This is a genomic window from Halogeometricum sp. S1BR25-6 (assembly GCF_031624495.1).
GTDB lineage: Archaea > Halobacteriota > Halobacteria > Halobacteriales > Haloferacaceae > Halogeometricum > Halogeometricum salsisoli.
This window is the reverse complement of record NZ_JAMQOP010000005.1, coordinates 1-230,686: the sequence shown is the minus strand read 5'-3', so window position 1 is coordinate 230,686 and position 230,686 is coordinate 1. Positions and strand designations below refer to the sequence as shown.

The following is a 230,686-nucleotide window of genomic DNA, read 5'->3' as shown; positions in this document are numbered from 1 at the left end:
CTTCACACGGGTAACTGGGCCTCACGAGCCTTCGATACCTCAACGAATCCTGAACTCCCATCGCCAAATGAGTACCAGTCACCCCGCTCTCATCTGACGCTCCGACCGGCTCCCCGATAGCGCGACCGTTTCACATACAGGTCGCCTCTCCGTTCGTCAGGCAGCGTTCGGACTGTTGTCGCCCATCTCGGCGGGGTTACTCATCCCTTCTTTGACACCGTATTTCACGAGTAGGACGTTGACCGGCCACGCGACGAGGAAGCCGATGGAGAGCGAGAACGCGAGGGCGGTCCAGAACAGGATCTCGCCCATGTGTGTCTGGCTGGCGAGCAGCAGTTCGGTGCCGATGGCGAAGACCTCCATAACGGTGATTGAGGGCGTCTCGCTCAGCAGTGCGTCCCACGTCGCTTCCTTGAATCCGACACCGTCCTGCATCAGTGGACCGATGGTAAGTGCGTATCCGAAAAGATACGCGAACCCGAACGTAATGGCGGCGACCCACCCGATGGTGAGCGCAAGGATCCCTTGTGCGAGTGTGATGCCGACGATCTCCCCGGCACCACACCCTGAATAGCAGTGACTGGTTGAGCGGAACCCGCGCCGCCAGACCGAGTCGTTGGGAATCTGTGTTCGCCCAGAGTACCAGTAAATGGCAAGTCCGAACGGTCCCGAGTAGAAGACGCAGAGTGTCCAGACCCCTTTCATCATGGAGCCGAGTACCTGATTGTTCGTCCGGAGATCCCACCGGAGGATGCCGACCGAGACGAGGACGATTAGCCCCCATACGCCGGCGACGAGCGGATCAGAGAGGAAGGGGACGAGTACCTCCCGAGCCGGTTCGAAGAACCGCTCAATCGTCGCGATCAATCCTTCGGATGATTGCATCGGTAGACCGACGTCGAGCCCGTTGGTCTCCAACATTCTCAATGAATTATTGGGGAGCCAGTATTAACTGAATTCTGGCTTCGATTCTTAGGTGCATTTAAATGGACTTTTTGTGTCTCTAATGTCGTCAGTCGATGTACGAATGTTCAAGAGGTTATCTAAACAGTGATGACTCAGAGGATGTATCCCGGATCTGAAATTATTTCTATCCGTGTCGTTCTGAGTGACCGTCTATCGAGTGTCTGATGTGGGGAGACCAACTTTCGTAGAGCGTAGTGTCGAACTATTCGCCGCTGACAGGTGTCTCCCAAAGGAGGATGGCCGCCGCTCCGACGATGAGAACGACACCACCGATACCTAATGCGAACAGCGGAGAGATGGCGTCAGATACGACGCCGCTCCCGAGTTGAAATGGGACAACTGCGAGGCCACTGACCATCGCCATCGCGCTCAGAACAGTGGCGCGACCGAGGGTCTCCACGCGGTCGTTGATGTACTGTCCGGCGAACGAACGGGTGACGTCCGAGACCCCCCGAATTAGGAGAAACGTCGGAAGCGCGAGCACCGGCAGGAGATACATCCCGATCAGCGCGCCACCGACGGCGAACGGGAGGACGAGAAACCACGTTCGCAGTCCGATCGCTTCCCTGATCGCCCCCGTATAGTAGTTGAGTACCGCGCCGACGAGACTGTACGCCGCATAGAACCACCCCAACAAGGCTTCGACCTGCGATTGCTGGATTCCAAGGTCGAGAACGACGGTCTCGAAAATCGGCTGGAGGAAGACGAATACCAGGTACGTGACCGCGGCGTACAGAACGTAGTAGTAGAGCAAAAACGACCGCAGACGACGGCGTGCGAGGACTTCCCTCACGATTCGAACCGTCCGACGGAGGCTCAACTCCTCCGTCGCGGTCTCTTTGTATGTCTCGGGTTCGTCGAGCGTAAGCAGTACGACGACCCCCAGACTCGTCACGCCCGCGGCGACGAACCACGGATACGAGAGGTCGATGCTACCGAGATACCCGCCGAGAATCGCCGCAACGGCTCCAACGGCCAACGCCGCCGATTTTCCTCGTCCCCGAACGTGGGCGAACTCGTCCTCGGAGAGGTCGTCGGTGAGAGTGTCGTAGAGCCACGCGTCTTCGCTCCCGGAGCGGAAGTTGTAGCCCAGCGACCAGCAGACGTAGAGGCCCGCCAGCGGAAGAAACGAGTTCGACAGACCGATACCGAGGAGTGTCAGTGATATGAGCGACGTCCCGATGAGGAGGCTGTTGCGTCGTCCGACGCGGTCACCGACGTAACCGGTCGGTATCTCTCCGAACAACGTCGTCAGATTGTAGAGCGACTCCAGAATGGCGATTTGAGTGAACGAAAGCCCCTGAGCCAGAAAGAAGAGGTACATGATGGGCCGGTAGAATTCGACCGCTTTCGTCGCTTTGTAGACATAATACTTCAGGATGTTTCCGGAGACAGTCCCCCGGACGCCATCTCCTGTGCCTCCACCCATGCGTGTGCTGGCGAACGAAGAGTCAGCAGGTATACTCTGTTATTACAGATTAACCGGTTAGTGCATACACCGGCCTATTTGACCGGTACACTCGCTCGAGCAACCGCTCTGCGATGCAGTCATATGGTGACTGTTGACAATCAATACGCGCCGTGTACTCGGTACGTCCGTACTCTCTGTCTGCTGTTGAGGGTGTGTTTAGATTCCACTGTTGGACATCGTCTTCACCGTTTTTCAGTAACTGAATCCCTCTAACATCCGTTGATTGCTTAGCGCAAGGGGCATAGACTCCGCTCCCGTAGAGGTACTCACCCCGGTGTCGGTGATTTCCGTCGGAAGACCAGACTTCGAGATCACCCACTCAGGAGAGACTATGACGGACCACGATACAGACGAGGGACACTCGAGAAGCGAGACGAACAACGAGAGCCCGGCTCACCGAGAGATACATCACGAGCAGTCCCACGTCGAGCAAGAGCTGCTCGAAGACGAAGTCCCCTCGTCGACAGATGCTCATGCCGGACACGGAGGGCACGACGCACACGCCGGACATGGAGACCACGGGGGAGACGGTGACAACGGCGTGAGCCACGTCGGACACGAACAGATGTTCAAAAAGCGGTTCTTCGTGAGCCTCCTGCTCTCGATCCCCGCCCTGCTCTTCAGCGAGGGGCTCCAAGCACTGCTGGACTTCTCTGTCCCTGCGTTCCCCGGAAGTGAGTGGATTAGCCCCGTCTTCGCGGTAATCGTCTTCGCGTACGGTGGCGTTCCGTTCATCGAGATGGCCGTGCCGGAGCTCAGGTCGCGTGAGCCGGGCATGATGACGCTGATCTCGATGGCGATCATCGTCTCGTTCGTCTACAGCCTCGCGACCGTCGTCGTCCTCCCGGGGATGGACTTCTTCTGGGAGCTGGTGACGCTCATCGACATCATGCTCCTCGGACACTGGATCGAGATGCGAAGCGTCCGACAGGCTTCGGGTGCGCTCGGCGAACTCGCGAAGCTGCTACCGGACACGGCCGAACGTCTCACCGACGACGGAGGCACCGAGGAGGTGCCGGTAACCGAACTCGAAGAAGGGGACGTCGTACTGGTTCGACCCGGTGCGAGTGTTCCCGCCGACGGCGTCGTCAAGGAGGGCGATTCCGACGTGAACGAATCGATGATTACCGGCGAGTCCCGACCCGTCTCCAAGGAGGCCGGCGAGGAGGTCATCGGCGGTACGATCAATGGCGAAGGAAGTCTTCGGGTACGCGTCGTCGCGACGGGTGACGATTCGACCCTCTCTGGGATCATGCGCCTCGTCGAAGAAGCCCAGACGAGCAAATCGCGGACACAGATGCTCGCGGACGAGGCGGCCGGATGGTTGTTCTACGTCGCTCTCGCGGCAGCCGCGGTCACGGCCGTGGGATGGACCATCGCCGTCGGGTTCAACGTCGAAGTCATCGAACGGATGGTGACCGTTCTCATCATCGCCTGTCCGCACGCACTCGGACTCGCCATCCCGCTGGTAGTCGCCATCAACACGTCGCTCGCAGCGCGAAACGGAATGCTGATCCGCGATCGTATCGCGATGGAGGAGGCTCGCGAGGTCGACGTGGTCGTCTTCGACAAAACCGGAACGCTCACCGAGGGCGAACAGGGCGTCGTCGCCGTCGAAACCGTCTCTGGAATCGATGAGAACGACGCGCTCGCACTGACTGCCGCCATCGAGGGAGACTCCGAACACATGATCGCCCGATCGATTCGTCAAGTCGCCGTCGAACGGGATCTCGTACTCCCGGAGACAAGCGGCTTCGAGGCCATCAAGGGACGGGGTGTTCGTGCCACCATCGACGGCGAAACCGTCCACGTCGGCGGGCCGAATCTACTCGACCAGTTCGGTATCGAGCCGTCGTCTGAGCTAACAGCATTCGCCGAAGAGGCCGGTGCGAACGCCCAAACGGTCGTCTACCTCGTTCGCGGCGGGGAAGCCGTCGCAGCGATCGCGCTCGCAGACGTCGTTCGCGAGGAAAGCCGACAGGCTGTCGAGGCGCTCCACGAGATGGGTATCGAGGTCGCGATGCTCACCGGCGACTCCGAAGATGTCGCCCGCGCCGTCGCCCGGGATCTCGGGATTGACACCTACTTCGCCGAAGTCCTCCCCGAAGACAAAGACAAGAAAATCGTCGAACTGCAGGAGCAGGGCAAGAACGTCGCGATGGTCGGCGACGGCGTCAACGACGCCCCGGCGCTGACCCGCGCTGATATCGGCATCGCGATCGGATCCGGGACGGACGTCGCGGTCGAGGCGGCCGATATCATCCTCGTTCAGAACAACCCGCTCGACGTCGTGCGGCTGGTCCGACTTTCCCGAAAGAGCTACCGGAAGATGCAGGAGAATCTGGTGTGGGCGGCCGGCTACAACGTCTTCGCGATCCCGCTCGCAGCGGGGGTACTCGCTCCGATCGGAATTCTGCTCTCGCCGGCGATCGGTGCGATACTGATGTCGCTGTCGACCGTGATCGTCGCGGTCAACGCCCAGCTCCTCCGCCGCGTCGATCTGAGCGTCCCGAGTCTACCGGAAACATCTGAATCGACAAACCCTGCTCGGAGGACCAGTCGTCAATAAGGAACGCCAAGTCAGCGACATGGATAAGTCTCGATAACGCCGCGTTCATCCACTTCGTCGTTGAAAAGGAGATAATGAACCCCACAGAGACGACCCAAGACGGCCAGAACAGCCGGGACGAACAACAGGGCCGCGCACAGGCCACCGAGTAGACCTCTCACTGTGTCTGACGACGAATCCACGACCATCGATAGCTCGTTCGCTCGCTGGGCGCTCGTCAGCGGGACGCGCGTCTCCGTCGCGGCGGCGCTTCTGCTCGGAGTCCTCGTACTGGCTGTCGTGACCGCGTCAGTCGGGCTTCTCTCGGGAACGCCGTCGAGCCCGATGTACTTCCTGTTCAGCTCGATTTTCGGCGGGAATCTCACGCTCGTCACTGTCGTCCTCTCCATCAATCAGCTCGTACTCTCGCGGGAACTCGGCGCTCCGGGGGAACTCCACCAGCGGATCCGGGAGGCGGTAGAGTACCGCCGCGAGGCCGAGGAGACGTCGGGGTCGTCGCCGAGTCCCGTCTCTCCGACCGGCTTCCTTCGCTTCCTTCACGAAGCCGTCGACGCCGACGCGAGAGCGCTTCGGGAGTCGCTCTCCGTAGAAACGACCGAGAACGAACAGCTACACACTCGGGTCGGCAGTCTCGTGGACGACCTCTCTGGAGATGCCGAAAGCGTAAGGCGGACGCTCAACGCATCGAGCGTCGACATCTTCGCGGTTATCGAAGCGACGCTCGGTACGAACCACGCCTCGCAGCTGTACGAAATCGCGGCGATAGAAGCCGAATTCGACGGGTTGACCGACGAGCAAGAGAGGCTACTCGACCGAATCCGCGAGCAGCTCCTGCACATCGACACCGCGCGGAAGTACTTCCGGACGGTGTACATCGAGAAGGAGCTCTCCTATCTCTCGCGGATCCTCCTCTACGTCGGCGTTCCGGTCGAGATTCTCACCGGCGGCGTGCTCGCCGTCTACGGCGCCGTCGGGTCGACGCCGCCGCCGCCGGAGTGGATGCTACCCTTCGTCGTCGTCTCGCTGACTGCGGGGTTCGCCCCGCTCGCGGTGCTGTTCGCGTTCGTACTGCGGCTCTCGTGGGTCGCACAGCGGAACACATCGGTCGCGCCGTTCGCCGACGCCGCCGAACGCGACGGCATCTGAGCCGGGGGACGAACTCGGTTGGGGTCGCGGTCACTCGACATACCGCAGCACCCGAGCCATCCCGGCGTCGAGATGGTAGAGGTTGTGACAGTGGAACAGCCAGCGGCCCGGGTTATCCGCGCGGAAGTCTATCGTCGCCTGCCCCATATGTCCCGGGACGAGGACCGTGTCTTTGACCGCGTCGCCGACGGCGAAGAAGTGCCCGTGGAGGTGCATCGGGTGAACGACCGGACTCCGATTCGTCAGTCGGATACGGACGTGCTCTCCGGGACGGATCTGGAGGGGGTCTGCGTCCGGGTAGGCCTGCCCGTCTATCACCCACGTGTAGGACGGACCGCCGCCGCGCGAGAGGGAGAGGTCGAACGTCCGGTCGGGATTACCACTTACGCCGTCGAGTGGCGAGAGTGCGTGCAGATCGCCGTAGGTCAACTGGTTACTCGACGAGGACGGCGAGGTCGGAGCGTCTGTCCCGTCCGCAGAATCGTACCTGAACACCGCTCTCGCCGGTGATTCGTTCCCGTCGAGCGCGTCTGCCCGGAGGGACCACGAACCCGAATTGTCCGCCACAACCACGGCGTCGTATCGCTCGCCGGCGCCGAAGACGAACGAGTCCACGTCGACGGGTTCGACCGGTCGTCCGTCGGCGTGCGTCACCGTCATCTCGTGTCCCGCCAACCGAACGCCGTACACGGTCGCGCTGGCCGCGTTCACGAATCGAAAGCGAATCCGCTCGCCCTCCGTTACCTCGAACGTCGCCGGGTCGTTTGGCAGTCGACCGTTGACGAGGTGACCATCGTAGGGGGGACGTACGTCGCCCATCATCCCGCCGCCCATCCCACCGCTCCCACCCATGCCGCCGCCCATCCCACCGTTCGTCCCTCTCTCGGACGGGAGACGAGGTTCCTCGGCGAGGTAGTCGTCGAACACGACGACGATGTCGCGGTCGTACTCGACGTGCGGGTTGCGTTCCTCGACGATAAGCGGACCGAGCAACCCGCGGTCGAGTTGTAACCCGACGTGGCTGTGATAGAAGTACGTGCCCGCGGGCTCGGCGCGGAACGTGTACTCGTACGTCTCGCCCGGTAAAATCGGGTCCTGCGTCACCCCGGGAACGCCGTCGACGGGATTCGGAACGGGGACGCCGTGCCAGTGTACCGTCGTCTCCGTGGGCAGGTCGTTCGCCAGTTCGACGCCGAGCACGTCCCCTTCGCGAACGCGGAGTTCCGGGCCCGGAGTTCGGCCGTCGTACGTCCACGTCGAGGATGTTCCAGTTGCTCCTGTGTCCGTGTCGGGCGCAGCGGTGAGTTGGACCGACGTGTCTGGTTCCTCGGTGACCGTCGGGCGCGGCGTGACCTCGCGTCCGTTCGATTCGGTGCCGGGTATCTCACCGAGACATCCGGCGATAGTGCCGACGACAGCCGCTTGGGTTGACCGGAGGAGCGCACGGCGGGATAGTCTCTTAGACGAGTCTCTGCTCGCTGCGGTTTCATCGTTTGGACCGGACTTGGGGGGAGCCATGGTTTGGTGTGTTCCGCGGTCCTCACAACGTATGCTGGTGACCCGGCGACATTAGTATTGTGCTATTAAGTAACTATCAGGCAATATACTGCGTACATGACTCCACCTTACGTCGAGCGGCTACACCGGATCGGACTGCGCTGCACGAGTTGTGATGCTCACGAACTGCAGGCGGGAGACGTTGTTCACTTCGACGGGACACACGACATCTCACCATCCGCAAACGCAGATAGCGTTGCGTTACTCGTTCTCGCCCGAAAGCACGAGTAATCGGGTGCTACTCAATGGCCGTCTTTTCGGCCCGCGTTATGGGACAAGCTGTTCGCCCTCGTCGTTGTAGATCGTAATCGCGTCCACAGGGCAGACTCGCGCGGCCATCTCTGCGTTGAACTCCTCGTCATCGGGAACCTCGCGGACGTACTCTTCCAAATTAGCCTCCTAGCTTCCAACGAGCGAGGCTTCCCCGACATCACGATCTGCGACGAACTGCCCCCACTCGTGGACACAGTTGAAAATTCCTGTACAGGTGTCGCGATCAAATTTGACTTGCATCGTAGGTTCCTCTACGGCTAGTAAGCAGGGGAATTGATTAGGTTCTCTGTTCGAGCGAAAGGTTCCATCCGGCGGGTGGATTACCGATCTAACTTCGTCCCATCAGTTAACGAGTCGTCACCGGTACCGCGAAGGGCGAGAAATGCTCCAAACGCCAGCGGCGAGAGTACGGCGCCGACATAAGGGTGCAACGGGAAATCCAGCGGTGTCCACCGACTGTTTCAGGTATTGGACCCGTCTCGGTCACTAGCCAGAACGATTCGAGTTGTTGTGCGGTGTTCCTAACAGATAGCCTCCGAAAGCGAGTATCCAAACGACGAGCGGGTAGATCACCCAGCGCTCGATTCCCCCGCTTCCGAGGAACGCTAGCGGATGCGGGCCACCGACAACGAGTCCATAGAAGAAGACGCTCACGAGGATGAGTAGTGAGATGCCACCGAAGAGACCACACAGAACGGAGAACGGCCCGGAAACGATTCTTGAGGAGAGGAGCGCTGTAAGACCGCCACTGAAGAACGTGAGAAGTGCGAACAGTCCGTGCCAAGGAGTCACGTTTCCCGGGAACACGCCGACGCCGAACGCGGCGAATCCGAAGATAGCGAGTACAAGCGGGAAGCGTCGGCGACTCATGGCACGGTAGAGGAAGTAGGCTGCAACCAGTACGAGCGCCCCCGTTACCAGCATCGTACTGTTGAATATCGCCGCGGAGGGTTCGTGGATAACTGGATTCGGTGGCTGCGTCGATCCGAGATCGCTGATATCCTGTCTGGTCGAATAACCCGGGTAGAGCACTTCTGCCGTGATGATTCCCATGAAGGCGATGAATCCGGAAAGAACCATGCTGAACCCCGCTATCGACGAGTCCGAATATCTGAATCGAGTCGGGAGTCCGCTGCGATCTGTTTTACTCACGTCGTGTACATCTATTCAGATAGAGTAAGGCATTTGCGAGACGACACGAAATGGTCACCACATCTCCCCTCCTCTAAGCCCAGTCAATCCGGCGTCGGGATGCGCCACTCACCCCTCGGCAGGGGACGTAGCCTGCGTCTGATCGTATTTATCCTCGAACTCTTGGATGAGTTGGCCCATCTTGGCGTACCAGTCGTTGAGCATCCGCTGCATATTGTCTGCAATCTTCGAGGGGTCGGTCGGAGAGTAGACGTGATAGTAACCGCCCTGTTCGTAGTTGATCTGTTCCTTCTGAATGAAGCCCACTTGAAGCAGACGCTGGACGGCACGGTAGGCAGTCGAACGCTCTCGATCGACTGTGTCTGCGATTTCGTCCACTGTGAGCGGTTCCGACGCGTCAACGACGGCTCGGAAACACTCCTTGTCGAGTTGCTTGAGGCCGTGGAAACACTCGAGGAGCCCCTCACACTCCATGTCCTGCTGGAGTTGTTCGGCCATAGAATCCGGCATTGGTATCAACAGTAAGTAGTCGTCGTCTCGCTAAAAGGCTTGTGTAGGGTTCTTGCAATTCTGTGCGTTTCTACCCTGCGGTATTCTTCGCCTCGGACGAGGCGTCCTACGTGACAGGTTCGAACATTCCCGTCGGTGGCGAGAGGACGGCGCACTGACTGAGGGCGTCAGAACACGAACGGCCAGACGAGTAGGAACGCTCTCGGCATCACGACGGTCGATATCACGATCAACAGCAGATCGAGCCTGACGCCCGCTCGAAGCAGATGTTCCCGATCGATGTCTCCGGTCCCGAACGCGATGGCGGGCGGGAACCGCTCTGCCACGTCGTTTGTCTACTGTTCCCAATCGGGATTTATGCACCGTGAAAGCGCAGACGTAGGCATGTCTTCGGACCGTTGGTCGTCCCGTCTCGGCTTTCTGCTCGCGACGACCGGGGCTGCAGTCGGACTCGGGAACATCTGGCGGTTCTCGGCCGTCGTCGGTGCGAACGGCGGCGGCGCGTATCTCGTTCCGTACCTCCTCGCCGCGTGTCTCTGTGCCGTTCCATTGCTCATTTTAGAACTCGCCGTCGGTCGCTCTCTTCGGACGGACGTCGTGTCCGCGTTCAGTTCGGTCAGACCCGAGTACGCGGCGTTGGGTTGGCTCGTCACGGGGAGCGTACTCCTCATCCTGAGTTACTATCTCGTGCTTACGGGCTGGGTGCTCGGATTTCTCGTCTCGTGGCTAGGAGGAGCTCAAACCACGTTCTCGGCGTTCACCGGTAGTTGGCACCCGGTCGGGTACTTCGTCGTCGTGACCGTCCTGACCGGTGGTATCACGTCGCTGGGCGTCCGTGACGGCATCGAACGGATGGCGCGGGTCGTGATGCCCACCGTCTTCGCGATACTCGTCGCCCTCGCGCTCTACGCGGCGACTCTCGCCGAATGGACCCGAGCCATCGCGTTCCTTTTCACACCGAACTTCTCGGTCTTAGGCGATCCCGGTCTGTGGAGCGCAGCGTTCGGACAGGTGTTCTTCTCGCTCTCGGTCGGACAGGGAATCATGCTCACGTACGGGAGTTACGTCGACGAGGAGACCGACCTGCTCCGGTCGTCGTTGCTGATCACGGTCGCGGATATCTTCGCGGCGTTGCTCGCCGGCCTCGTGATCTTCCCCATCGTGTTCAGCTTCGGCCTCCAACCGACGCTCGGCACCGAACTCGCGTTCACGACGCTTCCGACGGCGTTCGCCGCGATGCCGTTCGGCCGAGTCGTCGCCGTCGCGTTCTTCGGACTGCTGTTCTTCGCCGCGCTCTCGTCGGCGGTCTCGCTGCTCGAAGTCGGCGTCGCGGCCGTCACGAACACGACGCGGTTCTCCCGCTCACGGGCGACTTGGTACCTCACTGCGGGCGTCTTCGCACTCGGGCTTCTGTCCGCACTGAGCTACAGTCCGGTTCGGTTCGCGGTCGCCGGTAGGCCGGTTTTGGATCTCATCGACGAGTCCGTCGGAACGTACGCGCTTCCGATTTCGGCGGTCCTCATCACGTTCGTCTTCGTCTGGACGACCGAGATCGACGGCGTTCGCGCCGAACTGGGACGGCTGTATCCGCTCGTTCGGTACGTGACTCCAGCCCTCCTCATCACGGTCACTCTGGCGAAGGCTCTCGGTATCGCTCGACCCGCTTGGCGATTACTCGTGGACGCGACGCGGACGAGTCCGTTCGGGTTCGCAGTCGCGACTGCCGCGTTCGTGACTCTCGGAATCGGCGGCTGGTATCTCAGACGGCGACTCCGGTACACGGGTCGACGGGTGCAGTGAACTCGGGAGCGGTCTTGATGGCGGTCCGACGAAAAGCGGACGGTAGTTCTTTTAATTCGTCGGGCGATGCGTCGCTATGCGCGCTCGAACACTCGGATACGCCGTGGGGGCCGGCATCGCGACGTTCCTCGTCGTGTTCGTCGCGGTGTCTGAGGTTCTCCTTCCGTACGTCGAGTTCTCGGTTCTCGTCGGCATACCCGCGGGCCTCGTGACGGGTGCCTTCGCGGCCGCCTTCGTTCTCACTCAGACCGGTCAGAAAGCCAGTTCCACGCGGCGCGGTCTCGCTCGCGCACTCGGCGCATTCGGCGTCGTCCTCTTGGTCGCGTTCGCCCTCGCGCTGGTGCTCCAGTTGAGCGCCACGATTTCGATCGTGGTCGCGACCGTCGTCGGCCTTCTCGCAGGTGTCGGCGCGTTCGTGCGGAATCGAAGGTAGTCCACCGTTACCGTCTCCAATGCCGCCACAACTTCGACTACGGCCGGTGTTCACGTCGACGCGGACACGAACGCAGACGCTCGTCGGGGTCGCGGCTCTCGTCGCGGCCGTCGCGGTCGTCTCGGTCCTCTTTCAGCGGATGTTCCCGGGCTTCACTGATCCGATGTGGCTCCGGTCGAGGATCGGAGAGTACGGACGGCTCGCACCCCTCGTCTTCATCCTTCTCCAGGCGACACAGATCGTCTTGGCTCCCGTCCCCGGACAACTGGTCGCGTTCGTGGGCGGGTTCCTCTCGGCGTCCTCCACGGGACGACATACAGCCTCATCGGCGCCGCGCTCGGAAGCACGGTCGCGTTCCTCGTCGCCCGTCGGTACGGACGGCCCTACGTCGAACGGGGGATCGCCACCGACACCCTCTCCGCGTTCGACCGAATCGTCGCCCGGGAGGGCCAGTTCGCGCTCTTCTTCGTATTTCTCGTTCCGGGGCTGCCGGACGATGCGATCTGCTTCATGGCCGGTATCACGCGCCTTCCGCTCTGGAAACTCGTCGTAATCTCGGCGGTCGGGCGTATTCCCGGGTACCTGTTAGTGTGCTATGCAGGGTCGCAGTTTGCGACCGCGAACTACCTCGGGACCACCGTCGTTCTCGGTCTCATGGCGTTCGCGTCAGCTCTCGTCTACTGGCGGAAGGACGCGGTGCTCGCCAGAATACGGTGATCTGGCCTCGGCCGTTATTGATGAGATTCGAGATTCGGCGGTCGGCCGCTCCCCTCCGCGCCGCGTTCAGGGTGGGTCTCTCGCATCCAGATGAGCGTAACGGTTCCAGAGACGAACATCGCGGCGGCGACGGCGTAGAACGCTGCTTCTGTGGAGACCAGGTCAGCCGTCACGCCGATGAGAATCGCGCCGAAGCCGTAGCCGGCGTCGCGCCACATGCGGTAGACGCCGAGTCCGGTCGCTCGCCACGACGGGTGCGCGGCATCGCCGACGACCGTGATCAGGTTCGGGTAGAGAAGCGCCATCCCGACGCCCGTGACGCCGGCGGTCAGCATCCACGGCCAGTAGCCGTCGACCAGCACGGTCGCGAGCACTCCCGTGCCGGCGACGAACATCCCCGCGACAACCGGAGGCCGTCGACCGATATCGTCCGCGAGTTTCCCAGTGTAGAGCTGTAGCACTCCCCAGACGCCGCCGTACACGCCTACGACGACGCCGACCTGTGCGACGGACAGTCCGGCGTTCGTCAGGTACAGCGGGTAGGCTATCCAGACGAGCGCGTCGACGAACTTCTCGACGCTCCCGGCCTGCGCCGCCGCGAACAGCGTCCGGTCGCCCCACGTCGCCCGTTTCAGTATCGACCGGAACGGGAGGTCGGCGTCCGTCTCGCCGTCGTCCTCGGCTCCGGCCTCTGCCCGGGCGTACGGAAGCGTCTCCTCGACGAACAGGACCGAGACGACGAGGGCGAACACGACGACACCAGCGAGGAAGTAGAACGGTTCGGGCCGGAGTCCGTACCGCGCGGCGAGTACGCCCGTCACCCACGTGCCGACGGCGACGCCGCCATAGCCGAACGCCTCGTCGAGGCCGACGGCGAACCCGCGCGCGTCGTTTCCGGCGAGGTCTATCTTCGCGTTGACGCTCATGCTCCACGCCAGTCCCTGGTTGATGCCGAGGAGGACGTTCCCGAGCGTAATCCACCACCAGTTCGGCGCGTAGACGAGGACCACGGGAATCGGCAGCGCGACGAGCCAGCCGGCGACGAGGATGGGCTTCCGGCCGTAGGTCTCGGACCACTTCCCGCCGTAGAGGTTGAGCAGCGCCTTGACGAAGCCGAAGCTCACCACGAACGAGCCGATGACCAGCATCGACTCGACGCCCAGCACGTCGCGTCCGAGCACTGGGACGACGTTCCGCTCGGCCCCGATGGTTAGTCCGACCGCGAAGACGGTCAGCAGCTGTAACGCGAACTGCGACCGGTTTTGCCGAATGCCCTGCGTGTACGACATCGGTTAAAAATCGACTCGGTCTCAGTTGGCCGCGCAGTTGTTGGGACCGAGTTCGAGTTCCTCGACGTCGTCTCCCGGTTGCTCCTTGCCCCAGTTGATCTGCTTGATCTCGTTGTAGTTCGCCGGCTCGTCCGCGAGGCTCTCGACGATGGTCTCGACGAACGACTCCTCGTCGCCGTCCTCGACGTAGCTCAGGAGCTCGTTGGTCGTCTCCTCGCGGAGTTCGCCGAGTTCCGTCGCGAGCGGGCGGACCGATTCGTCGCTGAAGTGGCCGGGAAGCACGACCGTCCCCTCGTCGAGGTCGAGCAGACCGTCGAGGCTGTCGAACAGCCGGCTCGCGGCCTCGCGGACGGCGTCCTCGGAGCCGTCCTCGAGGTCGGGACGACCGACGCTTCGGAGGAACAGCGTGTCACCCGAGAGGAGCGCGTCGCCGTACTCGAAGGAGACGCTCCCCGGCGTGTGACCGGGCGTGTGACGCACGCCGAGTTCGCGGTCACCGACGTCGATGGAGTCGCCGTCGGTCATCTCCTTCATGCGGTCGAGGTCGCCGGTGTCCTCATCGTGGAGGTAGTAGGGGACGTCGAGTTCGCCTGCGAGCCGTCGCGCCCCGGAGACGTGGTCCGCATGGGCGTGTGTGTCGGCGACACCGACGATTTCGACCTCCTGCTCGTCGGCGACGTTCAGGTACTCGTCGACGTACTGCGTCGGGTCGACGACGACGGCTTCGCCGCCGTCGTGGACGAGATAGGAGACGCATCCCGTCCCGGGGCGGACGACCTGCACGACGCCGTCGGCGCCTTCGATTTCGTACTGGCGGTGGACGCGACCCCAGCCGTTCATCCCGTCGTCGATGGATTCGGCGTCGTACCCGTTTTCGCGGAGGAACTCCGCGGCGCGCCCGGATGTGATACCGGCGATACAGACGACGATTATCTCCTCGTCGTTCGGAAGGTCGTCGAGATGTTCCTCCAGCGTGGAGTAGTCGTACTCGAGGAGTTCGTCGTAGATAGGGAGGTTCGTGCTCCCGGGAATCTGCCACTCCTCGAAGTCTTCCTCGCGCCGGACATCGAGCACGAACGGATCTGTCTCCTCGTCTTCGATTCGCCGTGCGACCTCCGCCGCGCCGTATCCAGTATTGCTCATTACACCCACAACTACACACGTCATACTCTTAAATCCGTTGGCTCGATATCCCGCCTCCGGTGGCCGGCGCGAAGAGACCCGATTAGACGAGTAGAGAGGCTTTGTATCGGGTGACCTTCGACTCGACGAACAACTAATGGGGGAGGCGGCGATTTTGATCCGTCTCTTGGTTGCGAATACAGTACAATTCTAATGGACAAATGTTACGATACTGATACCACTCGAAACGACCTCAAAGTAGGAAGAATGAGCTCCGTCTGGTCACCTCGGTCAGGTTCGTCGTCTGTCGGCGAGGCGACGAGCGCTCAGGAGGTGGTGAGCCGACACCACGTCCCCATGCTATCGTTCCGAAGGCGGCAGACTGCGGCGAGGACGACCGCCCCGCTGACGAGGACCGCCGCACCGAAGATGAGCGCGATGCTCACTGTGTTCAGGACTTCGATCCCGTACGCGGCACCGAGTTCCTTCGCCGCGACGGCGACGCTCCCGGCGAGCAGCATCGCCGCGAAGTAGCCTTTAATCGCATCCTCTTCGACGAGTTGTGTTGCCCCCGCACCGATACGCGCGCCGAGTGCACTTCCGGCGAGCAGTGCGCCGACGACGGGTAACGCGACCGATCCGGACTGCGCGTAGCGGAACGCGCCGAACGCCCCCGAGATGGTGATCTGGAGGATGTCCGTCCCCACGGCGACGGCGGCGGGCACGCCGAGGCCGTACATCATCGCGGGCATCAGCAAGAACCCACCGCCGACGCCGAGGAATCCGGACAGGACGCCGATGACGAGACCGACCGCGAAGATGATGGTCCCGGACACACGGACGTCACCGCGTAGCGTCACCATCGGCGGGATGTGGAGCGACTGCACGCGGTCGGCGAGATTGTGTCCCGTCGAATCGGTACCCTTCGAGCCCCACGCGTCGCGCAGCGTAAACAGGCCGACGACCGCGAGTAGTCCCACGTACGAGATGCTGATGATGAGGTCCGCCATCCCGGTCGAATCCAGGAAGAACACGACGCTCTTCCCGCCCTCAATACCGACCGTCATGGCGACGGTCATGATGAGCGCGAGTTTGTAGTCGACCTGTCCGTGGTCACGGTGGCGGAGTGCGCCGATGACGCTCGTCCCGAAGACGAACGCCAAGCCGCTGCCGACTGCAACCGTCGAGGGGTAGCCCATCACCAGCAGCGCCGGCGTCACGAGGAACGACCCGCCCATGCCGAAGAACCCGAACAGGATTCCGATGAGCAGCCCGAATCCGACGAATATCCCCACCATCATCGGGGTCAGTCCGAGGATATCCATCCTCACTCACCCCCGACTGCGTCGAGGACCGTCTGTCCGACGAGGCTGCTGAGAGCGCCGTATCCCACGTACAGGACGACTGCCTCCACGAGGACGAGCCCTATCGTCGTTATCGCTTCCACCGAACCGCTCGCGGTTTCCAATCCCAACATTTCACGTTTCTCCTGTCTTCGTGTACGCTGTTTCGTTTTCCGTGCAATACTGGTCGCGCCTACCAACCGAGTGACTGTTTTGAAACATGGACTCAGTCGGTGGACGGTGCGGCCGCAGCGTCGGTCTCTTCGGCGCGCGAGGAGCGGACGAACCCCTGCGCGTACGCCCCGAGGAACATCCCGAGGATGGCCCACAGGATGGTGACGTTGCCGAGGCCGACGCTCGCGTAGGCGGCCCCGGGACAGATGCCGGAGAGCCCCCACCCGACGCCGAAGATCGCTCCACCGATCGGAACGTTCTTATCGAACGTCTTCAGCCGGCGAGTGTACCCACGACCGGTCAGCGGCGCCCGGTCGAGGAAATTCGTCGCACCGAAGATGGTGACCCCGGAGACGACGGCGGCCCCGCCCATCACGAACAGCAGGCCGAAGTCCTCGAACTGTAGGAAGTCGAGGACGATTTCGGGTTTCGCCATCCCGCTGAGTCCGAGACCGAATCCGAACACCAGCCCTCCGAGCAGGATCACGAGGGTGAACGCGAGTCCGCGCCCGTCGGTGTCGGCGCTCATGGGGATACCCCCAGCGCGGCGACGATCTGCGCCGTGCCGATGGCGAACGCCATGAACGTCGCGACGTTCACCAGCGACGTCTCCGAGAGCGAGCCGACCCCGCAGACTCCGTGCCCGGAGGTACAGCCTTTCCCGACGCGCGTCCCGACGCCGACGAGGAAGCCGCCGCCGAGTAGTCGCCACCACTGCACGTCGGTCGTCCAGCCGAACTCGCCGAACGCGAGCGCGTAGACGGCGGCTCCGCCCACGATGCCCAGCGTGAACACGACGCGCCAGTCGCGCGAGGCGAGGTACTTCGCCCGGTTGAACCGGGGCACATCCGAGACGTACGACAGCGTCGATTCGAGGAACGTGCTCGCGCCCGCGATGATGCCCGTTCCGAGGTAGATTACGGCGACGCCGAGGCCGATGAGCAGTCCACCGGCAGCGTACTGAGCGACGCCTCGCGGGAACAGATCGGCGAGTGCGACCAGCGGGAGTGTAGTTATGTCCATTAGTTTAGTTCGATAGTTCCGTTCTCAGTCACTCGTCATTGCGTCGCTGCTGGCGGCGCAGTTGTTCGGTCCCAGTTCCATCTCGAAGGCCTCCTCGTCGTCGGTGTCCTGCCGACCGAGGTTCGTCGCGATGATCTCCTCGTAGTTCGAGGGGCGCGGCGGCATATCCGAGAGGATGAACTCGATGAACTCGTCGCGCTCCATCGACAGCGCATCCATTCTCGCTTCGAGGTCTCCCAGACGTGCGGCGTAGGTTCCGTCCTCGCGGGGTGCCGCGGCATCACTGAAGTGCGCCGGCGCGACCAGCACGTTGTCGCCGAGCGGAAGAATCTTCGACTGGAGGGTGTCGTACAGTTCCCCCGCGGCCGCGCGGGCCTCCTCGTCGTCCGCACCTTCGAGGTCCGGCCGGGCGACGCTCTCGGTGAACAGTCCGTCACCGGTCAGGAGCACCGCGTCGTCGACGAGGTAGGAGGTCATGCCCGAGGTGTGACCGGGCGTGTGGAACACGTCGATATCGACGGCGCCGACCGAGAGCGTGTCACCATCGGCGACCGTCTCGTAGTCGGTGTCGTACTCGACGCCGCGCTCGACCGCCGCTTCAGGCAGGACGACCCGTGCACCCGTCTCGGCCGCGAGTTCGCGGACGCCGCTGACGTGGTCGGCGTGAACGTGCGTGTCGACCGCGTATTTGATCTCCGCTCCCATCACCCGCGCGTCCTGCACGTAATCGTTGACGAACGCCCGAAGCGGGTCGATGACGGCGGCCTCACCGTCACTGACGACCATGTAGGCCATACAGCCGCTGGAGGGTCGCTGGTACTGCGCCACCGTCGCGTCGGTATCGGCGTCGAGTTCGCGGTACTCGTAGACGCGCGCCCAGCCCTTCATGCCGCCTTCGAGGTTGACCGCCTCACGCCCGGCGTCAAGGAGGTGGTCGGCGACGAGTTCGCTCGAGCCACCCTTCGCACAGACGACCACGATAGGGTCGCCGGAGGGGATTCGCTCCAGTTGCTCCTCGCTCACACCGTCGAGTAGCTCGAAGTAGGGGAGGTTGACGACCTCGACACTGTCGCCGTCGATACCCCACTCTTCGAACTCGTCTTCGGCTCGCACGTCGAGGATCGAAACGGGTTCACCCGCATCGATGCGCTGCTTGAGCGCTTCGGGTGCGACCGATTCCACATCCGCGTCCGGTTCGGAAGCGTTCATCTGTACCTCTCACTACCGGGTCACCTCACAAAAGCGTTTCTATGGTATTTCCCTATATTCACAATACTGCTGAGCCAGTTCTGGAGTAGATTGCCGTTTTGAGCATTCTAAGCGCCCTCAGTTGAGTTCTGGCGGATTCATTAGTGTATGTGAGCCCCAATAATCGACACTCTTTTTACTGTCCCGTCGATATTGTAGTGTACGCCCAATACAGAGTGGGCAAATCAACAATGAGTACGGAATACACTGTCACCGAGACGCTCGACGTGAAAGGCGAATCGTGCCCGATGCCGGTCGTGAAGACGAAAGGAGCCATCGACGACCTGAGCGAGGAAGACGTACTGGAGGTACTCGCCACCGACTCCGGCAGCATGAGCGACCTGAAGGGGTGGGCGGAGACGACCCCGGGCGTCGAACTCCTCGACCAGGAAGAGGACGGGGACGTGTTCAAACACTACGTGCGCAAAACGGAGTAACTATGAGTACAGACACGCCCGACAACTCGGACACACAGGACGCTGTTGACCCGACCAACGCCCCTGAGGACCGGTCCACGGCGGAGCTAGCCGCGGAAGTCGAGGAGCTACGCGAGGACCTCGCCGACCTCAGAGCGGCGGTCGATGACGACCAGCGGTCGATGGTCATCATCGCGACGAAGGGGACGCTCGATATGGCCTACCCGCCGCTCATCCTCGCCTCGACTGCGGCGGCGTTCGGCTGGGACGTGACGGTGTTCCACACGTTCTGGGGGTTGGACATCCTCCACGAGGAGAAATCGAAGAACCTCAAGCTCTCGGCGGTCGGCAACCCGAGCATGCCGATGCCGAACGCCATCGCGTCGCTGCCGGGGATGGATTCGATGGCGACGAAGATGATGAACAAGAAGATTGCCGACAACGGGACCGCGACCATCGAGGAGCTCATCGACGTCTCGCTCGACCAGGGAGTCGACTTGCAGGCCTGTCAGATGACTATCGAACTGATGGATTACGACGAAGCGGAGTTCTACGACGGCGTCACCGTCGGCGTCGGCGCCGCGACGGCCCTCCAGCGCATGGCTGATGCCGATATCCAGCTGCTCGTCTAAAACTGAACACCCATTTCAGTAAACATTTCACACATATCATGAGCTACACAACACGAAAACAGGTGGACGGACAGTTCGACGAGGTCGTCGAACGGGCGATCAGCGCTCTCGAAGACGAGGGGTTCGGCGTCCTCTGTGACATCGACGTGCAGGCGACGTTCGAGAAGAAACTCGACGAGGAGTTCCGTCAGTATCGAATCCTCGGCGCGTGTAATCCGCAGCTGGCGTACCAGGGTCTGGAAGAGGAGATCGAACTCGGGGTGCTCCTCCCGTGCAACGTCGTCGTCTACGAGGACGAGGATGGTTCGGTCGTGGTGAGCGCAGTCGACCCTGGCCAACTCGTCGGAATAACCGACAACCCAGACCTCGATACGATCGCAGAGGACGTCTCAGAACGATTCGAGCGCGTGCTCGAGTCGATGTGAACTCCAGCTCGATGCCAGAAATCAGGCAGTAAGACACACTGAATGCAGTGACACAGCGTTCGAACGGTACACCCTCTCTCGATAGACGAACCACCACATGAGCGATTCCACCTCGAACACGGCCGAAGGAGACCAGCCTGACCCTGCGACGAACGGATACGACTGCGACGAATCCTTCGACGCGGTGAGCGAGGAGGCCCGGACGATGGGTCGGGGAGGTGTTCGGACCGTTGATGAGACCTCTCCTCAGCACTGTCTTGTCACCGCTCGTCCACTGTCGATATTCCGTGAGCGTCCTCTAGGAGGTCACTCAACCGTTGAACGAACCGCGCAGCGGGTGCACCGTCGACGACGTCGTGATCGAATGTCACCGTGAGAGCGAGGAACTCACGGGTGGTGAGTTCTCCGTCGATGAGTCTCGGCCTCCTACTGATACCCCCGACGGTCACCTGCAAGGTGTAGTTCGTCGGACTGACTGCCCATCCGCCCCCCCGGCCGAACATCCCCACCGAACTGACTGCGACGGTACCCGCCATGTCCTTCCACCGCCGAGGAAACCACTGCGGAAGCCGCCAGACGAGCCGCCGGACGAATCCGGGAAGTCGGAGCGCCATCGACTCCAGACGCGAGAGGGCCGTCGGGTCCGGGGACTCTTGAGCGGTTCGTATCTCGTCGTGGATGGACCGAAAGGACCGTTCGTGTGCCCCTCTTATGAGGTGGGGAACGCCGATTCGCTCGCCACCAACTGTTGTCTCGACGAGCACGTTCACATCGACGTCATCGAACACGTGGACCCGACCACGCCAATCGCGATACGCGTTGATACGGGGATGGTCTCCGAGAGCCCGTGCGAGACAGCACACGACGAAGGCGGTGAACGACAGTTGCTCTCCCGTCTCCTCCTCGGCGGTCCTGATACGTGCCCTCGCCTCGGTGACGTCGACCTCGACGAGGCCGTGAACGTTGCTCCGACGCCCCGCCGTGCGCATATAATCGACCGTTCCCCGACGACGAGGGGAGAACGGTTCGATCCGATTGTCACGGTCGCTCATACCACACCTGGTTCGGGAGGGACCATACCTCTTGACCCTGCGCGTCGAGTCACCGATCGAGGGAGCATGATATCGCCGAGAGGGACGGATCGTACGGTTCAACCGTGAAATGGCGATATTTCGATTAGGACCGGAACTAATCGCAGCGGTCGGTAGCAGGATTCGGGGTCGCAGATATCTCGTTGCGGTATACGGGTTCCATATCCAGCATTGACTCTGCTTCCATCATCAAATCCGAGCGCACGTATCTGCGACGAAACCCACGACGAGGTCACTTGCACCGTGCGACGCGGCGTAGACCGACGTGACCATCTCCGGGCCGGACGTGCTGACCGAATGAGGGTCACGACGATGAAAAACGGCGAGACGCCGTCGAAGAGCGCGAGATGCCCGCTGACGTCACGGCGCGGTCCGCACCGAACATGAGGAAGGCAAGGCCGAGTACGAACAGAGTTCACCGAACATCTCGGTCGCGTTCTGTCGTTCCACTCGGCCGTTCGTCATCCGTTCCGCGGCGTGGCTCGTCGCCTGTTCGGTTCTGCGTGGTCCAGTGTTCGCGGGTCGACCGCCGGACGTACCACGCGACGCCGAGAAATCCGGGGACGGCGACGGCGAGTGCCGCGAGGAGGCGTCCCCAATCGTCGATACCTAGCGGAACCGTCCCGAAGTACTGGTTCAGTGGCGTGTACAGTACCGACAGATGGAGCACGAACGATGCACTGACAGCACCCGCTAGCCAGCGGTTCGTGAGCGGCGGCGTCCCCCGGGACCAGCGAACCACGTACAGTTTGACGAACTCGAAGACGACGAACCCGGTGAACACCATCGTCATGACGTACGGTGTCACCTCAGGCGCCCCGCGTAGCGTGAGGAACATCACGCCGAGGAGGACGACGGTGGTCGTCAGACCGACGCCGCCCATAAGCGTCGTCATCGGTCGGTCGATGATACCATCAGTGGACGCACGGGGTTCCCGACGCATCACGTCGCTGGACTCGGCGTCGGCCCCGAGCGCGAGTGCCGGGAGCCCATCGGTTAGCAGGTTGATCCAGAGCAACTGGACAGCGGGGAGGATGAGGTAGCCAAAGAGGGACGCGACGAAAACGAGCAGTACCTCCGCGAGGTTGGCCGACAGGAGGTAGGCGACGAACTTCCACACGTTATCGAAGATGGTGCGCCCGCGTCGGATGGCGTTCTTGATGGTCGCGTAGTTGTCGTCGAGGAGAATGATGTCGCTGGCCTGCTTGGCGACGTCCGTGCCCCGAACGCCCATGGCGATGCCGACGTCGGCGTTCTTGAGTGCGGGTGCGTCATTGACGCCGTCGCCCGTCATCGCGACCGTCCGCCCATCGTCTTGCAGCGCGCGCAGAATGCGCACCTTGTGACTGGGCGTCGCCCGAGCGTAGATATCCACATCTTCGACACGCTCGCGCAGTTCGGCGTCGTCCATCGCATCCAACTCGGGACCGGTCAAGACGTCGGACTCGATGCCGACCTCGCGTCCGATGGCCTGCGCAGTTCGGCGATTGTCGCCCGTGATCATCTTCACGTCGATACCCGCGAGGTGGGTTTCGGTGATCGCGTCTGCGACCTCGGGTCGGGCCGGGTCGATGAGTCCCTGGAGACCGACGAACACCAGGTTCTCCTCGGGGTCGCCACCGTCGTCGGTCGGCTTGTCGGCGAACGCGAGGACGCGCAGTGCGCTGTCGGCGAACGTTTCGACCTGCTCTCGAATCCGATTTCGAGTCGCTTCATCCAACTCGGCGACGCCGTCGGCGGTCAAGACGCGTGTCGACCGCTCCAGGACAACTTCGGGAGCGCCTTTGACGCGGATGCGGTCGGCGTGAACGGTCGCCATCCGCTTGCGGTCCGACGAGAAGGGAACTTCGCCCTCGCGGGGAGTGTCGTTCCGGAGCGCGTCGACATCGATACCCGCGTCGATGGCGGCCTGACGCAGGGCCTGCTCGGTCGGTTCGCCGCGCTCGTCATCGGCGTCGTTGCACAGCGCCCCGACTCGGAGCAGGGTTCCGACGCGGTCGTCTTCGGGGTCGAACGCATCATCGATCACCTCGTCGTGGACCCAGAGGCGAGCAACGCGCATCTTCCCCTCGGTGAGCGTCCCGGTCTTGTCTGTGCATACGACGTCCACCGAGCCGAGTGACTCGACGGACGGAAGGGTCCGGACGAGCGCGTTCTCGTCGGCCATCTGCTGGACGCCCAGCGCCAGCGTCAGCGTGACGACTGCCGGCAAGCCCTCGGGGATGGCGGCAACGGCGAGCGAGATGGCCGTCAGTGCCGCAGATAGCAGTGCGGTACCGCGAAACACCAAGAAGGGGATCACGAGCGCCGAGAGGACGAGAACGCCGATTCCGATCCGTCGGCCGAGGCGGTCCAAGTCGCGCTGGAGCGGCGTCTGGCGCGTCTCGGCCTCCGACAGTTCGGTCGCGATGGTCCCCATCTCCGTGTCCATGCCGGTCTCGACGACGACCGCTTCGCCCCGGCCGCGAGTGACGGTCGTGCCCCGGTAGACCATGTTCTCGCGCTCGGCCAGCGGCGTCTCACTGTCGAGTTCCTCCGAGGATTTCTCGACGGGAACGCTCTCGCCGGTCAGGGGTGCCTCGTCGACCTGCAGGCTCGCCGACTCTGCGATCCGAGCATCTGCCGGGACCGCGTCACCCTGTTCGAGTACCAGCACGTCCCCGGGAACGACCTCGCTGATATCAACATCCTGTCGCGCTCCGTCCCGGTAGACCATCACGCTCGGGGCGGCCAGTTCCCGAAGTGCCTCGAGGCTCCGTTCGGCGCGGTACTCCTGAACGAACCCGAAGATGCCGTTGGCGAGCAGGATAACCGTGATGAGGACGGCGTCGACGACGTGTCCGACGGCAACCGAGAGTACCGCGGCGCCCACGAGGACGAGCACCAGACCGCTGGTGAACTGCGAGACGAGGACCTCGAGGGCTCCCCGACCTTCCTCGCTCGTGATTTCGTTAGCGCCGAACTCCTCGAACCGCCGCCGAGCCTCCTCGGTCGAGAGGCCGTCAGCATCGCTGTCCACGTTCTCGAATACGACATCGAGAGGGCGGTCGTGCCAGGTCATATTACCCAGGCAGGATGATGTTCAGCAACGCGACGACGATGCCAGCTAGACCCATTCGGGCACCGGCCACGATCCAGTTCTGTTCGGAGATGTCGGCGAGGTACGCACCGAACACGAAGAGAATGGAGACGGCGACGCCGATGGAGATTAACGTGGCCCCGCGCATGCTCAAGAGCGATTCCTCGAAGAGGAACGGAGTCATCGGGAACACGACCCCGATGACCGGACCGATACCGCTCATCAGCGCGTTCACCTGACGGGCGCCGGCCTTTTGGCGCTGAATCCGTGTCTCGTCGAGGTCGGTCAACATGGCGTGTTCGATACGTTTGAGTTCGGCTCGTTTCTCCGCGCGCTCGATCTCCCAGACGCTCCAGACCCCGGACGTGCCCAGCCCGATCGCGGCACCCATACCGATCTTGAAGACGGTCAGTCCGTCGGGGACGCCCGAGAGATACGAGCCGACAGCGACGCCGACGCTGGTGAGTGCGCCGTCGAAGCCGTTCGAGATGAAATATCGCCGCGAGATGGAGCGAACGTCATCGCGCTCCAGCGCTCTCAGCAGGCGTTTCAGACGGGAGACCATGATGTGCTCAATCCTGCGGCGTTTTGCTTTCTTCGACAATGAACTCCCCGCAGACCACCTCGTCGATAGAATGCACTGTTCCGCCGAGGTCCTCAACGGTGTCGTGGACGGCGTCGACTGGAATGGAATCTCCTTCGATAGTCAGCTTCACATTTTGAACCTCCTTGTCAGTTTCCATCAAGACGACGTTTACACCGGCAACACCGTCGCAGCCGGCGACCGATTCAGCGAACGTGACGACGTCTGGCTCATGCGGTTTCAACAGATCCAGCACGAGCCGCCTCACATTGGCCATTGGTGAGTGATTGCATCACCTAACTGATTAACGTCGGGGTCGCTCTCGCTACTCTGGCCACGGCGTACCACTCTCATCCGCTATCTCTTGGAGTTCGGTGCACCGTCGGCAATAGCTACCGACCCCGAAGGACGTTGCTGTGTACCGAGGCCCGCAGATGAGTTGGTGCCTCAACGGACTACCGTTCAACGGCGCAGCCGCTGATTTGACGGAGCGAACGAGAAATATCTCCACTACAGAGGACGTCCGGGTCCGCATTGAGCGCGTCACGCAGGACGCTTTAGAGATCCCCAACAATGGGGAATTCAAACTACCGCCGATCGCTTCAGTCTGATAGCTCTGTATGGTTGATACGGATTGGGACATCCTACGGATTTAAATCTGATGACGTGTTTATTCTTTGTGAGGTATTAGAGTCATGTCACTCCTCGATGACCGTATCGCGGTCGTCACTGGCGGAAGTTCGGGTATCGGTCGCGGAATCGCGCTTGGATTCGCAGAGCAGGGCGCCGACGCAATCGTCGTTGCCGACGTTCGTGAGGAGCCGAAGGAAGGAGGCCAACCGACTCACGAGGCGATCGAAGAAACGACCGACGCGTCGTCGGTGTTCGTCGACTGTGACGTCACCGATCGGGCGGATCTGGAGAGTGTGGTCGAGGCGACCGACGAGTTCGGGGGCGTCGACGTGATGGTGAACAACGCCGGCATCTGGCACGCCGAGGAGTTCTTTGACGTCACCGAGGATGAGTTCCAACAGATGATGGATATCAATCTCAAGGGTGCGTACTTCGGGTCGCAGATTGCCGGAAAGCGGATGGCAGCTAACGGTGCTGGGTCCATCATCAACATCTCCAGCATCGCAGGATTGTTCGGAAACGGGAACTGGCCGACCTACTCCGCCTCGAAGGGTGGATTGACCATGCTTACCTACTCTCTCGCGCACAAACTCGGCGAGCACGGCATCCGTGTCAACGCCATCCATCCCGGCGGCATCGAGACGATGATCGGTGGCGAGGCGACGGATCCCGAGGCGGCCGCCGCGCAGGCCGAGCAGTTCACCCAGATGGTCCCGCTCGGCCGATACGGGCAACCCGAAGACATCGCCGGCGCCGCCACGTTCCTCGCGAGCGATCTGGCGAGTTATGTTACCGGCGAATCGCTCGTTGTGGACGGCGGGTGGACGAGTTGGCGGTGAACGGCATCCGACCGAGGCACAGCTCTCACGAGGCCGTGACACCGCGACGGAACTGATGAAAATTGGTGTCCCGGACGAGACGGCGATGGGCGAGACTCGCGTCGCGCTCGTCCCACCGGTCGCGCGAAAGCTGATCGGCAACGGCCTCGACGTGCTCGTAGCAGCGGGTGCCGGCAGGGCGAGCCGCTGGAGCGACGACGAGTACACGGCGGCCGGATGCGAGGTCCTCGAGGACCGTACGGCGGTGTTCGACCGGTCCGACGTCGTCCTCCAGGTCCGCGGTCTCGGCGCCCGCCTCGACGGCGGCGCGGACCCCTACCGGGACGGCCAGACCATCATCGGAATGCTCGGCCCCTACGCCGTCGACGACGCGACCCTCGACGCCCTCGCCGACCGCCGAATCACCGCGTTTGCGCTCGAACTCCTTCCCCGGACGGGCCGAGCACAGAGCATGGACGTCCTGACGTCGATGGCGAGCCTCGGCGGGTACAAGGCGGTCGTCACGGCGGCCGACGCGCTCCCGAAACTGTTTCCGATGCAGATGACCGCGGCCGGGACCGTTCAGCCCGCGAATGTTTTCGTCGTCGGCGCGGGCGTCGCCGGGCTGCAAGCCATCGCGACCGCGAAGCGACTCGGCGCGCGAGTGTGGGCCTACGATATCAGACCCGCCGTTAAGGAGGAGGTTGAGAGTCTCGGTGCGAAGTTCGTACAGCTCGATCTTGAGACAGACACGACTGTCACGGCGAGCGGCTATGCACACGAACAGGACCCTGAGTTCTATCAGAAGCAACGGGAAGCCATGACCGACGCTGTCGGCGCGGCGGACGTCGTGATCACCTCGGCGGCGGTCCCCGGCCGGCCCGCCCCGACGCTGGTGACCGAGGCGATGCTCGACGGGATGGCCGCCGGTTCCGTTGTCGTCGATCTCGCGGCCGAGGGCGGTGGCAACTGCGAACCGACGCGGCCCGGAGAGTCCGTTGAGTACGGCGATGTCACTATCATCGGTCGAACGAATCTACCCGGGGCTGTCCCACGGACGGCTAGTCAACTCTTCGCAAACAACGTCGCTAACTTTCTCAACCACGTTCTTCGGAACGGCGCTCTCCACGTCGACACTACCGACGAAATCATCGATGCCACACTCCTCGTTCACGAGGGCGCAATCCGTTCCTCGCACCGAGATAGCGGTATCGACACAGATCCGGCTACTAAAACGGATGCGGAAGCCGACGACGGAGGGAACGATGGTTAACGCGCGGAGGTGGCGGTGATGGCGTTCATCGAGAACCTGACGCTGTTCGTCCTTGCCGGGTTCGTCGGCTACGAGATCATCACGAAGATCCCGGCTACGCTCCACACGCCGCTCATCTCGGGCACGAACGCTATCTCCGGCATCACACTCATTGGGTCGGTCGTGGTCGCGGGGTCGGGCCACTCGACGCTCGCGACGGGTTTAGGCTTCCTCGCGGTCGTCATGGCGACTGTCAACGTCGTCGGCGGCTACTTGGTGAGTCACCGAATGCTCCGGAGCTTCCGACAGCGGGGGGACTGACCCGTGCCAGGTATCGCAGTCGGGCTCCCGTCGGAGACGCTCTCACTGGCGTACCTCGCCGCCGGCGTTCTGTTCATTCTCGGCCTTCGGGACATGACGCATCCCCGGACGGCGCGTCGCGGAAACCTGATCTCGGCGACCGGAATGGCCGTCGCGGTGGGTATCACCATCCTCTGGTTCGAGATCCTCTCACCGCTGGTCCTGTTCGCGGCGCTTCTCGTCGGAGCTGGTATCGGCACGTGGCTCGCGGTGACCGTCGACACCACGGACATGCCGCAGCTCGTCGGCCTGTTCAACGGCTTCGGCGGCGGCGCGTCCGCGCTCGTGGCCGGCGCGGAACTCATCGACCTCCTCGGACCGTCGGCGTCCGCGGCACTGCCGGTCGAGACGACGACGGCAGCGGCCATCACAGGGCTCATCGGGGCCGTCACGTTCTGGGGGAGCGTCGTGGCCGCGGGGAAGCTTCAGGGGGCTCTCAAGGACCCGATTCGCTACTCGGGGGAGAACGTCCTCAAGCTCGCGGTTCTCGTCGTTGCAGTGGTCGCGGGCGCGTCGCTCGTCGCCCAGAACCAGCTCTTCGGCGTGCTCCCGGCGGCCGAGTGGGTGCCATCCTATTGGGTGGTAGTCGCCGCCGCCTCGGTTCTCGGCGTCTTACTAGTTATTCCAATCGGTGGTGCCGACATGCCGGTCGTCATCGCCCTCCTGAACGCCTGTTCGGGATTGGCCGCCGCGACGACCGGGTTCGCGCTCGACAACAGCGTCCTCATTATCGCCGGTACCCTCGTCGGCGCGTCGGGGGTCATCCTCACAGTTATCATGTGTCGATCGATGAACCGGACGCTCACGAACGTCCTCTTCAGTGGATACGGAGCCACCGATTCCAGTGACGAGGACAGTTCCGACATCTACGAAGGGAACGTTATGTCGACCTCACCCGAGGAGGTGGCAATGCTGCTCGACATCGCGCGTCGGGTGGTCGTCGTTCCCGGATACGGGATGGCGGTCGGGCAGGCCCAGCACGCGGTCGCCGAACTCGCGACGCTCCTCGAAGCGAACGATGTCGAGGTCGTCTTTGGCATCCACCCGGTCGCCGGGCGGATGCCCGGTCACATGAACGTTCTCCTCGCCGAAGCGAACGTCTCCTACGAGCAGATGCAGGAACTGGAGGCGGTCAACCCGACCTTCTCGGAAACCGATGTCGTCATCGTCACGGGTGCAAACGACGTGGTGAATCCGACCGCCCTCTCCGGCGAGGCGAGCCCAATCGCAGGAATGCCAGTGCTCCACGTCTGGGACGCCCAGACGGTCATCGTGAATAAGCGGAGCCTCAGTCCGGGATACTCCGATATCCCGAATCCGCTGTTCACGAACGACAATACGTACATGCTGTTCGGCGACGCACGCGAGGCGATGCAAGCGCTCGTGAAAGCGTACAAGGAGGGCCACTGACGACGAGTGAAACAAGAGCGCGCAGGCAGCCAGCGGTATTTTCTGCCCCAACATCGACCGTTCCGCCGAGTCGGCACCACCCTGTGTCTAGTCCGTGAATTCGGTGTATGCCTATCTCAGGGTACTCGTTGCGGCTCCACCCACCCGAGACGTCGTCGCGGACGGTCGCGCGGGAGGTGTCGTACGGTATGAGGAACGGGAGCGTAGTCTGCGGAAATAATGACGCCGAAATCTACGAATCCTTCCCGAAGGAGGGAAGAACTGAGAGAACGGCGTCTGCGTCTCTCACGGCGTTGTTTAATACCTCACGAGTTGATCATACTCTCACGTGACTTCCCGCTTTCGAGCGGGCTCACCGGAGCAGTACCCATGAGCGATACACAATCAATCACCACTTCTCGTCCGCCCCGAACACGCCGACTCCTCGGCGGGTTGGTCGTCGTGCTCGGACTCATCCTCCTCGCAGACACAACCGGCGTAGTCGCTGTCGACGGCTTCGAAGTATTCCTCGCTGGCGCACTCGTCGTCTACGGCGGCTACCGACTCGTGAGCGAACGCGCTCGCCACCTACTCTGGCCGGGGACGTTCCTCCTCGTCGGTACCGGTTGGCTGCTCGTTGAGTTCGGTGTCCTGACCGGCGCCCAAGCCCGTCAGTTCTGGCCCCTCCTAGTCGTGCTTTTCGGCATCTCGCTCCTCCGCAGACGTCGCCACCCCGGTATCCTGAGTTCCGATATCTCCATCACGGAGAACGGAATGACCGACGAGAGTGGTATTACCGCGGTATTTGAGGATGCCCGGCTTGACCTTCGGGGTGTAGACGTCCCCACGCCGAGCACTGTCGAGGCGGTCGCGATCTTCGGAGATACCGAGATTGTTGTCCCCGGCGACTGGGTCGTCGTCGTTGAATCGACGTCCATCTTCGGGACGATCCGCGATCTCCGACGATCACACCCAACCGGTGAGCCGGATCTCATCATCAACGGGACAGCCATCTTCGGCGATGTCCGTCTGATGGACTAACCCACTATATCGACATGTAGGAGAGGATCAGCAACACCACGTTGTACGTCGCGTGTGTCATGATGGGGACTGCGAGGTTGTCGGTGTATTCGGACAGTGCACCGAAGACACACCCGACGACGACGATGAGCGATGCGCCGGCGAAGACAGGAAGGAGTGAACCTGAATAATTCGCGAGGTGTATCGACACGAACAGGAGACTCGACCCCGCAATCGCGGGAGTAGGCCCGACCCCCTGCCGGAGACGACCCTGAACGACACCGCGAAAGAGCCACTCCTCAGCGGGTGCGACGAGGACCACCGAGAGTGCGGCCAATCCGAGTAGGAACGTCGGGTTTCGCGTGGCAATGTCACCGATACCCGACTGTGGCAGCAGGTCGAGAAAGTATCGCGAGTACGCCAGACGTGCGTTCAAGAAGCTCCTGCGAGTCCAAGAGGAGAACCTCTCCGAAGACCAGCTGACGTGGCTAACGACTAACGAGTCGGCCATCACAGAGCGTATCGACCGCTTTATCGAGACAGGACACCACGAACGGATCTGGCGAGACTGGAACCCTGGTGAACGGATCATTCGTGTGCTCCGGGATGCGATTCGAGACGCTCCAGACGAGGTCGTCTTACTGGGGGAGTTCCACTCGGCGAAGGAGCTGTTTGAAGCAGTGGAGGCGTACGACTCGGAAGCGAGCTGGAAGCGAGACATCTGTAATCGGATCTCGAGTCCTCGGAGTCTCGGGAATCTTCTCACATCTGAGCTATCTGCAAGATACAGTATCCAAGGGCACCTCCGCTTTTATATGGCCGGCGAACCTGATTTCGGACAATGAGAACTGTCGAATCGACTGCTCTCAATGCGTCCCTCGATCTCGACGCCCTCCTCGGCGTCCTTCGAGAGCATCCGGTCCAACTTGTGATTCTCTTCGGCTCACACGCGACCGGAACAACGCACTCAGCAAGCGATATCGATATCGCGGTCGAATTCGACGCTCAACGCCCATCAGATCCGAGCTACAACGATATCTTCCTTGGACTAAGTGCTGATCTAAGCGATACACTCGGGACGGATGACGTGGATCTCGTCGATCTCCACGCAGTCTCGCCAGCGCTCGCAGAGGCGATCTTCGAGAATGGTGTCCTCCTCATCGGCGATCAAGAACGCGCCGCTGAGCTCCGGCAGCAGATAACGACGAGTGATACCGAACCGCAGTCACCGCGCGAACGACTCGACGCAGCGCTGGCCAGAATCAATGCCCATCTTGACGGTGATGATCGGGTGCCTGTCTCCGGCGAGTCGGAGAATGACGGATGACGACTGACAGGTTTCCAGCGGACCGTCTCAACAGGATTCTGACTGCTGTCGAAACCATTGAGGAGAGCCTCGGTGTGCTTGCCCGGAAGCAGCGTCTCAGTCGCGACGAATACAAGTCCGATTCGGATACTCGTGATATCGTCGAGCGCCGGTTTGTGAAGATGACAGAAGCCTCGATCGACATCGGTGAAGAACTCGTCAAGCACGAACGCGGGCACCCACCGGCTAGCAATCCCGAATCGATGCGAGCACTCGGTGAAATTGGAGTGCTCTCATCGACGCTGGCCGAAGAGATGGCACAGGGAGCCCGTTTCCGTAACGTATTGTCGCACACATATGGTCGAATCATCGATAACGACGTTGTCTACAATGCGCTGCAAGATCTGGAGCGCTATCAGCTGTTTGTCCAAGCGGTCCGTGACTACCTCGATACCATCGGCGCACTTGACGACTGACTTCGTCGGAGAAACAGGTTGGTCAGCGGACGTTCTCAACAAACTATCGTCGGTAGAGAATTTCAACAAAGCCGTGACGTTTCCACTACCGCCAGCTACTGGCGTCGCTAGTGTGAAGTACATGGACTTCGAACTAACGAGTATGACCGCTGATCACGACCGCGTTCGTCCGGATGGCGGGATCGACGTACTCGACCCGCCCCCAACGGATGTGATGGACGAAGAGACGCTTAAACCAGAGACGCTGGCCCAGAACGCCCCCCGACTCGAGACAGTCGTCCAGCTGCTCAACCACCCGGCACTGGCCCGCGTCTACGTCTACGTCTGTTACTGGGGCCCGGTCGCCCCGCCGAAGATCATGGAGGCGCTCGATCTCTCGAAATCGACCACCTACGAGTACGTCGATCGGCTCGTCAACCTCGGCCTCGTCGACCGCGATGACTCGACGCGCCCCCAACAACTGACCGCTGACCCAATCGTCATCGTCGAGCAGTACGTCCCGATCATCATCACGCCGACCGTCCTTCATGCCCTCGCGCTCCAGGAAGTCGATGAGGACGTCGAGTACTTCATCGACCGCCACGGCATCGGGAAGCTCATCGCCGCACTACGGGGTGCTGGACTCCACTTCGCGGGCAAGACAACCCAGCGGATGGTCGCCACCGATATCGACGTTCGCGAGACGGAAGCGATGATGATCATCTACGCGCTCAAGCCGGCATTGGCCGTCGGTCAAGAGCATGATCCGTTCTTCGAGTATCTGTTCCCGGACGTGCATGACGAAATTGATCTCCCTAACCTTGACGAGATATCTGGTGCTCCAACCCACTCGTCAGACGCCGATCGGTAAGTCTGTCGGATGGGTACTGACGCACCATTTGCTGCCGACCAGGACGTTCTCGTCGACGCAAACATCTTCTATGCGATTGGCCACCCCTCGAATCCGCAGTATCGGCGATTCCGAAGTGCAGTTCAGAACGCCGGCGTCGTCTGCAAACTTCCCCGGCGCGTAATCGGTGAACTCGGTGGCCCGGAGACGGACCGCGTCCGGACGGCACTCAACGAGGGGTGGGCCGAGATCATCGATGCTCCTTCACCAACCGATGGCGATGCTGTCGCCGCAAGCGATATCGCCAGACGAACCATTGCGAACGAAACCGACCAGGCCGAACACGAGGCCGAGAAAACTGACGCGATTCTCGCCGGGCTCGCCATCCAGTACGTCAGAGACCGCTCAACAGCGGGTGTTGTCGTACTCACAGACGATAAACCAGCCAGAAAGGGCATCGAGAACGCAGTCCGAGCGCAAGGCTACACGGACGCGATCACTGTTTACGGATTGGCAGACATCATCGGCGACGATCCCGGCGACTCGATGCGGTTGATCTAAGTTAGGAGGCGACTGGGTCGGCGGAAGACAAACGCCGACATCGACACCTACATTGACCGCCACGGTATCGCCGGCCTCGCAACGGCGCTCACCTACGCCGTCGCCCGGGAACGTGGCGAAGTCACTCACCGGCTGATGGCCGAGGATCTCGATATTTCGCCGCTGGCTGCAGAGATGATCCTGCAAGCGCTCCGGCCCATCGTCCACGAGCACCATGACATCGAGGAAGCAGGGGCGGGACTCGACGGACTGGACATCGACGACGGCGACACGGCTGACGACGCGTGAGCCGGCTCCACATCGCCGACACCGGCCTGTTCGTCGCGATGGGACGCCATCGAACAGTCGGTACCAGGCCGTTCGGCGGTTCGCTCGCCGAAACGACATCACCTTCGTCCTCCCTGAACGGGTGTACGAGGAGCTGACCGTCGATGACTCGGACCTCGAGGCCCCTCCCATCGACGCCGCGATCGGCGAGGGCTGGGCGACGGTTGCGGCGCCGCTTGAGTTTTCGGAGCCCATCGTCTCGCGGGCGATGAACGGCGTCCAGCGATACATCGCGAACGCCGACGACCGGCCCGCAGATGAGGTTGAGCGGGCGGACGCCGCCCTCGCCGCCCTAGCTGCCCAGCACCTCAGCGCGGGGACGGCGACCGAGGTGTACATCTATACGACCGATATCGCGGCCGGCGAAGGGGCTGCAACTGTACTCTCGAGCGAGGGCTACGGGGACTCGGTGACGTTCGTGAACGGCTTTCGGTTCATCGAGGACTTGGTCACCGGAGACAGCTGACGGGATACTGGATTGATTCGGTAGGAGTCGACATCCGAAAGCCCTCGCTCGCTCGACGTCCCGCGACCGCGCGAGACGAAGTCTCGCTGGTCCTCGTTCGCTCCTGAAGACTCGCTCCGCTCGTCTTCCGTGCTCCCGCTCGTTCCACTCGCGGGAACTCCACTCACGAGGACGCCGCTGCATGCCTCGTGCCTGTGATGCTTGCAGGGTCGGGGGACGTTCACGGCGCTTCGCGCCGTGAGGTCGGGAGACTACGTCTCCCGGTGACCGAGGCGGCCTCGCCCTTTCTGAGTTCGTCAGGACTGTAGATGGCTCACCGAGCGACGTGACCGGCTGGACAGGTGTGTGTACGTACCGGCCCGTCCCGCTCGCCGCTGCCGCCGTCCGGTGAGCTTGCTCACGGCGTCCCGCTCACTCCGTTCGCGGGACCTCCGCTCGCTCGCGACCGACCATCCGTAGAGGGTTCGATGTAATCACCGAGTTGGTGACCGTTTTTCACACCCGTGCTGGATGCAGAGCGCGAATCGGTCACTCTCTGTGCCGGCCACAAAGACGATGCTGGACGCTTTCGATTCAGCCTCGAATTTAGATGAGACCCATAACCCAAGAGATTATGATGAGAAGAGAGATGGCAATGCTGATTATGCCTACCACGTTCCCAAGACGTTTCTTTTGGGTTGCGTTCATACTTCTAACATTTTTTCTCCCCTTGAAAATATTGCGTTGACCTACCTCTGATGGTGACACCCTCTGTATCGGCCACGCTGCTTTTGGCGGGAATTAGAGAGGTTCGACCGATTTTGCTCATCATCCATCTGTCCGTGACAGGGGTACAAACGAGATCCACAGCGGAATCACCGAAGCGCTTGTATACATTGCATACAAAGTAAACAGTATGGGAACGATCTCAGCACGTGTACCCGACGAGTTGGAGGCCGAACTCGAGACATACCTCGAAGACGAGAATCTCGATCGGAGTACGGCCGTCCGAAAGCTCCTTTCCGAGGGGCTGGAGGAGTGGCGTCGGAAACGGGCACTCGAGAAGCTCGCAGCAGGGACCGTCACGTTCAGCAAGGCAGCTGAACTCGCAGAGATGTCCGTCTGGGATTTCGCTCAACTCGCCAAGCAGCATGACATTACCTGGGTTGCGGGCGACCACCTCGACTCGGATCTCGAGGCACTGTGAATGTGGGTCGTTGACACCACGCCGCTCATCTACCTCGCGAAAGTCGATCGTCTCGGTCTCGTCCGGCATCTCGACGGGCCGTGCGTAATCCCCGACCGTGTCTACGAGGAGGTCGTCGAAATCGGTATCGAACAGGGGTATCCGGACGCTCGTCGTATAGAGTGTGGTGTCGAGGATGGTCTGTTCACCGTCGTCTCGGGTGAGCCCACAGCACTCGCGTCACGGCTCCAGCAAAACGATAATCTCAGCGATGCTGATGTCGCTGTTCTCGCTTGCGCCGCCGCTCACGATGGCGTGGCCGTAATGGATGAGGCATACGGTCGTGACGTCGCTGCAACCGAAGGAATCACGACCCGAGGAACAGCATATCTCGCATTGGTACCTGCCAGCAATGGAACGATCAGTGTCGACGAAGCACGAACTGTAATCGATGCGATGATTGACGAGGGATGGTACTGCGCACCTGATCTCTACGCGAAAATTGTTCAGAAACTCGAATCACTTGCGGGATGACGTTCCTCTATAGTCAGCACTCGCTTCTAACAGCGTTTGGTGAGGTTGCTATGGTCGTGCTGAATAGAGAGCGCGTATGCAGCACACTTCCCCTCCTCTCCTTTTATAGAGATAACCGAACGTACGTCCGGCTTTGGTTCGTTCTTCTTCTGGCAGTGATCCGATGGCGTTCTAAGAGGAAGATCCGGCAGAGAGGACTTTTGGCCCGAATCAACCCCGCTTCTCTTAACTGGTACTCTCTTCCGATAGCTGAGCGGTTGGTTCGATCAGAGACCGTATTTTTCCGAGAGATACTGCTCCACTACGCGACGCTCATCATCACTCAGCGCCTCGTCGTAAGCGAGAACCTCCGCGATGTCACCGTGATGTGAACTGTATCCGCTCTCTGCCCGATGTGCGAACGACCCAAGCGTACTCGTGTCGCCATTGAAATCCACATGGTTGTACGTGATCTCAGAGAGCGAACCGCTATCGACCCCGTTGACATAGTACGTGGTGGTGCTGGCTATGTCTTCCCAAGCCGGAAACGTAGTCGTTCGTAGCGTGTGGACGTTATACGTGGCATCAAGTTCTACACTAGTCCGATAGCTACTCCCTACGAGGTAGACGTAGTTTCTGTTGTCCGTCTCCCGGTAACTATTCCCTTCGAAGCCGTAGTGGTTCGTGCTCGATCCAGTCAGCCCTTGCATCAGAACGGGTGAGCGTTTCCCTTGGTCAAGTACCGCTTGATCGTATTTACAGACGACGAAGAACGTCCGCCCACTGTCATTCGGGATGCCGAGAGTGCTCTCATTTTGTAGGCGGTCACCGGTTCCGTCAAATCGCAATGCGGCCCGACCGTTCACCGCGTTCGAAACCAGGGCCGGGCGTTCCGTCTCGTCGGCGGTGGTGAAGTCGTAGTGGTTTCCGCTCTGATCCTGCCACATCGACACATCTCCACCCGATTCGACGACTCCCTCGTCGGCTCTGAGCCAGAGACGTAGCCCGTTCTGCGGGAGACCGACAGAGATCGAATTGGTAACACTCCCCGTTCCCCCAAGGTCGTCCATCACGGTGAGCGTGACGTCTTTCATCCCGATGCTCTGGTAGGTGTACACAGCGTCACTAGGGAGGCTGCTCACGTGGTCTACGGTCCCATCACTATCGAAGTCCCACTCGTAGAGGACGATTTCGCCGTCCGAGTCACCAGACTCAGACGCGTCGAAGGTGACCTCCTCGTAGAGAATCGGAGTAGCTGACGAAGCTGTGAACTGCGCAGTGGGTGCACTGTTCTGGATACAGTCTGATTTGGGATTTTGTACCGTGGTGACAGTGTCTCCGGCGCTATCGTTCGCAGTGATCTGCCGAATCGCAGTGTTCCGACCGCCGTCAATCCGGACGAACGTCGTATCCTGATTTTCGAGGTAACGGACCGTTAGCGGTCCATCTACTGGATGGGGATATCGAGAAGGATCTTCGGACGACGGGGTCGCTGGAATCGGAACCGGTCCTCGACCATCACCGTTCTCGTCGACGTACGAGATGTCGACGGTAACTACATCGGTGCCTGTCACATTGCTGATCTTGACTGACTTACACCCACCGTATCTGACATCGATGGCAGTAGCTGCACTGACCGGCACTGAAAGTGCTGCGCTAGCGAGAGCGAACGCCCCTGTTGCTTTCAACAGCGCTCGCTTGCTCAAGCGGACACTCTCTGCGTTCCATTTCTGTGACCCGAATATTCCGCTGTGTGGTTTGTCTAACATAGAGATTATCTACAGGGATAGTTCACCTACCGTCTGATAGCTATCCAGACTGATATAGATTGTAACTAAAAACAATTAACATTATTCTTTGCAAATCGTTTCTTCTGTCTTATGAATGTAGATTCGTACCGGTTGGTAGTCGAACGCTTTCTTGAGTGTGGTTGATCTATCTTTTAATCAGATGACCTCACACCGGCGATTTCGTAGTTACTTCTGTGGCGTGAAACGATCTCAACGAGTTCTACTCGCTTAGTGGGTACAAAGATCCAACCCTGATTCGAGTAAGTGTGATTCCAAAGAGGGGGCTTGGAATATGAGTTGTCACCGTGTTATCTTGAGAGTGGATATCTCAATCTAGTATGTATGCTGGTGTTCAAAGTCGATATCAACGTTGAAAAGTCGCCCCAGTTCGCCATGGTCGGTGACTTCCTGCGACGCCGGTCTCTTTAGACTTTGAAACCAGCAAATCGTGAAGAATCCCAATTGGAACCTATCTGCTATCGAAACCCGAGTCGATCGGTACGAGTGTTGTATGCCAAAAAAGGAAAATCGGTACTTATTACAACTCGAATTTTAGGAATAAGTGTCAGAGATCGTGCTAAATATATCCTCTGTATGCAGCAGGCCCGTTCTCTCAAATTATAGGAATTTCAGCACAAGATCGAGGTTCGGTAGGCAGGTGCACTGACACCTCCTATTTTGGTGTTTCTCTCCGGCCCGCCCCGCTCGCCGCATTCCGCCCTCCGCGTCACTCGCGACCGACCATTCCGGGCGTGCGGGCGCTCCCCGCACCGCGAGCGCCCGTTCCGGGCTAAAGTAAATCTGGTCTCGACGCCAGCATTAAGCGCGTTTTCGGTTGCGCCCCTCGCGGGCTTTCGCGTTCCAGCGCTTTGGGCCGTTCCGCGCGGCGAGTCACACCACGACTCGCTGTGCTCACGACCGTCGCCCTGGACACAGACCCACAGTCCGGGCCGGACACGAGAAACGGCTTAAAGCTGGACGCTCGCTCCGGGCGGGTCGCTGGAAGACTCACTCCGTTCGTCTTCCAAGCCTCACCTCGCTGTACTCGGTGAGACGGCGCGCGGTGCTGGTTGAACATTTCTCTTCTGAGCGCTCTCGCTCGCGCCCCAGGGGCGCTCGCGAAGGCGCGAGCGAGAGCGCGTAGATGGATCTGTCGGTCAGTGTGGTACGAAGTAACCGCGATGTAGTAGCATCGCGGTGTCGGGCGCGTGAGCGCCTTCAGGAACCAGTGAGTTCCAATGTCAAGTAAGAACGTAACCAGTCAAGTAGTTTCGGTCGATGAACAGGGATTCGAGAACGCGGACGAAGCGGCGGTGGACGAGGACGGCTTCGAGATCGTCGACGAGACGCCGGAGTTCCAAGCGACGGTGCAGATGGAGACGCAGGCGAAGGTGGATGCGAACCACCCGGACGGGATCGTCGACACTAGTGACGAGCGGATCTACGGGGCGACTCTCGAACAAGAAGAGCGCATTCGAGCGCGGGAGGCAGAGCTGGAGCGTATCAGCGCCAAAGCCGAGTTGGGAACGCAAGACGGTCGAGAGAAGCGGACGCGAGAGGTCGCTGCGAAGCAGAACACTGAGCGGCGTGCTGAGTTCCAGAAACGGGCGGCGAGCGTGGATCCGTGGGCTGACCCGGAGCGAGACGATCCTCGTGCAGAACTTTCGCAGGAACAGTTAGCGGCAGTGAACACGCAGTCGATGCGGTTGGCAGAGAAGCTAGATGGCTGGTCGCGAGCGGCGATTGGGCGGCGGCTGGGTGAAGCCGTTGTCGGTGGGAAAGACCTGATGGGTGCGGTCGTCGGGGTATTTGAGGAGTTGCAAACTGCGCCGGGACAGGTGGTTCCCATCGGGAAGCTCAAGGACGTGAATCGCAAAGAGGTGAGCATCGACGGAACTGTGACCCAGCTGTGGGAGAGCGACCCGCCGGCCATTCAGCAAGTCGGACTCATCGAGGATGACAGTGGGAAAACGAAGCTGACTGTCTGGGAGAAATCGAATCAGCCATGGATCGATGAAGGCGAACGTGTACGGATTCACGGAGCGGCGAAGAACTGGTACAATGGGCGCGTCTCCGTGGCCTTGACGGGGGGAGCACCGTGTACTTCCCTGAGCGCGGTCGGTGGTGGGAGTAGCCGGTCATCCCCTTCTTTTTTGCTACGTGCCGGACCGCCCAGACCCCACCGCCCCACCCTCTGCTCCGTGCTCGCTCCCTTCGGTCGCTGCGCGCGCAGCCACAACCGTTCGGGGGAGCTGTACGTTCGGCGCTCTCAATACCGGTAGACCTTGAAGAACGTATATTGGCGCTAAGGAGGCCACAGCGCGATGTCCAACACTGGTTCGCAGCAGAGGAATGGTTATTAGTGAACCGTGTGTACTTATCGCATGGGGTCGACCACGGGATCACCAATCGACGACATCGCGTACCTCGCACGGTCCGAGCACCGTGCCCCGACGCTTGTCGCGCTGACTGTCCGTCCCCGTAGCCGATCCGAACTCTGGGAAATGACTGGCGTCTCGTCGTCGACAATCCGACGGACACTAAGCGAGTTCGACGACCGTAACTGGATCCGTAGGAACAAGTACCAGTACGAGGCAACACCGCTCGGTGCGTACATTGCATCCGCCATTGCGGAACTGATCGAACGGGTCGAAATCGAGCGGACGGTTCGGGATGTCTGGCAGTGGCTCCCGAACGAGGAGAGCGGGTTCACGATCGAGATATGCGCCGATGCGGTCGTCACGGTCGCCGAATCCGATAACCCGTACGCCCCCGTCAACCGGTTCCTCACACTCCTTGAGGACACCGACCGATTCCGTTTTGTCGGGTCCGATATCGCGCTCCTCGAACCGTGTCGGGATGAGTTCTGCCAGCGAGTCATCGATGGCATGGAAACGGAGATTATCGACCCACCGGGCGTCGCTAGGTACATCCGGTCAACCTACCCGGACCTGTCTGCTGAGACCTTGGCGAGCGGCAATCTCACCGTCTGGTTACACGACAATCTCCCGCCGTACGGAATCGGGATTTTTGACCATCGAATCGCGATCTGCGGCCACGACCCAGACAGCGTCACGGTCCGTGTATTGCTCGACACCGACTCGGAGGACGCTCACGAGTGGGCAGAGTCGCAGTACGAGTTCTACCGTCGCCGGACTCCGACCGTCCCCCTCGAGACGGTCGTGGATTGATGAGACGGCCGTATCGAAGATGATCGAGCACACCCAGTCGGTCCCACAATATCATCGTATCACTGCCACTTGTTTGAGAAGAAAACGAGAACGCGAACCGCCCCATCCGAGAGGCTCTGTTTCCAATCAGTGACGGCTAAGCATCATCTGCACGGGCGTCAGTCGCTGCCGGATCGTCACAAGGTGGACACGCCGGCAGCGAGCGCCGGTGTGCCACGAGTTAGCTACCTAACGCTCGAACCCGTATCGATCCTGCCGGAAGGCAACTGAACCATCATGGTACAAGCACACAAACTCGACTGTGAAGCGGCTGCAGCCGATTGCCGATTCATCATCCAGTCCGAAAACGAAGCAGAAGCCGTCGAATTAGCAAAAAATCATATGCACGACGTCCACGGGAAGGACTACACAGACGACGAACTTCGATCCGAGCACCTACAGACTGTATAGTGACAGCCAATGGCAACAGAATCTGGAGCGAAAGCGGACCCGATCGACGAACAGAAACTGACCAAACTCGTGGAAACGTCGCTCGTCGACCTCGGTGCGACAGTCCATGCCTCGCTGGCGATTATCGGCGACGATCTCGGGCTCTATGCGGCACTGGATGAGGCCGGGCCGCTCACCTCCGCCGAATTGGCCGAGCAAACGGATACCGCAGAACGCTACGTCCGCGAATGGCTGCGCGCGCAGGCTGCCGGCGGATACGTGACCTACGATCCCGAGACCGACCGCTACGGTCTTTCCCCCGAGCAGGCGCACATCTTAGCCAACAAGGAGAGCCCGGTATTCATGCCGGGCGCGTTCCAATTGGTCGCGTCGGCAGCGAAGATCGAACCCGAACTCCGAGAGGCGTTTCGGACGGGCGAGGGCATCGGCTGGCACGAACACGACGAAGATGTGTTCCACGGCACCGAACGCTTCTTCGGGCCATCCTACGGGGCAAACCTGGTCTCTTGGATCGAGGCACTTAACGGGATAGACGAGACGCTGAAAGCGGGCGGACGCGTCGCCGACGTGGGTTGTGGCCACGGCGCGCCGACGATCCGCATAGCCGAAGCGTATCCCGACTCGACGGTCATCGGCATCGATTACCACGAGTCATCGATAGCGGTGGCGCGTGAGCGGGCGGAAACAGCGGGTGTCGGCGACCGCGTCGACTTCGAGGTGGCGACCGCACGAGAGTACAGGGGTATCGACTACGACCTCGTCACGATGTTCAACTGCTTCCACGATATGGGTGATCCCGTGGGTGTGTCGACCCACGTCCGAGAGACGCTCGCCGATGACGGTGCGTGGATGATCGTCGAACCCTACGCCAAGGACCGGGTCGAAGACAACCTCACCCCGTTTGGCCGCCTCGCGTACTCGATTTCGACTGTAGCCTGTACGCCGAACTCGCTCAGTCAAGAGGTGGGCTACGGGCTCGGCGCACAAGCGGGCGAGGAACAGACCCGCGAAGTTGCGACTGCGGGTGGATTCACGTGCTTCCGTCGGGCGGCCGAGACACCAACCAGCCTAGTCTTCGAAGCGAGGCCGTGATATCCACGCGAGAGCTCGTGTACTTCGAGCAGTATTGTTTGAGATAAACACACGACACTGACGTGTCATGTGTCTAACCCGTTTTGTTCCTCCCGAATTTCGTCGATAGTGATGATAGAGCGATTTTGTCGGATGCAACGTGCAGCTGGTGACCACCTTCCAGCGTCTGCACGGGCGTCAACAGCCGCCGGCGTGTCACGAGTTAGCTACCTAACCTTTGACGTCGTACCGTTTCCCGCCGAAAGGCAACTGAACTACCATGGCACAAGCACACAAACTTGACTGCGAAACAGCAGCGGCCGATTGCCGGTTCATCATCCAGTCAGAGAACGAAACGGAAGCGATTGAACTAGCTAAGGCCCACATGAACGAAGTGCACGGGAAAGGCTACACTGACGACGAACTCCGCTCCGAACATCTGCAGGTCGTATAACGATGGCGGCTGACCAGCAGGTCTCCCACGGAGTGGACCTCGAAAAACTCGAAGGATTCGCCGAGTACGCTGCCGACAATCCCGACGAGGTACAGCTCGGGCTCGGTGCCCGGTCCACCTACGAAGGGACGTGCGCGCACAGCCTCGCGAAGGTAGACAGCTACACACTCGGCGGCGAGACGATTGCACGCGAAACCCGGGAGTACACCATTCCCTACGGCGCGTGGAAGGAAGTGTTGGACGCGGGCGGCTGGGTCGGTGGAACCGACCGGCTGGAACCGGTTGAGGCAGCGCTCTCTGCGCTGGCCTCGTGTATCAACGTCGGCATCACCATCAACGCCGTCGCGAGCGGCGTCGACATCGAGTATCTCCAGACCGACGTCCGAACCGAGTTCGACCCGCGCGTTCTCTTCAGCCTCAAGGATCTCGGAGATGCCGACGCCGTCTTCGAGAACCTGACCGTTGAAGTCGAAATCGAGAGCCCGAACCTCGATAAGGACCAAGTCGACGAGTGGGCGCGGCGAGCGCCCGTCTACACGCTCGTCTCGCTTAACCAAGACGTCCAGCTCACGGTGAACACCCCGGCCGAAGTAACGGCCGACGACTAATCGAGGTGACGACATATGTCAGAATCACTCGACGTCGACCGCCTCGAACGGGCCGTTGAAAGCATCTATCGGGATGTCGCGGAGGAGCCGACTGAGGAGTATCACTTCGAGATGGGCCGTCCCCTAGCGGAACGGCTTGGCTACCGAGACCAAGATCTCGATACGATCCCCGAGGAAGCACTGGAGTCATTCGCCGGCGTCGGATACCACTTCGATTTCGCCGCCCTCGAAGAGAGGGACGACGTCCTTGACCTCGGCAGCGGGTCGGGTACGGACGTCTTCATCGCGGCGTTACACGTCGGCGACACCGGGAGCGTGACTGGATTGGACATGACCGATGAGCAGCTCGCGAAGGCGCGACAGCTGCGCGACGAAGCGGGGATGGAGAACGTCTCCTTCGAACAGGGATACATTGAGGACGTCCCCTTCGATGACGGGACGTTCGACGTCGTTCTCTCGAACGGAGTCATCAACCTCACGCCGGACAAACGGCGGGTGTTCACGGAGGCGAATCGCGTCCTCACCGTTGGAGGGCGGCTCGCCATCTCGGACATCATCAGCGAGAAACTGATGCCCGAGAGCATCAAGAACAACGAGGACCTCTGGGCGGCCTGCATCGGCGGTGCCGAACAGGTCGACCGCTATACGGCACTCATCGAAGAAATCGGATTCGAGGTGGATGACGTCCGAGACAACACCCAGTACGAGTTCATCTCGGAGCAGGCGGCAAATGCCTGCCAGAAGTACGGCGTGAAGAGCATCTCGCTCGGCGCCCACACGTAATTACTATGGCAACCGAACAAACCATCGCAGACGAACGGCAAGAACAGACCGAACTTGAGGCATCGCTCCGGAATGGGTCACTGCTGATGACGCTCGCGGGCGTCGCATTCATCGGCTACGGGGTCGTATTCCTCGTGTTGAACTTTGTGGGGAACGGATTCGAACTCGGGGTCAGTACGCTCGACGGAATGACGAAAGCCGACCTGAATCCGACGGTGGCGTACTACATCAGTCACCTCCATATTGCCACTGCCGCGTTCATCATCTCGACGGGGATCGCGATCACAGCCCTGTCGTGGTACGGTGTGCGTCAGCGGCTTCGGTGGGCGTGGGCGACCACGGTTGTCGCCGCCGTCGTCGGCCTCGCGCTCGCGCTCCCGATGCACTACACGGCAGATGCGTTCACCCACGATTGGGTGACTCATCTTGGCCCGATCTATCTGGCGACGGTCGTCTTCGTGATCGGCGTCGTCATGGTCTATCGTGGCTTGAACACGACGTAGCTGTGGTCCGCATCCCAGCCGAGGCACCGATAAACTCACTCTCCGTCGTCGTTTTACACGGTGGCGTCGTCCAAGATATCACATTTCTCGAATACCTACTTCGGGTTGTCATCTACTTGTTTGCCTTCGGTGGGATCGCCGGTATCGTATACTGGGGATTAGAAGCTATCAGTACCAATTACTCCGAGGTTATCAATAATCCGGGCGATAGAAAGAACGACCCGTAATTAAAGGAAGTCGTGTTGACTTGTAGCGGTAGAACTAGTCGTGCGGAACCGTCTTGTCCGGTTGCTCCGTCGCAGGAGCAGGCGGGTCGTGTGTCCCGAAGTCGGGATGCGTCTCTTCCATCCAGAGATACACGATCGTTCCAGAGACGAACATGAGGATTGCAGTCATGTAGAATGCGGCTTCGGCGTTCACGAACTCCATTGAGAGCCCGATCCGGATTGCACCAACGCCGTACCTGGAGTCACGCCACATCCGGTAGACGCCCATGCCAGTCGCACGCCACATTGGATGTGCCGCGTCGACTGGAAGTATCATCAGATTCGGGTACAGTAACGCCATCCCCGAGACCAGACACACCCGAGAGCACGGCCCACGGAGGCACCCTTCGACGAGTATTATCCCGAAAACACTCGCACCAGTGAGAAACATCCCTGCGACGACCGGAGGACGGCGACCGATGCGGTCGGCGAGCGTCACTGTACGACTATCCGGTCACATCGAGACACGTTAGAGGAGCAGGTAGCCTGACAATACTCCTGTACAGGCACCGCTAGAAAGAATAGTTTTTGAGAAATCTCCGAGGAAGAACACAATGACGATGGCGACGAGCAGTGAGGTGAAGAGATACACTATGCACTTGCCAAATGCCCGGCTCAGGTTCAGGTCATCTCCCATACACTGATGGTTCAAGAGGTGGGATAAATTCCCTGTCACGGTGGTACGCCGACCATTGAACGGCGGACACCCCTCACGGTGGCCCTATTGAAACTCTCTACCGATGACAGTTCGTCGAGGCCGTGCTGAACACAGAGCGCGTCTCGGCCATGGGCTCAGATTCAATGTGGGCTAATCGAATTGCTCAGCACTGGGTCACTACTTATCTCGGCATACCTCGTAATTGAATCTGCGTGACTACGCGCTGTGATAGAATCGGTATCCGAATAGACGTGAAATGTCGCTTTCGTAGTTCCGTACTTTAATGAGTAGATGGTGATTCTAAGTCCCTTCTCCGAACCACTGTTCTAAACGTGACTCCGTCACATCGCTCGCCTTAACGGTGAGAACGACATTCTGTGCGGAATTACGGACCACGCCCGCTGTCGACCCGGAAATGTACTTTCGGATTTTCCCCTTCTGTGTAGCGCCGAGAACCGTAACATCGTAGTACTGAGACTGTTCAATGATAGCCTCGGCTGGATCGGGTGCCTCGTACACCCACTCGTCGTAGTCCTCGAATGTCCCAAGGCGTTCTCTGCAGTGAGACAGTAGTGTCTCTACCTCGCTCGGCAGATTTTCGTCATCTTCGACAGCAGTGAATAAATCGAGCCACGAGTCGGTCGCTTCTGCGAGTGCCCTCGATACGTCGAGAACCGCATCTACGTGAGGGCCAGCGGTGACGGGTACAAGTAACGACGATACGGAGTTGATTCTCTCGACAATTTCGACCGTGACGACAGTACAGTCGGCTTCGACCTCAATACTCCCTGATTCCGAGAAGCGAGAGCGATTCCTCCGGGCGTCAACAATCGTAGAGAGATCTCGTTCGTCTACTACTGACGTAAGCCACCCTTCCGTCAGAGACTCCGGACGTTCGACCGAGTCGACTTCGACGTTCGCCAAGAGCGATTCCGAGTGTGCCCACCGCACGATTTCCTCGCTATCGACTCCTGAAACGACGAGTGCACCGCCGTCTGCAATCCCTGCAGCTATTCGAAGTTCCATCTGCTGTGATAGCTTATCGCGGCTCAGGAGACAGAGAACGCCGGGACGACCGATGCCGTCACCGTCTGTCGCGACGGCGACGCAGTCGTGTTCGTCCGGCGGGCTATGTTCCATATCGACCTGTACTTTTGCATGTGGATAAAATCCCACGTTTACTGGGGGAGTGAGAAGTAGTAGAAGGATATATTCCGGTTCGCACAAACCGCTCCCACATGGAGAAGACGAAGAGGGGGATATCGACCCAAGGATAAGGTGGTGCTGTCGAGGGACTTCTCCTGCGTCACAGGGCGAATAAAATCTCTCGCCGGGTCCGAACACAATGACCGAGGACATCTTCGCACGACCACTCGTACCGGTCGCGTCAGAGGACGACGCTGAAACGACTGCGAACGCCGCGATAACGTATCTTCAGGGGGATTCGGAGACGGTCACGGTACTCAGCGTCATCGAGAAGGCGGGCGGCGCACCCGACAAAGCGTCGGTCGAACAGTGACGGGAGTACGCCGAAAAAGTGTTCCAGTCTATCGTGCCGACACTCGAAGCAGAAGGCTTCGACATCGAAACCCGCATCGCGTTCGGAACTGACATCGCCGAGTCAATACTTGACGTCGCGAAGGAGATAGACGCGACGTCCATCGTGTTCGTCCCACGTGGTAGCGGGATTCTCGCCCGCCGCCTCAGCGGTGACGTTGAGCACAAACTCACGACGAAGTCAGACCGTCCGGTCGTCGCGCTTCCTCGACGAGGTGAGGGCGAATGAGTGGGGAACAGGAACTCGCCCGGGACCTCGGCTTCCTCGAAGCCTACATCATCGGATTGGGAACGATGATCGGTGCGGGCATCTTCGTGTTGCCGAGTATCGCTGCAAAGAACGCCGGACCCGCGAGTATGGTGTCGTTCGCTATCGGCGGTCTTGTCTCGTTACTTGCGGCGCTTTCGTTGTCTGAACTCGCCACGGGGATGCCGAAGGCGGGCGGGTCCTACTACTACGTGAACCGAGCACTCGGCCCGTTCTTCGGGAGTATCGCGTTCCCGGTCCACTACCTGATGCTCCGAGGGGACTTGAAGAACCTCTATACGGACTTGCAGACGCGGTGGGTGTTCGGATACTTCGGACTCGGAACCCTCCTGTTGGTGGCGATACTATTATTTAACGGAACGTACGAATCGCTGTTCGAGGCGGTCCGGTACGGTCTTTTCCAGTTCGTCTCGGCCGCATCGTGTACGGGGTTCCAGACAGCCGGGTCGCTCGGAACAAGATGGTCGCCGGAGGCGCAGTTGACCGTCTCGCTCGGCATGGTCGTCGGTGCGGCCGCCGGGTCCACCGTCGGCGGTATCAAACTCATCCGGGCGTTGACGCTGGTGAAGGGGACTGCCTTCAGAATTAGCGACGCATTCTATCCAGACGCAGCGGTCCGGTACTTCAACATTAACGACCGGAACCTCTCAGAATCGGAGGCGACCCGCGAGTTCAAGGAGGCGGCCATCATCGCGTTCCTCTGGGTTGTCTTCCTCACCGTCGGTATCTTCGTTCTCCTTACCGTCCTCCCGACGGGAGAGTTCACTCTGGAGAACGTTGTGTTCGAAGTCGCCTCCGCACAAGGGAACGTAGGGCTATCCTCCGGTATCACCGGACCGTCGATGCCGACGGCGGCGAAGGTGATGTTCCTATTCAACATGTGGATCGGACGGCTGGAGATCATTCCCGTCCTCGTCCTCCTGAGAGCGCTCTTCGAGCGAGGAGGTGCTTACAGATGAGCGTCGAAGACCTGCCGATTCTCGGTCCGGTCTTCGAATCGGGTGCCGACGACTACGTGTTCGACGGATTGCTACTCACAGGGCCACTTCTTCTCTGCGTCCTCGCCCTCGTCGATCGAACGCAAGTTACAATGGCAATCGCTGCAGGCTATCTCACCGTCTTCGTCGGGTACATACTCTACAAAGCGAGCAAATACGAGAGTGCTTAATCGCCGCTGAATGCGCCGACCGCCGCCTCCAATAGACCGCCGCGTGCGAAGAGTGTCACGAGGTCGTCAGCGCGGATTTCGGTGTTTCCCTTCGGTGTGAGGACCCTCTCGTCGCGTTCCACAGAGACGACGAGTACCTCCGAGGCGATGAGTCCGCGTTCGTTTGCTTCTCTGAGCGTCATCCCGTCTATCTTCGCTCCGGGCGCGACGCTCACTTCCACCACCTCTCCCCCGCCGGAGAGCGACATGAAGTCGGTGATTGACTGACCTTCGCGCCGTCCTTCCGGTCCGAAGGCGTGGTAAGGGCGATGTTCTTCGTGTTGGAGGAGGTGTTCGTCCTCGACTTCGAGATCTATCTCGGATACGTCACGAGTAACTCGGGAGAGTTCCTGTGCGTCTTCGCCCACGGTCGTCACGTGGATATTTCCGGTTCCGCACATGAATTGCCGGACGTTGACGACGCCGGGTACCTCGGCAATCTGTTTTGCGAGGCGCTCTCTTTTGTCGATATCCGCCGTCCCGACGACGAGATGCACAGTACTATCGAAGCGTGGATCGCCTCAAAGAAGAGTCGAATAGAGACGAGGTCGAAGAACGACTCGATGATCTTCCGGATGGCGTCCCTGCAAAGGCGACGATCACAATAAAAGAAATTAACGACAATCGCTACTACTACTGGCAGTGGCGTGAGGGAAATCTTATCAAGTCAAAATATAAGAGTTCAATATATTCTTCCTGGTGATATAATTCATATCGGGAGCGGATCGCCGATAATGGATTAATCTTTACTCAACTTTTTGATGTTCTGTCAGACACACCACTATTGCCAGTAAAAACGGAGTACAGTAGCACGTTGGATATTACTGGCAACAAGGGTAACTGAGAATCAAGTCGCATAGAAGTCATTTAGAGATTACTGGCAACAGTGGAGAGGGTACTGGAGAAACTGGCACTGACGGTGGCGTGGTTACTGGCAACACCGGAGAGGGTATTGGCAGTACTGGTGTTGCCGGTGTTTAGTCACTCCAGAACCCGATGCCGCTTGGCAGTTTCACGAATATCGTTGAGGTCTCCGAGTTCGCTCTCGAGTGCGTCGAGGGCCGACGACAGAGAGACATCAAGCTCGTACTCGTTGTAGTTCCCGCGTCCACTCGATGAATCGACCAACCGTAGGATCCCGTGGAGGCTCAAATCCGACAAGTGATCGTGTACCCGCCTGCGTTTCAGCGGTTCACTGCCGTGATTTCGAAGAACTGCTTGATACCGCTCATAGATTAGTTTCGTTCGTTCGGGTGTTTCCCCCTCTGCTGCTAGCTGGCAGACAGTCAGCAACACATACTGCCCTTGTCGGGTCAGCGAATGCATTCCTTCGACGACCTGTTGTCGTTGGATCTGATGTTTGGCCTCCCGGACGTGATCTTCGGTGATTTTCGCCTCTCCACCCGCTATCGAATCGTTCTCGGCGATATCAGCTGCTTTTCGGAGTAATCGTAGCGCCTGCCGAGCAGACCCTGAGTCCTGTGCAGAGAATGCTGCGCACAACGGGATTACATCGGTCTCAAGGACATCATCGTAGAGCGCGATATCGGCTCGTTGGTTGAGAATATTCTGCAGTTCATTCGCGTCGTACGGAGGAAACAAGATCTCCTCTTCGCAGAAAGTGTCCTTGACTTTCGGAGAGAGGTTTTCTCGGAACTTGAAGTCGTTCGAGATGCCGACCACACCGATTTTCACATCGAGATCCAATTGTGAGCGTGCTCGTGGAAGCTCGTACAGAATATCGTCATCTGAGCCGATGTTATCGATTTCGTCCAGAACCACGAGAATAGTCCCACCAATCGACTCAAGGTCGTGGTAGAGTTCGTTGAAGATGCGTTTTTGTTGATACCCGGTTTCGCTCATGGGTTCTCGCATCGACGAAACCGTAGTGAGAGGATGAGAAGGAGAGCGGATCTCATTCGCGAGGTTGACCGCTACCTGATAGGACGTGGTGCAGCCGGTACAGTTGAGTTCGATAACGTTGAGATCGACGTCGTCGTACTCTTCGGCGGATTCCTGCAGTTCCTCTAGCAGATCGTGGGTCGCAGCTGTCTTTCCGACGCCGGTAACGCCATAGAGAAAGCGGCAGTGGCGGGAAGATGATAAGATGACCTTCAATTAAGGGTCAAGTTGATTCAAACTAGTGAACGAGAAGGGGAGATACCAATCTCACATATTCAACGTATCGAGGGATACACTCGTGACTAGGGGTGGGAGAAGGGGTTGAGCCGAGACCTATGCTAAGTCTTCTAGCCGGCTGTCTCGAAGCACAGATTTCAGCACAATCCCGGTATCCTGAACCAGTCGATGCTCCAAATAACTGCCTTCACCCCGACCACCGCCAGTTCGGGTTGATTCAACGACACCGAGGAATGCCTGCTCTTTTAACAGTTCATAGACACGGTGCTCGCTGAGGGTCTTCGCATCTACTTTCTCTGTCGTCGCCTGATAGCGTTCGTAAATCCGGTTGGTCGAAAACCCATCCTCGTTCGGATTGTCTTCAGTGAGTAGTGCGAGAGAATAGAGAATGAATTTGACCTGGGTCGTGGACCCTCGTAGCAGTTCCTCGAACCGATCGATTTCAGCCCACTCCTGGGCATCGCGAACGTGCTCCTCAAGAACCGTATCGACGTTTTCTCGCTCGGCAAGTTCGCCAGCGTGACGGAGAATCTCGATGGCTTTCCTCGCGTCACCATGTTCCTGAGCGGCTAATGCCGCCGTTAGCGGAATCACATCATCGGAGAGGACGCCATCGTGGAACGCGTCTCGACGGTGCTTCATAATTTCGCGCAGTTGGTTCGCATCATAGGGTTGGAAGACGAACTCCTCTTCGCGAAGGCTGGACTTGACACGCTCGTTCAGCTGGTTTCGGTACTCTATCTTGTTGCTGACTGCAATGACCCCCAAGTGGCAGTCCGCTTTCCCCGATTCGCGAGCACGCGATAACTGCATGAGTATATCATCGTTATCGAGTCGATCTACTTCGTCAAGAATGATGATAACTGACTCGTAGGCAGTATCCAGAATCTCCCAAAGATAATCGTAGTATTCACCACTCCCAATTCCTGCGCGCGGAATATCGAAGTCAGTTTTGTCCGTCTCGTTGAGTGAACGCGTTACTGTCCTAGCAACACGCGTCTGCGTATTGTGCTGCGCGCAGTCGACGTAAACCGTACCGACAGAGACACCGTTCGACTCCGCAGCTCGGCGGGCTCGTTCGGTAACGTGGCGAGCAACCAGTGATTTCCCCGTCCCTGTTTTTCCGTAAATAATCACATTGTTAGGTGGATCGCCACGAACGATCGGTCTCAGTTCAGCAGCAACAGCCTTAATCTCACCATCTCGGCCGACGATACGTCCACTTTCAGGAACGTGGCCTACTTTCAGCAGTTCCTTCCGGGCGAAAATATTGACTCGGTTGGGGTCGTCTTCATCAAAATTAAACAGAGGATCATCGGCGGGGTCCTCATATTGTCCGTCGAAGTCAGAGAGTTGGGACGGTTCCTCAGCCATCAATATTAGACATCGCGCAAGGAACCCACTTAATGATTTGGCTACCCCGACCAGAGTGTAAATCGGGCTATAGTCGTCTCCTGATGTGTTATCTCTACCGTATAGATCTCACAGGGGGCCGGGTCAGTCCCGAATGAAATCGCATTCTGGATGACGGTCAACAGCTCAACTCAGCACCCCTAATCCAGAGTGAAAACGTCGAGATCGGACGGGTTTGCCACACCCCCCGTCAAGAGTGAATAGCGCATCATCCAGTGAGCAAAGTGAATGGTCGAGGCCCCACCCCTCGTCCCGAGTGTAATCCTGAACCTAGTAATCAGTTGTGTCTACGTTACATGATATAAAAGGGATGTCTGACGTACGGCAGACACCCCTCGTCAAGAGTGAAAACATTGGGACGACTGAGATCCCGTCTGAAACATTGAGAGACGTTGACGAGAGTTAGTTAGCACCCCTAGTCAAGAGTGAATAACGAAAGCAGAAGAGTCCCTATAGAACTGGCGAGATCACCAGCAAAAGCAAGTTGGAATCGGATCTGACGGAATTAAAATTCCGATTCCGAGCTGACGGTTCTGGGCAGGCGGAATTCAGTTGGTTCACCTTCTCTAAGGGTATCTCTTTGGCTGCGAACTCGCCAGAATATCGATTGTTATTCTAATTACTCACAATACACAGATGATAGAACGGAACCCCACACACCCCTCGTCCAGAGTGAAACGCATTGAGAGTATCGCGGACTAACAGAGAGAAACCACTGGACAAGTCGGGGAGATAACACCGAAATCACGAGGTATAGAGAGATAGTCCCGTAAGCCGATCCGCACAGAAGCGCCAAGTTCCTAAATTCATCAATTTTGGCATATTTTGCACAGGATTTATTACTACATGTTCTGAACTATTCGCCAAGTGCATTCAGTACAAAAAGAAGGACGAAGATGGTATTCGTCCAGGCGATTTCAAACCGCTGGTCGTGATTGCTGTGCTATTCTTTCCGTGTCTCTGCATCTTAGGTCGTCTTCCGACTATTCTATTTAGCTCCCCTTCGGGTGAACCTCCATTTCTTGTGGAGCTTGCCCCACATCCCTAGTTGGTTTTCACTCTGGACGAGGGGTGTGTGGATCGCGGCTCAAACTGTCCTCTCACCCCTATAATCAGATTCCACCGTAACCAACAGGCTGCTTATTTTTTTCCGTAGTGTTGGTTAATTCTCGTCAACCTCGATGAAGACAGCCAAGTTCGCTTTCCCGAATCTCAGCGGTTTTCTATCGCATCTTGATCCGACCTCAGACGAGTGGTAACAACACACTCTCAACAACTGACGATCTGGGTCTCGTAGTACGAGATATCGGAGGCTCCGACCTCTTTGTGGGCGAGGACGACGCGGTCCCACGAGAATTTCTCGTCGTTGACGGCCACGTACTCGATAAATCGTGTCATAGACCAGCAAATATCCCAACTGCGGTACGGGAAGCCCCGCCGTGAACGGCGGGGAGGATGTCACCTGGGTGGTTGTGGCCGTGCTGCTCGTCGCCACGGGCGGTCAACTCGGGTACGAGGCCGAGGCAGATGCAGCAACTACGCCAACCCCCGGCCAACGATTAGAGGGGAAATGACAACGGAAGGAGGCAGTTCCACAACCTCTTTCTCGGCATCGGGAGTCGACCCGTCCATGTCCTCCCCCGAGAACGGGACCTCGTTCGTCCAGCGGTTCGGTCTAGCCTTGCTGCTAGGCGTACCCGGAATCGTAGCGCTCGTCGGCTACATCTACCTCACGACACCGCTGACCGCCGTCCCCGCTGGACTGTCGCTTCCGCTTCTCGCCCTCCTCTCAGCTGTTAATCCGCTGCTGCTCCTCGTCGTCGCATGTCTGCTCGGTGCGTACGCGGCGCCCCGAGTAGGACTGCAGTCGTACGTCATCGGTCGGGCTGGAACTGGCGACGGCATCTGGCGCCGCCTCCGTGGGGAGGTCAGACTCGCCGTCGGAATCGGCATCCTCGGGGGAGTCTTGGTCGTCGCCCTCGACGCAGTGATGGCTCCGTTCGTCGCACAGGACCTGCCACAGTCCGTGATCGGAGCAACCAGACCGACCGTTTTGGATGTCATCGCGTACGCGCCCGTTCGATTTCTCTATGGAGGGATCACCGAAGAACTCATGCTCCGGTTTGGACTCATGTCCGTGCTCGCGTTCGTCGGGTGGCGCGCCACCGGCCGTCGGATTGACGGCCCACGACCGGTTGTCATGTGGGTTGCAATCCTGGTCTCCGCCATCCTATTCGGCTTAGGTCACCTCCCCGCACTCGCTCAATCGGTCGATCTCACCCCAGCACTGATCGCGCGGACGGTTCTCCTGAACACGGTCGCAGGAATCCTCTTTGGATGGCTCTACTGGCGACGGAGCCTCGAGGCCGCGATGGTGGCTCACGCCTCTTTTCACGTCCCCCTCGTCGCGCTCTCGCTCGTCCAAGTCGCGGTGGTCTGAGAGAGCGCTCTACGGAGTTCTGATGCGAGGGCACTCGGATTTCACCGGCTCGAAACTGGTCTAGATCGACGCTCTCGAATTGGACAAACTACAACCGCTCTCGTTCCAAGACAGCCGTTGCTGGAAGGGTCGGCCTAACGACACTCGCGATTCTCGTCGTACTTCTCAGTCGTTCTCGGCGTACACCGCCTCGCGAATTTCTCTGGAGAACCGCCGAGAAAGACTCCGGAATCTCGTTCCTGTCTAGCGAGAGCAGCCATCTGACATTATATGATTCCGGTTCGAACAGACCCCTGTGATCTGGCTATGAAGTCTCTACGCTTTTTCGTCCGCCGCTATCGCTTCGCTACGTTTGTTCTTCTCACGTTTGCTCTGACGTGGATACCGTGGGGGATCGTCGCTGTCGACCTTCGGGCCGGGCGCTCGTCGTTCGTGACGCCACTCATCTTGCTCGGGGGGTTCGGTCCCTTCCTCGCAGCTATCGTCGTCGCTGCTGCTGGTGGGGACAGTCGCTCGTGGTTCAGGAACCTCATCGACATAGGGGCACCTCCGCGCGTCTGGGTCGCCGCGGTGCTGATGCCAGTGGTACTCTACGTCGGTGCGCTCGTTGTGTTCGTCGGGGCCGGTGGCGGGTTCGACCGTGCCGGCGTCCTGCCAGCAGCGGCAATCCCGGCAGTCGCGTTCGCGACACTCATCAGGGGGGGCCTAGAGGAACCGGGCTGGCGCGGTCTCGCCCTGCCGGTCCTCCAGCGGCGGATCGGTGCGTTCCAGGCGAGCATCGTCATCGGTGTCATCTGGGCGCTCTGGCACGTTCCGCTGTTCCTGATGCCCGGGAGTTCGCAAGCGGGAACGCCCTTCGCGCTGTACGCCGCCGCGGTCGTCGGAATCAGCATCATTACGACGTGGCTCTACAACGCGGCCGGCGGTCGCGTGCTCGTCGCCGTCGTCTTCCACACGCTCTCGAATGCCGTCTCGGTGACGACCGCTGGCGGCGTCATCGGCGGCGAGGTGGCATCACAGGTCGCGCTGCTCGCCGTCGTCTGGACGGTCGTGGCAATTCTGGTTTGGCGGTACGATACTGACCGGCTATCCCCGAACCCGCTTCCGGAGGGTGGACTGGACTACACGACACCTGCGCCGGGAAACCACGCTGCTGAGGAAGGCATGACGCCATCCCGGATAGACAATCGTGAGTGACAGTATCCGTCTTTGCCCTCCTACTTCTTCACCCACGTCTCACGCCTCGGAGAGAAACGTCTCGAGCGGCCAGCGAGGGGTGTGATTGGTCTCTTCATCGGTGTGTCCCAGTCGGAAGAGGTGCTGTGGACGACCTGCTCCATCCGGGAGGAGGCGCCTGAGTCGTTCCCGAGTCTCGGACCGCTCAAGCGTCTGACTCATCGGATGGACGGCAACGCCTTCGGTGCTGGCAAGCAGCCCTACCCGCTCGAAGGCTAGCCCAGTCCTGACCTGAGCGGGCGGGTCGTCAGCGGCCGTCGTCAGGACGGCCACCACCGGCGCGCTCTGGATCAGTTTCGAGTTCTTTGCCGCTTCCCGGTCGCCGATGTCGAGGTGAGTGATGACAGTTTGGCCAATACGGGCCGCGAGCCAAGAACTGCCGAGTGCACCGAGGCCGATCCAGTGTCCCAGTTCCTTCCGATACTCGGGGTCGTTCATCTGGCGTCGGTCGGCGTCAGCCTGCAATTCGCCGATTGCGTCCCGTGTGTCTGGGTCTCCGACGAGGTGAAGGGTGACGCCAGCCTCTCGAACGACGCTCGACAGTCGCTCTTGGGTGTCCGCTGCGAGGGGGCGGTCCTCGAACACTTCGTGGCTCGTGACACGGGTCGTAAGCGCGTCGAACAGCTCAGCTGGCCTCGGGTCTTTGAGGTCGCGTTCCCCCAGCATCAGGGTAACGGCGAGGTCGGCGGATTCGGGATCGTGGTACTCGACCTGCGGGTCGAAGCCAAAATGCTCGGCAGCGATACAGCAGTTCTCGACAGCGCAGCCGACGCTGATGTAAAGCTCCCGCTTGTCCGGGTCGGCAGCGTCGAGCCAGCGGGACTCGTCGGCAGTAATGCTGATCGCGTTTCCAGTCACGCGGAACGACCACGGTTGCGAGTTGTGACTCGACGGGGCCAGGATGGCGTACCGGAGCAAGAACGTTGCCTGGTCTTCGATAGTGCCGTCCGACGGGAAGTCGTCGGCCTCGACCTGCCAGACCGACCGCGTAAGGTCTGCTGATGGCATACAAGACGATCGTCGCCAGAGGTCATAATTCGCGGCGGTCAGTCTCGAACGGGTACGGGAATTGTTAACCGTCGGATTGGCGCTTCAGAACACTTCGCGAAACAAACCGTCGTCGTCTTGACACAGTGTTGTAACGAACTCGCGGACGATGTCGGTGTAGGCCGCTGGTCGTTCGAGGTTGACGGTGTGACCGGCGTCGCGGACGATGACTGGGGTGGCGGTCGATAGCTCCCGACAGTGCGTGGTGAGATACCATCGCTGTTAGCGCTCCGGCCAGGGGTAGTTTCCGCGTCCAACCCCGATGTATCCGTCAGCGGCGGTCCCTCTGTGAACCGTCGCGTTCCGGATGGTCGCGGTCGTGTAACTGTCCGGGTTCGGTCTGAGAGACGTACGGCCCGCTGTCAGCATCGAACATGCAAGGGACGGAATCGAAGCAGGCATTCGAGACATGGCCCTCGCTTGGAGACGTCGAACGAGGGTCACAAAATCGTTCGCATCGCTTCTCTGCGGCTGAGCGATGTCCGGTACGACGAAATCCGGACGGTTGATGACGAGTGCTTTCCCGCCTGAGCGCCGATTGCGAACACGGTGTTTTCCGTGCCACCCGATACCTCCAGCACGCCACGACTCGAACGGGATTGGGTCCGACCAGTCTTTATTGAGTACCGTGCTGAACGTCCTTGCTGAGGTTAGAGAACAGATGAGTTCCTTTCTGGTAACCTACGCGACGGGAGAAGGCCAAACGGCGAAGATCGCAGATCGGATCGCCGCGACTATCGGAGAGCACGGCCACGAGGCGAGCGTTCTTGACGTGCGCGACCGACCAGAATCGTTCACTTTGGAAGGGTACGACGCCGTCATCGTGGGTGCGTCGATCCACGTGGGTAAACACCAAGACGAGGTTCGTGACTTCGTCACCGACAATCGCGAGGCCCTGTCCGAGATGCCGACCGCGTTCTTCCAGATTTCGCTCTCCTCGGCGAACGAGGAGAAACGCGAAGAAGCCGCAGGGTACGTTGAGTCGTTCCTCACTGAGACCGGGTGGCATCCGGATCGAATCGGACAGTTCGGTGGCGCGCTTCGGTTCTCCGAGTACGGGTTCCTCAAACGCCTCATGATGAAGCGAATCGCGAAGGACCTCCTCGCCGAGGATCGGAACCCGACGGGCGACATTGAGTTCACGGACTGGGACGCGGTCGATGCGTTCGCAGCGGATGTCGCCTCGTTTGTCGAAGGCCGTCTCGGCGTCGTGCCGGACCCTCCGGAGGACTCGCCGGAATGACCGCGGTGCGATCACCTCGACGCCTCACTCGGCCGTACCTGGTTTTGTCGACGATTACCCTCCTTCTCACGGTTCTCGCGACGGTCGTCGGGCTGTTCGTTCCGGAGTTCTACCGGGACGCCGAAGTCCTCCTCCCGCAGTTGTACGGGCAGGATCTGCTGACGCTCATCGCCGCCGTTCCCGTACTCGCCGGCGCCCTCTATTACGCATATCGGGGGTCGATCCGCGGCTACATCGTCTGGCTCGGTGTCACCGGCTACCTCCTCTACACGTACGCCTCGTACGCGTTGCTCACGGCGTTCAACGAGCTTTACCTCGTCTACGTCGCACTGTTCGCACTGACGTTGTTCACGCTCATCGGTGGGGTCGCTCGTATCGACCCGACAGACCTGAAGGAAGCACTTGACGGTCATCCCATCCGTGGATACGTCGCTTTCCAAGCGTTTGTCGCCGTACTCGTAGCGCTGATGTGGCTCGCAGAGGTTGGCCCGGCGAGTCTCGCCGGAACGAGACCCCCCAGTATCGCCGAAACGACGCTTCCTGTACCGGTTATCCAATCACTGGACCTCGGTATCGTCGTCCCGTCGTTCGCCCTTTCGGCGGTCTTCCTCTGGAAGCGGCGAGCGTGGGGTTACGTTTTCACCGCCGTCCTCCTCGTGAAAGGCACTACCCTCGGTCTCGCGGTGCTCGCCATGATCGCATTCATGCTCCAGAGCGGTCAATCCGTCCCTCTCCCTCAGATCGTGCTGTTTGGCGTCCTGAGTCTCATCGGTCTCGGACTCACGATTCGATTCATTCGCGCAATCACCCGCAGGTCGTCCAGAACCCAGACGCATGCCGGAACTGAACTATGAACAGACTAAGCGAGGAGTACTGAGATCGCTCACACCACAAGGCGGTATATTGACCTCGTATGCCGTTTCGATCAACGACAATTAGTGTCCGGTCGTCCGGGCACTGTCGGGTACTATCGTTGGGCATGATACTACGATCGTTGATACGAGCGGATTCTCAGTGTGGTTTCGTCGAAGCTGTTGAGGAGGGGCTGACAGCGGAAGAGCGTTCAAGCCGGCGGCGGTGATTGTATACCGAAGCAACGCGATGACGGTGGGTTCAACTGCTTACAACACCGCGTTTAATGGTCGTTCGCGTTCACGAACAGCCGAGACGACTTAAATGGAGTTGAGCACGCACGTTCGGGAGCGTCGGTGGATGACAGTGGCCGGGTACGGTCTCTTCGTCGCGCTGATGGTCGCCGGGTACTACTACAACATCACGTTCGTGCAGTTGGGGCTCATCGACCTCGGCACGCGCCTCGTTGGGATGTCCGAGACTGCCGTCTCGATGTGGATGGCGGCGCTGGCGCTCGTGACGCTCGTCGTCGCAGTCGCGACGGGAACAACGATGGACCGACGCGGGTGGAGCACGAACCTCCGAACGAAGCTCCGACTCCTATTTGGCGTCGTCTGCGTCCAGTTCGCGCTCACACTCGTCGCCCCCATGATTCGAACCGTTCCCGTGTTCGGGGGGTGGATCATCCTCGCATCGATAGGGCTCGGCGTCGGATTTCCCGTCTCGTTCTCGCTCGCAATTGACCTCGTTCCCGTGCCGGACCGCGGGTACGTCGCCGCGGGGATCACGGCGATTGCGTACTTTCTGGCAAACGCGATTCCGCTCTCTTGGTCTGTCGACGTCTTCAGCCAGTTAATGGTCGCCGCGATGGCACCGGGCCTCCTCGTGCTCGGCGTCCTCTCGTTCACCAGCTTCAACCGCCTCGAAGCGATACTCGACACTCTCGGGACGCAACACGAGACGTACGGCACTGGGCGGTTCTGTTATGGGGACCCGATTCAAACGCGGAGTCTCGCGTTCGCCGTCCCGGTCGTCTTGATGTTCGGTGTGTTCTTCATCGACAGCCTCGGATTCCTCCGGATCATCGACACCCCCTCGCTCCTCCTGAGTTCCTGGCAATCGCCCGATCTCTCGACGCGGCTGTTCATCGCCGTTGCACACGTCATCGGTGCAGTGATGGCCGGCGTCATCTACGCGAACTACTCGCTTTCGCGCGTCTTCCTGTGGACGTTCGCACTGTTCGCGCTCACACACGTCATGTACACGTCCGACCTCCGATTCGCAGCGTTGTTCCCGACCATCGCCGGTCAAGAGACCTCCCCCTTGAATCCCGCTCTGTACGCGATTGCCGTGAGCTTCTACACGACGCTGAACTTCGCACTCTGGCCCGACCTCTCGACGCCCGAGACGATCGGCACCCACTCCGCAATCGGAATCGGCGTCGCCGGATGGCTCGCCACGTTCTCCAGCACCGCGCTCGCGTTGTACTTTCAAGCGGTCGACCTCACGCTTCTCTCCCACCTGAACGTGGTGCAGGCGCTCTCTCTGCTCCTCTTGTTCGGGCTCGCTGTAGGGCTGTACGCTAAACGAATGGTCGAACTCGCTTACGAGAACGGAGGTGCGAGCGGATGAGTCCGACGGAAGCTATCCCGCTCCTCATCGTCGTCCTCCTCATGATCTCCGCTGGGGGCAGCGACGTCCAAGAGATGTCGGTGACGTTCCAGGGCGACAACGACATCGAATCGCTCGCGGATGTCCACGTGGTCGCCGGTGGAACGACCACCGTGCCCGAGAACGCGACCGTCGACGGCAACGTCTACGTGATCGGTGGCACCACAGACATCGACGGGACGGTCGACGGCGACGTGACGCTCCTCGCCGGGAATCTCTCGGTCAATGACGGCGCGACCGTAACCGGAACGTTCCAGACCTATTCGGGGTCTGCTACGGTCAGCTCCGATACTTCGGTCGGACAGATATCGCAATTTGAGCCGCCAACTCGGTCGAGTTCGCCCGCTCAGCGGGTCGTAGGATTCCTCCTGCAGTTCCTCGTTCTCGGTGCGTTCGGGTGGTGGCTCGTCGAACGGCACCCGCTCGTCATCGAGAACGTCGGCGCGGCTATCACCGAGCATGCTCTCGTCAACGCCGTTGTCGGCAGCCTCGGCGCAACGACCCTCCTCGTACTCTTCGTCTATATGGCGTTCACCCTCATTTTGCTCCCGGTCGCGATCGTCGGTCTCATCGCCGAATTTCTCATCATCCTCTACGGCCAAGCCGTGTTCGGGTACCTTATCGGGACGCGTCTTCCAATCGAGCGCGATGGAGTCGCGACGCTCGCCGGGATAGCTGCGTTTCTGCTCGTCCTCGAACTCCTCGGATTCGTACCGTACCTCGGCGGGATCGCACAACTGGTCGTCGCAGTCGTCGGGTTCGGCGCCGTCCTGAACACGTACTTCGGTCTTCAGCGGTTCGAGCCCGTCACCATCTCGGGAGGAACCTGAGCATGCACACACCACTCTATGACCTGAGCGCCCGAGCCCATGCACTACTATAGTCCCGGCGCGCGGAGGTCGCGCCACAAACTATCGAGTGTGACTGAATGCCGCCACGATCATACGCCATCGCTGTCGCAGACTGGTCGCCCCGAGCGACATTCCTCGGGTACACCGCCCTCACGTACACTATCTCGTGGTCGCTGTGGAGCGTGTGGGCGATCAGCGGGGCCGGGTCAACGCTCACATAGATTCAAGGGCGGAAGCCCACGGCTGTAGCCGTGGGAGGAAGCCCGACAATACAATTAAGTTGTTCTCTGTCCGAAGTGAGAACACTTCCATGAGGGCAAAAGAGCGTCAATACCGTTGCTCCCCTACTGACCACGGGGGGTTCTCTCTTGGAAGGGGCCGCCTGTCAGTCGACCCTCGAAGTTCGGGACTGACGACTCCGAAACGAGGCAGGAACCCCCTCCCTCGGCTTGAGGACGAGGAACACGAACAATTAAATTGCCCCTCTCGTCTGGTCCGACGAGATCCAAGCCCACGACTTTAGTCGTGGGTAACTGACAAGGGTTGTTACGCGGTGGGAATCCGGGCGTAACCGCGCGGTACGCGGGGAGTATCACTCGGGAATTCCTGTGGCTGTTCGGGTGGAACGCCGGCGTCTCCCTGATCGCTATCGGCGCGAACACGCTCCGGTCGGTGAACACACCGATGGGATACGTCATCGAGGTCGTCCAAGCACCATGGTACGGGGCGGTCTGGGGGACCGGATCGCTCGCCATCGGAGGAGAACGGATAGCGCCGTCGCTGGCTGTGCTCGTTGAACGGAGCGGCCCGATGGAGATCACGGCGTTCATTGCAATCGTGGTCGCGACGCGGGGCGTGATGCTGTGGCATCAGAAATCTGGACCTCGGTTGAAAGAGGAGTTCGACCGCGTACGATCTCCCAGCGACTGGTCGCTGACGCGCCGAGAGTGGGTGCTCTTGGTCGGCGGGTATCTGCTGCTGGCGGTTTCGTGCTATCGGGAAGCCGTCGCGATAGCACGGGTCGCGTGATAATGGGAGATTGTGTCCCTCTGTTGGCTGGTTCCGGTGGTAGTCCCCTACTGTTCTCCCGACCGATGCTAGGTTACGACTCCGTGTTCCAGTCCGGACTGACTCGGTAATCGTACAGGTGGACACCGGTCGTGACGACGACGAGCAGTACGACCGCCCATGTGATAATCGCGTGCGATCCGTTCAACGTGGCGAGCGTACTCCAGTCGATAGCGTCACCGACGAGGACGACGTCCAGATCGAGCGGAACCTGTCCCGTCGTCGCGTTGTCGGTTCCGTGCATCAGCATGGCTAACAGCACGCTCCCGTTCGATCCGTTGAACACCCACCCGAGGAGCACGGAGAACGCGATAATCCCCACGAAATAGGCGACGATAAGTTCGAGCGGCCAGTCGGCGCGGAATCCGCCAGGGATGAATTGGGGGAGGTGCCAGAGCCCCCAGAATACGCCGACGATGAGAGCCGCAGACAATCCGCCATACCGTTCTTGCAGTTCGGTCTGGGCGAACCCTCGCCACCCGAACTCCTCTTGACCACCGCCGATAAACGTTCCAAGAACGATTCCGATAACGATCGTGATCGGGTCGAAATCGAAGGCCGCCCAGTCGATCGGCCCACCGAGTGCCCACGAGGCGACTCCCGCCGCATACGTGATAGCGAACGGGATCAGGATCGCAGCGGCGTACCATTTGGGATGAACCCGCCAGGTGAAGACGTCACCGAGCCACTTCCTAACGCTCTCACCGCTCGCCCACAGGACGATTGCAGCAGCGACTCCCGGTGAAAGCGGGCTCAGGAAGCCTTCGATGAACCATCGACTCCAAGATGGGTCCATTCCGAGGAGCTTCGGAATCGCATCGAGCGTCCACGAAAGCGCGTACGCCAGTACGAAGAACGACGTAATTCGGTACTGGCTGATCCGTTGCTTGAGTATCGATGACATGGTTCTTTAGACGACTCCGTCGAGAGAAACCGTTTCCTTCGGAAGACGAACGATTTGCATACTTTCGTTTGTCATCATCGTGTTTGGTTTGTGGTGTTTCGGTAGTTGGCGCTACAGATCTGCGACGCTGAACCGGTAATACCCAACGAGGAACGGAACGACGAGCCAGAGGACGAGAACGACGATCCCTACCTCCGGAATCAGGAAGAACGGGTCCGGCTCGGCGGCAGTCGCTTCGACTCCAACGCCCGTCTGAGCGGGCGCTGCACCGGCCGTCTCTGCGAACCCAGGCAGGAGAGCGACGACCGTGGAGAGATACGCCGAAGACGGGGAAACCTGACTGACGAGGAATACCCAGTCGGGCATTGTGGATGGAAGACTGAAGCCATTGACGACGTAGACGAGCGCCATCGGGACGATATCCCAGAGTAGTTCGAAGACGACAAAGAATCCGAGTGCGAGTGTGGTCGCACGTGAAGTCGAACCCGTCGTGGCCGAGAGTCCGACCATGATCCCCGCGTAGATCGCCGCGAACCCGAGGGTCACGAGAGCGAATACGAGTGTAACGCCAGGGCTGAGTGCCCCGAGCAGCACGGAGCCGAACCCTAATCCAACAAGGAGACCGATACCGAGACCGAACACGAGAACGCCCGCTCGTCCGGCGACCTTTCCGGTGAAAACGTTCAGCCGGTTGGTCGGCAACGAGAGTAACAGCTTGATACTCCCGAGTTCGCGCTCGCCGGCGAGGGACTTGTAACAGACCACAATCGCCGCAAGAGGCACGAACAGGCCGGTAAGGCCGACTGTGAAGAAGATGAGCCCGGCGAACGTCGCTCCCGTCGACTCACCGAGCATCTCGGGAACTTGGACGTACGCGTACGTCGAAACGAGCGATAAGAGGACGAATACTGCCACGAGCGCCCAGAGCGCGCGTGACTGGACGGCATCTCGGAAGTCTTTCTTCGCAATTACCAGCCACGTCATGCTCTGACCTCCTGCTCGTCCTCAGTGTAGCGGACAAACAGATCTTCGAGGGAGGACTCGACGACCGAGAAGTCCTGAATCGACGTTACGTGGGCGTCGATAGCTTGTAGAACGGCAAACTTCGAGGCATCATCGACGACGACTCGAAGCCGACCGTCGTCGATCGAAGCGCTCCCGACACCGTCGAGTTCGGTGACTCGCTCGATAGTAGCTCCGTCGAGTTTAGAGACGTATATATACAGGACTTCGCCCGTTTCGGTCGCGTCGCGAAGGCCATCGATAGTATCGACGGCGACGAGCTGGCCGCGATTGATGATCGCCACCCGGTCACAGACCGCCTCGACCTGCTCCATGACGTGACTGGAGAAGAACACCGTTGTTCCGCGTTCGTTCTCTTCTTGGATGATCTCCCGCATTTCACGGGCTCCGTTCGGATCCAGTCCGGTAGACGGTTCGTCGAGGACGAGCAGGTCGGGGTCGCCAGCGAGCGCCATCGCGAGAACTAGCCGCTGCCGCATCCCTTTCGAATACCCGCCAGCTTTCCGGTCAGCGGCGTCGGCGATGCGAACCCGTTCAAGAAGCTCGTTCGCGTCCTCGCTCGAACCTTTCATCTCCAAAACGAACTCCAGGTGTTGCCGGCCAGTCAACCGTTCGTAGACGTGGTAGGCATCCGGGAGAACGCCGGTTTTCCGCCGCACGGCTTCACCCTCTCGCTGAGCGTCGTGGCCGAGAACAGTCACGGTACCTGCTGTCGGACGGACAAAGTCGAGCAGAATGTCGATCGTCGTGGACTTCCCTGCGCCGTTCGGGCCGAGGAACCCGAAGATCTCTCCTTCCTCAACGCGCAAGTCAAGGTCGTTGACGGCGACGACGTCTCCGAACTGTTTAGTCAGACCATCGATATCGATTGCAGCCATCTCTATCGTCCCTCCATCGACCGCTCAGAGAGACGCTGCTCTGCCGCTGTATTCGTGATCACGAGCTTCCACCACCAACGTCGGCCGTTTTGGGAATCGCACCACGAGCGAGGGCTTTACGACCGTAGTACGCGACGATGGCAAGAGCGATGGCGGCGTATACGACTAAGTGAACGACGGTCACGATACCGACCGCACGCTCGTTGATCACCCCGTCGATGAGAATCTCGTTGGGAACGAGTGGAATGAGCACGTCCGCCGTGTTGGCCATTGCGTGGAGCACCATCACGATGAGGACGCTCCCGGTGCTGTTGTACGCCCACGCGAGGATGACTGACAGGGTGAGGATTCCACCGACCCACCCGACCTGATTGACCAGGGGGAAACTCGAATGTGGAGTGACTGGTGCGAGAAAGTACGGGAGATGCCAGCCAGCCCAGACGACTCCGATAATGAGACTCGCGTTGAACGCCCCGTACCGTTCGTTGAGCCTAGCTTGTGCGAATCCTCGCCACCCAGGCTCCTCGTTTAAGCCGCCGCTGAGTACGAGGGTGAAGAGGAACAACCCCACGAAGAGCAACGGTGACGGGAGCGCCCGTCCGAAATCGATGGGGCCTCGAACTGCAAAGATACCGACCGCAATTAGCGCCGCCGCGACGAGTGGAAGGCCGAGAGCAACGAACCACCATTTCCATCCCACGCGCCACTTCGTAATTTGACTCGCCCACTCTCTGACGTCGTCGCCCCGCAGCCATGTCACTACTGCCGCACTTATTGGAGGGCCAAAACTCCCGATATAAATGAGAATTGCCGCGGTCCAACTCGGCTCCATGAATACGGCGGGGGCAGAGATGATCCACGTATACGCGTACGCCCCGACGAAGAACGCCGCGACGGGATGTTCATCAATCAACGAGTGGCGAAGCGAGTGCATAGCCGATTCTTCCCCGGAGACCGGATAAATATTGTCATATGAATTACAACTTGGCAAACAGATTACTCAAACACGTTTAAGTTGATAGATTGGGTCGAAGGCGTGTCAACTCCAACTCTCAGTCTACATCCATTGACAGAGTTGTGTTTCTCATCGGTCCATCACTCGCGTGCTGGTTACTCGCTGTAGAATACTGCTCTCTGTGGAAATCACACCCAGATTCGTCGGTGAGGGATCTCGCTTGCTCTCTATCGAAGCTCGGTCTTCTGTAGAACCTCAACCGAGAGCTGATGATCGACTGCTAACCGAATCTCTGTCTCATCAAGAACGACCTCGACTGAAGCAGCGAACGGCTCCTCTGCTCTCACAGTGGTGTTCCAGTTTTCTGCCGTCGTGTACTCGAATAGCTCCCAGAGAGGGATATCCAGGAGGGAGACACCGTGTTGCCAGAAGGCTTCGATAACTACCGGGTGGAACGCAACGATGACGTCGATAGGAAAGTAGACGGTGAACCAACATCGGCGACATTCGTTAATCGAGACTCCCATGGAGTGTTCTTCACGCTCTAACTGCTGGATAGTGGTGTCAAGCAGCCCATAGCATTCGGGACAGACGCCCCCTCGTACGAAGAGGTACTTCGCCCAGATACCGTAGCCAAAACTGTCGACGATTTCTTGCGTAGATCGTTCCTGAGCGATACTCTGTGGGAAGAGATCGGAGACGATGGGTGTTACGCACTCTCGGCACTCCACAGTGAACCGACCCTCGGTTGAGTCTGCATCAAGTGCCCGCGCACCACAGTTCGGGCAGGCCCCTTCGACAGCCACAGGATCGAACACGTGAGACGGCTCGTAGAGCCCCGAAAAGAGGGCACGACGAACTTTGTCACCGGCGTACGTGAGCTGATATCCGTCTTCAGTTTCGACGATGAATCTGTCGACAAGCTGTTTGAGGTGATAAGAGAACTGCGACGTGCTCTGGCAACTCACGACGTCGTACAGTTGCGTAAAAGACATCGCGGACGTCTCCGCTTCACCATCGTATTTCCTCTCGGCCAACGCGACGAGAATCTCCAGCCGCTGTTGATTGGCGAGGGCTTCGATGCTCTTGATAACGCTTTCGTCGATATCAGTTGCAGGCTCCTCTGAGTCCATTATCTACGTAGTCTGTCCCGGAAGCCGTGAACGTTTGCAACAGCTGTTTAGGGTCTCTACAGTTAATCTGGGAGTATCGCAGGATTGAGTCGACTGAGATCGAAGTATGTCGCTACAATCGTAACTCAACCACGTTGATCTTCTCTCTTTGTTGTTAGAAGTGCTTACTATCGCTCTCACTATTCACGCTTGGCGGTAGTTCGTGCGATCTGAGTCCCCTTTTGCTTGTAGACTATCGTCGTCAGTAGCCATCCATCGTTCCCGAGGCGGAGACGGCAGGTGAACGAGTTAGCAATGAACGCCATCCGACTGGAGCACAGCGATTCTAGTCTCCTCAGACGGTAGGTCCATCAAGATGTCTCCCATCCAGGACAAACAGAAACACCTTCTTCGAGGAGATGCTTACGGAAGTGCAAGGAGAAAGCCCCGCCCTTTAGGGCGGGGATGAATCCGACACGATTCGTCACAGCCCACTACCAATGGTAAGACCGGATATTCCATGCTCGAATCCATATTCTCAAGTAAGTTTGACTACATAGGTTACGTATGGCGAAACAGGTCGTCATCCGCACCTACACTGCGTCCATACGGAACCAGTCACAGGTGGCCGGCGACCTTGATTCGCTCGGGTTCTCAGCCTCGAAACTCTGGAATGTCGGGAGGTGGGTCTGCGACCGCGTGTGGACAGAGATAGGCCATATTCCCGGTCACAACGAACTCACCACCTACCTCAAGTCGCACGAACGCTATGATGACCTGCATTCTCAGTCAAGTCAGCGAGTCCTTCAAGAACTCGCTGAGGCGTTCAACGGCTGGTACGGCAAACGACGAAACGGAGACACGAGAGCAAACCCGCCGAAGTACCGCAAACACAACGACGAACACCCTCGTTCGACGGTCACGTTCAAAGCCGCTGGCTTCAAACTCGACACCAAATACGAGAGAGTCAGACTCTCCAAAGGCTCCAACCTCAAAGAACACTGGTCGGACTTCATCCTCTGCAAGTATCAGACGCGCCCAGACGTTGACCTCTCTACCGTGGAGAGCGTCCAACAGGTTCGAGCCGTCTGGACTGGCGGCGAGTGGGAGTTGCACTTCGTGTGCAAGGTCGAAATCGAGATTTCTGACGCCCCCGGTAAGAACACCGTGGGTGTTGACCTCGGTATCAACAACTTCGCCGCGCTCGCCTATAAAGACGGTCACAGCGAGCTCTACCCGTTGAATTGCTTGAAGCAGGACGACTACTACTTCAGCAAGCGAATTGCTCGCTGTGACGATTCGGACTCCGAACAAGCTACGCGGTTGAACCAGAAGAAGTCGGCTCGTCGCACTCACTACTTCCACACACTCTCAAAACACATTGTCCAACGGTGTTTGGACGAGAGCGTTGGAACGATTGTGATTGGTGACCTTTCCGGTATCCGCAATGACGAGGAAAACGGTGAGTCGAAGAACTGGGGCAAACACGGCAACCTTGACCTGCACTCATGGGCATTCGACCGCTTCACCTCGATGCTGGAATACAAGGCCAAGATGGGAGGCATCACGGTTGAACGGGTGTCTGAGCGCGATACGTCGAAGTCATGTTCGTGTTGTGGTCGAAAGCGCAAGTCGAACCGCGTTGAACGCGGTCTGTACGTGTGTGATGAGTGCGGGACGGTGGCGAATGCGGACGTGAATGGTGCTGAGAATATTCGACAGAAAGTATCTCCGAGTCTCGCCTGTGATGGGGGAGATAGGAGTAACGGCTGGTTGGCACAGCCATCGACGTACCTGTTCGACAAAGAGAGCGGATGCTTTGCACCGCGAGAACAGACTACGTCGTAAACCACAATATCCCAACGGCGGTCGGGAATCCTCGCCCTTCAGGGCGGGGAGGATGTCAAACGGTCGGCGTCTGACTACGCTAGATCGACAGGTAGGAGAGAATCAGCAATACCACATTGTACGTCGCGTGTGTCACGATGGGGACTGCGAGGTTGTCGGTGTATTCGTACAGCGCACCGAAGACACACCCGACGACGACAATGAGCGATGCGCCGGCGAAGACGGGAAGGAGTGAACCTGAATAATTCACGAGGTGCATCGACCCGAACAGGAGACTCGACCCCGCAATCGCGGGAGTAGGTCCGACCCGCTGCCGGAGACGACCCTGAATGACACCGCGAAAGAGCCACTCCTCAGCGGGTGCAACGAGAACCACCGAGAGTGCGGCCAATCCGAGTAGGAACGTCGGGTTCCGCGTGGCGATGTCGCCGATAACCGACTGTGGCAGCAGGTCGAGAACGGTCAGCAGGACCGATAGGAGAGTCGCGACCACCAGCGCGGCCACGGTTCCGCCGAGCGCGACGAGGAGCTGTCGACCTGACGGACGCGCGATACTGACCGAGATGTCGCGAAGCCTGCTGTAGGCGTAGCCGACGCCGAGGAACGCGACTTGACCTGCGGCCGTGGACCCGATGAGGACCCCCGTCGTTTCGATTCCGTATCCCAACACGAACATCGGGACGATGAATGCGACGCCGGCGACCAGCGAGACGAGAAATGCGACGACAGTGAGACCCACCAGTTCCGCGACCGGGCGAATGAGGCCAGAGCGACGGGTATCGACGTTCGACATGGAAGAGATGACCGCCGCGAGTCAGGTAGGCGTTTGGGAAATCGTGCGATAGAACGCGAGCGAATAGACGCCGAAGCACGCGAGTTAGTAGCTGTTCCAGAAACCCAAAGCTCAGTTGCAACGTTGTCGGTGAACGAGCGCCGGCGGATCGTGTAGAGGTACGACGCGGTCGGAATCGCTGACCTCGTAGACTCGGGATATTCGTCGCGTGGTAGGCCGTCGAAACGGCCCCCAAAGGACAGTGACGGCCGACTCGGCCTCGTCCTCAGCGATGAACGCTCGTCTCGGCCTCACGAACGCCTACTCGAGAGTGTGACCTGCGAAACCAAAACCCGTAATTAGCTATGAAGGTAAGAGCAGCCATGGGCGCCATCGAAGTCGACGAGCTCACGAAGGACTACGGGGACGTTCTGGGCATCGACTCACTGTCCTTCACCGTCGAAGACGGCGAGGTGTTCGGCTTTTTGGGCCCCAACGGCGCCGGGAAGACGACGGCGATTCGGACGCTGCTCGGATTTCAGTCGCCGACCGGCGGGAGCGCACGCGTCCTCGGTCGAGACATCACCGACGAACGAGAGTTAGTGAAGGCCCGCCGCGAGATCGGCTATCTCCCAGCTGAACCGGTGTTCGACGAAGGCGCGACCGGGCGGCGGATGCTGAGCTACTACGGCGACCTCCGCGGGGACGAACGCAGCGACGAACTGCTCGAACGGTTCACGCCCCCGCTCGACCGGAAGATCGGCAGCTACTCCCGCGGGAACAAGCAGATGCTCGCCATCGTGCTGGCGTTCATGCACGACCCGGAGTTGATCATCATGGACGAGCCCACGAGCGGACTCGACCCGCTGAAGCAGGACCGCTTCATCGAGTTCCTCGCGGAGGAACACCGACGCGGGAAGACCGTCTTCTTCTCCTCGCACATTCTGAGCGAGGTCCAGAAGATCTGCGAGCGGGTTGGCATAATCCGCGCGGGGCGTCTCGTCGAACTGGAGGACATCGAGACGCTGCTCAGCCGGTCCGGAAAGTTCGTCCGCGTCCGCGTTGCAGAGCGCGTGGATCCCGAGGAATTCGCAGTTCCCGGCGTTCACGACCTGAATTTCGGCGCCGACCGAACCGAAACGGTCAGTTCGGGTCGGAGCGATTCGGGAGCGACGATTACGTTCACCTACACGGGGGAGTACAACGACCTGCTCGCACGTCTGAGCGAGTACGACGTGCAGGATATCGAAATCGAGGAGGCTCCCCTCGAAGAGGTGTTCATGCGGTTCTACGGGGAGACCCAGACACACCGAGGGAGCAGCGAGAACGATGCGTGAGATCGTCCGCTACGAGACGGAACGACGGCTTCTGAGCGCGGTGGCGCTCTCGGCAGGGCTCTCGCTGTACGCGGGACTGTTCTTCGCTATCGGTCCGTCCATGATCCAAGAGATCGACTTCGAACAGTACGCGGAGGCGTTCCCGCCGGCGCTTCAGTCGGCGTTCGGTGTCGAGGCAATGGGATCGCTTGAGGGGTTGTTCGCCGCCGAACTGTACCAGTTCGGCTGGGTCCTGCTGCTAGGGCTGTACTTCGCGTACAGCGCCGGCGCACTCATCGCGGAGGATATCGAGGACGGCCGATTGGACCTCTTGTTGTCGACCCCCGTCTCCCGCGTCTCAGTTCTCCTCGGGAAATTCGCGTCGCTACTCGCGCCGCTTCTCCTCGTGAACGTCGTCGTCGCGGCCGCCGTCTGCCTCGGTGGCATCCTCATCGATGATCCTCTGTCGTTCGTCGACGTCGTGATGACGCACGTCCTCTCGATCCCGTACCTCCTCGTCTGTGCAGGTCTGGGACTTCTCCTTTCGGTGTTCGCCAACAGCGGCAGCGTTGCCCAGCGCGGCGCGCTCGGCGTCGTTTTCGGGCTGTTCATGGTCGAATCGTTCGTCACCGGGACGGACTACGAGTGGCTCGGTACGTTCAGCCCAACACACTACTACGACCCGATGGCCATCCTCGTCGACGGGACGTACGATTGGACCGGCGCGGTCATCCTCCTCGAAGCCGCGGCCCTGCTGGTCGTCCTCAGCGCGTTTCAGTTCCAACGGAGAGATCTATGAAAGCAGAGACGAACACAGCTGACAATCACGTGACCGATTCTGAAGAGGCGACCGCGGACGGCCGAGTCCGAGCGGAGGGTCGCCGATGAACCGACGGCAACTCCTCGCCGTCGTCCTCGTTTCGCTCCTCGTCGTTCCGGGATCCGCCGCCGGGGCGGTCCGTGGGTCGCCGGACCTCGTGGTCGCCCTTGGTGAGAATCACCTGACGGTCGGCGAGAGCGGGACGCTCGAACTGACCGTCGCGAACCGCGGCGACTTGGATCTCGGGTCCGCGACGAACCCGGCGCTCAACGAGCGCGTGACAACGGCGCGGGGCATCGAACTCTCGCTCGAGGCGAACGACGCTCCGCTCACCGTCGAATCCGGCCCGAGGCTCGTCGGGGGACTCGCCGGCGGGCAGAGCGCGACTGTCGGATTCGACGTCTCGGTCGACGAGGACGCCGAACCGGGGCGGTACACGCTGCCGGTAACTGTCGAGTACGCGTACACGAGTTCCATCGCGGAGGTGACCGGCGCGACGACCGAGCGCACCGTCGAGCGGGAACTGGCCGTCACAGTGGTTATCGAGGACGCCGCCTCGTTCCGCGTGGTGGAGGCGACGACGGACGCGCAGGTGGGCGAGAGCGGATCGGTCTCCGTGACGCTGGCGAACACCGGGGCGGCGCCCGCAGACGACGCGGCGGTGACGCTGTCCTCGCTGAACGGAGCCGTGACGTTCGATGGCGCGCGGGAGGCGGCGCGGTACGTCGGGTCGTGGGAGGCCGGCGAGACGCGAACCGTCACGTACGACGTCGCCGTCGCCGACAACCGGACGCCGCGGGACTACGCTGCGCAGGCCGTCGTCTCCTATCTCGATCCGGACGGTGAGCCGAGGAACTCACAGCCGCTGAGCGTCGGTATCGACCCACGTCCGGCGACGACGTTCTCGGTTCAGTCGCTGAACGCCTCGCTGTACGTCGGCGAGACGGGAACGCTGCGAGGAACGGTCGTCAACGAGGGTCCCAACCCGGTCCGCGGCGCGGTCGTGACGCTTCAGACGGACTCCGAACACGTACGACTCGTCGACGATTCGGTCGCCGTCGGGACGCTCGAACCCGGTGAACGGTCCGACGTTGCGTTCGCAGCCGCGGTGAGCGACGACGCGACGCCTGGTGCGCGCCCGTTCGCGCTGGCGGTGGAGTACGAGACGGACGCCGGATCGGTGGCGACGAGCGATCCGATTCGAGTCACCGGGCAAGTCCGGCCGGAACGGGACCTCTTCGCCGTGGAAGCGCGGAACGCCACGTTCGCACCGGACAGCACTAACCGCCTCGAAGTCGTCGTCACCAACACCGGTGAGACAGCTCGAGAGAACGTCATCGTCGCGTTGGAGCCGACCCAACCGTTCACGAGCGTCGCTCCCGAGGCGTACGTGCCCTCGCTCGCGCCCGGCGAGTCGGCCACGGTCGCCTTCGAGCTGTCCGTCGACGAAGACGCGGTGCCGAGCACGCACTCCGTCCGTCTGAACGTCACCGCCGAGACGGCGGAGGACCCGACTGAAGTCACCGACACCTACCGCGTGCGCGTCGACGTCGCCGAGGAAGGACAGTCCACCGACGTCGTCTCGCTCGTCGTCATCGCCGTCCTCGGCGTGATGCTCCTCGCAACCGTCGGGTATTGGTGGTATCGGCGTCGATAGCGACACCCGACCGCGCGGACTGGTCGGCCAACGTGACTCGTGATGCGCGGTCCTGCGGCCGTCGGGTGAGACAAGGCGTACGTAACCAGGATTTCTGGGGCTCCCTGCGGATCTGAACGAAGAGTGCGAGTGCGGCGGCCGATAAGAACGGCGTCGGGAGCAGAAAGTACCAGCCAGTACTGAAGACATCGACGCGGCCGAAGCGCCCGAACACGCATGGGCACTTTACGACGCGTATCGACGAGACGCAGTCGCGTTCGAGACGGACGCGCTCGCAGCGATCCGAAACGACGACTAACACTCCAGCGCAGTCCCATAACAGACCGAGAAATTACGCTCGGTGCGCCTCGTTGAACAGCGCACTGTCAGCGTAGGACGTCCAGCGGGTGATCTTCCCGTCCTCGAAGTCGAAGACATGCGCACCGCGGAACTTCGTAGACTTCCCGGTCCTGACGTTCGTACCGCTCCATACGATCAGTGCGACGACCGACTTACCGCCGTCGATGTATCGTTCTGGGACGACCGAGACGTCCTTCCAGTCGTTCGCCAGTCCAGAGAAGACGTTTTCTAGAATCTCGTCCACACCGCGGAAGGTCCCACTCCCGACCAGTCCTTCGGATTCGATCAGTTCAATGTCCGGCGCCCAGGTATCGACGACGGCGTCGATGTCCCCATCAGCGAACGATTGATACAATCCCTGAACGGTCTCGACGTTACTCTTCGTCGTCGGTTTCGTCGTTTCCATTACCACGGAGATAGACGCCCTCTGAGGAGATATACCTACGCTATGGTGAGGAGAGCAGACCTCGGAATAGAACTCGCTGAATAGGGCCTCTGTAGCGGTCGCGTTGATCACCGCACACAGGTGACTGTGACCTTGGGAGCGACCCCGTCGCTGGCAGTCGCCTGGCGCTCGATATCAGTGCTGACCGACGCGGCGGTCGACGCCGAACAGGGGCGGTCGACGAGGGAGTGCAACTCGATTGAGACGTCAGTAGCGGCGAACGAGACGACAGTCGAACCTGCGGTGACCCGCTCGACGACGACGCTTGCGGAGTCCAGCCCAACGATCGTCCAGTCGTAGTTCCCGAAGACTCGCACGTCGCGGAGCGTGGTGTTCCGAGCGTCAACGGTCAGCACCCCGGCCGTGCGTTCGACGCCGACAGCGCCGGGATCACCGACCGTGTTCGAGATGGTGCTATCGGCCACGGTCACCCCGTCGGCCCGCAGAACCGCGATGCCAGCGATTGCGTTCCGGTCGAGCGTGCTCGTGGTCACGGTAGTCCCGTCGGAACCGATCACCAGAACGCCGACGGCGTTCTCGGAGGCAACGAGCCCCGCAGTGACGACGTCGGTGCTGCCGGTGATGAACAGCCCATCGCCGTGGTTTCGACTGACGGTCGTCGCCTGGATGGACACGCGGTCGGACCCGTCGACGACGATCCCGGCCATCCAACTCGCGTTGACGGTCACGGCGTCGATCGTGACGTCGGTCGCGTTTCGGATCACCAGACCGTCCCCGGCGCTGTCAACAATCGTGGTCGACATCACACGGACGCGAGAGACGTCATCGATAGCGACGCCGGTGACAGCATTCGTCCCGGTGACGTTGATGACCGAGAGGTCGGCGCCGCCGGTCGTTCGGATGCCGCTATCGAACCCCTCGAACGAGAGGTTCGCGATCGTGACGTTCGAGCGGCCGCCGGTGACGACGACTGCCTCGCCGAACTGGTCGGGCGTCGGCATACCGAGGGCCGCGCCGTACGCCCGGGCGCTCTCGGCGACGGTCAACGCGTGGCCCCGGCCGTCGAGAACGACGTTATCTGCCTCGATGTCCAAGCAGGTGTAGGTGTGGCTCACGAGGTCCGCGACGAGGTGGTATCGACCCTCCTCTGCGATCGTTCGACACGAATCGATCGGGGAACTCGCTCCTGCAGTCACGGGAACGACGCTCCCTGCGAACTGCGCGGGATCGGCGGTCAACTGTACCGGCGCAGGCGCTGCGCCCGCGGGCGCGAACTGGACGACGAATACCGTGGCAACGATGAAAGCGACTGACAGGATCTGACTGGGTGTGGGTGACATGGTTGTGTGAGCGACCAATGGGCGCGGTCGTGTTCGCTGGCCGACCAGCGTGTCCACTACTCGGCGTGGATAACCGCCGCGCTCCGGAGACCGAAGAGTGATCGTCCCAGCAGTCCGGAACGACCGGCATCGGCCCGCTGGCGCTACTACAGGAGAGGTCGCGTCGGGCGATAAATGTAGTTAGAATAATATTTCTATAGGATCGACAGTAAGAGGTTCGGTCTACGGGTTATAGAGGGCAAGGAGAATACCTGACCCTTCAGGGTCAGGATGAATCCGACAACACTCCACCACCCATCGCACAAACGCCCGGCTGGATATTCTCTTCTTCAATCCCAATCCTTACAATACAATCTCCCATAACCAGTTATGGAAGTGTTCCACGATGCACATCCACCGTACATACCGAGCGAAAATCCTCAACCACTCACAGATAGAGGAGATGCTCGACCACCACGGATGGAGCGCATCGAAACTCTGGAACGTAGCGAACTACCACTCTCGACAAGAGTGGGACGACACAGGCGAGATTCCCGACGATTCGGACTTGAAAAGTGAGTTGAAGACTCATCCAAAATACAAGGGGCTGCACAGTCAGTCCAGTCAGCGCGTTCTGGAGGAACTCGCTGAAGCTTTCAACTCATGGAAACAAAAGCGCAAGAACGACTTTCGTGCGAATCCGCCCGGCTACCGCAAGAAAAACTACTACGACGACCAAGGCCGCCGCGTCCACGAAGAACACCCGCGTAGCACGGTGACGTGGAAACAGAAAGGCATCCGTCACGACACCGAAAACGGTCGAGTGCGGCTCTCGAAGGGTTCGAACCACAAGGAGCACCCACGAGCGTGGGAGTACATCCTTGCCGAATACGAGACGCGTCCCGGCGTCACCGTCGAAAACCTGCAACAGGTTCGCGCCGTCTACGACAACGCGAAGGGGCGATGGGAACTTCACCTCGTTTGCAAACACGAAGTGGATACTCCTGACACTCCCGGCAACGAGTCAGCAGGTGTTGACCTCGGCATCTGCAACTTCGCGGCGGTCGCGTACAGCACTGAGCAAGCCGACCTGTATCCCGGAAACCGCTTGAAACAGGACGGCTACTACTTTCCGAAAGAAATCGCCAAGTGCGACGACTCAAACGGTGAAGAAGCTACCCGCCTGCACGCGAAGTGGTCGGAGCGCCGAACCCACTTCTTCCACAGCCTCGCTAAACACATCGTAGAACGGTGTGTCGAGCAAGAAGTTGGCCAAATCAACATCGGGAAACTCGCTGGTGTCCGCGAGGACGAGAACGGTGCGTCGAAGAACTGGGGTAAGCACGGCAACCTCGACTTGCACGGTTGGGCGTTCGACCGATTCACGTCGATACTCACGTACAAGGCGAAGATTGAGGGCGTCGAAGTCGTAGAAGTGTCCGAACGCAACACGAGCAAGACGTGTTGCGTGTGCGGTACGAAGGATGAGAGTCTGCGTGTCGAACGCGGCCTGTACGTGTGTGAGGAACACGATGATGCGTTCAACGCTGACGTGAACGGGGCGGAGAACATCCGTCTCGACATCAACGAAAGTAACTCCGAGTCTGCACCCAGTTTGGGTGGAGATAGGAGTACCGGCTGGTTGGCACAGCCCGGAGTCTACCTTCATGACCTCTCCCGTGGATTCCAACCTCGGGCAGAGGTGGTAGACTGCAAACCCTAATATCCCAATCCAGCGGTGCGGTGCCGTGGGATTCCCGCGTCTTCAGGCGCGGGAGGATGTCAACCGGTCGACAGCCTCCGAACGACTGGATCGCTGTCAGATTGGTACTGCGGCCCTCGGCACCCTGAACTCGATCCAGTCCGCTCAACCGGTGTCTATCGGTCGCGAGTGCGCTTACAGAACTGCGAGGAGACGCCCACGACTGTCAGTCGGAGGAGATCGGTCATCAACCCGACCAGCCGACCGAGTACAACCGGACGTTTTCGGCCGGGCGCAGGAAACGCTTTGTCCGTATCGCGCGTGTGTATCGCATGTCTCGGAATCGTGTAGATGAGAACCCGGGGAAGGATATCGATGACGGAGCTCCCAAAGAGGGTTCTGGACTGTCGTTCTCCGAGACGGTGGCGACAGCCATCGCCAGTCTGGCCAGCGAGACACGACTCAGAATCCTGTTGGTGCTCTGGGACGCACAGGATCGGCCGCTGCGGTTCGGCGAACTCCGGGAGCGCGTCGGCGTCGCAGACCCCGGCCAGTTCAGGTACCACCTGCGGAAGCTCGAAGACCAGTTCGTCAGGAACACCGCAGAGGGGTACGACATAACGAACGCCGGCGTGAACGTCGTGTGGGCCGTCCGATCCGGGGACCTGACGTGGAGTGGGGACGTCGATCCGTTTCCCATCGACAGCGTCTGTCCCGCCTGTAGCGCGGGACTGTCGCTCCGCTACGAGGAACAGATGTTTTTCGTCACCTGTCCCGACTGCGGCCGGACACACGAGATGGCGCCGTTTCACCCGAGCGGTCTGGTCGGTCGAACTAACCGGGAGATACACGCGGCGTTCGAGCGGGTAAGTCGCGGGCAGTTCGAACTTGGGGCACACGATATCTGTCCGCGGTGTTACGGAGCGGGGTCGTTCACGCTCGTCACCGACGAGAACGCCATCCCGACCGATCTGCGCGAGGAACTGTCGGCAACCGAACTGGCCGACCTCACCCGCTACGATCCCCAGGAGGGAATCGCGTCGGTCGTCTGGACGTGTTCGCAGTGTGGGTTATGGATGGAGTTCCCGCTCGCAGTGTTGCTGTGTCACCGGACGGCAGTCGCCGAGTTCTACCGCGACCACGGAGTCGATGTCGACGCGATCCCGGCGCGGGACCTCCTCCACCACCTCGGCGACATCGCCATTACTGTGACGGAGCTTGATCCCCTCTCAATGCTGGTCACTATGACCAAAGACGACGAGACACTAACCGTCTCTATCGACGGCGGATTCGCCGGGGTCGCGACCGACCGAACGCCAGCCGACTAGGTGGGACTGTCTAGATAACCTCCTCGATTGGTGTTCGTCCGCCAAGCGCTTGATGCGGTCGTTGAACATTATGGTAATGAACGAACAGTGCAAGACACTGGCGGACGCTTAGCCGACTGCCCACCCACGAGTTATAGAAGCGGTTGACTCGCATTTTGAGGGTATGAAACCATTTCTCAATCAGGTTTCGATCTGCATAGTCAACCCGACCGCTCAATCCTAATCGAGAGAGGGCAGTCCGATAGCCGAACTGATCAACCAGAAACACCGTGTCTTCGCAATCGTGTTTCTTGACGACTCCGTGAAGGAACGCAGCCGCCGGGTCAGTTCCATGTCGCTTGAACAGCTGTACGTCAAGAAGTAACTTTGTGTCGATGTCTATTGCAGTGTACAACCAAGACCACTTGCCATGGATTTTGACAGCGGTTTCGTCGACAGCGACCCGCTTCGTCTATGCCGAAGGCGGGTCCGAGACGCTGTCAGCCAGTTGGTGAACTCACTGGAAGATTGCCTGATGAGAGCGTTCAACGCCTAATTCAGCGAGAATCGAAGCTGTTTCTCTGAGCGAACAACCGGTCGCGTGAAGGCGGACGGCGACGTCCGCTCACGCTCCCAACATTCAAGCGTAGCCGTGTCTACGCTCTGCTTGAGCAGGTTTGAGAGTGGCATGAAGCACTAGCTCTTCGACCTGCTCGCACCTTAACTAGATCGTGTCCAAATAACAATATTCCTCATTCTGTTTCACTCCGAACGTTGGGCGCTTGAGCCGGCGAACGATACAGAATAGACCATCGGATATCTCAATGTGAACAAATAGGTCGACAGTCTCGACACATCGAATACTATGCTCTCTTCTCAAATCAGAGCAACAGTCTAGTCATCGTCGTCTTGCCCCTGTGAAAGCGGACTATTGGTCTCTGTCTTTGTACTCGTGATGAGCGTATCCTCTTCCGTTGTCGCGAATTCTTCTTTGTAGTAATCGCGGGCTGCGACGTAGCTTGCGTACGCGATCGCCAAGAGAAAGAGGGTGAACGGAAGCGCAAGTACCGTGGGAAACGCTTGCATCGCATCGAACACTGGGAGTTCTAAGGTCATCACGCCGAGGAACGCGAGTAGAACACCCCACCATGCTCGGTTTCGCGCATTGGGATCTTCGTTACCGAGTGTTATCGAGGAGAGAATGTACACAGCCGAGTCCAACGACGTAACGACGTATCCCGCGATCACTAACATGAGTAAAGCTCCTAAGACAGGGGCGAGCGGTGTCAGGGTGACCGCAATCGCGAGTGCGTTCGGGATACCACCGCTGCTCAGTGCATTACTGACCGGCTCGATGTATCCTGGTGCAAGTACCCATCCACCGACGATAGAGTGCTGCAGCCAGAGCAGTACGCCGGGAATGACCACGAGGCAAGCGAACGTCTCGCGGATAGTCCGTCCTTTCGAGACGCGAGCAACGAAACTGCCGACGAACAGGCCCCAAGCGGCCCACCACGCCCACCAGAAGCTCGTCCATTGGTGTGCCCAGTTAGATTCGGCCGTCGGTGCGGTATACAGGGAGAGTCGGAATATATTACCTAACCAGACGCCACCGGCATCGAGTCCGATATTAGCTATAAACAGAGTGGGGCCGACGACGAGAAGAAGTGCGAACGTAATCAGCATGAGAACGACCGTAATCCGGGCCGCATTACGAATTCCCTTTCGCAGTCCCAACCAGACATCGCCGAGGAAGACTAAGCCAAGAACACCGAACAGGGCGTACGTGAGCATCGTTGGCGGAAGCCCGAACACGGTATTGACAAGCGCAGAAAATACCTGTGCAGAAAAACCGATCGCTGCTGCGACACCGCCGATAATGGCGACTAATGCAGCTAAATCGACCGCCCAGTAAAGAGGCTTATACCGGTCATCGTCAAGGAATACTTTCAGCATCGAACTAAACTTATACGAGTCCGTCCCGCGCGTATAGATTATCAACCCAAACGCTAACGCAAACGGTGGATACCACATAGCGAGCCCTGGGAATACCTCGTGGATGAACATGAATGCGAGCGCAAGTGATTCAATCGAAACCCCTCCAACGGGAAGCGGCTGTGGAGGTGGATTAGTAACGATCGAAATTGGCTCACCGACACCCCAGATGATGATGGAACCACTATATCCGACCGTGAACACCATTGCGAGCCACGAGAATACGTCGAATTCCGGTTCAGCGTCTTGTCCACCGATCCGAATATTGCCGTAGCGTGAGAAGACCATGAAGGTCGAGAAGGCGAGTAATATGAATCCAAGCAGCATGAACCACCAGCCGAAGTAAGTGAGTACCCATCCGAAGGCCCCGTTGAGTGTGCTGTTGAGACCCTGCGGATTCACAATTCCAACGACCGCTAACGCCAACAGAAGTCCCCCTGTCATGAAGAACAGAAGTTTCTCATCGTTATCTGCACGTTCTAATCCGAAAATGTGCCAGAATCTCATGGTTCCCCGTTCGTAGAACTAACCAACTTGGTACTCACTTCGCGTTTCAGGATTGCTGTCATGGTATGTACTACCAACCCACCTTCTCTTGAAACAGGCTGACACTTATAGATTGGGGAGGTTCAATGAGAAAGAAGCAGAACCGTAGCCAGTAGCCAGTAAATACCCCGGAAGGGCAGCTGTGAAAGAGGAGATATACTTGGCTACATCAGAGTATGTAGCGGTTCCCCGACGATACGTCAGGGGATGGTCTCTCGTGAGGTGTATCACTCACAGTTCCGGTTCATCGAGATTGACGTAGACAGATTTCGTCTGCTGGTAGTGATCTAGCACCTCTGTCCCTAGATCTTTCCCGATGCCCGACGCTTTGAACCCACCGTACGGGGCTTGTGGCAGAATCGGCCCGTACTCGTTGACGTACACGAGCCCCGCTTCGAGGTCCGCAGCCGCGTTGTGGACCAGAGATGTTTTCTCGGTGGCGATACCGGCTGCGAGACCGAATTCGGTGTCGTTCGCAAGTTCGATGGCTTCGTCGTAGCTAGAAAACGTATTGATCGTCTGAACGGGACCGAAAATCTCCTCCAGCGCGATACGCATATCGTTCTCAACATCATCGAACACCGTCGGCTCGATGAACCAGCCATCCTGAAGATCAGCGTCATCCGGTGATCCGCCACCTGTCAACAGCGTCGCACCCTCGCTCTTACCCGCTTCGATGTATTCCATGACCGTCTCGTACTGGGACTCGGTAGTTAGTGGCCCCATCGTTGTCTCTTCATCGAGCGGATCCCCGAGTGTATAGGACTCGGCCTTTTCGACGAACCGATCGACAAACTCGTCGTGGACGCTCTCGTGAACTAATGCTCGAGAGAACCCATCACAGATCTCCCCCGTACTATAGAAAATACCGTCCGCGACGGCGGTAACCGCTTTCTCCAGATCAGCGTCTGGGAACACTATGAACGGGGATTTTCCACCCAGTTCCAATGTGACGGGGGCGACGTTTTCGGCGGCCGCCTTCATCACTTGTTGTCCAACGCCGACGCTCCCGGTAAAGGAGAGTTTACGGACGCGGTCATGCTCGGTCAGCGCTCCGCCGACGTCTGATCCAGTCCCGGTCACGACGTTGACAACACCGTCCGGGAAGATACCCTCAGATAGCTCTGCGATGCGGATCGTCGTCAGTGGAGCCTTCGCCGAGGGCTTGAGCACGGTTGTGTTCCCCGTCCCGAGCGCAGGTCCGAGTTTCCACGCTGCCGCCCAGATCGGGAAGTTCCACGGCGTAATTTGTCCGACCACTCCGTATGGCTCCTTGCGCGTGTAGAGGTGCAGATCTTCGGACGTGGATACCTGTCTCCCATCTAGGTTCCGGCAGGTCGACGCATAGTGTTCCAGCGTTCCGATGGCACCTTCGACCTCCCCCCGTGCTTGGGAAATCGGTTTTCCAGTGTCTATGCACTCCAACAGCGACAGTTCGTCGATGTGGTCCCGGAGTACGTCAATCCACTCGGATAACAGTCGGGATCGTTCGGCGGGGGTCGTGTCTGACCACTCTTCGTCGAACGCTCTCCACGCAGCATCGACTGCCGTATCGATGTCCGTCAAGCTACAACGCGGGACTGTCGTAATCGGGTCGGCGGTAACGGGGTCAATCGTTTCGATCGTCTTGTCGGTTGTATGTCCGGCCCCGTTTATCCACGAATCGAACTCGCTGATATCTCTAACTCGCTCTCTTGCTTCTGCATGATTCTCCTGCAACTGGCTACCGAAGGTCTCAGACACCATTTACAGAAAGCAGTTTGTTACCGTTCCCCATATATTTTCGGACGGATCTGTCGATGCCAAGATAGAGCGGTGGAATTACCACCCGCTGAGTTATTCAAGCTCTTTCGCTGACAATGCTCGAATGACTTGCCTCCAGAACGAGAAATAGAGTCGATCGGTCGAACGCACTCCTATCTCACTCGAAAGAGGATTGTGGGGTCTATCGATGAGGGGCGTAGGCAGCCGAACCGATCGGGAGTGGGGTCAGATTATTTGGGCAACCGTACTTCGCGGTACTCAATACGCATCACGAGCGACGTTCAGGAGATCGTCGGCGTCTGCGTCCCGTGGATTGTCATGGATCTCGATCGTATTCAGCGATTTTTCGGCGATTTCCGGGAGATCTTCTTCCGCGACGCCGAGATCATGGAGGCTCGCAGGGAGGTCAACCCTATTAATGAGTTCCTCCACAGCGTCCACTGCTTCCAGAGCAGCTTCCTCGTCGGACAGTCCCGACACGTCCAGACCCATCGCCTCCGCAACCTCTGCGTATCGGCCGGGAACAGCTTCGATATTGTACCGCATCACAGCGGGCGTGTATGCGGCGATGGCTTCACCGTGCGGAATCTCGGGATACATCCCACCGGTAGTCTCGGCCAGCGAATGAATCGCACCGAATCCGGCGAAGTTCTCACAGATACCTGCGAGGTGAGAGCCGAACATCATCTGTTCTCGCGCCTCCATCTCTCCGTCCTCGTAAGCTGTCGGGAGATAGTCTGAGACGAGACCCATAATATCTCTAGTTAGTGGTTTGACAATAGGTGGACAAGCAGACGACACGTGATTCTCGAGGGCGTGAGAGAAAGCGTCGAAGCCGGTTGCAGCAGTCTGTCTCGGCGGTAACGTAGCCGTCAAGGCAGGGTCGACTAGCGAAACCTCGGCACCGAGATACGGTCCGTTTGGGTACAACGGTGACTGACCGAGAGCCATCTTGAACTCGCGTTCCTCGTCGGTGATAACTGCCCAGTAGTCGACCTCACTGCCCGTTCCGGCGGTCGTCGGGACCGTGACTAATGGAAGCGGATCGTTCTCGATCGGTTCTTCCATCACCTCCTCGGCAGACGTAACCTCGTAATCGACGAGTTTGCCCGGATTGGTTGCCATCAGCGAGGCCCCCTTTCCGACGTCGATCGAACTCCCACCGCCGACGGAGACGATGAAATCACATCCCTCGCTCTCCAGCATTTCGGTCGCTTCATCAACCATACCGACCGTCGGATTTGGTTCTACCCCATCGTAGGTAACGTGTTCAATACCTTCAGCCGCGAGCGACGTTTTTATTCCGTCGACCAGTCCGGCATCAAGGATTCCTTGGTCCGTGACGATCAGTGCCTTTCGCCATCCCTGTGAATTAACAACTGAGCCGATATTCTCGCTAGTTCCGGTGCCGAATTCGACCCTGATTGGGAAATCAAACGTGTACTCTCCAAGACTCATCGGCGCTCACCACCGCGTTCTTTGCTGGAAGTGTTTGTTGAGACTCTAGCTGCGCTGTACACGAACATTCCCTGATCGCCATGGGAGTCGTTCTCTGTCATCCCACGCAGAGGTTCTGGACTCCAGCATATAAAACTGATGCCTGGTCATCACAATGTGAATTTTCTGTGATTGGCTACATGAGTTTCCGGATAGTCCTCCTGATCAAAGGAGCCGGTATCCGAACCAGGCAGTCAGCTTCGCTGTCCGTTCGAGAGATAACCAAGACGCTCCGATTGTGAGGCGTACTTGTGGCAATCGAACGGTCAAGAGTAGCCGGCGAACTAGATTTGAGTCTGATGCGTTTCGAATACGTAAACGGGATGCATTTCGAGTATGTGAATGCCCTCTAAGCACTGACGGTAATCAGATCGAAGTCACGAATGAAGACCGTCTCTGAGGATAAGGCATAGTTCGATCTCGACATCGATTTTCGATGCCCTCTCTTCAACGTATCGTATAGTCCGTGCGGACGCTATGAACCGTCGCTGCGCCCATCTGCCAACCGATCCTCGAAGGATTCGACGATCTGCTCGAGTGCTGGGAGGATTTCCTGTGTGAGGACCCCATCTGTCATCCGATAGCTTGGCCCCGAGACACTCATTGCTCCGATGTGAGCGCCGTTCGGTTGAGTTACTATCATACCAATACTCCGCAATCCGTCTGTGAACTCTTCGTCATCGATAGCGTATCCTTGGTCCTCAATCCGCTCAAGTTCCTCAAATAGGTCCTGACGCTCAGTGATCGTGCTATCCGTTTTCGCCGACAGTCCCCACTGGTCAAGTATCGCTTCGACGCGGGCTTGGGGAAGTTCGGCGAGGATCACTTTCCCGGAGGCCGTAGCGTGCATCGGATAGTAGGTCCCTGTTCGTGCACGGTAGCGGTCCGACTCGTCTTCACCAGGATACTTCACCCACTTGTGGTACGATTCCGAGATTGTAATGATACGACCGTGGTCCTCGATCACGAAATCGGCTTCCTCATCGGTCGCCTCCGTTAACTCTCTAACTGCATCGTCTGCGAACTGGTATCCCGACTTCCGGCTTCGGGCGTGTTCACCAAGATTGAGGAACTTCGGTCCGACATGGTACTGCTCATCTTCTTTGACCAAATAACCGCATTCATGGAGAGTCATAACATGTTTGTACACTGTACTCTTCGCGAGTGACAAGTCCTCGGCTAACTGTGGAAGTCCTGCACCACCGCACTCGTGAATTCGGTCAACCAACTCCAGCGATCGAACAGTCGTTTTCAGCGTCGGGCTCTCTGTGTTACCCACCATGCGATTACAAACCACACGCCCATATGTTAAATGTTTCTCAAATCGAAACGCCAACCAACCCTCCCCAATATAATAACTACCGGTGGAGGCGCCAACCCCTTCATTGCCACTTCAGTCGTCCATCCACGGTGGGCGACACACCTAATCGTTCATGCATGCGAAATAGCCGTTCTAACCATTAGAGATGGTCATTAGTTGGTTCCGGTCGGCCGAGATAGGCTCTTGACACGATAGAAAACTCCAAAATCGTAGCATACTTGTAGTTCCCTTACTGAGGATCGGATCGTATATTAGTGGATAGCACAAAATATCCGCATGCCCCTCATTAGTTCTTGCCCGACTCTTTTTGATAACGGTATCTCGTACAACTAGGGCAAACAGTTTCTCTTCCGCATCTTAGATACAATACTATGATTGTAAAGATATGGCGATTTACGGCCGAGATGCAGAACTTGAACGGAACAGCGGACCCACTTCGACCTCCCAGTATCGTTGACGTCTCCGACGCTCTGATTCAGCCGCTTGGATTACATAGTTAGTATTGTAACGTCTAGGTACCGACGCCGAAAACCTGGATAGTACACCCGTTCCACACTATAGAACAATATTCGGAGTAGCCTTCGGAAACCGGTACCAACGGAAACATCCGAGTCACACATCGACAGTCGCTGTCAAAGACCGCTCATCGAAGTCGAGAGAGAGCACCTCAGCGAGCGTTGTAGTTGAGTTCGATGATGTTCACAGAGGAGAGCAACTTGTCCTGGAGTTCCGCTTCTACCTCCGGCTCTTTCAACCGGTGTGCGGGGCCCAACACGCTCAACCCGCCGAGAACCTGTCCGGTGTCGTCCAGTATCGGGGACGAGATGGTCTGCATTCCGGTCTTGTACTCTCCGCACTCGAAACTGACACCGCGCTCTCGGACCTCTTCGAGTTCCTCGAAGAGGGTCTCGCGGTCGGTCACCGTGTTTTCGGTCCGCGGAGGTCGCGACTGGGTGGAGAATCTCGGGGAGAACGTAGTTCGTGACCTGGCCGAGTGGTAGATCACCGTGATCCATCGCCCGGACGATCTCTCTTCCTTGCTCGTGGAACTGGTCACGCTTGAGCGCATAGCCAACGATGATGTTGGCGTCGACGAGTGTCCGCCATCCTACCCGGACCCGTGTTCGTCGACGAGGTCGACGGCGTTCGTCTCTTCACCCACGTCGACGGGGTCGAAGTCGTCGAACGCGCCGTAGCGCTCGCGAACGATCTCGGTGACGGGTCTCCCCTCATCGTCGGTTGTCCAGCGGAGACGGTCGCCTGGCTCGAGGTCGAGCTTTTTCGAACGTCCGCCGGGATCGTGACTGAGTAGCTCTTGTTCACCGTCGTCTCGGCGTCTCCGGTGCTCATACTTCAGCATATTCGCTCGGCACGAATAACAATTACCCCGGTAATTGGATCAGTCTTGTCGCTACCGTTCCTCAATGCTGTTCGATAGCGAAGGCCGAAAACCGAAGTGTTGCAGCACTCTTGAACGATATAAGTCTCTACTGGGAAAGGATCAGTAGGAAACTGATCGAAACTCGATCTCGGAGAGAATGAGTGGCACAACACGACGTTGGTCTATCGACGAAAGGAAAACTCCGAACACACGGATCACCGGCAGTATTCGGTGTTCATAACGAATTGGGAAAGTGGACACCTCACGGAGTACGGCTACCAGTGGGAAATCGAAAGTGGCTACAGGTCGATCAAACGGTTCATGACGGCTACGACGTCGAAGGATTTCGGGTTGCGGTTCTTCTACTTCGCGTTCGCGTGTCTGTGTACTCGATCTGGCGAGCCGTCGATTTGCTCGTCCAGGTTGAGTTGACTGGTGAGTACGAGCGCTCGCCGATGGTGACGGCAGAAAATACACTGACGCTGCTGAAGAAGGAGACTGGAATCCGATAGAAAGACATTCTGCCTGGGTCAGCGCGCCGTCTGAGTGGCTACACTGTTGGATATCTCGAAAAACCGTCTTACGATTGGAGGTATGACAAGAATTATCACTTGGAGTGAGATCTGAGCTAGTTTCCGTTGACTGAATCGCACCAATTCATGCATTACAACCTCGCTGAACCCAGTGTAGTCTCAACTTCCAGCACGCACTATTAGTATAGCAGTATGTAGTTTACTGGGTAGGTTTGAGACGTAGAAATGCCATATTTGGTAGGCAGAGGCGTTCTCTGTAATAACGAGCAAGAGTGGAGCCCCACTTACGTGTAGATGAGTAAAGACAAGTGGTTTTATGGGGCCGTCGCTGTACCCTCATCCGTACCGATGCCCACGCCAGCATCCCCGGGTTCAGACCCGAAAGACACCGAATCAGATACTATCCGCGTCACGCTCGGCGGTGAGCGGGTCGTGGCGACCGACGAAGCCACCGGGAAAGAGGGGTCCGGCCAGACGAAGTGGGAGGCTCTGAACGACCTCGCGGAAGCGCTCCGCTACGACGAGTCGTTCGGTGACCGTCTCTCCGGCCGTCTCGCCGACAGCGGCGGGGACAGCGTCGAGGACGGCGCAACGCCCGGGAGGGCCGATGAGCCACCCGTGGCACCTCGGTAAGACACCGCCGCAGCACGACGCCGATAGCGGATAGGAGGTCAAGACCGTCGCGAAGCGCGGAGCGCCGAAGCGGGAGACGTGCGCCGCCACGGGCGACGAGATACCCGCAGGGCAGGGACACCTGTACGTCACCGCACAGCGAGAGATGTCCGGCTATCGCGACCAGTAACACTACACGGTCATCGAGGAGTCCGCGCACACGGGGACCGGCGGTCGGGCGTACAATACGCTCGTTAACGACTGGGAGCGACGCCGCGGTGTCGGAACGACCGAACTGAACGCCCTAGAAGCACAGCCCCACGAGTTCAGACGCATCGTTCGCGAGGGCGTCGAACCCTACGTCGATGACCTGCTGGACGAGAAAAACGAGGAGGCGCGCGACCAGTGGGAGGAAGAGGTCGAGAACGCCATCCGGGCCGCCGTCAACGGTGCGGACCTTGAGGACGCACTCGACACCCTACTGGAGTGGGCCAACAGTTACGACGAAGCGCTGGAGGACGCCCGTCCGGTGTTGGAGGAACTTCGCGGGCTCGCGAACGCCGACGAACTCAACGAATGGCGTGACACCGTTCGCAACACCGTCACGTCCGCTGAAATCCCGCGGGTCGAACCTCCGGCTGGGGAGGGCGCGTTCCCCGATGACCCGCTGTTCGACTCCGACCGCGCGTATGAGGAAAACGTTGTGCGAGTGCAGCAGCACAAACAGAGCGAGTAGCAGCGACAACACAACCTTGCGTTTATTCGTTGCGTATCAATTCATCTACGGGGAAATCGTCAAGGGTCATCCCAGACATTGAGATGCGTTGGACTGTTTCAATCGGAAGGCGGTCTTCTGAAACGCGGTCGATGACGGAGAGGGCGGCGGAGTAGGAAACATCAGTCCATTTGTCTCGATCAAGGTCAACAGCGGAGTCAATAGCAAGTGTGGCCTCGGCTATCTCGATCTTCTCTTTCACACGCCCAACTTTTCCCCGGTATGTCCCAACTGTAACTGCGAGGGCGTCAGCAGCACGCTGTTCACTCTGGTACGGGCTCCGATGAGCGAGTAACGTCGCGAACTCTTTCGGAGAGAACAGTGACCGTTCTTGCTCCTCGCTGATGATACCGACTATTTCTCGCATCCATGCGTTATAGAACCATACACACAATTCCTCACTATCTTCTCGTTCTATGAACTGGGGGTCGAGATTAGGCGTAAAGTGGTGGCCTGTATCGTATCCGTACTTCCCTTGTTGATTCGGGTAGATGTTGTACCCGACTGCAGCACCTGCACCGCTATCTTCTGAGGTCACCACCTCATACCATTCCGAGTGGGTTCGTGACCACTTTTTGAGTACTCGGTGAATGCCTTTCTGATTCCACTCTACCTGCTTCTTCCGTGGTGCGATATCCGTGACGTATGCCGCGAGGTTTGAATCCATATTCCTATTCCCTACTCGGGGATAGTAAATCTATCTCCATTTGAGGGATAGTAGGAATCCTGAATCACACCTCAGGCAGCGGCGAATCTGCTTGCGCATGCGTCTGTGAATGTTTATTCGTTGTAAACTGATGTCGGTGGTCTCCCAACGCACGTGGTCGACACCACAGCGTCGGTCTGACTGTCCTTGTCCTCTACAGAAAGGGAACTTTACAACGTACGCGCGTACGACCTCAGAGGTCGCCGGACTGTTGGACTAAGAGCCCTCGGACAACACTGAAACCGGAGCATCGGCCACGTAGCGCCTTACTGTAGGGTCGGAAAGCGGCGCTACTACGGACTCCATAAGCATGGGACAGCGATAGATAGTCGGGAGAGTTGAAACAAGAGTGTGTAACGGGACGCTCTGTCGGTGTTATTTGAACCATTCTCCAGTATCAAATGGTTCTTAGAATATTAGTCAGCGATTCGTCAGCTGCTGTCAACAGGTCCCTTGTATTGTGAGCGGATTTTCTCTCCGTCCCGCCACTGCCAGTACCAATACTCATTGGTGTTGATTCTCTTCTTCGTCAAAGTTGCTTTACCAGGGACGCTGTCCGGAAGGTTGTCTCCTCGAATATCCGTCCGTCCCTCATCGTTTCGTTCTTCTTTCTCCCTGGTCCTTTGTTCACGTCGTTGATCCTCAGCCAGTCGCTCAGCTAGTCGTGAGACCTGGTCCAGTTGCCGGGGAGTCAGTTCCTCAAGCCGGGCTTCGATGTCGTCAGGTACGTCCTGCATACTCGCTGTTGGTTAACTCGACGGCGGATTGTTGGTTAAGCCTACCGGTTGATCCAGGTACAGAGAGACACCACCATTTCCCGAGCCCACTCACGAAACCGGCTGTACCGCTTGAAAACCACGTTTTACTTCTAGAACTCTATAAACAAACTGCTCTACCTAGGTGGTTTGCGGCTATGGTTGTATGTGAGTTATGATAAAGTTTTCTGTGAGTTATAGTATTGCGTGTTCCTAGATTGGCCTCCCCTTTTGATCTAGGGCTCAGGAAATAGTGGTGTCTGACAGGGACCGCTGAGTCGGGATATAGTATAAAAATCTGGCGGTCTCAGGAAACCGAGGACGCTCCGGACACTCAGGAACCCCCGGTCTTTATCACACGTCGATACGTGTCCATGAGTTAAGATGGCGATGTTTACTCCGGACGAGAACATCTTCTCGGACGAGTATCCCTTACGTGAGAACTACCAACCGGAGCAGATCCAAGAGCGAGATAACGAACTCAAAAAGTACCGGAATGCGTTGCAACCGGTGATCAACGGGGCACCGCCTAAGAATATTTTTCTCTACGGGAAAACCGGTGTCGGGAAGACGGTTGCGACAAACTATTTGCTCGATCATCTGCAGGAAGACGCCGGAGAATACGGTATTGACTTGACTGTGATCAAGCAACCCTGTAACAACATCTCCAGCAGCTACCAGGTCGCAGTCAACCTGTTGAACCAGTTGCGAGGACCGGACAGCCGTGTCTCCACCACCGGCTATCCGCAACAGGACGTGTTCAACATGCTTTACGATGAACTGGACGAACTTGGTGGAACTGTCTTAATCGTCCTCGACGAGATCGACAACATTGGAGGGAACGATGATATCCTGTATGAGCTGCCGCGCGCTGAGAGCAATGGTTATGTCGACGATGTCTGGCCCGGTATCATCGGTATCTCGAATGACTTCACGTTTCGCGACCAGCTCTCTCCGAAGGTGAAGGACACATTATGTGAAGAGGAAATCCATTTCCCGCCGTACGATGCGAATGAGTTAACGTCGATCCTCGGTGATAGAGCCGAGAAAGCTTTCCACGACGGGGTCTTGAATGATGAGGTGATTCCGTTGGCGGCGGCTTTTTCTGCTCAAGACTCTGGGAGTGCTCGTCAAGGTCTTCGGCTTCTGCATAAGGCAGGGGAATTGGCTCGATCTAATGAGGCTTCGACGGTTGAGGAGAAGCATATTCGCAGCGCTCAGAAGGAGTTAGAGCGTGATCAGTTAGAGGATGGGATGCGGGAGTTGACGACTCAGGGGCATCTGGTGCTGTGCAGTGTTTCGGCTTTCGAGATTACGGAGGTTGCTCCTGTTCGGACGCAAGAAATCTACGAACGGTACCAGAACTATGCTGACCGTATTTCTGCTGATGCTCTTGGTGAGCGTCGTATCCGCGATCATCTGAGCGAGTTGTCGCTGCATGGTTTTCTAACAGTTGCTGAACGGAATGATGGATTCCACGGCGGTAGCTACTATGAATACGAGCTGAATGTGGATTTAGGTTCGGTGCTGGCTGTGTTGAGTGAGATCAGTCGTTTAGAGGATATCCCGGAGATGTTAGAATCTGCGGCAGACCGAGAAGGACTAACGTAGCTGATCCTTGGTTGACTTATTTCTCAGGAAATGGTGGTGTCTCCCTTCCTTTCTGGAGGAACCTAATTGGATCGGACTGGTGTGGACTTGGTGGTTAAGTGAGTGGGCGGGATGCTCCCCCAACATACAGTATCTAGGACGAAACCCGAGATTTCATGCGTATTCTGATGCGGTTCTGTTAAAGTATATCTACGAGAACCATCTTGACGCAGCCGTTCGGAAGGTTCAGACATAGCTCATTCCCTATATCAGATACAGAAGATAGGTCAGATACAGTTGGTACAGTAGATGTCTGACATACATTTATGCGACCGTAATAAGATACGTCAGATACAGAAGACACATGACTCAGATATTGGCCATCAGCAATCAGGCTGGAGGCGTGGGGAAGACAACGACCAGTATCAATTTGTCCGGGGCGTTGAACGAGTTAGGGCACAAAGTACTGCTCGTCGACGCTGATCCACAAGGCACGGCAACTGAAGGCGTCGGGTTCCGTGACTTGTACAGTCAGAAAATTCCGTCACTGCATCAGGTGATGGTGGACCCGTCGAGAACCAGCGAAATCAACGATATCATCCAGCACCACGAGGAGTTTGACATTATCCCAGCGAACAAGTCGATGGATGCATTGAAAGATATGCTGCTAACCCAAGTGGCAAACAGCGAGATGCGGTTGAAGATCGCTTTAGACGAGCTTGACACGGATTACGACTTCATCATTATCGACTGTCCGCCTGATCTCTCGCAGATTCTCGACAACGCTTTGCTAGCAGCTGAAAATCTGCTGATTCCAGTTGAACCGACTCGCCGTAGTATCCGTGCGATTGAGAAAATGAACGAGGAAATCAGCTACTTAGAGTCCAGTTTCCCTGGTCAGATAGATCAGATACGTGTCCGAGGTATCGTAGTGAACTCGGTCGAGGGTACGCCGAATAACGATACGAAGGAGATGCTGGAATTCTTCAACGATGCTCCGTACCCAGTGTTCCAGATTCCAGAGCGTGTAGCGATTCGTCGAGCGTGGAACAACGGTGTCTCGATTTTCCAGCATGATGATCCGGCAAAGGTGGATGACGCCCGTGAATCGTACCTGAGTATTGCCCGTGAGTTAGCTGCTGAAGAGGTGAAGGCGTAATGAGTGACGATTTAGAGGATCGGAAGCAGGAGACGTGGAATATGAGCGAGGTGCGTTCTACGGGTGCGAGCTCAGAAGCCGAAGACAATTCAGATACATCAGATACAGAAGACGCATACGATATAAAAGATACTCAAGATGAATCAGATATTGAAGAAAAAGCAGATACGGAAGATATCACAGACAAAGAGGATACGTCAGATACAGCAGAAGGGAACACAGTACGGCAAATGAGTATTGATGCTGAGCGGAAAGGGTTCGCTGTCCGCGACCTTCATAACGTGAACGTCTATCTGTACGAGGATATCTACCGGGATATGGTGGCGACATTCAAGGATCTGGACTCAGAGTATTTCCGGGTTCACGGCGATGAACTGACAAAGAATAAAGAGTTCTTCAATGCAGTGTTCAAAGCAGGGTTAGAGAGCGATCAGCTGCGCGAAGAACTGGAACTTGAGTAGGTCTCAAAGCCACATCCTCGCGTTGACTAAGTCTTACTTAGTGGTGTCAGTAGCGTCGTCTACGGCGTTGAAGACCTGCCCGTGTAAGCAGGTCTCCGGTAGCAAATTCAATACTTACCGGATCCGTACTGGGGGCTCCCCGATGATTTTTCTCATCGAGGACTTGAACGAGAAGTCGATGGTCGGTCTCATTCGCGTGTATAAGCGGATGTACGGGAATATTCAGCGGTCGGTTGAGCGAGTACGCGACTTCTTTGGGTAAGCTCTCCGTTGCTATATAATTCGAATTGGGTATCGTAGCAATAGTTTATACCTGTGCAGCAAAATCTGGCAATATACTCAGTTCGATGACTCAACGTCAAGCTCGAATTGCTGATTCTCTACTGGTTTGTTTAGTATGATCGCAGTTGAGGACTGCCGGACAGTCGCATCGTTCAGTAGCTGCTTGATTGTCTGGTTAACGTCCTCTGTGTCACGAAATGAGCCAATACCGATAATGTCGAATTCACCCGTCGTTTCGTAGACGGTTGTTATCTGTTTGTGTCCCTGTAGTCGTGTCACCACATCCGAGAGCGCTTGCCCCTCCACTTTGAGCTGCAGCACGGCGGTCACTTCGTACCCAAGCTCGTCATAGTTCAGAATCGGCGTATACCCGCTAATTACCCCCTCATCTTCGAGATCGCTAATGTGATTCGAGACCGTCGTCACTGAGACATCTAGCTCTTCAGAGAGACTTCGCAGACTCGCTCGTCCATTCCCAATAAGCGCGTTGATGAGCTGTTTGTCAAGATTTTCGTATGCCATAGCCTCTAGTTGTTTTCGCACCGGAACTTAACGCTTGTACAATTACTCCCGTTCGAACCTCGGTGAAATCATCAAAAATCCATTATATGCGTTGTCAAGCCCCATCTATAGCAGTCAACGTCAGCTAACGTATAGGACTACGGAGTAGAGCACATTACTCAATCAGAACGTACGTCTCTACTTCCGGTTACTCAATCCGGCTCCAATTGCAGCACCAAGTGCCACCCCGAGCGCGATCCAGAGTCCGAGATTATCAGTCGCAGAACCGATAGCGACTCCGATCGGGATTCCAATCGCCATCCCTGTCCCCATGTTTTTTCCGCTTGATGCTGTCTCATTCTCCTTGTCCATGTACTATTACGCGACCGTTGAGGTGGTAAGTTCACTGTCTATCTGTAATCTCAGGACGAAATCTGCGTGAAGAGACCATCCTCACAGCGACCGTTAACCAACAAAGAGTACCGGTTTCTTCGGATGTTGGTTAACTAGAAAATCGCTTTGCGGCTCTCTATGACTGTGCCGATAATTTCCTGAGCGGTGGAACTGATACGACCGAGGCGCTCTTGAATCATCTCGGAGTCGTCGCCTTGCCACGCAGCGAGATAGAACGCAGATCCACTTGTGTCGAGCCCGAGATAGCGACCGACGATGTACGCGACGGCCTCAGCTTCGACCTCGCGTTTTGCCCGTTCGAGTTCGCCCTCGATATCGAAATGGAGCAGTGCGTGAGCGTACTCGTGGATCAATGTGACAGCGAGATCTGCCTGATTTGCTCGGGCTTTCGCTTCGACAACTGGCTGGAGGTCGTGGAGATTTCGTTGCTTGCAGACGCCCTTCGCGCCGCCATGGTCCCAGTCGTCAGCGTCGACGATCCGACCCGTCACACCGAGCTCATCCGCCGCGTCGGTCAGTCGACCGACGAGATTGCCGGCGTCCCCGGTCGCTTCCGTGTCGAGTTTGGAAAATGGCTCGCCTTCGGTCTGGGAGACGTCGAAGACTGGTGCTGGTTTGAACCCAACGAGGCCTTTCGACCACTCTTCGGATGGTGTCTCCTCGTACTCACACCCGATTTTCTCGTGGTAGCTAGGCGAATTTTCGCATTCGGGACATCGCGTGGTGATGATCGGGGCCCAGATCCAGATCGCGCTTTCCCCTTCCTGGACGTGCCGATCAAACTCGTTCCGCCAGGTGTTGTAGCCTGCGACCTTCGTTGCCTCGGGACACTGGCGTTTGATGAGCAGCGTATTTCGGTGCGAATAGTCGTGGAACCGACTCTGGACATCTAGCCACTCTTGGAATTCTTCACTTGCTTGTGCATCGTTGACGTGGTCAACGAGGTCGTCGATCCACGCTTTGATAGTACTGTGCATCTCGTCGCGTCGGGTATCGGTCTCCTCGAACGAGACCGATGAATCACTAGTCATAGCCATTGAATTCACCAAATCGAGTTCACGGCGACTGCGTCAGTTCAGATTGCGCCGCACCCCTTGGGGCGCATAACAAACTCGCGCCGACAGTCACCGGAGGGCTGCTTTCTCATCAGCGAAGCCGACCGCGACGAGATACGTGAGAAATTCATCAAACTGTTTCACGTCGCTAGACGTGTCTGTCGCAAGGTGCCGTGTCCACTCGATGGCCCACCGGAACGCAGGGTCGGTTCCACCCTTTCCGTGGATGTACCACCACCGAGCCGCTTTCAGTACAACTAGCGGATTCGTTGGTGGCTGTTCACTCGCGAGTCCATGAGTAATCGACCGAATTTCGTCGGGAACATCAGTGGACTTGACTTCACCGGATTGGGTGTTCGCGATATCGACTGGAATCGCATCGATCGAGACATCGTTCGGACGCTGTTGTTGACTCACAAAATCACCTGCTTTGAGGACTCTCGTTTGAGCCCTCATCCTTCGGGGCGTGAAAAACAGAACATGGCGTCACGAAGACGGGATGTAGACGCTCTGCTCGCCGGCAATTTCCTCGAGATTGTTCTGGTGCCGATGTGAGAAGTAGCAGTCGTAGCTGCAGTACCCACAGACATCACCCGTATCGTATTCGGTAACGTATGGACCACGCTCCGTCGTCCACACATTCGTACTGCACTTGGAACACGCCGCGCTCTCGATATCGCTTGGTGTGGGCCCAGAATAGCTGAGTTCGGCTACATCTGTTTGCGGTGTCGAGTCGGGCCAGACGCCCTGGGCCTGCCAGAATTCTTTGAGCCTGCTGAGGCTATGTCGAACCGTCTTCCGGACCGTAACATGATCAACGTCGCGACCACTATCGTCCCAGCCCTCAGTTGTCCAGAACTCGCCGAACTGCGCGCCGCGATGCAGACCATTCCAGTCGAGGCCGACGATGTCGGCTGGCGGATCACCTGTCAGCGTTGGCTGGGTGAGTTGCTCTATGACTTCGAGTTGTTTGGGTGGGCTGCCACCGAGGATGTGGACGCGACGGCCCCGCCAATCGACGGGATCGGAGAATTCGTGAGCAAGTGTCTCTGCGTACCCTCGTGAGTAGCCAAGCACGATATCGTCGGGAATCGCTTCGATGGCGGCACGGCATTTCGGAACGATGATGAACTCCGTCTCGGGCAGACTCCCGTGGAGGTCTCGAATCGTGTCGACGTACGATTGTGCTTCCGCAGTGTCGTAGGCGTCACCGATGATTCCCACGTCGGGTTCATACTTGAGGGCCCGGTCGACGTACCGTTCGAGGTCGGGATTCCGAAAATCGTTGTCGAGCATTCCAACTGGACACTCGAGGGTATCAAACTGCGACTGCTGATACGTACAGTCCTCGCGAAAGCCGGGAAGAAAGCCGAGGGACAATGCATCGAGTGCAAACGGAACTCGATGAAGGAACGCCACGTATGCTGCCTGACGGGCGCCAGTGTATGTCTGTGTAGAGCTGTTGCTAACTGGTTTTGTTTCGTCGTGAATGGCCATGAGGGGTCTCCTGCGAGGCTCCGGTGCCCAGCAGTGCTTCGAGGGGCACGACAAACTCCTCTGAGCTTAACCAACGACTGTAGGAAACAGAGCTACCTGTTGGTTAACTCTCAAAGAGACACTGCATGGCTGCTTCCTCACCAGTGAGCGTCTGTTGGTCGGCGTCCGTATCCGCGAAGAGCGTAGACTGATCTCCTGATGAGGACTGCGTTACTTCTGGTCGGTCATCGACCCCGAACTCACTCGCTTCGGGTCGATCAAGCCGCGAGTCTCGATCACGATGGTCGACGTCTGCGCCGAAGTCCTCAAGTGACGTTTCAATGTTCGTCTCGGTTACTTCGAGTTGGCCATCGTCTCCGAACACGGTCTGTCGTTGAATCTCAATCTTGGGTCGGTCGCTCATCTGATGGAGCCTCCACCCACTGGAGGCTCCGAAAAACGACGGTTACGAGCGGACTCACTCTCTTGTGAGCGGATTTCTTGTGCCCGATGTTCGATTCGTCGGAGTATCAGAACCCATCCCTGTTCGCATTCTCGTAGACAACATACGCTCGAAGCGTTTCTATGTCGTTGATCGTCACGATCCCAGCATGATGAGGTACGTGTTCGGTCGTTCGAGACGCTGTTCTGATGTTACCCGATTCTACAGACTGATCTAACGAGTCACTCACTGGCATTCGCCTCCGCGCTCTCAAGGCGACGACAAACAGTACCTGCTCACCCTTTCTAGCTCAACTTCGACGACGGCCACTCACAGATACTGCCGTTGTTGCTGTCACAGTGAGCGCTATCTCACTCCTGTTGCCGCTTAAGAAACTCGAGAAACGTCTCGATATCCTCCGCCGAGGCTGATGACTGACCGAACATACTCTTGAATCGGTGATCTAGTCCGCCCTCTTCGATGAACGCTTGTGCCTTATTGAGCTGTTCCCGAAGGGCATCAGCATCGCCGCGATGCAGATGCGTCTCGACCATGTCAAGGTCGATCGACGGAATGGCAGCGAGGACATCAGCGAGATCCGTTTTCCGACCACTATGGAGTTTAGCCGCGACGAGTACTTCCCCGTCGGCTGCTCGTGCCGTCGTTGACCGAGTCCCGCCTGAAATCGTCGTCGGGGAACTATACTTGCGCAGATAGTTGAACGACCACTCTACTTCGGTCTGTCGACAGCCGAGGCCGTTCACGAGAATGTCTACGCCGACCGGGTGAGGAAGCCCCTCAGTACGCTCAAAGAGTTCGATCTCCCGATTATAGATGGTCTCTTCTGGGGGAACTTCGAGATCGGCCTGTCGTTCGAAGCCGCGTGCTTCGAGAAAGGCAATGACTTCATCGTAGTCGTTTGGGGCGATGACGAGGTCAAGATCGGTCGAGAACCGCGTCTCGAACTGACTGATTGCGTAGCCTCCAACGAGGACGAATCCGATATCTGACTGCTCCAACTCTTCGAGCACTTCGATGAGTGCCTCGCTTCGGTCTTCCTGGCTCATTTCAGGCTGGCTCCATGCGGTAGGCTGCGTCAGTGTCGACGTCGTCGTACATCCGTCCAAGCATATCGAGTGCCGACTCGAAGGTCGCGTAATACTCGTTTGCGAACGCCACGGTATCTTGAAGCGGGATGACGGGCCGTCCGTCGACTATCTCGGTATCGATCTGTGACCGTGGTTCCAGAACGACCTGAATGGCGCCATCGAGGTCGTCAGCGGGCTGGCGCTCCTCTGTAGTCGGGATTCCGAATCGGTCAAAGAACGCCGTCCAGGCGTCGAGGTCGGACTCGTGGACAGCGATGAACAGCGGATAGTCTGTCGGGTCGCGAGCGACTTGGTAGCCACCGCGGGTCCAGACGTAGACCGCATCGATGGCAGTGAACGCGTAGTCCATGCCGGCAAACTGCGGGAGGACATACGCTTCTGAAATCGATGGTGGCGAGGTGGCTGCTGCCGCCGTCAGGAACTTGAGACCGGCGTCTCGGAGCGTTTGATCGACGAGGTGGAGGCCATTATCGCACGCAACGTATCCCGCCTCCTCAAGACGATTCACGACGCGCCGAATCGTCTCCCGGTTCTCGTCGATTTTCCGCGCGACGGCGGAGATGGAATCTCCTGGGTCGAGCGCGAGGATGACCTTGAGTTCCTTCTCACCACATACTTCGTACATCCTATGATTACACAATTCTGTGCAACATTCAAAAGAATTACTCTTCGTGTGGGTCTGTTGGCTGGATTTGGCGAACGTCCTCGGCGAGGTTGTGGATGTACTCTCGTAGTGCGTCCATGTCTCGCCGGGCGTCTTCGAGCGTCTTTGCCTTCACCTTCGCTTTGATCTGGTCTTCATCTCGCGTCCCGCTTCCACGCTTGAGTTTCACACTAAGCGAGACGCCGACATCACTCCGCTCCACGTACTCTGTTCGCTCCGTTTGATCTCCGTTCACTGCCGGTTCTGACGAGTCAGTGGCTGGTTGCTTCGAATCAGACATGCTCTCTCCACGAGGACTATCGGAATGCCCTCGCACCCTTCCCGAGGGTAAAAAACACGATTCTATCAGACGCCGTCCTGTGGTTATCGTGTAGCCTGTAACAGGCCATCTCACTGTCCCGCAGATGTGTCTCGGTACGCGAGTGACGGTGTGCGACTCTCCTGTGTCCGATTGGTGATTGGCGGCATCTGTCAGAAGTGGACGTCTGCGGGTACGATCCAGAGCTCTTCGCTCTCCTCGACCATCCGATCCAGCTGCCCGCGGTGGCGAATGCCGTTTGCGTACTCGTTGTACAGGAACACCGACGGCCCGTCGTAGGCGCCGACCTGATGGAACGCATGCCGGGCGAGGTCCTCATCGCGCATAATCTCCTCGTCGGAGAGTTCGTCGATGGCCTCCTTGACTCGGTCGAGATTGCGCTCGAACTCCTGCTTCGTCGCCTCCCAGCCACGGTCGAGCAAGTCTTGGCCCTTGTCGGAGTCAACAGGGACCGCGGTCGGAAGATCGCCCCACTGCGCTTTGCCTGCGACTGTCGTGCCTCCCTCGTCAAACGTGACATAGTAATCAAATACGGCGCAGGAATGCGGGTCCGAACCGACCAGTCGGTTAAACACCGTCCTTCCGGTGGCCACTGCGTCATCTTGTGTCGATGCCTCTACCAGCGCGTAAATGACCATGTGCATCTCAAATACCTCGCTACGCCAACGCTCCGGGTGTTCTCTTTCGCCCCGGCTTGCGCCGGCACCCATCGCCGGCGCTCAAAAAATAGTACTGACGATGCTGGCTATGCGTTCTCGAACTCCGACTGGCGGTCTTCCTCCTCGACGCTAATCGTCAAGTCCCCGCTCTCGTAATCGGCCTCGAACTCAACCGAGAACGTGTCCGAGTTGTGGGCGGCTTGGTATGCGCGATGTCGCTTGAGCGACCCGGTCGCTTTGAAGTGGAAGAAAGCAGCAGCTGTATACGGTTTACTTGCTGTTTCGACTTGTGCTTCAACTGATGCCGGAAGCGCAATGTGCGGTGTATCACTGTCGATGCCCGCGGCGAAGGCTCGAGCTTCGTCGACGCTCGCTCGTGAATGTTCAGGGGTCTCGCCAGTCAACACATTCACGGGCGTTTCTGTCTCGTCTGTGAAGAGGACATCCTCGAAAATGCGTGTACCGAGAATCGCGTCGGGACGTAGCTCACAGTCTTCAAACGGATCTGATGATGGATGCTCAGACATTGAATCACGAAGCCCTGAGTGGGCTCAGTCATTCAGCCCCAGAAAAACAACTCACTACATCCTGTAGAAGACTGATTTCAATTGCTCCTTGATTCGTAATCCCTGTTTGCCCGATACGCCTAGTTTAACCAACAGCGTATAGGATATCCCTATGATGTTGGTTAAGAATGATTCGTTGTTGATGCCGATCTCTACACTGAGGCTTCTGAATCGATCATTGCAGAAAGTTCATCCCGTCGGGCACGGAGCGTCGCTGCAGTCGTTCCAGCCACTTTCGCGATGTCAGTTTGTCTGAGCCTCTGCCCGTTCTCTCGGGAGGCGATGTAGAGACAAGCCCCAGCAACCCCTGCTGGCTGACGCCCGTTTGCGATGGCTGAACCGTGCGCCAGCTCTGTGAGTTCGAGTGCTCGCCGCCGGACAGCATCCTCGACCGCCAGCTCCGAACCGAGCCGCGGGATGAGCGACTGCGGTGTAACCGGGTTGACCGGCAGTCCGAGCTCTGTATTCAGCGTCTTGTAGGCGTTCACGACTCTACTTCGCTCGACCTGTGCTCGTTCAGCGACCTCGTCCCGCGTCACTCTCGAGTTGTTGCACCGACACGCGCTGTACACGCTCGCTGCGGCGATCGCTTCGATCGACCGACCCCTGAGGAGGTCTTCGCGCTTGGCGCTTCTGAAGAGCTGGCAGGCCTGATCACGAACGGTCTCTGAGAGCCCCAGCGCACTTGCGATCCGACGAACTTCGCCCAAGCCGTGTGCGAGATTCCGCTCGCTTTTCGATCGCCACCGCCCCCGGCGCTGTTCTCGGCGTAGTCGGCCGAGCTGTCGGCGCTTTCGTGCTGAGAGCTGGGTTCCACCCGCGTCTTGCCAGCGTCCGATTTCGGTCGAAAGACCGCGATCGTGACGTGCAACGGTGAGCGGAGCACCTGTTCGTTTACTGGAGGACTCATCGTCGTCGAACGTCCGCCACTCCGGTCCGTGGTCGATTCGTTGCTCCTCAATTACGAGTCCGCAGTCTTCACATGCTGTCTCTATTGAGTTCGTTCTGACTCGCCCGTTGCACTCCGGGCACGCTGTCGGATTGTCTGTCGGTACGTCTTCGTCGAAACCGTTCTCGTAGATGTTTCTCGTTGCCATCGGTCATCAGCGAGGCACGTTGTCTGTACCCCGCACCCTTCAGGGGGCAGAAAAACTACCGCGGACGTACTGGTGTAGCACTGTTGGGCTTCTCAGCTGCTGTTAGATTTTGATTGGGGATCGCTCAGTACAGGAAGGTTACTTACCAGTACAATTCGTACAGACAGCCAATGAACGGGGCTTCTACTCTTCCCACCAAGTGTCCTGAATGTGGGGCAATTGAGTCCTATGTGAGGCGATTTGAGACCGGCGGAGGTTGGCGGTCAGTTTATCGGTGTTCAAACTGCGGACGGCAACATATTCCATCGGACGGAGACAGTGTTTCTCTCTGAATACACAAGCCCTACTGATTGGCTGATTCAGCGGAAGACAAGTTGTACAAAATAGACATCGAACAGCGCTACGTCGGCTACTTCTCAGGAAGCGTCTTCCGACCAGTCCGAACACAGTTCCAGCAAGGAAATTCGTCGTCAAGTTTATCGCAGTCACACTGATCCGATTCAGCAGGTTCGCATCGGTCGTTAGCCGTGGTTCCGCCGTCTGCCACGACTTGCACCTTCGTCACGAGCTCGAGAATCCGGGACCGAATCGCGATAGCGACTCGGTGTTTGCACGGGCCTTCATACGCAGCGTCGGCGGGGCATTCACAAGTAGCTGGAATACCGTCGACGACGCTAACGCGGTACTCGTGGTTTGCTGGGTTCTCGTGGCTCTCGTTACGAACTCGGATGTCACCGTCGAGAACTGAGAACGCGAAGGCTTCGTACTGTGCTCGTTTCAACACGCGACTCGTCGGCTCGAAATCTGCGGGTAGTAGTTGATCCATCGGTGAGTCCAGCGCTTGTACGCGGCGCTGCACGGCTCACAGCGCCGATATACTCATACCGATGCTGATGCTTTGTGGGGCACTTCGACTACAGTACCCGAATCTATCTCTGTTGAAATACTCAGAAGCTGACAAGTGTCGCGTGCTGACTACAGAGAGTGTATTCAGCGTGTGGTTTCGTGGTCATACTACCAAACGGAATGATTCACGAAGACGGTAGTGGCGGTAACAAAACGAGTCCAAGTCCAGTGAGCATGAGAACGACACCGGCCACTGTAAATTCGATTTTCAACGAGAACGCAACCGTGGCAGGAACAGGGTGAGATTGGCAACACAGATAATCAACTGCAGTACCGACACCAATGAGAAACAAGGGGAGCCCACATAGCCCCACTACAAGACCAATTCTCCGAAGTGTTTTCGGCTGAAGACTCATGTTTGACGTTCTCCTCTTCCCATTTGACTCACTTGTTTGTAAAAATATCTTGACTGTCGCAAAACAGTATCGGTAGTTGAATCAGATGGTTGTCTATCGGCCTGTCACCGCCATCTGCTAATCAGACACTCTATCGGTAACAGCGAGAACAAGTGACCGATACGCGCTCTGTATTCAGCACGGCCTCAACAAACTCTCGGCGACGGAGGGTTTCAGCAGAGCCCGCAATCTCAACTCCTGCGTATACCTCTACGTCTCGTCTCGAACCCATGAGGCGATCTGCCGGCTGTATGTATCGTACACTGTCAATCCAGTTTGAAGCGTTTCGTACACTTCTTCCACATCGACATGCCCATACTCGTGCGCGAGAACGATAGCGGAACTCCGGTGAGATATTCTATCCGAAAACTGTCTGTCAGCCATGGAATTTTTTCACTGACGGTACATCATAGTCTACCGACGATTCATGGAAGACAAGATACTTCAAGGACAATTTCAGATCCCTGGGAAAGAAGGCGAAGAATGCGGCGGAAAAGTCGAGTTCACTCCCGAAGATGGAGTACTTGTCAAGCTCTTCAACATAGGGGATGAACTGTTCGTTGACAAAACACCTGACCGAGTAAGACAGATTGTCGGAATGTCAACGGACGCGGAGCCCATTCGGTTACACCAATGTAGTAGGAAGAATATATCCAGTACTTCTGGATCCCTCGGGAGGGCGAAAACAAAAACGTACCATGCTCAGTCAATGTTCGTGGGATATCCGTTCATCAACAACAATCCTGCATTTGATGACTTGGAAGTCTACCAACCCCTTCTGGCGGACTGGGCGGATCTCTCTGGACCAGTAACAAATCTTTCGGACGTTACTTTTCCAGCAAGTAAACCTGGAGATATCCTACGAGTTGAATACACTCAACCAGATCTACCTTCAGTAAGGATCAACGGAATAGAGATCGAGATAGCTACTAAGCCAACGACCAACATGGGGCAAGTTGATTTGGGGCAGATCTCAGTGGAGGTATTCTGGAGAATCACTCCACGCAAAAACCAAGTCCCATTTAGCCAGTATATGCGAACCGTTCAGAACCTCCAGGATCTACTCTCTTTTGCACTTGCCCAACCAGTCGGTATCTGGAAACTTATCGGAAATGTCGATATTCCATATGAATCAAAAGATGTTGAGATTAGTTACCAGCCTAGCCCCAATATTAAGCAATCAGATGGAGAGCGAGCGCATAATGTTCTATTCCGCCTTGACGATGTTCACAGTTCCTTCGAGGAGATCCTAAAAACGTGGTTCGAAAAGTCAGAAGTTCTGACACCGGTGTTCCACCTCTATTTCGCAACACAGGACAACTCAGCGATGTATGTGCAGAACAAACTCCTGAATCTCACTCAGGCGCTTGAGACCTATCATCGGCGGTCTGTAGGTGGCACCTACCTAAGTGAACAGGAGTATGAAGATGTTTACCAGGATCTGATCACTTTCCTGAACGGACAACTTGGCCAGAGATATGGCCTAAAGAACGATTTCACAACGCATTTGAGAAAAGGAACATTCAGACATGCGAATGAGTATTCGCTGGGAAAGCGCTTAGGTGAACTAATCAGTGAACACGAAGGCACGCTCAGGGAACTTCATTGGAATTTGATCGGTAAAGAGAGGGCTGTCGTCGATACTCGGAACTATCTCACGCACTATGATGAGAAGGGCAAAGCAGTACTCGGAAAGGAACAAATTCACCTTGTCTGGGGGCTTCAACAGTTAGTAGAGGTCTGCTTACTAGCAGAGATGGGGATTCCAGAAAACCATGTCGTAGAACAGATGTCGGACCGATACAGGGATCGCGAAATAAAGTAAAGGAATCCAGTTCTGGCTGGCAAATATCAGAGAATTGTAGTGATATGGTCAGTTGTTCGTAGAGCCAAAGAATCGACCGAGTCAAATCCCGTCGAGTCGATGGCCGCCGTCGAACTCTGAAATCGGGTGTTAACTATGGCTCTCGCGCCCGAACGCGACATATGGCGCTGAAAGACATCCTGCCCGACCGGCCGCTTCGACACGCGGAGTTCGAGAACCTCCAGTCGCAGGACGCCCTTGAGAAGGTGATGACGCACGCTCAGTTCGAGCGGGTGAGCGAAAATATACGCAAGAATTTAGCGAACGCAGATCAGGAGGGAGTGGATGATATCCAGATCGCGTTCATGGAATTTGACGCTCTGTTCGAGCTATTCAGGTTCTATGAAGCGTATTGGAGCCATATGAGTGATTCACGGATTCGGGAGAAATTCCACGAGTTCACCATCGGAGCGTTACGGGGCAACTCCGACGACGTCCACTTCGGTTCAGACTTGGTCAATGATATCCGTGAAAAGCTGCTTGACACAGTTGACTCCCTTCTGGACTCTCTCGTGTCACGGTACTCGGAGTGACGGATTGAATCTACTTCCCCGATGACAGTGTCGGCCCGATACTGGATGACATCTTCGATTAACCCCGTTCTCTCTACCGTTCGACCGTGATTGCCACCCCTATATTGGCGCCTGGAGTAAATTGACACAGGTACGATACGTCTACATAAACCCAGTCTTTGATGTTCTCTAATTCTTCCTCCGATAGATTTTGCCGGTCCTCCTCCGAAAGCGTCTCCTCAGCAGGGATCATGTCGATTGACAAGGGTCTATCAGCTGGATTTGTCTCGATTATTTGTGTCGGGCCTGCAAAGACCAACAGGATGGAGAACCCATCTCCTCGCATGGACAGCACTGGTGTTCCTGCGAAACTACCGCGCTGGTTCTCAAAGACTCGTTCCTCCGATGTTAGTACATATTTATAGGCATCCGCATCTCTGAAAACATCATCACTGACACCGAGGGTTGTTAGTATCGCTTCTACATCGTGTGAGTCAACGTATTCGCGTACGCGCTCAAGAAGTTCCTCCTGAGAGATAACGCTCTCCTGAACAACCTCCAGATTCTCGAACAGTAGCTCTCGGTACCTGTCCTCTATCGGACTCACATATCGTTGCATCGAGAGGTGAAGCGGGATATCGTCAACGGAAACGAGGGCGCGGCGAGGCACTTGAAGTCTTCCAAGTTCTTTGGGTTGACCACCCTCTTCTGACGGGTCCTCCGCGATGACCTCGATATCTCGAAGCACGTTCCGAAGTGTACAGCCCTCAACGAAATCCGACTGTATGGAATCCTCGAACGACTTGACACTCTCATCGTCAAGCGCAGACTCATGCACGTCCTCACGGACCTGATTGCGATACGTCTCCTCAGCATCTTCATGCAGCTGCACTATCGCATCAATCAGTCGCTCAATATCCGTCCCAGAATCAATGAATATCTCCACGATTGAGTCCGTATGAAGTGATTCCAGTGTCTTGCGAATTTTGTCCGACTCAGCAACTACCGCCTTTGAGACCGGTATCGGTAGTCCTCTTACGTCAAGCTCACCGTCTTCGAAAGACTGCGATCCGAGGCGGAGTAACTCAGTACAATAAAACGCCTGTAGCCACGACAAAGCAGCTGGAGCACTGGTCGCCACCCCCATCGTCTCAGCCATTGCCTCATCTAAGTTCCAACCCTCCCAGTACTCAAACCTGCCCTCACCACGAATCTCATCGTAGTAAACCTCGGCAACGGCCGCTATCGAATTACGTTGAGACTCTGTCGTGGTTGCTATCTCTTTGTACTCTTCCTCGGACAGCGTCCCCTCTCGAAAACGACGGAACGCCCACCCAGTCAGAACAAATGTTAACACCGATACTTGTGACTCGATAGATTGCCCGAATTCAGCCTTCTTTTCTAGGAATTCATTTTCACTGTCCCCTACATCAGCAATCCTCTGCCGGTTAGAGGAGACCACATCATAATAATAGATTTCTGTCAGTTTTGAGATTATCTCTGAGTATGTTTCCTCATCGGTAGCCTCAATCGCTGTCTTAAGTAACTGCTGAGCTTGGTCAAATGTAACTTCCCAGAACGACCGCGCCGTCTCAAATGCTGCTGGTGAATCGCTTGCTTGGATCTGGTCGACGCTTTTCCTGATCAGGAGATTGTAGCGTCGGACGAAGAACCGCTTCGCCCGAAATTCGAATTCACCGGTCTCCATCTCCAACCGGTAGCATCTATTAAGGGTAGAGAGAAATGCTTGGTATGTGGGCGAGAACCCAACATCTCGACTCCTTCGGATGGATGTCGTGATTGCACTGATGACCTCCGTTCGGAAAGTAGGAGGTGCCTCAATTAACCCCTCATACAGATCCACGAAATAGTTGGAGAAGATCCGTTCCAGTGATTCGCGATTAGTGTCGCTAACTTGGTTTCCTAGGGTTGCTTGCTGTTCCAGAAAGCTGTCGACAACGTCGTTAAAATCGATTAGAGACTCCACAAATTTGTTTTTGTCTCTATTATCGGCTGCCTTGAGACAACGTTCAACGAGATACTCCACGAGATCTTCAAACCCGCCTTGATTCCGTTTTCTAGACATTATCTCACCTTTATCGCTCGTCTCAAACGATTTCGCATCTGCTCGGCTTCCTGTGCCGCAGGGTCACCTTGGTACACGAAGAGGTCATCATCGTCGTTATATGACCGTCCAAGCACCGGTAGCTGTTCGACTTCCACATCGAGCGCAGACGCCTCTTCAAGAAGGTCATGGAGTCTGTGGAGATGAATGTCCGTGACTTCACCACTCAGGCCGAGTTCACCGGCAGTCACTCGTTCTTTCCCTCCCGTAAAATTTGGTAGCGCAAGCTGAGGATAGTCCTCATTAAGCTGGCGGTTCACTACAGCTACCCAGGTCTCTTGATCAGACTCAGTGAGGATGACACCGATCTTCTCTTCAAGCATCCGCTTGACACGTAACGGGAGCGTCTCCCTGACCATAACCGTATAAATCGTATGGTACAGCCAATAGAGCCCGAAAATGGTCGCAAGAAACAGGACTGCCTGAACGCCAACGAATACTGCCTGATTACCCTGCTCCAATAGGGCAAGGCCGCCGATTACTACATTCGCAGAGAGGAGGAAGTAGATGATATGGAGTGACCAAGTATAGCGCACTGCCGTTCGGATCAGAACCACATTATCGAACTCGCCTCTGAGGTATTCCCAGAAAAATATCAACACAACAAAACTAAACCCAGTCACGGATGCGTGGACAGCCCATAACGTCTCATCAACAGTATTAGCGAATTTGAATTGCAAAGGTAGTGTGTAGACTGCGGTGATAAGTGGAAATGCTACGATTCCCAATACAGGTGCAACCACCGCTCCAGATACTGGTCTACTCTCGACCGCATTTCTCATCATCTGCCGCTTATCCCGGTTCCTGAGTCGTCTCAGTCGTTGAATCAGACGGAGCAGAGTGGTTTGCAGGCGAACGGAGGATGGAGAGACGAACCGGTTCCGACGGTATACTGTGACTACTGCAATAGCGACCACAAAAATTCCCGCAGAGAGCTTCCATCCTCGGAACCGATAGATACCATACAACGATCCGCCGAACAGGACGAGCAAGATGAGCAGTACCAAAGCAGCTCGCTTCCAGTGAACATATTCAGGAGTTCTCGTCTTGATAGTCCGGATCCTCCGACGAGCCGAACTGACGAGCCCTGATAGTGACATGGAGCAACCATCTCAGAACGGACCATTATATTTTCCGTGGTCTATAACCGTCGGAGGATAACCGAGTCGTGAAGCCAGCCGGTCAATTTCAGCGAGAAGTTCAGGCGTGGTAATCTTCGGCTGATCAGCTGGTTCAAATCGGGCTTCGAGTGGTCGTGGCTGCGCGCGCAGCGAAGCAAGCACGGAGCGGAGGGTGGGGTGGTGGGGTCTAGGTCGGTCCGGCACGTAGCAAAAAAAAAGGTGCGACGACCGGCTACTCCCACCACCGACCGCGCTCAGGGAAATGCAGGGTCGACCACCCAGTGACGGCCAGTGAGACGCGTCCCTCGTACCAGTTCCGTGCCGCTCCGTGAATGCGCACCTGCTCACCTTCCTCGACCCACGGGGCATTCGACTTCTCCCAGATCGTTACCTTCGTTTTCCCACTGTCGTCTGCGATCAGCCCAACTTGAGCGATGGCTGGCGAGTCACTATCCCACAGCGTCTCGACATGCCCTTCGATGCTTACCTCCTTGCGATTGACCTCCTCGAGCTTCCCAATCGGAACCACCTGTCCCGGCGCCGTCTCCAATTCCTCGAACACCTCGATGACCGCACTCATCAGGTCTTTTCCACCGGCTACGGCTTCACCCAGTCGCCGCCCAATCGCCGCTCGCGACCAACCCTCCACCTTCTCCGCCAGCCGCATCGACTGTGTGTTCACCGCCGCCAACTGCTCCTGCGAAAGTTCTGCACGAGGATCATCTCGCTCCGGGTCGGCCCATGGGTCCACGCTCGCGGCCCGCTTCTGGAATTCAGCACGCCGCTTAGCACTCCGCTTCGTCGCGATATCTCGCGTCCGTCTCTCCCGTCCTTCCTGCGTCCCCAATTCTGCTTTGGCACTGATGCGCTCCAGTTCGGCCTCCCGCGCTCGAATACGCTCTTCCTGTTCGAGCGTTGCGCCGTAGATCCGCTCATCACTGGTCTCAACCATCCCGTCCGGGTGGTTTGCATCCACTTTTGCCTGCGTCTCCATCTGCACCGTCGCCTGGAACGCCGGCGTCTCGTCGACGACCTCGAAGCCGTCCTCGTCGACCGCCGCTTCGTCCGCGTTCTCGAATGCCTGTTCATCGACCGAAACTACTTGACTGGTTACGTTCTTACTTGACATTGGTCTCACTAAGACCTGAAGGCGCTCACGCGCCCGACACCGCGATGCCCAAACATCGCGGTTCTTCGTACTACAACGACCGACAGACCCATCTACGCGCTCTCGCTCGCGCCTTCGCGAGCGCCCTGTGGGCGCGAGCGAGAGCGCTCAGAAGAGAGACGTTCAACCAGCACCGTGCGCCGACCCGCCCGGAGCGAGCGTCCAGCGGGATATGCCCGCTCGTGTCCGGCCCGATGCGCGGGACCGTGTCCAGGGCGACTGTCGCCGAGCACGCGCGCCGCTGTGTGGCGCGCGCCAGCGCAGGCGGCACCAAGCGCTGGAACGCGAAAGCCCGCGAGGGGCGCAACCGACGGGGGATACCCGCTGGCGTCGAAGGCACATACATTTTAGCCCGGAACGGGCGCTCGCGGTGCGGAGAGCGCCCGCACGCCCGGAATGGTCGGTCGCGAGCGATGCGGAGGTCCCGCGAACGGAGTGAGCGGGACGCCGGTGAGCTTGCTCACCGACAGGCGGAAGCGGCGAGCGGGGCGTGCCGTAACAAAGAACCTGTTCAACTGGGCTCGACGCTCAGTGACACAGCCGATATCCTGGTGGGCTCAGAAAGGGCGAGGGCGTCTCGGTCGTCCCCCGACCCCGCAAGCACCACAGGCACGAGGAGCGCAGCGTGGTCTTCGTGAGTGCAGCGAACGAGGGCCAGCGAGACTGCGTCTCGCGCGGTCGCGGGATGCCGAGCAGCCGAGGGCTTTCAGGCACGGTGTCTCAACTATCTGGTTCCGCGTTCAGCTCCTCAAGGAACCAGCCAGCCGTCGTGCCGATTCGAACGCCATCGAAATTGCGCATATCGAGACCGACCGTCGCTGTGCGAAACGGGTAGTGCTCAACGAGTACCCGGTGGATGACAGTTCGGACAGCATCCGCCCTATATCGATCGAGGACAGCAGCCATGCCCTCGTCGAAATGGGCGTCTTGGTGGTCTTCACGCGGCTCCCGGGCTCGTTCAAGGACGAGTTCGCAGACATCGTCGACCGACGCGTGGGCTGGATTTCCCGTCCGTTCACGAACGTCGTAGAGGGCGTCGGTATCGGTCATGAGTCGAACCTATCCACCGTCGACATCCTTAGGCGAGCCAGACGCAGTCGTCTCGAGACGGCGCTGACGGCGAATCCCCGCCAGAGCATCTTCGAGCGTCGCAAGGTCGTTAATCGCTGTGGCCTCACTCATAATATCATCGAGAAGCGCGGCTCGCTCAACAACGTCAGTATCACCCTGGGTTGTCTCGATCGAATCGATGACCACGGTCCGCTCCTCAGTCCAGCCACACGCCCAACAATTTCGGGCGACGATGATCTGCTCATCCTCGTCGCCGGCGAGCAGTGCATCCGCCACTGATGCTGAGAGCGGCTGATCCGGCCCTACTTCCATCGTGACGGGACCGCCACACGCCGGGCACTCCATAGCTCTTCAGACGGTTGCTACTGTTTTCAATATTTTGAGCCACCGTGAACGAATCACACGGTTCTCGAGAGGAGACAACTGCCGTCGCGACACCGGCATTGGTCAGGAAACGTGTTCGATAGTGAGTTCGGGGAGTGAGTGCACTGCTGGCTCGAACTCAGCGAACGATTTGTCGTTCGTGAGAATCGTCGGCTCGCGGTCACGATGCTCAAACGCCAGCACGAGGATTGGAACGTCTTTGGCCTGAATTCCACAGACTCGTGCAAGGGTTCGAACTGCAGGCGCAGATCGCTGTTCCCGCAGGAGCGACTCGCTCACATCGCGACTGGATGGCGCTTCGATGAGTCCCGTCATCCGCGTGAGTCTCGTCAGAAACCTTGTTTTGACGGCATCACGGTCTGCCGAGGAGAGACTCTGTGTGCGGTCAAATGCAGCTAGAGCCTCTTGGACCATGTACGCGTTAATCGCCGATGTCGTCTCACCGCGGTCGATGTCGGCCAGCAATTCAGCGGCTTGCTCGTTGGTTCGCAGCGTCCCGAAGACCCACAGATTCGTATCGAGGATCTTCACGCATCGGACCCGTACACCTGCTCGGACGTCTCCTCACGTGCGTCTTCGACGGCTCGCTCAAGGTCGCCCGCATCAACTTTCTCGCTGAGTGCCGCGAGCTCAGCGTCGATCTCACTATCGGACTCGCGGCTCTGTTCAGCTTGGGCGAGTAGCTGTTCGAGCCGAAGCGCAGCGATTGCCGTGTCATCGTTGAGGTCACGGAGGTGGGCGCGGCAGGCCTCCTTGATGAACTCGCTCTTGTTCGTGTAGACCCCCGTCTCATCGAGGAATCGCTCAATCTCGGTGTCAAGCTCAACTGGGAACTTGACACTGACGCTCGCGTATTTCATGGTAATACCATCGTGCTACTGGTCTATAAATGACGTGCTCAGACTGTACTCCGGTGGTAGAGAGGGGGAACAGCCGGCAGTACCTCTCATTCGACGAGATGTTCCTCGAGGTCGCGCGTCCAGTACGTTGCGAGTCCGCCAGGACTACAGCGGACACAGAGGTGTAGTGTCCCCTCGAGATGCCCGAGTTCCACGCGAAACCGCGTGAGCCGGGCGGGACCGGAGGTCCCGCTGGAAGCCGGCGCTTCGTGCCGACGACGCCGCGAGCGTATATCGGCGACGAGGCCACAGCTATCACAGGCGTGGTGATCTCGCTCATCGGGGTCGGCCCGGGCTTGGACGGCGCAGTCGACGCAGATCGGATGTGAAACCCGTTCATCTTTCCCCTAGGTGAAGGCGGCGCCACGCTCCGACCTGGGAAGCGCATCGCAGAACGCACATCCCGAAACGTCTGCTGCATCATTCGCCCTCCTCGTCGGCATCCTGGCCAGCCGACCAGCCACGATGGAAGACAGCAAGCTGTCGAATCGAGTCAAACGCCTTGCCACTCGGTTCGTGAACCAGTATTCGCTGCTCGGCGACTGCTGTCACGATACCGTCGTTGACAAGGTCACTGACGAGTCGTCGCGCGGTCGTCTCTTCGATGTCTGCCGTCGACACCCGGGCGACATCTCGGTCCTGTGCGACGAGTTCGGTTTCAAATCGCTCGTGATCGTCTGCAGTGTCGTCGAGTATACGTGGGCCAGTCATAGGATTCATGCGTGGGCACGCTCGGAGACGCGCCTCGCGCGTTCCGGCGCCGACAAACGCTCCCGTCGCCGGCATGCACTGACACTGCGAATCCACCCCAATTGTCTAATCTGGGGAGGTCCATGCTTCACGTAATGGAGAACTCGCGGACACCAATCAACTCCAGTCAGACAGCCGCGCTTGATTACCTCAAGCAGTATCTCGATGCGGCAGAGGATGACGAGAGCCTTACTCGAGAGGATGCCGTCGCCCATCTCCAGGGACAGAATGTCGAACAGGCCGACGCGCAAGCACACGTCGAACAACTGCTGTTGAAGGGCTATCTCTACGAAGTTGAAGACGAACTGCGGATTCCATCGCGTTCTTGACGACGGATACTGTCTCCATTTGTCGGTGTCGCTGACGACAGCCAGAGCAATGCAATGGCAGAAGCAGTGATGAGGAGTAGGATCCACGTGTCACGTCGTCGTGACTGCTGGTTCATGTTCTGAAGACAGGAATACAGTGGATGCTCCCTGCGTTCCCTCATCCCTCTTGGAGGATACACTCAACTGCGAATCGTTTCGTGAGTGGTTACTAGTCTTCTGATATATCATTTAGAGACTCTTCTCGTTTGATGGCCCTCGGCCCGAGAGAGCCAGCGGCGTTTGCATAGTGCATATTGGGGGGTTTCTTTGGACAATTTTGGCAATATGCATCGGCCAATGAATACCTCAGATAAGATTATAGGCCCGTCGGGCAGATTTGAGCCAATGATAATGTGCTCGACGAAAATTGCAATTTGCCCCAGAACACAAAATGTGCGCGACGAGTGGTTGAAACCCAGATTTTCGCGGTTTTCAGTAGATACGAGCAGGTGAATAGAGTTCACGCTGCTCATCTGATCTTCCGTCGATAACTCGAATAGCCCTATAGGACACACCGAATGCCGCGATATCGAGGGTTTTAGCGGCTGAAATGTGCCCGACGGGATTTCTAGTCGGATGCTTAGCCTGTCTTGACATAATCCATACGATAGTAGATATATCCGCGTTCGTCAGAATTGCTCGGTGGGACCAGCGGCGTGTTCATCCACTTGGTTGTACATCTCATCCGGGAAGGGGAGACTCCCCCAGATCGAGTAGGGACACTGGTCCTTCCCGATACAGTAGCGCTGCATATCGTCGTTGTCACAGTTCATTGGGAGCGGCGTATTCCCGTCGATCGTATTCGTGAATTCATAGCGAATTTGGTAGTCCGTGACCTGCTCGTCGTACCATGGCCAGCGCGAGAAGACGTCTTTGAGGTCCGCGACGATTTCGTCAAGGTTGCTGTTCTGATATTGCGGCAACCACATCACCATCCGAGCGAAGTTGTAGAGGTCCTTCCGGACGGGTTTCTTCTCGTGAAGGCGTTCCTCCATGTTTGCCATGCAGGGCAACTCAAACAGGTCCTCGATAGCGTCGACATCGATTTGCGTCGATCCGCTGCCTGGGTGGCCAATGCGATACTGATTGACGCGCCCATCCCGCTTGATGGTGACCGCCGAATGTGACTGATGGTTTGCAAGCGTCTTCGCTAGGCTACTCGGGCTCGAAATCCAGTCCGTAATCGAGGCCTCCCAGTTGTTTTCTGTATCGTACGCTGTGACTGCACTGTAGAGTTCTTTCGCCGTATGGAACTCATCTTGCTGGACGACATCGTCGGCTGACTCGTTGATCGCCCGCCGTAGGACACGAATCGTTCGTTCGCCTTGATCCCAGTTTCGCCAAATACGTTCGTGGTGTCCTGCTTCCATGAAACGGTTGATCCGATCAGTGATTGCTGACTCGTTCGTCGTCAACCACACCTGCTGGTCTTCGGAGAGGCCGTCCTCTTGGACGCGAAGAAGCTTCTTGAATGCCCTCTCCGCATAGGCGTGATACTTCTCATCGAAGTCACCGGCAGGAACGTACAGCCGGTTATCCTTTACTCGCGTCAGGATCTCTCTGTCATCCTCCGTTCCTGCATCACGTCTGTCCGCGTCGTAGACGAGACAGTTCCGGGAGGCAGCAACCATCGGGATTTCGAGGTACAACCCACCTCCGAACTCAGGCATCTCCGTAATGCCTGTACAGACACGACCGGGGTGGGGACTCTCCCCGCTGGTGTCCTTCGCGTACAGCACCTCAGCGATATCTTGCTGGAGGGTGGCATCGCCGAATTCTCGGAGGAGTGACGCAAGATTGTTGACGTACAGCTCTCGAATGTTGTAGAGGATTTGGATCTTCCGCGGTGGGGCGTGCTCGAATTTCGGGTGTGCCTTGACGCAGATGGCAGTTAGTGTGGCGAGCACGGCGAGCGTCCCTGGCTCGTCGACGAAGGGCTCGTCAGCGGCGTTGGTCCGGACGTCCTCTTTGAACGCGGCCGTTCCGAACCGTTCGAGATCGTTCAACAGATCGTCGGGCTGGTCTTCGCCGTCGACGATGTAACGGTTGTAGCCACGCGTAAACAGCTGGTTGATGCGTGTCGACCCATACTCGAGTGGGAGGGCAGCAACTTGGTAAGCGGTGCGCTCGTCGTCAACTGGGGTAGGAGTACTCATGAGTCGATGAATTCAGGTGTCGCCGTCCGAATATCGAAGTTCGGGCTGTCGATTGGCTGGACGATACTGCAGACGTCAGCGTGTAATGAGTAGGGGAGCCGGGCGACCCGACGACGGTCTGCGGTCACCACCGGATCAATTGGAATGCCATAGGTATCCAACAAGAGGTCGTTCAGCACCTCACGACTCTTGGTGTCGTACCGATGGGCCAAGTCGGTGTCAAGCAGGTAGACGTGGACTCCCTGTCCGCTGTACATCACCATCGTCTCCTCAGCGTCGAAATCATCCTCGAAAATATCTCGGACCTCGAACCCGTACTCGATAGCACGGTCGACGTCCTCGAATGCGTAGGGATATCCGGTTGGTGACGCTGCTCGAATTCCGGCTGCATCGAGGAAATCCTCGGTATCTCGATTATCGACGTCGTCCGCTACCGTTCGTTCTGCCCGCTTCCGAGCAATCGTTTTCGCGTCGATATCCACGAGGAGTATCCACGGGCGCTCCCAGTGATCAAGCGCGTAGTAGACGGCGTCGGGGCACGGATCGGGCTTATCGAGAAGAGCAGGGTCAGCGAGCGCGAACGTACTTCGTTCAAGAGGGTCATTCCGGGCCGGGTGGCGAATGAACTCCACGATGTCCTCGAACTCATCGAATTCGCAGTGAGTATGTTCACCCGATGCGTTCGTCTGTCGTGTATCCCGGCGAATGAAGTCCTTTGCAGGGACCTCATTTTTCCGCACGGGATGAGACTCTCGAAACGCGAGGGCGTACTGTTTCGGGCCAGCCGGTGTGATGAACGATGGCATCTGATTGACGTACGAGGGAAACTCGTCGGCGTAGTAGGCGTAGATTTCCTCGCGAGTAGCCTGTCGCCACGTCATGAATTGAATTCTCCATCAAGGGTATGGAAACCCCGAAGCGTCGTTAGGCCCGCTGCATCGAAGCTCTCGACTGCATCTCGGATATCTGCGAACGATCGGGCTGCACGCCCGCTCACGCTGCTTTCGATCCGGTCGGCCTCAGCAAGTCGGTCGAGAACCTCTACTGCTGTCTCTCGCTTGTTGAACGCCCAGACAGCGCTCGCATCAACATCGCTTAGCTTGTCGTAGTCCTCAACTGGGGCGTGTCTATTGTTGCTCGGTAGTTCCGCTTCACCGACCCACACCAACTCGCTATCAGCGTTGAAGGCAGCGACGTCAAAGACCGTCTCCTCGTCGTATTCGTAGTAGGTCGCGACGCGTGCAACACCATCCTGATCCTGGAGCCATCGTTTGAGGAGTTTGACACCGACTTTGTGCGGGGTTTTCTCTCCAATGTCCCCCTGCCCCGGCCCGACCGCAAGCTTTTGACCGAGTAATTCGCGCCCTGCAGGGAGCACAGTGTAGTACTTCCGTCGGCAGGCCGGTGCTTCTTCCAGTAGATTCTGATCGATGAGCCGCTGAACATCCACGTCATCGAATTGCTCTCTGAACGAGGTCATCGTGTCCAAGAGCGTGTACTCCGGGGAATCACCGTTCATCACATCGAGGACGCAGTTCAGGAACCGAATATCGTCGCGGCTGAGCCCACGCCGTCTGAGTTCTTCATCCGGAACAGTTACTCCACCCGCTTCCACCGGAGTTGACCCATTCTCGGTTTGTACTGACGAGTCTGTCTCGCTCATCAACTCTGTATCTTGATCTGCTGTGGTTTCACTTCCAAACGGTCGATCGGTGGCGTCAGAACCCGTCGTTTCGTCCCCTGGGTGAGACTGTGCGTCTGTGGACATCTGTCCAAGGAACGATGATTGCGTCGAATCGTGGGAATCGGTTTGTTCTGTCAACGTGGCTGTCGTGTCTGTGGATTCACTTCCCCAGCTCTCCTCTTCGGATGAGGCTGTTGTGTCCTGGCTGTTGGTGAGCCCATACTGGGTCTGTGTTCGCTCTGACAGTCGTGGGAGGGCCACGGTCTCGAAGTGGTCCTCCTGCTCGACAGAAAGCGGCTCGTCGCTTTCTGGATGCCCCGGTGCGATCGGCAGTGGCTTCACCGAGAACGGGGCTGGGCCCGTCTCTCCGAACGAGGGACTCGGGAGTTGCGCAATCCATTCTCCACTGGGGAGCGTGTTGATCCGATTGCGGAGGTCAGTCGGGCTCAAGTCTTCGTGGGCCAACGACTCAGCGAGGTCGCGCTCGATGGAAATATTCCCGATGAGCTTCGTCTTGATATTGTTGAGGACTTCGTCGTAGGCGCGTTCGCTTCGATTCCGAACCTGCCCGGGGAACTGCATCACCAGCCCCATACTTAGACCGAACGACCGACCTTGGGGAAGCAACTGCTCGGAAACGAGTTTCGTTGCGGCGATGGGTGCCGCCTCCTCAATGATGAGGTTGGTGAGCTTCTCGTAGTCCGTTTGCCCGTCACGTCGACGCACCTGCACCGCATCCCAGAGGTTACTCAAGAGCAGAAGTGTGATGGCCCGCTGGGCTTCCGGACGGAGATCACCGAGATCGAACAGAATTGTGATGTCTTCGTCGAGGAACTCGCGGAAGTCGAATCGGTTGTCGACGTACTCTCCGGCATCGTCCTGTTCCGGAACGTGACTGAAGATCCGTCGCAAGTGCGCGTCTTCTCTGAGTTTATCGAGGCGGTTGCCGACCGCGTCCATCGACACCTGGAACTGGTGGTCGTCCTTCGCGAAATGACGCGTGAGCGACTCCTCGACGTTTGTATTGTCTGCCGAAACCGGTGGGATGGTTCGCTCACGTTGCATCTGAAGTGCCGCCGCGAAGAGGTCGTCGAGCCCAAAGACGTCGTTCCCGTACTCCTCATCGAAGAGCGCCTTGATGAGGTAGCTGAGGATTTCGTTGGCGACGAACGCTTGTCCGTACATCTCGCGTCCCATCACCATTCCCATGATATCGTGGAAATGGTCGACCTTATCCTGAATCGCGTCTTCGCGGTTCCGCCCTGCTTCAAGCGCAGGCCGAATATCGAAGAAAGAGAACGCAGGGAGCGTCTCTGGGACGCGGAACTGATAGACGTCGTCCAACCCACTGAAGTGCTCGTAGTGGCAGCGAAGGTAGTTCGCGCACATCCCATCGCCTTTCCGATCGACGATGACGACAGGTCCGCCCGTTGTCTCTCGAAGGGACAGCGCATCGTTGATGATCGCCTTCGATTTCCCGCCGCCGGTCGATGCAAACCGGCCGTAGTGCGTCGTCAGGAGATTTGGCGGAATCCGGATCGGGTTCGGTTGGGGTGCTCCGTTCTCATCGAGTGCATACCCGATCGCCATCCCTTGTTGGAACTGTTGAACAAGGTCTGGATTCGGCCACGGAAGCGGGTTCCGGCTCTGCTGTTCAGCGCGAGTCCCACGTGTTCCTTCTACTGTGAGCTGCTCAGACGATGGGACCAGCACGAAGTTCGCGAGTTCCGCCCCACCGAGGACGAAATCCGGTCGGGTCTTGCCTCGACCGACCGCAATTTCTCGATCAAGTAGCTGCCGAAGAGCCGACCGAGCGTTCTTCTCCTTCGTTGTTTCTCGAAAGCCCTCAGCACGGAGTCGTTCGCCCGTGACTTCGTAATAGGGACCGTCTATCGGGTCGAACACAGGGCGAAGGGAGTCCATCTGAGCTGCAAGCTCGTCGCGGGATGCACTATCAACTGGAACGCCCACTGCTCGGATGTTTGCGGTAAACGACCGGTTGTGGTTCTTCGCGTCGATGTATTCGATCCGCTTTGCGACTGATTCGGGGAGCTGTCTCTCCTCGCGTCCGTTCTGTCGCTCTTCGACCGCGAAGAATGAGCCAATGAATTCTTGGATGAAGGTATCCCGTCCATCGAGAAGGTCCTCTCTGCGAACTTCAGCGTCGGCCTGCCAGGGTGCCCGCCGTTCGAACACAACTTGGAATGCCACAGGCGACGCTGTCTCCATCAGATAGTCGACGAGTGAGGCCAACGCCGCGCCGGGCTGGTCGACAGCAGTCACTGCGTCGTCGTCATCACCGGATGCAAAGGGCGTCAGCGACGTCATCCAGTCCTTCTTCCGGGTCGCTGAACCGGACCAGCGCACGCCAACTGGCGAGACGGCGTCGGTGGTTGGTCGAGCGAGTATCGTTCCCTCCGTCGTCTCGGTTGGCTTTTCGAGTGTCGTCAGTGGTTCCTCTTCGGGAACTGCACTCGGTGGTGCGAGTTCAAGTGCGGTGTTCCCTGTCTCGATGAGATGATTCGTGGCTCTCTGGACCGTTGCATCGTCGTTAGAGAGGGGGGAGGTTTCCGACGTTTCTGTCTGGTCCTCACCGTCGAGATCGTGCTGCTCCTCGGGACCAAATTCGTACTGTAGTTGCCCTGTTTCGTAGTGGTCGATGAACTCCGATCGTGTGAACTCGACTGGCTGGATGAGCCGTGAGGCGACGTCGACGTCAACGCGTTCGATATCGAACGTCTCGGGATAGATCGAACGGAGACGCTTCTCGAAAGTGTCGAGGTTCTCGTCGACGCCGTAGTAGAACTCGACTGGCTCGTCCGGTCCATCGCTCAGGGCAAGGAACTCGAACCGGGGCGGTGTTTCACTGTGGAACGGGTTCAGCTTCTCTGTGAGGCTTTCCGTTCCCGTATTCGTGAGCTTGTGAAGACTGGCGAGAACACGCGAGATTCCCGCGGAGTCGAGCTGTTCGGACGTCGGCGTGACGCGGAGATACTCACGCATCCTCATCCACCTCCATCTGACCACCATCAGGTTTCGCAGTGACCGCCTGTGACTCTCCGCTTGCGGCCTGCTGTTCTAGCTCCTCACGGAACTGCTGCACGTCAGTAGTAACGGCCTCCTCGTCAGCACCGGGCAGTGTTTCTCGTGTCTGCTCAGCCGGGTCGAAATCGATAACTTGCTTTTCCTTGGACATTGCCTGCACCTTGATCCCGCGCCACTCGCCGTCGACACCGACGAGCGCCTCGGAGAACCCGGCGTCCTCGTTGCCGGGCACCGCGTCCTGTACGTAGCGCATCTGTGCGTGATTCAGACCGAACTCCTCGGCCCATTCCTCGTCCATCCCATCCAGGCGATGGAACTGCTTGACGGCACACTGGTCAAGAATGGCCTCGGACTCAGCGTGCTCGAAGAACTCATCGACCGTCTGGGTGACGAGTCGGATCGAGAGGTCGTGGTGACGGTGGTGCCGGAACACCGTTTCGAGGAACGCTAGACTCGCGGCGTCCTGCATGATGTACCGCGCCTCGTCGATAACGAACACGACTTCCTTGTCTGTCTCTTTCGCTCGTTCGTATACGAGCGAGATGAGCAACTGCATCGTCAGCGCTGTACTACTGTCGACGCTGCCCTCCTGCTGGGCGAGATCGAGATAGATGACCTTCTCGTCGCGGATGTCGAACTCCGAGGACTTCCCGAGGTTGGCGTGGCGACCCTCTTCCTCGAAGGGGCGTAGTTGATCCAGAAGCCACGTCGCGTCCTCACGGATCTTCCCAGCCTCCTCGTCGGACCGGACGACGAACTCCTCCGGTTCGTCGACCATGTCCTCGAAGACGTCCATCATCTCCCGAATCGTCGGGCTTGGGTTACTGTGCGTCGATATATCATCGGAGATACTATTACGCATGTAGGCGCGTTTGAGTCCGAGTTCGAGTGTCGTCCGACGATCCCCGAGCGAGATACCGCGCAGTGCGAAGAAGTTCGTCAGGAAGCTCATCGCGTCGTCGAGTTTCTCGTTGAACGGACTCGCATCCTCACCCATCGCCCGCTGGACGTGGTCGGGTGTCTGGCGAATCTCCAGAGGATTCAGGCCGAGCGTCCCACCGACGGTGATACGTTTCGCATCGAGTGCTTCGGAGACACCCGCCCAGTTGTTGAGCGGTTCAAGAATAATGCCGATGCGATCCTTGCTCTGTTCGATCGAGCGGATGAAATTCTGTTTCGAGCCGAACGATTTCCCGGAGCCAGTATCGCCGACGGTGAACATTGCGTACCCGCTGTCACGGGCAAACGGGTCGATGACGACGGGACTCTGATTGTCCTTGTGGATACCGAACTCGACCCCACCCTCTTCGAGGATTGTCGCGTTGTGCGGTGACGAGAGGAGTGCACCGATAGCACCACCGAGGGCGATCGACTCGCGGCCAAATTCGTTATCTCCGATCGGCGCTGCCGATTGCAGCGCGAGGTCCTGCCGACAGATCGCGGTTTTCGGTGTGAGGTTCGCCGGGTCATCGCGGAGCGCACTCTTGACCTTCTGGACTGAGTCCCTGAGGTCGTCCTTGTCGTCGGCGCGAACCGTGATGAACATCCCTTGATCGAAGACGTTCGCGCCGCTCTCGACGGCCTTGTAGGTCGCAGCCGCTTCGTTCGCTCGCTCCTGGAGATACGCACTCCGGACGCTCTGTTCAAGATCGGCGTCGACCTGAAGGTCGTTAGCGATGTCCTGCAGTTCGTTCCGCGCCCGTTGCTGGTTCTTCGGTGTGATGTGTGCTGTGAGGTCGAACTCGACGTCGGTCAACTCGAAGAGGTCGCTCAGGTAGCCGTCGTTCGGGTAGTCGGCATAGTCAGCAATGTACAGCGTCGTCGTCCACTGCTCGCCGACGTGAGCTGCTCGTGTCTCCCACTCGATGGCTGCCGGCGCAATCACTGTCTTATGGGATTCGGAGATGTCGTCGAGGAGTTGGCCCTCTACGTGACCCTCTTTGAGCGTCTTCTCGTCGAGGACATCTGAGAAATCGACTTCCGGTTCGTCGTCGTCGGTGTACCGGCCCCAGAGGTGTTTGCCACCGGTCACGAGGGTAACAACCAGTATGGCGTAAATCGCCGCACCTTCGGGCGACGTCGGGTTCAGAAGCCACTCTGTGAGTTGGCCGAGGATACCGCCACTCGCTTGCAGGATGACGTTACGCACTGACCTCATCCTCCCGGCGTGAGCGACCGACGATCGGTTGCTCGCGAACAGCGTGCTCAGCCTCCTCGGCGTCGTGCTCTCGTCCGTTCCAGAAGTCCATGTTCAGGACGAACAGTTCGACCGTACTGAGCCGACGAGCGGACCACCCGGACGCTTGCTGGATGAACTCGGCGCGGACGTCGTTGACGCGACTGTCGAGTTTCTCGAACATCTGTGCCCGACGTTCGACATCCGTCAGGTCCTCACGCCGCGTCACGAACGGGTTGAACAGGAACCCGATAACGGGGAACTGCGTCAGTTTCTCGGCAGGTGTCCCTTCGTCTCGGAATCGATCGTAGACCTCTAGCGGCGAGACTTCGACACCGAGATAGTATCGCACCTGCTGGATACCTCGATCACGCATCTCTTTGGGGCGGGTCTCACGGTACTCCTCGAGGAGTTCCCGGAAGATCAGGTTCTGCGTGACGTCTTCGTCGTTGAGTCGCTCTTCTATCGTCTCGGTGATCTGTTCTACTGGGAATGACCGAGTTGTCGCATGGAGCTTGAGCTTCGAGTCGAGTTCCTTGTTGGCGAACTCTTCGCCCGCTTCCTGGAGCTGCGCCCAGTCTTCGGACATCGCGAAGTCCATGTTCCCCGGGTCGATTTCGATGAACGCTTCCATTGTGCCATCTTCTCGTTGGACCGCTCCAGCACCGGGCCACGCTCGCTTGACGTTCGTGAGGTCCTGCGTTCGCTCGTCCGGTTTGAACGGCGTGTAGTTCGCGAGCCCGCCCTCATTTCGCTCTGTCTCGTTCGTGTTCTCGTTTGCCTCCTCTGGGGCACTAAACGTAATCTGCGGACGTTTGGCGTACCGATAGATGCTCTTCGTCCAGGTCCACGCATTGAGGTGGTTGGGAGAGACGTAGATGACAGCAACGCCAAACCCGAATCCGCCCACGACAAACGGAAGGGCAAGTGATTCAATCCCCGTGAGGCCTGCGATGAACAGGCCGATAATCGGGAAGGCGATGAGTAGGCCGACGTCTCCCTCCTCAATATTGAGGTACGGGATGCGACTCTCTTCGCCGAACTGGTCCATGATGCGTCGTGCGGCTGCGTCTTGATCTATCGACATTGTTAGTGGATTCCGGGGTCGTTCTCAGTCCGCCGGTACGACGGCGTGCTATTCTCTCCGTCACCAGTCTCTGCTCGTGCTGCGGCCTTCTGAGCGAGAGCGTGACCAGCAGCAGCTTTTGGTCCCCACCGTGCCGCAGTCGTCGCGACGCCGGCACCACCGACGGACGCGCCTGCTGCGACGCCACCGATGAGTGCCGCTCCTTTCGTCGCTCCTCCCATGACCTTGGCGGTCAGCGGCGTCGCGTATCTGAACGTCTTCCAAGTTACGTAGAGAGCAATTAGCGGAAGTGATGCTGCGACCAGATATTTGAGGAATCTCGTTCCTGGAGTCAGCGTTTCCCCAGCGTAAATCAGGTCATAGCCTTTGAGGATTATCGCGGCAGGTAGTGGGAGAACTGTGAGTGGGACAAACCGCTTACTGAATCCTAGAGCGATATCAGAGACTACTGGAATATTCCCATAGGCGAGAGCGAAGGCAACGGGCATTCCATACAAGTACACATAGATGAGAATCTTCCGGATGTAGAATAGTGCCTCCAATACCCACATCGAAATACCACCAACAAGGGCAAACAACAGTGCCAATCCGGGATTTGTAATTGACACCTCTAAATATCCAAGCATAGCCTCTGTGACCGAGGAGAGCTCTGGCATCAGTGCAATAGTGAACCCATCGACGAGGTAGAGGGCCAGAGACCCAACCCAGTACCAAGTTATGATAAGGAAGGCACCGACCCATGCAGTTTTCTTCGTTTTTCGGGCCTCGTAGGCACTTCCGATATTGAAGATTCGAATCGTGTGCCGCCCTTGAACACTCATCACGAGGAGTAGAAGAGAGATGAGCATAATCTCTCCACCGACAAGAGCATCTTGAATTGCTGGCCAAGGTGCGTTCGTCGGATCTCCGAAGACAAATGCTCCGTCCGTGTTTGGAGTAGGTGTCCCGAACATCGCCTCTGTCAATGTCTCGTACCCCGATCTGAGCCCGTCCATGAACAGACCGGTAAACCAATCGACGACGGCTTTGGCACCTTCCAGTACGACGTCAATCAGATCAACCATAGTCAGGACTCCGTGATTGTAACCTCGCAATTAGTCATGTCGTTGGAACCAGTGTATTGGGCTTCGTAGGTTTTCGAGACCTGATCGCCACTAACCTGTGTTCTAACAGATACAGTGAATTGGCCGTTATTGCCATCTGGTGAGCAGCCCATTCCGTCCGCTGTTTCTGTCCCAAACGGGAACGAGCTACTGAACAAGTCGATCGTCTCACCAGGCGGAATTACCACTCGTTCAGTCTCATACAGCCCACCTTCCCTAGGATTCTCAATTGGATTGGGGACGTCCCCAGTAAATTGTAGCTCCACGATAGCATCTGGACCACTGCCTGTGTTCTCCACTGTAACAAATGCCTCTCCGTTCTTTTTCCTATCAGTCTGACTCTCTCCATAGACCTCATCCCAAGGTTTGTCTGGGTTATTTCGATACAGCCCGATCTCCCGAATCTCGATCTGTGGCCTGATTTCCTCGATACTCTCTGCGACTGTCTCCTCGCCTTTCAGTGCGACCACGCGGTACTCACCAAGCTCGTATGCGGTTCCGATCTTGAACGAGACCTGCTGGGCCCCTGCAGCCACGTCACGCGTTCCGAACAGCTCTTCGTTCGGCTGGATGAGGTTGACTTGGTCGACATCGGCTTCTGCCAAGAGCTCGACGACGAGTATCGTCCCTTCGACGGTGACTCGATTGAGCGGCCCCTCGCTGTCTGAGGCGGTTGTCCCGTTACCGGGTGTTCCGGAGCTTCCACCGCTATTCAGACAGCCAGCCACGCTTACGAGCGTCGCACCTGCCACTGTTCGGAGGGCGTTTCTACGACTGATGTGTGGATTGTTTCTGGTCATGGGTTTCGTTGGAAGACGTCTGCTGGACCGAGCATTCGGAGGAGACGGCGCCCCGCGTAGAACATCACGAAGAAAGGGATGAACTGCCAGCCGACCTCGAAGACGAACGCGAACCAGCCGTCGATGGATCCGAGTGGATGCCACCGGGCAGTCGCCGTGTCACTCACGTAGGCCGGGTTGTGTCCGAGCCACGATCCTGGATGATAGCGGGCCGTGTAGATGCCGGGTTCAGTGACCGTTACGATGGCGACGCCAGAGGCGTTGGTCTCAACTTTCTGATCGGCGATGGTGATGGAGCCGTTACGGGCGCTTCCACCGATTAGATACCGGCGAGTATCGTCATTGAGGATGATCGGTGCACCAGTCTCGTTGTCGCGTAGTTCGATTCGGAGCGTCGCCTGCGACTGGTTCTGCTGAAGAACCTCTACCGTCAGGTTGCTACGCCGGAGCTGTCGTTCAGACCCGGCGTCGGGCTTGACGATAGATGCATTCACGCCGCGAACGATGCCGGCGACGTGAAGCGCCTCTCTGTCGACGTTCTCAGCACGGACAGCGACACCGTACGTCGTCTCGTAGGACTGGTTGACGACCTCGATGGTGACGTTCTCTCCGATGGTCCTCTTCGGCGAGGGACGTTCTGTTCCCCACGTGTCGATTATCTCCGGGCCGTCTCGAATAGGTTCAGCACGCGGTCCGATTCGGGATGGATACGCGTGAACGGACACGGGGATTGCATCGGACGCGACTTCGACACTGTCGGTCTGATTCGATCTGACGAGCGTATCCCAGTTGGTGTTGCGAGCGGTGTAGAACCGCCAGACACCACGCACACTCGCGTTCCCCTCGTCGGTAAGGGTGTATCCTTGCCACGGCCGAGACTGGAAGATGGCGACGCCAGCGTCGCCGTTGGGATACTCAGCGTAGTAGGGGTACGCAGAGAGGTCGTAAATCTCGACGTCAATCGAGTCAGAGACGTTTCGTGTCTCCTCACGGTAGACGACGTCGACATCAGTTCCGTTGATTCCGTCAGTCTCTATCCTCTTCTTCAACCGGACGTCGATCTCTGCTTCAAGCGTGAGGGTTGCACTCCAGTCGTCGTCGATCCGATAGTCGATTGCTGGTGTGTGCGACCCCCCCGTCCTCGCAATAGTCTCTCCATCTTTCTGCAGTCGAACCTCTTTGATCTCGTGCTCTGCCAACGACCACTCGACAGTTCGATTATCGGAAGAACTCCCGTTTGGAAGACGGACGCGGTAATCGACGAACCCACGCATCGTCCCATTTGGTGCGATGTAGAGTGGCGTGTCACCGGATTCGAGATGGCCTCGAGTCGACGGTTGAATCGCGAACACAGTCGCATGGGCGTCCTCGATGAAGACTCCGTTTTTGAGCGACGCATGGGGCGGATGCACGGACGTATCTGCATCTCCGGCTTCGAGATCCTCGAAATCGTTCCGAGTCCACGTCGCGGCAGTCGCCGGCGGCCGCTTGAACGTGATATCGCTGCCGTTTGCGAGCTGGTGAATGGCCGTTCGCTCGTTACCGTAGCGTTGGCGGTACTCCTCTTGACTCGTGTAGTTATCCGTATCGCGAGACCACAGCGTCGCGGATTCGTTCTCAGAGAGCCCATTGTCTTCCGTCCCCGGTCGTGGTGGGGTAGCTGTGACGAGGCCTGTAGCGAGGCTCGTCACGAATAGGGCGGCAATGAGCACGGAGAGGTCTCGTTGGTTCATGGGCTCGTGGTGGGAGTGTAAAGTCGCTTACCAGGGAGTGAGATTAACGCAGTCAGCCAGTGGAAGACTCATCATCGATCCGGCGACCGTGTACAGCGGGCCGAGGACGAGGAGGATGACGGCAGACTTCATCGCCGAGCGCTTGTGGCGCTTGAGCCCTTTCTTCTGCTCCGAATTGAGGGTGAACATCTCGATGAGGGAATCGGCCTGCCAGACTACAGCGAGTCCGACGATACCGAGTCCCGTAGTTAACTGGAAGAATCCCTCAATCATACTCGGGAGCTTGTCGGCACTACAGACCGCGCTTGTCTGCGCCGCAGCGGGGTGGACAGCAAACAGGCTCACCAGTGCAAGGGTGAGAAGAGCCTGTCTATAACTGGTGCTCGTTAGTAGGTAATGATTGTCAGTACGATTCTCAGACGTCTGGGATGGAGTACTGTCCTGTGACATAGCAAGTTGGTCGTGCTCCGCATATATGGCGAGTGCCGCACGATCGCCGGAATGATTGGTCTCAGTAGTGGTTTCGACATCCGTGTACTCCCGCGTGTGGACTTGTGTGAGAAGGTCACGGTGATTCTCTGAATCAGCAGCGCGACCCGTCATCTCCTCACCGAGCAGACGGCGATAAAGGGCGGATGCGCTGCTGTGGCCGCTCCACTCGAAGTACGGATCATCGTTCCCGTTGATGGTGGCTGACCGAGTTCTCATTCCTGCGGGTGGGTATGCACCGGCTGAGCTGCGGTACATGTGGATAGCATATTCTGCGGGTAATAAGTAAGTTCTGTATATAGAGAGTGTATAATTGGGTGATGTATGTGATAGTTCCGACTGAAATGTCACGGTGTATGATTAACCAACGGTACGGGAGGATTTCGGCTGATTGTTGGTTAAGATAGAGCAATCAGTCGGCCCTGCGACTTCAACTCAGAATCAAGCGACATCGAGTGTACGATGGTTTTGGTGGTACCACCGAGAAGTCGCTCAGTAGTGCTTGCAGTCGTTGCGGAGGTGTTGCTGAACCGTTTTCTCCTCGAACTCGAATAACTCTGAGAGACGAAGAGACTGACAACAGCCTTAGCAGCCCCGATCAGCAAGTGAACAGTTGATCGGGGAGCTATTGTCACATAGCAATGTAACCTTTTCCGCAGAAGAATACAGAAGATGGTAAGTTTCATAGCGGAAAGCGAAGACAGGGGAATGTATGTCCCTCGATCCCACCAACGCCGAGGAAGGCCACTACCTGATCCAGCGTCTGTCAGACTACAATCCGTGGTGGGAACAAGGAGCCGGTGCCGCAGCGACTGACGAGTTTGTCTCCCTCCGGAGCGACTTCTACGGGCTCCACAAGTCGATCATAACAGATGAAAACCACGTCTTTGGTATTGCAGGCCCGGACGGGATCGGTAAAACCGATCTACTGCGACAGCTTATCTCTGCCCTTATCGACCCGGATTTCGTCGAGAAGTTCTATCGCCACCCTGGCTTCCGGGACAAGGCCCACGAGGCAGTCGTCCCGCCTGAACACATCCTATATATCCCTCTCTCGGCAACGCCGCTTATCCAAATCCAGGCGCCGGCCCAGCTCCGCGCCGCCATTGACCACTTTGAGACGCACTATTGCCACAGTGGCTCGGAGACTACCCCCAGCTACATCATTCTCGACGATCTTGGTGCGATTACTCCGGGCAATGGACGTGGCCAGCGAGTGGATTGGGCAACCACACTCGCGGATCTAGTGACGGATAATTCGACCCGACGGTTCGTGCTGACGGCTGTCTCCGACTCACAGCTCAAGCCACCCTTGGCTACGGCGGACCTGACGTCAACCGATGCTGACGAGCTGGCAACGGTTTCGAGTATGCTGCCGATGAAGTTCACCGATTTCGCCCGTTTCCGGTTTCGGGAACTCGAGACGACCGCATCCGATAACCGATTTAGCGCATCGAAAGCCCGAGCTGCATTCGCCGAGGCGGTATCGACAGGCAATGCAACGCAACTAGCAAACAGGCTGAACACCGAAGTCGAGAACGCAGTCGTTTCCGGAACCGACCTCCGCAGAGAACTCTCGAATTATCTCACGATCGGCGGGTTCGTGGGATTGCGGCTGGCAGCCGCTGGCGTCCTGACGGGAGATCAGCTCGCCCCTGTCCTCCGTGGTCGCGGTGAACTCGACATCAACGCCGTCCAACAGCGGGCCCTGACCGCGTTTCGCCACATGCTCCGTGAACGGGGACCGGAACTCGGTGCCGTGGAGGAACCGGCAGGACTTGAGCGGCTTTGTGCACTCGTCGCTGCGGAGCATCCGAGTACGTCCGTCCAGTTCACGACGCTCACCGACCTGTTCGATATCGATCGCCGAACGTTACGGCGGAAGTACTTCGGTGTCCTCTCGAAACTGTATGCCCTCGCTCCGTCACCCGAATACGACAACCTTCGCCCACGGTCAGTTCGCGTTTATCTCCGAGATCCAGGGATCGCAAACGCATTCATGAACCGCGATCTCAATGGAGTGCTCGGCGCGGACGCCGATGTCGAGGCGGCGCTCTCGAAGTCGGTGCTCTTCGACCACACGGTTAGGCTCTCATACCTGCTGAACGATGCGCATGACCCGAAACGTGGGGTGGTTAAGTTCTGGAACGGGTCCGTGGGTGAGATTGACTTCATTCCGAAGTTCAACGGGCGCCCTGTACCGATGTACTGGGCTCGACAGCGAAATGTTTCCAACCTCATCGACCAGCGAAACCAGCCTGGTGGATTCGCCGCACTCCTCGAGTTCCTCAACTCAGATGCATCAGCGTCGGAGCGCGATTCTCTCGATACAGCGCGCTACGAAACTATGACCGAGACGGACATACGCAAACGTCGAGACTACGTAACTAACGATTATCACGGAACGCTTGACGGAGATGAGGTTTACGACGGAGAACCACCGTTCGGTGTCATGCTTACGACTGATCACGGGGACTCAACAGCCCCGGTGACCGTCCACGAGTCAGACGGGGCTGCGCGGCCGATCGTCCGTATCCCGCAGTGGGTGTACCTAAGATTGGTATAATCCGCCACACAGCTTTCCTGGATTCTGTTCTCGCTCCAGTAGATTGTTTAATAACCGGAACCTTATTTTAACCGACGTGAATACCCTGTTAGTGTATGAGTTCAGGGGATTATTCGTTCAGGAGTCTTAAAGAGCAACTCGGGACGCTCCGGCGGGATCCAGAGACTACTGCCGAGTGGGTCAAAAATGCAGCCACGAATGAGGAGGTTCTTGACGAGATCTTGATCAAGGAACAGTTGGACGTAAAACACGAATCGACTCGCCAGCTTGGGGAAGTCCGTCGGGCAGTACTGGGGAATCTGGAAATCCCCGACAGGTATAAGCAACTCGTTACTGACCGGCAGGAACTCGCCAAAATCCGCGTCCCCGACCGTGTCGAGCGGAACGCCCGAGCCGCCCTTGAGATGGGAAAACCGCTCGTCCTTTATGGCCCAACTGGGACGGGCAAGACGTACTTCGCCCGGCAGCTCGCTGATGACCTCTACGACTGGGATGAGGTGCATACCGCGACGCCCTCCTGGACTCCCTCAGACATCATCGGCGGTATCCAGCCCGCAGAGGAGGAGAACGGATTCGCCTACCGAAAACAACCCGGTATCGTCTCGAAGGCCGTCATCGATGCTCGTGAGTTCGGTATCGAATGGGGACTTATCCTCGACGAAATCACCCGTGCCGACATTTCTCAGGTGTTCGGGCCGCTCTACACGGCTATCGAAAATTCCGAACAAACCATCTATCAGGACGACAAGCACAATGTGCAGCTTGATAGTAATGTACATATAATCTGTACGATGAATATGTCTGACCGGACGGTCAACGAGCTGGACGACGCGATCACCCGCCGGTTCGCTATGGTCGGGCTGGACGAGTACGATCGGGCAGCCCGTGATGACCTGTTCAGCGAGTGGGTCGACGAGCACGTTCCTGCGATAGTCCCCTACGATCATGAGACGCTCGTGTCCCTGTTCCACGCCGACTACGACGGCCTCAATGAAGGAACTACAATCGATGACGATGAGCCGATTTCACGGTTCGGCCCGATGCACTACAAGGACATCGCCGAATTCCTCGGCAGCGCCTGCGGCTCTGGTGGGCAGTACGAGGACGAGGAGCTCATGGATGAAGCCGTCGGGCAAGCATTTGCGACGTACACGCTGCCGCGGCTACTGAACACAGCGACTCTGCCGCAGATGCGCCAGCTCGAAACGCATTACGAGGTGCTGAGCAATGATGAGGAGTTCATTCGCTTCGATCTGACGCCAGCGATCGAACTCGTCAAGCGTGAAATCACTGCAGAGGGGCGGCAGATGAACCGGACGGTCTTCGAATAGCACAGTCAAACATATGTCGACCGCGCTCACACGAGGACAGCATTCGATCCGGGAGAAACGCGAAAAGAAGTTCGTCCCCGCTGATGGGGATGAGACGTTCGACACGGACCGTATCGCCAGACAACTTACCACAGTCGGGTTCGAACGCTCCGGCGCGACCTTCGAGAAGTCACAGCAGGTCCTGCTTGACGCCGGCTCAGACCGAAGTGATTGGGACGGTGAGCCCGGAAATCCGACGGTCCTCACTGTCACACTGAGTGAGGAGGCGTTGAAAATCGAGGCTAAGGATGTTGTCGGAATCGTAACCCTCCTCCCAGGCGTCACGATCGAGATTGAGCCAAAGATCGGCTGGAACGGGCTCATCGACATGCTGCTGACCGTCCTCGATGTGCCGGCAGCCGAGGAACCCTATACCATGCCGACGGGTACGGACGACGAACGTAGCGTCGATCCGGCGGACGTGATCGTTCTGCTCGCCATCAATTACCATCGTGGAATCGATCGGATTAGCCGCCAGGGACTCATTCGCGACATCATCGTCGAACGATCGAACAGCTACCGAGGAACTGGCACGATCGATCTCGGACAAACACTCCGTAATCACGCGAAAGGCGAACCGGTGCCGAACTGGATTCGCAGTCGTCCGGAGTATAACAACCCGGTGAACTCACTACTCCACTTCGCCGGCAAGCAGCTACTGTATTTCCTTAAGCAGGAAGTGTCCGAGGCGCGCATTTCCGACCGCCGTATCGTCCGCGTCTTCAACGATATCTACGACGATCTCAAGTATCTCGAACGGCACGGAATCACGAGCAAATATAGCGATCTCGGTGAATATGCACGCGTCTCAACGCACTCACTGCCCCGGCAACGCCGCTACTACCAGCGGGCACTCTACGTTGCCCAGTCGCTCCTGACATCGAGTCTGTTCGGCCGGGGCGACGACGGCCCACAGCGGCTCCACATTGATTACGTCCTCAAAATGGAGCCGTTTTTCGAGGACTATTCGCACGCAGTCCTCGAGCGGGCTGTCGATCAGATTCGTGAGCAGGACCCGATCGGCGTCCTTGACGATATTACCTGTGTCGCCCAGAAGAGGATCCGTCCGTTCAAGAAACTGCATGGCCAGAACGTCCACCATCGTCCGGACCATCTCCTCATGGAGGATGAGCGAACGATCGCTGTCCTCGATTCAAAGTATTATCAAGAAGGGTCGAACCCGGCACGGGAGTCGAAATCCCGGTCGCGGCTGTTTACCTACGCGTATCTTCAGCAGACTGGGCAACTCGCGTTCCTCTGTCCGCTCGCAACACCTTGGAGTGGGACGGTCGCACAGACCGATGCCGAAGTGGCTGTCGTCACGCCGACCACCGACGAATTCAACCACGAGGCGTATCAAGCCGCCGTCCAAGGGTACGTGCGTGGGGTGCTGTTCAATCGGTATCCGGAGCTCGAGGTGTTCGAACTGCTCGAGAAGCCGAATACGCAGCTCTGCATAGACGGCAGACTGGAAGCACCGTTTGAGTTCCTCTATGACACCGACGAGGGCGCCCCCTTCAGTATCGCACGGCCGGATTGGTTCGCCGACGATGCGGTTAGGGCACTAGTTCGGTCCACGTCCGTGTTCAGAACCGATCTCGAAGGTGAAGGACAGGTATTGAGGAGGCGGCTGAAGTCGGTTCTCACCCGAGAAGACGAGAACGACCAACGGGTATACCCCCAACATGAAATCACCTGTATTCCGGTGTATCGGCTACCCGAAGTGTCGGCAGATTCGGACAATAGATCGGGTGCAAGCCTTGGGCGGCTCACTCTCTTTTTCCTGCAGCGTCCGGATGAGGCGGGAGAGCCGACGATGGCGACCAAAGAAGAGGTCTGGATCCGTTGAGAACGCCGCTCACTGCGGTGATTCGGAACCAAGTTGGAGCTAGACCCGAACCGGATCGGGACCGAACGACACCGACGAGAAATCGTGGTCACCCGTCGCCTGGACTCAGATCCGATACGACGTGACGAGCCAGCCCGGCTCGCGCTCGCTGATACTTCGCCCGAATACAGATTTGAGGGAGTAGAACTCCCCGTCAACGAGCAGTTCAAAACTCTCGCCAGTATCCTGCAGCTCGCCGTCAACCACGAACTGGACTGTGGGGAGTGACGGCCGGCTGTCGAGCCAGTCGCGCCGTTGCCGCATCGCCGCCTGCATCTCTGAGAGCAATTCTTGGTTCTCGGTCGTGAGTGCATCGTCAAGTCCTGAGACAGCGAGTTCTTCCGGAAGCTCACCCTCCTCAAGCATCTCGATGAACGTCTCGATCGGGACGCGGTAATCAACAATACTGAACTCCTCTTCAACAAGTATGTTGTACATACCCGCGAGGCCGTCGATATCGGACTTAGACATCCTGTATCACACCCCGAGTGAGGTATCGCCAAGTAATCGATGATAGACCTCATCGCCGGTGGCATCAGCGAGGCGCTCGGCCAGGTCGATCAGCTCTGGCGTGATCTCCCATCTATTTGTGTAGTCCTGAATGCGGCCACCGCGGTCGAACTCGGACCGAAGGAACTGCAGCCGGTCTAGATCTGTCAGTTCGTCGGGCTCGTTCGACAGTTTGTCCTGGATGTAGGCCTGCCGCGCATCGCTCTGCCACGTGCCAAGCTCGAAACGGTCCTCAGTGTCGTAGAGGGCCATCTCCTTCAGCTCCTCCGGGTTCGCACTTGTTCCCCGGCACAGCTTCATCACGTCGTCATACGTGGGATCATCTGTCCGCAGAAGGTCGATGAAGACGTCGACGGCGCCGACGTCGCTGGCATCCTGAATGATTCCGTAGATCTCGTTGACTACCTCCTTGGCGGACATTAGTCTATCGCCACGCCGAACCTTGTCGTGGTGCTTTGAATATTCACGGAAGCAGACGCCCATCTCCATGACGCCGATGTCGCCTTGTGAGAGCGTCCGGCTCTCCTGCAGGTTGCGGCGCGTCTGCCGTGCCGTCTTGTAGATCTCGCGCTTGAGGTCACGCCAGCTGATCATAGTCCGCTCGCTCGCGGGCCGAGCGACCACGATGATGTCGAACGAGACCGCCTCGCCCTGGATGAACTTGTTGAGGTCGGCCGAAACGGGATATGTCGCCGTGATCTCGAATCCGACATCACAGAGGGCCTCCAACAGCTCACCCCACGACTCCGAGCCCTTATGATGGTAGGTAAACGCGAGGATGCCGTCCTCGTCATCGAGCACATCACGGATGCGTGAGAATGCCTGCGCGAGATCTCTCTCGAAGTCCTCGTCGCCCTTTCCCAGTGCAGGATTGGTAGCGATCGACTCTAGGTCGGGTGTCAGTGGCGTCTCGAAGGCCTCGTACATGTCGGCAAGCAGCTGGCGCTGCCAGACGTAGAAGAAGTTTGCCACCTCGTTATAGATGATATTGTCGTAGTATGGTGGGTCAGTGATGACCGCATCGTACGTCTCCTCGAGGTCGACGGCTCGCATGTCACCATGGTGGAGCGTGTAGGAGCTCGCGCCCAGCGGCGTCTCGAACGAGGCCGTCTTCGCGGTGTTGCCATCCTCGTCGATATACCGCTCGGTCGGGGCCTGTGCCCACCGAACGCCGTCGACGACCTTGTCCCAGGTGGCCGAGAACGTGCCGCGACCGTAGTCACAGCCCCAGACGTTGTTCTCGATGTGCTCCATCTGGGGGTTGTATGAATTCGTCTTGAAGACGCCCTCGATCTTGTTCCCGGACCGGTTGTAGATGGTGAAGTTGTTGTGGAACATCAGCGAGTCCGAGAACGCCAGGAGGAGGTACTCCTTTCGATTCTGGTCGTTGATGTCGTCGATCGCGTCCAGTAGAAGCGCGAGTGCAAGCAGTTGGCGCTCGTTAAACATGTCGTCCCACGTCTCGTAACCATGCTGGAACACGTCGTTGCCGCTGATCGATGACGCCTCGGTGATAGCACCCCGGGGGATCTCTGTGTTGGGAATGTAGCCGTGTAGGTCCTCGCGCTCGGCCCACGTCTCGGCGGCATTCCGGTAGCGTTCACGGTCCTCCGCGGTGGCTGCGATGTAGCTCTTCGCGTCCGCCTTCGAGTGGGATTCGTCCTCATCACAGTGCGAGCAGTAGTATTCGACGGCGTAGAGCCGATCGTTGTACGACTGCCCCTCAGCGATTGCGTCGGTGATGCTGTATTTCTGCCCGCAGTCCTGGCAGGTGTAGTAGCCGCCACGGCTCACCGGTCCCTGTGAGGGTGTGAACGTGTGGCTACACTCTGTGCAGGCGGACTCGGACCGAGCGTCATCAGTGAGGAAGACCGATTCACACTCTGGACAGTAGACGTAATAGCTACCCTTGTTGTCGTACCGGCCAGCGGCGACACGGTAATCCTTGAACAGCGGCACCGTCGCGCTACAGGAGATACAGCCAAGTTCACGAACCCAGAACTCGTACATCACGTCGGCTTCGTGATCGTGGCCGTTTGGGCACGACCGCGTGTAGTACGACCGTAGCTCATCGGCGACGGCGGCCTTCACGTTCTCGTAGGCTGTCTCCAGCTCCTCGACGTCGGTCTCGCCGGCCTCGAGTTCTTTCTTGGTGACGAACCACGCGACAGGATTCAGATCGACGCCTGTCACGTCGGCACCAAACCGGCTCGCCTCCATCAGCGTCGTGCCCCCACCCATGAACGGATCGAGGACGGACTTGTCCTCGACGCGGACGTCCTTCGTGTAGAGCGGCCAGAGCGAGTCCGGATCGGACAGGTTAACGTCGGCGATCAACTGTTCGATATCCGAGGTGCCGCCGTCGAACTCGCCGAGTGTATTCTCGCCGGTGTCTGGATCTGTGACGGTGAGCTTCTTTGGGTTGTCAACGAGCGAATAGAGGCAGATGCTCCGAAAGACACAACCGAGCCGACGAGCCCACCACTTGTGCATCATCGAGGTGGGTCGGTAGTGCATCTTCGAGCTCCCCTCCTTCTCGGCGATGTCGTTCACCCGCTCAATGGGGAAGCCACGCTCGATTGGGTACTGGAACCGCTCGTCCGCTTTGGTGTTGTATTGTTCTCTTGACATAATTTGTAGGTTGGATCGTGATGGTGTATCGTATCGGGTGGTGGGCCGCCGTATCGTGAGTCGTTGTGTGGCGGGTCGGTACGTCGAGAGTCGGGTTCGTTTCGAGGCTGTGCCTGTCGGTCGTGCTATTCGAACTCGACCCTGATCTCGATCTCGGTGATCGAGTCCGGTAGGCGCTCGAACAGCTGCTCCAGATCCACGTGGGACTGACCGGCATCGAGTGTCAGCTCGATGTACTGCTGTGTGCTCTTGACGATGGGATCGAGGGTCTCAGACAGCACGCCTCCGTCGCGGGTCGTGAGACTGAGCGTGCCGCGGGAGAGGGTGCCGCCGTCGTGCTCCTCAACCGCGTCGGCGAAGTGACTGCGGAGATCGGCGGGACTTGTGAACGAGCCGCTGAACGTCCACCCGGTATCAGCAGGCACCCGGAATCCGGCACCGGGGAAGTAGTCATCGGCATCGTCGGAGCCGTTTGATGCGATGACCAACCGCAGGGGTTCCTCGTCGCCGAGATGCCGCAGTAAGAACGTCCGCACTGCGGCCTTCACCGCCCCAGGAACCGCTGCCTGCTGTGCCTCCTCGACGGTGAACGTTTCCCTCTCCTCGCGGTTTTCGAGATACTCGCGGAGGCGGTCAGCTTCGCCTGCCGAGAGCGTCGGTACGACCGTTACTGCCAGCACGTCGCGAGCGCCGAGCGTGTCGGTGTATTCCCCGTCAACGCGGAGCGTGTAGTCGTCGTTGGTCAGCTGCTGGATGGCGGTCTTGAACGTGTCTGTCGTGTGATTGGCCGGCAGGTGCTGGGTGGGATCCTGACGGATGGTCCGGAGCACGTCGCTGATCGCAGCGGCCCCCTGACTGCCGATCTCTTCCTTGATCGCCGCGACGACGTCGCTGCTGTTGACGGTTTCGGCGTCGGAGATATCGCGAATCTCCACGCCCGACCGGGGCTTGTCTACGATATCGGTCCCCCTCACTAGCACGTAGCGGTCCTCGCGGGCGAGACGGGCGACCGCCGTCATCATCACGTCATGGGGGTCGTCACCGATGAGACGGACGTCCTTCCGCTTGAACAGGTCGTGCTCGAAGCTGCTGACATCGACGCTGCCCTCCTTGACCAGTTGCGACCGGAGGCTCTCGATCACGTCGTCCCCGGTCCATTCTTCGACGTTCTCAGCGAGGACGAGCGTCGTGTCCGCGGTCGCATCAGCCACGCTGGCGAGGAACCCTTCACTCTCGCGGTGGGCTAGTACGGGCTGGTCCTCGAGGCCCTCACGGGCCGCCGAGAGTACGTCCTGCTCACTTTGGGGAATCGGCAGCGACGGGTCACGGAGGAAGGCCTCATAGAGGTCCTCGATCGTGATCATGTCCTTACGCTCGAACAGAGTCCTCGCGACGTCCCAGATGGGGGTCTGGAGGTCCCACGTATCGGCCGCCGCCCACTTGGCAATATTCTTCGCGTCGTAGACGGGCCCCTCAACGACGAACGAATCTAGCTCCATGTTGGCCCGGCCCTCGAAGTTGTTGAGTACGTCGTCGACGTCGAGCACCTCTCCGTAGTTCTGGCGTAGAAGCTTCGTGAGGCTCTCGCGGTCCTTCGTCTGTTCCTCGCGGACCTTCTCGCGGATCTCCGGGTCGCGGGAGTCGTCGTCGATGATCTGCTCGGCACCGAGTACCTGTCGGATTTTCGCCAACGGCCCCGTCACCTCAGCCCCAGGGGCGATCGTGCGTCCGTCCTTCGGCTGGACGAACACGAGCGTGTTTCGCCATTGTCGGCCGGCGCCGTCGTTCTTGATGACACGCTTGACCGCATCGTGGGTCCATTCCGTGTTTGAGATGACGACTTTGACTGATTCGTTGTCTGAGACTGCTCCGAAATCATCCTCCGCGAAGCCAACCGCGTACGCTTGCGGTCCGAACAGGTTGCTGATGGCGCTGCCCAGCTCCACCATCGCCCGCTCGTCGTTCACGTTGCGGGCGGCGTTCTTGATGAGCGAGCGCGGGTTCTCAGCCTCGCGGATGACGTAGTGGTCGTCGTCCTGCTCCCAGAGGTGGTAGACGTTCCCCTGTAGTCGCTCCAAGTTGACCATAATGTCGTTCACGCGCTCGCCCGTTCGATACGTCCCCATGACGATGTCCGAGCGGGTGGCCCCCTCTGCGAGACCGGGTGTGAGCGAGTAAAGCAGGACCGTGCTCATGATCCGGCGCCCGTGCGTGATGTTCGTGTTGTCGAGTCGATCGACGATGTCATCGTAGGCTTTGTTCGGACGCTGGTGCTCCGTGTTGATGCGGGTCAGTTCGTCGTTGTACTTGACGGCGTCGACGTCACCGTGAGTGATGAGGTCGGTATCCTCGTAGGCGTCGACGAGTACTTTTGCAAACAGGAACAGCATTCCCCGCGTCGCTCCGGATTCGACGTCGGCGTAGTAGCGCGTCTTCAGCGTTGAGACGAGTTCGGGATGGAACGGATACGTGTGTTCCATCTCCTCGCGCAGGCCCGTGGGCAGATCGACGTGGTCCGTCTCTGCGTACGTACTGATGTAGTCGTCAACGAGCTCGCGTACCGCCCCCTCGTCGATGCTGCCGGGCTCGATGAGCCGGTGACGGAGTACGTCCCGGATGTCAACCTGGTTGGACATGTTGACCTCGACTCGATCCTGTCGATTGAGGATCTTATGTACCGCCGAGTCCTGGCGCAGCGTCGAGACGAAGACGAACAGGTTCGTCCGGGACGTCGCTTCCAGCAGTGCCTGCAAGAACCCACGATTGGCTGCTTCGCGCTTGCCCGTCAGCGAGGTGAACCAATCCTCCAGCTCGTCGGCGAAGAACGCGACAGTCCGGTCGTCGACGGCCCGCTCGATAGTCTTGATGCCCGGGTAGCCACCCTCCTCGAACTCGTCCTCGTCGAGCTCGTAGTCGAGCTCGTCGAAGAACGGCTCCCAGAGGTACTCGTACGTATCGCTGTCCATCTGGAGTGAAACGACGATCGGGGTCGCCTCGTCCGGAAGTCCCTCCTCGAGGTTCTCGATGCGACCGTCAGCCCACTCGGCGACGACCTCCGGCGCGTTAAACGCGTGGTACATCGCCACCATCTGGTGGGATTTCCCGGTTCCGTAGGGCCCGTAAAACTCGTGTATGTTCGAGGCACCCTCGCCGATTCGGGCGTCCCGGAGGAGCTTCAGCGAATCCCCCAACCCCTCCGTCAGCAGCGTCCGGTCGAAGAATCGCCGTGCGTCAGCCTCCAGCGCTGCCTTATCATCCGACTCAACGTCGTAGAGCCTGATCTGTCCCTTGATCAGCTCGTCACCCTCGAAGAGCTCGCTACTCGGCTTGAGGACGTCTCCAACTACCTGCGGGAGAGTTCCTGATTTACTCGCCATGTCTCGGCATACTCCACCCCGATACAAGTAGTTACTCCCGACATCCAACTATAGTCGGTTGTATATTAAGGTATAGGATAGTAGAACTTGTATTAGAGCTAATTTAGATACATGGGTATGTAAGTAATCTCCAAGAGACAACGCTAACCGGTTGTAGTGCCGATATTCTAACCTGAGATTGGAACTCTCTTTGGCATGCGTTGATGTCCCGAGTCTGAGATCGGTGACTGTTCCCGGTTCAGCTGACCCGGCAACAGCGTAATCGAAGAATAAGCACAACACCCCACCGGCGGACCGGCAGGAAAATAGGTGAGGCTCTAACTTCCGTCGCCGTACTCGTCGAGCGTGGTATCGACGCCGAGCATCTTCAGGTAGGTGTCGTCGCTGGTCGCCTCTGCTAGACCCTCGCACAGCTCCTGCAGTTCGGTGATGTCCCACCGTTCGAGGTATTCACCTGTTGATTTCCCCTGCTCGTATCGGTAGCGCAGGAAGTGTGCCTTGTCCAGATCTGTCAGATCGCCGTTGTCCTCCTGGACCTTGCTCTGGGCATACGCCTGACGTTTCTCGTCGCGCCAGTTGAGGAGCTGGAACTCCGTGGAGTCGGTCCGAAAGAGGCACATCTCTCGCATCAGCTCTTCCGACGCGTCGGATCGCTTAAGATGTTTGTTCAGGTCACTGTATGTTGGCCTTGATTCCTCCAGCAGATCTATATATACCTCTTCCTCACCACGGTTGCCCGATTGGATAATCCCATAGATAGCGTCGACAACGTCCTTGGCAGACATGATCTCACCGGCACGGTATACTTCGTTGTGATGTTTGGAGTACTCGTAGAATGCTTGTCCCATTTCGATAACCCCGATATCCCCACTAGAGAGGTTTCTATTCTCTTCTAATTTTTCTTGAACTTGAGTGGCGGCTCTGTGAATATTTCGACGGAGTGTGTTCCAAGAAATCGGCATCCGTGACTCTGTGGGGCGAGCAACAATCACGATGTCAAACTCAACTGTTTCGCCCTTGGTGAACTTGTTAATATCTGACTGTACTGGATAAGTCGCAGTGATTTCAAATTCTTCGTTGCAGAGCGCCTGAAGAAGTTCACCCCAAGATTCGGAGCCACTGTGATGGTAGGTGAAAACTAAGACCCCATCGTCTTTTAATGCCCGACGGATTTTCTCAAAGGCTTGACGGAGTTCGGCCTCAAAATCAGTCTCATCTTTATTCGAGGCGGGGTTTACGACAATACTGTCTGTCCGGGGAGTATGTTCAGACCGAAAGCACTCGTATTCCGATTCAAGCATTGGCTTTAGCCATACATAAAAGTAGTCAGACAATTCTGAGTATAGTACATTATTGTAATATGGCGGATCAGTAATCACAGCTTGGTATTCATCTTCTCCATCGATATTCTTGGCATCACCTTGGAATACAGATGCTGACCCACCAATTGGCTGGCTGAAGTGTGACGTTTCGTGTGTTTCTCCATTATCTATAATCCTTTCCGTTGGATTTCGAGCGTATTCGATTGCAGACTGTACCATGCTAAAGGAAGAAAGGAATGTACCAGCACCGTATTCACCCCCCCAAACATTATTCTCGACAGGAGCAAGGGAGGGATTCATCCGATTTGTTTTGAATGTGTCTGCTATTTTATTATAACCCCTATTATAAGAACAGAAAGTGGAATGGTAGTGCATAACTCCAGAAATAGACAAGAATAAATACTCCTTGATATTCTGCTTTTCAATTCTGCTTATTGATTTAATTAGTGAAGAGATGCAGAGGAGTTGGCGCTCATTATACATGTCCGTCCAATCATGATATCCGTGTCGAGGAAGATTCCCATTTCCGGACATCGAACCCTCAAACTGATTGGCATCGGTAGACCACCCTGGCCGAATGGGTTTGTCAGGAATATACTGCCGAAGATCATCTGCATTTTCCCAATCGGTCTTAGCAGCTTCAAATAGATCATGGTCGGCTGCTTGGGCCGATTTATAACCCTTAACTTCACTCTTAGTCCGTCCTTGTTCTGCACAGTGAGGACAATAGTATTCCACAGCAAACAGCCGTAAGTCAAAGCCGCCTTGATCTTCAATAGCATCTGTAACGGGATACTTTTGAGCACAAGCAGGACAAATATAATCGCCGTAATCTACGTTCCCGTCTTCAGGATTGAACTCAAATCCACACTCAGCACACGTCGATTCTCCTCGCCAATCGTCAACGAGTATCACAGATTCACAATCCGGACAGAGAACGTTCTCCTTGTCATCGTTCTCGTACCGACCAGAAGCGATACGGAAATCCCGATAAAGGGGGACATCTGAATCACAAGAAACGCAGTTTACTTCCTTTACCCAGAAATTGTACATTACGTCCGCATCATGCTCACCATCTACGTTTGGACAGGGTGTCTTATAATATTGGAGAATATCGTCTGCGACGTCATCTTTGACGCGATCGAAAGCCGATTGTAACTCCTGGGAATTAGTTTTTCCAGCATCGATTTCTTTCTTTGTAATAAACCATGCTACGGGGTTAAGGTCGTATCCGGTTGATTCTATCCCAAACCTAGATGCTTCTACAAGGGTTGTACCACCCCCCATGAACGGGTCCAGAATCTTCTTGTCCTTGATACGGACATCCTTCGAATAGAACTCCCAGAGCGGCTCGGGGGTCCTCCATGCTAGTCTCCTGAATCGCCTCTAGCAGGTCTTCCTTGCTCAGCCCATTCAATCCGAGCGTCTCGTTCTCTCCAGGCTCGTAGACCTCTACATCGTCTAGAGTCGTCTCATCATCGAGCAGCGAGTAGAGCGTAATCGCCCGGAATAGACAGCCAGGGCGACGTGCCCACCACTTGTGCATGGTGTAGATCGGCCGATACCACTGCTTGGCCCGGCTCTCCTTCTCAGCGATCTCGTTTACCCGTTCGATCGGGAACCCCCTCTCGATCGGCAGTGTAGTCCGCTCCTGCTCCCCTTCCTCAGAGTGACCGCCTTCTTCAGACATCGAAGTATACCTACTGTTTCCGGGAACCCTGTATAGCTTTTCTCCCTCTCACGTCAGCCTGAAACCCACACCCATCGATAGACTTCGGGCTTGCCAATGACTGGCTTCAAACCCTCTCTGCAAATCGGAAGAGAAATGAGCGAGTTCACGGGAGGTACCAGAGGCTAATCATCGAAGAGTGACCGGCGGACCTCTTTACCGTGTTCGAGTTCATATCTCTCCATAGTCGATCTACACACGGGTTCGGTACTATCGACGATTCACATTCGAGGAGATACACAAGAATGATCAAACGATACGAAACCAGGGGCAGGCAGATCCAACAATCCATATGAGTAGCCTCCCCTGACACACTCGTCCGGATATCCCGTGAACAATCGCAATTGAAGTGAAGACGAGAACATACGCCTCGCTCGATGCGAATTAGCGACGGGTAATGAGGCTATTCAACGAGAGTGATGACACTTTCGTCGAACTCCGCTACTCGACATTCGAGCCCGAGGACAACAAGCACGGGCTTTCGCGTTGTCGATCTCGAACCCTGACATCTCGGAGATATACCGCCGGTCGGGGCTACATGGTCGGACATTCGGCGTATTTCGTATTTGGCGATGTTAAATCTTATTAGCAGCCTGATGATTCGGGAACTCTCATTTACAAAAGATTCATTGATGTATCAGCAGGTAGCAGAAATATGCCTCGCAGCATGCCTTCTCCGACTCCTCGTGAACTTCTTTTGGATGCCTTAGGCGGGTACGTCAAGAAACACTCTGGTGTTGATTCTAATCCACTCGATGTTGATCTAGAGGACCCGCTTCCGAATCAAGCACGATTCTATCTGTTTGAGACGAGCTATAGTGACGATGATCACGGATGGGCGATAAACGTCCGCCTAGATAATACAGACGAAAACGGCTACGAAATCACCGATCGTGAAAGCGGCAGCGATTGGAACCCAGACGGAGAGTATCAGGTGATTCTCGGAGGATATAACGAAAACTATGATATGTTCACTTTCTGGGACGACGCAGTCTATTCGCACTACGACACAGGAGATGACAACGATCCACACAAGTCCTATGTATCTGACGAGACCCTCACAAGAGCGAGTGACAACGGGATGTCGATTCAGCCACGGAGTCTAAGAGCACGCGGTGAACGGGGTGGTGAGACTGTAATCACAGTGACTCCGGATCGCATTGATGAAGCTCTTCAGATGCGTGACCGTATCGAGTGGATCCGAACACAGCTGAATGAGGAACTTGAGGATGATTGGGCCGAAAATCAATATCGAGCCCAACGTCTGGAGCATCTCGTGTATGAGTTTCTCGCAAATACTGACCGACGTAAATCCGCGCAAGATCGGCGGGAACAAGCCTTCTCACGAGTTCATGAATTGCAGGACATAAGTGAGGAGGCAATCAAGAACTCACTTCGGGCCGACGTATACGGTGAGCACGAGTCCGGTACGCTACCGGAGTCGCTGAATTCTCTGTTGCCTCAAATCGAACGACGCTACTTCGAGAGCTACAATCTATGGAAGGAGCCGGTCGTCTTCGAAGACGTCGACGGCACCCCGGACGATATTGATCTGTATTTTCCACCTGACGAAGAACGGAGTCAAACCGTCATCGAACAGATCGATATTGCGCTTCGAAGCGGGAACCACGTCATTCTGACCGGTCCCCCTGGTTCGGGGAAAAGCGACCTTGCCGAGCAAGTGGCTGAATACTACGCCCACAACTACCAGATGGCGACGGCGACGGACGACTGGACAACCTTCGACACGATCGGTGGGTATCGACCACAGAGTGACGGCGACCTCGAGTTCCACCCTGGCCTGTTCCTCCAGCGATTCATGGACGAGAGTCGCCTAGGGACCCGCGGTATCGAGGCGAAAAACGAGTGGCTGGTGATCGACGAGCTAAATCGAGCGAACATCGACAAGGCCTTCGGCTCGCTGTTCTCCGCATTGACGGGCAACAACGTCACGCTACCATTCGACGATACAACCCAAGAACCGACAAAACCGATCAAGTTGAACGGGAACCCCAACGCGATCACAGAGCCGCGAGTGAACTCCCATACCTACTACATCCCCGAAGACTGGCGGTTGATCGCGACGATCAACTCCGTCGATAAATCGTCGCTGTACCGTATGAGCCGAGCGTTCATGCGACGCTTTGCGTTCATCCCGATTCCCACCCCGACTGCCAAAGACCTAAACAAGAACGGGAAAGGTCTCCTAGAAGAGTATCTGAACGTCTGGGAGGTAGAATGTCCCGACTCTTCGAACGTTGATAACATTGATGACGAGACTGAGGTGCAAGAGCGCCTGAAGACCGACCTGAGCAACTTCTGGTATGCAGTGCAACAATATCAGAAGGTCGGACCTGGAGTGATCAAAGATGTCCTCGAGCAAACGCTCACCGGTATCGAACAGACGGGTGAATTGCACTACGAGTACGCAGTCGTGGCAAAGTTGCTACCACAGCTTGACGGCCTTCCGCCGAGCCGAATGGAGGATGTATTGACGATGATGGATACCCGTGGTAGCGACTGGTTCGATCCCGATATTGCCGAGGAGTTCACCAGAGAGTACCTCGACATCAAGATAGAATCAGATGGTGAGTAACGGTGATATCAGGGCGCCGGAACCAGAGCAAATCGTCAAAGAATGTGCTGAGTACCTGACGAGCTATCTCGGCGATGTGACCAATACCGAAGGGTGGATTAGGAATCTCGACCCCAAAGTCAACATCCGTGGGCTGGACGACGTCCTTTCGTATCACTTCCTCCGAACGGGGATGTGGGAGCCACGAACGGCTAAACGCCGCGAAGAGTTCGCTATTCCGATCGAGCAAACGGCAGGGCTCAGAGATAGATATGGAGAGCCGGTCGGAGTTCTGGATTTCATTTCACTGTTGCCTGCTAGGCTCCGGTCACTGGATCCGGCAGTCACCCAGCGTGTCGAAATCACCGATGGGGCAGTCCGGGGTCATATAGACTGGCGAGAGACTGTTCAGTATCGCTATCGAACCGGCGACATAGGGTCACAGAAGTTCGCTTGCCGCGTTCGAGAGAAGACGCCCTATTCGACCCGGAATCGGGTTCTGTTTGCGGTCCTCTCGACAATCCAGGCCATCTATACGGACTTCAAGCGTAACGTCGTCGGGGATAGTAAGTGGCCAACGTGGTTCGAGGGATGGGGCCCAGAGGGCGAGTATCGTCAAGAGCTGGACCGTATCCTGAATAATCCACATTTCGAAGCCGTCGACTTCCAAGCCGTCTCGGTTACCGACCGAGAAATCACGGAAGTGAAAGCCGATCGTGACCGACTGTATCGGGAGGCGGCGGCTCTACTTGAGTACTACCGAGGGTTAGGATCAGATTGGTTTGACGAACACGAGGAGTACGCAGCAAGCCTTCTCAGCCTAGACCTGTTCCACCCCACTGAAGAGAATGAAAAGGGTTCGGACGTCTACGAACTATACTGGATATTCAAACTCCTCGATCAGGTTGAGCAAGTCGAGAATCAATTGGAACCCTTCACCGGGGGAACGAACGATGACTATCGTGGTGAACTCCTGGCCCGATGGGAACATGATAGTGCAGAATATCTCCTGTTCAATGATTGGGAGGGGAAGTATCCTTACGGCGATAGTGGCGATCTTCGTGACCTCTTGTCTTTCCAAGAACCGGGGTATCCATCACCTACATCACCCTCAACTGACGAGTTCGGCGCAAGCGCCCCGACCCGGGTCGGCTACGTGCACCAACATCAGCGGTGGATGCGCGATGAAGCGTTCAGTCAGGCATCCGAAAGCGGTCGCATGACTCCAGATATCGTCCTACTAGAGTTGGACGCCGCAGCAGACGACCCAACGCTCATCCGTCTGTTCGTCGGGGAAGTCAAATACAGTGTCGTATTGGTGCACGATGACTTCGAACCCCAAGTCATCAAGGGAACGAAGAGAATCTTAGAGTACGGGGCCTATGCACGGCCAGGCGAAGATATAGAGTTAGCTCGTGATGGCCAACGTGAGTACGTGGGAAGCACTCCCGACCCCCTTCGGAGTCCGGAGCTCGGGTTAGGCCTGTTCGTCGGCCACGCCAATATCATCCGGGAGCATGACCTGCCAGGCATCCAAATCAAAGGCTGGGAAGACGACGCGGATCATCCCTTTGAGTAGGACTAACTCGTTAGACAGTCAGATCTCTATGTCAGCCGTGTAGACGAAGGAATCCGCCCATGACCGGATTAGGATACACTAATCAACCCCATATAGAGTGTTCACACAGACGGAATCGACTTCTTCAATCAGTCCCCGGTCCCGAACTCTACGTAGAATGACCCGCCGCGGAGTTTCTCCCACAGCGGCTCATCTGATGAGTCGAACTCAGCGAACGAGATTACGTCCTCGATGTCCCAAACCGTCGCTTCCGCGACATTCTCTCGCCATCCCGTCGGTAGCGCGACGATCCGAACAAGATACTGATAGACCGTCCCGTCCCCAGCGCCATGGTGTCCTGGACCTGGCCGCCGGGCCATTCGAAACTCGTTACCAGTGAGCTTAATGCGCCCCTTCGCAGCGCGGTCGGCGGCGATCGTTTTCACCTCGACGCGCCGCATATCCTCCGGCGTCCACTCGGACGAGTCCCCGGACACAGTAGCCGCCCCGAACGGGTCGATGAGGTCGAATCCCGGCCCCCGCTCATCGGAGACGTCGAAGATGGCGTGGAACGCGGCTCGCTCACGGAAGGAATCCGCCAGCTCCGGCGTACGAAGGATATCGAGCAGCGATTCCGCCCCCGACATATCCTCCAGTGCAGCGCTATCAAGTGAGCCTGCGATCGACGCCACAGATTGCAGCCGCCACGCCTCTGCTTCACGCCACGTCTCGATGAAGTCGAGAATTTGCGCCCGTTGCTCGGCTGATACCGAGCGGAACTGCTGCCAGATCCGTCCGAGACAGATTAACTCCCCTTCGCGGCCGCGTTCGTCGTCGATTTCTGCATTCTGGTGGTCGCTTCCAGTCCCACGTGTGTTCCCCACGGATGGCGACCCATTGCTCGCTGGCGATCCGGCTGCCGACAAACCAGTTGTCGAGATAGTTTCGAGTTGCTCGTCCTCGTTCGACACCCATCTCGTGGTCTGCTCCTGCCGCCGCTGTTTCACTCTCGTTCGAGATGTGCCTATTCCCCCGCCGGTGTAGTCCGAAAACGCCTTCCGAACGGACTCTCCGGAATGCTGTGGCTCAGCAACAGCGGCCACGAGCCCATCGAGGAGTTTCTCTATTCGCTCGTCGTCGAACACGACATCCGACGACACCAACGCGGTCCGTTCTTTCTGACACCAGTCGGTGACGGCTGTCCACAGCACTGTCGGAATCGGCCCGTCATCAACGTAGGCCAGCGCACCGAGTGGTCGCTGCTGGATCGCCTTGGGGAGTCGTTCCGGATATGGAATGAAAGAACTCGTTTTGCTTAACGGTCCGGGCGGTGCATCCTCATGCCGTGCACGACTAATGGCGAGTTCGATCGCCTCCTCACCCCCATCCTCGTGATCGTCAAGCGTGGCCCAGAACGTCTGTAGTTTCACCACGGCGGCCAGATAGTCGCGAAGCTGTGCAGCAGCATCCGATACCTGCCAGTCGTTTATAATCCGCCACACCGGATCAGAGTCCACCAGTTCGTCCAAGTCTATCGACACGCCACCAGCGACAGTACACAGCAGTTCCTGTCGAGTTCCCTCGTCGTCGGTCGCGGCAGCTTCGATACACGAGGCTGCGACCCCTAGCGACAGTCCGACGTCCTGCAGACACGTTAGCCACCCGTCGAGTAGCAGATGGCGGTCGTCATCGTTCTCCACAATGCTCCGTGCAGTTCTAAGATCACGAAGGGCTGCCTCGATATCGGGACTGTCCACGTCGGGGAGACCAGCCCCAGGGTCGACGGTTTCGACGAGCGCCGTCAGCGCTCTGTTCACTCGGTCGAGCCGCCGCTCACGAAGCGCGGTCACTTCGTGCTCGACGGTTTGCAACTCGTCCTGATATTCAGAATCAAGCGCTTCCCGACGCTTGAAGAGGATGTTCTCGAACACCTCACGAAGATCGTACTGCTCGATTACCTGAGCGAGGCCCTCTGCTGCAAGGTAGGCCGGAATCCCCTCGTTCGCACCGTCCCGGTGTTCCGCTAATGCATCGCTGAATATAGCGATTCGCGGTCCGCCAGTCGCCGCGCTCTCGACGGGAGTCCACTCCGCCGAGCGGCGGCGCATCGCTCCGGTGCTGTCGCTTGCGACGATCCCGATGTCTTTTTTCATGGCGATCGACAGCTTCATGTACGCATCTTCTAGATCCGGCGACTGTGAGCTCGCGAGATAGGCGGCGAGGAGATATTCGAGCTTGCCTTGTAGCGTTTGCCGGAGGTCGGTAATCGCGTCATTCCCAACGATGTCCTCGTGCTCGCCACTAACAGTCTCCAGCTCCGGAACCTGCGTCCGTTTCTCGATGCCGAAATCGACGGCCAAGTCTTCGCCGGTACCGCGTCCGAGCACATTCGCAACCTCGGCGGCCTCTCTGCGTGGCCGTTCCACGATCCCGACCCCAGTGGGCTCTAGTTGATCACGGGCATACTGCGGGAGCTGTTTCGAGTAGATCCGCATGTCGATCCTATCCACAGGCGAGGCCTCGGCACCGATCGCCAGCGAGAACGAATTCTGGTTTCGGGTGATGGGGACACGCGTCCCCGTATGCCAGATATCACGTCGTTGCCAGGCCTGCTGTGGTGCCTGATCAGAGAGCTCCCGTTTGAGATGGGTTGTTGAAACCAACCGCCGCATCAGGCCATACGCAGGAGCACTGTTCGCCCGTATCGTGAACGCGGACTGGAGTTCACGAAGGGGCCTATCCACTGCTCCGCCGGAAGTTGATCGGCGGTCCAAGAACCAGTCGAGCCGGACAGCTGCCGCCGCAGTTGTCAACTCCTCGACGGCGATCGCACCCAGTCCCTGTGCCACGGCGTTGAGATTGAGTGCGTTGGGCAGACCGTCTGACTCCAATAGTCGTAACTCCACATTCTGTTTGAGTGCCGCGAAATCGAGTCGCGGAAGATACTGCTCGGCGCCCCGTGGCTGTTCATCAGCGGTTGTGACAAGGTAGGTCGCTGTGTGGAGCCGCTCCGGGTCCAGATCGATGAACTCGTCGGCACCGTCGTCTTCTGCACCCAGCTCCTCGACCGGCCAGAGAGCCGCTTCCCGAAGTTGAACTAGCCCGAGCGCCGGGATCGTCTCGTCCGGCTCCTTCAGGTTGTGACCATCACAGACCCATGCCGTTTCCAGCAGTGCGTCCTCAAGTTCGGGCCACAGCAAGACGATAGCATCCCGATAGGCAGCAGCCTGCTCAGGATCCGCAATCGCGTCAAGCTCCGTAAAATACCACCACGTCAGGATGGCCACGTCGCTTCCTCCACCAGCCCACGTAGCAGGATTGCAGTCCAACCAGTTACGCTGACACATCGTAGAGTGATCCGCGGTGAAGGCGGGGTGATTCTCGGCTCGCCACGAGATCTCGCAGTACCGCTGAACCAGTGTCTCGGGCGGCTCGAACGGCGAATCCTCTTCGACCGACACCTCCCCTGCGGCTAGTGATTGCGCCTCGCTGGCGGAAATCGACCCGGTACGACGCTCCTGTTTGCCGCGCCCCGGGAAGAGCCACGCCCAGTCGATCTGTGGACCGATCTGCACGCCCAAGTGGATGAGACAGTTCAGCCGCCAGATACCCCCTTCTTCTTTCGTCACATCGACGCGATCCAGTAGCCCGTCCCACTGCTCATCGTCGGGTGGGGCGAGCCGTGGCCGTGACGTTGGAACGGCAACATCCGCACATTTGATCGCGTGACCCCATCGTCGGAGCTGCCCTGGTCGAATTCGCTCCTCATCTTCATCCTCGAACGGGTCCTCAATATGGTCGTCAGCCGCGAGCATCTCTGCCGCTTCGAAGAAGCGATCCGCCCACGCTGAACTGAAGACCAGTTCCTCGGCAGGCTGAGACCTTCCATCCGCACTTGGCAGGGGAATCCGCTGTGTATAACGACGCTCGACGAACGTCTCGTAATCATCTGGAGTAGCGCCGAACGAGCCGGAGCGCACCAGTTTCTCCACGTCGTTGAAGCGACGTTGTACGTATGGTTCGGGGACGAGCCAGTCACTCCCGCTACTTGCTGTGATCTGTCGATACAGTTGGACGAGATAGCTGAGAACCTCGATGTCAAACTCGGGGTCTGTCGAGAAGCCGCCGGCCTCGGCGGCGACACGGCGATAGAACACGGTCGGGCTATCAAGTTCTCGTGTCCCCCATGTACGACTATGCTGCTTTAGTAACCCGTCCCAGTGGGTGTCGAATGGGATGATGAACACGGGCAGCCCAGTAGGAGGAGTCGGCAGTCGGTCGACCTGTCGATCCCCGGATTCACGCTTCTCAGTTCGGCGGAAGACGATTCGCTCGCTTCGCTGATACTGGGGCGCATCCTTACCCCTCGCCCGCGATGCTGCCCGGACGAGATGTGTGGTTTGACCTGAGTCGCCCCCTACATCGACATCTCCATCGCCGGTGTGTGCTTCTGCCGGCAAGAGCGGAACGCGCCACTGGCCCAGCTGTCGCGCCGCATCGCCAACGTCGTCGCCCTCGTCATCCGTGTCTCCGTGTCGGTCGAGAGCCGCCTTGATGGCCTCGAAATACGCGACTGCGTATCGCTCCTTTTCGACCGACACGGCCCAGTCCGTCTCGACGCCAGCAGCCGTGCTGTCTTCTGGGTTGATACCCCAGAGTTCACGGAGAATATCGATACAGCCACGGCCGGTCTCGTCGTCGAATAGCTGATCGATGACCGTCGTCAGCCCAATTCGGGCCGCGTGTGTCCGAAATCGGTCGGATTCGAGGATACTAGCCTCGACCGCCCGGTCACGCCACTGCTGTCCGTTGGCAATTACTGATTTTGGAGGGATCGGGGCCTCGCCATCGTCCTCGTGATTCCGGAGGGCTTCGAACGCCGTCAGGCGATCCGGATCCAGCAACACCTCCGTCGGGTTCCGAACCCCACCTCCGTCAACTGGGACGAGCGACGTTTCGCGCAGGCGTGCGAGCGTCTGCTCGATCGCCTTGTAGAGGAACTCAGGTGTCCGCTCGGCGACATCCGCGACTGGCAGCAACAGCCACGGTAGCCACGGGCGATAGGCGTTGGCCATCTCTTCTCTGGCCATAGAATCCGCCCGAGCTCGAGCCAGGTCCTCCGCAGCTGTCGCGACGATTCCCGGAAGCTCGTTCAGCAAGGCGTGGTTGAGCGGATCGTCCGACTCCAGACGTTGGCGATCGAAACTGACCTGGAACGGCGCATGGACCACGAACGGGAATGGCGTCCGGGCCTCCTCGATAGGGTAGTAGAGTGAGAGCGGTTTCGCCGTCGGCGCCCACTGGTCATCCGCTGGACGTGGCCGCTCGAAGAGTATCCGGACGTCGTAATAATCGTCCTTGTCCTCGGTCGACGTGTCGTCGTCGGTATCCGGAAGATCGGCAGGATCCAAAGAACGCGAGTAAAGCCGGAACTCCTTCCGAAGCGTCGAGCTGGTTTCCGTATTGCCTTCGCGCTCCTCGACCGTCACTGTCTGCCGCTCGATCAAGGATTCCTGTCCAGACGAGCGAGTCTCGCCCGGTTGGATCGACACGTCCCGATACTCCTCGAGTTCGAGCTGGCCGTCCGTACCGTTCCGACTGACTTTCAGGAAGTCGATGCGCTCCAGCTGGCCGAGGAGGATGAGCGTCTCGGGCGTCAGCGCAGTACATTCGTCCCAGAACTCCTCCTGTCTGTCCTGCTGGTACGTGCCGAGTTCAGCCACCCGTGGCGTCTCGCGGTAATCATCGAACTGAGCCACAGCATCCGAATCGATGTCGTCTAACCGTCCCCCGATCGCGTCCAGGAGTTCGGACCAGTCGCGATCGGTGTAATCGAGCTTTACAACGGTCTGATACTGCCCCGTAGCTTGCTCCAACCGATCAGTGAGCCGCTTACCGAGTTGCGCTGTGGCAGTGCCACTACTTTCCTCCGCCTGCAACAGTCGCTCGGCAAGCTGTTCTGTAGGGGTATCCTGCCCAGCCCCATCCACCGCGACGAACGGGTAGCGGAACAGTGACAGCCGCGGAAGATCGCCCAGCACATTGAGCGGGCTCGGTGGTGTCTTCCCAGCCGCAGCTGCTCGCGTGATACCGTTCACATCCACATGGGGAGGAACCGGCTCATCATCCCAGTCCGCCACCTTAACAGGTAGATCCTCCAGTAAGTCCCGACATGCATCGACCGTCTTCGTACTGCACTTGCCCTCAGTAAGCTGGTCGTAAAACTCGGTGTCGGAATCGAGTAGCTGCCGATAAGCCCCGAGTAACATCCGGCTGGTACGGGCACGGGAGAACTGTGCTGCCACTGATGTCGTTCCGTCGCCAGCGTCTGTGTCGACTGTCGACCGAATGGAGAACGCCTCGCTCAGTTGGAGGACCGACTTCAGCCCAACGCCTTTCTCGCCGATCGAACCACGCTTTCGTGCTTTTTCGGAGCGGCCGAGCGACGTGACTGCCTCAAACACGTCTTCGTCGTGTAGGCGAAATGGGGCGCCGGTGTTGGCGATCAAGAGCGATTCCGGGCCAACGATAATCGAGACGGCGCCGCAGTCGGCCGGTCCCTCCCGAATCGCGTCGCGGGCGTTCTGAACCAGTTCCAGAATCGTCCGATTGTCGTGGGTCGACGCAACCATCCGGTTTCCGGCACCGAGTTCGGCCTCTTTGCTCCAGGCGCTCTTGTTCGCCAGCCCATCGAGCAGTTCCTGGTGTTCGGTGCGACAGCGGTCAGCGATCGTGTCTTGTATAAGCTGTGTCTGTGACATTCTATCCACCGAGGCAACAGTTCTGTAACAGTCCGAACCCTTCATAATTAAATCTGAACCTCGAAAGGATTGCTGACTACCGGTATTCGCCAATTGATATCCTCAATATTATAGTTCTCCTCGCCAGAGTTATCGTTACATAGATATTATTCGTAGGTAGATGTTCGGAGGATTTCGCTAATGGGTCAGGAAATGTTCATCGGGGAAGTAGATCGAATTAGCGGGTCTGGAAACGCAATGGTGAAAGATGGTAGAACTGAGTACAACCTCGGCCCGATGGAGAAGTCGGTCGTCCGTCAACAAGTTCTTGCTCTTCCGTTAGGAGATTGGGCTGTCTGTTTGACACCTCAGAAGCCCATAGAACAATATTTCAAGGAGTTCCTAGAGGCCGCACCATATCGCCGCAGCAAGCTTGAACAGAAGATTGCCAATTCAATCTCGTCAGTTGATTCAGATGAGACTGACGAGATTCTCAGAAAATCCGGAGAAATAACTGAGCTGCAACCAGAATCCATCGGACTCGGAGATTACGTGGATTTGACGATTGCCTTTGCAGCAGACGAATTTAGTTTTGCTATCCTTGAAGGTGGTCAACCTATCCGAATCAATTTCCCGATGCTGGAAGTTGGGAGGATCTACAACGTCCAAGTAACTGATATTGACAGTGACGTGATGACTGCCATTTTACCTGATAAGAAATTCAAGTCTACAGCGACTCCTGGTGACGTCTTCGCGATTACTGTTGAATCGCATGTTGGATCGACTGCATATGGCCATCTTGAAGGTCTCCCGGTTAAGCTCACTGGGTCTCCAGCTGACGTAGGTGACGTAGTGAAAGTCGCTATTCAAGACGTTGGCCCTCCCGTTATTACTGCCAGTATCGAACCATTGCCGCCATCAGACCATCCAACAGTCAATGATGTTCTAACTACGGAGTTGCATCTCCCATATCAAAATGAAGAAACTTGTGTTCTTAGTGATGGAGTTCCTATCCTTGTAACCGGTGGTAAACATACATACCAAGGTGAAGCAGAGGTTGAGGTTACCGAAAGCGACCGAAATCGAATTCTCGGGGAAGTTGACTTCCGACAGTTCAAAACTGATGAATTCGGTGTGGGATCGACTGTCACGGTTTCTAATATTGAATGGCAGGAACACAGTATTGTCGGGTATTATCGCAATGTCCCGATTGGAATTCGACAAGATTCGGCAGTTAAAGAAATACCCGAAGAGCTGAACGTAACAGTTGACCGGGTTGACTCTGACGGTATTGAAGGATATTTTGAATCTCATCCAGGAATAAAAGGGGTTACTAAGGAAAGTACGATAACTGTCGATGTAAAATCCGTTGAGAACGGATATATGCGTGGCAGTTTCGCTGATGTTCCAATTTGGATCCCATTCGATGAACCAATTGAGCCGGAACAGCTGACAGTACAGGTCTCAGATATTAGGATCGATGGGCTCCGTGGAACAATGCCGTCGCTTATGATAGATGATTCGATTGAACCAGGGTCGGTTCTCCCCGCCCAAGTGTCCGGAGACCATGTGTATGCTGGATTGGCCTGGCTCGACACTGAATCCGGCGGATACTCGAACCCAATGGTAGTTCCAGACCTATTCCCATCAGATTCGAGTGTTGCGGTGGCTCTCCAGAGTCAGGCAGAGTATCTTGGTGAGGGAACAATCGTCGGCTGGCAGAATAACGATGGGTGGTATCGACTCAAACCCGGTCTTGTTCATCTCCAACGGGCATTATTCGCAACGAGACGAGAGGCGTTCTCCGAGGCAGTCAAACATTGGGAAAATACCTACAAAGCCACAGTGGACGTCTATCTTGATGCTGACGCTCGGCGAGGCGCATGCTTCACGGCTGTTGAAGATGCACTGTCTATGGGCGATTTTGATGATGCTCAGAATCAGTTGAACGAGTTAGAAAACAGTCTCCATGCAGAACTAATTCCAGACAACTACTGCTCTGCAATTGAAAGCGAAATCACGGCATACAGAAAGCTGGTAAAAGCGACGAAGCGAGCTAGGAGCGGAAACAATACTGAGGCTAATGGTTTACAGAGGATAGCGGCTAATTTCGGCTTCCTTCCATTAGCCAAAGAAGCGATCGCTCATTTCACCAGCGCTATGGAGACAGTCAAAGCAGATGATTCTGATTTCGAGCCGGTGTTCCCCCATCCGCTGGCAATCCAACGAATCAAACAACTTGCAAAGGGATTCGAGAGAGAACCGAAGGAGATCCATCGGTTTATAGATGGTTCTCAGCAGATTGAACAACTCCGTTGGAGTCTCACATTGGCTATTTTGAATGATCCTCACACAGATGAGGCACTGGATGTTCACGTTATTGAAGAGGTAGCTGAATCTGATTCAACGATCAGTGCCGACAAGACCGCCGAGACAGTTAGACTAGCAGATGATTCGACAGACGGTACTGGAGGAATTCCGTCGTCAGAGGACTCAGCAAAACTGTCCGGCCCAGGTGAGCCAACTGAACCAGACGAGACGGTTACGAGTGAAAGGACAGGAGTGACAGATGAAGCGACTACTGCTGGGGAGATGGAATACTCCTTGAGTGAAAGCAAAACAGAGAGTAGTGAACAGAACACTACAACTGCTGATTCTCCTGCTCACTCGGAAAATCGAGATACAAATTCTTCTAATTCAGAGACGAGCTCAGAGGAGGTTGAAACATCTGCAAGAGCATCTGACCGAGAAATCGATACTGACGTTTCAGTTAATACCAATCGAGAACAACGGAATATACCCGAACATGAACTCCGACGACTACGGAAGCGAGCTGAAGCCAATGCCTCCAATAATCCAATCCGAGATACCTCGAATAGCGGTGGTGGATCGCGCTACCAACGTTCAGCGGCAATTAAGGAGTACGTGAAAGCTAGAGCAGATGGAATCTGCGAGGCATGTGACGAACCAGCTCCGTTCGAGACGCCTAATGGTGAACCGTATCTTGAGGCCCATCATGTCGACGAGCTATCGGATGGAGGGGCAGATCACCCGGACAAGGTCGTTGCAGTCTGTCCAACCTGTCACAAGCGTATCCATCATGGCGCTAATGGTAATGCGTTGAACAACCTGCTTCACGAGAAGCTAGAGTCTGGGTTAGCATCTCTCGGCACCAAGTAGTGACTCAACCTAGTACTGCCCTTTCTTACTGGACGAATGAATGGCGCTTGCCGACGACGTTGGTATTGTCGTTCTTATAGACGAACTGCAAATCCTGTTCCTCACCGCTTAAAGCTACGCTGTCTGGTGAATATGTTCGGAATAAAAATAGATATGTCAACTCCCGGATCTCAATAGCATTCTGATCAATATACATTCAGAATTTGTGATCACATCAGAGCGAATACTCTTTACCAACTGCCCTGCATAACTCGAATATGCCCCGGGGACCGTCCGTTAACCTCTCTATCACCCACAAAGACGCCAACCACATCTTCAACCCCACCAAATCCCACGCCACACACCAAACCACCCTCGAAGCCCTCCGCCTCCATGCCGGCCAGCCCTCCAAGGAACTCCAGTCTCTCCAGCAACTCGACGAAGAGGCGGTCAAACTCCTCGAACACCAGGTCGACGCGGCTCACCGAGCCCTCTTTGAGATGGACGGAAAAGCTCTTCTCGCCGACGAGGTCGGCCTCGGAAAAACGATCGAGGTTGGAATGATCCTCAAGGAGATGCACTACCGAGACACCGATAGCTCGGTGCTTATCCTCACCCCCGCCCAACTCGCCAAGCAGTGGCAGGCGGAACTCTTCGAGAAGTTTGGCCTCGAATTTGTCTGTAACTACGACGACGACTTCGAGGGCTTCGACGCCCACGACCACATCATCGCCTCAATAGACACTGCCAAGTCTAACCGTTACCGAGAAACCGTTCTCCGCCGCCGGTGGGACGTGCTCGTCCTTGACGAGGCTCACTACGTCAAAAACGAGGAGACGAACCGCTACGACCTAATCGAGGAGCTACGCTACAACTACGCGTTCTTCCTCACTGCCACACCGATTCAAAACGAACTCACCGATCTCTACAACATCGTCTCGCTGCTCCGCCCGGGGCTGTTCGGTTCCCGCGACGTGTTCCACAATTACTTCACGGACTCCGGCCAGCAGACGCTAATCAACCGCGAGACGCTCCAGGAGCGACTCAGACAGGTCATGATTCGGAACCGCCGGGACGAGACAGACATCGACTTCACTGATCGACACATCTACACACGCTCGTTCAAACCCACCGACGCCGAGTTAGACCTCTACCAGGCGCTGACTGAGTACGTCCGGAACCGGTACGCTGAAAGCCAGGGCCAGCACCTCGTGCTCGCGACACTTCAGAAGGAGATCGTCTCCAGTCCCTTCGCGCTCAAGCAGACAATCGACAAGCAGCTGGACGAACTGAACGAACTGACTCACCGGGACGAACTCGAGTCAATCCGCAACATGATTGAGACCATCGAAACGGTTACGAAACTCGATCGGCTCGACGACATCGTCGAGGAGGCCCGCGACCACGTCCCTAAGAGTCGCGTCATCGTGTTCACGCAGTTCCTTCCGACGCTCTGGGCGATTATCTCCCGCCTCGACGAGCAGGACTACACGACCCATGCCTTTCACGGTGGTCTCTCCAGTTCGGAGAAAGAGGCCGTGATCGATGCGTTCCGTGAGGAGGGTGGTATTCTTGTCTCAACGGATGCGATGAACGAGGGGCGGAACCTCCAGTTCTGCAACGTGATGGTCAACTACGACCTACCGTGGAACCCGATGAAGGTCGAACAACGAATCGGTCGCATCCACCGCATTGGCCAGAAACGCGACGTTTACGTGTTCAACATGGCCCTCGAAGATACGATCGAAGAGTACGTCGTCGAGAAGCTCTTTCACAAGATCGATCTCTTCCAGCAGACCGTCGGTGAGCTTAGCGCCGTCCTCACGCGCCTTGAAGGCGACGACCAGAGTTTCGAGGACGAAGTGTTCGAGCGGCTGATGCACGCTGACACGGAGCGGGAACTCGAGAATGACTTCGACGCGATGGCCGTTGACCTAGAGGAACAGCAGGAACTGGCTGAGAAGCTTCATGAGTTCAATAGTGGCGTCTTCGAGGGATTCGATCTGGGGACGAGCGATGCCTGATGCAGCCCGCTCGGTGACGCAGGCAGCCGTCGAGTCATTCGCTCGGTCGTATCTCGAATCGTTCGGCGCGTCGATCGACGCACGGACCGACCGCTGGCACGTTAAACTACCGACTGACCACCCCCTCTCCACGGACGACCGGACATTCACGATCGGCCTCGGGAATCAGCTCGGCGAGAACGAGAGCGATGCTCGCCTCACGCCTGAGAGCAAGCTCTTCCACGAGCTGGTTGATACCGCGATGGCGGCCCAGCCCCTCGGATCAGCGACGCTCACCCGTGAGACGGCGCCCGTCGACCTGCCAACGTGGCTCGTTTCCGATCCAGACACGACCGAGTACACGTTCTATCCACTCTACGACCGAGAGGCACTCTGCTTTCTCTTCCGGGTGAGCGTCGAGACAGTCAGCGAATACCAGACCGAATTTTTGCGAGCGGTGGCTATCGACCTGCAGACGGGAGACCCGAACCCCGAAATCGCGACGGGACTCCTCGATCACCTCGAGACAGTTGTCGATACGGATGAAACCGGACCCCGACCGCCCGAGCTCAATGACGAGCAAGTCGAACAGGCCCTCGACACCGCACAGCAGGCCGTCGAAGCCGAGGTCAGGCCGGAGCTCGAAGAGCTCCAGCAGAAGGCCTCAGAGGCGGCAGCCGAGGAGATCGCGCAGTACCAGCAGCTCCAGCAACAGGAGCTGCAGAACATTCACGAGCGGCTCCAGCAGATCGATGATGAGCTCTCTAAGGCCTCGCACGAGATTGAGGCGGCCAGCAGCCAGGGGGAACGAGTCGAAGCGCTCAGTCGTCGGCAGGAGCTGACCGACGAGCAAGTCGTACTGGAGGATGAACGCGACCGGATCCAGACGGAACTCAACACCGGCTTCCCGGACAAGCGGTCGGACATCCTTGACCGGCACGCTGTTCGCGTTTCGATAAGCCCCGTTGCGGTAACTGCTGTAACCTATGAGCGTGGTGAGCTTGAGCTGATAGATTCAGCAGCCTCAGGATCGATCTCGAAGACGATCGCGTTCGCACCAGGAATCGGTCCGCTTGAACGGGTTTCGTGCGATAGATGTGAGCAACCGATTACCGACACCAACCCGGTGCATCAGATAGGAAATCAGTTTGTCGGGGATTGCTGTGTAGGTGGTCCGGATTCCACCGATTCCTGAGTCGTACTGGCGTTTACTCAGCACGTCTGCGATGTCGACGATGAGATATGTGCATTCTGCGGAAGCGAGTGGCGCTCTCCGATGGGGAATCCAGAAGTTGAGGCTGCCCACATCTACCCGAAGCGTGAGAAGAGACGAAAACGAGGTAACGGAATCGCACTTTGCTATCTCCACTACTGGGCCTTTGATTTGGATTAGATATTACGTCGGATGATACATGATTCTAGTGGAAGACCTCCCTGACGCCAATGGCTATACAAGTGTACGTTACTTGGGGTGAGTCGGATTCGACTTCCGGATGGCGAGGCGATGCGACCACATCCAGCCTTCCTGAAGACCCACCATCGACGACACGAATTCGACTAACGCTTACCGATTCAATGCAGCGGCAACTTCGTGGTCGATCTCGATCAAGGTTTGCTCCGGGACGAATTTCTGAACGTGAAGACTCGAGTGGTCATTTCTTACTCCGGTCCGTCCTCAATGACCACACCTTCCTCGCATAGGGCCGTGAGCTAGCGTTCAATCTCGGCGGCAGTATCGTCAGTTCACATCGCAGTTCAGCCTAGCATAGCCACCAGGCAATCCAGAACCCGTCTGACGGAAGGCTCATACCACTGAGGAGAAGCATGAGCGGTATGCCATAGTGCGTGCTTCTCACAGGACCCGAGTTCTCCGCTCTTGAGGCGGCGCATTCGACCGACTCGCCAACACAGTAGGAACTCAGCCCGAAAGCAGGCTCTACGCTGTCTAGTGGGAACACCCGCGAGCGGAGACTACAGACTCTGGCAGCCCTACGGGATGACTGCGGCCCTCCGCCCTCAGATGTTCTCGGGGTCATCACTGACTCTTAGTTGAGATCAGAGGCGCTTGCGCTCTCGCTATTGCGTTCCTGTTCTTCTGGTCTGGTGTGCACGATGCTGATTCAACTTCGGCGTCGATCAACGTCATCGATAAACTTGCAGTGACCATGTGCAGTGGCTCCTGCCGGCAAGCCTCTGCTCTTTGTGCATCCAGTCGTCGCATTAGTAGGTAGCTCAATAATTGCGAATCAGGTAGATTTCGATATCCGGTCCGCCATTATTGTAGCTGGGCTCCTCTGGATGAAATCCAACCGAATGAGTAACTGAATTCCCCGCTAGTGTAGTATCAAAGACTCCGCAAGGGAAACCTCTCGCTCAATTCTGTCACTAGGATCGAAATGAACGGACCCTGATCGGTCTAGCAAGGCTCCATTACTACTTGGGGTGGTTCATCGTCGCCCTCCACCACTGATTGCTGGTTGGTCAGCGTTGTTGTGTGGCTTATCAAGCCGGTCTGGATTGACATCCGATATATGACTAAGTAATGGATTTTGCTAGAGTCCAGAATATTCTGTATTTAGGGATAGTTCTCTGGATCAGCGATTTTAGTCATGAGAACCCACTAATGCTATCTGGTTGCCTTCTCTACAATTTTGTATGTCAACCGGATACTGGGATAACCTAGTCTCTAACCAGACAAGAAGACACCACTTCACGGAGCCTGTAGATGTTGAATCGACCATGTTTAATACACAACGGTATATCCACCGAATCCCTGTTAACTGGCTCACAGCAACGGACCCCTCGTACAATCTTGACACCTACGAGTTCTATCTCGAGAATCGCGACCTGTTTTCGGACGCAGTCGAAAACCATCGGATCGAATCGGTCGAGTTTGAATATAATCAGGAACCAGTCCCCGATGGCACGGGCAAACCGTACAGAGTCAACCTCGTCGCAACCACCGACGAGAAAGGAGGAGCTGGTCGAAAAGCAGGCGAAGAATGGAAATGGTATTCTCGGACCCATTATTTACTCTGGCTGCTCAATTACGATGACGACATCTGCGAGATAATCCGGATTACGCCAACAAGCGAGCGAGATGGTTTACTTGTCTTTCTCCAAGAAGTGCTCCCTCACATACCCTCCGAGTAATAATCTCGGTCGGTCGTAGAGCACGGTAACTAAGAAGATCAACTCACAGACGCCAGATAGTCTTTTCACAATCGCACGACTTCTCGAACGAGCATCTGAGATTAAAAGCGGTGAGCGGTCGTTCCGTTCCTTGACCGAGTATACTCCCCCCTTCCTCTCTGTTCAAGGTGAGGGATTTATACGGAAATAAGACAGACTCCAAATCAGAACAGATGTCCGATCGATCTACAACATTCGATGATCACGACCCTCTTGCCTACAGTATCCTCCAAGTCTTAGAAGACTTCATCGATGAAGTCGGATCTCGGGAGTGCACCGCGCACTTCGACAAAGTTGTCGATGGCAAGTACTTCCTAAAAGGGAAACATCTGATCCAGAAGCCAGAGCGCTTCACCGAAGAACACTTGGTCTTCCCGATGCTCCGCCGCGCATTCGGGTACTCGCTTCGCCCCCAGCCGATGCAGTACGCGCCTCGATGGCCGAGAGGTGGTGGTGTTCCTGATTTCTGCATCACGTCTATCCCGATTGCTGCAGCGATGGAGAGCGATCTCCGGTTCTTCGGTGAGGTGAAACCTCCGAAGAAAATCGAGAATGCACGGAATGACATGGTGAACTACCTCGACAGTGATCTCGATGTGCACGCGGTCGCGATCCTTACTGATGGGTTTGAGTGGGAAATCTGGATTAGACCAAAAGGAGAATCGGTAGATGACCTGGATAACCCGTACGCTAAAGCCAGCCTGAGGGACTCGCTGAAAACCGTCCGGACACGGAACATGAAGACAGCACCGTACCAGCCACACCGCGTTCGAAACAACATCGACACAGATATATTTTCAGACTTCATGCTAGATGCTGTTCTGGAAACGATTGAAACGGAATTCGGCGTAGATACTACGGCGTTCTGACGAGCATAGCAGAAGGTGTTCATCCTCCTGGACAGCAAGTTAAAATCCTGAAGTATAGTAGCTGTGAGGACTGGATACGGGTCAAAGTGACTTGAGCTCCTCCCTAGAAGATGCAAGAGGGCCAGGGGCGAACCGGGCAGGCAGATTCCCCCTTGCAAGGGATCATATGAAGTGCTATCTGATAGGTCTACTCGCCATTCATACTGTGTAGCGACCAGATATACAGCGATCCTCAGAGGCCCATATTTGAACTTATCTATGACTTTACTTATCCCCCTTTCAACGATCCCAGTAAATGAAATTGGGGGAGATATTCAGCTATGCAAAAGAATATATTGAGACAAGTCGTGTCATCCTACCATAGTCAGCGTAATTCCGTCAATGAGCCACTTATCCCTCCAAATCTAATGATCCAGGAACTGTTCACCAACTGGCGTCTCTCCCAAGCACGACTCCTCAAAGCAAACACCAGGCACGGAAGCTATCCCTCCGTCGATGTCGTAACCGCAGCACAGAACGCTCAAAACGTCCTCGACATCGACGCACCTGATCACAAAGGGTACATCATCCCTCTCCACGACACGAATGGTCCCTCACCTACTACTCAGTACATCATCTGGCGTCCCAAAACAGAAACCATCGGCTGGTTCGACACTGGCTTCGGCAGCTCCGGTATTGAACGGTTCACCGATGCAGAGAACCTTTCAGACACCATCATCGGTCATCGACTTCGGTACTGGCTGTCTGAAAACCAACTAGACCCCGCAGAAATCGAATACGACCTCCCAAAGACAGAGGTCTCACCCTCCGATACCCTCTCCCAGGCTGAACAGAACCGGTTCTTCACCAAACTCAAACAGTTCGTTCGCAAAGAGAAACAGACCGCCCGAGAGACAAACTGGGACTACTATACTGATCTTGGTCTTGAAGAATCTATTCGACGGAACCAGATTGCAGGTCCATTCATCTATATCGGGACAGGTCAAGGACGAGGTGGAGAACAAGGACTCCAGTTCCAGATCACTCAAGATGAGGACGATGACGAGGAGATCGATCTCCGGGATGATGAAGGACTCTTTTGGGGAAATCTCTGTATTATCGACGCAGACGTCAAAAAAGACGCTTTCCCATTTCCTGCAAAGATTCTCGATGTGAACGGCGGTACACTTCTCTTCCGCCCAGAGTGGAAACAGGTTAACAACCGCCACGTCGTTGAGAAACACCTCAAAAGCGGGGACATCGACGTCTGGGTGAAAGAACTCCTCAACCCTGTCCCCTACCAGCGGCAGTTAGATGCTATTCAACAGGTGAAACAAAGCAATTCAAAGCGCCAGCTCATCACCGGAACACGCCCAGTAGAGTTCCTTGCAAACGAGTACAACATCCCTGACCCTGAAATAGATTTGAACACGTATCAGCAGAAAGCGTTGACCTGGGCAGATGGCGCGACTGATATCATGTGCATTCACGGCCCTCCGGGGACGGGGAAGACACGGACCCTCACGGCCTACGTACAGTATGCAGTCTCCCAAGACCAGTCTGTCCTCGTCACCGCGCACTCAAACCAAGCAGTAGACAACCTCATCGCTGGCGATAGCACGCTTGACGAACCAGAAGCAGACACCCTCCATGCGATGGCTCAAAGCACGGACTCACCCATTACCATTGCGCGGGTTGGCTCTAACACCAGAAACCGAGTCATAGAGAAGAACTACCTCAACAAATCAATCGGCGCAGCCAATGTTGTCGCAGCCACGACAAGTGGAGCCTCTGAGTTCGATCAGAATACCTTCGATATCGCGATCGTAGACGAAGCAACCCAAGCCAGCAGACCTTCGACAGCAATTGTGCTTAACTGTGCAAAGAAATTGATCCTAGCTGGTGACCATAAGCAGCTACCGCCGTATTGTGCAGACGAAACGATGCAGGACGAAGAACTGCATATATCCCTGTTTGAGCATCTGCTGGACCGATATGGGCCTGAAATCTCGGTGCTTCTCCGCAAGCAGTACCGGATGAATAAGGAAATTGCAGACTTCCCAAATCAAGCATTCTACGATGGTGAATTAGAGACTGCAGAGAGAAACAAAGGGTGGCAGATCGACGACCTCAAACCACTCATGGGAATTGATATCATCGGAACGGAGCAACGCGAATCCTATGGGAACTCCTTCTACAATCTCGAGGAGGCTGAGGCGGTTGCCAAACAGGTTAAACTGCTCGCAATGTCAGGTGTTTCCCCGGAGGATATCGGGGTTATCTCTGCTTATAGTGGGCAGAAACGGAAAATACAGCGTAAAATAAACCAACTGGATATAGATGGTGCCGGGCGGGTGACGGTCGATACCGTTGATTCATTCCAAGGCGGTGAACGAGAGGCAATCATCGTATCCTTCGTTCGAAGCAACGATCAGGGGAACAGCGGCTTCCTGGAATTCCCAGATGTTGGTCCGCGACGTCTTAACGTCGCGCTCACCCGTGCTCGCAAACGATTAGTGCTTGTCGGGAACTGGAGGACGTTAGGGACTCGGGCCCCACACCGCTCTTCGGAGGATAGTTGTGCCCACTACTATGCTAACTTAGCGGAGCACATCTACAGCGCGGATAGAATGCTTTCTCTGATAGAACCGTCCTCTGGCACAACCGGAGACAGCCAAGAGACGTTTCATGACCGGATGGACAGTGGGCCAACCTGTGACCCGGATGCTGAGAATACGATGTCAGAAGATAAAGCTAATCAAGACCTCGGAGAGAACTCATCGAAGAACCAATCTGAGAACAAGAAGGAATCAAAGAACGGCAACGACAGGAAGCAGAAAAAGAACAAATCCAACCAAGAGACTAAGGAGGATAGTACGCGCATGTACTATGCAAAGCGGTATGGTGATTCATGGCCGCTTGAACAGAAGAAGCAGTTCCTGCGTGAACACAATGTTTCAGCAGCGAGAATGGGTTGGAAGGTATAGGAGTAACTAACCCCGTTTTCAGATAATACAGGAGTCTCTGAATCAATATCGCGAACCGTCAGCCCCCGCCGAGTAGACGGCGACAGAGGGTGGACGTATTGATGTGGTCGTTCCACTTAAGGTGTTAGTTAAGACTCTGGAAAACACAATCACCTGAGCATAGATACGTGGACTGCTTGAACGTTCTCCTTATCTGGATTACAGACGACAAGTCGGCAATCCAACGGTGGTCTTATCGCAACTGCGTATCACTTCCAGATATGGTCCATCAGCGGATCCTCGCCTGTGGAGACAATCATGGAGATACTGAATCACTCGAGAAACTGGTTGAAGCCACGGAGGGTGAGGAATTCGACTTCATAATCCATACCGGAGATATCACGAATACCTACAAGACTGATCTTGAGACGGGCGTTAACCAGCTCCGGGCCGTGGAATCGTATTTCCGGACATTAGCGGAACGCGGCACTCTCATCTACATTTACGGCAATCGGGATAAGGAACGGACATTCGGTGGCTCAGTGACGCATGTCTCGGAAGAATACGAACTGGGTATCGGTCACCGTCTCCAGGCGGGCGGTGAACTAGGTCGATGGACAGCGATTTACAACTAATCCGGCCGATGCTGGCCCAGAAGATATCCTTCTCACTCACGGCATCTCTCAGGAGGCATTCTTCCAATCGTCCGCTAGTGCCTACATCTGTGGCGATACGCATCGAGCACGTCAGTTCAAAACCGCACTCAATACGGGATATCTACATAACGACAAGGGGTTCAATGGCGCCTACTTCACCGGTATTCTCGATGATGACGGGTTGGAGGTCGCTGTTCATGGACTTGATGAACCATGGAAAGGGTTCGTCTGCCCCGATCACCAGTGGTACGGTCAACAGTTCACTCCCGAGAAGTTCAGCTGTGGCCTCTGTAAATTCGGTCCCGACCGACAGTTCATGGGTATGGCTCCGGTTGCATTCCGAGAGACAGCTGAAGACGACATATCGAACGCGACAGCGTCTGTACAGGAATTAGTCCTGGCGGCAAGAGAGATATTTGTCGACTCTGAGCAATTTGCCGAGCAGTTCAGACAATATCTTGACGTGCTCGCAGCACGCGAAAACCCTGGTCCTACAGACCCGCTTGCACCGGTAGACGACGATTCGACCCGCCTGAAAGTCCCTAATAGGTTTTTGAATCCGCCTGGGTAGTGGTTTCTTTCAAGAACGGTGTTGAACAGCTAGTACGGGAAGTGGATATCAAACTCATACCTCCAAATTATTGTTCTCACCTCCGATTTCTTCGAGAGCTTCCGTAGCCATATCCCCCAACTCACCAGCTTCGATATGTGAGTACCGCTCACGAACCATCTCCTCTGAGTTGTCGAGATACCGGGCCGCAACTGTGTACCCGAACGCCCGGACAAGGACCTCACCCATTCCCCGACGACCACCATGAGGCGCAAGATAATCGTGTTTCGGATGGTCGATATCGATCGCCGCTGCGTCTGAGAGTCGCTGGAGAATCGATCGTGCTCCATCCGTCGTGACCGAGGGTGGCCGAACATCCTCGTCGAGAGCCAGTAAGAAGTCACGAGCATACTTGCCACGTCGCTTGTCGATTGCATCCGGGCGTTCCCCCCGGTCAGCTAGCTCGTCCTGTACAAGCGTCGCAAGCGTCCGCTGATCGAATGTCGGAAACACTGGCCAGCGCTCAGTTGGAGGATCCATCAGCTTTCGATAGCTCCGTAGCGGAGAGATCACGGGATCAGGGAGACTCGCTGCATCCCACTGCTGTTTCTTCCGATAGACGTCCATGCTTCCGTCGTCGAGCGAGATCTCCTCCCATCGGACTCCACGCCGGCGCGGGTCATTCGGATCCCGGAGCAGTTCCCCGATACGGACGGCAGTGTACGCAAGGACAAACACGAGGGCACGATCACGAGCAGCTTTCAGCGCCGTGTAGTGGGCTCGCTGCCTGTCGGAGGGATCAGCATCCTCCGGGAGTGTCGTGTACGCTTCAATGGCATCGCAGGCTCGCTCATCGACGTACCGAGTAAGGGCGTGACGCTGCTCGGACGTCCAAGCCTGCTGGTCTCCAGGCTTCCGGCCGTCATCCCCGGGCAGCGGCGCCATCGCACTCGCCCGCTGGGCATAATGCGCTTTGAGGTAGCCTTCGTTGACGCACCAGCCACACCACGCAGAGATATAGCGATAATAGGTTTGTACAGTGTTCTGTTTGAGCCCTCGATCACCGGCGAGGTACCGAGCATACTCGCGGAACACGCGCTCGTCGAGATCTTCGAAGGTGGGGTCGTGGTCGACGTCGTCAGGGACGATCCCGGTCCAGTCGTCGTCGCCGCGGTCACCGGCAGCCCACTCGGCGAACCGCTCGAGCTCGCGCGCCGCGTTGCGTCGGTAGTTCCCGCCGTCACCACCGCGCCCCTTCCCCTTGTCCTGAAGGTAGCGCTCAAACGACTCGGAGAGTGAGGTCAATGGCGTCCGTTCCGTAGATATATTCCGGTCCATAGTGCTCTCTTGAAGTGTCCAACGTAGTCAGTCACACAGACAGACGCCGCCCTCCCGGATCTGACTCACTACGAACTGATGGACAGCGTTGGCGAGGTCGGTCATTGCTTCCGCCTGTTCTTCAGTTGGACGCCCGCCACCGTAATAACTCTCTGTCCGGTTCTCACTGTAGAGGTCCTTCATCTCCCCTGTAGTCTCCCTCTCAAATAGCCCGATCTGGTGGGCACGCTCGTAACTGAACTGGTGGTCCTGAAAGTCCTGAAGCGTATCGTTCGTCATCGAGAGCGCGTACGCCTCGATCGACCGTTCGATAGTGCCGAAACAGACCTCGATGACAGCTGTGTAATATCCATCCTGTGACTGGAGAGTTTCAACAACCTCGAGGAGGCGACACGCTTTCGTCAACTGTGTCTTCCAGTCTTCATCGGCACTAATCCCGTTCTCGAACGCTGTTCGACCGCGTCCGACCATCTCGAAGGCATCCTGTGCACGTTCGAGTGCTGCGAGTACAGTAGTCGGGTCCGAGCCGTTACTCATCTGCGACCCCTTCCTCCAAGAGGAGATTTTCGACGGTTTCGAAGTCACTCGTTTTGTAGACCGGAATCCCTGAAACGATGATCTCCCGGATATCCTCCGTGTACGCCGGAATCGCTTGGACGGCCTCGACATCAATATCATACGCGTACCGATCACCATCGAACTCCGTGTCTTCGAGGTCACGGGCAATGGCATTCGCTTCTCGTTGGCTTTCGGCCCGCCCAGAGCGAGTCAATACCCAGAGATCGATATCGCTCCGTCGGTCAGCGTCGCCCCGAGCGACACTTCCATACAGGATGATACCGACGACGTCGTTGATGTTCTCACGGAGCCCCGTGACCGCAGCTTTGACCGGTTGGTGATACTCGAGTTGGGGAATCCGGAGGATCGGATCGTCTGGGATAGACAGACGCTGTCTGTTGATCTGGACGAGTCGCTGGTTGCTTTCAGGAGATTCGGCGACCAAATCATTCGCACTAAGAACATTCACTGCCCGTCGGACGGACTGGTGGGAATGACCGATCTGCGTTGCGAGTTTTCGTAGTGAGAAGCCACTGAATCGGTGGTTAGTTAAAAATAGAAGGACGTCGCTCGTCGCTTTGTGTTTGAATAAATCCGGATCTGAAGGGGGTATTGAAAGAGAGATAGATGCCCCAGGCGAATTTGGACTCTCCGTCTCACGGTTCATATGCCGTATTACGGACCACTACTATAAAAACATTATACGTGAATCGTATTCAACCTAAATATTAACTCCAACATCAACGTTCGTGGGAGAAAAGAGATCGGTTAGCTGCTAGCCTCACTACGTTCGGTCGTTGGGGCTAGAAAGTCCCACTCTCGGATGGTAAAACCCACAATTTCGATTCGCCGCTGGAGCTGTTCCCACTCACGTGCGATCTCTCGGCGACGGGCCTCTTCGGTGACATCAAATGCCTGGTCAGCGATCGTTTCGCAAAGTCAGCCCGGTGATTCGACATCGAATCCGTCCTCCTACTCTCTGATCTGAGCGTTCATCTCGGTGAGTAGTTCGGTGAGGTCTTCGACCATGTGCCCGCTGTCCCGAAGGCGTATGGCTTCCTGTATCGTTTGACGACGATAATTGGGGTAATAGGTGGTGTAGGCCCTGGTGTCGTCATGGTGGAGGATACCGTCCTCGACGAGCCGTTCGAGGACGTGCTTGGTCGGCCTGTGTGACCAGTCTGCTTTGGAGGCGATCCAATTTGCTGTCCGCGGCTCCGATAGCTGTCGAGTGACCATCCGAACGCGGTCTTCACCTGGTCCGGCGTTCCATCAAGCCCTTGGAGTTCGATTCATCTTCGGTCATACGCTAAGTTCACACTATATCTCATAGATGGAAGCTATTCACCTATCTCGAATTATTGTCTTCTACTATTTCATCGACTAGCTTAGAGGAACCAGAGTAACACGGAGTCCGGTTTCGGCGACTCTACCGGGGGAGCACCGTTCTGAGCCGGTTGCAGCATTCGTGCTCACCCGACAGCGTCGGGGCGCTTGAAAGTGGTCGTGATTACGAGTGTAATCATGACCACTATAGAAATAAGGAATACCACTGGAATTCAGGGCTTCAGACCCCCATAGTGCTGAATTCCGGTACCTAGTAAATTCATAAACCTTATCGTGCTATATCGAATATAACAGCCGCTAACCGTAGGACACCCAGATTCTGCGTTTGGGTTTCCACAAACCGCCAGAGAGGGGATATTTCTCACAGTTCTCAATCGAATTCAGTGCTTTGTAAGAATTGGTCGACACTCAGTAAACATTTTCCTGTGCATCAAATGGGTCGTAAAGCTCCTGTATAAGTGATCTACTCGCGTTTCCTGTCCACAAGGATTCTCAGCTTTCGTCTTAGAGAACTGGCCTCCATTCCTCCTATGTTCATACTGTTCTGAAGAGAAGAGTTTTTTTATTGCGTAGACAGTTGTTTATATTGATATGGGAGGATCTGATTGGGCAGGTCGAATAGCAGGGCGATTAGAACGTGAATTCGGTACACCCCATGAGCGGAACCTTCGAATTACAGGCATGGTTCGCTGGTTTGCAAGCGATCCAAGATATAAGCCACTCTCAGAAGACATTCCTGAGGGCAGGCGGCCAGACGAGTGGGCACTACTCCGCGATGACCTACCGCGGGTATTGCGTGAGCAGCCAGGAGACACAATCGAAGAGCGTTGGAACAGTCTAATGGATGAGTTGGGATATCCAGAACTCGTGGACGAGGGAGTGTATCTGTTCCCCTGGGAGTACTTTGATACAGAGATACACCAGCATGGTGTAGTCAAGGAACGTCCTTAACCGAGTTAACCGACGAGCGCAGAGCAGGTTCAATACTACTCCTTCTGCGGACCGTGGGATCGCTAATTACGGCTCTGATGGTGGTTCAAGGGTCTCAGCTCGTTTTGGGACAGAAATATTTCGACCCGTAAACATAGTATCCAGGTTTCATCACCTGAAGAGGGCAGTTTTGAGCCGTGATGTGAAACCCGTAGACTGTTGGTCTTCGTTTTGACTGCTTTCGTCTATTTCGTTGAAGTTGGTGCCGATAGGATTCTTACCGAACCACTCAATGAAATTTTCGATGTGTTTGATCTCTATTTCGCGTCCATGTGGATCAGCGCGCATTCGAGTGGGGAGTGACCGACTATACGACTTAACGTCGTATTGCATCTCCTCGGTGAACGCCGCAACAATGTTTCCGTTGTACTCACTGAACTTGATCTGGCCACGGTCGTGGGCACGATGCCACGTGCCTTTGGCGGTGTCGTAGTGATCGTCTGCTGGCTTACGGGGAAAGTACTCTGGAACCTCGCGGTCAGCGGCCTTGTACAGGTCAAGGAATGCTTCACGTGCGTCAAAGAGCGTGTCGCTCGATTCACGAAGCTTGATATCTCGTTCTCCGAGTAGATGGGTGAACCACTCATACACTGGGTTATCTTGGTCGATTACTTCGCCGACCTCATGGCGTGACTTGAACGTGCCCTCGAAGAACACGTCAAAGTGGAGTATCTTGGCACGGTTCCGGAACCACTTCTTCGGTCGTTTGTTGTTCGAGATGAACGCGATACCGGGATACTGAATGTCTCCTGGCCAGTTCTTCCAGTAGTTCCGGAGTGGACCGTCGATTTGGTTGTCAATTTTGCTCTTCGTAACGTCATCTACCACGAGGGGGAAGGCTGAGTCAACTTTCTTTAGTCCGCGTACTTGCGGTGTTCCGACCTCGTCTGCGTCCGCGGGTTCGTCGACGACGCCGTGGGAGATGAGTGAGAGTACGAACTGTGCGAACGTCCCTTTTCCGGCGTTCGATTCACCGTAGATATAGAGGAATGGGAGCGCATCGTCGAGGGTGAGGCCCGCTTCCCGGAACCGGGACGCGTATTTGTTGACAAAGGGGGCCCAGAAAAACCAGAGCAGTGCTTCGAACATATGGGCTTTGACCGCTCGGTAATCGTTCGAATCACCGTGTTCTTCGACAGTCTCGAAGTAGGCTTCGAGGTCAGCGAGGGCGTGATCGATGCGAGACGTATCGTCTGGGAGACCCTCTGCCATTAGGCCGTGTCGACGGGACGGACCGTCCATGACAAGTTGGCCGTCGTCCTCAGAGAACCACATCTTCGGAATCCCGTATTCTTCTTGGAGGTACTCAGTGTATGCTTGTCTCGTCGTCCTGATGACGTTATCTTTGATCGTGGTATTGTCGTAGCTCCGAAGTCCTTCGAATGCACTCGGGCCGTTATCGAATCCCTGTGTCGAAAGCGAGATGCGTTCTTCAAGTATCTCGTCGGCGTCGTCAGGGTTGTCGACGAACGCGACGGTCGAGTCGGCGTTGGCGACATCGTCGGTGAGTGCGTGTAGTTCGATGTCGACGCCATCCAATTGCTCTGTGGCCTTCTTGTTGAGTTCGGTGACTTCGTCATAGTCGCCGACTCGGCCATCGACCCACGCAGAGATACGTTCTCGTTCGTCTTCCTCGGTATCGAGGTCTTCTAATTCGTTGATGAGACCAGACATGAACTCGGTCGTGTAGTCATCTTTCTGTGTCTGGTACATGGCCTCAAACGTTTTGTCGACACAGGAGGTGCCATCAGTGTGGTAGAGGACGACGGTGTTCGTTTGTTTCGTGTTTTCCCACGCTTGCTTCGAGAGGTTCGCGGATCCGACGATGAGAGTGTGGCTGCCATCGTGGTTGATAGTCCGATAGAGCTTGGTATGGAGGATCGATCGGGACGAGTTAAGGTTGTAGATCCGGAGTCGACCATCGTCGATGAGCTCTTTCATCTGATACGCCTCATCGACGTGGTTCGTGAGCTTCTCCCGGTATTTTTCGGTGTTGCGGTCACCGACGACGACTTCGAGTGATTCGATGTCGATGTTCTCGTCTTCCTTGAGTATCTGGAGGATGAGTTGAGGTGAGTCGCAATACGTGATCGTCTGCATCTCCTTCGCCTCCTCGAAGAGACCAGTGAATGAGTTCCACGATCGGAGAACGCGAAACTCCATCTCGACATCGTCGCCGTCAACAGTCGCTGGTAACTTCCAAGTGTCAGTCATTGTATTGGTTCCAGGGATATGGGGTGAGTATCTTGATTTATGTGAGCCAGTACTGAATTTTGGCAGTGGTCAGGGTATGTCATCGTCGTGGCTGTGGTGTCCGACTTAGAGGTACGGAAGTCCATGAATCAGTTCTCCGTTTACGAGGTAGCCCTTACGAGCGTGTTCGGCACACCGATCGGCGTAATAAGTCGAAATCGGGAGTCTCGTGCTGCGTTGTGCGCTCCCGACATGGCTCTCGCTTAGCCAGTAGATTTGTTCAAGGAGCGTTTGCAAGTCTGTGTCTCCGGCCCGTCGGACGACGCGGAGCGTGCGCGGTGTTCCGAGTCCGGCGCTCTCGTCGAACTCCGGGCGGCCAGTTGTTGTGAGAAATCCGTAGTCACCGCCCTGTTCTATGAAGAGTCGTCCTTTCTCGTCGATCTGGAACGACTCGTTCATCCGCAGAGCTGCTCGCGGGGCACCACTCTTTCGGACGTCGACGATGTCGATTTCGATATCAGTCTCGTCGAACGGTTCGAGTATTGTCTCAGCGTCTTCGAAGAGGCGACCGTCGCGGTGGATGACGATGTGGGCCGGAGAGCGCCCTTTTCGGCGGACGAACTCCCGGTGGATATCTTTGAGGATGTCGACAATGGCGTCTTCGTCGAATGTTTCGCCCGACTGGAGCGACTGACTCTTTGAGACGAAGACGGTTCCGTTGGCGAGCACGACGTTCGCACTTGCACCGAGGAACTGTCCTTTCTCTCTATCGTAGGTTGCGTCGAGCCCGATGAAACAGTCGGCGTCCCCCGGCATATCCTTCACGCACCAAGGGATACCACCAGCGCCAGCGATGAGGCCGAGGGCGGTGTTCCGGTGGACCCATTGGCTGTCGAGGTTCTCTGCAGTGACCATTTGGGTGGGAGTCGACTGCTTTCCGAACGCCTTCTTGAACTCTCCGTAAGGGTCGTCGATAGTCCCGTTGCAGATGAATTCGTTATCAGGTGCTGGGACGACTGCGAGTACGGCATCACAGGAAGCATCCGCGAGGGATGCCGTAACCTCGTTGTAGTCGAGTGCGCTGCCGAGTTGGTACTCGTGGTATGTTACGCTGTCTGGCGTGCATTTGGCTCGATCGAGTTGATTCTCAAACTGGGTGCGGAACGATTTGAACTCAGGAGTGAACCGTTCGGGGACGAGGTAGTGGACGTGGAACGACTCAGGACGCTCATGGATACCGTAGTCACCGAGGCCTCGCGAGGGGACATCTGCTGTCTGTCCATTACCGAACAAGAGGTTATCTGATCGGTCGATCGTGGCCGAGAAAAATGATCGACTCGGTCCAACAGGGGTTGGGTCGATGGTAGCGTCGATTTCGCTGAGCGTGTCAAGGTGGGCGATGAACTCGGCGGAGAGAGAGAAGCGGTCGTCTGGGAGGAGTTTTGCGGCGGCGTCCCACTGCCGGTGGAACACGGGCGCGACTGCTTTCACGGCTTCCTTTCTGGGTGCAACCCGGAGTAGATGAGGGACATGGATTCGTGTCTCGTCGTCTGTTGGGTTGTATTTGATTTCGACTAATTGAGGGTTCTCTGCACGAAGGTCGTCCAAGGTGCTCTCCGGGATACGTCGCTTCTGTTCATACCAGTCTGCGAGCGATTGGTTCCCGAGGTCAGGAAGTAAGTCAGTGAATCGTGTTTCTACAAATCCTTCGAGGGTTCCGCTTCCAGGGACGTCGTAATGGTCGGGGTCGTGTTCGACGTGGGTTCCGGCGAGATCGGCGGGGGCGGTGCCTGTTCGGTCTATGTACTCATCGAGCGTCACCTGACTACGTGCGTGATGACGCACCTCTACACCGACGAATACGTTTCCTGTCGGGAGAATCTCGAGGCGGAGACCGTACGCTCGGCATGCCTCGTACAGTCCATTGGAACCTTTGATGACAGGTTCTCGAGCGACAATGCGGTTGATGCGATCCGGACGGTACTGTTTTTGGTCGACTGCGTCTTTGAGGAGTTGCTGAAGGAGCCGTTCAAGTTTTCTTCGGTCACTTTCGTCGGTCGCCTTGAGTTCGGTTTTCTGCTCGCTAGTAAGCGAAAACGGACCGGGGAGGTCGGTGTTGAGTGGACTTGTTGCGATCACCGTCATCGTCCGCGCATGGGTGACTGCGGCGGCGTTGTTCTTTCGGAGGTACGCAGCGAGACGATACGTCTCCTGCATCGGACTTTGGTCGAACGTGTCTATCGCCTCGATCTGGTACTCATAGACCGTCAGTGTCGCCAGATTTCGGCCAAGTGGGAATAACGTGAGGTATGGGTATCCCTCGGTAAGTGAATCGAAGAGTTGTGGTGTCGAGTCTGCGTCCCCTACATCGGTTGGTTCCTCAATGGGAGTGGCCATGAGGCTAGACGAACCGTTTAAGCTCAGTTGACCTCGGAATTCGTTTCCACGAGCATTCTCCAGTTTATACCACTGCCCCTCTTGCCACGCGTAGTCGCTTAGTGCGTTATTTTTCCAGACGGTGAACGGGAATTCATTCTCATCTGTGTCCTGGACTCTGAATCGCATCGCCATCTGCGGTGAAGGACAGTCCAACTCACTAATGATGTGAACGCGGATATCAATCGGTTTCTTGTCTTCTATGTCTGCCTGTGTCGTCATCTACTGCTATAGATACATTGCTAGGGCAAAAACCTAGGGTATTTCTGGTATGAAGATGCGCTATCTTAGAGATAGTACTCCCGCATAGTTCCAATATAGATAATAAAGTGCGAGTTGTGAAACCTGCACGAGAGATACTTGTCAAGGAGAAGATAATCAGAAGCAGAGCGGTAGACTTCGCGGCCGATAACGTGATCTTGGGGTGATTTCGGAGTTTTTTGCTACTTATCGGGAGCTGAGTCAGACTTACTCATCTCTCCGACGATGTTGTTTAGCCGCGTCGTTACTTCACCCTGAATACTATCTAAACTCTCTTCGATCGAATTGGCGCTCTGCTTGAGGTTACTGCACTCACGCTTGATGTTTGAGAACTTCCTGACGGAGTCCTCGACCTCTTCGACTTGCGTCCGAACGAACTCGGCGTCAATATCATCGCCCGCTTCGACATGGGTCTGGATAGCACGCATTTCTGCCCAATTAAACCCAACATGTAACAGACGCGGGTCGACCTCGTCATCCTCGTCGGCGCAAAGTGCAACAGAAAGGAATTCTCCGTCGAACTCACGAAGATAGCCAACTTTGTTCGGGACGTAACTCTCACACTCGGAGACGAAGATACCGTAGTCGGCATCTCGGTTCTCAATCGCCTCTCGCATCTCCGATTTAATTTTAGGCTGTGTGTAGTTCTGCTCGCTCTTGGCTTCGACGACGATTCGTTGCTCAGTCGTGCCAAGCGTCAAGACGAAGTCGCCGACTTTGCTGTCCGTGAGTTCGCCGACAGTTTCGCTGGTTCGTTCGACGGAATGGCTCGACCCGTAAACGAGGTCAGTCAGGAACTCGTCTACTTGGTCTTCGAATATATATCCCTTCTCTGTCGTCCGCTCTCGGACCTCATCCCGTCCCTCCTCTTTCGCATCTTCTCGTTCGAGTTGAGTGGCGAGCTCACGGATCTCCGAGCGAATCGTCTCGCGGAGACGGTTCGTGGGTGTACCGTCACGGTCGGGGTCTAATGCCGTCTGGATACGCTCGCCATCCTCTCCGAGTTCTTCGTCGAGTCGTCGTGCGAGCCGACCGTTGTCGCCGAATACGTCGTCTAATTCTCGAGCGAGGCGACCCTCGCTCCCGAGGTGCCGGTCAAGGATAGCGGAGACTTCACCGTCGTCGCCGAATCGTCGGTCGAGTTCGTCTTTGACGGTGTCGAGTTCTTCGTCGAAGTCAGCCCGCATTTGATCGAACTCGCGTTTGACGTGCTCCACCTCTTTCGAGGTTTCGGCGAGTGAAAGCGTCGCTGCCCCGATTCGCACTACGTGTCGAGCGGCGTCTTCCAGCGCATCCTCCTCTTGCTCTGCGAGGAACGTCGCCAGTTCGTTATCGGCGACGGTGAAATCCTCGAAGCGGACGGTTCCAGTCTCAGTGTCGATGTTGATCGTGTCGGTCATGGGAGTCGTGAATTGCTAATTGATTACTTACTGATCGTCGAGGCTCCACAGTACTGCAGCGTCAGCGAAGTCGTGACGGCTCTCAAATCCGTAATCAGGGTTCGCGATCGCCGCAGTGACGAATCGTAGATCCAGCTTTTGTTCGGAGATGGAGATGGTGGTAGTATCGCTTCCGAGTAATTCTGCGAGAGCGATACGGGCAGCGTCAGAGACCGAGCCGTATCCCTCGTCGTGGACAGCACCAGTCAGCACAGGTCCGAGGCGCTCACCGACCGAGATGTCTATATCAAGGTTATCCGTCGTCCCTTCGGGCACCTCTCCAGTCCGAAGGATGGTTTCAAGGTACGAGTGAAGTGCATCGATGACAAACGTCTCGACAGACTGTTCTTCAACCCTACGTCTAACAATTGCAAGCAATAGCGGGTCGATCTCGAAAGCGACAGTAGAATCACCGGGGGTCGCCGGAGATTCGTCGTCAGCTTCGTCTTGGTCTGTCTCCGTTTCGAGCACCTGCGATTCAGCTTCGTCCTCAACCGTCTGCTCGGCAAGTACGTCGGACTCGGCATCTGCGTGTGCCTGGTCGGCGTCCGCATCAATCTCTCCCCGTTCTACTTCGTCGGTCTGCGGGACAGCGTCTGCGCGCTGTTCATTTTCATTGGCATCGCGAGTATCGGCTTGGTCGGCGGCAGTTGCGTCTGCTCCGAGGTTCTGCCACGCCCGCCCGGACACAATTCCGTCAGGTGCGAGTGAGTTATCGGAGAGCGACCCCGTTGCGTCCACCTCTGCATTCGTGGTGCGGTACAACTGTGCGTCCGAACTGTCGGTCTTTTCGTTGGCGTCGGATGAATCTACCATCGGCGTCGTACAGTGTTCAGTCGGGTGATCGGTGGGCTGTGCTCTATGTAGTCGTTCGCGGATGCAGTCGACATCTACGCCTTCTTGCGCCAGATCAACCTCGCTCCGGTCGATCGAGGTGAGCGGGAAATCGTCGAGCTGATATCCTACGAGGTGGCCAATGTCGACCGGCTGGTCGGGCACCCATGCGTACTTCGTGTTCGTCCACGGGGGAGCGAGCCACCGCCCGTTCTCATAGAGCGTGAACTCACTGCGTTCGGTCGCAGACCAGACACACGAGTTCAAATCGTTGTATCGCCTACCCGCCCCACCGTGCTCGTGGACGGTGATGACTTCGACAGGGTTGACCGCATCGACGATGGTGTTGAGTGTCTCACGAGAGGGATGCATCGAGCCACAGTAATCGAACGTGGCGCATGGACCAGTGCCTGAGAGGGGGGTGGTGTTTGAGGAGACAAATTGGACGAGACATGCATTCGGATCGTCGCATATGACTCCGTATAGGCGCTTAGCGCTTCCCTTGGTCGGGACATCCGGTCCTGCAATCGTGACTACACCGTGATCAAGACAAGACGCAGGGTTCGCGAACTCGTGGATGGAGTGAACGCCGTCGAGGTTGTATTCCAGGTCGTCGTATATCTTTGCGGCCTGTCCGACGAGTTGAACCGGGATATCGAGGTCCAGTTCTGCAGAGACAGTCGCGAGGAGAGTAGCGAGGTGGACGCCTTGGAGGCCGGCCGCGGTAACGAGAACTGTTGCTCCACCGTGTGCGCGTTCGATGGCCTCTGTAATACCCTCGGTCAACTGATCTTCGGCGTCATCCGTTGTCGCGACTGTCAGGAACAGTGATTCGACGTCGGACACGGCATCGGAGTCGAACCCGGCGTAGCCGCCTGCAGATGTGAGCGTGAAGTCACCAGTGAACAACATGTCCTGGTTGCCGTGTTCGTCACGAAACCGAACCACGAAGCCGACAGCACCAGGAGTGTGACCCGCAGGGACCGGGTGTACGCGGACATTCGGTGCGACGTCGGTCCAGCCGTTGATGGGCGTTGTTGCTTCGAGAATTCGATCAGGGTCGGAGACGAATCCGCTGTCCTCGGCGGACGCAAGGACCGTCCCGAGGATGGCTGCTGTTGCGGGCGAGGTGAATAGTCGTGTGTCGCCTCCTAGTGCACTATCGAGTGACTGATAGTGGTCGGCGTGCGCGTGTGTGAGACAGACGGCTTCAAGCGTGTCGGTTGACCGAAGGCAGGAATCTAGGTCAAGATGGTTTCCTGCGTCAATTAGCACACACGCGACCTCATCGCGAGTATCGTACTCGAACCGGAGGAGCATGGACTCGTTTCCCGCGTTCAGGGTAACGTGGTCAAATGAGACGCGAGAGACGACGTGCTCGGTCTGTGTATCGTCACCGGCGATGTCGGTGCTCATCCTATACTTTGTCCTCTCTCAATTCGATCAGCCGTTTCGACGTTAAAGTGGTATTAGTATTCATCCACGGTGTCATATTTTGACTGCTCCCTAATAAGTCTATCGCAGATAGGAACAACCTGTTGTTACAAAATTCTATTTTAATCCTCGAGAGGCGAAGAGTGGAATCGCCGTTGCGTAGACGTTTCCTCTGTACCCATGGAACGAATGCCGCTCAAAGAGAGGAAATAGAGAGAAGACATTCATCATGCGATAACATTTGTACCACGCTAAATCGGGAATTGCGTCATCAGGGTGATGCATATTTATAGCATGAGATTGCTAAGCACCGATATGGCGGATACGTCTCGTAGTTCTAATTTCATCGCAGACGCCGAATGGCACAATGAATGGTGGAATACCAATAGTGGTCGACAATCAGATCTATCGAATGTTACCTCACTTACTCCTCGCTCGGACCTCCTTAACCTACTTCGATCGATTGATGAAGAGCGTGAAAGAGGGATCGAGAGCCTAGCATACCCAATTTATGGACCCACAGGAATTGGGAAGACGACACTTCTTCGACAGTTTATCGCTGCAATTCTTGAATCAGATGTTGCTGACTTCTCACCAGGGAATCGCGACCCTGATATCATCGGTTCAGTTGATCCACGCCAGATTCTCTATGTTCCTCTTGAGGATTCTCTCTATCATCTCGAACCGTCAAGTAAGGCTCTTGAACGACTGAGAACAGTTATTGATTACTTCTATTCACATATTGCTCCCCGCAGAGGACGTAAATACATCATCCTCGACGATGTCGGCGCACTCCAACTTGATAATGAACAAAAGCGGTTATTATTGGAATTTGTACAGGAAGATACCTATCTACTTCTGACGGGAATCGTCAAATCACAAGTTGACTTAAGGGGAATCTCGGAGGAAGAGAGGCTGAAGATTGAATGGCCGCGTGCGATGTTACCGATGAAGTTTGTCGAGACCGTCCAGCAAAATACATACGACGATACTGCACTTACAGATGTTGATATAGATTTCAACGTTCAAATCGAATCTCTCCGCACAACGAGCATAGATGGCGATGCATTGATCAAAAAGGTCCGAAACAATCTATCTACTTCTGAGGATCTGGACACTGCAGTCGCAGCGCTAAATCAACTGTACTTCGAGGCCTTCTCTGATGTCGAACGAGATGGGCTGTACGAAGCTGCTCGTGAATATTTACAGAAAGGAGGAATCTTACTCGATGCGGAGAAGGCTACGGTAAAGAACGAACTTGTCCGCTCTCACTTTCTGCTGTACCTCTATAAGGAACTCGCGAAATACGAATCAATCCAACGGCCAGAGAACCTCCACCGAATCGCATCGCTAGCTGCGAGTCAGACAGGTAAGGAACTCCAGTACACAGATATCAGTAAACAGTTAGAAGTTGATCGCCGGACTGTCGATACCTATCTGTCAGTGCTAGACGAGGGGATAGCAGTTTCAGAATCTCACGATTTCTCACTACAACGACACCGTCGGACGAGACTCTATCTACGGAACCCACGGCATGTGGTACTCCTCTCGCAACGTCAGGAACATCACGGATTCGAGGCATACGAAAGGACACGGTCGCTCAACTACGAGTTTGAGTATAAACTCGCCCGAACCGTCGCGTTCGATCATGCAAAACGGCTAGCATGGAAAGTGTCTAATTCACACGATGAGAATACCTCCGTCGAATATGCTGAAACTGAGGCGGGGACAGTAGATTATATTCTTCACAACGACAAAGGATTGATCCTCCCATTCGTTCTCTCCTACCACCCACATGCCGGTAATGCAGACAAGATAGCAACACAGTTCGATCCAACTAGTGGAAAACACCCAATTCCGGGGGGTGAGGAGCTCCGGGAACTGAATTACAAGGCACCCTATCGGTTCATCATTACAGATAGTTTACCGAAGGAGGTAGAGAAATCCAGTTCGCTCGTCATTGAACAAGACGGTGTCGATCTCTGTTACGTACCATACTGGCTATTCCTCCTCATTTGCTGATTACAGAAGAATTGGGATTCAATAACCTCTCTTTGGAATAGTCGCTACAAGCTATAACACGGATGATGGTAAAAATCCAGAATGCCCTCAAATATCACTAACAACCAGTTCTACCTTGAGACAATCGATTCATTGGTCGTGATACCAAATCAGCGTATCTCTATGTGAGACTTGCTAGCCCTTTGATGTTTGGATTAGTCGCGGTAGCGGCCCTCACAGGTGGTGCATTGACTGCTTTCCAGACCAGTAGTATAGTAACTGCCTTTGACGATCTGGAGATCGCGAAGACGAGATTGGTTTTTGGCACAGGGTCAGTTGCTGTAGGTCTTCCATCTCCAGAGAAGGTAATAGGCACCGTAGAGCCCAAAAGTAAGGCAAAGAAAGATAAGCACAGCAGTAGGTCCCCATTCGGTCCCATGCCCGGTTTCCTCTACTAAATATTCTTTATCTCCACTTATTCCAGCAGCAAATAATACAGGAGTAGCAGGGAGCGATAGCGAGAACAGGAGTGCTAACCCTGTATGAACTGGACCACCCCAGAGCGCTGCATTCTCAGGTGGTGGGAAGATCGTGGATACTGCGGCAAAGGCCATAAAAAGCCCTATCGGGATGAACAATGCAACCCGTGCGAGTAACCACCACTTATTGTCTGTATCATACTCTGAAGGATCGAAATCAGAGTTTGTCGACCTGCTAATCGTTTTGTTATGAAGGTTAGTTTGAGAGGCCTCTAGAGGGGATTTGGACGCGAATAGTTTGGCTGCAGTCTTGACTTGGTCACTAGAGTATTTTCGCGATATCCAGATGTGGTATGTGTTTGTGTCTAGGACTACGGAGATACGACTCTTGAGGAGACCAGTACTGACTTCGACATCGGTTATCTCCTCGTAGGAAAACGTCTCAACTCTATCGTCTTCTCTCTTCCCAAGTATAAATTCAAAATGATCATCATATAACACCGTGTAGCAGCGCAGACCTCTGGAGGGTTTGATCTCTTCATCAGGTGAGATCAATTCAGAACCCATCGAGATGCCTTTCTTGGCACTATGAAGGATCATTAGTGGAGTCTTGTCTTCAAGGTAGCTTACAAGCGGGTTGTGAAGCTTGTAGTCAGCTAATTTCTTTATGCTGATCGTTGCTGATGGACATTGAGAAGCGATCTGTACCGACTTATCGTACATTCTGTCAAATTCTTTTCGCTCCTCAACTGGATGGGAGTAGTTAGATCCGTCTATCCGACGATAATACATATCCGACGAGAAATCCGCACTGAAATCGCGGTTCTTTTTGATTCTCTTGTGTTCATATAGATACCGCTCCTTATCCATTCGGATATATTCCGACTGCGCAGTCTTGTTAGCACTCGCTGAGAAGGGACCCGATGAAACATTCGTCTCTGCATTGTACACTAACGCTTTGTTGTCCCCCACCCACCGCAACCCTCGAGATGTCCTCTGTGCCATACCAAATCATATACTGGATAGTATTTACTCTTTTCCAATAATTAGATATAGATGATATGAAATGCACATAGCTGTAGATCCAAGACAACGTCAGATGACCGACCTCCAGGGTATCAATATATAATAATACCACCATTGGTTTCATCTCAAAGATGCCGTCCCTCTCATTGTACATCATGCAGAGTATGCAGATGAAAGAGACCGACCGACGCGCTTGGATGTGAGAGACCTGAAGGAAGCTACGGGCAAGGGCGTCGGTTACGACCGCGAAGGTCTTCTAGACCGCGGTCGTCATGCTGTTCATCTCCGTTGCTCATAGAAATCTCTCATAGTGTTCGCACATTAGCCTGCATTCTCTCGACTATTCGTTCTGATGTTCGTCTACGTGCTGCTCCCATGCTTCGATGGTTGGAGTTGGTCCAGGAATTAGGGCATCTACTTTTTCGCGTACCTCGTACGAACCCTGTCCATCTTCGACCGTAATCGCGTACTCAATAATGGCAAACTCGTGTTCTACGAGTGGGCCTATATCAGTTTCAGTCTTCAAGTGGAGGGGGATCAGAAACCGTGTCGTCTGTCCTGGACCTATTTCTGTCCCAACCATTTTATTTGAAGACTTGGGTTGCTCAACTGAGATTGGTCCCGGTTCGACTATCTCATCCCCATTCTTCAGTCCAACAATCACGAACTCCTCTGAACTAACATATCCTCCTTTTTCCCCTGCATTCGTCATCATGAGGGTGAGTGGCCCCTTCCACATCGCACGCTCGTCGATAGCATGGTTTCCCCCTCTGAATCCAAATTCGCCTCCTTCCTCGGGCAGAAGTGACACTTCAGATCGCGTCGTCTGATAATGACTCAGGTAAAGGTTCCAGATCCCTACGGCAAGAACTGCTAAACTTATACCAACACCAATGACGCTGATGGCGAGAGAAAGGAGAGAAATTTCCGAGGACGATAATTGTAGCAGACTCACGTGAATTGTGGACCAATACTGGGAGTGAAACTACCAAATACTTTCGCTATGAGAAAGTCTACACGCTGAATTCGACGGTTGACCCCAGATGGACCGATTCGAACTCTTCCCCGATGTCGCCGTAGTAAAGCGCGAGGTTCGCTTCGAGGTCCGTGACGAGATAGTGTTCGATAACCTCGACGAGCGTGGCGCATCGGTCGTCGTCTCGCGCTTCAACAGCCTCCAAGTACGTCGGACCAAGTTCGTCTCCGAAGCGTCGACCGGTCACCTTCGCGCCACCCCCAAGCCGTTGTTGCGGGCATCCATCCGTACGAGCAGAGACACTCTTCGAGGCTCGGCCACGTGGGTGATGGATGATAGATTACAACTCGGTTTCCAAACACAGCTACTCGGTTTCGCAACCAGTACTGGGGGTTCTCTGGTCCGCAGACTTATTCCCATTGAATGACGAGTCGTCGTATGTCAAAACCATATGAGGTACGTATACCACTCCGAACGGAAGGAATTACTCTCCCCGAGATCGATCTTGAGGAGTTCAAGATCCAAGAGACGACGAGAAGCCGGATGGATGAGTCGCTTACGTACAAAACGTTCGAGCTTGTCGCCGGTTTTGATGCGGAAGCTAACGAGGTTGAGGAGAGAAGATCCGAGATATATCAACGAGCACAGAGGCTCGCTCAGATTCTCAGCTTCTTAACCTGTCACGGGATCGTGGCCGAAACACCGTGGAAAACATACCGATCAGATCAATCCGTTCAACACATTCGAGAGTCGGCGATATTTCCTATGCCGAGGGAAATGAACGGACTTTTATTCAATATTTTCACCTCGGTTGAAGAAAGCAACGAGATTGATGAAGGAACCATGCGGGCTCTTAGATGGTATGCATTAGGGTTAGCGTCTGAGAGGCCGAAAGACCGGCTCATCATGTTCTGGTTCACGCTTGAAAACCAATCAAAACCCAAAGAGATCTCAAAGCAAAAACAAGGACATGAGTTTGTAGAAGCGGTTGAACACGCTGAGGATGTCGTCAAGGATGAGATCAAAGAAAATGATGTCAGGTCTAGACTAATAGAATTCCTTAAAAGAGATCTCCGATGGGAATCAATACCTGAAGCGGTGGCACGGGAGGTCAAAGAAACTCTTGGTAATGACCATCCTAGAATAGCTGATGACCTAGAGGAAGAGATGAAGGCTTGCCAGACAGCGCGGAGCGATCTAGTGCATAATGGATCGACTGACAAAAATGAGGAGGAGTTAGCTAACAAGCTTGAGTCATACTGCCGATTTGTCTTGCAACGAAAATTGAGCCCGGTATTCCGCGGGAAATACGAGTCAAAGCATTTCCCCGCGGCGACAACCGCCTCCAATCCGCAGATCCTCGAAATGATCTTAGCTAATTATCCACAGGGTCTAACAGAGAATGAACTCCTGAAGGAAGCGTTCACTGCGACTCGTGATATGAGAAAAGCAGCGAGGGCCGCCGCATTTGCGAAGTCACCTGAAGCAGAGACAAGACCAGGCGTTGCCGAAAAGAAGGAGGATGGAAACCAAGTGTACTTCCTCAAGAAATAGACCAGTGGCACTGAAAAACTCTCGGGGAGTCCGCGGGGTCGTGTTTAGTTTGGAGCATTGAACCAGGCGGCAAATGCTTGGAGCCAGTTTTCAGCGGTTTCAGGGAAAACGTGGCTAAAGCAGTTCGAGAACGACGAAGTTCGGCGTTTCAGCTCGCGGAAGATACGCTCGATGGCGTTCCGATTTCCATGTCGTTTAGAATGAAATCGGAGCCCAGTTCGGGAAAGCGCAGTTTGGAGGTGCTGAGCGCCATCGACCAGAAACACGGCAGATTCGACGGAGTGTTTCTCGCGGAGCTCAGTGAGGAAAATCTGCGTTGCTGAGGTCGTCGTGGTTGGAAAGAGTCGCACATGGAGTAATTGGTTTGTCTCGGGATCGCAGGCGGCGTACAGCCAGTATTGCAGGGAGTTGATCCGAATCACCGTCTCGTCGAGCGCGACGTGATTCGGGCTTTCTCCGTCGGTCGGCTGTAGATCGGCTTTCTGCACCCAGTCATGGACGGCTTTTCGAGAGCGTTCGACACCCAGATTTTCGAGCAACGAAACGGTATTCGATAGCGAGAGGCCCGCTAGATGCGATTGAATACCGAGCTTCATCGCTGGCTCGGGTGTCCGCTCTCGTTCCACAAATTCCATGTCGATCCAGCCACTAGGACCGGCGAGGCGACTGATTTCTGGCATAGAGCACCAAGAAATCACGTCGCCTCACTTTTCACGCTTAACTAAACACGACCGTCCGCGGTCGGCGTCACCTGACGCCGGCCGCGTTGACAACTGGTTTCGACTTCCACCGATTCAAGTCGTCAGTCCACTCCCGGTCGGCCTTTCACGCCTAGTCGATAAACGGTGCGTCGGCACACCACTCTTCGTCCTCGAGGAGACCGAGAGAGCGTGCCTCGGAGGGGGATCAGAGTACCGTCGCAGACGTACTCGTCGTCCTCATCTGTGCCGTGATCGTGGCCGTACCCGTCACCGCACGGGTCGTCGACGACGCGGATGTTCCCCTTCGCAACATGGTGCAGCACACCGTCTGTGTTCACGTGCGCGGGCGGGTCATCGTCGGGATACAGTTCGAGCATGATGAGGTGCGCGAGTTCACCCGGGTCGTCGACGGGCAGGATCGATGCGCCGCACTCGGTCGAAGCACTGTTCAGACCGAGGAGTCGCCAGCAGTGTTCGCGGACCTTCCCGTCGGCCTAATTCAGACCGGAGTCCGTCGCGACGAACCGCGAACTGCTCTTGAAGACGCTTCCGAGCGCGGCACCGACGTAGTTGGCCGCGCTGCTGTTGTTCGAGTTGGCGTAGACGTCGATATCACCGTGGCTCAGTGAGTAGGTGAGCGCCCGCGTCATGTCGCCGTCGCTGTACAGGGAGTTTCCGTCTTCGTCCTCGATGCGGTGGACGACCCACCCGTCGCCGCTTCGATCCACTTCGTGAAGTCGGCGGTCTTGAACTAGTCGGTGACGACGATACAGTGGTAGTGCGGTTTCCACGCGAGTTGGTCGCGAACGTCGCCGTAGAACATCCGCCCGGAGTTGAGGAGTTCCTTCCGCAGGCCCATGTCATCGTGGTCGGATGCTATCGATCCGTCCGCGTCCGCGCCGCGGTAACTGTGGCGAACGATGACGCCCTGAGCGCGATCGTCGAGGATCTCCTTGACGATCTCTTTCGTGGTGTCGTTCGCCTCTTCGAGTGAGTAGCCGGCCTTCGCGAGGTCGCGGTATCACGCAAGCGGCGGGGAGATAACGCTGTGATGGAGCTTCTGGTGCTCAGCGTCGGGCGTGTGCTGGTTCTTCTCGATCCGAAGAGGGCGGCTTCGCGGTCTTGTTGATAGCGCTGTCGCGAATCCAGGTGACACCACACCTCATACAGACCGACTGCGAGCAGGTCCGTCCCAACTCAACCGACTGGCCGCAGGAGCTACAGAGGAACGGGTAGGTTTCGCCGCAGTCATCGCGAGCGTTGTTCCCGAAGCCGGGAGGAGCGACTCCTGCTGGCGGAAGTCGCCGAAGGCGTCGCGAACGGCCTTTGGGAACGGGGATTGTTCCACGACCAGAACTCACGCTGCTCGGGATCGTCGCTGATGGTATCGACATCACGATGTGCGAGGTTCCGCTGTATGACGTCGGTGACGCGGTCGGGATCGGCACGTCGACCGCTTTCCTCGGACCACTTGGACTCCTCGTCGGAGTCCGTCACCGGAAGACACCCCTCGTTTCCGACGAAGTAGAAGAAGCATAGAGCCGGGGCTCAGGGTATGAGTCTTTAAGATAGTAGTGGGGTCGGAGGGAATAGAAGTGAAGAGCAAAAGCGGGTTAGTCGTCAGTTGAGCTTCCTACTCGTGCTTTAGTCAGATATTCAGTACTCACCTTCAAGGATAGTGTTCATAGGTCATGTTCATTACTTGTGTTCAGTACATTCATTCATTCCGTTCAGCAATTGGTTGCAGCCATCTCGTTCATCTCTTGTTTCGAAGTTGTTCAACCGTTGGGAAGTGACTCAACAATCTCTGTGAGTCCACGTTTGGCTGCTTCGAGGCGGTTCAGGGTGTGATGTGATTTCTGGACGTCACCGCAGACACATCTAGGAGAGCATCCGGTACGGCAAGGAAATGCACGAGAAGCGGGACTAGGCCGTGATAGCAGTCGACTTGTAGAGGCCAAGCGTGAGGATCATTGTGACGCAATGACACTCCAAGACGTCAGCCGGTCAGTTGCAACAAACTAGATAATCTCACTGACATTCACTCTCTCCGTTCACCTCAGTATACTCCATGAACTCAATGGGAGCGTAGTTCTGCGTACAATCGTCGACAACAAGTCATACTTACGTCAAGTTGGTTAGAATGTTGGTATTTGTGAGCACCGTGCTTGCGGCAGTTAATTAGCGCATGTGGCGGGCACGGCGTTCGTATTCGTGTAGCAGGCACCATCTGCATTGAGTCGCTTACTTGTCCTCTATCTTGGATTCATTCTTAGGCTCTTGAAAGCGGTATTTTATATGCTAGATAGTATATTCATTAGTTGTGTTCAGTACATTTATTCAGTAGTTATGTTCATGAACATGTCTGACGAACATTCAAGGTGGAGGGTGATCATGAATGCCTTAATGCTAGCGTATTCGACGTACAGCGAAGCGGGGGGTGTTGGCAAGACGACGACAGCAGCCAATCTCGCTGTCGCACACGCACGTGCGGGTCTCAAACCACTTGTCGTGCCACTTGATCCACAGGACGGCGACCTTTCTCGACTATTCGGCGTTGACGACCAGCGGACAGAATCCGTCGACAATATCGTACGGCACATGGTCCGACGACCAATAGGCGACTTCAAGGATCTCATCCGCACCGTCGAAGGTGTAGACATCGTCCCCGAACACAACATGCTCTCGGACCTCACAGAGTATCTCCAGCGTGAGAAGGAACAATCGGAGGCGATGGGTGAGGCGTTTGGTATACACGCCCAGCTCCTTCGGGTCCTCCGTGAAGCCGGCGTCCCCGACGAGTATGACGTCCTTATCTGTGACCCACCTGCGACCGAAGGACCACATCTCTACAACGCTATCAACGCAACTCGGTCGCTTGTCATCCCTGTTGAACCAAGTGCGAAGGGTCGTGCCGCCGTTGAAGGTCTCGAAGCCTTGGTTGCGGGGTTCGAAGACCAGCTTGATATCAAAGTCGGTGTCCTCGCAGGAATTCCAATTGGGTTCAAGAATACGCGAGACCAAAACGCGATTCTCGGCGAAATCGATTATCCGATTCCAGAGATCATCGGAGAACGTTCGTCGTTGATGGAGGGGTGTTGGATGAAACAGTGTTCTGCGTTCGAGTATGTCCGAACACATCGCGATCGCCGCCGTGACTACGAAATCGAGACGCTCGCACAGTTTGACCGTCTTGCGCGCCACCTTGAAACCGAGGTTGGTATTGAAGCCCCGAATCCTCCAGAACCTGGCGACGTTGATCATGAGGTGATGATTACATGACTGGAATGAAAAAGGGGGCTGGGGACGATCCCTTTGCGGACGATGGAAAGCAGTCTGAGCAGAAGGATACTGACTCTTCGGCAGCTGAGTCATCTAGTGAGTCGGACGATCTATCTAGCGATTCACAACCAAAACAACAAAATAGGTCGATGCAGATTCCGTACAAATTCCGTCGTGATGGCGTACAGGATGGACGAACCCGTGTTCCACTCTTCCTTCAATCAGAAACAAAAGCGTCGGAACGGGATGCACTTCGGGAACTCGAAGATCGATTTGACGACAACGTCTCCTTGACAGATCTCCGTGAAGCTCTTGTGATGGTTGGTCTCGAACGCTTAGACGAGGTAGAGACTACATTAGAAGAGTGGGGATACGGAATGACGTTCGAGTGAATCGCCTCGGAGTCAAGCCTAAACGACGAACAAAGTGAGAATCCGCTATATGGTCCTATGTGGGTGAAGCATACAAACTTCGATGGTGGATAAAACACCTGCTGAGAAGGTACCAGACGCTAAGGTTGTATCTCGCTTAGGATCCCTTCAAGATCAGTCTGGAGATCATCAAGACCTGTGGCTAACTCAGACGGAGACCACTCTATCATCCATTCAGTTTCTGCTCCAGTAAAGTAGAGCCGACCGTCGACATACCGAGATGGATCTTGTTGATGGAGAGCAAGGGCATACGCCCGAATTTGCGTTTCATAGTGTTCCGCCTTCTTCCTCAGCTGGTCGCCATTAACGGAGTCTGTCTTGTAGTCAACTACGATGTAGGAATCTGGAGTGACGAGTACACGATCAATGATCCCTACGATTGTCCCCAGATCATCCGCCAAAGTTAGCGTGAACGGTAATTCGCTGTATTGATGAATAACGTCGTACTCAGTAGTGAGTTCATCAACATAGGCAATCCCGCGGTCTGCATGACGGCGAACTTGCTCACGTTGCTGTTCGTCAAGCGTGAGCCCAGGTCGCTCTTCTTCGGCAATATTCTGTGCGACGGTGTCGCGTTGAGAGACAGGAGGTCGTAGTTCACACAGTCGATGGACGATCTCACCGAAGGTCGCTCCATCTAAGTCATCTTCACTGACTTCTGCCCTGGAAGAAGAGCTAATATCTCCACGATCACGTGGGTCCTCTGGGCGATCGAAGGTAACAACTCGGCGTGACTCATCAACCTCGAACGTGCCGTCGATAGCTGGATCGAACACATCAGCAAGTCCCGACGGTGTGAGTTTGAACGAGAGCGGTCGCTCGACAGGATCTGTAACTTCGATTTCGTAGGTTAGCTCTAGCTGTGGCCGATCGGTCTTCCAGTCGCGTGCCGGCTGATCGGGAAGCGAAAGACGGTACGTACTCTTCTTGAGGGACTCTATGATGGGATTTCCGACTGTGAGTTCAGAGAGATCGAGTCCATCAAAGAGGACTGGTTGGACGAACTCCCGCCAGGATTTCGGGTCTCTATCGCCGACGGTTTCGAGACCAGCGAGCCCCGCATTGGGCTCAACATTACTATCGAGGCTGTGAACACTCGACAGAAGTAAATGATCGCGTGCGCGGGTCATCGCTACGTAGAGCGTCCGTTTCTCTTCAGCGCGTTCCTCTGCACGACGCTGCCGTGCAAGCCCCTCACGAGCGATAGTCCATTGAGTGTCGTACCGTTCGTCTGGATCTGGACCCTTGATCCCGATTCCGGGTGTGCCGTTGATTGTCTCGAACTCGATCTTTCCATTAGCGATAGTCGCCTTATCCATAAACTCACGGTCAAGCCCTGGAACTGCGACGACGGGGAACTCATCCCCTTTCGCATCGTGGACGGTGAGTATCTGCACCCCCTCAGCTTCGCCCGTAATCTCTCCCTCTCCTTCCTTATCGTCCTGCTCGCGACGTTCCTGGATCTCGGAAACAAGCGTGGTGAGACTGGCGGAACCGTCCGTGCTCCATGAGCGGAGTTGATCTCGAAACTTCTCCACGTTCGCAACTGCCTGTTGTGGACGATCGCCAGCGCTAATGGAGATTAGATAGCCTGTGTCATCGATAATCTGGGTGAGGAGCTGACTCCACGAGTCGACAGTCGGTCCGTCTCCGTCGACACCGGCCGCCGAGCGCCACGACTGAATGAGAGACCTTGCCGTTACGAACTCTGGTTCGGTTGATGACTGTAATTGAGACCAGAGTGTTGTTTTCGGTTCAGCGAGTGCAGCGAGTTCCGAATCAGTGAATCCAAAGAGAGGAGATCGAAGGACACCATACAAGGCGATACTGTCGGACGGATTGGCGAGGATCTGAAGCAGATTATAGAGAGCAGTGATCTCAGGAGTGTCATAGAAGCCGATCCCCGACGAGACAGTATAGGGGATGTCGTATCGATCAAGAGCTCGTTCGAATCGCTTGAGATGCGTCCGTGTCCGAAGCAGGATTGCGACATCCGATGGTTCGACAAGGCGGACATCGCCTTTGTCGTACTCTGCAGTTCCTTCAGGCTCGTATACTTGCTGCCCAGACTCGAAGAGCGTGGTCAGACGGCTAGCGAGTGCTTCAGCTTCAAGATCTGCATCATGTTCCGGCTGTGCATCACGAAGGGGATGACCAGGCTCGAAGAGATCAGCACGGAGTGATTCATCGGTGGGGACAACGAGATACTCAACAAGTGAATCAAGTTGCTCTGGATCCTCCCGCTTAGCGTCTAATGGCTGTGGTGAGGCTTCGTACTCCGGTCCAGCCTCCTCAAAGACTTCATCGAAAAGATCATTGATAAACGAGAGAGAGTTCTGGAGCGTCCGGAAATTCTGTGAGAGCTGATCGTCCGCATTCGATTCGCTTGTCGTGGCGAGATTTTTTGAGTTTATGGTTTCGAGGAGCGTTGTGATCTCACCGAACTGAGTGACGTCAGCGTTACGGAAACGATAGATAGACTGCTTTTCGTCACCGACCACGAATACGTTCTGCGCGTCGAAGTCGGTTGAATCCGTGCTTGTGAGCAACCGAATCAGATCCCACTGTCGGGGGTCTGTATCCTGGAACTCGTCGACCATTACGAACTCAAACTGATCACAGAGTCGCTTTCGTGCCTCCTGGTGGTCCGGTGACTCAAGAAAGTCAATCGTGAACTGAACCTGGTCCGTATAATCAACGACGTTGCGTGCACGCTTCTCAGCACGATAGGTATCGGCCACTTCAAGATAAGTCGTTGCAAGTGCTGAAACAAGGGGATAGGCCAGTTCGTCGATTTCAATTGAAGACCGAAGGAGATTCTCTTCAGGATCGATCTGCTCAACGATCGTATTCATCGCCTCTTGGAAACGTTCTCGTTCTGCGTCTAGTCCGGTCCAATTACTGTCTGATCCTTCGAAATTGGAATCTGCGAGTAGATCACCTTTATACCCTGTAAAGTCATCACAGATCAACTGGATGAGTTCCTGTTTCTCTGCCAGTGGAGCACTCTTGTTCGGATAGCCAGCTGCCTCGAGGCGACGAAGGAGGTCTGTCAATGTCGACCAACCTTTATCACTGGTCTCTGCAACAGACGGCTGCGCTGCATGCAGACTCTGTAACTGGTCGACGGCATGGGCAAACCCATCGTCGAACAGAATTTCAGCCACCTCCTCTGCACCAAGCGGATGGAGTTCCTGCCGAATAGCTTCAAGATACGTCTCTTTATCGACCTCGCTCATCCACGTTGCCCATTCAGTGCTCTCAGGTCGCTTACTGAGCAAATCCGCAAATATAGACTGAAGCTCTCGTCGGCTGTAGTAGGGCGTGAGCTCCTGGATACCGTCGTGACGTTCGCGATCGAGATCTGCCAGTGTTCTAGCGGTTACCTCCTCAATGAGGCGTGCGGTCTCACCCTCATCTAGGGTCTCGAATCCAGGGTCAATACTGTCGACAGATAGGGCATGTTCGCGGAGGAAACGTGAGCAGATCCCATGAAGCGTGTTGATGTATCCCTCTTCGAGCGAGTTAGCAATGTCCAGCCATTGGTCGTAGAACTCTGAATCCGTCTCCAACTTCGCTGTAATCTCTTCGCGCACACTCTTTTGTAATTCGTTTGCAGCACGCCGAGTGAACGTGGTAACGAGAATTTCCGTCGGTGTAATTGGCTCGTCAGGATCCTCTTCGATCCCCCGCTCGAGCATTTTTATATACCGTTGCGTCAGGGTGGTTGTTTTGCCAGTTCCAGCACCGGCTGTAAGTGAGAGGTTTCGTTCAAGTGCCGTTGCAGCTTGCTGTTGCTGGGTCGTAAGATCGTTAAAGTCAACCATTTATTGCACCTCATCGGGATCCGTCGCGGAGTAATTCTCAAGTGAGAATTCGTCGTCTGTTGCTGCTTCCGGGAGATAGACCCCTACTCCGAGCTTCAGGGACTTTTCAATTCGATCAGAGCGATTGTAGTGACGAACATCGCAGACATCATTATAGGGGCAGTGTTCACAACCTGCAGCATCCTCAGAGAGGAACGTGGGTTGGAAATGTCCGTGTTCGAGTGCGTTCGTCAACGTCGCTAGTCGTGAAGTTGTGACGTGGTTAAGGAACTCTCTGAACTCTGCGTGCGTTTCGAACCCTGCAGACGAATACCGGAAGAGAGGGGTTGGTGAACCCTTTGCTCTAGGGTGTTTTGCGTGCTCCTCAGAGCCAATAACGCCTTTCGTATGTTTTGCAGCATTTGGTGGGCGAGCCTGATAGTATGCCCCACCAACTACCTCTGTCTCCTGATCACCATGCTCGGCGAGAAGCGCATAAATCGGAAGCTGGAATCGACGTCCCTTGAGAGTACTGTCTTGGTTGGGGACGTTATTATCGGATCCTGTCTTATAATCGCGAACAACTGCATGACCGTGTTCATCAACATCGATTCGGTCGATTTGCCCGGCAAGTGTAATCTCTGTCCCGTCTGGTGAAGTGACCGTCGCCGAAGTCCTACTGAGAAGGTCACCTTGATGGTCTCTGTCAGTACCAACGTCGGCTTCGAGCCATCTCGCTTTGACTGTTGTCCCTGTGTGGAGCTCTAACTCTTTTTTGAGGAATCGTTTCAGAACTCCCGTCATTTGACCGTCTTCTTCCAGGAGACCATAGTAATCGTTCGTCTCGGGATCACCAAGTCCAGCCGCAATCCGTTGAAGCAACCCGTTAGTGAAGGTGGTCTCATACGTTGGAATGTCATCCAGTGCAGCAGTGAACGACTCTAAAAGGAGTGACTCAAGATGACCATCTTCGAAGTCCGACTCGGAAACCGTCACTGGTTCATCCGCATTAGACCGGAGTGCCCGATAGAACCGATCGAACGTATTATGGATGAGTTTGCCGCGGTCTTTATAGTCTGGATCTAGTGAGATTGGGTCCGCGGGCTTATACTCCAAGACGTGGCTTAGATAGTACCGAAATCCGCAAGTAGCGTACGTCTCAAGCCGACTTGGACTATACGGCTCCCGAGTCGACGCTGGATGAAGCGTGTCGACTGCCGCCATATCAAGCTGACCGTCATATTCAGTTAGCTCGTCTCGTTGCCGTGCATGCGCACAGCTAAATCCGCGCTCAATCCGCACTTGATGGTCATCAGTGAATGTTGACGTCTCAGCGACTCTCTGAAGAAGCTCATCAGCGGTTAGATCCGGGCGATGACTGACGCTGGATGCGATGGATCGCTGAACATCTTCCCGATGAGCAATCTCGCTGGAAGTAATCGGCGTCGGGCCAGTATCAGTCACCGTCAACAACTCATCGAGAAACCTCGCCATGACATGTGGTCGTCCCTCATCATCACGTGCAGGCGTGGAGAGAACAGCCTCCTTACATCCGACGAGAAGCGTCGCAAGTCGATGTCGAGCAATAGCACTTCGATCTGGGTCCCTGAAGTCTGCATCCGCTTCCGCAAGCGATGCTCGATAGGAGAGTTGATCCGTCGTTGAAGGGAAATTGTCGGTTGTAAGACCTGGGACAAAGACGTAATCAAAGTCGCGGAGTCGTATCTCGGAGAGGTCTACAATTCCGACAGCCCCGGTTGTCGATTCTTGAACGGTGACCGACTGATCAGAGAGTGCACGCTCAATCCACGTTACTGGTTCAGTGTCTCCGACTTCGACTGTGTTGGCAACACACCTGAGAGATTGCCGAACCTGCTCAAAGCACTGAAGTGCCTGTTGTTCACGTGACCGACGAGAACTCGAGAGCGAGGTATCGCTGAGATGTTCTGGGTCAGTGATGGCGATCTCATCGAGAACATCATTGAGTGACGTAAGAGTCTCATCGAGCGTCTGTCTTGGAATGTCTGCGAGTCGAGTGCAGAGCTCTTCGATGTGGGCTGCGGTCTCATTTGGGAACCGCTCGAGTGCAAGCTCCAACGATGGCAACGGGAGCCGATCTGCAATTTGCTGTACTGCTATGTGGTCGATCTCAGTTTCCGCTAAGCCAGTAAAAAGCGGATTAGAGAATAAGTTGCGTAGTGTATCCAGCGCTGACGGATTCTCGATGAGTGAGAGAACATCGAAAAGGAGATTCCCAGCTGCAGTCTCTGAAAGGGGAACTTGAATATTGAGTCCGTATGGAATCTCGTGTAGATCCAGGAGTTCGATTAGTTCCTGAGAGTATTGTTCAGCGCTAGGAAGAACAATACCAATATCCTCGGGGTTACTGCCGTCAGCGAGTTGACTACGAACACGTTTCGTAAGCCGCCGCAGTTCGATGCGTCGTGTTTCTGGCTCTAAAACAGAGATATGTGATGGGAGAGCTTCAGTATCCGGAGTCTGTCGGTTAAAGAGTGACCGAAGGACGTCGATGGTATGTGTTCTCGAGTGAGTCGTCTGCGGGATATACTCGACGGAGAACTCTAATTCATCGTAAACACGTGCCGCTCGCTGCATCCCAGCATCAAGCCCAGTCTGGTAGTCGTCGATTGTAAAGTGCTCACCACACTCTGTTTCTCTCGAACTAATCGTCGGGAGGATAACGTAGACTGACCATTGGTCAGCAAGCGTTTCAAGTAGAACGCGCTCAACTCGTGTATAGATAGTACTCCCGTCAAGAACAATTGCGTCGACCGCTGGGAACGCTTCATGGAGCGTACGAGGATTTGCAGCGACATCACGGAGACGCTCAGACGCAAAGTCTCTCTCAGGAACAACAGTATTGCGAACGTCAATCACTGCATCGACAAATCCGGCAACTTCTTCGGCTTCTTCCTCGAGACCGAGATCAGCGAACCGGGCTCGGACATCAGTTGCCGAGAACAATTCAGCATACTCGAGTAGGGTGAAGAAATTCGAAACCTCGTCACAGAATCCACTACTTGGAGTACTCGTTCTCCCAGCAAACCGATTGTTAGAGATGTCTAAGTTGGTGACTGCAACCTCTACAAGGCGGTTTAGAGTTGCCCGGTCGATATGTTGACTGGCAGTACGATATTCCACACGTTGGAGCGTGGTCTCTACGAGCTGGTCGAACGACGTCTGATAGAGAGCCATCGATGGACCGAACTGTTCCCACCGTTCACGGACAGTGTCACGCCGGTCAAGTCGCGGCGATATATGAAGGATACTCTGTGGAAGGCCTGACGAATCAGCTGCTGCTGCTTCCATAGCAGCACGTTCAGCAGCAGCCGGGTCGGGTCCAGCAAAAACGATACTGTTGCTCACAGAGATGAATGTAGTTTCAATCTACATGATGATTTCGGTTAGTACGGTTCAGGGAAAGTTAGGCTATTGAGCTCTTAGTTCTGCAATTACCGTCATGAACGTCGCCGTACTCATCTGTCGAGGAGGTCAGAGGGTGTTTGATTGCCATTTTGGGAATCCTTCACCTCTGCAAGATCGTAGTTCAGGACAAGCTGTTCGGTAACTGCTGTCTGTCGACTCTTGTTATCATGTCCCATCTGCCATCGGTGTCCGCTAATGTCTGCTAATCGGCTGTGGTCGAACTCACCATGGCGGTGAAGACTCGTCTATGATCACGATCCATAAGCAGCGATGTCTATCAATAGTTTTTACCTCTATCTCGTCCAGTCTCTGATAATGACTGAAGGAGAGTTTGGGCTCTTTGCTTCGACTCCAGAAGCAGTGTTCTATTTGGTGTCGGACAACGAGGCAGTTGACGACCTCTTGCGGGAGAAATCAGCCGTTTTAGATGAACAACCGGGTGTACAAACGACACTTAGTCTCGAACAATTAGCCGAACCGACTCTATTTGATTCTCTGCTGAAGCAAGGAAAAGTCGGCTCACGATGGGGAAAGGACCTCTCAGACACGTACCGTGACTACCTCCAAGATCGAATCGAGCAGGTCAACGAGAGTGTCCTCGAAAACGAGTTTGAGTCACAGTTTAGGCGGTATAATGCTGATCCATACGAATCTGCAGTTCTCGGCGATCCAATGACTATCGGGATCGACCTGACTGAGCAAATCCAAAAAGCGATCGATCAGTGGGATGAACACCAATTCACGCGTGACGATCTCGCTGCTGCAGTCGGTATTGCCGCCCGAAATCAAGAAATTAGTGACCGAGACACGTACGGCGGGATCATCTTCACAGCCACAGAGCCCCTTTCAGACATCAAACAGAGTCAATCATTCCTCCGAGCGAGCCGAAATCTCCAGCAACTCCTCCTCATGGGTCTTGATGTCGCACTTGTCGCCCCCGTCGGGGGCCCTGACGAAGAGACAATCGTGGAAAACGTGTTTCGGAGTGTTGGCTCATTCTCCATTGAATCTGTCGCAGGTGGCCAGTTCGACGTCGATGAAGAAATTGTAGCTGCTGTCGACGAATGGTATGATCGGCTCCGATATGATGTTGCTGACAACCGTGTTGTTGAGAAGGTAGTCCGTCCAGCAAGTGTGACAGCATATGATCTCCCCGATGAGCTCTGGGCACGTCATTTCAAGAACTCTGTCATTGGGGGGTTGCAGAGGGCTTACTCAAAGAAGTCATTCAACCAGAAGCGCTTTGATGAATTATGGGAGCAGCGAATTAGCTCACACCCAAACTACGATAAGTACCGATCTCGGCGTAGCTCATTCCCTGAAGTCAAAGTGACGCGAAAAGACGATGAGAGCAACCATGAGTTCCGTCTTCACCACGAAGGGCCATCGGCCAAGCCGTACGTTTGTAATCTCCCTGCACGAACCTCTACTCCGGAAGAGGAGTTAATTGATTGGATAGAACGGTTCCTTGATGCAGAACCTGTTTCGGAGCAACGGTGGCAAGAGCTTACAAAAGTATTCAGTAAGCTTAGTGGGTCTCTGGGGACTACCTCAGACTCGCTTGTCGAGAATGCACTCCTCCACCGACACCGACGTCGGCAGAATCTTTCTCCTCTCATTCCTCCGTCTGAGATACGCAGCGAGACGGGGAAACAGAAGATAACCGGCGCGAAGTACGAGGAGGAGTGGTACGATGAACACTGGTCAGCCATCCTTTCTGATTACAAGATAACGAAGCAAGGAGGCGTTGGTGCGATTGAACGTAAACAAGATCTACAGCACTCGCTTGATCCAGAAGATCCTGCTGACGAAGCGCTGTACTATAAACTTGAACGCGACATTGAGAACGCGTGGGAGCACTACTGTAACGGAGTAATTGAGGAGCTCCGTCAAAGCGTCACTAATGATCAAAATCTGTCAATTAAACGTCAAGAGACTCGATCCGGTCAAGAGATCACAATCACCATCGAACCGGATAGCCGACAGACGCGAACGGTAGTAATTGAGACTCTCCTCCCTTACAGTGAGGTCTACGTCAATGATTCCCGTGTCCGTGCAGCCACCATAACAAATACTGTAAGCGCAGTAATCGACCACCTTGGGACAAACACCCAGGTGCAACAAACCGAAGTCTCCCGAGAAAACAAAGTGGATCTCCTCTTCGCGACCACGGAAGCATATCTTGATGTCGCCGAATTCGGGCAGGGAGATCTCGTTTACTTCGATGATATAATTGAATTTAGCCTCGCGTTACCGAATATCGAGCGCGTATTCAATACCCCTGAGCAAGATGTCGAAGCTGAGATTAGAGAACTGCTGGGAACTGAGCAGTACATGTCCCGTTTGCGTGAATGGGACGTCTCGTTCCATCGAAAGGGAAGCGACCAGCATGGAAGTGTGAAAGTTCAGGGTGACAGATATATTGCGATGGAGTTACAAGAGCCGTTATAGTAACATAAGGACAATGTCGCTTGAAGATGCTGATGACTCTCATCAAGTCGATCAAGACACTGCCATCGATATCCTGACGAGGATTCAGCAAGGGGTGCCCCCGAACCCGGAGCACATCAAATACATCCGTGTCGGAAGAGAGGAAGAAGAACGGCGAATTTGTGAAAAGCCAACTGAGAGCCTTCAGAGTGTCAAGCGCGGAAGTGGACAGATCTTCTTTGTCCTTGGTGACTTCGGATACGGCAAATCCTTTTTCATCAATCTAATAGCCGATCGAGCGAGCGAGGTAGGATTTATTCGGTCCGAGTTTGACATCCAAGATCTGGAGACTATCTCTGATAAAGGTGAACTCTACAAAGGAATCGTACAAAACATCAGATATCCTGATGAGAAAGGGAAGGGAGTTACTCCACTTCTCCGAAAATTCTGTGAGAATGTTTCTCGGAATGACTTCGATCGCGTTGCGTCTGAGCGCGGTTTTTTCGGACATTCGATTCACCGTATCCTACGGAATTTACTCGACGCCTGGGCAACAGGGCATCTCCATGTTAAACAAGAAGATGTCACCCTAGATCGGGTTGAAGTGTTGAGTGCTGTGAGCGGTTACCTACAGGGAGAGGATATCTCACTTGAGGAGCTTCACGCAATCGGTAAGAAAGGATTCGACAACGTAACGAAAGAAAATGAGTATGAGTATCTCCGTCATCTTCGTTCTCTCGCACTTGAGTTAGGATACAGCGGGTTCGTTATTCTCATTGATGAGGCAGCTGAACAGCTCGAATGGAATCCAGATTCGGAGACTACTCAGCGGCTAATTGATCTCTATAATAAGTGCTATCAGAAGGGCCAATTCGAACATATGATGTTCGTTTTCGTAGGAAACGAAGAGAAGTGGAACTCTCTTATTGATGAGGCGGGGCATCAGGCTCTCCAGGATCGGTATCGAGCCAAGAAGCTCGTCTTGAGTAAACTGACGGAGGAGGACTATGAGGAATTGGTTTCAAAGGTGACGGACCTAATCAATGTGGCATATGGCCAATCGTCGTCACTCAGTAAGAAGGAGATCAGTGAAATCGTTGAAGACGCAGCAGACAACCATAATGGAATAAACGAACTAAGTCCACGTCGACTGCTCTTAACTCCAGAGGGAAGAGAGGAATCACGGACGCTTGTTGACGTAATCGAATCTCGATTAATGTAGAACCACTCCTATTCCCGTATTGCGAACGGAAAAGAGAGGATTTCGTCATGGAAACCTCTGCAGAAGTTGGTGTCATTCATCATACAAATTCCAATAAGAATATTAGGTATGAATTATCCTATTCTAGATAGATGAGTGTCTATCTGGAGACGTGCTCGGAATGCAGCAGCAGAGTTGTTAGCGGTGCAATATACTGTCCACATTGTCTAATCGATCGAGTCGAAGTCCGAGAGGAGTGGCTCTCAACGTCTGGAAAGGGTGCAGAGAATCCCATCCTCAGTCACTCGTTAGTCCCAGAACATCGAGTCGTACCAGAGGAACGAGTCACGCAACTCTGCAGAGAATACTCGATCGAGCGGACAGATCTTCCACTAATTAAAGAAAGTGATCCTGCAATCCAGCATCTGACCTGCGGAGTAGGCGATGTCATTGAGATAATTCGTGATAGCAGAACCACAGACACTGCCCGGAATTACCGTTTAGTAATCTCTAGATCCGGCAATCTCAACGGTAGTGCAGCCAATGCAGAGTGGCGAAATCCTGCTGGACCAACCGAACAGACATATTCACAGGAGTCAGCGCTTAGCGACGAACAAGCTCTTCATATCGTTGAGAATCTCCGGGCACACATTCCACCATCCCAACCAGGAACGTGCCGGCAAATTGCTGTTGATCGCGAAACAGATATCGAAACTGCAATCGAGAAGATCCAGTCAGCAGATCCGTATACATTTGTTGAGGGAGAACTCGGGTATGGAAAATCATTCTTCGTGCATTGGGTTCGTGACGAGGTACTCCCATGGAGCGCTGTCAGCCTGATTGATATTGATGATGAAACCAATTTCTTGAACCGGGAATCACTTGTAGAGGCTTTCCGGACGAATTTGCAGACTCCTCGCTCTTATGATCACTCAAATTACGCGAATGGACTGGATGAACTATGGGATACGACTCTCCGGAAAGTAGCAGATCTCTGTGCTGCTAGTTATGAAGGCCAAGGATTCGAGGTTCGAGAGGATCGAATGAAGACTTCTCTCGAACTAGCTGCACAAGATATCCTTTCAGAAGCGGACGTACCCCAAGCAGTCATCGACGAGGTGGCAGGAACTGCAAGGAAGTATTTCAACACTAGCCATCAAAGTCTGAGCCAAACCCTCCTTGATGAGATCGGTTCTTCTGAAGCAATGGACGTGATTGGAATCATGAGTTCACTTGCGCGCATCAATGGATATCGAGTAATGCTCGGTGTCGACGAACTAGAGAAATCCGTTCGTACGGAGGATCACTTCAAAGCAATTGACGACTTCCTCGACGACCTTCCGGGGAACGTCTGTTTGTTCGTTACAGGAACTCCGGAGCTCCTAGAAGGTGGAGAGGAAGGAAATGCACTACGAGAGACTTACCGGCCGCTTTATGAGCGAAGTGTGGAGAACCGAATTTTACTTGATAGTCCTAGTAGGGAAGACTTGATCGAGTTCTCAAAGCGGATTGTTGATCTCGAGGAACAAGCTCTTGATTCACCAATCGATCGTGAGTACGCTACTGCGATCGAGGAATTAGGCGGCTTCGAAAAGGCAGCAGACCTATTCCTTGAGCAGAAATCTCCCGCATTCCGAGCATATCTCGACTACTTGGAGCAGCAATAGTTCCTCCAAAAATAGAGTGCGCTGATGTGTGATCCTCCAACGAGTTTCAGAGTAGTCCTCCTCTGCAGCCTCAATCACAGTTATCGTGAATCAGAAAATGGAGATAGCAGAAACCGTTTTCTAAAGACTAAATGAATGTAATAATCGGTGGAACTTCATCGGATGGCAGAAGACGGACTAACACAACTCAGAAGCGACGAACTGAGCAGCGAAGCCACCATCGAAAACTGGCTAAGCAAAGGACCGGGCATTACAATCGGCGGTATCGACATCTTCCTCGTCCACCAACAAGGACATACCGACCAAGGGCAGAGATATGATCTCATTGGAGTAGACAAGAAAGGAAACACAGTTACTCTCGAACTCAAACACAACCGAAGCCCGCGGAAAATGGTCGCACAAGCCGTCGAGTACGCCAGCGACCACCACCAGTGGGAACAACCCTACGCAACACTTGAACACAAATTCCAGAGCTATATTGGACGCACAGACTCACTGCGGAAAGCTCACGCAGACTATTTCGACCTTGACAACCCACGGCCTGAAACTGCGTTCAACAACGATCAAAAAATCATTCTGCTCGCAGGGCGGTTCTCCGACCGTGTTCTAAGCGTAGCCCGATACCTGCAGGACAAAGATCACAGTATATTCTGCATAGAATATAGCGTGTACTCAGAGGAAGAATCTCGGATTCTAACTACACGGAACGTACTGACCGAAGACTCAGAAACCGGTCATTCAGAAACAGATGGAAAGCCCAGCCCCGATCCGAAGTATCGGACACCAACCTTCCAACGTGTCTTCGATCAAATCCAGGCTGAGGTTGTCGACGAATTAGGAGGAGGTACAATAGATGACCCTACGGAGCTTCTGAATAAACTGATGGAGGATCTGAATAGTTTAGCTCTGGTGTCTCACCACCCCAATGGTTCATCCGATCACTTAGATGACGACGAACAATTCGCATTCAGCTTCAACGTATTGCCTACAAGAGGGATTCTAAGAATCTCCGTACAACGCAGATACGACGAAGTCACTGAAGAGATACTGAAAAGCTACCAAGATGAGGTTAGATCGGACTTTGAGTACAAGAGCGGAATCTACCGCACTATACTCAAAGAAGCAGATATCGATTCTGCGGTGGCCGGAATCAACTGGGACACCACAACACCTGAGAAAATCGCAGATGCAGTGTTAGCTGATGAAACAGTGAACCAGTACATCGAAGAATACGTTGAAATGATCAAGCTTTGGCATCCCCGTATCGTCGAGGCATATCCAGAAGCCCTGGCAGAGTACAACAGCGAACAACTGGCCGACTGATTACCGTTAGAGCTGCCGTGTTGCAGTGACCGACAGAGAAATAACGCTGTTCTCAGTGGTCTGCGGATAATCACTGCTCTCCGGTTCTGATGACACAAAGAGCATTTCAGGGGGCTCATGAGCACCCTTCCCTCGTCACCGATTGCGTTCTGTATACTCATTCCCTAAGTCCATGACCGAAAATGAATCATAGTCAGGATGATAATCCGGATTGGGAGGCTCTGAAAGCGGTATTCCAAGTCCTTCAGAGTCGTTCTCAGCAAAAGGACTGGCATCAGGATCATATAGATATTCGTCACCAAAACAATATTTTTCACCTAAAAACTCGGGGATATCCCAGCTCCCATTCCACTTCCCGTCAGAGTCAGGTCCCTCATTAACAGCCATTCCATCTGGGCAGGTCGCCTTCTTCTCCTCATAATTGAGTTCACAGAAGGCGAAGACTCGATCACCAGGAAGCTTGTTGACCATGACTCGAACCCGGTTCTCGATCTTTTTTGCATCAGCCTCATCATCACATGGAATAATCCCCAAGAGATGTTGTGGCTTGAAAGCACCAGTGAAATTCGCTCCACAACCATCTAAATGACGCAAGAACCGCTGTATTTTCGTCTTATCCCCGTTGTACTTACGGTATTTGAGTTCCGTCATTCCTACATAGACAAGCCTGTCCACATCAAACACGCGATCAAACCAATTTGGAATTCCGACGTTTTCTTCCTTGAAGAAGTTTTCATATATCTCTCTTTTAGATTCCTCTGCTGGTTCGCACTGAATAATATAAGTTAGATAACTGGGCTCTTTCCTAAGGGACTTATATTCTAACACAATCTTCTGCAAGTACTTTTTCAGTTCATCACCTTTTTTATGACTCTCGCGATAGATAGCACCTCTTCTATTCTTTGGATAGAGATCCTGTATGCTTTTGATATCTGATCTCTCTTTGATATCCTCAAAATGGAAGAATTCATCAAAGGGATCTGTCGGGTAATGCGGCTCTGAATCGGTAGACACCATAGTTCTCTGCTCTGTCCCGTACACAGACCAATATTAAGAATATTGTCATCAGGAAACTATCTCTAAGCACCGACTTGGAGTTCAACCTTACCGACACTGACTATCAAAACAAGTTTGGGAACCCAGAGAAGTCAGCATAGGTTCGGTTGCTCTTAGCTCCAGTACTCAGGCTGTAGATACACAACAAACGCTTCACTAGTTATCCCCGTCCAATCCCAGCTACTCTGTCCATCAACATCGTCAGGCTGCTCAACTTCGACTTCTCCCTTAGAAGGCTCACTAAGTCGTGCTCAGGCGGCCAACTATCCGGTACATCACTCAAACTCTTGGTACGTCTTTACCACGTTCTGCTCAGCTCCAGCTAACGACTGCGAGTCACCGAGCACGGATTCAATGATTTGCCGGATACGGAAGCGTACCGATTCCGCTGTCCCACTACTAGCTCTCATCTGCGTCTGATAGCGTGCTCTGCTCCACGTACTGACGGCCGTAATCCGCTACCTCAATAACAGGATCAACCTCAATACCACGTCGAGATCGAACCAGAGACAAAGCATCATCGAACGACCGATCCCCTGCTAAAGCAACAGTCATCGACGCCACCGACACACTACGACTGAAACCCTTCTCATGTTGTAGTCCTCGTGGCTGCCTACGTACAGTTGGTTCACTGACTAGGTTGAGCATACTCACTGTTCACCCGCCTTGGCAGGGTTATGAGGGATATCTTTAATCGCCTTTCTGATGTATTGACTGATCACCTCATCCTCACATCTCCGCTCTCTTAGCAATACTAATTGTTTCAATAGTGGCTTCCACCTGCTGTTCGACAAAGAACTCGTTCACTCCCGATTTCCCCTGTCCACTAAGCTGATTGAGGAGAGCACCAAGCATACGGCTAGCAGCGTTCAACACATTGTTAGCTTGCTTCGATCGATTCTGATCTATAAAACGAAGAGCATCACTTATTTTTGCGTCCGCATTCGACAGTTTTGACTCAACTGTCCGTCCACCACCTTTCCCTGGACCAGCTGATTCAATATTATCAAGTATGTTGTCAATTTTGGTTTTTGCGTTTTCGGCAGCACTACGCTTGTTTATCACCTGCAACGATGTTGATCCGAAATCACTTCCGGCATCTTCAGAAGTAATCTCTGCCTCAAGAGTAGCCAACCCACTTGCAGTTCCGGTAATAGTGGTTGATACCGTCTTCTGACCGCTTATCGAACCAATCATTAAAGTATTGGACTCGAAGTTCAATTTCCCATCACTTGATAGCTCTACTTGAACGCCTTTCGCTGACTTGTCACCTGGATTTGCGACGACAATAGTGAGATCACCCGGTGCCCCTTTCGGTAGCTGATCATCGGAGGTATCTAAATTGAGAAGTGATACAGATGCAGGAAGCGGCTCTGGTACGGAGATAGATTCCGCTGTTTGCCGACTTTCGAGTAGACTCCGTTCAACGTTCTGTGTCTTGTCAACTATCTCGATTAATGAGTCAGTGTTGACCTCAAGCCCAGAGACGTATTGAGCGCCGGTTGTCAACAATTCCGATCTCTGCATCTGAACTCTAGTTAAACCACTCACGTACTTTGTGAGAGCGGTCCGCTCTTCTCCTGATACGCCTCCTACATTGTGGACAAGCAAATACTGCTTATGACGAGCTGCTTCACCAATTCTGGTATCAATGTACTCCTCCTTCAGTTCAAGGAAAAGCGTGGTTGCGTCCCTGATTGAGTCCTGTGCTACAGCGTCTCGAATTTCACCAAGCTTATCCACTATTGTTTGGTTTGTCATAGTGTTTCCCTCCCGTTGACGATAAGGAATGTAGCAATCGCGTTCTGGATCTGCAATTCTGCTAAGCCCTGTAATCCCATCCCAACATTAAACGCCGCCGTGAATGAGCCAACAACCGTATTCGCTATACTTACAAAGGCTTCAAAGGCATCCATTAGACTGGCAGATCCATCAAATAAGTCAGCAATAGAACTAACGAGATTTGCTTTTTCTTGGAAATCCTTCACATGCTGGATATCATCCGATACCTGATTGGCTTTCGAATCAATTTCACCTAGTTTCCTACGCTTTGCTGCTTGAGCGCTCTCTGTTGTTCCGTTGAGCCCTGTCTTTGCCTTTGCAAAATTTAAACTTGAGTGAAGATAATCAAGTGTAGTACTAACAGAGATATCGGGCACATCAATTGTTGGCAACCATGTCGGGATCGACTGTTCGAAGTAGGCTCGGAGGTTTGCAGCGATCCCCTCAGTGATTATTTCAACAGCATTCTCGACTTCCTCTTCAATATTTTCCTGAGTAACGTCACCGGCGTTAGCCAACCGTGTGACAATCTCTTCGCCATGATTTTTAATTCCTTTTTTTGCCTCATTCTTTCCTTTATCGAAGGAACCAAAGAACCAATCCAGCAGGTCGAATATGTTACTTGTGACAAAACTGTTACCAAGTGATTGAAGCAGACCTCCAGCCCCTCCCAAACTTAGGAAATCAGCACTTGAACCAGCAGTGGCTGATTTTGCTTTTGCACCAATATAGAGATTTAGAGCCGTGGTGAGAACCGGCTTACTCACAGCTCTTGTAAGGTTAGCACCTGAACCGAGTTCAGTATCGTGTGGACCGATATGGCTTAGAACTCGTTTCGTGACCTGTTCACCCGCCACTAGTCTTTCAACTGTATTTTCTGCCGTTTGAGTATCTAGCTCCTCTTCCCGGACCGCTGCAGATAATTCATCAATCGCTGCTTCAACTCGTTGTTCATCATTGAGCGACGTCAGAGACCTCTCATCGATATCACTGGCTATCTCTTGCTTTTCAGGTCCTCTAAGCAACTGAACATCAATCACTTGAGACGATTCTGCGGTCTGACCATCATCGTCGGTTACTCTTAGAGAGATTTCATATTCATCGGGAGTATCAAACGTATGATCGAACTTCACTCCTTGACTTTCGATTTCTATACCACCAGTTATATCCCATTCATAGCTGCTGATAGAACCATCTGGATCAGTTGATTCAGAGGCGTCAAACGTTACTGATTGACTGGTTTCTGGGGACGTCGGCAAAACGCTAAATGCTGGTGATGGAGCCTGGCCTGTCTCCGATTCACCGGGTATGAATCGAATATTGTCCCAGTAAGCTCCATTATCTCCATCGACCCAGAACGTAACCGCATGCTTTCCTTCGTATTCAGACAGATCAACCTCACAATCGTTATACCACCGTTTAGTGTCTTTATATGGACTATAGTTGCGTTTATTTAGCTCGTGGTTTATCGTCCAGATGTTTGCGTGTCGAGGGTTATTGTAACCGGCACCATCTAGCCAAATTTTCATATTCCCCCAATTAGGGTTGTTTCTAGCAGTGAACACGTCAAGTTTGATTTTTGTATACTTGGAGAGATCAAGATCGATGGCAATAGCACTCGGGTCTCCAAGGTGAGCATTAGCGGTGTAAAAAGACTGGTCACCGTCGCTTGCGGTATCATCTTCTATTCTATGTGCTCCGCCATCATTGAATAGGTAGAATGGGTCTGCAGGAGACGGGTCTCCGACATTTTCTGTTTCAAATGAGGTTGTCACTGAGGGATTATCTGGAGACGAAGACTGAGCGGATACGCTTTCTCCAGAGAGACACGCAAGCCCTGTTATCCCAGCTCCTTTAATAACAGATCTTCTGTTCAGAATCACGGTAGAATAGTCCTTGTGCGAAGAATAGCTCTCCTCTCTATCATTGGAACGTCCCGGTAGTGTGTTAGAGTTTGACATGCATTTGGCAAATGGAAATCAAAAATAAAATAACTAATTGTTGTTTTCTAACTAATATAGGTATTATTTATGAACCAACACTAGCAAGTAGAGTCCAAATGTATTCCGATCAGTCTTTGGAATTCCTATTCACAGAACATTTCCTTCACCGAATTCATTCTGTATTCTTTAATTTCGAGTTGGCTGCTCAATCAACGAACTCGTCAATCTCGCCTGAACTTTATCCAGAGCAGTAAGTTCATGCGTGAAATCTTCGTTGTCGGTTGCTTTCTGCTTCAGCAAGTCCTCGGTCTTTCATCACCTGCCGGATAGCATACCGTAGCTCGTGTTCCTGAACGGCGATCGTAGTAGTGTAGTCGAGACGATCCGCCTTCAACATCGTCTATCTAATCAAATCGAAAGTTGAACCAGAGTATAAATCAGAGGATCAGCTAAACCTGAGTTCCAGACAACTTGTCTACCGCAATTGCGAGGCAATCCTCGGCGGCTACGTCTGGCAAAGTGACAAAGGTACTAGACCACACTAGCCGACTGATTTCCTGAAGACAAGAGATAGGACTCTATATCGAGATATCAATATCCAATTGGGATAATACTGATCGCCAGTCGTGAGGGATATCTGTAACCTATTCTGAACCCGGAGATTCATTTATTTTTTTACAGATGTATGCTTCAGCATCATCTACATCTTCGGTAGGATCAGTTACGAAGTCATACTCTATATTGCCCTCTCGGATCACAACTCGGTTTTTCGTTATCCCTGTACTTGACCTACAGTTTTTCATAGACGCATACGGCACAAATCGGTGATAATCCTCGGAATCCAGCACAACAAAATAATGAATTCCCTTATCCGTTACCCACATCGTGTTCCGAAAATTACCGCCCCATCCGTTGTTAATCCGTTTTCTGCCTTCCATAAGGCCCTTGCTTTCATTATGGAAGAAGTAGTGAGGCTGCTCATCAGAATCAAAGTAGTTTATCGCCGGCTTTTCACTCAAATATCCCCTCCCAAAGATGGTCTCGCCAACTTGGTTCAGTCGTTTTTTAGTTACAGAATCGTCTAATGCCTGATCAGCTAAGACATCAGCCCTTTCCTTATGCGTCTTTTCCGTAGCACCACGCTTAGCATCTGCATTTATATTTTGAGAAGAATCTTCATCCGTCCCCAGATCCACATATTTCTGGAGAATATTAGCAGCCTCCGTATTCGCAATGATGCTGTAAAGATCATCGCCATTAATCGTCTTAACGTTCAAGTCATGGGCCGTCTGTCGAGCCTGCCGTGAAAACGAGCTCGTAGTAACGATAACAACGGCATCAACACCGGATTCTTGCTGACGCAAACTATTGTATTGCTGAATCGCAGGACTTCCGATCCGATTGTCCTTAGCGTACCGTTTGGCCTGTATAAGATGTTTCTGGGGGAAAGGAGAACTCTTCTCAGCGACTACGTCAATTCCGCGGTCATTTGATCCCTGAGTCACTTGAGTATCCCATCCCTGTCGTTCCCAAAGATCGGCGACGAAGTGTTCAAATTCATATACGTCCATATTTGACAAAGAAGAGATAATTTCTTGCTTGCTAAACTGCATACGTTGCTCCCTACAGAAAGCCAACAGTAGAAAGTCTTACTATGACTGTGACAGCGGCATTGATCCATACGTCTTAATCAAAATCCTTTGAGGATCAATCCTCAGAGATGAAAGTACTGCAGGCATCAGAATTAGAAGAATACCTTCCAACAGTACTCAAGCAAACATTCAGCAGCCTCTAGTCGCTAATAGGAGTCGTCTAGGGTTTGCTGTTCGCCAGTCTGGAATTTTCCGGTTTTATTGAGATCGTAGTTCATCGCAAGTCGCTCGGTGACCTTGGTGGACCGAGTGTTGTTATCGTGCTGTTTGTTCATGAACTGTGAGCGGCCTTTCTCGACCACAGTATACTCTTGAAGACGTTCAGGCAGACGCTGATAGGAAACCAACCAATTCCCATCAGTCTCCTCCAACACGTCCACAAGACGTTCATGTTCGAATTCACCGTGACGGTAGAGAGCATCACCCTCATCCATGTACGGCGGATCGCAGTAGAATAGTGTATCATCACTGTCGTAGCGAGTGATCACTTCCTCAAAGTCTAAGTTCTCGATCTGGACGTTCCGGAAGCGTTTGGCGAACTTGTGTAGGTCCTCGGTTGCGTTACGAAGCTTTCGGGCCTTGTTACGTTGATGAGCACCTGCAAAACCAGAGGCTGTCCGGTACTTCGATGCATACTGTGAATATCGAAGGTAGAAGAATCGGCCTGCTCGTTCAATAGGATCGTCCGGACGTTCACCAGAGTAGAAATCTTCTTTCCATTCTTGATGCTGCTCTCGAGCGTAAGGCACCTTATCGAGCCATTCCACTAGTTCTTCTTCGCGTTCACGGAGAATCTTAAAGAACTGAACCAGATCACCATCTTGGTCATTGTAAACCTCCGTGTGACTGGATTCTTTCGTAACGAGAACAGCTCCACTGCCCCCAAATACTTCCACGTAGCAGCTGTGAGGGGGAAAATGTTCTATAATCCAAGGAGCGAGATATGCCTTCCCTCCCGGAAAGGGAAACACCGACTCAGTCATGTGTATCATCTGCTTCTCATAGTATATAGAGTCTTTCTATCACTACAAACGGTGCCCACGCTTAGAAACGGGATTCCTGCTTGGAAACATCTAACATATTCAATCTAAGTATTATATCAGTTTCACTCTCCGCAACAAGGATTCTATGCTACCGCTCAAACCGTGCAGATTCAGTAAGCTACCCCACCCTACTCCCTCGGCGCAAAGCGCCTCGGTCCTTGAGGGAGGGGCTTTGATGTGGACTCCCGGCAATCAGTCTCCGACAATAGGCTGGTGATTCTTGTCGTTCAACGTCCCCAGAACACGGAGCGGTCTGGTGTGCGAATGAGACGCAATGCGTCTCGTCAACGCCGTCTGTCCGCCGAGTCGAGATGTTAAGGTAGAACTCGTCAGTCGCCGCGTCGTACCGAAACGTACTCTCACGGAACTCGTAGTTCTCGGAGAGAACGTACCGCTCGTAAGGCGTCGGGCTGTCTGCCGGGAGGATGAACGATGGTTCGACCCGGCCCTCAACGGTTGCCAGCGACACGTGGTTCAGTAGAAGGTCGCGCTCCGGGTGTCGTAGTCCATCGTCTCATCGGTGAACGTCGGACGGGAGACGCGCGATCCCTTTTTCTATCGTTCGATAACGCCTTTGATGGCTTCGGCGGTGCGTTTGATGGCGGCTTGGACGAATTGTGCCTGTAAGTTCGTCTCCTCTCGGAGTTCGGAGTAGAGCGCGTCCCGAACTTGCCGTTTGTTGGTCTTGCACTCGGTGTACGAGGTATCGGATCAACAGTAGTCGGCGGTTCGGTTCACGCAGTACAGGTATTGCTCGGCGGTTTGGTGGAGTGCGTCGCGTTGCTCGTCGGAAACGGCGAGTTTCACGACGGCAGTTCGACGCACGTCCATACTTCAGAGAAGCCCCAACAGTACTTATACGTCGGGGTCGGTCAGTCGCAGTACGCCGGTTACGTCGTACCATGTCTGTTTCCTCTCCGGCCAACTCGCTCACGTTGTTCGCTCCTTGAGGCCGGAGGCTCCACCTTGAATTATGCTGAAATCAGCGTTAGGATTCAACTCGTGGGATAATATTTCCCGGGTGAGAATTGGAAATTAACAGACACAGCATTGATATACGTGACTTCAATTAGAGATTAGTCTCTTCGCAGACGCAATATTAAATAGATCCTCAACGACATCATCAATGCGGCCGTCTTCACCAAGGATATCAAGAGTAGCTTCAAGATCTGTTTTCAGCTCGAATCGGTAGTGAGATCCACCTTGAATACCTGTGTTCCGGGTTTCAGCAAGGAGGAATCCCTGCATTCCGAGACTTTGGAGATGGTCGCGGACGCGGCGCTCAACGAGTTGGTTCCCATCAAGTCTCTCGACAATTGATTTGTACTTCTGAAATACTTGGCGCGTCCGGGCCGGTGTCTCTTCGTCGATCTCAAGTGCTACGATAGAGAGAAGTGCGAACAGATCCTGTGTCGTCAGACTCCGCATTCCTTCTTCGATTCGTTTCCGTTCAAGGATATCGCGAGCTTCACGCACATGCGGTTCATACACGGCTTCGTCATCGCGATTAAGGGCCAACTCACCCGCCTTATACAAGAGACGGATAGCTTGCCGAGCACTGCCTTCGTCTTGAGCAGCGAACGCAGAACACAACGGAATGACCTCGCCATCGAGAACACCATCGACAAACGCGCGTTTTGCCCGCCGCTCTAGAATGGTAGTCAACTGATTGGCGTTGTACGGAGCAAATTCAATCTCTGAATCGTAGAGAGAATCTTTGACTTTTGGCGAGAGGTTATCTCGGAATTGAAGGTTGTTACTAATCCCAATAACACTCACCCATTGATCGTCAATGTGGCTATTTTTCCGTGCTCTCGGGAGCTCATATAGGAGTTCGTCGTTACTCCCGATAGCATCAATTTCGTCAATGACGATGATAACTGTGTCTTTGAGACTGCTAATCTCTTGGTATAGGAGATCGAACATTGACTGCTGGTCGATCCCACTCGGCTTCTTCGTCCCACCACGAATCTCCTTGATGAGATGAGCGCAGAGCTGATAGCTCGTTGTTTGATTGTTCGCACTGGTCTTGACGACGCTTAGATTGAGATCGTCACTACTGTTGGCATACTCTTGCAGTAACTCGATTTCGTGGTCGATTGCTACCGTTTTTCCTTGGCCAGTTTTCCCGTAGAGAAAGAGGTTATGTGCGTTAACTCCTCGTGTTGCAGGGGCGAGAGCGTTCCTGATCTCTTCGAGCTCAGGTTCCCGCTCGGGAAGTTGCTCGGGTTGCCAATCTTCCTTGAGAACGCTTTCATCGGCAAAAATCTCAACAGACGTACCGTAGGGATTGCTGTCGAGTGAACCGTAGGGATTCCCCGAACCCGTTTCATCATCCGCCATCTTGTGCAGCACCAATAACACGAATGCATATAAAGCCCCCTCGTCCGGAGTGTCCAGTGTGTCCGCATAGCTGGATTGGTTTAATACCCCCTCCCCCCACTGTGTCCGCATAATTTCGGACCGAGAACCTATCCTCTCGCAAATTCCCGGTGATAGAACTAGGATAGGCAAAGAACTAAGTGATGAAGAAACTAGTTGGTCCGTAGTAGTTAATCCCTCAAATTAAAATCAACTGCTCCTAGCGAGGAATCGACGTAAGTCGAGACGTCTGACGTTCTTGCGTTCAAATTATGCGGACACGGTGGGGGGACAGGGGGAAACGTCCAAACATGTTTCGAGTGTTTATGCGGACATGGTGGGGGGACAGGGGGAAACGTCCAAACATGTTTCGAGTGTTTATGCGGACATGGTGGGGGGTGGGGGTTCTTTTCCTCCGATATCTATAGCCCTTCCTCAGAAGGTTATGCGGACACAGGGGGGTATCCCAACAATTCTGACTCTAGGATACGGATGATGTAGACGTCTACCAGCGCAGTCCATTCGGGGTCATCCTGAGAATTCCCATCGTCATCCGGGTGTGTTCGAACAAGCTATCCAGAAGCTCGAAATCGACCGTGAGCGGTGACCAGTGTTCTTAACCAACAAAACTACCAAAACACGTCTTCTCGTTGGTTAACTAGAGCTATATACTCAAATCGTCTTGTCATTGGGGGCACGGGGATTGTGCGCGTCGACGCTCCAGTGACGTGGATGCCAGTGAATTATATTCAAATCACCGGGATGCGGAGGCCCACCCTTATCGATTTGTTCTCACGGGAAAGAACCCTCTCGAACGAAGCTTGACACGATGGAAGTAATGAGAGAGACAGTGATCTGAATTATCTCTCATATATTACGACTTTACGATATTATTCTCGGATTTTTGGGAGATGGAGACGATGTAGAACAAATCGATAGGGGTGTCCTCATCGGTCCTGCGATTCTGAATGACTGGCGCTAATAAAAAATGGGATAAGCAAGCATCTGGCGCTCATATTACCAAATTATGCGGACACGGTGGGGTGTCCTCTATATGACGGTATTCATTGGTCGCTAGTCGGAGTGAAACGGTAGGGAACGACCGCCAACTGTCTTCATCTCGAGAGCATAGACCCGTGAAATATGGTGTGCCAGATGTACCGCTATCCACGGATTTCCTCCTCTCGTCGATAGAGTTAACCAACAATAGCTCGTAATTAACCAACGAACGAGAAACATGAGTCGTGTGCCGGATCACTTGGAAGAGGAACTTGAGAAGCTCACTCCACGACAACTGGACGACATTGTAAGGCTAGCCGATCAGCTGGCCGAGGATCAGCGACGTGAGAAACGCATCGAGAAGAAAGCAGAGCAAGACGATGAGGTACGGAAGGATATCCGTGGCGACGATCTCCCGGAAGGTGTTCCAGGTAAAGCGACTTTAACGAAGAAGAAGATCAACGGCAATGAGTACTGGTATTGGCAGTGGCGGGATGGAGACAAGATCCGCTCACAATATAAGGAACCTGTTGACAACAGCTAACAAATCACTAAATTGGAAGATATACAACGATGCTTAGATGGTATCGAACTGCTGCAGCCATCTTTGCATGGTCCGACGGTTGCCGAGGGCACGTCCGACGAGATGTTGCGTGAACCGGCGAAGTCGAAAGATGAACTCGCGGATGTCGAGATGACCAGCGGTATCAAAGACGTCCTCAATGCGATTCAGCATATGGGTCCACGAGATATTCGTCCCTCAGTCAATCCTACACACGGGATCACGAACGACGGCGTATGGGATACCTATACGTGGTCGTTCACGATGAAATCCGCAGTGGGGGAATGCGTCTAGAGCCTCGCTCAATTCAGTAGATTCTTCTCCAGCAGAGACCCCCCTTGGATGACAAGAGGGTCTGGGATGAACACACCCACCCTCTTAGGGATCTCAACGGTTGTGACTCACTACGCTCGTGAACCCCGCCACTCGCTTGTCTGCTGAATTCTTAACGGCTACGAGAAACCACGTTCTAGTTCACATTCTAAACCCACTCATCCATCAGCCGTACTCGCCTCTTTGCGGCACAGAGAATGGCTCGTCCGGTGACAACCGAAAAGACTGGATCGTGCATACTGACAAGTTGGAGAGTTAGACCCTCGAAGTCCCTCCACCCGGAGCGTTGGTGATCCGATCAGAATCTCGGTTCTGGTACCACTTGTAGACGAAGTAGCAAACGGTAATGAGAACGATTTGCTAGCCGAGAGAGTGAGTGCGAGGACCATGAGCTAGCTGCGGTGGTTTACTTACGGCGTCTCATCAGGGAACTCAGGAATTCGCGAGTGATCCCTGTGAAGGTTCTCACATGGCGATCAAGTTAGTCCAACCCGCTGCGGGCCATGATGTAGAGTTCTCGTATCCCATTGATGAACTGGTGTCTGCGAAGTTCGGTTCGTCCTTGCCACGACCAGTCAGCCTTTGAGAAACCCTGAATCCCATGAGCCGTGGGATCAGCACTCTCCCTGAACCCGCTGGTTGATGCGAGATAATCGACAATATCAGCGTACTCCTTGGTCGTCGCGTCACCCACTTGTTCGGCGAGATGTTTGACCTGTAGCTTAAACTCAGCGTCTGCGGTCTTGATCACGGCGTCAACGCCACCGTCCGGTGCATAAACGCTGGTGCTATCGAAGACCGCTTCGCCTCTGAGCTTCCGAGCGAGTTCTTTCGCGTGAATTCGCTCGGCGACGCCTGCCTGAGCGTGATTGTCTGTGCCGACATCAGCAATCATCGATGCAAGTTGTTTCACGAGAGACGCACTGGCAGCAGCTCGCTTTCCCTTCTTGACGAGCGTGGGATCGATACCGAGTTCCTCGGCGATGTCTTCGAGCACGTCATTCGGAACGTACAGAACGTCATTGTGGAGATAGGCGGTATTCTGGTTAGCCTTGGATTCAATATTGGACGATGACATGGATTCAGACTCCTAATTTGTCTTCCCGATCGTTCCTCGAACAGGTGTTACGCTCGTATAGGGACTCTATGTCGTGACTGAAGGCATTACGGCATTTTGAAGCTTGGTGGCCGACAGCCCCTACGCTGAGGACAGTGGCTGCGACGGCGGCTACCGATACCAGTGGTAACATATCCACTCAACAACAATTGGCAGTTCTTGATATATAATATGTTCGCCTACTCGACAATTATTTATTATACTATATGAACACACGGATGACTCTCACGAGTAACGTAGACGGCTATCTCCGAGTCAAAACCGGTTGGCTGCAGTCACACCACTGCTTAGAGCACAGATAGGCCGAAGCCAACGACGAGGCCGAGAGGCTCCACAATGAGAGTCTGACGCTCAGGCGCGAGATTGGATTTGTTCCGAGGAGGTAACCAGTATTACCGCACACGCTCTGCCATAGTGTTGCCTATTGGATGATGAACGTCGAGAACGGAGACATTCTTTACGACGTTCGGAATCAGTTGCGGCACCGTTCGATTCAAACGACTGAGCGGGTTTATGACCATTTGATGAAAGTATAGATAGGCGGTGATCTGTGAAGGGAGACTAGGAGCTATACCTCACATTCAGTTACATTGATATGGTGTCTCATCTATTATATTCTATGAATATCAGTAATTTGGCCCTGAGAGTTCTTTTTCAAGAGAGATCCGGGGACATCTGGAGGAGTTACTGAATGCTCCCAGTGGTAGTCCTTTTAGCGAAAGCAGTTGCTGGCGGCGCTGCGCTCGGTGCTGTCAACACTGCGGGTCGATTTGTAAACGACCGGCACTCAGAAAAGCAGATGCGTGAGATAGTCGAGAGAGCTAACGATCTCGGCTACGACGATAAGACTCTCGCATCGATCACCATGCTAATGGAGGAGTATCCAGACCAATTCGTCGCTATCGTGGAATTTTCGCGGAGTCTTACAAATATGTCCTCCGAAGAGGCTAAACTCGCAGCTCGTACGTTCGTGCTCTCCGAGATGTTAGAAGATGTCCAAGGAGTCGATGCGAAAACAATAGAGGCCCTTGAGGAGGAGGTACAGCGACTGCATAGCTCAGCGGAGGATTATCCGCATCTACGTGATGATATCCCGGGATTCAGGAACGAGTGCGATAGTAGTTCTTCGGAGGCTATAGACGTTAATAAATCCGACGAACCTACCAAGCCACGCATCAATTTGGGTATCGATCGAATCGACACTAGACTCGACCTTACTTATCTCGGTATCGACCGCGTCGATACTGATACCGTCTCCATTGATACTGGATTTGACCGTATTGACACGGAACTTGACTTCACTGATACGACCAAGAGTGATCGTGAGACACAGTGGGACTCAGGAGATAGTTCAATTGATCCACCCTTTGATTTAGGGACACTTCCCCAAGGAGACAATTTGATGCTTGAACGTGATCGAAATCAGAAGGGAACAAGAGATGAGCAAAGCAGTAAGCTGAGACAATCCAATAGTCCAGTACCTGCTGAGTCAGCCTTCGGAGCAGGATTCTTTGCAAACGCTACGTCGTTCCGTACGACACATACACCAATAGCTGATGATCACGCAACTGCTCTACAACAGATTGCAGATGTCTTAGGTCCGCTTCATGACGTCACACGAACACTCTCGCAGACTGCAGACGCAATCGAAAGCATCCATTCCTCTATTGACTCATCTGGTGTTCTGCGACGACTTGCTGAGGAATGGGCTGTAAAAGTCGATCATATCGGCTGGGGGAACGCTCCCTCAAATGTCCCGCTTACCGGTACTGAATCCCAATTCCGTCTTGATTTTTCGGCTGGTCATTTCAGTGGCGAAGTTGAGACGTTAGCCGGGATTATGGCTGATGAGCAACATTTTGTTAATCAGGTTGCTGCCGGAGTAGAGAACTATGAACGCGTTTTCGTTGTTGTCTCACCGGAAGGACGTTCCCTTGCTGAACAGCTCATTACACAAAAGGGGCTATCGAATGTAACCATCCTTAGCACCGTTGAGGAGACCCAAGCAGCAGTAGGGACGAACAGTTCGGCAGAGTACATATTCACAGCTATCGGATTGGGACCCGCAGCACAGATGGCGCTCTCTACGCTGTTGATATGGCTCGCGATTCGACAGTCACGGCGCAGGTTCCGTCGTGAGTTCCATGCAATAGCAGAAAGTGAAGGCCTCGGTGAATTTGCAGCAGCAGTGCAGGGCGATCGTCATCCAGTGTACGATCGACTATGATACAAGCGCTTGTTCGTCGGAGGTTATTTTGAGTATGCTACGGTAGCAAACTTGCCTTTGACGACGGTGAGGGGAGATTAGAATGACTTGTTTGGAACCCACCTGGTCCCATAGAAACGACAGAGGTTTTTTGAGAATTTTCCTCGTCCATTTTGCGGCTTCCTATCAGAGCCCGTGAGAACGTCCTCTGGCCACCGAACTCTTTCGAGACGTTTGTGGTGGGACTGTTCTGATGAGCATACTGACGAGTTCTCTCCCGTGGAGGGCCCCAACTCGATCGACGAACACAAGGTCACCGGGTGATTGGACGAGTTCTCCCCCTACCTCCGACTTCGCCAATCTCTCTCGAAAAAAGGTCGACCAACACCGGTGTATGGCTCGAGTCTTCCTGACAGAAGTCGGGTCGCTCGACCCCGAGCCTACCGACGTATGGGAGCATAAAGATACCCTCCGCGCGACGTTACCTAGCGACTCAAGGAGAACGGAGCGGACATCTACCGAATCAAGGAACTCCTCGGTCACGACGATATCCGCTTGACGATGATCTACCTACGGATGGTGCCTGCTGAGTTAGGGCGGGAGCACGAGAAGTACTACGTAGACTACTGAATCTCGTCATTTCGGTCAGGTTTTCTCAGAGGTTTGGATTCCCTGATTGGGAATTTGGAGTCAGTCTAAGCGGTTCAGCTCACCTCGCCGTTCCCGCTGCATGATACCGCCGGCGAACAGTCGGAGCTTGTCGACGAGTTCCGACTCAGTCTCGTACGTTTCGACTCGGAGGTCCCAGCGTACCTTCGCCGACCGGATCATTGCGCTCGTGACGTCGTCCTCGTGAGCGAAGAGCAACCGGTCGCCGTGTGTCTCCGAGAGCGCTTCGAGGATGCTTCCGGCCTCTTCTCCGACGCCGAAGTTGTGCCCAAGGAACGGCAGTACGAACGCAGTCGCGTTGCTGCATCTCGTGTACTCGACGCTCTGCGTCGCCGCGTCCACGTCGTCGGTGTCCACGTCGACGTCGAGCGCCAGAAACGCGTTTACTCCGGGGTCGACTCGGAGTTCTCCTTGTACCCGTCTCAGGAGTGCTTGTGCCGCGTCGATATCGTCCTTACTCCGAAAGAGTCGGCGTAACGGCCCCGGGAGGTCTTCGACGTCGATCTCGCGTCGTTCCTCTTCGCTGAGAACGTATTCGAGGTTGAACGACTTGTACGGTCCCATTAGATAGAAGAGGAACCGGTCGTAGTTCACGCGCCCTAGCCGCTCGACGATCAGATCGCGCGTGATTTCCACGGCCATGAGTAGCCATGCTCACGAGGGATATTTAAAACAGGGTGTTTTTGAGAATATTCGGCTTGAGAAAACCTAAGAGTCTCTCGTCCATACTGTCGTGTAAGATGGCGACGAACGACACTCGGAGGGCCGGCGGTCGCATCCCAGAGGATCCGGAGGATTTGCTCCCGGAAGAGAGCGTCCTCAGTCTCGACGAGTACCTCGCGATGCACGCTGCCGTCGGACACCGGACGAGATACGAGATCCTGTACCGACTCGTCCACAGTGGGGACATGAGCCCCACAGAACTGGAAGAGGCGATGGGCATCGATGACAGCACCCTCCATTACCACCTCAACAAGCTCGTCGACGTCGGACTCGTCGAGAAGCGCCAGCGGACCGAACGAGGGCAAGACGGACTGTACACGTACTACCGGGCGACAGTCTTCGGCGAGGTGACGCTCACCGAGGGCGTCGACGAGTTGATTCGCGGCGAACAGGAGTTTGAAGCGATGTACGATAGTTCCGGCGGAGAGTAACCGGCGATTTTCTAAAACGGCTCTGATGAAACTGCTTGCCGCTGACATTTTGTCGAGATGGTGCTGAATACAGCCGTGAAGGCCTCCGGTCGGGAACTCACCAACGAAAAAATCTCGTGAGCACCCACGGAAAATTCATCGGCGATATCCGACGCTGGCTTTTCTCCCCCTACAAACCGACCTAGTCGAACATGTCGTGGGTCTCGTAAAATTCCTCAAGTGTGTCACAGTCGTGTTCGTCTATCATCGTCATCCAGCCGCCGAACCGATAGCGACGCCAGCACTTCCACCCATCGATGAACACGGGGTTCTCGCCGCGGTCAGGGGGCGTATTGATAACACCCTCCTTTGACTCTGGTTCCTCACCTGGGGGCCAGCCATGCCATGGGCGTTCCCTATGTTCATTTACAGCCCGCTGATCACACTCATCGCAGATGAGATTCAGGTGGGTTTTGTCATCACCAGCACGTCCGGATCCGCAGATCGAACAGCTCATGTCTGTGATTCCATCTCTAAAACAATAAAATCGTCAGACATGACTTCTACATTTATGCTACACCCGATAGACCGGGTAATTGATTGACGGACACAACTCTCCGTCCAATGATTGGGTTTTTGAGGGTAGCCCGATCGATTGACGGGAGCGACTGGTCATCTCGAATCGTGACTCCCTCAACGAGCTTGTCTCGGTGCTTGTTCGTTAGTTGTGACGACTAACTTGCGAAGAAATCTTGGTAAGTGGTTCGCACTTATTTGCCGAAAGAAAAGAAGCGTTGCAGTCGTAATTGGTTGCTATTTAGAGCACATAAAAAATTTTGGCAATTTCCTCTTGGGAAGATATTATATATATATATATATGTGTCTTGTTGTTGGCAGTCATGAGTAGAGATAACGTAGATCGATATGGATACCGGCACAGAAAGGACTCAGCGTACGGTATGGGGGAATCGATGCCTGGTGATGTTGGGGACAGTCAAGGAACTTTCCACGATCGAGCGGGAAATGATAACAACGTAATCATCAACGGCAAAGCACAAAGCTATGAAAACTATCAACGAAGCAAATCCGAGGATTCATCGAAGAAAAAAGAACATCCAATGTCAAGCTCTGCTGACCAGTTCTCGAAACTTGACGGAGAAGTCGTAGAAGTGACCGTAAAGCGGGTTAGTGGTTCTGGGAATCCTATTGCTAAATATCAGGGAATCCATGTCCACGTTCGCAACGGAAAACCAGGAGAGCAGTACGAGGTCAAACTCAATGCTAAGAGCGGATACTTCGTAGGAGACATACAGATAACCGAGTAAATAGACGGTTCGGAATCAGAAGCCATTGTTGGAATTCCTCGCCTCTGGAATCGGTTTTACAGACCACCTCGTAGCGGTGGCGAAACGTGCTGTATCTGGCGGTCACGATCCAGCAGCAAGAAGGGCAACGGCGGCTACGCTGACTGGCTAATCGTCGCAATCCACGGTCTCTGCGAGTATCTCGACCTCCCATATCGGCGGCTCCTCGATCTCCTTCACGAGATGCACGGCATCGTCGAGAAACTTGGTCTCAACTTCAGCGAACTGCCTGATTTCACGACTGTGTGCGCACGGAAGCAGCAACTCAAGATGGTTGTCTGGCGTACTCTCCTTCGACTATTCACTGATATTCACGATGTTGGATATCTCATCCCATCGACGGAACTGGTTTCGACCGCATTCGGCCAGCCATCACTAAACAAACCGGACAGACAACACGTTCAAATTGGGCAAAACGACAGCGTTGGTAGACTGCGAAACCAGTACCGTGTTGGATATTCACTGCTCGATGAAGCAGCCACACGACACCCAAGTCGGGCGGCAGGTACTCACGGAATCTCAACCACTTACAAACCGTTACCGCTGACAAGGGATATGACTGGGATGATCTGCGTGGGGAACTTCGAGAGGGCGACGTTCGGCCAATGATCAAACATCGAGAGTTTTATCCGCTCGATATGTCGCACAACGCTCGCCATGATGACCTCTATCACCAGAAGTCAGTGGTTGAAGCCGTTTTCTTTGCGCTCAAGCTCGTGATGTCGTCCTCGTGAGCGAAGAACAACCGATTGCCATGCGTCTCCAAGAGCGCTTCGAGGATGCTTCCAGCCTCTTCTCCGAACACGGTTTGATGTAGTATCACCACCTAATGAAGGCCATGAGTGAAGACCTATTCCGAATCACGGTTGATGAAACGAATTACAGCCGCCTACTTGGAACTTCACCTGAAGAGTCGCTGCTGGCAGATGCTAATCTCTCAGAACTGCGAGGATCCCAGCTTTGGGCCCAGAAGAGTACCGGCAAAGGCCAGCAAGTTTACGATGCGATGGAACCCGGTGACGGTCTTCTCTTCTACAAAGTCAAACGTGGGATCGCCAGCGACGAAGGAATGTACGTTGGAACCGGTAGAGTCGGAGAGAAGGTTCGGTTGAACGAGGAGCAGGCGAGGATACTTTTCAGAACAACAGTAGCAACGCTCGCCTACACTGTGACTGAGTTCCATCAAATCAGAAAACCGATTGAAGACGTAGAACGCGTGCTTGGGTATGGGTCTTACCCACAAAGTAGTCATCGGGTCACCGACAATCGATACACCACCGTCGACAGAGCATTACAAACGCTGTCCCAATGAGATACGCAGACAAGCAATCTGAGTGCCTATTGTTGATCGCGATGTCGACGGTAGTTCTCTAACCACTCTACACGCTCGACAATCATCTCGAAGGCACGTCGAGAGCCTGAACCTGTACTGCACGTCACAACCTTGACTAACTGTCCGAAACCACCGTCCGACCGACCTCCATCCCCCTAATAGGGAATTTGAGGCGTGTTTAATCTAGCTGGTTTATGAAGATATCCTTGAATTCAGAGACACTGTACGTGTGTAGTTCAGGGAGTCGAAACTCGGGCGTCACATCTAACCCCGTCCCAAGCGACCCAGAGATTGATACTGTATCCATCTCTGTAGAGAGTTCATCTGGACGGACCCACAGGACCCCTGCATACGGCAAATCAGTATACGAGGGCGTGAATAGCTCGAATCCTGCTGAGATTGGAACTTCAAACCCGCTAACCGTGACGTACTTGCCTTCAATGACCTCAAAGTCTATATCCGGTGTTTTGACGATACCACCAAACGTCCGAGTCCCCGAATTAGACGAGATACGAGTAATTTGTTCGACGCCGAACCGCTCTAACTCGTCTCGAAAGACCGATTCAATCTGATTCAGTATCTCTCCCTCCCCAACGGACTGTAAAATCGAGTCCCCGCCCCATGAAGTCGCATCGATCCCGAGCGTCCCGTAGACAGATACTGGGTCCATGTCAGCTGATCCTAATGTCAACTCGTCAAATCGCTGTTGAGCTGCCAGATCTGCAAAGAGGAGACTTGAATATTCAACCGTAAGTAGCCCTCCTGCCTGTTCCATTGAGTTTGTCAATGGCTCACCATATAGTTCCAGATGCTCATCCGAGATGCTAATCCGCTGTTCCAGTGGGGTGTTCGGATAACTTTCTCCAGTTGAAGAGCTGCAGCCTGCTAACCCTGCTATCCCCACTGCTCCGACAGCTGCCAACACATCTCTTCGAGTAATAGTCCTATCCATGAATATAAACATAGTTTATATATAATAAAGACCATGTATGTCCCCTATGCTCTGTAGGCCTCAAGGATTCAAACCATCACGTGAATCTCGTAAGTGACTGCAACACAATCGAAGTAGTGAGAGTGTTTACTCTCTCTTAAGATTCTTCAGAGATTCATTCAATACACCGTCAACGATTTCAGCAATAGGACGGTGTTCCTCGAACGCAGTTGCGAGCGTAGAAAAATAACTCTCCGGCAGTTCCGACTGGTCGACGTCGTAGGTTTTGGTCATGATGCTCTTCTTGTTACCTTTATTAGTGATATTGCGTTCCTCCAGTAGAGGTTGAAGCTTGCTCTGCCATCGGTTGCTATTGTATACCCGGTGGAACTCATCACGGAGAGGAACACTAGTCGCACAAACTAAGTAGTAGGTGAGTTCACCTCGTGAGAACGATTGCTTCTTTCGGATTGTGTGACCAAAGTGAAGTCTGAACCCCGTATTTCCCCACGTTGCTTCGTTGTCGGTCGTAGGAGCGAGATTCTCGTCATCTCGGTACCACCCGTATCGGAAGATACACCCGTACTTTCCAGGGTCGTCGCGCATCTGCCACTCCTCGGTCCAGAGCCGATCGTCCAACTGACTTCGGAATAGTGTGGGCCACTCCTCGAGGGCCCGCTGGCGGAGGGCATCAGCGGCATCGAGTAACTCGTCGATATCGTCTCTGTACTCACTGAGTAACCGTATTTTCTCTTTCTGTGTCATCGTGTAGTCGTCTTCATCCGTACTTGTCACCATACCAATCGTCGAGAGGAAATCCTGTAGTTGGGAAACGCTCCGCTCTGGATACCTTCCGTGAGACTGTCTAAGCCGCTCTTGGAACGCATCAACTACGTGTTGCCAAGAGAGATCGTGAAATTCATCAGAGCTGGCGTCAGCAGTATACTGCTTCGAGAGGAAGAGATAGTGCTGCCCATCCTCAGGGTACTCGCACTTCTCTTCGTTCCCGACGTGTGTATCTTCGACATAGCGTTCTGTCTGGCGCCTCCCCTCCGACGAATCAACCTTCGATTCGATCCACAGGAACCACTTGCCAGGGGCTCGAATCAGTATATCGAGTCGATTGTTCTGTGGCGATGTGCGCTCGGTTTCAACCCTTATTTCCTCAATGTCTCGGTGGTAATACTCAAGGCTGGTTGCTGTCTCTCGCTGTATCGTATCGAGAAAGTTCTTTAACAGATCTGCGTCGAACCCATGTGGCTGGGATGGGTCAAGGAAGTACGCTAAGAACGTATTCCAGTTCTGCTCTGAGTGTGTTGAACCGAGAATTCTGAACGTTGATTTCGGTGGTTCAGGGATCTCTGGAATAGCCTCAAGCGAGATTCGAAGGTCTCGCAAGCGGTCACTCAGCTGTTCATTTGTCGCCATCGTCTAATGATGATAACCAATCACAATAAGCGTTCGACCAGAACCATCTTCCATTTCTCTGTTAGAGGTGTGCCTAAGGGCATGAGATCAGAGTACTCCACCTTCCAGTTGATGCAGTCTAAACTGAAGCTACCAGGCTGAAGGGAAAGCAGGTTTGTACTTCACCTTTCGGCCCACTCGTTCCTTGTCGACAAGACCTAGTTTGCTGTACCAACTCCCGTAGTAGCCAGTGAAGTATTTGCCAGACCCTTCATATTCTTCCACCATCTGTTCTTGCAGGTTTTCTCGCAGGATCCCGTCCTCACGGTTCTCCTCGAGAATCCCTAGGAATCGGAGACCACTACCATAGGGTTGCATACCGATGAGAAGGGTTTTTTCGATCGGGCGGAGGTAGTCACTCTCGTCAAAGATCTCTGCGTATTCCTTTCCACATGGATTAAGAGTTATCTCAGTACCTGCCTCACGGTCACCGTCAGTCTTGAAGAAGACCTCTCGTTCCGTGTCGATTATACCAAAGTTGTAGGAACCTTGTTCTGCTTCGATATGTTCCTCATCATGCAAGTGCTGACGGAGGTCCTCGAAGGTAACTGTTCCTTGCTCTTCGACGTACTTGAACGCCGCTTTAACCGCCTCTGGATTGGACGACCATCCTATGATGGGTAACTCGTTTTCTGCCTCAACATCTTTCAGTAGTGCCGCGCGCTCTTCTGATGAGAGCTCCTTCAGTCGGTCTCGTAGATCGTCATAATCGTTTCCGGACATATTGAATCAACCGGATAAGCAATACTACTGGAAGTAATTAAGCCTTACTCTGACTTCGAACTACATTCGGTTACATTAGTTGACTACAGACGATATCAAACTATACTATGGTTGTTCGTCACTCTTCAGATTATTTCAGAAATATCGGAACTATCGTACCGAAACCTAACTCATAGGCTAAAGTAATCAAAAAAGTGGGGAAATCCATAGCGACTGAACTAACAGTTAGATCGTTTGATCTCTATCTGTGTTCTATTTACAGATCAGACGCTTGCTCGGTTTCATTTCCCAATTCTATATCTATCCAGGGACGTGGATCTCGCACGGCGACAGCTGACAATTCGCGAGGGACCAAGGAATGGACAGCGATCATCTCCTCTGAGTGCGCCGACGCGATTAACGCGTATCTCCCCCGTCGTGAGGACGTCGAGACCGACGCGCTATTCCTGTCGCGATATGGAAACTGGTTGACTCGAATGGTGTGTATCAACTGGTCAAACGGACGGTCGCCAGACCCGACATCGAACGCAACGTGAATGTACACACCTTCCGCGCAACGTTCGCTCAGCGACTCAAGGAGAACGGAGCGGACATTTATCGGATCAAGGAACTCCTCGGCTACGACGATATCCGCTTGACGATGATCTACCTGCAGATGAAACCTGACGAGTTAGGGCAGGAGTACGACAAATATTACGTCGACTACTGATTAGATCCGTTTCTGGATTGCCCTTCGGCTGTTGGTTAACTAATGACCCTGTTTTCAGCTTTCTACGACTATGCCGATAATCTGCTGAGCAGTGGAAGTGATACGGCCGAGCCGCTCTTGGATCACCTCTGGCTCATCGCCTTGCCATGTCGCGAGATAGAACGCCGATCCACTCGTATCCAGTCCGAAATATCGACCGACGATGTACGCAACGGCCTCCGCTTCGACCTCGCGTTTCGACCGTTCGTCTTTGTTGTCGAGATCAAAATGAAGCAGTGCATGGGCGTACTCGTGAATCAGGGTGACTGCGAGATCTGCTTGATTCGTCCTGGCTTTCACCTCGACGATCGGCGTAAGATCGTGGAGACTCCGTTGCTTGCAGACGCCTTTCGCGTCACCGTACTTCCACTCGTCACCGTCGATGATGCGTACTGTCACGCCGAGCTCCTCGCGGATCTCTGTAAGTCTCGGTACTAAGTCATCAGCGTTGCCGGTTGCTGCTGTCCCTAACTCGGGAAGTGGCTCCCCTTCCGTTTGAGAAACATCGAAGACAGCCGCCGGTTTGAACCCGACGAGGCCTTTCGACCACTCATCCGGTGGTGTCTCATCGTATTCACAGTCGCTGCTCTCGTGGTAGCTAGGGGCGTTCTCACACTCGGGACAGCGTTTGGTGATGATCGGTGCCCAGATCCAGACCGCGCTTTCGCCCTCTTGGACGTACCGGTCGAACTCATTCCGCCAGGTGTTGAATCCCGCGACCTTTGTCGCCTCGGGACACTGGAGTTTGATGAGCAGCGTGTTGCGATGCGAGTAGTCGTGGAACCGACTCTGGACGTCGAGCCACTCTTGGAACTCATCGCTGGCCTGCGCCGCATCAACATCGTCAACGAGCTCCTCAACCCACTGTTCAATCGTACTGTGCATCTCTTCGTGTCGGGTGTCGGTCTCACTGAACGACACCGCTGAGTAGTCACTCGTTACCATGATTTCCTCCGAGACGTCCTAATTCGGAACGCCCCGCGCCCTTACCAGGGGCAAATAAAATCTATCGCACACGAATCTGTCCGTTGATTTGAAACTAAAACTCAAATTTCAGAGAAGAGTTCCTGTCTGTCCGATCTTTGGTCCTCTCTGATCTTGTAGTCAATCGCGTCTCGAGATCGTTGAGAGAAAAGATCATACGGCATCAATTAGTCAACAAAGTAGAGATGCCACCGAACCGACTCCGAAGCATTGTCCCAATGTTTGGTGGTGGGGACCGCTATGTCGAGACGTTAGACAAGATCCTCACGTTCGTCGACGCTCACCAACCGACGACGGACGAATTTGTTGGGTGGCATCGTGGGGCGTTCAGCAACGTCTCGAGCCGTAACTCGATCATGCGGCGGATCAGCTACCTCAGGCAGGTCGGATTTCTGAATCAAGTTGATGACCAGTGGACGCTTGGTTCGGCTGGTGAGGAATACGCCTCAGATCACGAGACTGAAACCCTGTTTCGCATCATGTGCGATCGAAACGTGGGGCTTCGGAGTCTGCTATATGAGCTATCAGTTGGGCCACTCACTATCGAGGAGATCAGTGAGCAGCAACTGGATACGCATCCAGAACTGGGATGGAGTCGTGGACAGACTGATATGGCCAAGCAACGGGCGAACTGGCTCCGTAGTATGGGTCTGGTTGAGAAACAGAGTGGTGCGTACGAACTGACGGCTGCGGGCGAGCAGTTCGTCGAAAAT

Annotated in this window: 180 protein-coding genes and 19 pseudogenes; 89 read left to right on the top strand and 110 right to left on the bottom strand. The window is 55.7% G+C overall.

Translation table 11 applies throughout. From position 1 onward, the window contains the following. Positions 1-156 precede the first annotated feature (156 nt). Both NDI76_RS20260 and NDI76_RS20255 read right to left on the bottom strand, forming a co-directional pair. Positions 157-921 (bottom strand): DUF4396 domain-containing protein, encoded by a 765-nt coding sequence (locus NDI76_RS20260; RefSeq protein WP_310925987.1) that lies wholly within the window; start codon positions 919-921, stop codon positions 157-159. Positions 922-1,168: 247 nt separating this feature from the next. Then, on the bottom strand, positions 1,169-2,395 hold the full coding sequence (locus NDI76_RS20255) for an MFS transporter (protein ID WP_310925986.1): 1,227 nt from the start codon (positions 2,393-2,395) through the stop codon (positions 1,169-1,171). Positions 2,396-2,768: 373 nt separating this feature from the next. Here NDI76_RS20255 and NDI76_RS20250 point away from each other — a divergent pair, with 373 nt between their 5' ends. Together NDI76_RS20250 and NDI76_RS20245 are read left to right on the top strand one after the other, a co-directional pair. Then, complete coding sequence (locus NDI76_RS20250) at positions 2,769-5,006, top strand: copper-translocating P-type ATPase (protein ID WP_425498395.1); 2,238 nt, start codon at positions 2,769-2,771, stop codon at positions 5,004-5,006. A gap of 162 nt (positions 5,007-5,168) precedes the next feature. Next, the gene (locus NDI76_RS20245) at positions 5,169-6,152 is read left to right on the top strand and encodes a DUF7972 family membrane protein (RefSeq protein WP_310925985.1); all 984 of its coding nucleotides are present in this window, start codon (positions 5,169-5,171) and stop codon (positions 6,150-6,152) included. Positions 6,153-6,182: 30 nt separating this feature from the next. Here NDI76_RS20245 and NDI76_RS20240 read toward each other — a convergent pair whose 3' ends face one another. The 5 genes and pseudogenes from NDI76_RS20240 to NDI76_RS20220 form a co-directional block, all read right to left on the bottom strand. Beyond that, on the bottom strand, positions 6,183-7,670 hold the full coding sequence (locus tag NDI76_RS20240) for a multicopper oxidase family protein (protein ID WP_425498394.1): 1,488 nt from the start codon (positions 7,668-7,670) through the stop codon (positions 6,183-6,185). Between the two features lie 306 nt (positions 7,671-7,976). Then, positions 7,977-8,222 (bottom strand): annotated as a pseudogene (locus NDI76_RS20235) (ferredoxin). A gap of 246 nt (positions 8,223-8,468) precedes the next feature. Further along, the gene (locus tag NDI76_RS20230) at positions 8,469-9,062 is read right to left on the bottom strand and encodes a DUF998 domain-containing protein (protein ID WP_310925984.1); all 594 of its coding nucleotides are present in this window, start codon (positions 9,060-9,062) and stop codon (positions 8,469-8,471) included. A gap of 180 nt (positions 9,063-9,242) precedes the next feature. After that, complete coding sequence (locus NDI76_RS20225) at positions 9,243-9,644, bottom strand: helix-turn-helix domain-containing protein (RefSeq protein WP_310925983.1); 402 nt, start codon at positions 9,642-9,644, stop codon at positions 9,243-9,245. A gap of 167 nt (positions 9,645-9,811) precedes the next feature. Then, a complete protein-coding gene (locus tag NDI76_RS20220) occupies positions 9,812-9,970 on the bottom strand; it encodes a hypothetical protein (RefSeq protein ID WP_310925982.1) in 159 nt (52 codons plus the stop codon). Between the two features lie 58 nt (positions 9,971-10,028). Here NDI76_RS20220 and NDI76_RS20215 point away from each other — a divergent pair, with 58 nt between their 5' ends. The 3 genes from NDI76_RS20215 (at position 10,029) to NDI76_RS20205 (ending at position 12,594) form a co-directional block, all read left to right on the top strand. After that, on the top strand, positions 10,029-11,444 hold the full coding sequence (locus NDI76_RS20215) for a sodium-dependent transporter (protein WP_310925981.1): 1,416 nt from the start codon (positions 10,029-10,031) through the stop codon (positions 11,442-11,444). 76 nt (positions 11,445-11,520) lie between these two features. After that, positions 11,521-11,877: a DUF8147 domain-containing protein gene (locus NDI76_RS20210; RefSeq protein WP_310925980.1), complete on the top strand. Its 357-nt coding sequence runs from the start codon at positions 11,521-11,523 to the stop codon at positions 11,875-11,877. A 165-nt stretch (positions 11,878-12,042) separates the two neighbouring features. Next, entirely contained in the window at positions 12,043-12,594 is a 552-nt protein-coding gene (locus NDI76_RS20205) for a TVP38/TMEM64 family protein (protein WP_310925979.1), read from the top strand. Positions 12,595-12,608: 14 nt separating this feature from the next. Here the strand turns inward: NDI76_RS20205 and NDI76_RS20200 are convergent, their stop codons facing one another. The 7 genes from NDI76_RS20200 to NDI76_RS20170 all read right to left on the bottom strand — a co-directional run bounded on the left by NDI76_RS20200 (position 12,609) and on the right by NDI76_RS20170 (position 18,754). Next, complete coding sequence (locus NDI76_RS20200) at positions 12,609-13,883, bottom strand: MFS transporter (RefSeq protein WP_310925977.1); 1,275 nt, start codon at positions 13,881-13,883, stop codon at positions 12,609-12,611. A 21-nt stretch (positions 13,884-13,904) separates the two neighbouring features. Continuing rightward, on the bottom strand, positions 13,905-15,026 hold the full coding sequence (locus NDI76_RS20195) for an MBL fold metallo-hydrolase (protein WP_310925976.1): 1,122 nt from the start codon (positions 15,024-15,026) through the stop codon (positions 13,905-13,907). Between the two features lie 305 nt (positions 15,027-15,331). Continuing rightward, a complete protein-coding gene (locus NDI76_RS20190) occupies positions 15,332-16,330 on the bottom strand; it encodes a sulfite exporter TauE/SafE family protein (protein ID WP_310925975.1) in 999 nt (332 codons plus the stop codon). Positions 16,331-16,332: 2 nt separating this feature from the next. Next, positions 16,333-16,482: a DUF7512 family protein gene (locus tag NDI76_RS20185; protein WP_008385543.1), complete on the bottom strand. Its 150-nt coding sequence runs from the start codon at positions 16,480-16,482 to the stop codon at positions 16,333-16,335. 92 nt (positions 16,483-16,574) lie between these two features. Continuing rightward, the gene (locus tag NDI76_RS20180) at positions 16,575-17,051 is read right to left on the bottom strand and encodes a YeeE/YedE family protein (protein WP_310925974.1); all 477 of its coding nucleotides are present in this window, start codon (positions 17,049-17,051) and stop codon (positions 16,575-16,577) included. Beyond that, positions 17,048-17,545 (bottom strand): YeeE/YedE family protein, encoded by a 498-nt coding sequence (locus tag NDI76_RS20175; RefSeq protein WP_310925973.1) that lies wholly within the window; start codon positions 17,543-17,545, stop codon positions 17,048-17,050. The genes NDI76_RS20180 and NDI76_RS20175 overlap by 4 nt, the downstream gene beginning before the upstream one ends. A gap of 24 nt (positions 17,546-17,569) precedes the next feature. After that, positions 17,570-18,754 carry an MBL fold metallo-hydrolase gene (locus NDI76_RS20170; protein WP_310925972.1) on the bottom strand — a complete coding sequence of 395 codons (1,185 nt, stop codon included), beginning with the start codon at positions 18,752-18,754 and terminating at the stop codon, positions 17,570-17,572. Between the two features lie 230 nt (positions 18,755-18,984). Between NDI76_RS20170 and NDI76_RS20165 the strand changes: the two genes are divergently transcribed. From NDI76_RS20165 to NDI76_RS20155, 3 genes are read left to right on the top strand one after another with little or no spacing between them, the layout of a single operon-like run. After that, positions 18,985-19,230 (top strand): sulfurtransferase TusA family protein, encoded by a 246-nt coding sequence (locus tag NDI76_RS20165; RefSeq protein ID WP_310925971.1) that lies wholly within the window; start codon positions 18,985-18,987, stop codon positions 19,228-19,230. Positions 19,231-19,232: 2 nt separating this feature from the next. Beyond that, positions 19,233-19,841 (top strand): DsrE/DsrF/DrsH-like family protein, encoded by a 609-nt coding sequence (locus tag NDI76_RS20160; protein ID WP_310925970.1) that lies wholly within the window; start codon positions 19,233-19,235, stop codon positions 19,839-19,841. A 38-nt stretch (positions 19,842-19,879) separates the two neighbouring features. Continuing rightward, positions 19,880-20,266: a DUF302 domain-containing protein gene (locus NDI76_RS20155; protein ID WP_310925969.1), complete on the top strand. Its 387-nt coding sequence runs from the start codon at positions 19,880-19,882 to the stop codon at positions 20,264-20,266. Between the two features lie 260 nt (positions 20,267-20,526). Here the strand turns inward: NDI76_RS20155 and NDI76_RS20150 are convergent, their stop codons facing one another. From NDI76_RS20150 to NDI76_RS20135, 4 genes are all read right to left on the bottom strand, one after another. Beyond that, entirely contained in the window at positions 20,527-21,318 is a 792-nt protein-coding gene (locus NDI76_RS20150; RefSeq protein ID WP_310925968.1) for a 2-oxo acid dehydrogenase subunit E2, read from the bottom strand. Positions 21,319-21,772: 454 nt separating this feature from the next. Next, a complete protein-coding gene (locus NDI76_RS20145) occupies positions 21,773-24,418 on the bottom strand; it encodes a cation-translocating P-type ATPase (protein ID WP_310925967.1) in 2,646 nt (881 codons plus the stop codon). 1 nt (position 24,419) lies between these two features. Continuing rightward, positions 24,420-25,001 (bottom strand): VIT1/CCC1 transporter family protein, encoded by a 582-nt coding sequence (locus tag NDI76_RS20140; protein WP_310926105.1) that lies wholly within the window; start codon positions 24,999-25,001, stop codon positions 24,420-24,422. Positions 25,002-25,008: 7 nt separating this feature from the next. Further along, entirely contained in the window at positions 25,009-25,296 is a 288-nt protein-coding gene (locus NDI76_RS20135) for a DUF211 domain-containing protein (RefSeq protein ID WP_310925966.1), read from the bottom strand. Between the two features lie 418 nt (positions 25,297-25,714). On the opposite strand from NDI76_RS20135, the gene NDI76_RS20130 reads away from it, so the two are divergent. From NDI76_RS20130 to NDI76_RS20110, 5 genes are all read left to right on the top strand, one after another. Further along, complete coding sequence (locus NDI76_RS20130) at positions 25,715-26,491, top strand: SDR family oxidoreductase (protein WP_310925965.1); 777 nt, start codon at positions 25,715-25,717, stop codon at positions 26,489-26,491. Positions 26,492-26,546: 55 nt separating this feature from the next. Further along, positions 26,547-27,743: an NAD(P) transhydrogenase subunit alpha gene (locus NDI76_RS20125; protein ID WP_310925964.1), complete on the top strand. Its 1,197-nt coding sequence runs from the start codon at positions 26,547-26,549 to the stop codon at positions 27,741-27,743. 18 nt (positions 27,744-27,761) lie between these two features. Continuing rightward, the gene (locus tag NDI76_RS20120) at positions 27,762-28,043 is read left to right on the top strand and encodes an NAD(P) transhydrogenase subunit alpha part 2 (RefSeq protein ID WP_310925963.1); all 282 of its coding nucleotides are present in this window, start codon (positions 27,762-27,764) and stop codon (positions 28,041-28,043) included. Positions 28,044-28,046: 3 nt separating this feature from the next. Then, complete coding sequence (locus NDI76_RS20115) at positions 28,047-29,492, top strand: NAD(P)(+) transhydrogenase (Re/Si-specific) subunit beta (protein WP_310925962.1); 1,446 nt, start codon at positions 28,047-28,049, stop codon at positions 29,490-29,492. Positions 29,493-29,861: 369 nt separating this feature from the next. Beyond that, positions 29,862-30,512 carry a LiaF transmembrane domain-containing protein gene (locus NDI76_RS20110; RefSeq protein ID WP_310925961.1) on the top strand — a complete coding sequence of 217 codons (651 nt, stop codon included), beginning with the start codon at positions 29,862-29,864 and terminating at the stop codon, positions 30,510-30,512. A 4-nt stretch (positions 30,513-30,516) separates the two neighbouring features. Here the strand turns inward: NDI76_RS20110 and NDI76_RS22710 are convergent, their stop codons facing one another. Next, entirely contained in the window at positions 30,517-30,828 is a 312-nt protein-coding gene (locus NDI76_RS22710) for a CPBP family intramembrane glutamic endopeptidase (protein WP_425498393.1), read from the bottom strand. A gap of 52 nt (positions 30,829-30,880) precedes the next feature. Between NDI76_RS22710 and NDI76_RS20100 the strand changes: the two are divergent. From NDI76_RS20100 to NDI76_RS20065, 9 genes and pseudogenes are all read left to right on the top strand, one after another. Then, positions 30,881-31,276: pseudogene (locus NDI76_RS20100) on the top strand (primase-associated protein); the annotation flags it as partial. Between the two features lie 56 nt (positions 31,277-31,332). Continuing rightward, entirely contained in the window at positions 31,333-31,818 is a 486-nt protein-coding gene (gene mntA / locus NDI76_RS20095) for a type VII toxin-antitoxin system MntA family adenylyltransferase antitoxin (RefSeq protein WP_310925959.1), read from the top strand. After that, entirely contained in the window at positions 31,815-32,273 is a 459-nt protein-coding gene (gene hepT / locus NDI76_RS20090; RefSeq protein WP_310925958.1) for a type VII toxin-antitoxin system HepT family RNase toxin, read from the top strand. Before mntA ends, hepT begins: the two co-directional genes overlap by 4 nt. Positions 32,274-32,415: 142 nt before the next feature. Continuing rightward, the gene (locus NDI76_RS20085) at positions 32,416-33,123 is read left to right on the top strand and encodes a DUF7437 domain-containing protein (protein WP_310925957.1); all 708 of its coding nucleotides are present in this window, start codon (positions 32,416-32,418) and stop codon (positions 33,121-33,123) included. 9 nt (positions 33,124-33,132) lie between these two features. Continuing rightward, positions 33,133-33,663, top strand: a complete 531-nt coding sequence (locus NDI76_RS22705; RefSeq protein WP_425498392.1) for a PIN domain-containing protein — start codon at positions 33,133-33,135, stop codon at positions 33,661-33,663. Positions 33,664-33,675: 12 nt separating this feature from the next. After that, a pseudogene (locus tag NDI76_RS22700) lies at positions 33,676-33,951 on the top strand (DUF7437 domain-containing protein); the annotation flags it as partial. Further along, positions 33,948-34,456, top strand: a pseudogene (locus NDI76_RS20075) (PIN domain-containing protein). The pseudogenes NDI76_RS22700 and NDI76_RS20075, both read left to right, overlap by 4 nt. Before the next feature lie 895 nt (positions 34,457-35,351). After that, positions 35,352-35,642, top strand: coding sequence for a UPF0175 family protein (locus tag NDI76_RS20070; protein WP_310925956.1), 291 nt, complete (start codon positions 35,352-35,354; stop codon positions 35,640-35,642). After that, the gene (locus NDI76_RS20065; protein WP_310925955.1) at positions 35,643-36,155 is read left to right on the top strand and encodes a PIN domain-containing protein; all 513 of its coding nucleotides are present in this window, start codon (positions 35,643-35,645) and stop codon (positions 36,153-36,155) included. 266 nt (positions 36,156-36,421) lie between these two features. On the opposite strand, the gene NDI76_RS20060 is transcribed toward NDI76_RS20065, so the two are convergent. Beyond that, positions 36,422-37,903 carry a PKD domain-containing protein gene (locus NDI76_RS20060; protein WP_310925954.1) on the bottom strand — a complete coding sequence of 494 codons (1,482 nt, stop codon included), beginning with the start codon at positions 37,901-37,903 and terminating at the stop codon, positions 36,422-36,424. 1,259 nt (positions 37,904-39,162) lie between these two features. On the opposite strand from NDI76_RS20060, the pseudogene NDI76_RS20055 reads away from it, so the two are divergent. From NDI76_RS20055 to NDI76_RS20025, 8 genes and pseudogenes are all read left to right on the top strand, one after another. Next, positions 39,163-40,058: pseudogene (locus NDI76_RS20055) on the top strand (DNA-binding protein). 250 nt (positions 40,059-40,308) lie between these two features. Further along, positions 40,309-41,115, top strand: coding sequence for a helix-turn-helix transcriptional regulator (locus NDI76_RS20050; RefSeq protein ID WP_310925953.1), 807 nt, complete (start codon positions 40,309-40,311; stop codon positions 41,113-41,115). A 276-nt stretch (positions 41,116-41,391) separates the two neighbouring features. After that, positions 41,392-41,565, top strand: coding sequence for a DUF1059 domain-containing protein (locus NDI76_RS22695; RefSeq protein ID WP_425498391.1), 174 nt, complete (start codon positions 41,392-41,394; stop codon positions 41,563-41,565). 9 nt (positions 41,566-41,574) lie between these two features. Continuing rightward, positions 41,575-42,657 (top strand): class I SAM-dependent methyltransferase, encoded by a 1,083-nt coding sequence (locus NDI76_RS20045; RefSeq protein WP_310925952.1) that lies wholly within the window; start codon positions 41,575-41,577, stop codon positions 42,655-42,657. A 259-nt stretch (positions 42,658-42,916) separates the two neighbouring features. Further along, positions 42,917-43,090, top strand: a complete 174-nt coding sequence (locus NDI76_RS20040; RefSeq protein WP_310925951.1) for a DUF1059 domain-containing protein — start codon at positions 42,917-42,919, stop codon at positions 43,088-43,090. Between the two features lie 2 nt (positions 43,091-43,092). Then, positions 43,093-43,698, top strand: a complete 606-nt coding sequence (locus NDI76_RS20035; protein ID WP_310925950.1) for an OsmC family protein — start codon at positions 43,093-43,095, stop codon at positions 43,696-43,698. A 15-nt stretch (positions 43,699-43,713) separates the two neighbouring features. Beyond that, positions 43,714-44,481, top strand: a complete 768-nt coding sequence (locus NDI76_RS20030; protein WP_310925949.1) for a methyltransferase domain-containing protein — start codon at positions 43,714-43,716, stop codon at positions 44,479-44,481. Positions 44,482-44,486: 5 nt separating this feature from the next. Then, positions 44,487-44,984, top strand: coding sequence for a hypothetical protein (locus NDI76_RS20025; protein ID WP_310925948.1), 498 nt, complete (start codon positions 44,487-44,489; stop codon positions 44,982-44,984). Between the two features lie 261 nt (positions 44,985-45,245). Here NDI76_RS20025 and NDI76_RS20020 read toward each other — a convergent pair whose 3' ends face one another. The 3 genes from NDI76_RS20020 to NDI76_RS20010 form a co-directional block, all read right to left on the bottom strand. Next, on the bottom strand, positions 45,246-45,689 hold the full coding sequence (locus tag NDI76_RS20020; protein WP_310925947.1) for an MFS transporter: 444 nt from the start codon (positions 45,687-45,689) through the stop codon (positions 45,246-45,248). Positions 45,690-45,719: 30 nt separating this feature from the next. Then, positions 45,720-45,887: a hypothetical protein gene (locus NDI76_RS20015; RefSeq protein WP_310925946.1), complete on the bottom strand. Its 168-nt coding sequence runs from the start codon at positions 45,885-45,887 to the stop codon at positions 45,720-45,722. Between the two features lie 321 nt (positions 45,888-46,208). Next, positions 46,209-47,048: a universal stress protein gene (locus tag NDI76_RS20010; RefSeq protein ID WP_310925945.1), complete on the bottom strand. Its 840-nt coding sequence runs from the start codon at positions 47,046-47,048 to the stop codon at positions 46,209-46,211. A 205-nt stretch (positions 47,049-47,253) separates the two neighbouring features. On the opposite strand from NDI76_RS20010, the gene NDI76_RS20005 reads away from it, so the two are divergent. The 5 genes and pseudogenes from NDI76_RS20005 (at position 47,254) to NDI76_RS19990 (ending at position 48,901) form a co-directional block, all read left to right on the top strand. Further along, positions 47,254-47,427: a hypothetical protein gene (locus NDI76_RS20005; RefSeq protein WP_310925944.1), complete on the top strand. Its 174-nt coding sequence runs from the start codon at positions 47,254-47,256 to the stop codon at positions 47,425-47,427. 33 nt (positions 47,428-47,460) lie between these two features. Beyond that, complete coding sequence (locus NDI76_RS20000; RefSeq protein ID WP_310925943.1) at positions 47,461-47,694, top strand: universal stress protein; 234 nt, start codon at positions 47,461-47,463, stop codon at positions 47,692-47,694. Beyond that, a pseudogene (locus NDI76_RS22690) lies at positions 47,691-47,951 on the top strand (amino acid permease); the annotation flags it as partial. The gene NDI76_RS20000 and the pseudogene NDI76_RS22690, both read left to right, overlap by 4 nt. Next, a pseudogene (locus NDI76_RS19995) lies at positions 47,952-48,692 on the top strand (potassium transporter TrkG); the annotation flags it as partial. After that, positions 48,689-48,901, top strand: a complete 213-nt coding sequence (locus NDI76_RS19990; protein WP_310925941.1) for a hypothetical protein — start codon at positions 48,689-48,691, stop codon at positions 48,899-48,901. The pseudogene NDI76_RS19995 and the gene NDI76_RS19990, both read left to right, overlap by 4 nt. Here NDI76_RS19990 and NDI76_RS19985 read toward each other — a convergent pair. Beyond that, a complete protein-coding gene (locus NDI76_RS19985; RefSeq protein WP_310926104.1) occupies positions 48,898-49,149 on the bottom strand; it encodes a TrkA C-terminal domain-containing protein in 252 nt (83 codons plus the stop codon). The two genes, NDI76_RS19990 and NDI76_RS19985, sit on opposite strands and share 4 nt — an antisense overlap. A gap of 266 nt (positions 49,150-49,415) precedes the next feature. On the opposite strand from NDI76_RS19985, the pseudogene NDI76_RS19975 reads away from it, so the two are divergent. After that, positions 49,416-49,643: pseudogene (locus NDI76_RS19975) on the top strand (DUF6788 family protein); the annotation flags it as partial. A gap of 278 nt (positions 49,644-49,921) precedes the next feature. Here NDI76_RS19975 and NDI76_RS19970 read toward each other — a convergent pair. From NDI76_RS19970 to NDI76_RS19960, 3 genes are all read right to left on the bottom strand, one after another. Beyond that, positions 49,922-51,058, bottom strand: a complete 1,137-nt coding sequence (locus tag NDI76_RS19970) for an AAA family ATPase (RefSeq protein WP_310925940.1) — start codon at positions 51,056-51,058, stop codon at positions 49,922-49,924. A gap of 117 nt (positions 51,059-51,175) precedes the next feature. Continuing rightward, entirely contained in the window at positions 51,176-52,453 is a 1,278-nt protein-coding gene (locus tag NDI76_RS19965; RefSeq protein ID WP_310925939.1) for a Cdc6/Cdc18 family protein, read from the bottom strand. Between the two features lie 1,308 nt (positions 52,454-53,761). Then, complete coding sequence (locus NDI76_RS19960) at positions 53,762-53,890, bottom strand: hypothetical protein (protein ID WP_310925938.1); 129 nt, start codon at positions 53,888-53,890, stop codon at positions 53,762-53,764. 232 nt (positions 53,891-54,122) lie between these two features. Here NDI76_RS19960 and NDI76_RS19955 point away from each other — a divergent pair, with 232 nt between their 5' ends. Both NDI76_RS19955 and NDI76_RS19950 read left to right on the top strand, forming a co-directional pair. Continuing rightward, positions 54,123-54,932 (top strand): CPBP family intramembrane glutamic endopeptidase, encoded by an 810-nt coding sequence (locus NDI76_RS19955; RefSeq protein ID WP_310925937.1) that lies wholly within the window; start codon positions 54,123-54,125, stop codon positions 54,930-54,932. A 306-nt stretch (positions 54,933-55,238) separates the two neighbouring features. Continuing rightward, positions 55,239-56,129, top strand: coding sequence for a type II CAAX endopeptidase family protein (locus NDI76_RS19950; RefSeq protein ID WP_310925936.1), 891 nt, complete (start codon positions 55,239-55,241; stop codon positions 56,127-56,129). Positions 56,130-56,168: 39 nt separating this feature from the next. Here the strand turns inward: NDI76_RS19950 and NDI76_RS19945 are convergent, their stop codons facing one another. Beyond that, complete coding sequence (locus NDI76_RS19945) at positions 56,169-57,176, bottom strand: Acg family FMN-binding oxidoreductase (RefSeq protein ID WP_310925935.1); 1,008 nt, start codon at positions 57,174-57,176, stop codon at positions 56,169-56,171. 700 nt (positions 57,177-57,876) lie between these two features. Between NDI76_RS19945 and NDI76_RS19940 the strand changes: the two genes are divergently transcribed. From NDI76_RS19940 to NDI76_RS19920, 5 genes are all read left to right on the top strand, one after another. Continuing rightward, positions 57,877-58,458, top strand: coding sequence for a flavodoxin domain-containing protein (locus tag NDI76_RS19940; RefSeq protein ID WP_310925934.1), 582 nt, complete (start codon positions 57,877-57,879; stop codon positions 58,456-58,458). Then, positions 58,455-59,312 (top strand): hypothetical protein, encoded by an 858-nt coding sequence (locus tag NDI76_RS19935; RefSeq protein WP_310925933.1) that lies wholly within the window; start codon positions 58,455-58,457, stop codon positions 59,310-59,312. The genes NDI76_RS19940 and NDI76_RS19935 overlap by 4 nt, the downstream gene beginning before the upstream one ends. A 322-nt stretch (positions 59,313-59,634) precedes the next feature. Beyond that, entirely contained in the window at positions 59,635-60,942 is a 1,308-nt protein-coding gene (locus NDI76_RS19930; protein ID WP_310925932.1) for an MFS transporter, read from the top strand. After that, entirely contained in the window at positions 60,939-61,811 is an 873-nt protein-coding gene (locus NDI76_RS19925; protein ID WP_310925931.1) for a DUF8173 domain-containing protein, read from the top strand. Before NDI76_RS19930 ends, NDI76_RS19925 begins: the two co-directional genes overlap by 4 nt. A gap of 705 nt (positions 61,812-62,516) precedes the next feature. Beyond that, a complete protein-coding gene (locus NDI76_RS19920; protein ID WP_310925930.1) occupies positions 62,517-62,861 on the top strand; it encodes a hypothetical protein in 345 nt (114 codons plus the stop codon). A 73-nt stretch (positions 62,862-62,934) separates the two neighbouring features. On the opposite strand, the gene NDI76_RS19915 is transcribed toward NDI76_RS19920, so the two are convergent. From NDI76_RS19915 to NDI76_RS19895, 5 genes are all read right to left on the bottom strand, one after another. Continuing rightward, positions 62,935-63,804, bottom strand: coding sequence for a CPBP family intramembrane glutamic endopeptidase (locus NDI76_RS19915; protein ID WP_310925929.1), 870 nt, complete (start codon positions 63,802-63,804; stop codon positions 62,935-62,937). 111 nt (positions 63,805-63,915) lie between these two features. Then, entirely contained in the window at positions 63,916-64,788 is an 873-nt protein-coding gene (locus NDI76_RS19910; protein ID WP_310925928.1) for an ABC transporter permease, read from the bottom strand. Continuing rightward, positions 64,785-65,705: an ABC transporter ATP-binding protein gene (locus tag NDI76_RS19905; RefSeq protein WP_310925927.1), complete on the bottom strand. Its 921-nt coding sequence runs from the start codon at positions 65,703-65,705 to the stop codon at positions 64,785-64,787. Before NDI76_RS19905 ends, NDI76_RS19910 begins: the two co-directional genes overlap by 4 nt. Positions 65,706-65,763: 58 nt before the next feature. Then, a complete protein-coding gene (locus tag NDI76_RS19900) occupies positions 65,764-66,639 on the bottom strand; it encodes a CPBP family intramembrane glutamic endopeptidase (RefSeq protein ID WP_310925926.1) in 876 nt (291 codons plus the stop codon). Between the two features lie 248 nt (positions 66,640-66,887). Continuing rightward, complete coding sequence (locus NDI76_RS19895; RefSeq protein ID WP_310925925.1) at positions 66,888-67,793, bottom strand: DUF7351 domain-containing protein; 906 nt, start codon at positions 67,791-67,793, stop codon at positions 66,888-66,890. Between the two features lie 546 nt (positions 67,794-68,339). On the opposite strand from NDI76_RS19895, the gene NDI76_RS19890 reads away from it, so the two are divergent. Next, positions 68,340-69,620, top strand: a complete 1,281-nt coding sequence (locus NDI76_RS19890; RefSeq protein ID WP_310925924.1) for an RNA-guided endonuclease InsQ/TnpB family protein — start codon at positions 68,340-68,342, stop codon at positions 69,618-69,620. 79 nt (positions 69,621-69,699) lie between these two features. Here NDI76_RS19890 and NDI76_RS19885 read toward each other — a convergent pair whose 3' ends face one another. Next, positions 69,700-70,413 (bottom strand): CPBP family intramembrane glutamic endopeptidase, encoded by a 714-nt coding sequence (locus NDI76_RS19885; protein WP_310925923.1) that lies wholly within the window; start codon positions 70,411-70,413, stop codon positions 69,700-69,702. Between the two features lie 362 nt (positions 70,414-70,775). Here NDI76_RS19885 and NDI76_RS19880 point away from each other — a divergent pair, with 362 nt between their 5' ends. The 3 genes from NDI76_RS19880 (at position 70,776) to NDI76_RS19870 (ending at position 74,185) form a co-directional block, all read left to right on the top strand. Continuing rightward, positions 70,776-71,729 (top strand): ABC transporter ATP-binding protein, encoded by a 954-nt coding sequence (locus NDI76_RS19880; RefSeq protein WP_425498398.1) that lies wholly within the window; start codon positions 70,776-70,778, stop codon positions 71,727-71,729. Next, positions 71,722-72,507 carry an ABC transporter permease subunit gene (locus tag NDI76_RS19875; RefSeq protein ID WP_310925921.1) on the top strand — a complete coding sequence of 262 codons (786 nt, stop codon included), beginning with the start codon at positions 71,722-71,724 and terminating at the stop codon, positions 72,505-72,507. The genes NDI76_RS19880 and NDI76_RS19875 overlap by 8 nt, the downstream gene beginning before the upstream one ends. 85 nt (positions 72,508-72,592) lie before the next feature. Next, positions 72,593-74,185 (top strand): COG1361 S-layer family protein, encoded by a 1,593-nt coding sequence (locus NDI76_RS19870; RefSeq protein WP_310925920.1) that lies wholly within the window; start codon positions 72,593-72,595, stop codon positions 74,183-74,185. A gap of 331 nt (positions 74,186-74,516) precedes the next feature. On the opposite strand, the gene NDI76_RS19865 is transcribed toward NDI76_RS19870, so the two are convergent. Both NDI76_RS19865 and NDI76_RS19860 read right to left on the bottom strand, forming a co-directional pair. Then, a complete protein-coding gene (locus tag NDI76_RS19865) occupies positions 74,517-74,930 on the bottom strand; it encodes a nuclear transport factor 2 family protein (RefSeq protein ID WP_310925919.1) in 414 nt (137 codons plus the stop codon). A 107-nt stretch (positions 74,931-75,037) separates the two neighbouring features. Beyond that, complete coding sequence (locus tag NDI76_RS19860; RefSeq protein ID WP_310925918.1) at positions 75,038-76,327, bottom strand: right-handed parallel beta-helix repeat-containing protein; 1,290 nt, start codon at positions 76,325-76,327, stop codon at positions 75,038-75,040. Positions 76,328-76,655: 328 nt separating this feature from the next. Here NDI76_RS19860 and NDI76_RS19855 point away from each other — a divergent pair, with 328 nt between their 5' ends. After that, positions 76,656-77,972 carry an RNA-guided endonuclease InsQ/TnpB family protein gene (locus NDI76_RS19855; RefSeq protein WP_310925917.1) on the top strand — a complete coding sequence of 439 codons (1,317 nt, stop codon included), beginning with the start codon at positions 76,656-76,658 and terminating at the stop codon, positions 77,970-77,972. A gap of 311 nt (positions 77,973-78,283) precedes the next feature. After that, positions 78,284-79,279: a winged helix-turn-helix domain-containing protein gene (locus NDI76_RS19850; RefSeq protein ID WP_310925916.1), complete on the top strand. Its 996-nt coding sequence runs from the start codon at positions 78,284-78,286 to the stop codon at positions 79,277-79,279. A 10-nt stretch (positions 79,280-79,289) separates the two neighbouring features. On the opposite strand, the pseudogene NDI76_RS19845 reads toward NDI76_RS19850, so the two are convergent. From NDI76_RS19845 to NDI76_RS22680, 7 genes and pseudogenes are all read right to left on the bottom strand, one after another. Beyond that, positions 79,290-79,948: pseudogene (locus NDI76_RS19845) on the bottom strand (IS6 family transposase). Between the two features lie 204 nt (positions 79,949-80,152). Beyond that, entirely contained in the window at positions 80,153-81,760 is a 1,608-nt protein-coding gene (locus NDI76_RS19840; RefSeq protein WP_310925915.1) for a BCCT family transporter, read from the bottom strand. Positions 81,761-82,030: 270 nt separating this feature from the next. Beyond that, positions 82,031-83,545, bottom strand: a complete 1,515-nt coding sequence (locus NDI76_RS19835; RefSeq protein WP_310925914.1) for an aldehyde dehydrogenase family protein — start codon at positions 83,543-83,545, stop codon at positions 82,031-82,033. 276 nt (positions 83,546-83,821) lie between these two features. Continuing rightward, positions 83,822-85,021 carry an iron-containing alcohol dehydrogenase gene (locus tag NDI76_RS19830; protein WP_310925912.1) on the bottom strand — a complete coding sequence of 400 codons (1,200 nt, stop codon included), beginning with the start codon at positions 85,019-85,021 and terminating at the stop codon, positions 83,822-83,824. A 514-nt stretch (positions 85,022-85,535) separates the two neighbouring features. Continuing rightward, positions 85,536-86,342, bottom strand: coding sequence for an IclR family transcriptional regulator (locus NDI76_RS19825; protein WP_310925911.1), 807 nt, complete (start codon positions 86,340-86,342; stop codon positions 85,536-85,538). Between the two features lie 706 nt (positions 86,343-87,048). Continuing rightward, on the bottom strand, positions 87,049-87,450 hold the full coding sequence (locus NDI76_RS22685; RefSeq protein ID WP_425498390.1) for an IclR family transcriptional regulator domain-containing protein: 402 nt from the start codon (positions 87,448-87,450) through the stop codon (positions 87,049-87,051). Between the two features lie 39 nt (positions 87,451-87,489). Further along, positions 87,490-87,731: pseudogene (locus tag NDI76_RS22680) on the bottom strand (AbrB/MazE/SpoVT family DNA-binding domain-containing protein). A gap of 169 nt (positions 87,732-87,900) precedes the next feature. On the opposite strand from NDI76_RS22680, the pseudogene NDI76_RS19810 reads away from it, so the two are divergent. The 3 genes and pseudogenes from NDI76_RS19810 to NDI76_RS19800 form a co-directional block, all read left to right on the top strand. Next, a pseudogene (locus NDI76_RS19810) lies at positions 87,901-88,274 on the top strand (transposase); the annotation flags it as partial. 315 nt (positions 88,275-88,589) lie between these two features. After that, a complete protein-coding gene (locus tag NDI76_RS19805) occupies positions 88,590-88,928 on the top strand; it encodes a hypothetical protein (RefSeq protein WP_310925908.1) in 339 nt (112 codons plus the stop codon). Between the two features lie 508 nt (positions 88,929-89,436). Then, positions 89,437-89,643, top strand: a complete 207-nt coding sequence (locus NDI76_RS19800; RefSeq protein ID WP_310925907.1) for a hypothetical protein — start codon at positions 89,437-89,439, stop codon at positions 89,641-89,643. Positions 89,644-89,665: 22 nt separating this feature from the next. Here the strand turns inward: NDI76_RS19800 and NDI76_RS19795 are convergent, their stop codons facing one another. Further along, complete coding sequence (locus NDI76_RS19795; RefSeq protein ID WP_310925906.1) at positions 89,666-90,349, bottom strand: hypothetical protein; 684 nt, start codon at positions 90,347-90,349, stop codon at positions 89,666-89,668. Between the two features lie 470 nt (positions 90,350-90,819). Beyond that, complete coding sequence (locus tag NDI76_RS19790; RefSeq protein WP_310925905.1) at positions 90,820-91,125, bottom strand: hypothetical protein; 306 nt, start codon at positions 91,123-91,125, stop codon at positions 90,820-90,822. Positions 91,126-91,527: 402 nt separating this feature from the next. Between NDI76_RS19790 and NDI76_RS19785 the strand changes: the two genes are divergently transcribed. The 3 genes from NDI76_RS19785 (at position 91,528) to NDI76_RS19775 (ending at position 94,353) form a co-directional block, all read left to right on the top strand. Continuing rightward, positions 91,528-92,754, top strand: coding sequence for an orc1/cdc6 family replication initiation protein (locus NDI76_RS19785; protein ID WP_425498389.1), 1,227 nt, complete (start codon positions 91,528-91,530; stop codon positions 92,752-92,754). A 343-nt stretch (positions 92,755-93,097) separates the two neighbouring features. After that, positions 93,098-93,892 (top strand): ParA family protein, encoded by a 795-nt coding sequence (locus NDI76_RS19780; RefSeq protein WP_310925903.1) that lies wholly within the window; start codon positions 93,098-93,100, stop codon positions 93,890-93,892. Further along, entirely contained in the window at positions 93,892-94,353 is a 462-nt protein-coding gene (locus tag NDI76_RS19775) for a DUF8160 family protein (RefSeq protein WP_310925902.1), read from the top strand. Before NDI76_RS19780 ends, NDI76_RS19775 begins: the two co-directional genes overlap by 1 nt. A gap of 339 nt (positions 94,354-94,692) precedes the next feature. On the opposite strand, the gene lrp is transcribed toward NDI76_RS19775, so the two are convergent. From lrp to NDI76_RS19715, 13 genes are all read right to left on the bottom strand, one after another. Further along, a complete protein-coding gene (gene lrp, locus NDI76_RS19770) occupies positions 94,693-95,157 on the bottom strand; it encodes an HTH-type transcriptional regulator Lrp (RefSeq protein ID WP_310925901.1) in 465 nt (154 codons plus the stop codon). 177 nt (positions 95,158-95,334) lie between these two features. Then, positions 95,335-95,508 (bottom strand): glycine zipper domain-containing protein, encoded by a 174-nt coding sequence (locus NDI76_RS22835; protein WP_484494592.1) that lies wholly within the window; start codon positions 95,506-95,508, stop codon positions 95,335-95,337. 134 nt (positions 95,509-95,642) lie between these two features. After that, positions 95,643-96,587 (bottom strand): ArdC-like ssDNA-binding domain-containing protein, encoded by a 945-nt coding sequence (locus tag NDI76_RS19765; protein WP_310925900.1) that lies wholly within the window; start codon positions 96,585-96,587, stop codon positions 95,643-95,645. A gap of 87 nt (positions 96,588-96,674) precedes the next feature. Beyond that, positions 96,675-97,022 carry a DUF8013 domain-containing protein gene (locus NDI76_RS19760; RefSeq protein WP_310925899.1) on the bottom strand — a complete coding sequence of 116 codons (348 nt, stop codon included), beginning with the start codon at positions 97,020-97,022 and terminating at the stop codon, positions 96,675-96,677. Between the two features lie 69 nt (positions 97,023-97,091). Next, positions 97,092-98,102 (bottom strand): DUF6610 family protein, encoded by a 1,011-nt coding sequence (locus NDI76_RS19755; protein WP_310925898.1) that lies wholly within the window; start codon positions 98,100-98,102, stop codon positions 97,092-97,094. Between the two features lie 103 nt (positions 98,103-98,205). Further along, on the bottom strand, positions 98,206-98,505 hold the full coding sequence (locus tag NDI76_RS19750; RefSeq protein WP_310925897.1) for a hypothetical protein: 300 nt from the start codon (positions 98,503-98,505) through the stop codon (positions 98,206-98,208). A 389-nt stretch (positions 98,506-98,894) separates the two neighbouring features. Continuing rightward, positions 98,895-99,590 (bottom strand): nucleotidyltransferase domain-containing protein, encoded by a 696-nt coding sequence (locus tag NDI76_RS19745; RefSeq protein WP_310925896.1) that lies wholly within the window; start codon positions 99,588-99,590, stop codon positions 98,895-98,897. A gap of 1 nt (position 99,591) precedes the next feature. After that, positions 99,592-100,257, bottom strand: coding sequence for an RNA polymerase subunit sigma-70 (locus tag NDI76_RS19740; RefSeq protein ID WP_310925895.1), 666 nt, complete (start codon positions 100,255-100,257; stop codon positions 99,592-99,594). 37 nt (positions 100,258-100,294) lie between these two features. Then, a complete protein-coding gene (locus NDI76_RS19735; protein ID WP_310925894.1) occupies positions 100,295-100,576 on the bottom strand; it encodes a DUF7389 domain-containing protein in 282 nt (93 codons plus the stop codon). 191 nt (positions 100,577-100,767) lie between these two features. Continuing rightward, the gene (locus NDI76_RS19730; RefSeq protein ID WP_310925892.1) at positions 100,768-101,259 is read right to left on the bottom strand and encodes a DUF7995 family protein; all 492 of its coding nucleotides are present in this window, start codon (positions 101,257-101,259) and stop codon (positions 100,768-100,770) included. Between the two features lie 101 nt (positions 101,260-101,360). Beyond that, positions 101,361-101,801 (bottom strand): DUF8025 family protein, encoded by a 441-nt coding sequence (locus NDI76_RS19725; protein ID WP_310925890.1) that lies wholly within the window; start codon positions 101,799-101,801, stop codon positions 101,361-101,363. A 191-nt stretch (positions 101,802-101,992) separates the two neighbouring features. Next, on the bottom strand, positions 101,993-102,937 hold the full coding sequence (locus NDI76_RS19720; RefSeq protein ID WP_310925889.1) for a transcription initiation factor IIB: 945 nt from the start codon (positions 102,935-102,937) through the stop codon (positions 101,993-101,995). A gap of 409 nt (positions 102,938-103,346) precedes the next feature. Beyond that, on the bottom strand, positions 103,347-103,763 hold the full coding sequence (locus NDI76_RS19715) for an SWIM zinc finger family protein (RefSeq protein WP_310925888.1): 417 nt from the start codon (positions 103,761-103,763) through the stop codon (positions 103,347-103,349). A gap of 902 nt (positions 103,764-104,665) precedes the next feature. Between NDI76_RS19715 and NDI76_RS19710 the strand changes: the two genes are divergently transcribed. Further along, positions 104,666-106,063 (top strand): ApeA N-terminal domain 1-containing protein, encoded by a 1,398-nt coding sequence (locus tag NDI76_RS19710; RefSeq protein ID WP_310925887.1) that lies wholly within the window; start codon positions 104,666-104,668, stop codon positions 106,061-106,063. A 161-nt stretch (positions 106,064-106,224) separates the two neighbouring features. Beyond that, the gene (locus NDI76_RS19705) at positions 106,225-106,635 is read left to right on the top strand and encodes a hypothetical protein (protein WP_310925886.1); all 411 of its coding nucleotides are present in this window, start codon (positions 106,225-106,227) and stop codon (positions 106,633-106,635) included. 73 nt (positions 106,636-106,708) lie between these two features. Here NDI76_RS19705 and NDI76_RS19700 read toward each other — a convergent pair whose 3' ends face one another. The 9 genes and pseudogenes from NDI76_RS19700 to NDI76_RS19660 form a co-directional block, all read right to left on the bottom strand. After that, positions 106,709-108,700: a hypothetical protein gene (locus NDI76_RS19700; protein WP_310925885.1), complete on the bottom strand. Its 1,992-nt coding sequence runs from the start codon at positions 108,698-108,700 to the stop codon at positions 106,709-106,711. Further along, positions 108,700-109,839, bottom strand: a complete 1,140-nt coding sequence (locus tag NDI76_RS19695; RefSeq protein ID WP_310925884.1) for a hypothetical protein — start codon at positions 109,837-109,839, stop codon at positions 108,700-108,702. Before NDI76_RS19695 ends, NDI76_RS19700 begins: the two co-directional genes overlap by 1 nt. Positions 109,840-110,092: 253 nt before the next feature. Next, the gene (locus NDI76_RS19690) at positions 110,093-110,989 is read right to left on the bottom strand and encodes a DNA-binding protein (protein WP_310925882.1); all 897 of its coding nucleotides are present in this window, start codon (positions 110,987-110,989) and stop codon (positions 110,093-110,095) included. A 759-nt stretch (positions 110,990-111,748) separates the two neighbouring features. Beyond that, complete coding sequence (locus NDI76_RS19685) at positions 111,749-112,078, bottom strand: DUF8158 family protein (RefSeq protein ID WP_310925881.1); 330 nt, start codon at positions 112,076-112,078, stop codon at positions 111,749-111,751. A 9-nt stretch (positions 112,079-112,087) separates the two neighbouring features. Next, on the bottom strand, positions 112,088-112,444 hold the full coding sequence (locus NDI76_RS19680; protein ID WP_310925880.1) for a DUF8105 family protein: 357 nt from the start codon (positions 112,442-112,444) through the stop codon (positions 112,088-112,090). A 102-nt stretch (positions 112,445-112,546) separates the two neighbouring features. Continuing rightward, the gene (locus NDI76_RS19675) at positions 112,547-113,014 is read right to left on the bottom strand and encodes a hypothetical protein (protein ID WP_310925879.1); all 468 of its coding nucleotides are present in this window, start codon (positions 113,012-113,014) and stop codon (positions 112,547-112,549) included. Beyond that, entirely contained in the window at positions 113,011-113,343 is a 333-nt protein-coding gene (locus NDI76_RS19670; protein ID WP_310925878.1) for a ribbon-helix-helix domain-containing protein, read from the bottom strand. The genes NDI76_RS19675 and NDI76_RS19670 overlap by 4 nt, the downstream gene beginning before the upstream one ends. Before the next feature lie 86 nt (positions 113,344-113,429). Then, a pseudogene (locus NDI76_RS19665) lies at positions 113,430-113,803 on the bottom strand (DUF7558 family protein). Continuing rightward, complete coding sequence (locus tag NDI76_RS19660; protein ID WP_310926103.1) at positions 113,803-114,093, bottom strand: DUF8069 family protein; 291 nt, start codon at positions 114,091-114,093, stop codon at positions 113,803-113,805. The pseudogene NDI76_RS19665 and the gene NDI76_RS19660 overlap by 1 nt, the downstream one beginning before the upstream one ends. A gap of 134 nt (positions 114,094-114,227) precedes the next feature. Between NDI76_RS19660 and NDI76_RS19655 the strand changes: the two genes are divergently transcribed. Continuing rightward, positions 114,228-114,461: a hypothetical protein gene (locus NDI76_RS19655; protein WP_310925877.1), complete on the top strand. Its 234-nt coding sequence runs from the start codon at positions 114,228-114,230 to the stop codon at positions 114,459-114,461. A 668-nt stretch (positions 114,462-115,129) separates the two neighbouring features. On the opposite strand, the gene NDI76_RS19650 is transcribed toward NDI76_RS19655, so the two are convergent. Genes NDI76_RS19650 through NDI76_RS19610 form a run of 9 tightly spaced genes read right to left on the bottom strand, consistent with a single transcriptional unit; the run spans position 115,130 to position 128,734 of the window. After that, positions 115,130-116,656, bottom strand: a complete 1,527-nt coding sequence (locus tag NDI76_RS19650; protein WP_310925876.1) for a primase-associated protein — start codon at positions 116,654-116,656, stop codon at positions 115,130-115,132. Next, on the bottom strand, positions 116,653-117,537 hold the full coding sequence (locus NDI76_RS19645; protein WP_310925875.1) for a bifunctional DNA primase/polymerase: 885 nt from the start codon (positions 117,535-117,537) through the stop codon (positions 116,653-116,655). The genes NDI76_RS19650 and NDI76_RS19645 overlap by 4 nt, the downstream gene beginning before the upstream one ends. Next, positions 117,534-121,343 carry an ATP-binding protein gene (locus tag NDI76_RS19640; protein ID WP_310925874.1) on the bottom strand — a complete coding sequence of 1,270 codons (3,810 nt, stop codon included), beginning with the start codon at positions 121,341-121,343 and terminating at the stop codon, positions 117,534-117,536. The genes NDI76_RS19645 and NDI76_RS19640 overlap by 4 nt, the downstream gene beginning before the upstream one ends. Then, complete coding sequence (locus NDI76_RS19635; protein WP_310925873.1) at positions 121,336-123,543, bottom strand: VirB4 family type IV secretion system protein; 2,208 nt, start codon at positions 123,541-123,543, stop codon at positions 121,336-121,338. The genes NDI76_RS19640 and NDI76_RS19635 overlap by 8 nt, the downstream gene beginning before the upstream one ends. Next, a complete protein-coding gene (locus NDI76_RS19630) occupies positions 123,527-124,648 on the bottom strand; it encodes a TraC-like domain-containing protein (protein WP_310925872.1) in 1,122 nt (373 codons plus the stop codon). Before NDI76_RS19630 ends, NDI76_RS19635 begins: the two co-directional genes overlap by 17 nt. 2 nt (positions 124,649-124,650) lie before the next feature. Further along, positions 124,651-125,712, bottom strand: coding sequence for a TrbL/VirB6 family protein (locus NDI76_RS19625; RefSeq protein WP_310925871.1), 1,062 nt, complete (start codon positions 125,710-125,712; stop codon positions 124,651-124,653). A 2-nt stretch (positions 125,713-125,714) separates the two neighbouring features. After that, complete coding sequence (locus NDI76_RS19620; protein WP_310925869.1) at positions 125,715-126,551, bottom strand: hypothetical protein; 837 nt, start codon at positions 126,549-126,551, stop codon at positions 125,715-125,717. Beyond that, the gene (locus NDI76_RS19615) at positions 126,548-128,284 is read right to left on the bottom strand and encodes a DUF8186 domain-containing protein (RefSeq protein ID WP_310925868.1); all 1,737 of its coding nucleotides are present in this window, start codon (positions 128,282-128,284) and stop codon (positions 126,548-126,550) included. The genes NDI76_RS19620 and NDI76_RS19615 overlap by 4 nt, the downstream gene beginning before the upstream one ends. 27 nt (positions 128,285-128,311) lie before the next feature. Beyond that, entirely contained in the window at positions 128,312-128,734 is a 423-nt protein-coding gene (locus NDI76_RS19610; RefSeq protein WP_310926102.1) for a DUF7985 family protein, read from the bottom strand. Between the two features lie 751 nt (positions 128,735-129,485). Here NDI76_RS19610 and NDI76_RS19605 point away from each other — a divergent pair. From NDI76_RS19605 to NDI76_RS19595, 3 genes are all read left to right on the top strand, one after another. Further along, positions 129,486-131,339 carry a DUF4143 domain-containing protein gene (locus NDI76_RS19605; protein WP_310925867.1) on the top strand — a complete coding sequence of 618 codons (1,854 nt, stop codon included), beginning with the start codon at positions 129,486-129,488 and terminating at the stop codon, positions 131,337-131,339. 95 nt (positions 131,340-131,434) lie between these two features. Continuing rightward, entirely contained in the window at positions 131,435-132,670 is a 1,236-nt protein-coding gene (locus NDI76_RS19600; protein WP_310925866.1) for an AAA family ATPase, read from the top strand. 13 nt (positions 132,671-132,683) lie between these two features. Beyond that, positions 132,684-134,558 carry a 5-methylcytosine restriction system specificity protein McrC gene (locus tag NDI76_RS19595; protein WP_310925865.1) on the top strand — a complete coding sequence of 625 codons (1,875 nt, stop codon included), beginning with the start codon at positions 132,684-132,686 and terminating at the stop codon, positions 134,556-134,558. Positions 134,559-134,663: 105 nt separating this feature from the next. On the opposite strand, the gene NDI76_RS19590 is transcribed toward NDI76_RS19595, so the two are convergent. The 4 genes and pseudogenes from NDI76_RS19590 to NDI76_RS19575 all read right to left on the bottom strand — a co-directional run bounded on the left by NDI76_RS19590 (position 134,664) and on the right by NDI76_RS19575 (position 144,127). Continuing rightward, the gene (locus NDI76_RS19590) at positions 134,664-135,035 is read right to left on the bottom strand and encodes a DUF8076 family protein (protein WP_310925864.1); all 372 of its coding nucleotides are present in this window, start codon (positions 135,033-135,035) and stop codon (positions 134,664-134,666) included. Between the two features lie 39 nt (positions 135,036-135,074). Continuing rightward, positions 135,075-137,738 (bottom strand): DUF1156 domain-containing protein, encoded by a 2,664-nt coding sequence (locus NDI76_RS19585; protein WP_310925863.1) that lies wholly within the window; start codon positions 137,736-137,738, stop codon positions 135,075-135,077. A 125-nt stretch (positions 137,739-137,863) separates the two neighbouring features. Further along, the gene (locus NDI76_RS19580; RefSeq protein ID WP_310925862.1) at positions 137,864-141,115 is read right to left on the bottom strand and encodes a DUF499 domain-containing protein; all 3,252 of its coding nucleotides are present in this window, start codon (positions 141,113-141,115) and stop codon (positions 137,864-137,866) included. 317 nt (positions 141,116-141,432) lie between these two features. Then, positions 141,433-144,127: pseudogene (locus tag NDI76_RS19575) on the bottom strand (DUF1156 domain-containing protein). 694 nt (positions 144,128-144,821) lie between these two features. Here NDI76_RS19575 and NDI76_RS19565 point away from each other — a divergent pair. Further along, positions 144,822-146,762, top strand: a complete 1,941-nt coding sequence (locus NDI76_RS19565) for an AAA family ATPase (protein ID WP_310925859.1) — start codon at positions 144,822-144,824, stop codon at positions 146,760-146,762. Next, on the top strand, positions 146,755-148,320 hold the full coding sequence (locus NDI76_RS19560) for a hypothetical protein (protein ID WP_310925858.1): 1,566 nt from the start codon (positions 146,755-146,757) through the stop codon (positions 148,318-148,320). The genes NDI76_RS19565 and NDI76_RS19560 overlap by 8 nt, the downstream gene beginning before the upstream one ends. Before the next feature lie 128 nt (positions 148,321-148,448). Here NDI76_RS19560 and NDI76_RS19555 read toward each other — a convergent pair whose 3' ends face one another. Continuing rightward, positions 148,449-155,060, bottom strand: coding sequence for a sacsin N-terminal ATP-binding-like domain-containing protein (locus NDI76_RS19555; RefSeq protein WP_310925857.1), 6,612 nt, complete (start codon positions 155,058-155,060; stop codon positions 148,449-148,451). Between the two features lie 180 nt (positions 155,061-155,240). On the opposite strand from NDI76_RS19555, the gene NDI76_RS19550 reads away from it, so the two are divergent. From NDI76_RS19550 to NDI76_RS19515, 9 genes are all read left to right on the top strand, one after another. Then, complete coding sequence (locus NDI76_RS19550) at positions 155,241-158,219, top strand: HNH endonuclease (protein ID WP_310925856.1); 2,979 nt, start codon at positions 155,241-155,243, stop codon at positions 158,217-158,219. Positions 158,220-158,476: 257 nt separating this feature from the next. Continuing rightward, positions 158,477-160,222, top strand: coding sequence for a DEAD/DEAH box helicase (locus NDI76_RS19545; protein ID WP_310925855.1), 1,746 nt, complete (start codon positions 158,477-158,479; stop codon positions 160,220-160,222). Continuing rightward, the gene (locus tag NDI76_RS19540; protein WP_310925854.1) at positions 160,215-161,396 is read left to right on the top strand and encodes a hypothetical protein; all 1,182 of its coding nucleotides are present in this window, start codon (positions 160,215-160,217) and stop codon (positions 161,394-161,396) included. The genes NDI76_RS19545 and NDI76_RS19540 overlap by 8 nt, the downstream gene beginning before the upstream one ends. Positions 161,397-161,402: 6 nt before the next feature. After that, entirely contained in the window at positions 161,403-161,594 is a 192-nt protein-coding gene (locus NDI76_RS22535; RefSeq protein ID WP_343218180.1) for an HNH endonuclease, read from the top strand. 1,262 nt (positions 161,595-162,856) lie between these two features. Next, a complete protein-coding gene (locus NDI76_RS19535; protein WP_310925853.1) occupies positions 162,857-163,354 on the top strand; it encodes a hypothetical protein in 498 nt (165 codons plus the stop codon). 212 nt (positions 163,355-163,566) lie between these two features. Continuing rightward, a complete protein-coding gene (locus NDI76_RS19530; RefSeq protein ID WP_310925852.1) occupies positions 163,567-164,262 on the top strand; it encodes a hypothetical protein in 696 nt (231 codons plus the stop codon). 407 nt (positions 164,263-164,669) lie between these two features. Continuing rightward, entirely contained in the window at positions 164,670-167,228 is a 2,559-nt protein-coding gene (locus NDI76_RS19525; RefSeq protein WP_310925851.1) for an AAA domain-containing protein, read from the top strand. A 260-nt stretch (positions 167,229-167,488) separates the two neighbouring features. Further along, complete coding sequence (locus tag NDI76_RS19520) at positions 167,489-167,842, top strand: metallophosphoesterase (RefSeq protein ID WP_310925850.1); 354 nt, start codon at positions 167,489-167,491, stop codon at positions 167,840-167,842. A gap of 202 nt (positions 167,843-168,044) precedes the next feature. Continuing rightward, complete coding sequence (locus NDI76_RS19515; RefSeq protein ID WP_310925849.1) at positions 168,045-168,434, top strand: hypothetical protein; 390 nt, start codon at positions 168,045-168,047, stop codon at positions 168,432-168,434. Positions 168,435-168,488: 54 nt separating this feature from the next. Here the strand turns inward: NDI76_RS19515 and NDI76_RS19510 are convergent, their stop codons facing one another. The 8 genes and pseudogenes from NDI76_RS19510 to NDI76_RS19475 form a co-directional block, all read right to left on the bottom strand. Then, positions 168,489-169,751 (bottom strand): phage integrase SAM-like domain-containing protein, encoded by a 1,263-nt coding sequence (locus NDI76_RS19510; protein WP_310925848.1) that lies wholly within the window; start codon positions 169,749-169,751, stop codon positions 168,489-168,491. A gap of 27 nt (positions 169,752-169,778) precedes the next feature. Beyond that, positions 169,779-170,288, bottom strand: coding sequence for a DUF8154 family protein (locus NDI76_RS19505; RefSeq protein ID WP_310925847.1), 510 nt, complete (start codon positions 170,286-170,288; stop codon positions 169,779-169,781). Then, positions 170,281-170,976: a nucleotidyltransferase domain-containing protein gene (locus tag NDI76_RS19500; protein WP_310925846.1), complete on the bottom strand. Its 696-nt coding sequence runs from the start codon at positions 170,974-170,976 to the stop codon at positions 170,281-170,283. The genes NDI76_RS19505 and NDI76_RS19500 overlap by 8 nt, the downstream gene beginning before the upstream one ends. A 101-nt stretch (positions 170,977-171,077) precedes the next feature. Then, a pseudogene (locus NDI76_RS19495) lies at positions 171,078-171,615 on the bottom strand (DUF7342 family protein). A gap of 1,142 nt (positions 171,616-172,757) precedes the next feature. Continuing rightward, positions 172,758-174,860 (bottom strand): phospholipase D-like domain-containing protein, encoded by a 2,103-nt coding sequence (locus tag NDI76_RS19490; protein ID WP_310925845.1) that lies wholly within the window; start codon positions 174,858-174,860, stop codon positions 172,758-172,760. Between the two features lie 105 nt (positions 174,861-174,965). Next, positions 174,966-177,497: a Piwi domain-containing protein gene (locus NDI76_RS19485; RefSeq protein ID WP_310925844.1), complete on the bottom strand. Its 2,532-nt coding sequence runs from the start codon at positions 177,495-177,497 to the stop codon at positions 174,966-174,968. A gap of 221 nt (positions 177,498-177,718) precedes the next feature. After that, a complete protein-coding gene (locus tag NDI76_RS19480; protein WP_310925843.1) occupies positions 177,719-178,936 on the bottom strand; it encodes a hypothetical protein in 1,218 nt (405 codons plus the stop codon). A 27-nt stretch (positions 178,937-178,963) separates the two neighbouring features. Beyond that, on the bottom strand, positions 178,964-181,225 hold the full coding sequence (locus NDI76_RS19475) for an MBL fold metallo-hydrolase (RefSeq protein WP_310925842.1): 2,262 nt from the start codon (positions 181,223-181,225) through the stop codon (positions 178,964-178,966). Positions 181,226-181,558: 333 nt separating this feature from the next. Between NDI76_RS19475 and NDI76_RS19470 the strand changes: the two genes are divergently transcribed. Next, on the top strand, positions 181,559-183,265 hold the full coding sequence (locus tag NDI76_RS19470) for a DUF4143 domain-containing protein (protein WP_310925841.1): 1,707 nt from the start codon (positions 181,559-181,561) through the stop codon (positions 183,263-183,265). A gap of 311 nt (positions 183,266-183,576) precedes the next feature. Here NDI76_RS19470 and NDI76_RS19465 read toward each other — a convergent pair whose 3' ends face one another. The 3 genes from NDI76_RS19465 to NDI76_RS19455 all read right to left on the bottom strand — a co-directional run bounded on the left by NDI76_RS19465 (position 183,577) and on the right by NDI76_RS19455 (position 185,972). Further along, positions 183,577-184,728 (bottom strand): PH domain-containing protein, encoded by a 1,152-nt coding sequence (locus NDI76_RS19465; protein WP_310925840.1) that lies wholly within the window; start codon positions 184,726-184,728, stop codon positions 183,577-183,579. Between the two features lie 361 nt (positions 184,729-185,089). Then, positions 185,090-185,704 (bottom strand): hypothetical protein, encoded by a 615-nt coding sequence (locus tag NDI76_RS19460; protein WP_310925839.1) that lies wholly within the window; start codon positions 185,702-185,704, stop codon positions 185,090-185,092. Between the two features lie 58 nt (positions 185,705-185,762). Beyond that, positions 185,763-185,972 (bottom strand): hypothetical protein, encoded by a 210-nt coding sequence (locus NDI76_RS19455; RefSeq protein ID WP_310925838.1) that lies wholly within the window; start codon positions 185,970-185,972, stop codon positions 185,763-185,765. A gap of 191 nt (positions 185,973-186,163) precedes the next feature. Between NDI76_RS19455 and NDI76_RS19450 the strand changes: the two genes are divergently transcribed. Further along, complete coding sequence (locus NDI76_RS19450) at positions 186,164-187,279, top strand: HEPN domain-containing protein (protein WP_310925837.1); 1,116 nt, start codon at positions 186,164-186,166, stop codon at positions 187,277-187,279. 44 nt (positions 187,280-187,323) lie between these two features. On the opposite strand, the gene NDI76_RS19445 is transcribed toward NDI76_RS19450, so the two are convergent. Continuing rightward, positions 187,324-187,959 carry an IS6 family transposase gene (locus tag NDI76_RS19445; RefSeq protein WP_310925836.1) on the bottom strand — a complete coding sequence of 212 codons (636 nt, stop codon included), beginning with the start codon at positions 187,957-187,959 and terminating at the stop codon, positions 187,324-187,326. Positions 187,960-188,474: 515 nt separating this feature from the next. Further along, a complete protein-coding gene (locus NDI76_RS19440) occupies positions 188,475-188,708 on the bottom strand; it encodes a hypothetical protein (protein WP_310925835.1) in 234 nt (77 codons plus the stop codon). A 1,678-nt stretch (positions 188,709-190,386) separates the two neighbouring features. On the opposite strand from NDI76_RS19440, the gene NDI76_RS19435 reads away from it, so the two are divergent. Beyond that, entirely contained in the window at positions 190,387-191,262 is an 876-nt protein-coding gene (locus NDI76_RS19435) for a ParA family protein (protein WP_310926101.1), read from the top strand. Then, positions 191,259-191,654 carry a DUF7970 domain-containing protein gene (locus tag NDI76_RS19430; RefSeq protein WP_310925834.1) on the top strand — a complete coding sequence of 132 codons (396 nt, stop codon included), beginning with the start codon at positions 191,259-191,261 and terminating at the stop codon, positions 191,652-191,654. The genes NDI76_RS19435 and NDI76_RS19430 overlap by 4 nt, the downstream gene beginning before the upstream one ends. A gap of 119 nt (positions 191,655-191,773) precedes the next feature. On the opposite strand, the gene NDI76_RS19425 is transcribed toward NDI76_RS19430, so the two are convergent. Together NDI76_RS19425 and NDI76_RS19420 are read right to left on the bottom strand one after the other, a co-directional pair. After that, the gene (locus NDI76_RS19425) at positions 191,774-195,520 is read right to left on the bottom strand and encodes a UvrD-helicase domain-containing protein (protein ID WP_310925833.1); all 3,747 of its coding nucleotides are present in this window, start codon (positions 195,518-195,520) and stop codon (positions 191,774-191,776) included. After that, on the bottom strand, positions 195,521-198,886 hold the full coding sequence (locus NDI76_RS19420) for a PD-(D/E)XK nuclease family protein (RefSeq protein WP_310925832.1): 3,366 nt from the start codon (positions 198,884-198,886) through the stop codon (positions 195,521-195,523). Between the two features lie 375 nt (positions 198,887-199,261). Here NDI76_RS19420 and NDI76_RS19415 point away from each other — a divergent pair, with 375 nt between their 5' ends. From NDI76_RS19415 to NDI76_RS19400, 4 genes and pseudogenes are all read left to right on the top strand, one after another. After that, positions 199,262-201,397: a hypothetical protein gene (locus NDI76_RS19415; RefSeq protein WP_310925831.1), complete on the top strand. Its 2,136-nt coding sequence runs from the start codon at positions 199,262-199,264 to the stop codon at positions 201,395-201,397. Positions 201,398-201,410: 13 nt separating this feature from the next. Further along, entirely contained in the window at positions 201,411-202,598 is a 1,188-nt protein-coding gene (locus tag NDI76_RS19410; RefSeq protein WP_310925830.1) for a BREX system ATP-binding domain-containing protein, read from the top strand. 272 nt (positions 202,599-202,870) lie between these two features. After that, positions 202,871-203,086, top strand: a pseudogene (locus NDI76_RS19405) (DNA-directed RNA polymerase subunit H); the annotation flags it as partial. 1,320 nt (positions 203,087-204,406) lie between these two features. Beyond that, positions 204,407-205,567, top strand: coding sequence for a hypothetical protein (locus NDI76_RS19400; RefSeq protein WP_310925829.1), 1,161 nt, complete (start codon positions 204,407-204,409; stop codon positions 205,565-205,567). Positions 205,568-205,702: 135 nt separating this feature from the next. Here NDI76_RS19400 and NDI76_RS19395 read toward each other — a convergent pair whose 3' ends face one another. From NDI76_RS19395 to NDI76_RS19365, 7 genes and pseudogenes are all read right to left on the bottom strand, one after another. Next, positions 205,703-206,608 carry a hypothetical protein gene (locus tag NDI76_RS19395; protein WP_310925828.1) on the bottom strand — a complete coding sequence of 302 codons (906 nt, stop codon included), beginning with the start codon at positions 206,606-206,608 and terminating at the stop codon, positions 205,703-205,705. A gap of 744 nt (positions 206,609-207,352) precedes the next feature. After that, positions 207,353-208,384 carry a COG1361 family protein gene (locus NDI76_RS19390; RefSeq protein WP_310925827.1) on the bottom strand — a complete coding sequence of 344 codons (1,032 nt, stop codon included), beginning with the start codon at positions 208,382-208,384 and terminating at the stop codon, positions 207,353-207,355. Next, positions 208,381-210,366, bottom strand: coding sequence for a PKD domain-containing protein (locus NDI76_RS19385; RefSeq protein WP_310925826.1), 1,986 nt, complete (start codon positions 210,364-210,366; stop codon positions 208,381-208,383). Before NDI76_RS19385 ends, NDI76_RS19390 begins: the two co-directional genes overlap by 4 nt. A 626-nt stretch (positions 210,367-210,992) precedes the next feature. Next, positions 210,993-211,961 carry a restriction endonuclease gene (locus NDI76_RS19380; protein WP_310925825.1) on the bottom strand — a complete coding sequence of 323 codons (969 nt, stop codon included), beginning with the start codon at positions 211,959-211,961 and terminating at the stop codon, positions 210,993-210,995. 185 nt (positions 211,962-212,146) lie between these two features. Then, on the bottom strand, positions 212,147-212,983 hold the full coding sequence (locus tag NDI76_RS19375) for a DNA adenine methylase (RefSeq protein ID WP_310925824.1): 837 nt from the start codon (positions 212,981-212,983) through the stop codon (positions 212,147-212,149). A gap of 340 nt (positions 212,984-213,323) precedes the next feature. Further along, positions 213,324-213,874, bottom strand: a pseudogene (locus tag NDI76_RS19370) (nuclease/transposase family protein); the annotation flags it as partial. A gap of 234 nt (positions 213,875-214,108) precedes the next feature. After that, positions 214,109-215,386 (bottom strand): Cdc6/Cdc18 family protein, encoded by a 1,278-nt coding sequence (locus tag NDI76_RS19365; protein ID WP_310925823.1) that lies wholly within the window; start codon positions 215,384-215,386, stop codon positions 214,109-214,111. A gap of 1,255 nt (positions 215,387-216,641) precedes the next feature. Here NDI76_RS19365 and NDI76_RS19360 point away from each other — a divergent pair. Then, positions 216,642-216,947 carry a DUF6788 family protein gene (locus NDI76_RS19360; RefSeq protein ID WP_310925822.1) on the top strand — a complete coding sequence of 102 codons (306 nt, stop codon included), beginning with the start codon at positions 216,642-216,644 and terminating at the stop codon, positions 216,945-216,947. A gap of 832 nt (positions 216,948-217,779) precedes the next feature. Here the strand turns inward: NDI76_RS19360 and NDI76_RS19355 are convergent. After that, complete coding sequence (locus tag NDI76_RS19355) at positions 217,780-218,376, bottom strand: hypothetical protein (protein ID WP_310925821.1); 597 nt, start codon at positions 218,374-218,376, stop codon at positions 217,780-217,782. Positions 218,377-218,804: 428 nt separating this feature from the next. Between NDI76_RS19355 and NDI76_RS19350 the strand changes: the two are divergent. Both NDI76_RS19350 and NDI76_RS19345 read left to right on the top strand, forming a co-directional pair. Continuing rightward, positions 218,805-218,951, top strand: a pseudogene (locus NDI76_RS19350) (tyrosine-type recombinase/integrase); the annotation flags it as partial. 155 nt (positions 218,952-219,106) lie between these two features. Next, complete coding sequence (locus NDI76_RS19345; protein ID WP_310925820.1) at positions 219,107-220,642, top strand: hypothetical protein; 1,536 nt, start codon at positions 219,107-219,109, stop codon at positions 220,640-220,642. Between the two features lie 669 nt (positions 220,643-221,311). On the opposite strand, the gene NDI76_RS19340 is transcribed toward NDI76_RS19345, so the two are convergent. Then, the gene (locus tag NDI76_RS19340) at positions 221,312-221,932 is read right to left on the bottom strand and encodes a DUF7509 family protein (protein ID WP_310925819.1); all 621 of its coding nucleotides are present in this window, start codon (positions 221,930-221,932) and stop codon (positions 221,312-221,314) included. A gap of 98 nt (positions 221,933-222,030) precedes the next feature. Here NDI76_RS19340 and NDI76_RS19335 point away from each other — a divergent pair, with 98 nt between their 5' ends. Continuing rightward, positions 222,031-222,444 (top strand): ArsR/SmtB family transcription factor, encoded by a 414-nt coding sequence (locus NDI76_RS19335; protein WP_310925818.1) that lies wholly within the window; start codon positions 222,031-222,033, stop codon positions 222,442-222,444. A gap of 181 nt (positions 222,445-222,625) precedes the next feature. Here NDI76_RS19335 and NDI76_RS19330 read toward each other — a convergent pair whose 3' ends face one another. Next, positions 222,626-222,940 (bottom strand): hypothetical protein, encoded by a 315-nt coding sequence (locus NDI76_RS19330; RefSeq protein ID WP_310925817.1) that lies wholly within the window; start codon positions 222,938-222,940, stop codon positions 222,626-222,628. Between the two features lie 382 nt (positions 222,941-223,322). Between NDI76_RS19330 and NDI76_RS19325 the strand changes: the two genes are divergently transcribed. The 3 genes and pseudogenes from NDI76_RS19325 to NDI76_RS19315 all read left to right on the top strand — a co-directional run bounded on the left by NDI76_RS19325 (position 223,323) and on the right by NDI76_RS19315 (position 225,099). Further along, positions 223,323-223,748, top strand: coding sequence for a hypothetical protein (locus tag NDI76_RS19325; protein ID WP_310925816.1), 426 nt, complete (start codon positions 223,323-223,325; stop codon positions 223,746-223,748). Between the two features lie 49 nt (positions 223,749-223,797). Continuing rightward, positions 223,798-224,500: pseudogene (locus NDI76_RS19320) on the top strand (IS5 family transposase); the annotation flags it as partial. Between the two features lie 125 nt (positions 224,501-224,625). Then, on the top strand, positions 224,626-225,099 hold the full coding sequence (locus tag NDI76_RS19315; protein ID WP_310925815.1) for a hypothetical protein: 474 nt from the start codon (positions 224,626-224,628) through the stop codon (positions 225,097-225,099). A 199-nt stretch (positions 225,100-225,298) separates the two neighbouring features. Here NDI76_RS19315 and NDI76_RS19310 read toward each other — a convergent pair whose 3' ends face one another. The 3 genes from NDI76_RS19310 to NDI76_RS19300 form a co-directional block, all read right to left on the bottom strand. Next, positions 225,299-226,072, bottom strand: a complete 774-nt coding sequence (locus NDI76_RS19310) for a hypothetical protein (protein ID WP_310925814.1) — start codon at positions 226,070-226,072, stop codon at positions 225,299-225,301. A 126-nt stretch (positions 226,073-226,198) separates the two neighbouring features. Continuing rightward, on the bottom strand, positions 226,199-227,479 hold the full coding sequence (locus NDI76_RS19305; RefSeq protein ID WP_310925813.1) for a PD-(D/E)XK nuclease family protein: 1,281 nt from the start codon (positions 227,477-227,479) through the stop codon (positions 226,199-226,201). 129 nt (positions 227,480-227,608) lie between these two features. Further along, on the bottom strand, positions 227,609-228,241 hold the full coding sequence (locus NDI76_RS19300) for a hypothetical protein (RefSeq protein ID WP_310925812.1): 633 nt from the start codon (positions 228,239-228,241) through the stop codon (positions 227,609-227,611). Positions 228,242-228,722: 481 nt separating this feature from the next. Between NDI76_RS19300 and NDI76_RS19295 the strand changes: the two genes are divergently transcribed. Next, on the top strand, positions 228,723-228,950 hold the full coding sequence (locus NDI76_RS19295) for a tyrosine-type recombinase/integrase (RefSeq protein ID WP_310925811.1): 228 nt from the start codon (positions 228,723-228,725) through the stop codon (positions 228,948-228,950). A 54-nt stretch (positions 228,951-229,004) separates the two neighbouring features. Here NDI76_RS19295 and NDI76_RS19290 read toward each other — a convergent pair whose 3' ends face one another. Then, complete coding sequence (locus NDI76_RS19290; protein WP_310925810.1) at positions 229,005-229,934, bottom strand: ImmA/IrrE family metallo-endopeptidase; 930 nt, start codon at positions 229,932-229,934, stop codon at positions 229,005-229,007. Between the two features lie 257 nt (positions 229,935-230,191). On the opposite strand from NDI76_RS19290, the pseudogene NDI76_RS19285 reads away from it, so the two are divergent. Continuing rightward, positions 230,192-230,686 (top strand): annotated as a pseudogene (locus NDI76_RS19285) (HNH endonuclease); the annotation flags it as partial.

What these genes read in the sequence shown, in the direction of transcription:
- NDI76_RS20260 (WP_310925987.1), bottom strand. Translation starts at nt 921, where the DNA reads ATGTTGGAGACCAACGGGCTCGACGTCGGTCTACCGATGCAATCATCC.
- NDI76_RS20255 (WP_310925986.1), bottom strand. Translation starts at nt 2,395, where the DNA reads ATGGGTGGAGGCACAGGAGATGGCGTCCGGGGGACTGTCTCCGGAAAC.
- NDI76_RS20250 (WP_425498395.1), top strand. Translation starts at nt 2,769, where the DNA reads ATGACGGACCACGATACAGACGAGGGACACTCGAGAAGCGAGACGAAC.
- NDI76_RS20240 (WP_425498394.1), bottom strand. Translation starts at nt 7,670, where the DNA reads ATGGCTCCCCCCAAGTCCGGTCCAAACGATGAAACCGCAGCGAGCAGA.
- NDI76_RS20230 (WP_310925984.1), bottom strand. Translation starts at nt 9,062, where the DNA reads ATGGTTCTTTCCGGATTCATCGCCTTCATGGGAATCATCACGGCAGAA.
- NDI76_RS20225 (WP_310925983.1), bottom strand. Translation starts at nt 9,644, where the DNA reads ATGCCGGATTCTATGGCCGAACAACTCCAGCAGGACATGGAGTGTGAG.
- NDI76_RS20215 (WP_310925981.1), top strand. Translation starts at nt 10,029, where the DNA reads ATGTCTTCGGACCGTTGGTCGTCCCGTCTCGGCTTTCTGCTCGCGACG.
- NDI76_RS20210 (WP_310925980.1), top strand. Translation starts at nt 11,521, where the DNA reads ATGCGCGCTCGAACACTCGGATACGCCGTGGGGGCCGGCATCGCGACG.
- NDI76_RS20200 (WP_310925977.1), bottom strand. Translation starts at nt 13,883, where the DNA reads ATGTCGTACACGCAGGGCATTCGGCAAAACCGGTCGCAGTTCGCGTTA.
- NDI76_RS20195 (WP_310925976.1), bottom strand. Translation starts at nt 15,026, where the DNA reads ATGAGCAATACTGGATACGGCGCGGCGGAGGTCGCACGGCGAATCGAA.
- NDI76_RS20190 (WP_310925975.1), bottom strand. Translation starts at nt 16,330, where the DNA reads ATGGATATCCTCGGACTGACCCCGATGATGGTGGGGATATTCGTCGGA.
- NDI76_RS20185 (WP_008385543.1), bottom strand. Translation starts at nt 16,482, where the DNA reads ATGTTGGGATTGGAAACCGCGAGCGGTTCGGTGGAAGCGATAACGACG.
- NDI76_RS20180 (WP_310925974.1), bottom strand. Translation starts at nt 17,051, where the DNA reads ATGAGCGCCGACACCGACGGGCGCGGACTCGCGTTCACCCTCGTGATC.
- NDI76_RS20175 (WP_310925973.1), bottom strand. Translation starts at nt 17,545, where the DNA reads ATGGACATAACTACACTCCCGCTGGTCGCACTCGCCGATCTGTTCCCG.
- NDI76_RS20170 (WP_310925972.1), bottom strand. Translation starts at nt 18,754, where the DNA reads ATGAACGCTTCCGAACCGGACGCGGATGTGGAATCGGTCGCACCCGAA.
- NDI76_RS20165 (WP_310925971.1), top strand. Translation starts at nt 18,985, where the DNA reads ATGAGTACGGAATACACTGTCACCGAGACGCTCGACGTGAAAGGCGAA.
- NDI76_RS20160 (WP_310925970.1), top strand. Translation starts at nt 19,233, where the DNA reads ATGAGTACAGACACGCCCGACAACTCGGACACACAGGACGCTGTTGAC.
- NDI76_RS20155 (WP_310925969.1), top strand. Translation starts at nt 19,880, where the DNA reads ATGAGCTACACAACACGAAAACAGGTGGACGGACAGTTCGACGAGGTC.
- NDI76_RS20150 (WP_310925968.1), bottom strand. Translation starts at nt 21,318, where the DNA reads ATGAGCGACCGTGACAATCGGATCGAACCGTTCTCCCCTCGTCGTCGG.
- NDI76_RS20145 (WP_310925967.1), bottom strand. Translation starts at nt 24,418, where the DNA reads ATGACCTGGCACGACCGCCCTCTCGATGTCGTATTCGAGAACGTGGAC.
- NDI76_RS20140 (WP_310926105.1), bottom strand. Translation starts at nt 25,001, where the DNA reads ATGGTCTCCCGTCTGAAACGCCTGCTGAGAGCGCTGGAGCGCGATGAC.
- NDI76_RS20135 (WP_310925966.1), bottom strand. Translation starts at nt 25,296, where the DNA reads ATGGCCAATGTGAGGCGGCTCGTGCTGGATCTGTTGAAACCGCATGAG.
- NDI76_RS20130 (WP_310925965.1), top strand. Translation starts at nt 25,715, where the DNA reads ATGTCACTCCTCGATGACCGTATCGCGGTCGTCACTGGCGGAAGTTCG.
- NDI76_RS20125 (WP_310925964.1), top strand. Translation starts at nt 26,547, where the DNA reads ATGAAAATTGGTGTCCCGGACGAGACGGCGATGGGCGAGACTCGCGTC.
- NDI76_RS20120 (WP_310925963.1), top strand. Translation starts at nt 27,762, where the DNA reads ATGGCGTTCATCGAGAACCTGACGCTGTTCGTCCTTGCCGGGTTCGTC.
- NDI76_RS20110 (WP_310925961.1), top strand. Translation starts at nt 29,862, where the DNA reads ATGAGCGATACACAATCAATCACCACTTCTCGTCCGCCCCGAACACGC.
- mntA (WP_310925959.1), top strand. Translation starts at nt 31,333, where the DNA reads ATGAGAACTGTCGAATCGACTGCTCTCAATGCGTCCCTCGATCTCGAC.
- hepT (WP_310925958.1), top strand. Translation starts at nt 31,815, where the DNA reads ATGACGACTGACAGGTTTCCAGCGGACCGTCTCAACAGGATTCTGACT.
- NDI76_RS20085 (WP_310925957.1), top strand. Translation starts at nt 32,416, where the DNA reads ATGACCGCTGATCACGACCGCGTTCGTCCGGATGGCGGGATCGACGTA.
- NDI76_RS22705 (WP_425498392.1), top strand. Translation starts at nt 33,133, where the DNA reads ATGGGTACTGACGCACCATTTGCTGCCGACCAGGACGTTCTCGTCGAC.
- NDI76_RS20070 (WP_310925956.1), top strand. Translation starts at nt 35,352, where the DNA reads ATGGGAACGATCTCAGCACGTGTACCCGACGAGTTGGAGGCCGAACTC.
- NDI76_RS20065 (WP_310925955.1), top strand. Translation starts at nt 35,643, where the DNA reads ATGTGGGTCGTTGACACCACGCCGCTCATCTACCTCGCGAAAGTCGAT.
- NDI76_RS20060 (WP_310925954.1), bottom strand. Translation starts at nt 37,903, where the DNA reads ATGTTAGACAAACCACACAGCGGAATATTCGGGTCACAGAAATGGAAC.
- NDI76_RS20050 (WP_310925953.1), top strand. Translation starts at nt 40,309, where the DNA reads ATGGGGTCGACCACGGGATCACCAATCGACGACATCGCGTACCTCGCA.
- NDI76_RS22695 (WP_425498391.1), top strand. Translation starts at nt 41,392, where the DNA reads ATGGTACAAGCACACAAACTCGACTGTGAAGCGGCTGCAGCCGATTGC.
- NDI76_RS20045 (WP_310925952.1), top strand. Translation starts at nt 41,575, where the DNA reads ATGGCAACAGAATCTGGAGCGAAAGCGGACCCGATCGACGAACAGAAA.
- NDI76_RS20040 (WP_310925951.1), top strand. Translation starts at nt 42,917, where the DNA reads ATGGCACAAGCACACAAACTTGACTGCGAAACAGCAGCGGCCGATTGC.
- NDI76_RS20035 (WP_310925950.1), top strand. Translation starts at nt 43,093, where the DNA reads ATGGCGGCTGACCAGCAGGTCTCCCACGGAGTGGACCTCGAAAAACTC.
- NDI76_RS20030 (WP_310925949.1), top strand. Translation starts at nt 43,714, where the DNA reads ATGTCAGAATCACTCGACGTCGACCGCCTCGAACGGGCCGTTGAAAGC.
- NDI76_RS20025 (WP_310925948.1), top strand. Translation starts at nt 44,487, where the DNA reads ATGGCAACCGAACAAACCATCGCAGACGAACGGCAAGAACAGACCGAA.
- NDI76_RS20015 (WP_310925946.1), bottom strand. Translation starts at nt 45,887, where the DNA reads ATGGGAGATGACCTGAACCTGAGCCGGGCATTTGGCAAGTGCATAGTG.
- NDI76_RS20010 (WP_310925945.1), bottom strand. Translation starts at nt 47,048, where the DNA reads ATGGAACATAGCCCGCCGGACGAACACGACTGCGTCGCCGTCGCGACA.
- NDI76_RS20005 (WP_310925944.1), top strand. Translation starts at nt 47,254, where the DNA reads ATGACCGAGGACATCTTCGCACGACCACTCGTACCGGTCGCGTCAGAG.
- NDI76_RS19990 (WP_310925941.1), top strand. Translation starts at nt 48,689, where the DNA reads ATGAGCGTCGAAGACCTGCCGATTCTCGGTCCGGTCTTCGAATCGGGT.
- NDI76_RS19985 (WP_310926104.1), bottom strand. Translation starts at nt 49,149, where the DNA reads ATGTCGCTCTCCGGCGGGGGAGAGGTGGTGGAAGTGAGCGTCGCGCCC.
- NDI76_RS19965 (WP_310925939.1), bottom strand. Translation starts at nt 52,453, where the DNA reads ATGGCTGAGGAACCGTCCCAACTCTCTGACTTCGACGGACAATATGAG.
- NDI76_RS19960 (WP_310925938.1), bottom strand. Translation starts at nt 53,890, where the DNA reads ATGACACGATTTATCGAGTACGTGGCCGTCAACGACGAGAAATTCTCG.
- NDI76_RS19955 (WP_310925937.1), top strand. Translation starts at nt 54,123, where the DNA reads ATGTCCTCCCCCGAGAACGGGACCTCGTTCGTCCAGCGGTTCGGTCTA.
- NDI76_RS19950 (WP_310925936.1), top strand. Translation starts at nt 55,239, where the DNA reads ATGAAGTCTCTACGCTTTTTCGTCCGCCGCTATCGCTTCGCTACGTTT.
- NDI76_RS19945 (WP_310925935.1), bottom strand. Translation starts at nt 57,176, where the DNA reads ATGCCATCAGCAGACCTTACGCGGTCGGTCTGGCAGGTCGAGGCCGAC.
- NDI76_RS19940 (WP_310925934.1), top strand. Translation starts at nt 57,877, where the DNA reads ATGAGTTCCTTTCTGGTAACCTACGCGACGGGAGAAGGCCAAACGGCG.
- NDI76_RS19935 (WP_310925933.1), top strand. Translation starts at nt 58,455, where the DNA reads ATGACCGCGGTGCGATCACCTCGACGCCTCACTCGGCCGTACCTGGTT.
- NDI76_RS19930 (WP_310925932.1), top strand. Translation starts at nt 59,635, where the DNA reads ATGGAGTTGAGCACGCACGTTCGGGAGCGTCGGTGGATGACAGTGGCC.
- NDI76_RS19925 (WP_310925931.1), top strand. Translation starts at nt 60,939, where the DNA reads ATGAGTCCGACGGAAGCTATCCCGCTCCTCATCGTCGTCCTCCTCATG.
- NDI76_RS19920 (WP_310925930.1), top strand. Translation starts at nt 62,517, where the DNA reads ATGGGATACGTCATCGAGGTCGTCCAAGCACCATGGTACGGGGCGGTC.
- NDI76_RS19915 (WP_310925929.1), bottom strand. Translation starts at nt 63,804, where the DNA reads ATGTCATCGATACTCAAGCAACGGATCAGCCAGTACCGAATTACGTCG.
- NDI76_RS19910 (WP_310925928.1), bottom strand. Translation starts at nt 64,788, where the DNA reads ATGACGTGGCTGGTAATTGCGAAGAAAGACTTCCGAGATGCCGTCCAG.
- NDI76_RS19905 (WP_310925927.1), bottom strand. Translation starts at nt 65,705, where the DNA reads ATGGCTGCAATCGATATCGATGGTCTGACTAAACAGTTCGGAGACGTC.
- NDI76_RS19900 (WP_310925926.1), bottom strand. Translation starts at nt 66,639, where the DNA reads ATGCACTCGCTTCGCCACTCGTTGATTGATGAACATCCCGTCGCGGCG.
- NDI76_RS19895 (WP_310925925.1), bottom strand. Translation starts at nt 67,793, where the DNA reads ATGGACTCAGAGGAGCCTGCAACTGATATCGACGAAAGCGTTATCAAG.
- NDI76_RS19890 (WP_310925924.1), top strand. Translation starts at nt 68,340, where the DNA reads ATGGCGAAACAGGTCGTCATCCGCACCTACACTGCGTCCATACGGAAC.
- NDI76_RS19885 (WP_310925923.1), bottom strand. Translation starts at nt 70,413, where the DNA reads ATGTCGAACGTCGATACCCGTCGCTCTGGCCTCATTCGCCCGGTCGCG.
- NDI76_RS19880 (WP_425498398.1), top strand. Translation starts at nt 70,776, where the DNA reads ATGGGCGCCATCGAAGTCGACGAGCTCACGAAGGACTACGGGGACGTT.
- NDI76_RS19875 (WP_310925921.1), top strand. Translation starts at nt 71,722, where the DNA reads ATGCGTGAGATCGTCCGCTACGAGACGGAACGACGGCTTCTGAGCGCG.
- NDI76_RS19870 (WP_310925920.1), top strand. Translation starts at nt 72,593, where the DNA reads ATGAACCGACGGCAACTCCTCGCCGTCGTCCTCGTTTCGCTCCTCGTC.
- NDI76_RS19865 (WP_310925919.1), bottom strand. Translation starts at nt 74,930, where the DNA reads ATGGAAACGACGAAACCGACGACGAAGAGTAACGTCGAGACCGTTCAG.
- NDI76_RS19855 (WP_310925917.1), top strand. Translation starts at nt 76,656, where the DNA reads ATGCACATCCACCGTACATACCGAGCGAAAATCCTCAACCACTCACAG.
- NDI76_RS19850 (WP_310925916.1), top strand. Translation starts at nt 78,284, where the DNA reads ATGTCTCGGAATCGTGTAGATGAGAACCCGGGGAAGGATATCGATGAC.
- NDI76_RS19840 (WP_310925915.1), bottom strand. Translation starts at nt 81,760, where the DNA reads ATGAGATTCTGGCACATTTTCGGATTAGAACGTGCAGATAACGATGAG.
- NDI76_RS19835 (WP_310925914.1), bottom strand. Translation starts at nt 83,545, where the DNA reads ATGGTGTCTGAGACCTTCGGTAGCCAGTTGCAGGAGAATCATGCAGAA.
- NDI76_RS19830 (WP_310925912.1), bottom strand. Translation starts at nt 85,021, where the DNA reads ATGAGTCTTGGAGAGTACACGTTTGATTTCCCAATCAGGGTCGAATTC.
- NDI76_RS19825 (WP_310925911.1), bottom strand. Translation starts at nt 86,342, where the DNA reads ATGGTGGGTAACACAGAGAGCCCGACGCTGAAAACGACTGTTCGATCG.
- NDI76_RS22685 (WP_425498390.1), bottom strand. Translation starts at nt 87,450, where the DNA reads ATGCGCTCAAGCGTGACCAGTTCCACGAGCAAGGAAGAGAGATCGTCC.
- NDI76_RS19805 (WP_310925908.1), top strand. Translation starts at nt 88,590, where the DNA reads ATGAGTAAAGACAAGTGGTTTTATGGGGCCGTCGCTGTACCCTCATCC.
- NDI76_RS19795 (WP_310925906.1), bottom strand. Translation starts at nt 90,349, where the DNA reads ATGGATTCAAACCTCGCGGCATACGTCACGGATATCGCACCACGGAAG.
- NDI76_RS19790 (WP_310925905.1), bottom strand. Translation starts at nt 91,125, where the DNA reads ATGCAGGACGTACCTGACGACATCGAAGCCCGGCTTGAGGAACTGACT.
- NDI76_RS19785 (WP_425498389.1), top strand. Translation starts at nt 91,528, where the DNA reads ATGGCGATGTTTACTCCGGACGAGAACATCTTCTCGGACGAGTATCCC.
- NDI76_RS19780 (WP_310925903.1), top strand. Translation starts at nt 93,098, where the DNA reads ATGACTCAGATATTGGCCATCAGCAATCAGGCTGGAGGCGTGGGGAAG.
- NDI76_RS19775 (WP_310925902.1), top strand. Translation starts at nt 93,892, where the DNA reads ATGAGTGACGATTTAGAGGATCGGAAGCAGGAGACGTGGAATATGAGC.
- lrp (WP_310925901.1), bottom strand. Translation starts at nt 95,157, where the DNA reads ATGGCATACGAAAATCTTGACAAACAGCTCATCAACGCGCTTATTGGG.
- NDI76_RS22835 (WP_484494592.1), bottom strand. Translation starts at nt 95,508, where the DNA reads ATGGACAAGGAGAATGAGACAGCATCAAGCGGAAAAAACATGGGGACA.
- NDI76_RS19765 (WP_310925900.1), bottom strand. Translation starts at nt 96,587, where the DNA reads ATGGCTATGACTAGTGATTCATCGGTCTCGTTCGAGGAGACCGATACC.
- NDI76_RS19755 (WP_310925898.1), bottom strand. Translation starts at nt 98,102, where the DNA reads ATGGCCATTCACGACGAAACAAAACCAGTTAGCAACAGCTCTACACAG.
- NDI76_RS19750 (WP_310925897.1), bottom strand. Translation starts at nt 98,505, where the DNA reads ATGAGCGACCGACCCAAGATTGAGATTCAACGACAGACCGTGTTCGGA.
- NDI76_RS19745 (WP_310925896.1), bottom strand. Translation starts at nt 99,590, where the DNA reads ATGAGCCAGGAAGACCGAAGCGAGGCACTCATCGAAGTGCTCGAAGAG.
- NDI76_RS19740 (WP_310925895.1), bottom strand. Translation starts at nt 100,257, where the DNA reads ATGTACGAAGTATGTGGTGAGAAGGAACTCAAGGTCATCCTCGCGCTC.
- NDI76_RS19735 (WP_310925894.1), bottom strand. Translation starts at nt 100,576, where the DNA reads ATGTCTGATTCGAAGCAACCAGCCACTGACTCGTCAGAACCGGCAGTG.
- NDI76_RS19730 (WP_310925892.1), bottom strand. Translation starts at nt 101,259, where the DNA reads ATGCACATGGTCATTTACGCGCTGGTAGAGGCATCGACACAAGATGAC.
- NDI76_RS19725 (WP_310925890.1), bottom strand. Translation starts at nt 101,801, where the DNA reads ATGTCTGAGCATCCATCATCAGATCCGTTTGAAGACTGTGAGCTACGT.
- NDI76_RS19720 (WP_310925889.1), bottom strand. Translation starts at nt 102,937, where the DNA reads ATGGCAACGAGAAACATCTACGAGAACGGTTTCGACGAAGACGTACCG.
- NDI76_RS19715 (WP_310925888.1), bottom strand. Translation starts at nt 103,763, where the DNA reads ATGGATCAACTACTACCCGCAGATTTCGAGCCGACGAGTCGCGTGTTG.
- NDI76_RS19710 (WP_310925887.1), top strand. Translation starts at nt 104,666, where the DNA reads ATGGAAGACAAGATACTTCAAGGACAATTTCAGATCCCTGGGAAAGAA.
- NDI76_RS19705 (WP_310925886.1), top strand. Translation starts at nt 106,225, where the DNA reads ATGGCGCTGAAAGACATCCTGCCCGACCGGCCGCTTCGACACGCGGAG.
- NDI76_RS19700 (WP_310925885.1), bottom strand. Translation starts at nt 108,700, where the DNA reads ATGTCTAGAAAACGGAATCAAGGCGGGTTTGAAGATCTCGTGGAGTAT.
- NDI76_RS19695 (WP_310925884.1), bottom strand. Translation starts at nt 109,839, where the DNA reads ATGTCACTATCAGGGCTCGTCAGTTCGGCTCGTCGGAGGATCCGGACT.
- NDI76_RS19690 (WP_310925882.1), bottom strand. Translation starts at nt 110,989, where the DNA reads ATGTCAAGTAAGAACGTAACCAGTCAAGTAGTTTCGGTCGATGAACAG.
- NDI76_RS19685 (WP_310925881.1), bottom strand. Translation starts at nt 112,078, where the DNA reads ATGACCGATACCGACGCCCTCTACGACGTTCGTGAACGGACGGGAAAT.
- NDI76_RS19680 (WP_310925880.1), bottom strand. Translation starts at nt 112,444, where the DNA reads ATGGAGTGCCCGGCGTGTGGCGGTCCCGTCACGATGGAAGTAGGGCCG.
- NDI76_RS19670 (WP_310925878.1), bottom strand. Translation starts at nt 113,343, where the DNA reads ATGAAATACGCGAGCGTCAGTGTCAAGTTCCCAGTTGAGCTTGACACC.
- NDI76_RS19660 (WP_310926103.1), bottom strand. Translation starts at nt 114,093, where the DNA reads ATGACTGGCCCACGTATACTCGACGACACTGCAGACGATCACGAGCGA.
- NDI76_RS19655 (WP_310925877.1), top strand. Translation starts at nt 114,228, where the DNA reads ATGGAGAACTCGCGGACACCAATCAACTCCAGTCAGACAGCCGCGCTT.
- NDI76_RS19650 (WP_310925876.1), bottom strand. Translation starts at nt 116,656, where the DNA reads ATGAGTACTCCTACCCCAGTTGACGACGAGCGCACCGCTTACCAAGTT.
- NDI76_RS19645 (WP_310925875.1), bottom strand. Translation starts at nt 117,537, where the DNA reads ATGACGTGGCGACAGGCTACTCGCGAGGAAATCTACGCCTACTACGCC.
- NDI76_RS19640 (WP_310925874.1), bottom strand. Translation starts at nt 121,343, where the DNA reads ATGCGTGAGTATCTCCGCGTCACGCCGACGTCCGAACAGCTCGACTCC.
- NDI76_RS19635 (WP_310925873.1), bottom strand. Translation starts at nt 123,543, where the DNA reads ATGAGGTCAGTGCGTAACGTCATCCTGCAAGCGAGTGGCGGTATCCTC.
- NDI76_RS19630 (WP_310925872.1), bottom strand. Translation starts at nt 124,648, where the DNA reads ATGTCGATAGATCAAGACGCAGCCGCACGACGCATCATGGACCAGTTC.
- NDI76_RS19625 (WP_310925871.1), bottom strand. Translation starts at nt 125,712, where the DNA reads ATGGTTGATCTGATTGACGTCGTACTGGAAGGTGCCAAAGCCGTCGTC.
- NDI76_RS19620 (WP_310925869.1), bottom strand. Translation starts at nt 126,551, where the DNA reads ATGACCAGAAACAATCCACACATCAGTCGTAGAAACGCCCTCCGAACA.
- NDI76_RS19615 (WP_310925868.1), bottom strand. Translation starts at nt 128,284, where the DNA reads ATGAACCAACGAGACCTCTCCGTGCTCATTGCCGCCCTATTCGTGACG.
- NDI76_RS19610 (WP_310926102.1), bottom strand. Translation starts at nt 128,734, where the DNA reads ATGTCACAGGACAGTACTCCATCCCAGACGTCTGAGAATCGTACTGAC.
- NDI76_RS19605 (WP_310925867.1), top strand. Translation starts at nt 129,486, where the DNA reads ATGTCCCTCGATCCCACCAACGCCGAGGAAGGCCACTACCTGATCCAG.
- NDI76_RS19600 (WP_310925866.1), top strand. Translation starts at nt 131,435, where the DNA reads ATGAGTTCAGGGGATTATTCGTTCAGGAGTCTTAAAGAGCAACTCGGG.
- NDI76_RS19595 (WP_310925865.1), top strand. Translation starts at nt 132,684, where the DNA reads ATGTCGACCGCGCTCACACGAGGACAGCATTCGATCCGGGAGAAACGC.
- NDI76_RS19590 (WP_310925864.1), bottom strand. Translation starts at nt 135,035, where the DNA reads ATGTACAACATACTTGTTGAAGAGGAGTTCAGTATTGTTGATTACCGC.
- NDI76_RS19585 (WP_310925863.1), bottom strand. Translation starts at nt 137,738, where the DNA reads ATGTCAAGAGAACAATACAACACCAAAGCGGACGAGCGGTTCCAGTAC.
- NDI76_RS19580 (WP_310925862.1), bottom strand. Translation starts at nt 141,115, where the DNA reads ATGGCGAGTAAATCAGGAACTCTCCCGCAGGTAGTTGGAGACGTCCTC.
- NDI76_RS19565 (WP_310925859.1), top strand. Translation starts at nt 144,822, where the DNA reads ATGCCTCGCAGCATGCCTTCTCCGACTCCTCGTGAACTTCTTTTGGAT.
- NDI76_RS19555 (WP_310925857.1), bottom strand. Translation starts at nt 155,060, where the DNA reads ATGTCACAGACACAGCTTATACAAGACACGATCGCTGACCGCTGTCGC.
- NDI76_RS19550 (WP_310925856.1), top strand. Translation starts at nt 155,241, where the DNA reads ATGGGTCAGGAAATGTTCATCGGGGAAGTAGATCGAATTAGCGGGTCT.
- NDI76_RS19545 (WP_310925855.1), top strand. Translation starts at nt 158,477, where the DNA reads ATGCCCCGGGGACCGTCCGTTAACCTCTCTATCACCCACAAAGACGCC.
- NDI76_RS19540 (WP_310925854.1), top strand. Translation starts at nt 160,215, where the DNA reads ATGCCTGATGCAGCCCGCTCGGTGACGCAGGCAGCCGTCGAGTCATTC.
- NDI76_RS19535 (WP_310925853.1), top strand. Translation starts at nt 162,857, where the DNA reads ATGTCAACCGGATACTGGGATAACCTAGTCTCTAACCAGACAAGAAGA.
- NDI76_RS19530 (WP_310925852.1), top strand. Translation starts at nt 163,567, where the DNA reads ATGTCCGATCGATCTACAACATTCGATGATCACGACCCTCTTGCCTAC.
- NDI76_RS19525 (WP_310925851.1), top strand. Translation starts at nt 164,670, where the DNA reads ATGATCCAGGAACTGTTCACCAACTGGCGTCTCTCCCAAGCACGACTC.
- NDI76_RS19520 (WP_310925850.1), top strand. Translation starts at nt 167,489, where the DNA reads ATGGTCCATCAGCGGATCCTCGCCTGTGGAGACAATCATGGAGATACT.
- NDI76_RS19510 (WP_310925848.1), bottom strand. Translation starts at nt 169,751, where the DNA reads ATGGACCGGAATATATCTACGGAACGGACGCCATTGACCTCACTCTCC.
- NDI76_RS19505 (WP_310925847.1), bottom strand. Translation starts at nt 170,288, where the DNA reads ATGAGTAACGGCTCGGACCCGACTACTGTACTCGCAGCACTCGAACGT.
- NDI76_RS19500 (WP_310925846.1), bottom strand. Translation starts at nt 170,976, where the DNA reads ATGAACCGTGAGACGGAGAGTCCAAATTCGCCTGGGGCATCTATCTCT.
- NDI76_RS19490 (WP_310925845.1), bottom strand. Translation starts at nt 174,860, where the DNA reads ATGACTGACACTTGGAAGTTACCAGCGACTGTTGACGGCGACGATGTC.
- NDI76_RS19485 (WP_310925844.1), bottom strand. Translation starts at nt 177,497, where the DNA reads ATGACGACACAGGCAGACATAGAAGACAAGAAACCGATTGATATCCGC.
- NDI76_RS19480 (WP_310925843.1), bottom strand. Translation starts at nt 178,936, where the DNA reads ATGACCGACACGATCAACATCGACACTGAGACTGGAACCGTCCGCTTC.
- NDI76_RS19475 (WP_310925842.1), bottom strand. Translation starts at nt 181,225, where the DNA reads ATGAGCACCGACATCGCCGGTGACGATACACAGACCGAGCACGTCGTC.
- NDI76_RS19470 (WP_310925841.1), top strand. Translation starts at nt 181,559, where the DNA reads ATGGCGGATACGTCTCGTAGTTCTAATTTCATCGCAGACGCCGAATGG.
- NDI76_RS19465 (WP_310925840.1), bottom strand. Translation starts at nt 184,728, where the DNA reads ATGGCACAGAGGACATCTCGAGGGTTGCGGTGGGTGGGGGACAACAAA.
- NDI76_RS19450 (WP_310925837.1), top strand. Translation starts at nt 186,164, where the DNA reads ATGTCAAAACCATATGAGGTACGTATACCACTCCGAACGGAAGGAATT.
- NDI76_RS19445 (WP_310925836.1), bottom strand. Translation starts at nt 187,959, where the DNA reads ATGCCAGAAATCAGTCGCCTCGCCGGTCCTAGTGGCTGGATCGACATG.
- NDI76_RS19435 (WP_310926101.1), top strand. Translation starts at nt 190,387, where the DNA reads ATGCTAGCGTATTCGACGTACAGCGAAGCGGGGGGTGTTGGCAAGACG.
- NDI76_RS19430 (WP_310925834.1), top strand. Translation starts at nt 191,259, where the DNA reads ATGACTGGAATGAAAAAGGGGGCTGGGGACGATCCCTTTGCGGACGAT.
- NDI76_RS19425 (WP_310925833.1), bottom strand. Translation starts at nt 195,520, where the DNA reads ATGGTTGACTTTAACGATCTTACGACCCAGCAACAGCAAGCTGCAACG.
- NDI76_RS19415 (WP_310925831.1), top strand. Translation starts at nt 199,262, where the DNA reads ATGACTGAAGGAGAGTTTGGGCTCTTTGCTTCGACTCCAGAAGCAGTG.
- NDI76_RS19410 (WP_310925830.1), top strand. Translation starts at nt 201,411, where the DNA reads ATGTCGCTTGAAGATGCTGATGACTCTCATCAAGTCGATCAAGACACT.
- NDI76_RS19400 (WP_310925829.1), top strand. Translation starts at nt 204,407, where the DNA reads ATGGCAGAAGACGGACTAACACAACTCAGAAGCGACGAACTGAGCAGC.
- NDI76_RS19390 (WP_310925827.1), bottom strand. Translation starts at nt 208,384, where the DNA reads ATGACAAACCAAACAATAGTGGATAAGCTTGGTGAAATTCGAGACGCT.
- NDI76_RS19385 (WP_310925826.1), bottom strand. Translation starts at nt 210,366, where the DNA reads ATGTCAAACTCTAACACACTACCGGGACGTTCCAATGATAGAGAGGAG.
- NDI76_RS19380 (WP_310925825.1), bottom strand. Translation starts at nt 211,961, where the DNA reads ATGCAGTTTAGCAAGCAAGAAATTATCTCTTCTTTGTCAAATATGGAC.
- NDI76_RS19375 (WP_310925824.1), bottom strand. Translation starts at nt 212,983, where the DNA reads ATGACTGAGTCGGTGTTTCCCTTTCCGGGAGGGAAGGCATATCTCGCT.
- NDI76_RS19365 (WP_310925823.1), bottom strand. Translation starts at nt 215,386, where the DNA reads ATGGCGGATGATGAAACGGGTTCGGGGAATCCCTACGGTTCACTCGAC.
- NDI76_RS19360 (WP_310925822.1), top strand. Translation starts at nt 216,642, where the DNA reads ATGAGTCGTGTGCCGGATCACTTGGAAGAGGAACTTGAGAAGCTCACT.
- NDI76_RS19355 (WP_310925821.1), bottom strand. Translation starts at nt 218,376, where the DNA reads ATGTCATCGTCCAATATTGAATCCAAGGCTAACCAGAATACCGCCTAT.
- NDI76_RS19345 (WP_310925820.1), top strand. Translation starts at nt 219,107, where the DNA reads ATGCTCCCAGTGGTAGTCCTTTTAGCGAAAGCAGTTGCTGGCGGCGCT.
- NDI76_RS19340 (WP_310925819.1), bottom strand. Translation starts at nt 221,932, where the DNA reads ATGGCCGTGGAAATCACGCGCGATCTGATCGTCGAGCGGCTAGGGCGC.
- NDI76_RS19335 (WP_310925818.1), top strand. Translation starts at nt 222,031, where the DNA reads ATGGCGACGAACGACACTCGGAGGGCCGGCGGTCGCATCCCAGAGGAT.
- NDI76_RS19330 (WP_310925817.1), bottom strand. Translation starts at nt 222,940, where the DNA reads ATGAGCTGTTCGATCTGCGGATCCGGACGTGCTGGTGATGACAAAACC.
- NDI76_RS19325 (WP_310925816.1), top strand. Translation starts at nt 223,323, where the DNA reads ATGAGTAGAGATAACGTAGATCGATATGGATACCGGCACAGAAAGGAC.
- NDI76_RS19315 (WP_310925815.1), top strand. Translation starts at nt 224,626, where the DNA reads ATGAGTGAAGACCTATTCCGAATCACGGTTGATGAAACGAATTACAGC.
- NDI76_RS19310 (WP_310925814.1), bottom strand. Translation starts at nt 226,072, where the DNA reads ATGGATAGGACTATTACTCGAAGAGATGTGTTGGCAGCTGTCGGAGCA.
- NDI76_RS19305 (WP_310925813.1), bottom strand. Translation starts at nt 227,479, where the DNA reads ATGGCGACAAATGAACAGCTGAGTGACCGCTTGCGAGACCTTCGAATC.
- NDI76_RS19300 (WP_310925812.1), bottom strand. Translation starts at nt 228,241, where the DNA reads ATGTCCGGAAACGATTATGACGATCTACGAGACCGACTGAAGGAGCTC.
- NDI76_RS19290 (WP_310925810.1), bottom strand. Translation starts at nt 229,934, where the DNA reads ATGGTAACGAGTGACTACTCAGCGGTGTCGTTCAGTGAGACCGACACC.